Below are 230162 nucleotides of genomic sequence, written 5' to 3' on the forward strand. Positions count from 1 at the left end.
CGAGCACGACGACGCGCTGGTCGAGCAGGTTCCGCAGGTTCTGGGTCATCGCCACCTCCGCATGAGTTCACGGAGGCGCCCTTGGATGGTGGTACCGGCCGAGCGTGGCGGACCACCGGTCCGTTGCAGCGCCTCTCGACCTGGTGGTCAAGACTACCGGATGTGACCAGCCCCCGGGCAGGTGTGTTCACTCCTCGGGATTCGAGCGGTCCTCGAGCGGGCTGCCCCGCCACTTCCAGCCGGTCCGGCGGGGCCGCCCGGGCAGGGCGATCCGCCCGGCGCACCAGCGCAGCGCGTCCCAAGCGTCGGGAATCGGCTCCTGCTCGGGGAAAAGCCGCGCGACGACGCGGGCGCAGGTGCCGCGCGGCGGGTCGATCGCGACGCCGAGGCCCTGCGCGATGTCGTCGCCGTGCAGCAGCAGTTCCACGCAGCCCATCGCGGCGAAACCGGCCGGATCCGAGCGGCCGGTCGGGTGGTAGGCGCGCTCGTCCGGTCGGCTGCTCCGGACCGCGGCGGCGAGCAAACGCCCGCCGGTGAGAGCGAATTCGAGCAGTTCGGCCGGGGACGCGTCGGCGTCGGTTTTGGCGAGGAAGCGCACGTAGCGGTCGGCCGGGCGGCTCACGACCTGCGCGGCGTAGGACAGGAGCGTGTCGCCGAGGTGCTCCGCGGTGTAGCGGCAATTCCACTCGAGATCGCCTGCCGGGCGTGTCCAGCCGCCGCCGGTGACGGGCTCGAGAGCAGCGGACACGCAGGTGAGGGCATCGTCGAGGTCTTCGGCGCGGACGGTCATCCGGTCAGCGTAGAGAAGCCCAGAACCCGCAGTGGTGATCTTTCGCGAATCCGGTCAGCGGCTGCGCGCCGCCCGGCCGGTACGCGACCGCCTGCCCGGTCGGGCCGCCGCGGACGAACGCAGTCCAGTCGTCGACCATCCGGTCCGCGAGCCGTTGCTGCGCCGGGGTGAATGTCGTTGGCTGCTCGGCGAAATCGAACAGGTATGGCAGCTCCGCGGTGTGCGTGGCCCCGAGCGGGAACGGCGCGCGCAACGCGGCCGCCGCCGGCGAGGTCGGGTCGTTGAACTCGTAGGTCGACACGCTGGGCAGCGAACTGGCGAGCCGCGCGGACGGGCAGGCGAACGCCCAGTCGGTGACAGCCGCCGCGTACGCCAGCGATGCGTTGCCGCTGAACGCATCCGCCGGGTACTCGCGAGCGACCGCGTCGGCGTGCGGGAAGACGTTGGCAAGCGCTTGCGGGTAGCCGTGCCGCGTGACTTCGCGACCGGCCGCGGCCTGTTCGGCGAGGAAGTACGTGAACTCGTCGTGCGTCGTGCCCAGCATGACCGGCACCGGAGTCGCGGGCACCTTCCCGGGCAGCACCGAACCGCCGGTGACCGGTCCCGGCATCTCGATGCCCGCGATCGAGCCGTACGCCGGTGCGGTCCGGAGTTTCCCGACCGGCAGCTCCCGCAGGCACTTCGCGGCGGTCCGGCGGTCGGTGCAGCCGCGCGCGGCGGCGTACTCGATGCTCTTGCTTTCGGCTGCGGGCAGCGTCGCCTGCGCCTGGCACGGTCCACTTTGGATGATCGCGGCGCGGAACAGCCCGCGCGAGCCGGGGGCGACGAGGTGGTCGCACACCGACATCCCGCCCGCGGACTCCCCCGCGATCGTCACCTGGTTCGGGTCGCCGCCGAAGGACGCGATGTTGTCGCGCACCCACAGGAGCGCCTGCTGCTGGTCGAGGAAGCCGTAGTTCCCGGGCTCCGGGCCCAGCGACGGGTCGGCGAGGAAGCCGAGCGCGCCGAGCCGGTAGTTGAGCGTGACGACCACCGCGTCGCCGCGGTCGACCAGCCGGGCGGCGCCGTAGCGGTCGCCGCCGCCGCTGAGGAACGCGCCGCCGTGCAGCCAGACCAGGACCGGCCGTCCGGTCTCTCCGGTCGGCGGCGTCCAGACGTTCAGATAGAGGCAGTCTTCGCTGGTCACGGCTCCGTCGGTGGCCTGCGGACAGCGGGGCCCTGGTTTCGTGGCGTCGCGCTCCCCCGTCCAGGGCTCGACCGGGGCGGGCGGCTGCCAGCGCCGCTCGCCGACAGGTGCGGCCGCGTACGGGATGCCTTGGAAGAGCCGGTGATCGGGAGCGACACTGCCGCGGACAGCGCCGGCTGCGGTGTGCACGACGTCGCCTGCCCGGGTGATCGCCGCGACCGAAGACGCGCAGGCCGACGCGGCCAGAACGGGGACGACGGCCAGCGCCGCGAACCACCGTCGCCGAATCCCCCGAAAAGCCGCCGCCACCGGCCGGACGATACCGGCCGGGCGTCCGGGCCCGGCCGCCGGATCATCCGGCGGAGCGCGAGAACCGCCCCGCCGGGCAGCGTCGAGACCAGACCGAGCACGCCGTAGCCGACCGCGACCGTCACGCCCTGTTCCGCGCCCAGTCCGGCGGCGGCGAACGAAACCGCCGCGGTGCCTTCGCGCGGGCCGAATCCGCCGACGTTCAGCGGCATCCCCATCGCCAGCAACGCGAGCACGAGCAGCGGCAGCAGGACGGTCAACGGCGCGGTCGCCCCGGCCGCGCGGGCGGCGACCACGAACAGCGTCAGATGCCCGGCCGCCGCCAGCAGAGACCAGCCGGTGACGCCGGGCCACGCTTCGAGCACGCCGGTCCGGATGTCGGCCGCCCAGACGTGCCGCAGCCGTTTCCGCATCGCCACCGCGACGACGGCCAGCGCCACGATCACGATCCCCAGGCAGATCAGCACCTGCCGCGGCAGCAGCTCCGGCCGGAAGACCACGACGGCCAGTCCGGCGACCACCACCAGGGTCTGTCCGGCGGCGCGTTCGAGCACGACTGCTCGGATCCCGCGGCCGACGTCGCCCGATCGGCGTCCGTGCTCGACGGCGCGGTGGACGTCGCCGAGCACGCCGGCCGGGAGGACGCCGTTGAGGAATTGCGCGCCGTAGTAGTCGCCGACGGCTTCACGGAACGGCAGGTGCAGGCCGAGCCGAGCCGCGACCAGCCGCCAGCGCGCGGCGCTCGCGAGCGTGGTCACGACGCCGATGACCAGGGCTATCGCGATCGGTCCCGGTCCCAGAGCCCGCAGGCCGCCGGTGAACGCTCCCGTGCCGAGCCGCCACCACAACGCGGCGATGAGCGCGGCCCCAGCCAGCAGTCGCAGCCACCGCATCAATCCACCGCCAAGATTCCGCGCAACCGGGCCGCTGCCTCGGCCCATCCCTCCAGTGTGCGCGCTCGCGCGACAGCCGCAGCACGGAGTCGTTTCCGCAGGTCAGGGTCGTCGCGCCAGCTCCGGAGCGCGTCCGCCAGCGCTGTTTCGTCGCCGGGCGGGACGAGCATGCCTGGCAGCTCTCCGTCCGGTGCCCGGCCGAGCGCGTCCGGTACGCCGCCGACGTCCGAGGCGACCACGGGGATTCCGCGCGCGAGCGCCTCCGTGACGACCATGCCGTACGTCTCGGCGTGCGAAGGCAGGACGAGCAGGTCGGCGCGGTCGTAGGCGTTCTCTAGCGCTTCTCCGGCGAGCGGGCCGGTGAAGTGGGCGCGAGGGTGGCTCAAGCTGTTGGCGTAGGCGGGATTTCGGGTGCGCGAGCCGACAACGTCCACCTTCAGTCCGTCTACTTCGGACAGTGCTTTAAGGAGGATGTCCTGGCCCTTGCGCGGGGTCACCGCGGCGACACAGATCAGCTGGGACACCCCGTCGGTCCCGGTCGCCCGCGGTGCCGGATCGGTCCCCGGCGGTGCGATGTGGACGGTCGCGAGGCCGTGCCGCTGCTCGACGGCGCGGGCGGCGGCGGGGCTGGTGACGACGACCTGACCCGCCAGGTGGAGCGTCTTCCGTTCGCGGGCGTCGAGGTCGGCCGCGCGCTGTGGGTCCAGGCCGGTTTCGTCGGCCAGCGGCAGATGCACGAGGACGGCCAGGCTGATCCGGTCCGCGTGCCGGGCGAGGACGTCCGGTACTCCGCACGCGATCAAGCCGTCGAGCAGCACTTTCGCGCCGTCGGGCACCTCGGCGAGGACCTGGTCCAGCTGACGCCGGTCGCCGTCCGGCCAGGTCCCGCCGACCGGCCGCAGCGGCAGCCGCAGCTGCTCGGCCATGCGGCGGTCGTAGGTGTTGCCGCCGCTGGGCACGCCGAGGTCTTCGATGTCGCCGGGCACTACGAAACAGGACAGTCGCACGTTGCCTACACGGGCGGCCGGCCGATCCGGTTCAGCCTTCGAAGGTGTCCGGGTCGAAGCCCGTCCGGCGGCCTTCGTCGAGCCCGCTGAGGACGTCCAGGTCGCCGTCGCTCAGGGAGAAGTCGAAGATGTCGATGTTCTCCCGCATCCGCTTCGGCGACGACGACTTCGGGAACACGACGTTGCCGAGCTGGATGTGCCAGCGCAGCACGATCTGGGCGGGCGTTTTGCCGTGTTTCTCGGCCAGTTCGGCCAGCAGCGGATCTTCGAGGACCTCGCCTTGCGCCAGCGGGCTCCACGCCTCGGTCACGATGCCGTGCGCCTCGTGGTACGCGCGCAGTTCCGGTTGCTGCAGCGCGGGATGCAGCTCGATCTGGTTGACCGCGGGCACCGTCGCCGACTCCGCGGCCAGCCGTTCGAGGTGCGGGATCTGGAAATTGGACACCCCGATCGCGCGGGCCTTCCCGGCGCGCAGCAGTTCCTCGAAGCCGTGCCAGGTGGCGACGTACCTGTCCTGTTTCGGCAGCGGCCAGTGGATCAGGTAGAGGTCGACGTAGTCCAGTTCGAGCCGCTGCAGGCTGCCCTCCAGCGCGTTGATCGCGTTGTCGTGGCCCTGCGCGTCGTTCGCCAGTTTTGTGGTGACGAAGATTTCCTCGCGCGGTACGCCCGAATCGCGAATGCCCGCGCCGACGCCTTCTTCGTTGCGGTACATCTGCGCGGTGTCGAGGTGCCGGTACCCGGCTTCCAGGGCTTCGCGCACCGCCGCGGCCGTTTCCTCCGGCGGGATCTGGAAGACGCCCAGGCCGAACTGCGGAATCCGGACGCCGTTGTTGAGTTCGAGCTGCGGAACGCGGTTCGTCTCGATCGTCATGTCGGCGGCCTACCCGTGCGCGGCGGTCGTGAAACTCGCTGGATCAGGCGGCGACCGCCTCGCGGACGCCCAGAATTTCATCGGCGCCGGTCACCGAAAGACACCGCCGGACGGCGTGCGCTGGTCCGACCACGACAGTGAGCTGAGGGTTCCGCTGGTGCGCGTCGAGCAGGGCGCGAACGCCCGCGCAGCTCAGAAACGCGACACCGGACAGGTCGACGACCACCGGCCCGGCCAACGGCGCGACGGCCGCCTCGAAAACATGCGCGGTAGCCGCGTCGAGGTCCCCGACCGGAGCGAGGTGAATCGCGTCCGCCCGCCTCGTCGCGCGGACGGTCAGTTCCACCGGCGCGGTGACGCCGGGAAGGTGGAGAGTCATGGGTTTGCGCTCCTTTCGCAGAGACCTGCTTGGGGCGCTGACCGCAGTATGGTTCTGGACAACAGCCAACACAGGCGACCGTACGCGTTCTCCCAGTGCGGTCAACCCGGATCACCACGAGGTTCACTCACGCGGCGGCCGAGTCCGCCTGGTCGGGGGGCTGACGATGATGCAGTGGTGACAGGGTGCGCTGGGGAGAAGTCCTACTGGCGCGGTTGTTGGCGGGATGCCGGTTTCGCGGCGACGGTACGGGGTCGTTCATCGGCCGTTCATGCGGGGGCACCTGGTCGGGGGATGCCCGGCTCGCGGTTCGCCGTTCGCGGTTAGCCGCTCGCGCCGCGGCTGGCGGTTCTTGGGATGCGGCTCCGCCGGGCTTCAGACTCCGCCTGGCTTCAGTTGGTGCTCGCGGCTCGAGCCCGCCGGGCTTCAGCTGATCCTCGCAGTGCGAGCGCGCCCGGCCTCAGCTGATCCTCGCGGCACGAGCCCACCGGACTTCGGTTGATCCTCGCCACGCAAGCCCGCCCGGCTTCACTTGATCCTTGCGACACGAGGTCGCCGGGCCCTGGGTGATCTTCGCGGGGCGACTCGGCCCGGCTTCAGTGATGATTGCGAGGCGAGCCCGCCGGACCCGAGCTGGCCGATGGGCCTATCCACCCTCGGGCCGAATCCTCGACGCGGCAGGCATTAGCGCAGCGACAAAGCCTCGCCCGCTCCCGCAGCAGGTCATCTCTCCTGCCCGGGAGCCTTCCGGCCGCTGCGGCCGATGTCCACTATGGACAGTCAGTCGCGCAGGGCGAGCTTCGCGAGTTCCTCGTCGAAGTCGAAGCAACGGTCTTCGGAACCGACCGGGACCTCGTCGTAGGTGCGGTCGAGGAAGTCGGCGAGTTCGTTCGCCGCCGCCTCCAGCACCGCGGAGCCGTCGGGGGCGTTCAGCTCCACCAGCACGCGGCTGTCGTCGGCGGCGGGACGCACCTGGACGTCTCCGTCGCCGGCCGGGGCGAGCAGGCCGTCGGCGAGTAAGTCCCGCCCGAACAGCCAGCGCACGACTCCGCCGCCCGCGTGGTAGCCGACCGACACCGCGAACGGATCCGCCGGGTCGTATTCCAGATCGGCGCGCACCGGCAGCGGGACGGACCCGAACGTGCGCAGCCCGAAGATGATCGTCGCGCGGACGACCTGCGGTTCGGTTTCCACGACGGCGCCTCCTTCGTTACCCGGTCGCGAACCTGTCCGGACCGAAGTGAATGTTTCTCAATAAGTAACGCGCCGTAAGAGCCTAAGCTGCCCGACGGGGGAGATTTCACCCCAACGGTGGAGATCTACGTCTCAGTCGGCTACGCAAGGGCAGCATTGACAGCAGGATCGGGCAACGCACCCGCCGCCGCCCCCGCCGGACCGGGGCTGCTTCGACCTGCGGAAACGGACCGCCACGATCGTGGAACCGGACGGCCCGAGGGCGCGCGGAAAGATCGTCGCCCGCCTTCCGGAAATATCGGCGACCACCGGGACGAATCGATTCAATGGTGAGCGGCGGCTCGGTTGCCGCTCAGCGGCGGTGGCGGCGGCAGAGTCCGGTCTCGGCGCCGGACCGGAAAGCGAATCCGCAGTGGAAGCGGCCGGGCAGGGACAGGTCGGCAGCGACGCAAGCGAGCAGCAGTTCGTCGGGTGTGGAGCTTCGAGAAGGTCAGCGCGCCCGCTCGAGAAAGGCCTCGACGGCGTCCACGACCTCGCCGGGCGCTTCTTCCGGAACGTAGTGGCCGCCGGGGACGGCATGACCGGCGACCGCGGCGGGAGCGGCGTGATGGTCCTGCCAGACGCGCACCACGTCGCGCCCGCCGAGTCCGCCCTCGGCGCCCCACAGGAGCAGCAGCGGGGCCCGCACCCGCAGCCCGCCGGCGTGATCCGCCTCGTCGCGTTCGAGGTCGGCCGTGAAGCCGGTCCGGTAGTCCTCGAAGGACGCCCGCAGCCGCGCCGGGTCGCTGAACGCCTCGACGTAGTGCTGGAAGGTTTCCTCGTCGACGGTGCCGGATTCGCGCACCCTGGCGAAGAAATGACCGAGATACGCCTCGACGTTCCCATCGACCAGCTTCGCCGCCAGCTCCGTGTTCCGGTGGAAGAACCAGTGCCACATCGCGCTCGCCGAATCGCGGTCGAACGAGTTCATGACCACCCGTGTGGGGAGAATGTCCAGCAGCGCCAGCGCTTTGACCTCCGCCGGGCGATCGAGCGCCCAACGATGCGCGACCCGCGCGCCGCGGTCGTGCCCGATCACCGCCGCCGACTCGAACCCCAGGTGATGGATCAGGCCGCTCAGGTCCGCGGCGGCGGCCCGTTTGCTGTAGTCCCCGGACCGGGCGAGACCCGAAGCGCCGTAACCGCGCAGATCCGGGGCGACGACGGTGCGGCCCTGGCTGAGCGGCTCGATCACGTGCCGCCAGCACGCGTTCGTCTGCGGCCACCCGCGCACCAGGACGAGCAGCTCCGGCCCGTCGCCTTCGACGCGGTAAGCCAGTTCCACGTCGTCGAGGCGCACCGATTCGAGCGTGTCCCGCGGCATAGTTCTCCTTTGCGGTCGTTGAGTTTTCTCGCGTCCACAGTGGACGCGACGGTCAGGAGGCGCCCAGCGCCGGATGGCGGGCGAGCAGGTCGTCCAGCCGGGAGCCGACCTCCGCGCAGTTCTGCCGCACCACGGCGAGGAACGCCGCGAGAACCGGCGAGGAATCGGCGGCCCGGAAGGACATCTGCAAATCCGGCAGCCGGAAGCGGGGCTCGACGTCGCAGAACCGGATGTCGTCGCGAGCGATCAGGCGCATCCGGTTCGGGCCGAGCCCGACCCCCGCGCCGCAGGCGGCGAGCCCGGCGATCGTGTGCACGTCGCGCGCCAGCGCGGCCCCGTCGAGGGCGGCGGGATCGTGCTCGAACAACGGTCGCAGGTAAGAGCCGGCGGCGTCCGCGCTGACCACGAGCGGCTCGCGCGCCAGCTGCCCGGCCTCGACGGACCGCTGCCCGGCGAAGGGGTGCGCCGACGAGACCACGGCGACCAGATGATCCGCGCCGATGGGCACCGTCACCAGGTCCTCCGCCCCGGCTCCGCGAGGGCCGCCGCGCCCCACCGCGACATCCAGTTCGCCGGCGAGCAGGGCCGCGGACGCGGTCGGCGTGTCCAGTTCCTGGAGGACCATCCGGACGTCCGGACGGGCCCGCCGGAACCGGCCGAGCACGCCCGGCAGCGGGTCGAGCAGCGCGGACCCGATGAACCCGAGCCGCAACCGCCCGGTCTCCCCGCGCGCGGCCCGGCCCGCCTCGACGCGCGCGAGTCTCATCTCGGCGAGCGCGCTGCCCGCCCTGGCGAGGAAGGCATTGCCCGCGGCGGTGGGGAAAACGCCGCGCGGGGTGCGGTCGAACAGCCGCTCGCCGATCTCGCGTTCGAGCGCGGCGATCTGGGTCGACAGCGGCGGCTGCGCGATGCCCAGTGACGCCGCGGCGCGGCCGAAATGCTGGTGCTCGGCGAGCGCCAGAGCGTAGCGAAGGTGACGGGCTTCCACGCGGCCACGATACGCGGAAAGTATGACGAAGGATCCTGTCAGATATGAGCATGGATAACGGGGTGGAGCTGCGGTGACCTGGTGCGGTCCGTGATCAACCCTTGCGAAGGGCCCTGGAATGACCCGTCCGTCCTCGTCCGAGACCGTCCTGCTGCTCGTGCACGGTGCCTGGCACGCCGCCCTGCACTGGAGCCCGACCCAGCGCGCGCTCAGCCGCCACGGCCTGGCCAGCATCGCCGTCGACCTGCCCGGCAGCGGGCTCGGCGCGCCCGTCCCCAGCGGGTACTTCCAGCCCGGCCAGCCGGGGCTCGCGGCCGAGAAATCGGCGTTGAGCGACCTCACCTTGCAGGACAGCACCGATGTCGTGCTCGAAGCGCTGGTCAGCGCCCGCACCCGCTACCGGAATGTGCTGCTGGTCGCGCACAGCGCCGCGGGTTCCGTAGTGTCGGCCGCCGCGGAGCAGGCGCCCGAACTGGTCGACCGCCTCGTGTACCTGTCCGCGTTCGTGCCCGCGGGCCGGCCGCGGTTCTCCGACTACATCGAAGCCGAGGAGAACGCCGGCGCCGTCCAGATTCCGCCGGTCGGCGACCCGGCCGAACTGGGCGCGATCCGGATCAATCCGCTTTCTCCCGACCCGGCGGTCACTGACGTCATCCGGCGCGCGTTCCTAAACGACCTGCCCGCGGACGCCCCGGACTCGTGGCGGCAGTTCCTGCACCCGGATCACCCGCTATCGCACTACGGCACACCAGTTCCGCTCTCGGCGGAGCGCTGGGGACGGCTCCCGCGCTCCTACCTCCGGTTGACCGGCGACCTCGCGCTGCCGCCGGTGACCCAGGATCTGATGATCGCCGAGGCCGACCAGGTGACGCCGGACAATCCGTTCCAGGTGCATTCCCTGCCGGGCGGCCATTCGCCGTTCGTGATCCGGCCGGAGGAGCTGGCGACGCTGTTCGCCGCCATCGCGCTGCAGCGGTCCGCCCGATGACCACGACGCGGTCCCCCTCCCGGCGGCTTCTCCTGCCGATCATCCTGTCCGGCACGTTCGTGCAGCTGTTCAGCGTCACGGTCATGCAGGTGGGCGTGGTCGACGTCCAGCGAGATCTGGGCGCCGGGGCAGGCGAGAGCCAACTGGTTCTCGCCGCCTACACCCTCGCCTACGCCTGCTCGCTGATCGTTTCCGCGCGGCTGGGCGACAACTACGGCTACCGGAGGATGTTCGTCGCCGGGATGGCGCTGTTCACTCTCGCCTCGGTCGGGGCGGCCGCCGCGCCCGAAGCGTGGGTGCTGATCGCCGGACGGTTGCTGCAGGGTTTCGGCAGCGGGCTGATGGCGCCGCAGATTCTGTCGATCATCCAGTCCGCGGTGGCCCCGGGCCGTCGTGCCACCGCGTTGAGCGCGTTCGGCGCGACCATGGCGGCCGCTTCGCTCGCGGGCCCGGTGCTCGGCGGCGTGCTCATCCAGCTCGACCCGCTCGGACTCGGCTGGCGGGCGGCGATGCTGCTGACCGTTCCCGTCGGCATCGCCGCCCTCGCGCTCTCCCCCGCGCTGCCGCCGGACCACGGCGAACGCACGACGGCACGCGTCGACCGGACCGGGGCGGCGCTGAGCCTGTTCGGCTTGGCCCTGCTGGTCTTTCCCCTGACAATGGGGCGGGACGCCGGCTGGCCGTGGTGGACGTGGCTGAGCCTGGCGCTGGCTGCCACGCTGCTGGCCGGTTTCGCGATTTCCCAGCGCAGGGCGGCGGAACCGCTCGTCCATCCGTCCGCATGGGCCGAACCGGCGACGCGATGGGGGCTGGGCATCGTCCTGGTGTTCAACGCCGGAGTGCCGTCCTTCACGCTGTTGCTGTCGATGCATCTGCAGGGCGCGCAGGGCTGGAGTCCGCTTCAGACCGGGTTCGGCATCACCCCGTACGCCGTCGGGGCACTGGCCGGGAGCGGAATCGCGAAGAGGCTGGGCAGGCGCTTCGGCCCGTGGGCTCTGGCGTCGTCCGCCCTGGCCATGGGATCGGTGTCGCTGGTCGTCCCGGCGACCATCGGCGACCCGGCCCTGCGGTGGCTGTACTGGCTCGCGCTGTGCCTCGGCGGCATCGGGTTCGGCGTGTTCACCGCTTCGGCGTTCACCCAGATCATCGCCAGAGCCCGCCCAGAAGCCGCGACCTCGGTCTCGGGTCTGCTCCCGACGGCACAGCAACTGGGCGGAACCCTCGGCGTCACGTTCGCGGGCATCGCCTACGCGACGTCCGCCGGAAACCCCGGCCAGGCGTTGTGGCACGCGATGACCTACGAGGCCGCGGTGTTCGCGTTGGCCGCCGCCTTCGCTTTCGGACTGGCGGGCCGCGCGGCTCGAAAAGCACCGGCCCGGACCGGCTCGGCGATCTGCTGAACTCACGGCTGCGCGCGGTAAGTGGGGTCGGCTCGGTATTTCCGCGCGGTTTCCCGCAGGCAGTGCAGGAGCAGGTCGCCGTATTTCGGGTCCGTGCCGGCCCAGGCGGCCCAGGTGCGCATCCAGTGTTCGGGCCGGTGTTCGCTGAGCGGGACCCAGGTCCAGCCGGGAAACCATTTGCGCGCCGAGGCATTGCCGATGAGGACCGCGTCCACGCGGGAACTCGTGGCGATCAGTTCGCTGTGTTCGGAGAAGGCGCGAAACAGCCAGTCGACTTCGGTCCGGGTGGTCGCGGCGGCGGTGCGGAGGCTGATTTCCTCGCCCTTGGAGGAATGCGCCATGACGCGCAGGCCGGCGAGGTCCGTGACGTCGATTTCGGTTCGGCCGGCCGGGAGCGCGTCCTCGCGGAAGACGCAGCCGAGTCGTTGCCGGAACAGCAATTCCGCGTGGAGTTCGGGCGGTTCGGTGTGCATCAAGCTCAGATCGAGCAGTCCGTTGTTGAGCATCCGCCGCTGTTCCTCGCTGGTGGCCTCGACGATGGCGAACCGGACCTCCGGCGCCTCGGCGGCGACCGACGCCAGGTAGTCCTCGATCCAGCCGTGCGGAACTCCCGAGGGCACTCCGAGATGCACGAGGCGCCCGCCGGCCGAGGCGGTCTGGAGGACTTCCGGGACCCGGTCGACGAGTTCGAAGATCGACAGCAGGTGCGCGCGCAGGCCTTCCCCCGCGACGGTCAGCGTGGTGCCAGCCGGCGTGCGCCGCAGCAACTGGTGCCCGAGGTTCTTCTCCAGCTGGGCGATCTGCCTGCTCAGCGTGGGCTGAGTGAGGTGCAGTGCGGCCGCGGCGCGCGAGATCGAGCCGTATTCGGCCACCGCGCGGAAGTAGTCGAGCTGACGCAACTCAAGCATGGGGACATGCTATGCCTCCGGAGCATGAGGATGGCCAATAACAGGTATTTGCTAAATAACCGACGGCCGCTGACGATCTGAGGACCGAAGACACTCCCCGGAGGACCCCATGAGCGCAAAGATCGTCGAGCTGGCTTTCGAGCGGTTTTCCGGTGGCGCCGCGCCGTTCTCCTTCGTGCTCGTGCACGGCTGGGCCCGGTCCCGTTCGGACTGGGCTCCGATCCTCGACGGTCTCCGTGCCTTCGCTCCGGTCGTGGCCGTCGACCTGCGCGGGCACGGCGAGTCCCGGCCGGGCGAGGGCATGCGGCTTCCGGATGTCGCAGCCGACGTCCGGGCCGTGCTCGAGCGGCTCGGACTCGCTCGCGTCGTGCTGGTCGGGCACTCCGCGGGCAGCGAGGCGGCCGCCTTCCTCGCCCGGCGGGAGCCGGAACTCGTCGCCGGTCTGGTCGTCGTCGATCCGGCGTTCGGGCTCCCCGACGACGACCGCGCCCGGATCGAGGCGCTGGCCGGGCGGCTCCGGCGGGAGGATCCCGTCGCCGTCGCGGCCGAGCATTTCCTGAAGTCCGGGCCCAGCCCGTTGCCGGGCGCCGGCGGGGCGGTCTCGGCCACGCCGGAAGCGATCCGCGATCTGTTCGCCGACTTCGCCTTCGCGCCGGAGTCCCTGCATTTCCAGACCGAGACCGCCAGGTTCTTCGCCGGGTTCCCCGTTCCGGTCCTGGCGTTCTACCGGAACGAAGAACGTGCCGCTCTCGCCCGGGAAATCCTTCCTGCCGCCCGGATCCACGTGCTTCCCGGCGGCCATTGGACCCACCACGAGCACCCCGGCGAGGTCGTGGCCGCCATCGCGGACTGGATCCGCTGACCGAGTTCTTTTTCGCGCGCTGAAAGGAAAGAAGAGAATGGCCGAGCCGCAACGCGTCGCCATCGTCACCGGCGGGGCCGGAAAACTGGGGAGCGCCATCGCCGCGCGACTCCTCGAGGACGGCGTCGCCGTCGTGGTGGCGGACGTGAACAAGGAAGCGGCGGCCGCGACCGTCGCGGGGTTCCGCGAGCGGTTCGCCGCTCCCGCCGTCGACATCGCCGCCGACCTCGGGTCCGTCGAGGCGATCGAGTCGCTGGTGGACGAGACAGGCGCCCGGTTCGGCCGGATCGACATCGTCGTCAACAACGCCGCGGTGAACCGCCGTTCGACCCTGTCCGAACTCGCCCCGGACGACTGGGACCTGATGAGCGGTGTGAACCTGCGCGCGCCGGCGATCCTGGTGAGCCGCGCGCTCGGTTTCTTCAAGGCGCAAAACAGCGGGGCGATCGTCAACATCGCCTCGCGGAACTGGGTTTCCGGCGGCCCGGTGGCCTACACGACGATGAAGGCCGGCCTCGTCGGCATGACCCGCTCGTTCGCCACCGAACTGGCGAAGTACCGCATCACCGCCAACGCCGTGGCGCCCAGCTTCATCGAATCGGACTTCACCGGCTACGACCGCGACGAGGAGCAAATGCGGCGTCTGATGGAGCAGTACCAGGCGATCACCCCGCTCCCGCGCATGGCCGAACCCCGCGATGTCGCGAACGCCGTCGCGTTCCTCGCCTCGCCCGCCGCGTCCTTCATCACCGGCGAAGTCCTGCACGTCTGCGGCGGCGCCCAGCTCGCCCCGCTCCCCCGGACGCCGCTCGCCGTCGAGCGCTCTTCGCGGCGATGAGGTTCAGCGTCGCGACGATCTCGTTGCCCACCCTGGACATCGGCGAATCGATCGCCGAAATCACCGCGGCCGGGTTCGGCGGCGTCGAATGGCGCGTCGAGCCGCGTCCCGGCAGCATCCCGGATGCCCAGCCCGCGCACCCGTTCCTCGTGGACCACCGGTCCACCCTCCCGCTCGACGTCGCGGCGGCGGAGAGCGCGGCGGCGGAAACTCGCGCGGCGGGGCTCGAAGTGGTCGGCCTGGCGCCCTACGTCGAAGTCGGCGACATCGCCACGCTCCGGCTGACCTGCGACATGGCCGCTGCCGCCGGCACCGGACAGATCCGGTTGCAGGCACCGAGAATCTCCCGCACGAACAAACCGTATTCCGTCCTCTACGCGGAAACAGTCGCGTTCTTCGCCGACGTCGAGGCCACGGCAAAGGAAACCGGCGTCCGGGCGTTGCTGGAGATCCACCACAACACCATCTGCTCCAGCGCGTCTTTGGCGCATCGGGTGGTCGCGCGGTTCGACCCGGCGCACGTCGGCGTCATCTACGACGTCGGGAATTTCGTCTTCGAAGGCTACGAGGCGCACGAAATCGCGCTCGACCTGCTCGGCGATCACCTCGGGCACGTGCATCTGAAGAACGCCGCGCACTTCCGGTCGCCGGGCGGGGCATGGCGGCCGGGGTGGACGCCGCTCGAAGACGGCGAGGTCGACGTCCCGCACGTCCTCGGACTCCTTCACGAGCACGGCTACCGCGGCTGGGTGTCCGTGGAGGACATGAGCCTCGACCGCACCCCGCGCGCCGCCTTGCGCCACAACGCGGCACAGCTCCGCGAGTGGGGCTTGCTGCACTGACACCTCACCATCCAGGACAAGGAGGTCCTCGCATGGACACCGCGGAGCCGTCCGCAGGCACAGCCCTGCCCGAGCACCCGGCCGTTTCCCGCTACCGCTGGGTGATCTTGGCCAGCTGCTGGCTGGCTTTCACCCTCATCTACATCAACCGCACCGCGTGGTCGGTGGTCGCCGTCGACGCTTCGCATTCCCTCGGACTTTCCGTGGCCCAGCTCGGGATCTTCGCCACGGCGCTGTCCATCGGCTACGTCGTCACCAACATCCCCGGCGGCATCGTCGCCGACCTGATCGGCGGCCGGATGGCAGCCGGGATCTCCTTGGTGACCGCGGGAATGCTGACCTTCGCGTTCGGCAGCGTCAAGAACGTCGGCGTGGGAATCGCGATCCAGATCCTCATCGGGCTGGTCAGCGGCGCCGACGTCGCGTCCTTCACCAAGCTGATCAGCCGCTGGTTCCCGCCCCGCGAGCGCGGCACCGCGTTCGGCCTGTACATCACGTCGACCGCGCTGGGCGGGGTGATCGCGAACGCCTCCATCCCGGAATTGCTGACGGCCCTGCACTGGAACGGCGTCTACTACCTCCTCGGCGCGCTGACCGTCGCCGTCGGCGCGGTGTGCTGGGCCCTCCTGCGCAACAATCCGCCGTCCCCGGTCGAACCCGCCGGCGAACCCCCGGCCCCGGGCGGCGGACGGCTCGGTCTGCGCGCGATGTTCGCCAATCGCAACCTGGTGTCGCTCGCGGCGGCCGGCCTCGGCATGCAATGGGCCACCCTCGGGTTCCTGGCCTGGGGCAATTCGCTGATGGTCAAGGCGCTCGGCCTGTCCGCCGGGAAGGCGGCGCTGGTGATGGTCGTCGTCAGCACCACGGCCATCGGGGTCAAACCGCTGGTCGGCTTCCTGTCCGACCGCGTCCGCGGCACCCGCAAGACGCATCTGATGGTGCTCAGCGGGTACTTCGCGCTCATCCTGGCGGTGTTCGGGCTGGTCCGGAGCTACTCGATGCTGCTCGTGCTCGCTCCGTTCCTCGGGCTCGGCGTCTACGGCTATACAGTGCTCACGAACTCGACCGTGCCCCAGTACGCGGATCCGCGGTTCGTCGGCGGGTCCTTCGGTTTCGCCAACACCGCCTGGCAGCTCGGCGGCGTCTTCGCGCCGGTCGCGGTGGGCGCGGTGTTCAGCGCCACCGGTTCGCTGTTCCTCGCCCTCGCGGTTCTGGCGGCCGGCCCGTTGCTGGGGGTATTCCTGCTCCTGCCGATCCGCGAACAAGCCAAGACAGCGGTCTCCGCCGAAGGGAACTCTCTTGTCCACAACAGACACTGACCGGCTCGAAATCCGCGCGCTGGTGGAAAACTGGGCCCTGTGGCGAGACGCGGGGGACTGGGAACGGTTCGCCACGGTGTGGCATCCCCGCACGGGCTGGATGAGCGCGACCTGGTTCCAGGGCCCGGCGTCCGAGTTCATCGCCGCCAGCCGCACGGGATTCGAGAACGGGGTGAGCATCCTGCACTTCCTGGGCGGGCACACCGCCGACATCTCCGGCGATCGCGCGGTCGCCCAGACGAAGATGACCATCAACCAGCGCGCGGACGTCGACGGCGTGCCCGTGGACGTGGTGTGCACCGGCCGGTTCTACGACTTCCTCGCGGTCCACGAGCGGCAGTGGAAGATCGTGCGTCGCCAGCCGATTTACGAGAAGGACCGCCTCGATGCCGTCGACCCGGCGGCTTCGCTGTCCCTCGATCCGGCTTTGCTCGGCCGCTTTCCGATCGGCTACCGGCACCTCGGCTACGTCCAGACGAAGGCCGGGTTCACCGTGGGGGAGGGCCTCCCCGGCCTGACCGGCGCCGCCGTCGAGACGCTGTACCGGGAAGGGGGCGACTGGCTGGCGGGTTCGGGCACCCCTGGGATCCCGCTCCGCTGAAGTCATGCGGAGCACCGGCCGACGAGCCGCGCTGGGCGGTTGCTCTCCGGCTGAAGGTCCGTGAAGGGCTCCTTGAAGGAATCTGATTCCTTCAAGGAGCCCTTCACGGACCTCGCCAGCGAGTGCCAGCCCCACGAGCGCGGCGCACTCGCTGCCGGGAAACCTCAGCGAGCCGTCGAGCAGAGGGTCACCGGCTCCACTCCTCCACCCGCACCCCCATCAACCGAGCCGCCGCACGCAGTTCCCTTCGGCGGTCTCCCGGCACCGCATGCACGTGGTTCGCCCCGAAGCGCGACAAAAACGTCTCCGAAGCCACATCCAGACGCGCGAACGCGTGCGGCCACTCCGGCGTCGAGCGCGACACCAGCTCCTCCGTCGTCCGCGCGTCGTAGTTCTCGAACTCCCCCAGCACCAATTGCATCCGATACTCCCCGTCCAACCGGCTCAACCGCGCCAAGGTCATCCGGCCGGGGGCGGCGATGTGCTGCACCGAAGCCCCGCCCGCGGGGAAGAAGAACACCTCCGGATAAAGGTGCACCCGCGCCAAATTCTCCGCCGGGTCCTCGCTCCGCGCGGCGAACCATGTCGCGTGCTGGCCGGAGTTGCACAGATCCCACACGTCGCGGTCCGGGTGGTAGTGCCGGACATCAGCAAACAGCACCGGCGTCCCGGTGATCCGGTGCATCAGCTGCATGGTCAGCGCACCGTCCATGTCCGCTTCGGTGGCGGTGACGTGCACGGCTTTGGGGCCGTTCCAGTCGTACGGATCGTTGAGCAGCGCCTCGGCGACATCGGCGGTCGCGAAGTGCTCGGTCAGCTCCGGTTGTGCCTTGATCCCGGAGAAATCCAGGTGGCGTTCGGCAGCGACATCGCGCACGGCAAGGTAAAGACGCAGTTGGCGTTCCAGCAACTCCGGGGTGAGGCGATCTCCATCGTAGTGCACGGTGGCATGTTGTTCCAGCCATTTCCGGCCGTCGACAGCCGCGGAAGAAGGGCCGGATTCGGCGCGGCGGACCAGTTCGTATTGGTCGATTTCCTCGACGTCCACGCCGAATTGGCGCATCCACTGATCGGTATTGGCCACCGCGGTGTTCATACCCATCGGCCGTCCGCCGAAGCGGCCGAAGGTCGAACCGCGCAGCGAACCGACGGCAGCGGCGGCGCTCGCGTGTGCGCCGACTTCGGCGATCAGTTCCGGGTCGGACGGCGAGCCCCACAGGCGGGTGTGCGTGCGGCCGATCTGGTCGAGTGCTCCCCCTGCGGCGAGCATTCCGACCAACCCGGGTTCGGTCGGGTCGGTGCTCGCGACGAGCAGCAGCGGGCCCGGGGTCGCGTCCGCGGCCAGCATGGTGAAGTGTGGAAACGCCCACACCGCGTAGTACAGCACCGTCACGTCCACCGAACTCGCGGCGACCGAGCGCGCGGCCGCGGTCGCGGTGGTGTTCGTGGCTACCAGCCCTCCGGTGACGACGTCGTGGCCCGCCGCGGTCAAGGCGGCGGTGAACTCGTCCACTTTGGACCGGATGAAGCCGGTGTTCCGCCGGTGCACGTGGTCGCGCCCGTCGGAGACGGCGAGGACACCGATTCGCGCCATAGGTCAGCTCCGGTTCAGTTCGGCGTACACCTGGGCTGCGTTGTCGCGCGTCACCAGGCGGGTGGGCAGGGTCTGCGTCTTGGGCACGGTCTGGCAGTCGACGAGCAGTTTCTTCGCTGCCGCAACGGCTTCCTTGCCGCCGGTCGGGTAGATGAACGTGGCTGACAGGCGTCCGGCCTCCACCGCTTTGATGCCGCCTTCGGGCACCGGGAGGCCGTCGATGCCGACGATCGGCAGGTCCGCGCGGCCCGCGTTCTGCGCGGCGATGCGCGCGCCCTCGGCCATCGGGTCGTTCTCGGAGAACATCGCTTGCGCGTCCGGATGCGCTTTCAGCAACGCGTCCGCCTGCTGTTGTCCCTTGTCCCGCAACCAATCCGCGTCCGCGCTGCCCACGACGGTGATATTGCGGTCCGTAATGCCCTGGTTGAATCCGTCGCTGCGTTCCTTAGCGGGCGTCGATCCGGCGAGACCCTTCAGTTCGACGACTTTCCCGCCCTGTGGCAGCAATTTCTCGGCGAAGAACTTGCCCGCCTGACGGCCGATGTCCACATTGTCCGCACCGATGAACGACGTGTACCCGTCGCCGTCCACCTTCCGGTCCAGCACGAGCACCGGGATCCCCTGGTCGTAAGCCTTCTTCACGACTCCAGTCAGCGGCGTCGCCTCGTTCGGGCTGATGATCAGCAGGTCGATGCCCTGGGTCAGGAACGTATTGACCTGCTCGACCTGTTTCGCGTTGTCCTGCGCGGCATCCGCGTAACTGACGCTGAATTGCGGCACGCCGGCCGCGGCCTTGCGGATGTCGTCGTCCATCCGGACGCGATACGGTTCGGCGAGATTCGCTTGGCTCATCCCGATTTTGTATTTCCCGCTCGGGCCGTGGCATTGTTTCGCGGCCGGCGCAGCGCCGGACGACGCGCCCGGCGCGTTCTCGTGCGTGGTGCCGCAGGCGGCGACGAGGGCCAGCCCCGCCAGGACCGCCCCGCCGCGGATGATGCCGGACATCTGCTCCCCTTTTCCCGGACGCCTATGCCGTGGCCGGGCGCAGCCGCTGCAGGCCCGCGGCCAGCACGATCACCACGCCGACCACGATCAGCTGGACGTTCGAATCGATGTCGTTGAGCTGGAGGATGTTGTCGAGCACGCCGACCAGCAGGGCGCCCGCGACGGTGCCGGACACCGACCCGCGCCCGCCGGACAGGCTGGTCCCGCCGATCACGACGGCGGCGATCGCGTTGAGCTCGTACCCGGTGCCGTCGTTGGGCCCGCCGAAGTTGTACTGTCCCGCGTGGACGATCCCGGCCAGCGCGGCGAGCAGCCCGCACAGGCCGAAGACCAGCACTTTCACCCGGATCACCGGCACCCCGGACAGCACCGCGGCCTTCTCGTTGCCGCCGATCGCGTACACGTGCCGCGAGAACGCGCTCGCCCGCAGCACCAGCACCGCGAGCGCCGCGACGACCACGAAGAACAGCGCCGGGATCGGCACCACGCCGCCGAACGTCCGCTCGCCCAGCAGCGAGAACGGCACCGGAGCCTGGCCGGGACCGGTGCCGTAGGTGATCGAAACGCCCTCGCCGCCGGACCACATCCGGGCGATCCCGCGGGCGATCTGCATCCCGGCGAGCGTCACGATGAACGACTGGATCCGGAACCGCGCGCTCGCGATCCCTTGCAGCAGCCCGAAACCGAAGCCGAGCGCGAGGATCAGCAGCACGCCCGGCACGAGTCCCCAGCCGCCGCTGGTGAGCAGCAGCGCGACGCCGACGCTGGCCAGCCCCATCACCGAGCCCACCGACAGGTCGATGCCGCCGACCAGGATCACCAGCGTCATGCCGACCGCGATGATGCCGATCTCGGAGATCGCGCGGACGACGTTGAACAGATTGCCGCTGCCGAGAAACACCAGCTCCCCGTCTCGGTGCGGGGAGAAGACGATCGCGGCGGCGAAGACCAGCACGAGCCCGAAGACGCTCTGGAACCGGAAGACCGCGGCCAGCACCGAACGCCCGTTCACCGGACGTCTCCCATCGACGCGGCGAGCAGTTCCGCCTCGCCGGCCTGAGCGGTGTCCAGCTCGTGGACGCTGCGTCCGCCGCGCAGCACCACTACGCGGTCGCACACGCCGACCAGCTCCGCCGGTTCCGAGGACGCCAGCAGCACCCCGACGCCGCTCCGCGCGGCCTCGCCGAGCAGCCGGTAGATCTCCGCCTTCGCCCCGACGTCCACGCCGCGCGTCGGCTCGTCGAGCAACAGCAGCGCCGGTTCGGTCAGCAAAGCCCGTCCCAGCACCACTTTCTGCTGATTCCCGCCGGACAGCGAACCCACCGGATCGGCGAGCGACCCCAGTTTCACCCCGAGCCTCCCCGCTTCTTCCCCGGCCACCGCCCGCTCGCGCCTGCCGGGAACGATCCCGAACCGCGCCAGACGGTCCACAATGGACAGCACGGTGTTCGCCACGACGGAATGCTCCAGCGCCAGCCCCGCGATCCGCCGGTCCTCGGGCACGAACGCGATCCCCGACCGCAGCGACCCGCGCGGCGAACGCGGCCGGAACTCTTTGCCGCGCAAAAAAATCCGTCCGCTCAACAGCTTTCCCCCGGCAGCGCCGTACAGCGCCTCCAGCAGCTCGGTCCGTCCCGCGCCGAGCAACCCGGCGACGCCGACGATCTCTCCGGCCCGCACAGTGAGACTGATCCCGTCCGGCTCCCGCCGCCCGGCGCGCGGCCGCATCACGAGGTCCTCGACGCGCAACACCTCGTCCTGATTCGGCGAGGGCACGCTGTCCGCGCGGAACATGAGGTGCACCGGACGGCCCACCATCGCCTCCGCGGCCCGCTCGGCAGTCAGCTCCGCCGCGCTGAACTCCGCGACGACCTCGCCGTTGCGCAGCACCGTCGCCCGGTCCGCGACCCGCCCGATCTCGTCCATCCGGTGCGACACGTAAACGATCGCCGCCCCGTCCGCGCGCAGCTGGTCGATGACCGTGAACAGCCGCTCCACCTCGCGCGGCGACAGCGCCGACGTGGGTTCGTCCATCAGCAGGATCCGCGCGTCCAGCGACAGCGCTTTCGCGATGGTGACGAGCTGCTGTTCGCCGGTGCGCAGCCGTTCGACCGGCGTACGCGGATCGAGGTCGACGCCGGAGCGCTCCAGCACCTCGCGGGTGGCCGCGACCATCCGCCGCCGGTCGACCGTGCCGCCGCGGGTGTGCGGTTCGCGGCCGAGAAAGACGTTCTCCGCCACGGAAAGCGCGGGAACGAGGTCCAGTTCCTGATGGATCATCGCGACCCCGGCGCGGCGCGCGTCGGCCGGGCGGGCGAACCGGACCGCCTCCCCCGCGATCCGGATCGCCCCCTCCCCGGCGGCGATCTCCCCCGACAAGATCTTCAGCAGCGTGGACTTGCCTGCCCCGTTCTCGCCGAGCAGCGCGTGCACCTCCCCCTTCGCCGCGGTGAAGTCCACCGCGCCCAGGGCACGCACCCCGCCGTAGGTCTTGCTGACGCCGGCCAGCTCGGCCAGCGCGACGCCGTCGCCCATGCCCCGCCCTCTCGGCCCGCCCCACGTCGAGAAATCGATTACCCGCGACGGTAGGGGCACCCCGCCGGAGTGTCAAGGGTCACATTTTCCCAGTTCAGGGGAGCCTCGGCTCCGGTTCGGCCGGGCACGTTCCGCTCCGCCGCCTGAACTGCGGGTGACCCCTGTCCGACCCCCTGGAAACGCCTGGCCGTCCAGTTGCCTCCGCCCCTGGCCGGCCGGGCGTGATTTGTGGCATACCTCGCGATAAACGAGGCCCGGACGACGTGACACGAGCCGTTTTTGGCGGGTTCCTACAAACCGGCAGGCGCGGCATGCGTCATCCGCGACATTGGTGTACCCGGCGGTAAGGGAGCAATGTGTACGACGAAGACAGGCGACGTTCCGGCGGGTCCGGCGTCGCCTGCTGTGCGTGGTGCAGTCAGGTTCACTGGGAGGCTTTGTCCGTGTTCAATCGCGTCGCCATCGTCAACCGCGGAGAGGCCGCGATGCGGCTGATCCACGCCGTCCGGGACTTGTCCGCCGAGACCGGGCGACGGATCGAGACGGTCGCGCTCTACACGGACGCGGACGCCACCGCGACTTTCGTCCGCGAAGCCGACGTCGCCTATTCGCTCGGCCCCGCCTCCGCGCGGCCCTACCTCGACCTCGCCAAACTGGAGAAGGCGCTGGTCGACACCAAGGCCGACGCCGCGTGGGTCGGCTGGGGCTTCGTCGCCGAGGACCCGGCGTTCGCCGAGCTGTGCGACAAGATCGGGGTCGCCTTCGTCGGCCCCAGCGCGGACGCGATGCGCAAGCTCGGCGACAAGATCGGCGCGAAGCTGATCGCCGAGGAGGTCGGCGTCCCGGTCGCTCCGTGGAGCGGCGGCGAGGTCGCGACGCTCGAGGAAGCCCTCGCGGCGGGCGACAAGATCGGCTACCCGCTGATGCTCAAGGCCACCGCGGGCGGCGGCGGGCGCGGCATCCGCAAGGTCGAGTCGGCGGGCGACCTCACCGAGGCGTACGAGCGCACCAGCCAGGAGGCGCTGCGCGCGTTCGGCAGCGGCGTCGTGTTCCTGGAGCGCCTGGTCACCGGCGCGCGGCACGTCGAGGTCCAGGTGATCTCCGACGGCGAGACGGCGTGGGCGCTCGGCGTCCGCGACTGCTCGGTGCAGCGGCGCAACCAGAAGATCATCGAGGAGTCGGCGTCCCCGGTGCTCGGCGCGGAGCAGACCGCCGAGCTGAAGGCGTCGGCCGAGCGGCTCGCGGTCGCGGTCGGCTACCGCGGCGCGTGCACCGTCGAGTTCCTCTACCACCCCGGCGACCGGATGTTCGCCTTCCTCGAGGTCAACACCCGTCTCCAGGTGGAGCACCCGATCACCGAGATCACCACCGGCACCGACCTGGTGCGGCTGCAGCTGCACGTCGCGTCCGGCGGCAAGCTCGAAGGCGCGCAGCCGGAGGAGTCCGGGCACGCCGTCGAAGCGCGGCTCAACGCCGAGGACCCGGACCGCGACTTCGCGCCGTCCCCCGGCCGTATCGCGCGGCTGCTGCTGCCCGCCGGCCCCGGCATCCGGGTCGACACCGGCGTCAGCGAGGGCGACACGATCCCCGCCGACTTCGACTCGATGATCGCCAAGATCATCGCCTACGGCCGCGACCGCGACCAGGCGCTCGCGCGGCTGCGCCGGGCGATGGCCGAGACGTCCGTGCTCATCGAGGGCGGCGCCACCAACAAGAGCTTCGTGCTCGACCTGCTCGACCAGCCCGAGGTCATCGACGCCAGCGCGGACACCGGCTGGATCGACCGCGTCCGCGCCGAGGGCCGTCTCGTCACCACGCGGCATTCCGCGGTCGCGCTCGCCGCGGCGGCGATCGAGGCCTACGAGGACGACGAGGAGGTCGGGCGGCAGCGCCTGCTCTCCACCGCGTTCGGCGGCCGTCCGCAGGTGCGCCACGAAATCCGTCCGCTCGACCTGAAACTGCGCGGCGCGTCCTACCGCGTCACGGTCGCGCGCACCGGGCCGAAGCGGTTCCGGGTCGGCGTCAGCGGCGGCGGCGACGTGCACCCGGCCGACGTCGAGCTCGAGCGGTTCGACGAGTACAGCGGGCAGATCACCGTCAACGGCACGCGATTCCGGCTCGTCACCGGCACGCACGGGCCGACCCACCTGGTCGAGGTCGACGGCATCACCCACCGGATCAGCCGCGACGAGGGCGGCGTCGTCCGCTCCCCCGCGCCCGCGCTGGTGGTCGCCACGCCGGTCGCGGTGGACGACGAGGTCGAGTCCGGCGCGCCGGTGCTCGTGCTGGAAAGCATGAAGATGGAGACGGTGCTGCGCGCGCCGTTCCGGGCCCGGGTCAAGGAACTCCCGGTGTCGATCGGCAGCCAGGTGGAGACCGGGGCTCCGCTGCTGCGCCTCGAACCGCTGGCCGACGAGGCCGAGGACGAGGCCGCCGCGCAGGCCGAGACCGCCGAGATCGACCTGCCCGCCGAACAGGACGGCACGAGCGCGGCCGACCTGGTCGAGCGCGGCAGGCAGGACCTGCGCAGCCTGCTGCTCGGCTTCGACGTCGACCCGCACGACCAGGGCCGGGTGCTCAGCGGCTACCTGGCGGCGCGCGCGGAGCTGCCGGCGCGTCCGCTGGAGGGCGAGCTCGAACTGCTCGACGTGTTCGCCGATCTGTCCGAGCTGAGCCGGAACAAGCCGGCCGCGGACGACCTCAGCGCGTCGAGCCCGGTGCACAGCGCCCGCGAGTACTTCCACACCTACCTGCAGAGCCTCGACGTCGAGCGCGCCGGGCTGCCGGAGAAGTTCCAGGGCAGGCTGCGCCGCGTGCTCGGCCACTACGGCGTCGGCGACCTCGAGCGCACGCCGGAGCTGGAAGAGGCGGTCTTCCGGATTTTCCTTGCCCAGCAACGGGCTTCGAGCGACAGCGCGATCGTGTCCGCGCTGCTGCGGCAGTGGCTCACCGAGGCCCCGCCCTCGGCCGAGCTGCGGGAGACGGCCGGGCTCGCGCTCGAGCACCTGATCGCCGCGACCCAGCTGCGGTTCCCGGCGGTCAGCGACCTCGCCCGCGGCGTGGTGTTCCGCTGGTTCGCGCAGCCGATGTTGCGCCGGGCGCGCGCCGAGGTGTACGCCGAGATCCGCGGCCACCTGCGCTACCTCGACCGCAACCCGGACGCGGCCGACCGCGCCGAGCGGATCTCCGGCATGGTGTCGAGCAACGAGCCGCTGGTGCGGCTGCTCGGCCAGCGGATCGGGCGGCCGGGCGCGGACCCGGCCCCGATGCTCGAGGTGCTGAGCCGGCGCTACTACGGCAACAAGGCGCTCACCGACGTGCGCGTGCGCGAGGTCGCGGGTTGTTCGTTCGTCACCGCCTCGCATCCGGAGCCGGCGCGCGTGGTCACCACCGCGGTCGACTTCCCGCAGCTGCCGGACGCGATGCGCGCGGTGGCCGAGCTGTCCGACGGCGCCGGGGTGCCGGTCGCGGCGGACGTGTATCTCAAGTGGACCGACCAGCCCGACAGCGACGCGATGGCCGCGAATCTGGGCGAAATCGTTGCGGCGCAACCGCTTCCGGCCGACGTCGACCGGGTGGTCACCACCGTCGCCGGCGGCGGCGGCGCGGTGATGCACCACCACTTCACCTTCCGCCGGACCGAATCCGGCTTCGCCGAGGACCGGGTGATCCGCGGGCTGCACCCGCGCGTCGCCGAGCGGCTGCAGCTGGAGCGGCTGCAGGAATTCGACCTCACGCGGCTGCCGTCGGCGGACGAAGAGGTGTACCTGTTCACCGGCACCGCGAAGGCGAACCCGGCCGACGAGCGGCTGATCGCGATGTCGCAGGTCCGCGATCTGACGCCGCTGCGCGAGGCGGACGGCAGGCTCGTGTCGCTGCCCTCGGCCGAGGACACGCTCGCCGCGTGCCTCGACGCGGTCCGCAACGCGCAGGCGCGGCGTCCGGCGAAGAACCGGTTCGACACCAACCGGATCGTCATCTACGTGTGGCCGCCGAGCGACCTGACGATGGACGAGCTGAACCTGCTCGCCCGCCGCGTGCTGCCGACGACCGCCGGCGCGGGCCTGGAGGAGATCCAGTTCCTCGCCCGGCAGCGGAACTCCGAAACCGGCGAGCTGACCGACATCGCGGTGACGGTCCGCAACGAGGTCGGCGCGGGCGTGCGGCTGTCGGTCGAGGCCCCGAGCACCGAACCGGTGCAGCCGCTGGACGACTACCGGCAGAAGGTGCTGCGCGCGGCGCGCCGCGACACGGTGTACCCGTACGAGCTCACCGAACTGCTGGCCGGCGGCGGCACCTTCACCGAGCACGACCTCGACGACACCGGCGCGCTCGTGCCGGTCGATCGGCCACGCGGGCAGAACAAGGCCGGGCTCGTGGCAGGCGTGGTCAGCACGCCGACCGATCTGGTGCCCGAAGGCGTCAAGCGCGTGGTGCTGCTGGGCGACCCGACGAAGTCGCTCGGCGCGCTGGCCGAACCGGAGTGCACGCGGGTGATCGCGGCGCTGAACCTGGCGCAGGAGCTGCGGGTTCCGGTCGAGTGGTTCGCGCTGTCGTCCGGCGCGCGGATCTCGATGGAGTCCGGCACCGAGAACATGGACTGGGTCGCGGCCGCGCTCAAGCGGATCGTGGAGTTCACCCAGGACGGCGGCGAGATCAACATCGTGGTCGCCGGGATCACCGTGGGCGCGCAGCCGTACTGGAACGCCGAGGCCACGATGCTCATGCACACCAAGGGCATCCTGGTGATGACGCCGGATTCGGCGATGGTGCTCACCGGCAAGCAGTCGCTGGACTTCTCCGGCGGCGTGTCGGCCGAGGACAACTTCGGCATCGGCGGCTACGACCGGGTGATGGGCCCGAACGGGCAGGCGCAGTACTGGGCGCCGAACCTCGCCGGGGCGCGCGACGTGCTGATGGCGCACTACGCGCACACCTACGTCGTGCCGGGCGAAGCGGGCCCGCGCCAGGCGGTCACCAGCGACCCGGCGGGCCGCGACGTGTCGGACTACCCGCACGCCGTCGTCGGCAGCGACTTCGCCACGGTGGGCCAGATCTTCTCCGCCGAGCACAACCCGGACCGCAAGAAGCCGTTCGACATCCGCACGGTGATGCGCGCGCTCTCCGACCAGGACCACCCGGTGCTGGAACGCTGGGCGGGCATGGCGGACGCGGACACCGCGGCGGTGCAGGACGTGCACATCGGCGGCCACCCGGTGTGCCTGCTGGGAATCGAATCGCGTTCGGTGCCCCGCCGCGGCTTCCCGCCCACCGACGGCCCGGACACGTTCACCGCGGGCACGCTGTTCCCGAAGTCGTCGAAGAAGGCGGCCCGCGCGATCAACGCGGCGAGCGGCAACCGTCCGCTGGTGGTGCTGGCGAACCTGTCCGGCTTCGACGGTTCGCCGGAGTCGATGAAGAAGCTCCAGCTGGAGTACGGGGCCGAGATCGGCCGCGCGATCGTGAACTTCGAGGGACCGATCGTGTTCACGGTGATCTCGCGCTACCACGGCGGCGCGTTCGTGGTGTTCTCGAAGGCGCTGAACCCGAACATGACGGTGCTGGCGCTGGAGGGCTCGTTCGCTTCGGTGCTCGGCGGCGCTCCGGCAGCCGCGGTGGTGTTCGCCGGCGAGGTGAAGACCCGGACGGCGAACGACCCGCGGGTGGCCGGTCTGCAGAAGCGGCTCGGCGAACTGAGCGGAGCCGAGCGGGCCGCTTGCGCGGCCGAGCTGGCGGAGGTCACGTCGTCGGTGCGGGCCGAGAAGCTCGGCGAGGTGGCGTCGGAGTTCGACCGGGTGCACAGCATCCAGCGCGCCGTCGAGGTCGGGTCGGTGGACGCGATCGTCAGCACCGCACAGCTCCGGCCCCGGATCATCGAGGCGATCGAGCACGGATTGAAGCGCTGAGGATTCCCGTGGGTGCCGGTTCTCACCCGGCACCCACGGTGATTCCCCGGATCGTCTTCACCTCGCCCAGCAGCGCCGGAGTCACCTTCACCGAATAGCCGTCCAGCGCGTACCGCTGCTCCCCCACGTGCAGATGGACCGGCGTATTCCCTTGGTGCGCCAGCAAAGTCTGCTTGAGCTCCAGCACCACCGGCAGCGTCACCTTCTCCGCCCGCGTGTGCAGCACCAGCGGCGTTTCCCCGAGTTCCGTCAGGTCCAGCGGCACCAGATCCGCCCCGAAGACCGACATCTTGTCCTCCCGCCAGTTGACCCGGCCCTTCACCAGCACCGCGTTGTCCTCCACCAGATCTGCCGCGCACAACGCGTACGACTTGGCGAAGAACAACACCTCGAGAGACGCGTCCAAATCCTCGACCGTGCAAATCGCCCAAGGTTCGCCCTTTTTGTTCACCCGCCGCTCCAGCGAAGTGATCAACCCGGCGACTACGAGTTCGCCTTCCTTCGGCGGGTTGTCGATGATCGCGGCGATCGTGCGGGGCGCGTGTTTGCTGAGGACGCCTTCCGCCCCGTCCAAGGGATGCGCTGAAACGTAGAGGCCGAGCATGTCCCGCTCGTGCGCCAGCAACTGCTTGCGCGGCCACTCTTCGGCGGTGAATTTCACGTGCGCCAACGGCGAAGAAGCCGGTTCCTTGTTTTCTCCGCCGAAGAGGTCGAACTGGCCCATCGCTTCCTGGCGCTTGAGCGGGACGACGGCTTCCACCGCGTCCTCGTGCACCTGGATCATCGACAGCCGCGGGTTCCCCATCGAATCGAACGCGCCCGCCTTGATCAGCGACTCGATCACCCGCTTGTTGCAGGCCACCAGCTCCGACTTGTCCAGGAACTCGGTGAACGAGGAGTACTTGCCCTTCTCCTCGCGCGTCTTGATGATCGACTCCACCACGTTCGCGCCCACGTTGCGCACCGCGCCCAGACCGAACCGGATGTCGTTCCCGACGGCCGCGAACCGCAACGCCGACTCGTTCACGTCCGGCGGCAGCACCTTGATCCCCAGCCGACGGCACTCCGACAGATAGATCGCCGACTTGTCCTTGTTGTCACCCACCGACGTCAACAACGCGGCCATGTACTCCGCGGTGTAATTCGCCTTCAGATACGCCGTCCAGTACCCGACCAGCGCGTAGCCGGCCGCGTGCGACTTGTTGAAAGCATAGCCCGCGAAAGGCAGGATCGTGTCCCACAACGCTTGCACAGCCTCGCCGGAGAAGCCGTTGTCGATCATCCCGGCACGGAAGCCCTCGAATTCCTTTTCCAGGACTTCCTTTTTCTTCTTGCCCATCGCACGCCGCAGGACGTCGGCGCGGCCCATCGAGTATCCGGCGACCTTCTGCGCGATCTGCATGATCTGTTCCTGATACACCACCAGTCCGTGCGTTTCGGCGAGGATCTCGCGCAACGGCTCTTCCAGTTCCGGATGGATCGGTTCGATGGCTTGCCGCTTGTTCTTGCGGTCGGCGTAGTTGTTGTGCGTGTTCATCGCCATCGGACCCGGCCGGTAGAGCGCGTTGACGGCCACGATGTCCTCGAACCCGGTAGGACGCATGCGGCGCAACAGATCCCGCATCGCGCCACCGTCCAATTGGAACACTCCGAGACTGTCGCCGCGGACCAGCAGGGCAAAGGTCTCGGGATCATCGGTGGCCAGCCGGTCGAGGTCGACGTCTTCGCCGCGGTTGGCTTGGACGTTGTCGATCGCGTCGCCGATGACGGTGAGGTTGCGCAGGCCCAGGAAGTCCATCTTGAGCAGTCCGATGGCCTCGCACGACGGATAGTCCCAGCCGGTGATGATCGACCCGTCATCCCTGCGCCACAACGGAATCGCGTTCAGCAACGGTTCACTGGACATAATCACCGCACAGGCATGCACACCCGCGTTGCGGATCAGCCCCTCCAGGCCGCGGGCGGTGTCGAAGATCGTCTTGCACTCTTCGTCGGTCTCGACCAGCGTGCGGACCTCCGCCGCTTCCGCGTAGCGCTCGTGCTTGGCGTCCACGATGCCCGACAGCGGAATGTCCTTGGCAGCCACTGGCGGCGGCAACGCTTTGGAGATCCGGTCCGCGATCGAATACCCTGGTTGTCCGAAGTGGACGCGCGCGGAATCCTTGATCGCCGCCTTGGTCTTGATGGTGCCGAAGGTGATCACCTGCGCAATCCGGTCAGACCCGTATTTCTCGGTGGCGTACCGGATCATCTCGCCGCGGCGGCGGTCGTCGAAGTCCATGTCGATGTCCGGCATGGACACTCGTTCCGGGTTCAGGAACCGCTCGAACAGCAGACCGTGCCGGATCGGGTCGAGATTGGTGATGCGGAGCGCATACGCGACCAGCGACCCCGCCGCCGACCCGCGTCCCGGCCCCACGCGGATTCCCGCCGCGCGAGCGTGCGTCATGAGGTCAGCCGTGATGAGGAAGTACCCGGGAAACCCTTTCTCCACAATGACTTTGAGCTCGTACTCGGCGCGCTCCCGGTATTCTCCGGGCACTCCGTCCGGCAGCCGGTGCTCAAGCCCGGACATCACTTCATGGTGGAGCCAGGTGGTTTCGGTGTGTCCTTCGGGCACGTCGAAGACCGGCATCCGGTCCTTGTGCGTGTACACGTCCTCGTACGACTCGACCCGCTCCGCGATCAACAACGTGTTGTCCGCCGCCCCCGGAACCTCCCGGTCCCAGTACTCCCGCATCTCCTCCGCGGACTTCAGGAAATAACCGTCCCCGTCGAACTTGAACCGCGTCGGATCGTTCAGCGTCTTGCCCGCCTGCACGCACAGCAACGCCGAGTGCGTGTCCGCCTGGTCCTTCGTCACATAGTGCGAATCATTGGTCGCCAGCGGCGGGAGGTCCAGCAGCTTCCCGATCTCCAGCAAACCCTCCCGCACCGACCGCTCGATCGGCAGCCCGTGGTCCATCAACTCCAGGAAAAAATTCCCCGCCCCGAAAATGTCCTTGTAATCCGAGGCCGCCTGGATCGCCGCCTCCCGCTGCCCCAGCCGCAACCGCGTCTGCACCTCGCCCGACGGACACCCCGTCGTCGCGATGATCCCGGACGCGTTCTCCGCGATCAGCTCCCGATCCATCCGCGGCTTGCGGTAATACCCCTGAATCGACGCCAGCGACGACAGCTTGAACAGATTCCGCAACCCCGTCGCGTTCCCCGCCACCATCGTCATGTGCGTATACGCACCGCCACCCGAGACGTCGCCGCCCTCGCCGAACTCGTCCGACCCCCGCTGCGACGCCTGCCCCCAGAACACCGGCTTCTTGTGAAACCGCGACTCCGGCGCGATATACGCCTCGATCCCGATGATCGGCTTGATCCCGTGCTTCTTCGACGTCTGATAAAACTCGTCCCCGCCGTACATGTTCCCGTGATCGGTCATCCCCACCGCGGGCATGTTCAGCCGGGCCGCCTCCGCGAACAAGGGACCGATCTTCGCCGCACCGTCCAGCATCGAATACTCGGTGTGGACGTGCAGGTGGACAAACGATGGCATGGCCGCATTGGACCCGCCGCACCGCGCCGCCGTCCAACAACCGACACGCGCGCTCGGACCACCTCCGGTTGTAGCCCGAGGTGACCGCCGGTTGGCGAGTCCACAATGGACTCGCCAACCGGTGGTTTCTACTCTTCGGAGTCGTCGTCCGCGAGCAACGCATACAGCCGGCGACGGGCTTCGCGAAGCACCTTGCGCGCCTCCGCGCACTGCGCCTCGCTGCCCGTGTGCGCGACCTGCGCCGCCGCCCCGGCCAACTCGCCGATCTGCTGATACAGCGCCGCGAACCGGTCCGCACCCGGATCCTCGTCACGAGCCGAAGACGCCCAGAGCGCCGCGAACTCCTCTTCGCGCCCCGCGACGTGCTCCCGCCCCGCCTCCGTGAGATGCGCGACCCGCCGACCGCCCTCCTCCGCCGTGCGGACCAGGCCTTCGTCCTCGAGCTGCTGCAAAATCGGGTAAATGGACCCAGGGCTGGGCCGCCACTCGTCATTCGTGCGACGGCGGATCTCCTGCATCAGCTGATACCCGTGCCGGGGTTCCTCCGCGAGCAAGGCAAGCACCGCCGGACGCACCGGCCGCGCCGGGCCTCGACCGCCGCGGGGTGGGCCACCGAAGAACCCTCCCGGACCACCTGGGCCACCGGGACCTCCCGGAAACCCGGGAAAGCCAGGGAAACCAGGAAACCCGGGAAACCCCGGCCGATGCGGCGGTCCAGGCGGCCCAGGCGGACCGGGAGGCCCCGGCGGGAAACCGCCACGGGCTTCGAAGACCGTGCCGTCCCAGGCTTCCCCGTCACCGGGGTGACCTGGGTGGCCCGGGTGGCCGGGATGACCCGGGTGACCGGGGTGGCGCGGATGTCCTAGGTGGTCCGAGTAGCCCGGGTGTCCTGGATGCTCGCCCAGATGGCCGAGGTGCACATGGTGCTCACCAGCCTCGCCCGGACGGCCGGGGTGCGGGTGGCGTTCCCCCGCCTCACTCGAATGACCGGGGTGGACGTGGTGTTCGCCCGCATCGCCCGAACGACCGGGGTCGACGTGGCGTTCCCCCGCCCCACTCGAACAACCGGGGTCGACGTGGCGTTCGCCCGCCTCGCCCGAATGACCAGGGTGCGCGTGGTGCTCCCCCGACCAACCGTGATGCTCGCCCGGCTCGCCCGACCAGCCGTGGTGCTCACCCCCGTGACCAGGCCAGCCGAAGGCGACTCCCGGCCCCCCGAAGAGTCCGGTCTGCCCGAACCTGGCCCCGGGCCCGCCGAACACCGCATGCTGGCCGACCCCCAAGCCTCGCCCGCCGAGCAAGCCCGCCCAGCCGCGTCCGCCCAGCCCGAACCAGGCATCCTGGCCACCGAAGCCGCCCGGACGCCCGCGCTCCTCGTCCGGCTCGACTTCCCAAGGCCACCCGTGTCCTCCCCCCGGCCCGCCCGGATGTCGACCCCTCCCGTCGCCCGGCGCATCCGGCCTGCCGAACGGCACTCCCCGACCCCCGTCACCAGGGTGAACCGGTCCGGGGCGGCCGAAACCGAACGGCACTCCGTGCCCGCCGAAGCGTTCCGGGCCGCCGAAGCCTCGGAACAGGTGGTCTCCGCCTGCGGTCCTCGTCATGTCTTCCTCCTCTGTCGAACGATCGCCGATATGCCCACGATATATCGGCGATTGTTCGACGGCAAGGCCGCCTGAACCCAGCAGGGACAGAACAGGTCAGGAAGACCCGGCGGGTGCGGTGGTCGCGCCCTCGCCGCCGAAGCGGATGGACTTCGCTTCATTGCCCAGGGAGGTCAGCACGGCGACCGCGATCAGCACCGGGATCACTGTCCACAGCAGCGCGGCCGTGTACCCCTGCGACTGCGCGATGCTTTCCTGGATCGGCAGGTTCAGCGCGGCCAGCAGGTTGCCGAGCTGGTAGGTCACGCCGGGGAAGAACCCGCGGATCGCGTCCGGCGACATTTCCGTGAGGTGCGCGGGAATGACGCCCCACGCGCCCTGCACCATGATCTGCATCAGGAACGAGCCGAGCGCGAGCATCCCGGCTCCGTGGTCGACGGCGAAGATCGGGACGATCGGCAACCCGAGAACCGCGGCGCCGACGATCGTCATCCGCCGGCCGAAGCGTTCCGACAGCGAGCCGAAGACCAGGCCGCCGATGATCGCGCCGACGTTGTACAGCACGGCGATCCACGTGCTGGTCGCCGCGCTCAGGCCGGCGCCGCCGTGCTCGGTCGCCTTCAGGAATGTCGGGTAGACGTCCTGCGTGCCGTGCGACATCCAGTTGAACGCGGTCATCAGCAGCACGAGGTACCCGAACCGGCGCAGCACCTTCGGGTTGAACAGGACGTCCTTGACCGACGTCCGGGTGACGCGCATCTTCTCCTGCGCCGCCTCCCACACCTCGGATTCCTTGACCCGCGCCCGGATCAGCAGGCTGATCAGCGCCGGGAAGATGCTCAGCACGAAAATCCACCGCCACTCGAGGCCGAGCGCGGTGTGGAACAGCAGGTACGCCAGCGCGGCCAGCAGGTACCCGGCGGAGTAACCGGCCTGCAGCAGTCCGGAGAAGAACCCGCGCCGCTCCACCGGAATCTTCTCCATCGCGAGCGCCGCGCCCAGGCCCCATTCACCGCCCATGCCGATGCCATAGATGAACCGCAGGATCAGCAGCACGGTGAAGTTCGGCGCGACCGCGCACAGCACACCAGCCGCGGAATACAGCAGGACGTCGACCATCAGCGGAATGCGCCGTCCGGACCGGTCCGCCCACAGTCCGAACAGGAGCGCTCCGACCGGGCGCATCACGAGCGTCGCGGTGGTGATGAACGCCAGCTGGGTGGCAGTAGCCCCGAACGACTTGTCCTTCGCGATGTCCGCGAGCACGAACACGACGAGGAAATAGTCGAACGCGTCCATGCTCCAGCCGAGCCACGCGGCGAGGAACGAGTTCCGCTGATCGGCGCTGAGCTTGCGTTTTCCCTTGCCCCCGGCTGCGTTTTCGGTCACCGGCTTGGTCTACACCCGGTGCGGCGGAGAGGCAAGAGTCGCATGTGGACTCAGCACATCCCTGACATACCAAGCAAAAGCGGAGGAATCGGGTTACTCGGGCGCTTTCGCCGAACGAGTGAGCAGGTGCGCCTCGCGCATCCGGCCGTCCTCGGCGAACCGGCCGAAGAACGACACCTCGATCTCGAGCTCCTTTCCTCGCTGGCGAACGTGCAGCGTGTACCGCGCGGCGACGCGGTCGCCGTCCGCCATCGCGTCGTGGACTTCGATCCGGCTGTCCGGCCGGTTCTTCCGCACCGGACGGCAATGCGCGACCAGCCGCGCGCGGTCGATCCGCACCCCGTCGGCGATCTGCACGACGTCGGGCGTGTGATAGCGGTCGACCACCGTCGCCGCGTCCTCGTCGGTGTGCACCAGATCGTCGGTGAAAGAAGTGAAGAAGCGCGCGATGAATGCCTTCGGATCAGCGTGTTCGAGTGTGCCCATGAACCCCTCCCAGATAAACTCTGACACCCTGTAAGATATCCGTTCAAGCTAACCTTGACAAGGTGTAAGAGATGGCGAAACTCCGCGCGGACGCCCAGCGCAGCCGCGCCGCGATCCTCGACGCGGCGCTCCGTGTGCTGGAAACAGATCCGGACGCGAGCGTCGAGGGCATCGCCACGGCGGCCGGCGTGACCCGGCAGACCGTGTACGCCCATTTCCCTTCCCGCGAGCGGCTTCTGGCCGCGGTCCTCGATCGGCTCACGGAGGAAGCCGTCGACGCGATGGACGCCGCTGGTCCGGACACCGGGCCGGCGGCGGACGCGATCCTGCGGGTGCTCAACGCCGCGCGCCGGGCGTCCTCGCGTTATCCGTCGCTGCTGCGCCGGTTCTCCTCCACGGCGTCCTCCGCGGAGGGCAGACGCGAGCAGCACGAGCCAGTCGCCGAGCGGTTGCGGCGGATTGTCGAACGCGGGCAGCTCGCCGGGGAGTTCGACCGGCAGCCGCCGGCGGATTGGCTGGTCACGGTGATCATCCAGCTGGGCCACGCGGCCGCGGGCGAGGCCGACGCGGGACGGCTTTCGCCGGCCGAAGCCGAGAAAGAGCTGTCCGCGACGGTGCTGCGCGTGCTCGGCGCGTCTTGACGCTCAGATCGCCACGCGAGACTGCGCCCGGCGGCCGATGTCCCGCGCCCACGCCCGGATCCGGTCCCAGTCGCGGAAATCGCCCGCCCGGCTGCCGCGCGCCATCAGCTTTTCCAGCACGCCTTCCGCGAGCGCCGGGTCGAGCCGCCCGCCGAACGTCTCGGTGCGCCCCGCGTCGATCGCGGCGGCCAGCAACGTCACCCGAGCGGGCAGGCTCACCCGGGTGAGATTCGCGCCCGGGCCGCACGGTCCGCTGTGGAACAGCCAGACCGGACGCGCCCGCAGCGCCTCGGTGTTGCGCTCCAGCAGCCGCACCGCTTCGGGCCGCCACCGCGCGTAGTAGAGGGCGCTGCCGACCACCACCGCGGCATACCCCGTGACGCTGTCGACCTCGCCCGCGTCGCGCACGTCGACAGCGAACCCGGCGGCGCGCAACTCCTCGCCGACGACTTCGGCGATCTCGCGGGTGCCGCCGTGCTTGCCCGCGTACGCGACGAGGACGTTGATCATGTCTTCATTCTCCACCCCATCGCCGGACCGCGCCCGGCCGAAATCCGACAGCGGCCCAGACGGTCAGCCGATCGTCTTCGGGCGAGAGGCCAGCGCGCCGAACGTCGTCTGCACCAGCGCGAGCGCGATCAGCACCCCGAGCGCAGGCGTCCAGGACGAAGCCGCGTCATGAATCGCGCCGATCACGATCGGCCCGAGCGCCGCGAGCGTGTAACCCGCGGACTGAGCCATCCCCGACAACGCCCCAGCGTCGGAATAATCCTTCGTACGCAGCCCAAACAGCGACAACGCCAACGCCAACGTCGTCCCGCCGGCCAACCCGGCGAAGACCGCCCAGAGCACCGCGATCCCCGGCGCGACCAGCAGCCCGGTCAGCGCGGCGGTCAACAGCAGCGACCCGGTGATCGCGACCGGACGCTGATCAGGCAACCGGTGGATCAGCATGGAGCTGACCAAGCTGCCGACCAGGCCGCAAAGATTGAAGAGCAGCTGATGGAACCCCGCGGTCACGGAGCTGATGCCCGCGGCTTGTTCGATCGAGGACAGCCAGGTCACCAGCACATAGAAGGCGAGCGACTGGAGCCCCATGAAGAGGGTGACCTGCCAGGCCAGCCCGTTCGTCCACGGCCGTGCCGCCCCGGTCGTCCGCACGAGCGCCGGCGCGGCGGCGGACCGGCGCAGTTGCGGCAGGAAAACCCCGAGAGCGATCAGCGCGAGCCCCGCCCAGACGCCCAGCGAGAGCCGCCATCCGCCGGCCTGCTGCCCGGCGAGCGGGACCGCGACCCCGGCGGCGATCGCGGCGACGCCGGACTGGACCGCGGTGTACGTGCCGGTGATCGGCCCGATCCGGGTGGGGAAATCGCGTTTGACGAGCGCGGGGAGCAGGACGTTCAAAATCGCGATGGCGACCCCGAGCAGCGCGGTTCCGGTCCACAGCAACAACTGCGGCGGGGTCGAGCGCAGCAGGATCCCGATCGCGAGCAGCAGCACCGCCGCGCCGAGCGACCGCTCGAGCCCGAGCTTCGCGGCGACCTTGGGTGCGATCGGGGAACACCCGGCGAAGGCGACGAGCGGCACGCTGACCAGGACGGACGCGGCTACCGAGGAAAGCCCCTGATCGGCCTGGACGAGGCCCAGAATGGGACCGAGCGAGGTGATCGCGGCGCGCAGGTTCGTGGCGATCAGCAGGACGCCGATCAGGACGAGCGCAGGACGCAGCGGGGTCGCACGTTCGGGGGCAACGGGCCCGGGACGGGCGGTCATGCGGCCACCGCTCCGGGGAGCGCGGAGGCGGGCCGTGCTGGCAGCAGAACCGGGTCTTCGATCATCGGAACCTCTCCCCCGCCACCGGAGCACTCCGCCCAGCGCCGGGCGACCTCACCGATCTTGCCCGGTCGGGTGCTGAGTCGGCAACAGCCTTGCCGGTGGTCCGGCTGCCGGTTTACCGCACCGCCGCGGTCACGAACACCGGCGCGGTCATGTCCATAATGGACTCAGTCCGGTCGCGGCACCAGCCGTAAAGTCTCTCTCTCCGATCAGACACGGGGCCGCGCGGTTTCGGCTTCCCGGAAGGAAAACGGGCAGGCATCGGTCCGGTCGACATCCTCTTCGGGCAGGCCGTACTGCCACCATTCCAGCCCGGCGACACCGTAGGAACCGAGCTGGCGAGCGCGCGGGGCACCGTCGTAGCGGTCGATCCTCGCCCGGATGTTGTCGCGGACGTTCCGGCCGCTGGGGGTGTCGCCCGCGACGACGTCGAACCGTTCGCGCGGGTTGATCACGAGCACGAAATGCTCGCCGAGATTGCGGCTGCGCCGGACCTCATGCGCGGGGCTGCTCATGTTGACGAACAATGGCATTCCGTTGAAGCACAGAGACCACGAGCTTTCGCCGGGGTCGGTGCCGACGTTCTCCGGCCACGGCACCGGATCGACGTGGTGCAGCTTCTGGAGCACTTCCCAGCCGAACGCCTGGTACTCCGCGACCGATCCGGCGGACACCGCCGCGGACGAAAACACGATCAGCAACGGGTACGCGGTGTCGAGCCGGCCATTCCAATTCCGGGAAAGCTCTACATAATCGGCGAGTTCGACACCAAGCCTCGCGATAGCGTCCGGCCCGGCGTCCTCGGCGAACGAGAACAGCAGCAGTCCCTTTCGGAAGGCGTTTCTCGAGAAGACGCACGGGAATCCGCGGTCGGTGAGCCGGGACTCGACGTCGCGGAAAGCGCGAGCACGCCAGCCGGTGCCGAATGTTCCGGCCACCTGCTGGGTGGTCAGCGTGGTGCTGCGGTACTCGAGCAATCGGTGCATTCCGGCCCTCCGGGAATGATCTTCCTCGGGCTCACGGCACCCCCTCCGGTGCACTGCCGCTCAGCACTCTATGGACGCCGACCCAACCCGGGCAGCGACCATCCGAGTGAACAATTTCCTCCGCAAATTCTCGAAATAACGGAGAATTCTTCAAGGCAAGACTCGGAACCGACCAATCCGCCTGCGACATCCGGCGCAATCCGCGACCGATATCGGTACTAGATCACCCGGAACATTCGGCAGCACAACCGAATCTGCTGTGTCCACAGTAGACGATTGGCGCGCGGGACGTTCGGGAATGGAATCAACCGGTTCACCCGGACGCCACAGCGGCCGTACGCCGATCCGCCGATCCGAGGCCCGGACCCTCACCCGCACGGCGGCACGCTTCCGAAGACGTTCGACATTTCTTGGCGAACTGCCCATCGGCGCTTCCTCCACGAGGCCCCGCAGCCGGGATAACATCACTTGATCCGGCATCGGCCAAGGGGGAAAAGATCGACGACATGGACTGGGCCGCGCTCACGCGCATGCCCGCGAAGCGCATTGCCTACCGTCGCGAGACCTACTTCCGGGAAGGCGCCCGCGACACCGCCCGGTTCCTCGGCGACCGGGCCGCGGAAATCCTGCGTCAGCACGCGCTTCTCCTGGTCAAACCGGACGGCATCGCCGCGAGCAAGGTGCGCCCGGTGCTCGGTTGGCTGGCTGAGCAGGGATTCGCTGTACAAGCAGTACAGCGTCCGGAACTGGACGGCCTGCGGTGGCAGGAAATGTGGCGGTACCAGCTGACCTCGGCCACCGTGGACCGGCTCGCGCTGAACGACTTGATCTACCGCGGCTCCGCCCTGCTGCTGCTCCTGCGCGACGAGCAGCCCGGGCCGATGCCCGCGACGATGCGGTTGGCCGCGTTGAAAGGCTCAGCCGATCTGTCGAAGCAAAAACCCGGCACGCTGCGCGCCTTGCTGCACCAGCACAACCGCAACTTCAGCTACATCCACGTCGCCGACGAGCCCGCCGACTTGATCCGGGAACTCGGCCTGCTGCTCAACCCGCCGCAGCGACGGGAAGCGCTGAACGCATTGGCCGTCGACACCCCAACTGGTCTCCCGTTGCTCGAAGAAGTGTTCGCCGCCGAAGCCGCCGCCACCCCGCGGACCTTCGACGCCAACACGGCCGCCGACGCGGTGGCAGACGCGCTCAAGCGGGCAGAGCACGGCAGCCGGGCGCTCCAACTGCTGGAACGCCTGCGGTTCGGGGAATCCGTGCCCTGGATCGAGGTCGCCGAGGCGGTCGCCGAAAGCGGAGCCGAGGTCGATCGCTGGGACCTCGCCGCGGTCGGGGCCGGGCTGATCGAATGCGACGAGCCCGGCGAAGCGAAGCTGATCTCCAACCCGGATCCGGCGCACTGGGCCAAGCCCCGGGCCCGACGTCCGTTGTAGGCGGCGCGCTACCGCACCTGCGCGGTCCATGCCTCCGCCGAAACGGCAGGCAGCAGCGCATGCGGCACCGGGCGCTCGTTGTGCACCACGAACGACGCGGTCACGATCACGTCCCAGCGGTCGGCCTTCTCGAAGGGCACTAGCTCGGCCAGCTCGTCCCAGCTGATCCGGTCCCCGCCCTCGACGACGTCCCGCAACCGGGAAACCGCGGCGTCGCCCGCTATCGGAGCCAGCCGGGCGAGCGTCGCGTCGATGTCCAGGTCGTGCGCCGGGCAATCCGCTTCGAGGGCGGCGATCTCGGCTCGCGCCTGCGCCGTGCGGTCCTCGGCGAGATGCGCCCGCAGCTCCTCGAGGAACCGGAGCCGCTCCGGACGGTCGAGGAAAATCGTCAGCTCGCGCACGATGTCCGCCGGTTCGTCGCCGACGTGCACGAAGTTCAGGATCCGGTTGGGCGGGTTCAGCTTCGTGCGCAAATGGTGCGGCCGGCGCTGCGCCGGATCGCCGACGCCCTTCAGCTCGCACAGCCGGACAGTCGCGGGCAATCCCGCGACCGGGCGGACGTCGCGCGCCAGGAACAGCAGCACATCGTTGGTGAGATACCAGAAAGTGCACAACTGCAGCCGGTCGACGGTGTAGATGTGCCAGTCGTAGCGCCACACCTCGCGCATCGAATGCCGCGTGTAGCCGAACCGGGTGGCGGCGACGGGCACGAAACCGTTGTCCGCCAGGTAATCCATGATCGGGCCGAGCCTGCGGCCGACCACCGCGTCCGGTTTGACCACCAGCATCGCCAGCCCGCCGAGCACGCTCGTCGCGTCGCCGCCGAACACCGCGAGCACGTCCGCCCAGCCCTCGCGGAAGTACAGGTCGTAGCCGAAGACCTCCCGTTTCTCCGGCACGACCGACAACTGCCGCCATTCTCCGGCCGTCGGCATGCCGTCGACCCGGTCCTCCCTGCCCGGCGTCCAGATCATCCGCTCATCCTGCCACGACGGCACACTGCGCCAGCTGCTTTTCGCCGGGCACGGCACCGGGCTGCCACGGCCCGGCGCCCGCTGCGGGTATCGTCGGCTGCCCGGACGACAGGAGGGTTGACGCGTGGCCAGGCAGCGGGTTCCGGTAGTGCTCGTGGCGGGTTTTCTCGGTGCGGGGAAGACCACGATGCTCAACCATCTGCTCGCCAACCGCCAGGGCGTCCGGGTCGGGGTGGTGGTGAACGACTTCGGCCAGGTGAACATCGACGCGCTCGCGGTCGCCGGGCAGGTCGACACGATGGTTTCGCTGGGCAACGGCTGCCTGTGCTGCGCGGTCGACGCCAGCGGGCTGGACGCGATGCTGGGCAAGCTGTCGAGGCCCGAAGCCGGGATCGACGTGATCGTGGTGGAGGCGAGTGGGATCGCCGAACCGCGCGACCTGCTGCGGCTGATGATCGCCAGCGAGAACCCGGACATCCGGTACGGCGGGCTGGTCGAGGTCGTCGACGCGGTCGAGTTCGAGGCGACCCGGGCGCGGCATCCGGAGCTGACTGAGCATCTGCGGGTGGCCGACCTGGTGGTGCTCAACAAGGTCGACCGGGCCGAGGCGGACGCGCTGGCCAAGGTCCGTGCGGTGGTCGAGGAGTACGCACCCGGGGTGCCGGTGCTGGAGACCGAGCGGGGGCGGGTTGATCCGGGGTTGTTTTTCGATCCCCGGCCTCGGGAAAGTTACGGGCAGTTGTCTTTTGACGATCTGCGCGAACATGATCATTCCGAGCATTTGCACGCGCGGTATGAGAGCGTCGTGTTCAGTGCTGAGAGGCCGCTTTCGCCTCGGCGGTTTCTGGCTTTTCTGGAGAGTCGGCCTGCTGGGTTGTATCGGGTTAAGGGGCAGGTGGATCTCGGGTCTCCGGAGACTCGGTCTCGGTTCGGGCTGCATACTGTTGGGGCGTTTGTGCAGGTAGATCGGTCGAGCTGGGGGTCTGGGCCGCGGCGGACCGAGCTGGTTTTGATTGGTGCTGGGATTGATTCCTCGGCGGTTGAGCGGGAGCTTGCGGCTTGTGTGGCGGAGGATGAGGTGCCGGACGAGCGGGGGCTTTTGCGGTTTCTCCGGTATCTCGATGAACCCGAGGATGGGGCGCGCCACGCCGAAGACGGGTAAACGCGCGGATTCGCGGTGGTGCGGTCGCACTATGTCTTCGTAGCTCGGACCAGCCTCTTTGGAGGACTCGTTCCATGGCGGAGACGATTGCGGCTCGGTGGTACCTCGTGGGTGCGTTGCCGGAGGACGATCCGGTCGCGCATGTGATGACCCGGGCGGATGATCTGCGGTACCGGCGGTCTGCTTGCGGGGAGCGGGAATCGCGGACTTGGACGCCGATCGATTTGACCGCGCCTGGGACTGGGCATGTGACGCCTTGTCCTGGGTGTGCGGGGACGTTGGCTGGGGTGCCGGTGGGGGTTGGCGGGCAGGAGCAATTGGCGTTTGATCTGCCGTTGGGGTGAGGGTGGCTCGTCGCCTGGCGGCGACCTTGCCGTGGCGGTTGCGTGGGGCACCCCGAAGCTTGATTGTGCTGACGGTCTGAGGGTGCTTGTCAAGGCGGGAAAGATGCCTTGACAAGCACCCTCAGACCGCAGGAGAGCTTCGTATCGGGGTGCGGGGGTGGTGTGGATGCCTCGCTCGTTGGGTGCATCGGTGGCGGTTTCGTGCGGGGTGGGGCTAGCGCCCCAATGGGGTTGTTTCATCGTGGTTTGTGCTGGTGGGGTGGGGTTGAGGGGGTGTGGTAGTGGTCAGGGTTGGTGGGGCTGGGCGGTGTCGCGGGTGCGTTGTTCGTGGTGGGTGAGCACGAGCAGGGCGCGCAGCAGTGTGGTGGCGTGGCGGGTGTGGAGCCGGAGTTTGTCGAGGATGCGCCAGTTTTTGAGGGCGGCGAAGCCGCCCTCGACCGCGCAGCGCATCGCGGCGAACGCCGCGTTCGCCTGTTTCTGGCCTTTCGTCAGCGGCCGGTTGGTTTCGGCTTTGAACGGGGTGAGCACGATCTGCTCGCAGGGCCCGCCGCAGTGCGGGCAGTCGCGGGCGGTGCGGACGTCTTTGTGCCAGCCGTGGAAGCCCTTGTCCCCGGCCGGGGACAAGCCGCGGGCGTGGAGCCGTTCGCGGATCCGCAGCCGGCGGGCGGCGGTGATGTCGGCGGTGCGGCCCGGCAGGACCGCGGAGATCCACAGCAGCCGGCCCGCCTCGTCGGTCAGCCCGAGCACGACCAGCCCGTGCTGTTTGTGCTTGCCGCTGTAATGGGCCCGGTTGGCGCGCCCGGCCCGCCGGCGGGTCCGGATCAGCGTCCCGTCCACCAGCGCCACCGCCGCGCCGCGGGCGGCCAGCCGGTCCAGGACCCGGTCCAGCCGGGCGGCGCGGGCGGCGAGCAGGCCGACGGTTTCCAGCACCCACCGGCGCACCGTGGAGGCCGAGACGCCGTGACCGCCGGCGATGTGCGCCAGCCGCGGATCGTGGCGCAACACCGCCAGCACCACCAAAGCCTGCCCGGCCGGGCCGGCTTTGCGCCAGCGGGACCGCAACCGCCGCCGGCGCCCGCGGATCAACTCGGCGACCAGCTGCAGGGTCTGCCGCGAAAGAGGAAGAACGACCTGGTAGGAAAGAGGGTCGAAGCCCTCGGCGGATGGTTGACTCACATCTCGATCCTGCCGAGGGCTTCACCCATGCCCACGCCGCCACGCCGGGCCCCGACAGCACTTCCCCTTGCCCCACAACCCAACCAACCCGCAACCACCGCCCCCACCAGCCACAACCACGATGAAACAACCCCAATGTGGCATTGGGTGCGTCAGATGCACCCAATGTGGCGTTCGGTGCATGCGACGCAACCAATGCCGCATTGGGGCGGCATCCCGAGCGGGCGCGAGACTGGCGGGGGCGGGCCGTGAAGGGCTCCTTGAGGGAATCCAAGTCCGTGAAGGAGCCCCTCACGGACTTTCCTGCTGACTCGCCTCGACACCTTCGGCGGCTGCCTTTTTCGCCCTGCTCGGTGCGACTCTGGGCGGTTCGTTCGGCATCTTCGGGTACACGGGCGGCCACGGCGCGTCCATGAGGCCGCTGGCCAGATCCTCCCGGGACATCTCCAGCAGCGCTTCGATCGACTGCGGCCGGTCGTTCGCACCAGCCCACGGATCTCCCCGTTCCGCGACCAGCGCGGGGACCGTCGACAGGGTCAAGGCGTCCGGTTCCACTGTCGCCAGTTCGTCCCAGGAAATCGGCGTGGAAACCTGTCCGCCGACCCTCGGGCGTACGCACCAAGCGCCGAAGACTGTTTTATGCGGGGCGTTCTGGTTGAAGTCCACGAAAACTCGCGAGCCGCGTTCTTCCTTCCACCATTGTGCGGTGATCAGGTCGGGATGCCGCCGTTCCAACGCCCTTGCCAGAGCCACCGCGGCGGCTCGCACTTCGTAGCCGTCCCAGCGCGGTTCCAGTATTGAATACAGGTGCAGGCCGCGCGAACCGGAGGTCTTCACGTAGACCTCGATTCCCAATTCCGCAAGGAATTCCCGCACGAGAACCGCCGCCTCGCGCAGTTGCGGGAACCCGATTCCGGGCGACGGGTCCAGGTCGATGCGCAGTTCGTCCGCGATTTCCAGTGCTGCCGCGCGGTTTGGCCACACGTGGAAGCCCAGGCAACCCTGGTTGACCGCCCACAGGACGTGGGCCAGGTCTGCAGCCACCAGTGCGTCGCTGGTGGTTCCGTTGGGCGTGGAAACGACGGCGGTGGTCAGCCAAGACGGCGCGTTCTTGGGCGCGCGTTTTTGGAACCACGATTTTCCGCCCGCGCCGTCCGGATAGCGTTCCAGCAGCAGGGGGCGACCGCCGAGTCTAGCGAGCAAAGGGCCTGCGACAGCTTGGTAATAGCGGACGAGATCGAGCTTGGTTTCGCCTCGTTCCGGGAAATAGACCTTGTCGGGGCTGGAAATGGTCAGTTCGACGCCGTCCAGTTCCAGCGTCACCCCGCTCATCGGGCCTCCCCGAACAGATCCGCCAACTCGGCGGGCGGGGCTTCGTCCAGTTGCGCGTAGGTGCACGATTCCGGGGTCCGGTCCGGGCGGAAGCGCACCAATCGCCCGCCGTGGCGGAAGCGGCCGCCTTGGAGGTGTTCGTAGCGGACTTCGGCGACCTGTTCCGGGCGCAGCGGTTCCCACGACAGGTCCTTGTCCGGAGCCCACCGGCTGTTGGCGCCCGGCCGGCGCACCTCGTCGGCCTGCCATTCCGCCCAGGTGCGCCACGGATGCCCGTCGAGCGCGTTCTCCCGCCACGGGGCCAGCTCCTCGACCAGCTCCCGGCGCCGCGCCGCGGTGAAGCTGCTCGCGACGCCGACGTGGTGCAGCGAACCCTCCTCGTCGTACAGCCCGAGCAGCAGCGATCCGACGCCCTTGCCGTCCTTGTGCCACCGGAAACCCGCGACGACACAGTCCGCGGTGCGCTCGTGCTTCACCTTCAGCATGACGCGTTTGTCCTGCTCATACGGCAGATCGGCGGGCTTCGCCATGACCCCGTCGAAGCCCGCGCCCTCGAACCGGGTGAACCAGTCCTGCGCGGTGTCCGGATCCGTCGTGAGCGGGGTCAGGTGCACCCGCTGCAAGCCGGTCGAGGGCGCGAAAATGCTCTCCAGCTCGCGCCGCCGCTCGGCGAACGGTTTCTCGGTCAGGTCCCGGTCGCCGAGCGCGAGCAGGTCGAACGCGACGAAGCTGGCCGGGGTCTCCTCCGCGAGCTTCCGGACACGGCTGGCCGCCGGATGCAGTCGCAGCTGCAACGCCCCGAAGTCCAGCCCGCGCGGCGTGACCAGCACGATTTCGCCGTCGACGACGCATTTCTCCGGCAACGCGTCGCGCAGCAGCTCGACCAGCTCCGGGAAGTACCGGGTGAGCGGCCGGTCGTTGCGCGAACCCAGTTCGACCTCGTCGCCGTCGCGGAACACGACGCACCGGAAGCCGTCCCACTTCGGCTCGTACCAGAACCCGCCGTCGCGCGGCACCTCGTGCACGGCTTTGGCGAGCATGGGCCGCACCGGCGGCATCAGCGGTAACTCCACCTGCTCGATCCTAAGCGGAACAGACGCTGACCTGCACCTTTTTACCAGCGCGCCAGCACAAGCCCGCCCCTCGGCTTGGGCGTGAAGTACGTAGCCTTCCGCGGCATCCGACGTCCCGCGGCGTGCACCGCCTGCACCGTCTCGAACGGCACCGGAGCCAGTTGCACCACCGCGTCCGCGCTCGGCGGGACCGGGCTGCCTGGCAGCAGCGGGCGCACGTGCGGGCCGTCCGGGTCGAGGCCGAGCGCCGAGCCGAGGAGTGTCTGTTCCACGACCTCGTGGTCGATCACCAGCGGATCCGCCGCAGGCAGCCGCACTCGCAGCACGCGCGATCCGGCCAGCACCACGGCCGTGCCGGGGCAAGACGGCGGGGTCGCGTCATCCGACCAGGTCACGTCCAGCCCGGCTTCCTGCCAAGCCGCCAACAGGCTCTCGGCGGAGTGCCCGGTGCCGAGGAGCACGCGGTTGATCGCCCGGATCTCCAGCTGCGAACCCGCCGTGACCAACGCCAGCAGCTGACCGCTCCCCGCCGCGGCCGCGACGCGGTGATTCCCGTCCGCCACCAGCAGATCGCTCGCCGACGCGGCCTCCAGCAGCCGTTCCTGCATCTCCCCCGGCCGCACCACCCACAGCTCGTGCGCCAGTCCTGCCCGGTCCACAGTGGACACATCAGGATCCGCCGAGCTCGCCGCTTCCTTGACCGCCGCGGTCAGCTCCGCTCCGTCGCCGACCGGCACGAGCAGGGCGGCGCTCGTCGCGCACCCGAGGCCGTCCAGCACGGCCGCGCGCTCGGCGACCACCTCCGGATAGACCTCCTCGGTGTGCTTCACGTGCGCCTGGCCAGAGGTCAGCTCCCGGACATCGACCACGCACAGCACGCCCGCGATGGTCTCGCCGATCCGGTAGGCCGCGACGAACCCGGTCTCCGGCCGGTAATGCCTGGTCAGCAGCCGTTCAAGCGTCGCTCGCGCTTCCGGCAGCGCCGCTTCGACGTCCAGCCCGGCCGCCAGCGCCGCGGGCGTCCGCGCCGGATGCTGCGCGGCCAGCAGCGTGTCCCCTTCCGCCGCCGCGAGCGCCCTCGTCACCGCCTCCGGTTCGGCGAACTCATCGACATCCGGTCCCGGCACCGCGCCCTGAACGACCCAGCCCCGGCCGATCGGCCGCACCCATCTGTCCATCCCTCCATGATGACGGCCAGGCGAACACCCGGGCACCGATCGATCGGCTGGGGAATGCTTGCCGGGGCGAAGGAGTTTATTCCCGGCATGGGTAGCACGAGCAGTCCGCCCGCGGCGAAACGCGCCGCCGTGGGCCTTCGATCCGAGCGGGGACCCGTCCTCGCCGCCGTCATGCTGAGCACCGGCCTCGTGGCCCTCGACAGCACCATCATCGCCACCGCGGTCCCCTCCGTGGTCCGCGACCTCGGCGGGTTTTCCCAGTTCCCGTGGCTGTTCTCGATCTACCTGCTCACCCAGGCGGTCACCGTGCCGCTGTACGGCAAGTTCGCCGACGTCCTCGGCCGCCGCCCGGTGATGTTCTTCGGCATCGCCGCGTTCCTGCTCGGCTCGGTGCTGTGCGGGGTCGCGTGGAGCATGCCGGTGCTGATCGCGGCGCGCGCGGTGCAGGGCATCGGCGCGGGCGCGGTCCAGCCGATCAGCATGACGATGGTCGGCGACCTGTACACGGTCGAGGAGCGCGCCCGGGTGCAGGGCTACCTCGCCGGGGTGTGGGCGGTCGCTTCGGTGATCGGGCCGACCCTGGGCGGCGTGTTCGCCGAATACCTCAGCTGGCGGTGGATCTTCTTCGTCAACCTGCCGCTCGGCGCGCTCGCCGCGTGGATGCTCTACCGCAAGTTCACCGAGCAGGTGAACCGCACGCGGCACAAGGTCGACTACGCCGGCGCGACCCTGCTGACGCTCGGCTGCGCGCTGCTGATCCTGGCCCTGCTGGAAGGCGGGGTCGCGTGGAGCTGGACGTCGGCGCCGAGCCTGGCGATCTTCGCCGTCGCCGTCCTGATGCTGGTCACGTTCGTGCTGGTCGAACGGCGTGCGGAGGAACCCGTGCTGCCGCTGTGGGTGTTCACGCGCCGCACGCTGATCGGCGGGAACCTGGTCGCGCTCGTCACCGGCGCGGTGCTGCTCGGTTTCAGCTCGTTCCTGCCCACCTACTCCGAGGGCGTGCTCGGCACGGACGCGCTCACCGCGGGCTTCGCGCTGGCCGCGCTCACGATCGGCTGGCCGATCGCGGCGTCGCTGTCCGGGAGGATCTACCTGCGGATCGGATTCCGCGACACCGCGCTGATCGGCACCGGATTCCTGCTCGTCGGGACCGTCATCGCCACGTTCCTCGGCCTGGACTCGGTGGTCTGGACGGCCGCGGCGGCCGTGTTCGTGGTCGGCATCGGGCTCGGGCTTTCCTCCAGCCCGACGGTCGTGGCCGTGCAGTCCACCGTCGGCTGGGAGCGCCGCGGCGTCGTGACCGCCACCAACATGTTCAGCCGTTCGCTGGGCAGCGCGGTCGGCACGGCCATCTTCGGCGCGATCGCCAACGCCACTCTCGCGGGCCGGTTCGCGAACCCACCCGCGGAGGTCGCCGGACATCTTCCGCAGAGCGTCGACGCCACCAGCCGCATCCTCAGCGGCACGCACGACAACTCACCGGCGACGGCGTACGTGCGCGAATCGCTCGCCGGGGCCACGCACAACGTGTTCCTCGCGATCGTCGCCGTCTCGGTGGTGAGTGTCGTCGCGCTGCTGCTGATGCCCCGCAAGACCGAGCAGCTGACGTTCTAGTTCTGCAGCGGCACGAGTTCGCGCACGAAATCGTCGAGGAACTGCCGGTAGTCGCCGGAGTATCCCGGCCGGACCACGAATTTCGTGAGTCCGGCCTCGACGTGCTGCTCGATCATCCGGCGCGCCTCGGCCCAGCTGGTGGGCACGAGATCGGTCGCCGGACGGCCCGGATTGCGCTGCTGCGCGACCGCGCGCAGCCGTTCCGGGATTCCGTGCAGCGCAAGGACCATGCTCAGCCCGAAGTGGTCCGATTCGATCTCCCGGCCGGCTTCGGCGGCGGCTTCCTGAATCGCCAGTCGCGCCGCCCGGGACTGTTCCGGCGTGTGGAAACTGCCGAGCCATCCGTCGGACAACCGGCCCGCGCGACGTAACGCGGCAGGCGCGGCCCCGCCGACCCAGACGTCGAGCCGCTTCGCCGGACGCGGCCCGATCGTCACGCCGTCGACCTGGAAAAACTCGCCGTCGAAGGACACGTTGTCCTGTTCGAGCAGCAGGCGCAGGAGCGCGAGCGACTCGTCGAAAACCGCCGCGCGCCGGCCCTCCGGCACTGGGAACAGCGCTCGTTCCGCGGGCTGCGCGGGAAGCAGGCCGAACACCGGGAGCACCCGTTTCGGAGCCAGTCCGGCCAGCGTGACCAGCTGTTTCGCGACCAGGACCGGATTCCGTCCGGGCAGGATCGCCACGCCCGTGCCCAGTTTGAGCCGCTCGGTGCGGGCGAGCGCGTGCGTCGTGCCGATCAACGGGTCGACATCCGGCGAATAGACCACCTCCGACAGCCACAGCGAGTCGACGCCCGCCGCCTCCGTCAGCTCGGCCAAACCGGTGAATTCCGCCGGCCCGGTCCCGAGTCCCGGAGCCACCCCCACCCGGATCTTGTCCACGCTCGCTCCGCTCTGTCGGCACGTTCCCCTCGACAGAACCGGATCCCGGCGCGAGTTCTTCCTTATCCGGCGGTCGCTTCGATGACCCGGCCCAGCGCGGCGTGCAGCGCCTCCAATTCGGAGACCTCCATGCCGAGCCGCTCCACGACGCGATACGGGATTTTCTCCGCCTCGGCGCGCAGCTCCCGGCCCTTCTCGGTGAGTTCGACGGTCAACTGGCGCTCGTCGGCCCGGCTGCGGCCGCGGGTCACGTATCCGATCGCTTCCAGCCGTTTGAGCAGCGGAGACAACGTCGCGGGCTCGTGCCGCAACGCCGTGCTGAGGTCCTTCACCGACCGCGGCGACTGCTCCCACAGCGCCAGCATCACCAGGTATTGCGGATGAGTCAGCCCGTGCGGCTCCAGCAGCGGCCGGTAAATCGCGATCACGCTGCGCGAAGCGACCGACAGCGCGAAGCACACCTGCCGGTCGAGCTTCAGCGGGTCCTCGCCAAGGTCGATCTCGGCCACTCGTCCTCCTCGTGCTCGGGCCCACTCTAGCGCGGGCTGCACCACACTATTAGTTAGTGTACTAATCATTAGTGTACTGTTGCCGCAGACCCCGAGGAGGAACGATGACCGACCGGCCCGGCGTTCTCCGCTGGTTCGCCTACGCCGTGAGCGGGCGGCTTCCCGAGCGCTACCGCGACTGGCTGCTGCACGACGCGACGTCCAAGCACTGGAAGGCCCGGCACGTCCTGCGCGCGACGGTGGGCATCGCGCCGCTGTGCCTGGTCTGGCTGCTGCTGCCGGCCCCGCTCGGGCTGCGGCTGGCGATCGTGCTGATGGCCGCGCTGGTGTCGTACTTCTACTCGTGCGCGTACATGGAGGAAAGCATCGACCACCGGTTGTCCCGCAACGGTTTCCCGCCCGGAACCGGCAAGCGGGTTCGGCGCGAGAAAGCCGCCGAGGCCAACGCCGAGGCGACCGCCCGCTACATCGCGGCCTACCGGCAGAACTCCGCCGACTAGACTCGGGAGCCGATGAGACGCAAGCGCCCGGCCCCGATCCCGCCCCGGCACGGCCTAGACCCGGCACGGCTGCGGCTGCCCGAAGAGGGGCCGTGGACGACGCTGCTGGAGCACCTGGTCGAACGCCTGCCGCGGGTCACCCCCGCGCGGATCGAGGAAATGCTGCACGAGCAGCGGATCCACGGCGAGGACGGCCCGCTGGGCGTCGACGCGGCGTACGTCCCCGGTTCGTTCATCTGGTTCCACCGCGACCTGCCGGACGAGGTCCCGGTGCCGTTCGACGTCACCGTCCTGCACCGCGACGACCACCTGCTCGTGGTCGACAAACCGCACTTCCTGGCGACCATCCCGCGTGGACGGCACGTGCTGGAAACCGCGTTGGTGCGCCTCCGCCGTTCGCTGGACCTGCCCGCCCTCTCCCCCGCCCACCGACTCGACCGCGTGACGGCGGGGCTGGTGATGTTCGTGATCACGCCGTCCGCGCGGGGGGCGTACCAGACGATGTTCCGCGATCGGTTGGTGCACAAGGAATACGAGGCGATCGCGCCTTACGATCCGTCGCTCGAACTGCCCCGGACGGTGCACAGCAGGATCGTGAAGGAACGCGGCGTGCTGGCTGCACAGGAGGTGCCCGGGCCGCCGAACGCGGAGTCCACAGTGGAGCTTCTCGAACACCGGGACGGGCTGGGCCGGTATCGCCTCACGCCCGCGACCGGACGCACGCACCAGCTGCGGGTCCACATGTGTTCTTTGGGGATCCCGATCCTGGGCGACGATTTCTACCCGGAGCTGCACGAGAAACCGCTCGACGACTTCACGAAACCGTTGCAGCTGCTGGCGAAAGTGCTGGAATTCGACGATCCTCTCACCGGCGAGCACCGCCGGTTCACCAGCCGCCGGACGCTCACGGCGTGGGATTCGCTCGAAGAATGGGCTAGTTGACCGCTATCGCGAGGAAATGCGCGCTGGCGTTGATCAAGAGCGGGTCCTGTTCGACCAGCCGGGCACAGCGGAGGGCCGCGTCCACGCGCGCGTCGAATTCCTCGATCCCGGCCACGTCCAGCGCGGGCCACGCCGGGCCTTCCACTCCGTACACGGAAATCCCGTTCATGCCAGCGGTTTCCAGCTCGTCGCGGAGCTCGTCGGCGGTGTGGAAATGCGCGGGCACGAAGCCGACGTGACCGTCGTAGCTGCCCGTATCGAGCACGGCTCTTACCGCCGGGATCATCTGTTCGGTGAGCTGACCATTGGTTCCGGTCTCCATGGCCGAGAGATAGCGGCTGATCGCAGCGGCGAACAAAATGCCGCCCGGACGAAGGACGCGGCGGGCTTCGGCAAGCGCCTGCTGGCGGTCACCGGATTCGGTCAAATGGTAGAGCGGCCCCATTAAAAGCACGACGTCCGCGCTGTTGTCCGGCCATGCCAAAGCTCGCGCATCGCCGACTTCCGCCGTGACGCCTTCGATTTCGGCTGCCGCTGCGACGTGCGTGGCCACCGGATCGACTACGTGCACCGAATGTCCGTCCGCGGCAAGCCATCGCGCGTGCACCCCGGTCGCCCCGCCGACGTCGAGGACTCGCTGCCCGGTCGTCGGAATCGCTCTGCGCACGAGTTCTTGGGTGCGCCGGAATTCCATTCTGCCGTGCGGCGATCTGACGAGCCGCGTGTCCTCGGTGGTCTCGGTGTCGTAGTGCTCAACCAAAGTCATGCGCGCAACAGTGACCGAGTTCCCCTGCCGAGGCAACGGAATTCCCGCCGGACGGGTGCCAGGCGGCGGCTGGCACCCGCGCGGTCGATCACCTGGTCCAGAACTTGATTCCGCTCCACTGCACGGTAATCGGCCCCGCCCCGCTCGCCGTCCGGTACGACCCGAACTTGTCGTAATAACTACCCGATGGGCTGTCGTCGGTCTGCTTCAGCGAGCCGTTGATGTATACCTTGTGGGAGCTGCCCACTTGATTGACCGTGTTCACCCGCACCGAGGTCCCGACCGTCGCGCCGGTCGCCACCGTCTGGCCGTTCTCGACGGTGTAGAGGCGGCCGCCCTTCTCCACCGCCAGCAGGAAGTACGGCCCGGCGTTCGAACCGTCGCGGAACGTCTGCTTCAGGCTGATCCGCGAACCGCCCATGCTGGTGATCTTGAAGGAGCCCTCGAACTGGTGCGTGCCGCCGGTGTAGGTCTCGTAGCGGCGCTCGGCGCGCTGTTCGCCGCTGCCGTCGGAGCAGGTCAGCTTGAAGGTGAGCCCGCTGATCTGGCCGCAGCCCTTCTGCTGCTCCTTGTACCCCGGCGACCAGGATTTCCAGGTGCCGCCGCCGACCTGGGCGTCCGCGACCGGGGCGAGAATCGCGAGCCCGCACACCGCCGCCGCCAGTGCTCCGCCGATCCGGGTTCTCGTGCGCACGTGCCAACCTCCGTGGAACTCAGGGCGGCGGTAGCGGTACAGGTCCAGACCACTGGCTGATCACTGTAGGTCCCCGGCCGGTCGCGGACAAGAGCGCATCCCTTGACGACTTTGTTTGTCACTGCTTGGCTCAGGGGATGCAGGACGTCGAAGTGATCGAGGACCCCGCCGTCGCGGCGGCCGCGCTGGACCCGGTGCGCGCCCGCCTGCTGGCCGCGCTGACCGAACCGGCGTCCGCCGCGGCGCTGGCCGCCCGAGTGGGCCTGACCAGGCAAAAGGTCAACTACCACCTGCGCGCGCTCGAGTCGCACGGCCTGGTCGAACCGGCCGGAACCCGGCAGTGGGGCGGCCTCACCGAACGCCTTTTCGCCGCCACCGCCAGCGCCTACCTGGTCTCCCCCGCCGCCCTCGGCGCCGCCGGTTCCGCCCACGTGAAGGCGGACCGCCTATCGGTGAGCTACCTGCTCGCCGTCGCCGGCCGAACCCTGCGCGAAGTCGCCGGCTTGGCCCGCCGCGCGGCTCACGCAGGCAAACCGCTCTCGACGCTGACTCTGGACACGGAAATCGCCTTCGCCTCCGCGCGCGATCGGTCGGCCTTCACCGACGAGCTGACCACCCTGGTAACCGACCTCGTGTCCCGCTACCACAACGAATCCGCCCCAGACGCCCGCCTGCACCGCCTCGTCGTCACCGCGCATCCCAAGCCCGCCGAGTAGTTCGCCCGAACAGGTGTTCGATTGTCGTGTAGCTTGGAGGCATGAGTCAGGCATTTCAGGGCTCGCTGTTCGGTGCCAGCGGGCCGGCCACGCTGGGTTCGCTGTCCGGCGTGCAGCGCACCGAACTGGGGCAAGGCGCGTGGATCGACGTGCTGCCCGGGTGGCTCGACGGCTCGGACGAGCTGTACGAACACCTGGCGGCCGAGGTCCCGTGGTACGCGGAGCGCAGGCAGATGTACGACCGCGTGGTCGCCGTGCCGCGTTTGCTGTGCTTCTACCGGGAACACGCGCCCTTGCCGCACCCAGTCCTCACCGAGGCCCGGGAGGCCTTGACCGCGCACTACGCAGCTGAACTGGGCGAACCGTTCCGCACGGCCGGACTCTGCTACTACCGCGACGGCCAAGACAGCGTCGCCTGGCACGGCGACGACCTGGGCCGCGGCCGCACCGAAGACACCATGGTGGCCATCCTGTCCGTCGGCGCCGCCCGACACCTGGCCCTCCGCCCACGAGGCGGCGGCGACTCAGTGCGGTACCCACTGGGCCACGGAGACTTGATCGTGATGGGCGGGTCGTGCCAGCGGACGTGGGAACACGCGATCCCGAAGACATCCCGCGCGGTGGGGCCGAGGATCAGCATTCAGTTCCGGCCGAGAGGGGTGCGATGAGCGCCCGACGATGACGATGCCGCGAGAGGGCGGCGGGTGACGGGACTGGGCTCGGTTCGACCACGCCACCTCGCCGGTCACGAGTGCGCTGCCGGTTCGACCGCGCCACCTCACCCGCGACGAGTGCGCTGCCGGTTCGGCTAGGCCGCTTGGTGCGTTCACGAGCGCATCGCGGACTCGGCCGCGCCGCGCTGCCGGGTCGAGCTAGACCGCCTCGAGCATCCACCAGCAGGCCGATCCAAGCGCGCGGCCGTGCACACCGCTGGCGTGCCGTTGGGCCAGTCAGACCGCCTCGGCGTTCATCCGCGCACTGTGGATTCGACCGCGCCGCTGCGCACCGCGAGCACGCTGCCGCTGAGACCAAGCCGCGCGGGCTACCTACGAGCGCGCCGTCGATTCGACGCCAACACGCGCGCCACTGGCGCGCACCGGTTCGGCCGCCTCGCGCACGACCAGCGCACCACCGATTCAACCGCGCGGCCGCGCACACCACCCCGAACACTGCCAGCTCACTGAAGCCGCCGCGCACTCTCGCACGCGGAGCGTGCGACCCTCAGCGCCGCGCCGCCGGGCACGCCACGGTTCCGCGGGCGACGTAGCCATGCCCGTGCCGTCCACCGGGCAAGTCCGCCACCCCCGGTGGCACACAACCCCGCGACCCCAGCCGCACGAGTCCCCACGACCCGCCCGAGGCGACCAACCAGAGCCACCCCGGCCGTCCAACAATCCGATGTCAGTCCACCAGCACCGGCAGCGAATCGAGCCCGTACACGATCGACACCTTCCGGAACTCCAGCTCCTCCGGCTGCACCGCCAGCCGCAGGTTCGGGAACCGCCGGACCAGTGCCGGGTACGCCGCCCGCAGTTCCATCCTGCCCAGCTCCGCGCCGATGCACCGGTGGATTCCGTACCCGAACGCCAGGTGCGAGGACGGTTCGCGGGTCGGGTCGAAGCGGTCCATGTCGCCCTTGCCGAGCACCGGGTCGCGGTCCGCGACCGACAGCGACACCAGCACGATGTCGCCCTCGCTGATGTGCACGCCGGCGATGTCCATGTCCTGCTTCGCGAACCGCGGGAACGCCATCTGCACCACCGTCAGGTAGCGCAGCAGCTCCTCGACGAACCGGTGCACCGAATCGTCGTCGCCCCGGACCGCCTCGAACGCCGCCGGGTCGCGCAGCACCACCAGCGCGCCCAGTGCCAGCATGCTCGCCGTGGTCTCGAGGCCGCCGGTGAGAATGCCGTCCGCGAGACCGGCGAGCTCGCGGTCGTCGATCTCGTCGCCGTGCTCCTTGATCAGCATGCCGAGCAGGCCGTCGCCGGGCTGTTCGCGCTGCTTGCGCACGATCTCCAGCAGGTACCCCAGCGACTCCGAGATCGCCCCCAGCGACGCGCCCGCGCCGCTGAACAGGTCGAACCGCGCGGTGCTCAGCCGCTGGAAGTCGGCCCGGTCCTCATAGGACACGCCGAGCAGCTCGCAGATCGTGAGCGACGGGATCGGCAGCGCGAACTGCTCCCACAGGTCCACCGGCCCGTCCGCGGCGGCCATCGCGTCCAGCTGGTCCGCGACGATCTCGTCGATCCGCGGCGTCAGCCGGGAGAGCCGGCGCATCGTGAACTCGGGCGTCAGCAGCTTCCGCAGGCGCGTGTGGACCGGCGGGTCGGCGAATCCGAGGCCGCCCGGGTTCTGGTCCTCGGTGACGCCCGCGTTGCCGACGAGGTTCGTGAAATCGTTGCTGAACTCGGTGCCCTTCCCGAGGACGGCCTTGGCCTCCTCGTAGCCGGTCACGAGCCAGGCGTTCATCCCGAACGGCAGGTCCAGCTTGCTGATCGGCGCCTCGCCGCGCAGCCGGCCGAGGTCCGGAACCGGGTCGAGGCCCTGGCGGCGCAACGGCTCCAGCGCCGAATCCGGCAGCAGCGCCATCTTTTCGAGATCGAAGCCGCGCTTCTGCTGGCGGGCGATGTACCGGCGGCCGGCCCAAGCGAGGATGCGCGAACGAATACTCCCCATGGCGGCGACAGTACCGCAACCACCCCTTCCGCCGGTCCCGGGCGGAGACGCCCGTCACCCTGTGACCAGCGCGAGTCCACTGTGGACTCCCGTCACCCGGCCAGGTGACGGGTTCCCGGAATTGTCAGACCCCCCGGACAGAATGGCCCGCATCGGCAGCGACCTGCGTGACCAGCCGGTCGCAGCCGGTGAAAGCACGCGACGACGAGGCGAGTCCCGTGAGAGGCTCGGAGAGAAAGGGAGGAACCGGACATGACTGCGGCGCTGATCGGGCGGGCCCACCCCGCCGCGACCTTGCGTGCGCAGCTCTCGCGCGCCACCGCCAGCCACGGCGGCCTCACCCTGGTCACCGGCGAGGCCGGGATCGGCAAGACCACGCTGGTCAGCGCACTGGCCGACGACGCGCGCGAGGCAGGCGCGCTCGTCCTCGGCGGCACGTGCTGGGAGTCCGGGGCCGCGCCGGGCTACTGGCCATGGGTCCAGGTCATGCGTTCATTGCGCCGGGAGGCCGCGCCGCACGAATGGGCCGTCGCCAGCTCGCCGACGCTGTCCGCACTGCTCGGCGAAACCCCCGAACAACCGGCCGACGACGGGTTCCAGCTGCCCGACGCGGTCACCCGCGCGCTGGTCACGGTGGCCCAAGAGCGACCGGTGGTCGTCATCCTCGACGATTTGCACTGGGCCGACCCGGCGTCGCTGCGGCTGCTCGAATTCGCGGCCCGGCACACCTGGTTCGAACGGCTGCTGCTCATCGGCACGTACCGCGATGTCGAGGTGGACGCGCCCAGCCATCCGCTGCACGAGCTGATGCTGCCGTTGGTCGCGAAAGCAACCACGATCACGCTCACCGGCCTGGACGAAACCGGGGTCGCCGAGCTGATGAGCCGCACCGCGGGCGCGGAGCCGGGTGCCGAGCTGGCCACCGACGTGCAGCGCCGCACCGGCGGCAACCCGTTCTTCGTCGAGCAGACGGCGCGGTTGTGGCGCAGCGGGAGCACAGTGTCCGCGGTCGCGCCCGGAGTCGCAGACGCGCTCCAGCGGCGGCTGTCCCTGCTCCCCCGCCCAGTCACCGATCTGCTCACCAATGCCGCGGTGCTCGGCCGCGAGTTCTCGCTCCACCTGCTCGCCGCCACCGCCGGTGCACCCGCCGCACAGGTCGACCACCTGCTCACCCGCGCCGTAGCCGCTCGGCTCGTGATCGCACTCGGCGAAGGCCGTTTCTCTTTCGCGCACGACCTGGTACGGGAGTCGAGATACGCCGAACTGACGCCCACCGAAGCACAACGCCGCCACGCAGCGGTCGTGCGCGCCGGTGAACACACCCCGACTCTGGTCGGCGTCGCCGAACGCGCCCGGCACGCCTACCTCGCCCATACCGACCTCGACCCGAAGCAAGCAGTCCGGCTATTGCTCGCCGCAGCCAAAGACGCAGGCGCCCGGATGGCCTTCGAGGAATCCATCGCACACCTGCGCCGAGCCCGCGAACGAGCGGCGGACAAACGCAGCCAAGCCGTCGTCGCGCTGGAATTGGCCACCGCGCTGTGGCGCTTCGAGGTGAAAGACGAAGCCTGGCTGCTCTGCGAGGAAGCCGTCGCCCTCGCTCGCCAAGAAGACAACGCGAACCTCCTGGCCCGCACCGCCCTCACCCTGTCGAAATTCAGCACCGGCGGCGTCCGGCACGAGTTCACCGTTCAAGTTCTCCGCGAAGCACACGAAAAACTGTGCGGCGGCAACGCGGCCGAACCCCTCTCGCTGGACCGCATCCGGCTGGAACTCACCGCCCGCGCCACGATCCTCGCCCGCGACGATGAGGACGACGACGCGCTGGCATTCACCTTATGGGCCAGACACGACGCGATCTGGGGCCTGGGCAGCGGCGCTGAACGCGAACGGCTCACCGACGAGCTCGCCGCCATCGCGCGACGCACCGGCGACCGGGAGAACGAGTTCTTCGCGGCCTCGCTCAAGTGGGTCGCGATGCTGGAACAGGGAGATCCGCGGTACCTGGACCAGTTCCACCTGTTCCAAGGGATCGCCGACGAAGGCGTACGAGCCGCGAAACTGGCGGAAGCGATCGACCGCAGCATCATCTGCACCTTCCGCGGCCGCTTCGCCGAAGCGGACGAAGCACTCAAGGAAGCACTGGCCGCCCCGGAAATCTTCGGCACCAACGACTACGGCTACATGCCCGACCAATTGCGCTGGAGCGCGCTGCTAGTGCAAGGCCGCTTCGCCGAAGCCGCCGAACTGCCCGCCAAAATGGCCGATACCGGTTTCCCGCACCCAGCCCTGCTGCGCACCCTCACCGCGGCCCTCGCCGGCGATGCCGCCACCACCCGGCACGAACTGTCCGAAGCACTCGCAGACGGCCCGTACGCCCGCGTCTTCACCCCGCTGTGGCTGCGCTGCCAAGCCCAAGCCGCCGTCGTGCTGAAAGACCGCGAAGCAGCCGAACGCTTGCTACGCGAGCTTTCCCCACACGCCGGAGAATGGCTGGTCTCCCTGTACGGCTGCGAACTGAGCGGCCCGGTAGACCTGTGGACCGGCCTGCTGCACAAAACCCTGGGCGACCACGAAACAGCCGCCGCCCATTTCACCTCCGCCGCCCGCTCCGCAGACCGGCTGCGCGCCCGTCCGTGGGCCGTCGAAGCGCGCAACCACCTGGCAAGCACGCTGCTGGACCTAGATGACAGAGACCGCGCCACCGCCCTGGCCGAGGCCGTCTCCGCGGAAGCCGCCGAACTGGGCCTGCACCACATCACCGCCCACCCCCGCCCCACGACGCCGCCACCACCCGTTGCCCCGAACGAATTCCACCGAACCGACTCAGTCTGGACCCTTCGCTTCGCCGACCGCGAAGTACGCATGCCAGACGCGAAAGGCCTGCGAGACTTGAACTTCCTGTTGAGCAGACCGGGCACCGAAATCCCCGCCGCACAACTGCTCTCCCCCGACGGCGGCCAAGAAGCCGAAGCCACCCGCTTCTTCAGCGGCGACCCGATCCTGGACGACACCGCGAAAGCCGCCTACCGCCGCCGCCTGGAGCACCTGGACGAAGCCATCGACGCCGCCACCCTCCGCGGCGACGACGCGAAAGCCGCCACGTTGGACACCGAACGCGCCGCCCTGCTGGACGAACTCCGAACGTCGACCGGCCTGTCCGGCCGAACCCGCCGCCTCGGCGACGAAACGGAACGCGCGCGCAAAGCCGTGACCGCCCGCATCCGCGACACCCTCCGCAAACTGACCGACCTCCACCCGGAACTGGCCGACCACCTCCGCCACACCATCACGACCGGCTCATCCTGCAGCTACCAACCGGAGACGCCTATGACCTGGCGCTTGTAACCGCCGGTGCGTCCGGCCGCGACCAGGCCAAGCGTCCGGAGGAAAGGACGAGAAGGAGAAACGTAAGGGGAAAAGGAGGCAGGAGACACGAACACCGCCGCACCCGAAACCACACACTGGACCGAAACCGCGCAATCCGAGCGCGGAAGCGGCGCGGTTGGCTAGGCTGGTCGTTCGCGTCGACGTCGAGGTCGTGGAGGCTGCAGGCTGCTATGGCAGGCACACCCGCACACAACGACTCCGGTTATCTCGGTTCAGCAGGCGGGACCTCGTGCCATGTGGTGCGCACAAACCGTCCGTGGGAGTCCGGGGTCGACGCTATCGGGGTCTCCGTCGGCGGCATTCTTGGCAGCCTCGGCCGCGCCGTCCGCGAACAGTCTTTGGACGCGGGCTGGGATTCGATCAACTACGGAGCGATTGTCCCGGAACAGCCGTACGTGCTGGGCATCCGCGGGGCCGGCAGGGACTCCCTGCGGTTTGCCGTGCTCATGACTCCACACGAAGGCGGTGGCTCTGGCCCGCCGACATTGCCAGCGATCGCTACGGCCACTGAAGCCGGCATTCGCGTGGCGGCGAGGGCAAGCTCGGTCGCGTTCGGATTGCCGCTGCTGGGCACCGGCGATCTCGGATTCAACGATGAGGAAGTCGCCGCGGTAGTGATTCCAGCGGCGGTCAGCGCGCTTCAGGACGGTGGCGGCCCGCGCAGTCTTGTCTTCGTCTGCAACTCCGAACCCGCGGAAGACGCCATCCGCGCCGCCTGGCACCAGGCGGGCGTCATGCGGTTCTCCGCGGTCGAACTGGCGGGCGGTGTCTCGAACGACCTGGTCGACCCGACGCGCGCCATCCCGCTCGAACGCGACCGGCTCGGTGTCGCCCCCTACGTGTCGATGCTGGCGACGGTGATCGCCGACCGGAGCACTCTGCCGCCGCTGTCGGTCGGGGTGTTCGGTGAATGGGGGTCCGGCAAGAGCTACTTCATGGGGCTGATGCGGGCCGAGGTGGGCCGGCTCGCAGGATCGGGCAATCCGGCTTACTGCGGCGAGATCGTCCAGATCGGGTTCAACGCCTGGCACTACGCGGACCGCAATCTGTGGGCCAGTCTCGGCGACGAGATCTTCCGGCAGCTCGCGGGTCCGGGCCCTCAAGCGCAGCAGCGGCGTGACCAGTTGCGCGAGGAGCTGGCCAAACGACTCGATCAGGTCACCGAACTCGAGGACGCGAAACGCCAGGCGCAGGCGACCGCCGCGAAACTCCAAGCGGATGTCGACAAAGCCGCGCTGAATCGCAAGGACACCGCGAAGGTCCTGATCCGGGCGCTGGGCGGCAGCCGGGAAGTGTGGCAGCGTCTCGGAATTCAGGACGCGGCCGAGCAAGGGGCGCTGCTCGTCGAGCAACTGCACGGCACGTTGTCCGAGGCCGAGGCATTGCGCAGATCGCCGAGGGGGCGGTGGGGCAAAACGGCGCTGGTCGCGTCCGCGGTCATCTTGTTCGTCGGGTTCTTCGCCGCCGCGATTGTGCCGGTGACGCGGGAATGGCTGGCCGGAGTCGGCATCGGGTTCGCCGCGGTGGCGGGCACGGGGGTCGCGTTGCTGAACCGGGCCCGGTCGGGATTTCGGGCGTTGCGCGAACTCAGCGAGGATCTCCGCCGCGGCATCGGTCGGGGCGCGAGCAGGACGGTCTCCCCGGAGGTCGCCCGGATGCTCGAGGAACTGCGTCGGGCGGAGACCGATCAGCGGGTCGCCGAGGCACAGCTGGAAGAAGTGGTGGCGCGGGTCGGCGAACTCGGCCGGGAGCTGACCGAGTTGACGCCGGGCCGCAATCTTTACGCTTTCCTGGCCGATCGTGCGCACGGCGATTCCTACCGGCGCGACCTTGGGCTGATCTCGACCATCCGGAAGGATTTCGAGCAACTGGTCGAGCTCATGGACGACTGGCGCGCGCACCCCGATTCGGGCGGTACCCCGATCGACCGGATCGTGCTGTACATCGACGACCTCGATCGGTGTAGCGCGCATCAGGTGGTCGAGGTGCTGGAGGCGGTGCATCTGCTGCTCGCCCTGGAGTTGTTCGTGGTGGTGGTCGGCGTCGATCCGCGATGGCTGACCCGGTCGTTGCACAGCCGCTACGACGGAATGCTCGACGATTCCCCGGAGGCAGGCAGGCTCGCGTCGCCGGAGGACTATCTCGGGAAGATCATCAATCTGCCGTTCGTGTTGCCGACGATGTCCGAGGGAAGCCTTCGCCGGCTGCTGCGGTCGCTGACCGACGACCGCCTGCTAGGACCGCCAGGAGAAGAACGGTCGCGGACACAGCAGATTCCTTCCCCGGCCAGGACTCTCCCGGACCTGGTTCCCGAGATCGAGGAAGGGTCCGAAGTAGACAGTCAGAGCCGTCCGGAGCGGGCTGCGGATCCGCCGCGTCCGCTCACGTCCGCGGAGATCGATCTGCTGTCCGAACTGGACGTGCTGATCAGCACTCCGCGCGAGGCGAAACGGCTCTTCAACCTGTACCGGATGCTGCGCGCAACCCGGGATCTGTCCGCGGCGTCGCATTTCCTCGGCGACGACACCGAATCTGGTGACTACCAAGCAGTCGTAGCGCTGCTAGGGCTGCTCACCGCGCCGAGGCATGTGCTCGAAAAGGCGCTGGACACGCTGCCGGACCCGGTTCGGTCGATCACCGGCGGCCTCGTCCACCGTTCGCCGGCCGCCGCCTGGGCCGGGTTCGTGGCCGATTGCGCACCACGGCGGCACGGCGAGGTCTGGCGGAACCCGATCGCCGGGACGCTGTGCGACAACGAAGTGCAGGACTGGCGTCAGCTGCATCGCGGCCTCACCCACGTGTCGGCCACGCTGCGCATCGACACGCTTTCCCGGTTCCAGCACTGGATTCCGGCCGTCCGCCGATTCTCCTACGTCCTCTCCCCCGCCGCCTGAAGCCCCGACCTGTCCGGGAGACCGTCCGGTCCGCGACCGCACGGCCTCCCGCGAAGCAAGGTCACTTTCGGTTGTACAGCCGCATTGTCAGCGTCCCGAACACCGCGGTCAGTGCGACCGACGCGATCAACGTCCACGTGATGGCACCGCCGTCCCAGGTACCGGACATCATCGAGCGCACTGCTGTCACCAGGTGGCTGATCGGGTTGGCGGAGACGCCGGCTTGGAGCCAGCCGGGCATGGTCGACGGGTCGACGTAGATATTGCTGAGGAACGTCAGCGGCATGATCACCATCATGCTGACGCCCATCACCGATTTCTCGGACCTCAGCAGCAGCCCGAACATCGTCCACACCCACGACAGCCCGAACGAGAACACGAGCAGCAGCAGGACTCCCGCGGCCACGCCGCCGACGCCGCCGTCCGGGCGGAAGCCCAGGATCAGGCCTACGACCATGATCACTACGGACGCGATCAGGTACCGCAGCACGTCGCCGAGGAGGTAGCCGACCATCGGGGCCGGCCGCCAGATCGGGAGGGTGCGGAAGCGGTCGAAGACGCCCTTCGCGATGTCGGTGTTCACCGCGACGCCGGTGTACATCGTGATCATCACGACGCTCGACGCGAGGATGCCCGGCAGGAAGAACTGCAGGTACTGCGTCGGCGAACCGGCCAGTGCGCCGCCGAACAGGTAGGTGAACATCAGCGTCATCATGATCGGGAACGCGGTGACGTCGAACAGCTGCTCCGGCACGTGCTTGATCTTCAGCACCGCCCGCCAGCCGAAGGAGAACGACGCGGACAACGCGCTCGGCCGCGGCGGGCGTTCGGTGGCGAGCAGGACCGCGGTCAGCTCGTCCGGTTTCGGGGCCGCGAGGTCGAGATCGGGTTCCTTGACGGTGGTCACGCCGCCTCCTCGGTGGCTGTGCGGGCGGTGAGGGCCAGGAAAACCTCGTCGAGGCTGGGCTGGCCGAGCGAGAACGTGTCGACGGTGACGCCTGCCTTCGCGAGTTCCGCGAGAGCCCGCGACGCGCGATCGGCGGCGGCTTCGTGCGCGTCCGACGACAGCCGCGCGGTGATCGCGACCGGGTCGGGATCCAGTTGCACGGTGGCGGACAGCGCGCGTTCCAGCACTTCGGCGGCGGTCGCGCGCTGGTCGGCGTCCCGCAGTCGCAAGTGGACGGCGCCGACTCCGACCGAGGCTTTCAGCTCGCCCTTGGTGCCCTCGGCGATGACGCGGCCGTGGTCGATGACCGCGATCCGCGACGCCAGTTGGTCGGCCTCGTCGAGGTACTGCGTGGTGAGCAGGACGGTGGTGCCCTGCGCGACGATCGCGCGGACGATGTCCCACACCTGATTGCGGCTGCGCGGGTCGAGGCCGGTGGTCGGCTCGTCGAGGAACAGCAGGTCCGGGGTGTTGAGGATGCTCGCCGCGATGTCGAGCCGGCGGCGCATCCCGCCGGAGTAGTTCTTCACCTGCCGGCGCGCGGCGTCGGTGAGCCCGAACGCCGCGAGCAGCTGAGCCGCCCGATCGCGCGCGGCGGCGGTGCGATGTCCCAGCAATTTGCCGAGCAGCACCAGATTCTCTTGCCCGGTCAGGTCTTCGTCGACCGAGGCGTACTGGCCGGTGAGGCTGACCCGGCTGCGCACGGCGTCCGCCTCGTGCACCACGTCGTGGCCGAACACCCGCGCTTCGCCACCGTCCGGACGGGACAGCGTGGCGAGCATCCGGACAGTGGTGGTTTTGCCCGCGCCGTTGGGTCCGAGGACGCCGTACACGGTTCCGGCGGGCACCACGAGGTCGACCCCGTCGACCGCCCGGGTCTCGCCGAACACTTTGACGAGCCCGGAAGTCTCGATCGCCGGTTCCCCGGCAGCGTTGCTCATGTTTTTTCCTTCCCCTCAGTTCTTCATCCGCGATACGGCCGCGCGCGCCGGCCGTCGCGCAGCGCGAGGCCCCACCAGAGCAGTTCGTCCAGCAAAGCAGAGGCCGCGTGGCCTGCGGATTCGCCGTGCGGACCCGCGCCGGGGTCACCGCATTCGTGCTCGAGCAGGTCGAGACACACCGAATCCCGCACCGTCGCCGTGTGCAGTTCGGTGAAGACATCCCGAAGATGCTCCACCGCGTAGCGGCCGCCCGCGCGGTAGCCGTAGGAGACGAAGCCGACCGGTTTGGCCCGCCATTCCTCGTACGCGCAGTCGATCGCCTGCTTCAGCGACGCCGGGAAGCTGCGGTTGTACTCGGGCGTGACCACCACAAACGCCTCGGCCGCCGCGATCCGCTTCGCGAACCCGGCCATGCCGGCCGTCGGCTCGGCAGGCAACCGGGCCGGGATCGCGAACGTCGCGAGGTCGAGCACGTCGAGCACCACCCCGCCGTGCCCGGCGGCCCGCTCGACGAACCATCGGCCGATCTCGCCGCCGACCCGGCCCTCCCGGGTGCTGGCGACGAGCACGGCTACCCGCAGCTCCTCGTCCACACTTCTTGGGCGCCAGATCGGTGCGCGGCGCTGCCAGGTTGGATCTAGCGGGCGTTTTGGCTGGTCAGGGGCCCGGTGAGAGGGGCGAAGTGCGTGGCGGGAGGGCGGGGGAAGGAGCGCGAGATGCGGTCTGGCGGGGGTCGGTGGCCGGGCTGCGCGGCCTACGGGGCGCGGGGGCTCGCTGAGTGTGAACGGATGCTGGCCGAGCCTCGGATGAGAAGGAACGGGCGGCGGCGACGGAGGTGCGAGACGCGATCTGGCACGGCTAGCGGCTGGGCAGGTTCGGCGAATTGGAGCGCGTGGCAACGCTGCGGGGTGGGGGCAGGCTCCTGGCCGCGGCGGGCCGCGGTTCTCGTCAGCCACAACCACCCACGGAACTCGCCGCGGGAACGTGAGCGCGGGGCATCGCCGTTCGAGGCTGGCCAGAAGGGTGGCGGAAACGCGGGACCACTGCGCCTGGCGAACGCCGCAGGCAAGCGCGGCTGAGGAATTCGGCTAGCAAACACCTCCTAGCCCGCCGCAGCTGGCAAACACCGCAGACAGAGGCGGCTAGCCAACGCCACCCAGCCCAGCGCGACCAGCAAACAACCAGCCCGCTACAGCTGGCGAACGCAGCTGCCAAGTGCCGCAGGCAAACACAGCCAGCCTGCACGGCAAACGGATTCGAGCCCGCCGCAGCAGGTGAACCACAGCTGGCAAACCCAGCCAGCCCAGGGCGACTAACAAACAGCCGCCTGCCCGCCACAGCTGGCGAACAATGCCGCCAAACGCCGTAGGCAAACGCAGCCAGCCCAGCACGGGCGAGCGAACGGCTCCGAGCCCACTGCCTTGGCGGCCGCGGCTGGTGAGCACAGCTGGCAAATCCAGCCAGCTCAACGCGCCTAACGAACAGCCGTCAGCCCGCCACGGCTGGCGAACGCAGCTGCCGAACAGCTCAGGCAAAAGCAGCTAGCCACTCCAACCAGGCCCAACGCGTCTAACGAACAGCCGCTAGCCCGCCACAGCTGGCAGACAACGCTGCCAAACCCAGCCAGCCCAGCGCGGCTAACAAACAACCCACCACAACCGGCGAACAAGCCAACCGATTGGTACCCGTGACCGGCGAAGCGTCAGCCCAACCCCGCCGGTCACGGAAGTCTCACTCTCGCAACGCCAAAGCCACCGCGCCCAGCAGTGAAGCGTCCTGGTCGAACCGTGCAGGCACCAGTTCCGGTGGGAACGGCACCGCTGCCGTCAGGCGTTCTCGTAGCGCGGGTAGCAGCACATCAGCCGACCGGACCAACCCGCCGCCCACTGCGATCCGGGCGGGGTCGAAGGCGATTGCCAGGTTGGCGACGTGCATGGAGAGCTCGTCCAGCGCCGAAGCGACCAGTTCCTTGGCCTCCGTGTTCTCCCGCGCCAAGGCGAACAGCTCCCCCGCCGTGACCGGGCGGCCGAGCAGCGCGGTTGCCCGCGTGCCCAGCCACCGGCCTCCGACGGCTTCTTCCAGCGGCGCCGCTCCGCTGGCGAATCCGTCGGCGTCTTGAGGGGTGCGCAGGTTGTACCCGATCTCCCCGGCCGCCCCGTTCGCGCCGGTCAGCAGGTGGCCTCCGACGAGGACCGCGGCGGCGATTCCGGTGCCCAGGGAAAGGAAGACCGCGGGGTCGGCTCCCTTCAGCGTGCCCCAGGTCCATTCCGCCAGCGCCGCGGCTTTGGCGTCGGTGCCGACCGCGATCGGAACGTCGGGAAAGGCTTCAGACACCAGCTCGGCCAGGTGGAGTTCTTCCCAGCCGGGCACGTTCGGGGCCAGCAGGATCCGGTCCGGCAGCACGATTCCGGGACTGACCACGCCGATCGCGGTCAGCGGGGCGCCGGCGACCAGCTCGGCGGCGGCGGCCAACGCCCGCGTGACCACCTGTTCGGCGCCTGCTTCGGCGTCGGTGTCCAGGCGGCGCGTGGCCAGCAGGGCGCCGGTCCGGTCGGACAGACCCAGCGCCACTTTCGTGCCGCCGAAATCGATGCCCAGGATCAGGTCTTCCGATGTCACTCGCGGGTCCCCTCGATGACCGGCGGGACAGCCTCCTGGCCGTCCCGGTGCGGACCGGCGGGCACCACGACCCTGCCGGTGTTGAACCCGTCGACGCTGACGGTCGGGGCCGCGCCGCGGAGGTCGGCGGCCCGGTAGCGGACGGTCAGCGTCTGCGACTGGCCCGGCCACAACGTGATGTCGTTGTCGTCCCAGGTCGCGGCCGGCAGCTGCGACCCGTCCGTGGCACGGCGCAAGTCCGCGCGCAGGAAGAAGCTGACCGCGGAGGTCTTCGACGGGTTGGCGATCGTGACCGTGGTCGCGGTGTCCGTACCGTCCGGGCCTCGCGAAGGTCGGGTCGACGCGGTCACCTTGACCTGCGACTTCGGCAGATCGCGCAGCGCGGTGAGGTCGCTGTACTGGCTCATCGTCGCCTGCGGGTTCTGCAGCGTCTTCGCCCAGTCGACCACGTCCTTCTGCGTCGACATCCAGTAGACGTTCCGGTCCACGACCTTCCCGCCCTGGCGCACCTGCAGTTCCACGAAGTACACCTGCGCCTTCGCGGGAGCCTTCGTCTCCGCCGGGACCTTCGGCTTCAGCAACCCGGTCGCGACGCCCTGGCTGTCCAGCGAAACCGCCGGAGCGGTCTGGTCGTCAAGGACCTTGCCCGCGGTGTCGTACACCTTGGCCTGCACCGAAATCCCGTTCTGCCGCGCGGCGCCCAGGTTGGACAGCGCGACTGTGCCGGTGTCATAGGTGTACAGCGCGTGCAGCGGCTTGTTCGCCTTCTGCGCGCCGAAATACGCGCCCGGCTGATCGCCGTCGTTGTTGTACAGGGACCACAGCAGGGTCGGCCAGCCCTTGTTCAGCTGCCAGTACACCACGCCGGTCGACGGGTTCTTCTTGTCGTTGGCGTGCGCGAGGAACGCCTCGAACTGGGAACGGGTGTTCTCGTAGTTCGCGATCTGCGCGGATTCCACATAGGACTCCAGCGAATCCCATTTCCCGTACCGGTGCGCGATCGACTCGTCCAGGGTGTACAGCGTGCCGAACTTGTAGCCGCCGTGCCCGGATTCGTAATTCGCGTGGTACTGGTTGTACGCCGGATCCTGCCACAGCTTCGCCTGCTCCTCCGGAGAGAGGAACCGCCGCAGCGAATCCAGCGTCGGCACGGTGTGCCCGGCGCTCTGCTCGCTCGCGAAACCCCAGGCGCCGCCCGCGTTCGTGCGGCTCGGGTCGGTCTTGTCGAAGGTCGACGAGTCGTACCAATAGCTCGGCGGGACCCAGTCGTACGGGCCTTCCTTCTCCCCCGACGGGCCGAGCGTCTTGGTGCTCTTGTACTCCGCCGACGCGATCACCGGCACGTCCCAGTCAGCCGCCTTGAACGCGCTCAGCGTCTCGGTTTCCTGCCGCGGGATCGGCTCGTTGTCGCTCCAGCCGTAGGTGATCACGCTGGGGTGGCTGCGTTCGGCCTGCGCGATCGAATACGCGGAATCGTGCATGATCCGGTAGTCGCGATCGGTCAGTTTCTCCGGATGCTCCGGCTGCCAGGCGTCGCAGCAGAGGAATCCGCCGAGCACCAGCAGTCCGGCGCGGTCGGCCTGCTCGTAGAAGTCCGCGGGCATGTCGTGGCCCTCGAGCCGGACGCCGGACAGGCCCATGTTCTTGATCAGCGCGAGCTGGTGCGCGATGTCGGCCTTGTCGTAGCGCAGGAACAGGTCCGGCGCGAAACCGCCGCCGCGGAACACGAAGTCGCGGCCGTTGACCGCGAACTTCCGCGCGCCGTCCGGCAGCGCCGGGGACTTGCCGATCAGCTTCGACGTCACCGTCCGGATCCCGAACGTCTCCGATGACGACGTCGACACCACGCCGCCCTGCGAAACTGTCGTACCCAAGGTGTACAACGGCTGTGCACCCATCGAGTACGGCCACCACACTTGCGGCTTCACGATCTTCAACTGCGGGAATTTCGCCGGCGTGAACGTCACGGTTTGCTTGGCGTGCGCGGGAATCGTGACGTTCTGCCGCACCACGATCGACCGCCCGCGCCCCGGCGGCGTGACCGTCGCGGCGACCTCGCCGGTCTGCGGCGTGTCCGCGTTGTTGGTCACGTCGACCTTCGCGGTCAGCGATGACGTCGACAGATCCGCCGCGTTGTCCTGCACGACGTGCGCGTTGTCGCCGCTCAGCGCGTCCGACAGCTGCAGCGTCGGCGGGAACTGCAGGCCGGTGTTGTTGTCCGGCACGATCTGCGCCCAGTCGGCCTGGTCGAGCGTGTACATCGAATTCGGGTCGTTCGGGTACATCTTGACCGCGAGCGTGTTCCTGCCCGGCCGCAGCAGTTTCGTGACGTCGAAGGTGTGGCCCGCGTACGCGCCGCTCACCACGTCCTTGCCCGCGACGAGCGTGCCGTTCAGCCACACGTCGCCCTCGCCGACGACGCCGGGGATGGTCAGCTTCGCGTTCTTGCCCGGCCGGAAACCCGGGTTGAAATCGGTGCGGAACCACCACGGGTCCTTGAACTGCTTCGCGGTGACCGGTCCGCGCTTCGCCTGGTAGCCGAAGCATTTACGCATGTTGTCCGAGTAGAACACGTTGGGGCATTTGCCGTTCTGCACCAGCGCGTTGATCTCGGTGCCCGGCGCGCCCGCGTCGTCCGGCTTCACCTTCAGCCAGCCGTGCGTCGGGTAGCCGGGCTTCGACACCGCCGTGCCGTCGTCCTTGACCTGCGCGGTGGTCAGCACCTGCCAGCCGCCGAGGCCGATCGTCGACTGCCCCTGCGGACGCGATGCCAGCGATTCCGGCTGCTGCGCGGAAGCGGTAGCCGACACGGCGGTCACCACGCCGGGGACGAGGACGAGCGCGGTGATCCCGGCGATCAGCGGCTTCCTCACGACTCCACCCCCGCCGCCGGTTGGGACGCGAACGCCTCGCGGATTTCCTTGGGGCCGAACGGCCACACCTTTTCCTTCGAGGCGTAGATCAGGAAGGCGAGGACGCCGAGGACGATCCAGCCGATCGAGAGCCAGATCGAAAGCCAACTGGCCGACACGTAGACATAAACCCACCCGACGAGCGCGATGATCGTCGGCACCGGATACAGCACCTGCCGGTAAGGCCGCTTGAGGTGCGGCTGACGGCGGCGCAGCACGACGATCGCCGCGACCTGCGCCAGAGACTGGATGATCACCAGCACCGTAACCGCCGCGTTGATCACGTCAGTCAAAGTGAACAGCGACCCGATCGCGGTGATCACGCCCATCGCGAGCACGCCCGCGGTCGGGAGGTTCAGCTTCGGGTGCAGTTTGCCGAACACCGGCAGGAACACCTTGTCGCGCGCGGCTTCGAACGGCACCCGCGACCCGCCGAGCAGCCCGGCGAACACCGAACCGACCGCGGCGATCACGATGAAGACGGTGACGATCTTCGCGGTCACCGAACCCCACGCCTGCTCCAGCACCGACGACGCCACCGACGTCGCGTTCTTGATCGACTCCAGCGGCTGCGAGCCGAGAACGCCCACCTGCAGCAGGAAGTAGAGCGTCATGATGCCGAGGATGGAGAAGATGATCGACCGCGGGAGCGTGCGGCCCGGGTTGCGGACCTCGCCGCCGAGGTACGCGCTCGTGTTGTAGCCGAGGTAGTCGTAAACGGCGATGACGAGGCCCGCGCCGAGACCGGACCAGAACGCGCCGCCCGAGCCGAAGGCGCCCGGGGTGAAGTCGAACGCCTGGTGCGCGTCGAAGTGCGAGAAGGCCGCGATGATCACCGCGAAGACGGCGAACAGCATGATCAGGAACAGCGCGGTGGTGAGCTTGCTGATCTGGCCGATCCGGCGGAACAGCGCGAGCACGATCAGCACGACGAGGCCGATGCCGATGACCTTGCCCAGCGGGGTGACGCCGCCCGCGTCGGTCACGCCCGGCACCAGGTAGCCCAGGTACTGGACCAGCCCGATGATGCCGGTGGACATGATGAGCGGGATGAACAGCACCGCGCTCCAGGCGAAGAGGAACGGCATCAGCCGCCCGGTGCGGTACTGGAACGCTTCGCGCAGGTAGATGTAGGTGCCGCCGGCCCCGGGCAGCGCGGCGCCCAGTTCGGCCCACACCAGCCCGTCGGCGAGCGCGATGATCGCGCCGATGATCCAGCCGAACATCGCCTGCGGGCCGCCCATGGTCGCGACCATCGCGGGGATCGTGACGAACGGGCCGATCCCGCACATCTGCGTCATGTTGATCGCGGTCGCCTGCAGCGGCCCGATCCGGCGTTCGAGACCGTTCCCCGGAAGGGTCGCGGAGTCCCCCGGGCGGGTGGGTGAGCTCACGTCGTGCCTCCATCCAATAGTTAGTAAAGCTTCTTAACATAAGAGGAACGGGGTGCGGAAGGGCTGCGTCCGGAAAGTTGCCGAAACCGGTGCGGGAGTGGGAGAAGGGGACGGTGGGGCGCGGGTCCCGCGGACGGGCCGTCTCGCGACGCGGACGGGCGCTCCGGCGGGATGGCGCCGCTGATCGGGAGCCGTGCCGCGCGACTGGAAAACCGGCTGACGGGCGGACCGCGCGACTGCCAGACTGCTTCCGTCGTCCGCCGACCCGGGAGCGTTCGCCTGATGTCCCAACCGATCTTGCACACCGAACGCCTTCGCCTGGTCCCGTTGTCCGCCGGACATCTCGAGCACCTGGTCGAACTCTCCGCCGACCCCGAGGTGATGCGCTTCCTGGCCGGTGCGCAGACCCCGGAGCAGTCAGCGGACGAGCTCCGGCGAACCCTCGCGTACGCCGGGGGCGGGATCGGTTGCTGGACCGGCTTCGTCGACGCCGCTTTCGCCGGCTTCTGGTCGCTGCGTCCCGGCGAATCCGCGGGCGAGGCCGAATTGGGATACCGAATGCTTCGCGGGTACTGGCGCAAAGGACTCGGCAAGGAAGGGGCGCTTGAGATGCTCCGGCACGGGTTCCGCGACGTCGGGCTCGACCGCATCTACGCCAGGACGGCGGTGCTCAACAAAGCCTCCCAGGCGACGATGGCCTCGATCGGGCTCCGGCACCTCCGCGACTTCATCGGCGATCCGAAGTACTTCGCGCCGGGCGAGGACCGGCACGCGGTCGAGTACGCCGTCGGCCGCGAAGAGTGGCTGGCTAGCGAGTTCGCCTGATGTCCCAACCGGTCCTGCACACCGAACGGCTCCGCCTGGTCCCGTTGTCCGCCGGACATCTCGAGCACGAGGTCGAGATGTCCGCCGACCCGGAAGTCATGCGTTACCTGGGCGGCGTGCGGACTCGGGACCAGTCGGCCGAAGCCCTTCGGAGACTGCTCGCGGGCACCCAGCCGGGGCTCGGTTGCTGGGCCGGGTTCCTCGAAGCCGAGTTCGCCGGTTACTGGGCCTTACGACCCGCCGAAGCACCGAAAGAAGCCGAGTTGGGATACCGACTGCTCCGCAAGCACTGGCGCAAAGGACTCGCCAAGGAAGGCTCGCTCGAACTGCTCCGGTACGGCTTCCGCGAGGTCGGCCTGGACCGCATCTTCGCCGGGACCGCGGCGGGCAACAAGGCCTCCCTGGCGACCATGGCGTCGATCGGGCTCCGCCACATCCGCGACTTCGTCTCCGACGATCCCGACTACTTCGCGCCAGGCGACGACCGGCACGCCGTCGAGTACGCGCTCACCCGCGACGAGTGGCTGGCCCGCACCTAGCGGAAACACGTTCACCCCGGCGCGCCGCGGAGGCGGATGGCACGCCGCCCCGGCGACCCCATATCGTTGCGCAGCAGCCGTCCGGAGGTGGAACCCGAACCGTGCCCGACTACTACGCGGTACTCGGCGTGGGGAAAACCGCGTCCCCCACGGAGATCAAGGCCGCCTACCGCAGGCTGGCCAAGACGCTGCACCCGGACGCGGGCGGCACGGTCGGCACCTTCCAGCTGTTGCGCGAGGCCTACGACACCCTCGCCGACCCCAGCGAACGCGCCCGCTACGACGCCGGCGTCCCGGCCGCCTCGGTGCCCAAACCGCGGCCGCGGCGGCGGTTCGGCGAGCAGCCCGGCTACCGCCCGGAGGCGCCGGAGATCGATCCGGAAACGCTGGAGTGGTGGTCGTTCGCCGCGGCCGACCCGCGGATGCGGCACGGACGGCGGCGCGGGCCGGGGCACACGCCGGTCGTCGCGGCCATTGCCGGCACGGTGCTGGTGCTGTTGCCGCTGCTCGCCGGGATCGACTTCACGCCGCCGGTGCTGATCGTCTGGCTCGCGCTCACCGCGGGCACCGCGCTGCTCGTGCACCGGCTCGCCCGCGGTTTCCTGTCCGCGCGCCGCGCCCGGCACGAGTTCGCGGAGGAATTCGGCGGCAGCGCGGTGTTCGGCGCCCCCGGCGCCGAGGCCGACGAGCTGGCCGAACGGCTCACCGCCGACCTGCTGGAGCGGTATCTGACCCGGTTGCCTGGCGCGCGCATCTTCCACGGTCTCGCGTGGCCCGGTTCGGTGTTCGCCGACGTCGACCACGCGGTGCTGTGCGGGAAACGCCTGGTGCTGGTCGAATCGAAGCTCTGGCTGCCCGGGCACTACGAAACCGCCGAGGACGGACGGCTGCTGCGCAACGGGCGCCCGTTCCGCGGCGGCGGCAGCCAGCTGGAAGAAAGCCTGGAGCGCTACCGCGAACTGCTGCCCGGCGTCGCGCTGCGCGGCGCGATGATCGTGTACCCGAGCCGCGACGGCGAGGTCACCACCGCCGAACCGGACGGCGAGCCCGGTCCGCCGATGACGCCGGAGCAGTTCCTGCACGAGATCGGCGGCTGGCTGTCCGCCGAACCGTCCACTGTGGACCACAACGCGCTGCGCACGGTGCGCGCGCAGGTCACCGGATCCGGCCGGGCGGCCTGATTCACCCGGGACATATCCGGCATGTGTCACTGTGAGTGCATGACAACCGTGCGCGCCGACCGCCGCCCCGTCCTGCTCGCGCTGGCCGGGATCGCCGCGCTGGCTCTCGGCGCCGTGCTGATGCTGCTGTTGCAACTGGTGCCGCCGACCGACGAGATCAGCGCGACCTGGCGGACTATCAGCGAGTACGGGCGGTCGGACCACAAATGGGTGTTCGACCTGGCAATCGTGCTGGTCGCGGCCGGTTCGGCGATCGCGTTCGCCGTTCTGCGGCTGCAAGGACGGCTGCCGGTCCTCGCGGCCGTGCTCGGCGCGTTCTGGACGGCCGGGCTGCTGGTGATCGTCGCGTTCCCGAAGACCGACTGGACCAACGCGGCGGCGACCGGCGCGGGCGGCACGCTGCACCGGATCGCCAGTGTCGTCGCCTTCGTCTGCCTTCCGCTTGCGGTGCTCGTCTCGGCGCGCGCAGCTTTTCCGGACTCCCCGCGCCGCCGGTTCGTCGCCCGCGCGCTCGCCGTCGCGTCGCTCGCCTGGTTCGCGGTGATCCTCGGCGCGGTCGCCGTCGCCGCGCTGACCGACCAGCGCTGGTGGCTGCTCATCCCGCTCGGCCTCGTCGAACGCGGGATGGCGCTCACCGAACTTGTCGCGCTGGCCGCACTAGCCGCCCCGAGCGCCGGGTCAGCAGCCGGACGCTGAGGACCGCGCCGACAGCCGACGCGCTCAGCACGTAGGCGTTGCCCAGCACCATCTCGACCGGGTTCCAGGACAGTTCCCGGTGCCCGCCTTCGGGAACCACAGCCAGCGCGATCCCGCTGAAAACCGCTCCGGCGCAGATCAGCCCGGCCCGTTTGCCCGACAGAAAACCGACCAGCGGCACGGCCCAAATCCAGTGGTGCGTCCAGGAAAGCGGGCTCACCAGCAGCCCGCAGCCCGCCGTCACGAGCAGCGCGGCTCGCGGGTCGCCGCGCCGGTGGAACTCGCGGACCAGCAGCGCGCCCGCCAGCAGGCACACTGCGGCCGACGCCGCGTACCAACCGAGCGAGGTCGCGCCGAACCTCGCGAACATGCCGTGCAGGGACTGGTCGAGGACCCAGTCGAGGGTTCCGGCGTTGCGGTTGTCCAGCATGGCCGAGGTCCAGTACCGGATCGAATCCCCTGGCAGGAGCAGCGCCCCGGCGGCGCTCACTCCGAGGAAGGTCGCCAGCGCGCGCCACGCGTCGGCGCGGCGGCCGGTCAGGAGCAGGTACGGGACGAAGATCAGCGGGGTCAGCTTCACCGCCGCGGCGAGTCCGATCAGCATTCCGCCGGATCTGCGGTTGCGGACCGGCAGCGCGTCCAGCACGACCATGGCCATCAGGACGCCGTTGATCTGGCCCAGCGAAATCATCCGCCACACGGGTTCCAGCACGGGCAGGAGACAGAGCGCCAGCAGCGGCCGTTCACGGGCGAACCGGCGCGACACCGACCACAGCGCGAGCACCGAGCCGACCGCGATCAGCAGCCACGCGAAGTGCGCCGGGAGCGCGGCCAGCGGCAGGAACAGCAACGCCGCGCTCGGCGGGTACGTGAAAGGCAGTTCCAGCGCGGATTTCGGGTCGAGAGCCAGCAAGGGCTCGTAAAGCGGCTGTCCGCGCAGCACGGCCAGCGCACCGGCGCGGTACACCGCGCTGTCCACCCCGAGCGGTGCTCCGCCGAGCCAGCGGAAGACGGCGATCCCGGCCAACGCGGCGATCACCACGACGACAATGTTTTTCTCTTGGCGCACAAGGGAAAGCTAGGGAGACGAGTGCCCCGGAAGCGTCGGTCCGCGGAGCTGTCTTCGGCTGCTCCCCCGGTAGCGTGCCCGCGCGCGAGTGCTACCGGCGTATCACTGGCCCGGCACCACGAACTTCGCCTCGTAGGCCATGACCACGGCTTGTGCGCGGTCTCGGACTCCGAGCTTGCCCAGCACCCGGCTGACGTGCGTCTTGGCGGTCTGTTCCGCGATCACCAGCTGCGCGGCGATGTCCGCGTTGGACAGTCCGCGCGCGATCAGGCGCAGCACCTCGAGTTCGCGCGCGGTCAGCTCGGACAGCCTGCCGACGTCCTGAGTCGGCCGCCGCGTCCCGGCGAACCCCTCGATCACGCGGCGGGTCACCGCGGGCGCGAACAGCGCGTTGCCCGCCGCCACCATCCGGACCGCGACGACCAGGTCGTCCAGCGGCGAGTCCTTCAGCAGGAAACCGCTGGCACCGGCGCTGAGCGCGCCGTAGACGTATTCGTCCGCGTCGAACGTGGTCAGCACGAGCACCCGTGGCCCCGCGTCCTCGCCGTCGCCGAGGATGAGCCGGGTGGCGGCGAGCCCGTCGAGGTCCGGCATCCGGATGTCCATCAGCACCAGGTCCGGGCGCAGCGCGCGGCACGCGGCCACCGCCTCGGTCCCGGTGGCCGCTTCGCCGACCACCTCGATGTCCGGCTGCGCGGCCAGCACCGCGCGAAAGCTCTGCCGGACCATGGTCTGGTCGTCGGCGATCACCACCGTCACCGCCATGGCTGTCCCCCTAGTCCAGCGGAACGGTCACGACGACGGCGAATCCGCCGTTGTCCCTTCGCTCCGCGGAGAACGTACCGCCGAGCGCCGCCGCGCGTTCCCGCATCCCGAGCAGTCCGTGTTTCGCCCGCCCCGCGGTGTCCTCGGGAGCGCTCGCGACGGCACCGGTGTCCTGCACGACGAGCCGCAGCTCACCTGGTCCGACGTGCACGAACACCTCGACCGGCGCGCCGGGAGCGTGCCGCACCGCGTTGCTGAGCCCTTCCTGGACGATCCGGTACGCGGACAACCCGACGCCCTCGGGCAGCCCGCGGTAATCGCCGCGCAGCTCGAACCGCACGTCAGTGCCCGCCGCGCGGACCCGTTCCACCAGCTGTTCGATCTGCTCGGCTCCGGGCTGCGGCTCGGTCTCCTGACCGGCTTGCTCGGCCCGCAGCAGGCCGAGCAGCCGGCGCATTTCGGTCATCCCGTTGCGGGCGGTGTCCTGAATCGACTGGAACTCCTCGCGCAGCCCGTCGTCGAGGCCGGGGAACCGGTAGCGCGCCGAATCCGCACGCATGGCCAGCACCGACATGTGGTGCGCGACCACGTCGTGCAGCTCGCGGGCGATCCGGGCGCGTTCCTCCAGCACCGCGCGACGGGTGGACTCCGCTTCCAGGTCGCGTTCGGCGCCGCGCAGCCGCGAAACCAGCCAGCCGAACGCCAGCGGCACCGCGAGCAGCACGGAGATCACGACCAGCTCGCCGCGCACGTTCGCCAGCAGGGCGCTGACCCCGGTGGAGATCAGCCAGACCCACGCCAGCACGCCCGGCCGGTGGTTGCGGCCGACCGCGGCGAGCACCGGGATCGCCGCCAGCGCGAACCCCTCGGTCCAGGGCCAGCCGAACCGGGCATGGATCCCGTACAGCTGGTCCGCGCAGCCCACGAGGACGATCAGCACCCGCCAGGACCACAGCGGACGCACCAGCGTCAGCCCGACCGCGAACAGGGTCAGCGCGGCCGCCAGCACCCGCGCGCCCTCGGTCGCGCGGTCGGCCGGAAAAAACGCGAGCACCCCGGCGACGAGCGCCGCGAGCCCGGTCAGCACCTGGTGCGTCCGGCCGGGCGCGACAACCGGACCGCCGCCGCCGGCGACCGCTTCTCCCAGCGCGCGTCCCGCCGCGACGAGGGGCGCGCTCGTGATCTTCATCGGCGGCGACCCTACCGGGCCGGACCGACAATTCCGGCCGCACGCGGCGAACCGCCCTTCCGAGGTCTCGCGAAATTCTCGTACTAAGCGTACGCTTAGCGCCGCTGCCGAACCGCTTTCTCGACGATGAGGAGATCCCCGTGACCGCTTCCCGTGTGGCCATCGTGACCGGCGCAGGCCGTGGCATCGGCGCCGCCGTCGCCCGCCGCCTCGCCTCCGACGGGTTCGCCGTCGGCCTGCTGGACCTCGACGAGGCCGGGGTCAAGCAGGGCGCCGAGGCGATCGTCGCCGACGGCGGCCGCGCGGTCGGCGTCGCGCTGGACGTCAGCGACGCCGAGCAGGTCGAGGCCGCGGTGACCCGCGTGGCCGAGGAGCTCGGCGCGCCGACCGTGCTGATCAACAACGCCGGCATCACCCGCGACAACCTGCTGTTCAAGATGACCGAACAGGACTGGGACTCGGTGCTCAACGTGCACCTGCGCGGCTCGTTCCTGATGACCCGCGCCGTGCAGAAGTACCAGACGCAGGAGAAGTGGGGCCGGATCGTCAACCTGTCCAGCACCTCGGCGCTGGGCAACCGCGGCCAGGTCAACTACTCCGCAGCCAAGGCCGGCATGCAGGGCTTCACCAAGACGCTGGCGATCGAGCTGGGCAAGTTCGGCGTCACCGCCAACGCGATCGCGCCCGGGTTCATCGCCACCGACATGACCGCGGCGACCGCCGAGCGCGTCGGCATGAGCTTCGAGGACTTCAAGGCCGCGGCCGCCTCGCAGATCCCGGTGCAGCGCGTCGGCACGCCCGAGGACATCGCGAACGTCGCGTCGTTCCTGGTCAGCGAGGGCGCGGGATTCGTGTCCGGCCAGGTCATCTACGTCGCCGGCGGACCGAAGGACTGATCCCGATGCGCGTGTTCTCCGATGTCGCCGAACTCGCCGAAGCAGTGGGCGGGCCCTTGGGCACGAGCGAATGGCACACCGTCTCCCAGGAGCAGGTGCAGCTGTTCGCCGACGCCACCGGCGACCACCAGTGGATCCACCTCGACGCCGAGAAGGCCGCTGCCGGCCCGTTCGGCACGACGATCGCGCACGGGTTCCTCACGCTGTCGCTGATCCCGGCGTTCCTGCCGGAGATCTACCGGGTCGAGGGCCTGAAGATGGGCATCAACTACGGCCTCAACAAGGTGCGGTTCCCGCAGCCGGTGAAGGTGGGCTCGCGGGTGCGCGGGACCGCCGAGCTGGTCGAGCTGACCGACGTGCCCGGCGGCAAGCAGGCCGTGGTGCGCTGGACCGTCGAAATCGAGGGCGAGGACAAACCCGCCTGCGTCGCCGAGATGGTTTCCCGGCTCATCCTCTGAGCCCCCGCCCGCGCCCCGATGCGGCGTCCGGTGCGTCCCCGCACCCGACGCGGCATGGGCGCGCAAGCCCCGACCTCGCACGAACTGGAGTCCTTCCGATGACCGAAACCGACCCGCCCGGCCTCGATCTGGCGAGGCTGCGCGCCCATCTCGACCGCGAGCGGCCCGGGCTCGTCTCCGGAGCCCTCACCGCGGAAGTGGTGCAGGGCGGGCGGTCCAATCTCACCTATCTCGTCTCCGACGGCACGCAGCGCTGGGTCGTGCGCCGTCCGCCGCTCGGCCACGTGCTGCCGACCGCGCACGACATGCGCCGCGAGTTCCGCGTGATGAGCGGTCTCGCCGGGACTCCGGTGCCGGTGCCCGGAACCGTTCTGCTGTGCGAGGACGCGGACGTGCTCGGCGCGCAGTTCTACGTGATGCAGTTCGTCGAGGGCACGCCGTACCGCACCGCGGAGGAGCTGGAGCAGCTCGGCCCGGAGCGGACGAGGGCGATCGCCGATTCGCTGGTGGACACGCTCGTCGACCTGCACGCGGTCGATCCGGAAGCGGTCGGGCTCGGCGATTTCGGCCGTCCGGAAGGCTTTCTGGAACGCCAGCTGCGCCGGTGGAAGAAGCAGCTCGACGGTTCGCGCAGCCGCGACCTGCCGGGCGCGGACCAGCTGCACGACCGGCTCGCCGCGGCGATCCCGGCGTCCGGCCCGCCCGCGATCGTGCACGGCGACTACCGGCTGGACAACGTGCTCGTCGACGGCGACGACCGGATCACCGCGGTGCTGGACTGGGAAATGTCCACGCTCGGCGACCCGCTCACCGACCTCGGCCTGATGATCACCTACGCGCAGCGCGACCAGCTCTCGCTGCCGATGGTGTCCAACGCCAGCAGCGCGCCCGGTTATCCAGGCACCGACGAGACGATCGCTCGCTACGCCCAGCGGTCCGGCCGCGATCTGTCGGCGCTGGACTGGTACGTGAGCTTCGCGTTCTTCAAGCTCGCGGTGATCCTCGAGGGCATCTACTTCCGCTTCCAGCAAGGCAAAACCGTCGGCGAGGGCTTCGACCAGATCGGCGCCGCCGTCGCTCCCCTGATCGAGCAGGGCGCCAAGACGCTCAGCAAGGAGAACTGATGGACTTCGCGTTCGACGCCCGCACCGAGGAACTGCGCGGGCAACTGCTCGAATTCATGGACTCGCACGTCTACCCCGCCGAGGCTGTTTTCCACGAGCAGCTGGCCGCGCGCACCGACCCGTGGTCGCCGCCGCCGGTCGTCGACGAGCTCAAGGCCGAGGCGCGCAAACGCGGGCTGTGGAACTTCTTCCTGCCTGGCGACCACGGCGCGGGACTCACGAACCTGCAGTACGCGCCGCTGGCCGAGATCACCGGCCGCAGCCCGCACCTCGCGCCCGCCGCGGTCAACTGCGCCGCGCCGGACACCGGGAACATGGAAGTGCTGACCATGTTCGGCAGCGACCAGCAGAAGAAGCAGTGGCTGGAACCGTTGCTGGCCGGGGAAATCCGCTCCGCGTTCGCGATGACCGAACCCGACGTGGCGTCCTCGGACGCGCGCAACATCGCGACCAGCATCCGGCGCGAGGGCGACGAGTACGTCATCAACGGGCGCAAGTGGTACATCACCGGCGCGATGAACCCGAACTGCAAGATCTTCATCGTGATGGGCAAGACCGATCCGGACGCGCCCGCGCACCAGCAGCAGAGCATGATCCTGGTCCCGCGCGACACGCCGGGGCTGACCGTCGTGCGCGGCATGCAGGTGTTCGGCTACACCGACGGCGACCACGGCGGGCACGCCGAGGTGCTGTTCGAGGACGTGCGGGTGCCCGCGGAGAACCTGATCGCCGACGAGGGTTCCGGGTTCGCCATCGCGCAGGCCCGCCTCGGGCCGGGCCGCATCCACCACTGCATGCGCGCGATCGGCATGGCGGAGCGCGCGCTGGAGGCGATGTGCCGCCGCACGCTGTCGCGCGAGACGTTCGGGCGTCCGATCGCCGATTCCGCCGTGGTGCAGGACTGGATCGCCGAGGCGCGCGTGCGGATCGAACAGCAGCGGCTGCTGGTGCTCAAGACCGCGTGGCTGATGGACACCGTCGGCAACCAGGGCGCGCACACCGAGATCCAGGCGATCAAGATCTCCACCCCGCTGACCGTCGAATGGATCCTGGACAAGGCGATCCAGGCGCACGGCGCGGGCGGCGTCTCGCAGGACTTCCCGCTCGCGGAGATCTGGGCCGGGGTGCGCACGCTGCGGCTCGCCGACGGTCCGGACGAGGTGCACAAGCGTTCGCTGGCGCGGCGCGAGCTGAAGAAGTACCGGACGGAGGCGGGCAAGTGACCGCCGAGGAGCTGCGGGCGCAGGTCGACGCGTTCCTCGCCGCGCACGATCCGGCTTCCTTGTCCACTGTGGACTTCCTGCGGGCCCGGTTCGACGCCGGGCTCGCCTGGGTGCACTTCCCCGAGGGACTCGGCGGCCAGGGTGCTCCGCGTGCGCTGCAGGGCGAGGTCGAAGCCGCATTCGCCGCCGCCGGCGCACCGGACAACAACCCGCGCCGGATCCTCATCGGGCTCGGCATGGCCGCGCCTACCATTCTCGCGTTCGGCACCGAGGAGCAGAAGAAGCGCTACCTCCGTCCACTGTGGACCGGCGAGGAGGTGTGGTGCCAGCTGTTCAGCGAACCGGGCGCCGGCTCCGACCTCGCCGCACTGGCGACGCGAGCGGTCCGCGACGGCGACGACTGGGTCGTGACCGGGCAGAAGGTGTGGACGTCCAGCGCGCATCTCGCGCAGTGGGCCATCCTCGTCACCCGCACCGACCCGGACGTGCCGAAACACCAGGGCATGACGTACTTCCTGTGCGATATGACGGCACCGGGCGTCGAAGTCCGGCCGCTGCGGCAGATCACCGGCGAGGCGGAGTTCAACGAGGTCTTCCTCACTGAGGTGCGGATCCCGGACGCGCAGCGGATCGGCGCGGTCGGCGAGGGCTGGAAGGTCGCGCAGACCACGCTGATGAACGAACGCGTCGCGATCGGCGGCACCGCGATGCCGCGCGAGGGCGGCATGATCGGGCTGGTCGCGAAGACGTGGCGGGACCGTCCGGAGCTGCGCACGCCGGAACTGCGCGACCGGCTCGTGCAGCACTGGGTCGAGGCGGAATCGCTGCGGCTGGCCGGAATGCGGCAGCGGCAGCAGCTCGCGGTGGGCGCGCCGGGTCCGGAAGGTTCGGCGATGAAGGTGGCGTTCGCCGAGCTGAACCAGCAGCTGTCCGGTTTGGAGCTGGAACTGCTCGGCGAAGAGGGCCTGCGCTACGAGGACTGGACGATGCGCCGTCCGGAACAGGTCGACTTCTTCGGCCGCGACGCCGGGTACCGGTACTTGCGCGCCAAGGGAAACTCGATCGAGGGCGGTACCTCGGAGGTGCTGCGGAACATCATCTCCGAACGCGTGCTGGGGCTGCCGTCCGAGCCGCGGGTGGACAAGGACGTCGCCTGGAAGGACCTGCCGCGATGAGCACGCCGGACCTGCTGTACTCGGATGTGGAAGAGGACCTGCGGTCGTCGGTGCGCGCACTGCTGACCGACCGGGCCGGGCCGACGGCCCTGCTGGCTCGGGTCGAAACGGACACGCCGTACGACCTCGCGCTGTGGAAGACGCTGGCTGCCGACCTCGGCGCGGCCGGGCTGATGGTGCCGGAATCCCTTGGCGGACATGGCGCTTCGACGCGCGAGGTCGCGGTCGTGATGGAGGAACTGGGCCGGAGTGTCGCGCCGGTGCCGTACCTGGGCAGTGCAGTGCTCGCGACGGCTGCCTTGCTGGCCGCGGGTTCGGACCTGCTCCCCCAGCTCGCTTCCGGCTCGGTGATCGGCGCTTTGGCGGTGCCTTTGTCGACCGCTCCGGGTGCGGCTTTCCCTTCCGCTGTTTCGTTTCTCGACGGAACCTTGTCCGGCCGGGTGTCCACAGTGGCCGATGCTTCGGTCGCCGATCTGCTGATCGTTCCGGCTGTCGGCCCTGATGGTCCTGGCCTTTACTCCGTGGACGCTTCCGCGGCGACCGTGACCGAGGCCGTGTCGCTGGATCTGACTCGCCGGGTCGCCGATGTGACTCTCAATTCCGTTGCCGCACAGACGATTTGCACCGGTTCCGCTGCTGCCGAGGCGTTGGACAGCGCCCTGACCACTGCGGCTGGGCTGCTGGCTTCGGAGCAGACCGGGATCACCGAGTGGGCGTTGACGGAGACTGTCACGTACCTGAAGGGGCGGTACCAATTCGGCCGTCCGGTCGGGGGTTTCCAGTCGCTGAAGCACCGGCTGGCGAATCTGTACACGGAACTGGTCAACGCACGGGCCGCGGCTCGGTACGCGGCGGATGCGCTGGCGACGGGGAACGACGTGCCGATCGCGGTGTCGGTCGCGCAGGCCAGGGTGTCGCCGATCGCGGTGCACGCGGCGGAGGAAGCGATCCAGCTGCACGGCGGGATCGGGATGACGTGGGAACATCCGGCGCATCTGTATCTCAAGCGGGCCAAGAGCGACCAGATCGCTTTCGGCACCCCCGGACGGCATCGGGCCCGGCTGGCTGATCTGGTGGATCTTCCCGCCTGACGGTTTTTGTCGGTGGCCGGGGTTAACGTGATCCGCATGGACGAAACCCCGGCCTCCCTTGCGGCCCGGCATGGATGACCCGTCCCATGCTCCGGCCTGGGCCTACGAACGACCCGAAATCCATCCCCCGGATCCGACGTGGGCTTCACGCGGCTCCGCGCTGTGCGCTGAGATCGCGCGGCTGCTCGCGCCTTGGCTCGCTCCCGGGCAGGTGGAGCACGTCGGCTCTACAGCGGTGCCCGGCTTGGCGGCCAAACCGGTGCTCGACGTGATGGCCCCGATGTGGGACCTGTCCGCGTCGACGGTCTCGGCGGTAGTGCCAGTGCTTTCCGCTGAAGGCTGGTGTTTCGTGCCGCCGGAACTGGACGTCGCGGCACCGTGGCGGCGGTTCTTCGTGCTGCCCGATGCGGCGGGGCGGTGTCGGGTGGCGCATCTGCACCTGCTGCCGGAGGGACATCCACGGTGGCAGGCACAACTCCGATTCCGGGACGCGCTGCGGGCGGATCCCGGGTTGGCCGAGGAGTACGCCGAGGTGAAGCGACGGCTGGCTGGGGAGGTGACGGATCGGGAGGTGTATACGGCGGGGAAGACGGAGTTCGTCCTGCGGGTTTTGGGCGGTTGAGGGCTGTGTGCTGCGGCTAGCGCCGAGTCTCGCTGTTCGAGCCCGGTACGGTCGCGCCCCCACCGCGCGACCGTGCCGACCTCTGCGCCGAGCTCCTCTGCGCCGAGCCTTCTGCGGTCGAGGGTGCTCCGGCGATCATCCCGCCGGGCCCTGCGCGCCCTCAGCGGCTCCTGCGAATCGCAGCCGCCGCTCCACGCCACCGCGATCACCCTGCTCTAGCGCCACCTGCCCGACATCGCGACCGCCATGTCGGGCGATAACCACCGCGCTCGCCCCGCCCGCCACTGCGCCCTCCGCAGCCCTTGGGAATCGCAGCCGCCACTCCACATCACCGTGATCACCCCCGCCCCAGCGGCACCTGTGCGAAATCGCGGCCGCCACATCGCGCGCTCACCACTGCGCTCGACCCTGCGCCCTCGCAGCCCCTGGGAATCGCAGCCGCCAGACGACACGGCTCCAGCAACCCCGGCGACCACCCCAAACCCTGTGCCCTCGGCAACCCCACCAATCGCAGTCACCAGACGACACTCCAGCAACCGCGGCAATCACCCCGGCCCGCGCCAACGTCTCCGGGCTGCCGCGGCCCATCTGTCCAGACCGGCCTCTTCGCACCGTCCCGAGCCCATCCGGACCCGCTGCACCCCCAACCTCGGCGCAACCCGACCGCTGTCCCCCTGCGCCAGAACTCAGCCCAGCCAGTCCGCCCAGTCAGAAGCGGCTCCCCGGCATCGACCGGCCGCTCCGAATCCCACCGAGCACCCCACCCGGTCGCGGAGCAGGTGGCGACGAGGCCGCACCCCTCGGAACGGCGGCCTCGTCACCGGCCTGGACCAGCTCAGCCGTGGTACCCGGCCACGATCTTCGTGAACGCGTACTTCGGCTGCGAGATTCCGCTGCACTCCCCGCCGCCCGAGCAGTCCCGGTTGGTGGCCCAGAAGGTGAACCGGCCGAGGTGGTGGCTGGAGGCGTAGTCGCGGATCGCGGTGAAGTCCGACACCGAGACGACCTCGCCGGGGTTGTCCGTCTTGCCGTTCATCGACGAGAGGCCCGCATGGCGGTACGCCGTGGCGCTGTCCCAGCCGAACGTCGACTTCAGCTGCCCCACGAGACCGTCCACCGCGGACTTCGTCTTGCCCGCCATGTCGCCGCCGCTGGAGAAGTCGAACGGCATCACCGACCACACGTCCACCGGCGCGCCGATCGCCTTCGCCTGCTTGATCAGCCGCTTGCCCCAGTCGTTCGGGCCGGACGTTTCGGTGCCGATCGTGATCACGACGCGCACGCCGGGGTTCTTCTGCTTGGTGATCTTGACCGCGTTCAGGATCCGGTCCTGCACCGTCGCGTTCTCGAACTCGTCGGTGTTCTCGATGTCGAGGTCGATCGCCTTCAGGCCGTACGCGTCGATCACCTTCTGGTACGCCCCCGCCAACGCCGAGGCCGACGAGCACTTCGCGCCGAGTTTCGTGCCGGACCAGCCGCCGAAGGACGGGATGACGTCGCCGCCCGCGTCGCGGATGGACTTGATCAGGGTCTTGTCCGAACCGGTCAGCGAACGGTCGCCGTCCCACTTCGGGTTGCACGAGCCGTCCGACAGCATGAACGCGAGCGTGAACGTCTTGATCCCGGTCGCGGACATCGCCGCCGACGCGCTGGTCTGCCCCGCCCACTGGTACAGGTACGGCGAAGCGAGCACCGGGTCCGGAGCGGCCGCCACCTGCGGAGCGGACGCGGGCGCGGCCGTGGCCACCCCGGCCGCGGTCGCGAGAGCCGCCCCTGCCGCCGCCGCGAGCGCGGCCAGCCGACGCACTGATTTCATCGTGTTCCTCCCACGAGCACCACGGAACACCTCCGGTTTGAGGCGGCGGGATCAACCCGGGAGGAGTGCACCCGGAAGGGTGCCGTCACACACTGGACTAGACCAAATCGGCGTGTCAAGAGCCGCAGCCCGAACGGCGCACCGGACCGGAAACACCGCGCCCGGCCGGTTTTCCCCCGGCCGGGTGGGGCCGAAAGTCAGGGGCGGCCGGCGGCGGTCCCCTCGCCGAGCCCGTCGGAGAAGTCGTGGTCGCGGGTCTCCGGCAGGGCCAGCACGCACAGGAAGCTGAGCACCCCGAGCACGACCAGCACCAGGGCGACCGGCACCGTCGAGCCGGTCGACGCCCACAGATCGGTCGAGATCAGCGGCACGATCCCGCCGCCGATCACGCCCGCGACGCTGTACGCGATCGAAGCGCCGGAATACCGGTACCGCACCCGGAACAGCTCCGGCAGGAACGCGCCCATCGGCCCGTACAGCATCGCGAAACACGCCAGGCCGCCGACGAACCCGAGCGTCAGCAGCACCGGGTTTCCCGTCTGCAGCAAGGCAAAGAGCGGAAACGCCCACACCACAACGGAAACCGCGGCCGCCGCGCTCAGCCGCCTGCGGCCCCATTGATCGGACTTCATCGCGAACACCAGCGTCGCCACGCCCATCACGGTGGCGGCGATGAGCAGGCTGATCAGGACAGTGGTGCGCGGGATGCCGAGCGTGGTCGTCGCCATCGAAAGACAGAATGTGGTGACAGTGTAGAAAAGCGCGTGCGCGAGCACGAAAGACAACGTCGACAGCGCCAAAACCCGCGGCTGTTTCCGCAGCAGTTCGAAGAGCGGGACTTTCGCCTGTTCGGCCTTGTCCAACGCGGCCTGGAAAACCGGCGTCTCGGCGATCTTGATCCGGATGTAGAACCCGACCGCCAGCAGCACCGCGGAGAACAGGAACGGCAGCCGCCAGCCCCAGGACAGGAACTCGGCGGGCGGGAGCACCGCGTCCAGCAGCAGGAACAGCAGGTTGCCCAGCACGAATCCGATGGCCGGGCCGAGCTGCGGGAAAGCCGAGTACAGGCCGCGTTTGCCCGGCGGCGCGTACTCCGTTGACATCAGCACCGCGCCGCCCCATTCGCCGCCGAGGCCGATGCCCTGCACGAAGCGCAGCACCACCAACAGGACCGGCGACCAGATGCCGAGCGTGCCGTAGTCCGGCACCAGCCCGACGGCCACTGTGGACAGTCCCATCACCAGCAAGGACGTGACCAGCATGGACTTGCGGCCGATCCGGTCGCCCCAGTGTCCGAAAAGGATCGCGCCGACCGGGCGCGCGACGAATCCCACCGCGAAGGTGCCGAGCGAGGCGAGCACCCCGGCGGTCGAGGAAAACGTCGGGAAAAAGACCTTCCCGAACACCAGCGCCGCCGCGGTCCCGTAGATGTAGAAATCGTAGAACTCGATGGCGGTGCCGATGAAACTGGCGGTGGCGATGCGCGACATGTCGGTGCGCGCGGGTGCGGTCATTCCGGCTCCCTGTTCTCCCCTGCGGCCCGGTGCCGCCCAGGGAGAATATCGGGTCACGCGTCGCCGGGCAGCTCCTCCATTTTCCGCTGCAGCTTGTTCATCCCGCCGAGCCAGCGGTCGGTTTCGGTGGCGCGCAAGGCATAGAAGTCCGCGACCTCGGCGTGCGGCAGCACCAGGAACCGGTTCTCGGCCATCGCGGCGAACAACGCGTCGGCCACCTGCGGCGGGTCGATCGCGCTGGCGCCCATCAGCAGTTTGCCGCGTTCCCCGGTCTCCTCGAGCATCGCGGTGCGCACGCCCTGCGGGCAGATCGCCTGCACGGTGATGCCGCGGTGCCGGTAGGTGGCCGACAGCCATTCCGCGAACGCCAGCGCGCCGTGCTTGGTCACCGAATACGGAGCCGAGCCAAGGCTCGTGAGCACGCCCGCCGCGGACACCGTCGCGACAAACCGCCCCTCGCCGCGCTCCAGCCACGCCGGCAAGAGCAACCGGGCCGCGCGGACGTGCGCCATCACGTTCACGTCCCACGCCAGCGCCCACGCGTCTTCGTCCGCGTGGGCGTCACCGAACGGCGCGACCCCGGCGTTGGCACAGAAAACGTCGATCTCACCGAGCGTTTCGCGGGCGGTGTCGATCAGGTCGGCGACCCCGGACTCGCTGGCGACGTCACCGGCGAACGACGTGCCGCCCACCTCCGCCGCGACCTCGGCGGCACGGTCCCCGTCGAGGTCCGCGACCACGATGCGAGCCCCGTCCGCCGCGAACCGCCGCGCCAGTGCCGCCCCGATCCCGCCACCACCGCCGGTGATGACGACTCCGGCGCTCACAGACCGCCGCCGAGCGTCACGCCGCCGTCGAGCACGACCGTCTGCCCGGTCATCCAGCCCGCCTCGCCGGACAGCAGGAACGCCACCGCGCCCGCGATGTCCTCCGGCACCCCGAGCCGCTTCATCGGATACGCCGCGGCGACTTCTTCCTCGCGCCCCTCGTACAGCGCGGTCGCGAACTGCGTCTTGACCACCGCCGGAGCCACCGCGTTGACCCGGATCTTCGGACCGAGTTCCGCGCCGAGTTCCTGGGTGAGCCGGATCAGCGCGGCCTTGCTGACGCCGTACATGCCGATGCCCGGCGAGGTGCGGATGCCCGCGATCGAGGCGACGTTGACCACCGCCCCGCCGTGCTCGCCCATCCACGCGTCCCGCGCGACGCGGATCCACGACAGCGGCGCCACGACGTTCACCGCGAAGATCTTGCTCGCGGCGGCCGGGTCGACGTCCAGCGTGGGCCCGTAGACCGGGTTGATGCCGGTGTTGTTGACCAGCATGTCGAGACTGCCGAACTTCTCGACCGCGGCGGCGACCGCCTCCTGCTGATGCGCGGCGTCGTCGGCCTTGCCGGGCACCGCGATCGCGACCTCGGGCCCGCCGAGCTTCTCGACGGCCTCCGCGAGCGGCTCCGGCTTGCGCGCGGTGATGCACACCTTTGCCCCGCGCTCGACCAGCCCCTGCGCGATAGCCAGCCCGATCCCCCGGCTGGCCCCGGTGACCAGGGCAACGCGATCCTTGAACGACTCCACCACACCGTCTCCTTGTCCGCCGCTGGACAGCCACCGCTAAGCGGTTGCTTAGTCGCAGGATAACGGCGAGGCTCGCTTACGCAACCCTGGGCCGTCGCCTCGGCCGTCACAACGCGGTGGGTCACTGCCGTCCGGACCCTGCGTATTCACCGACCAGTGGTGCTCGACCACACGGCCGCCTGCAGTTCTGGCGACATGCGAGGAACAGCGAAACACAGATGTCGATGACTGCTGGCGCGTCGGCTGAGTGAAGCAGATCTGCCCCCGACGGACTCAGCGCTGGTCCCTCGCGCAACCTCGAACCGCATAGCGACCACAGACAGTGACCACCCTCGCGACCCTGTGCGTTCGCCTGGCCGGGAAGTCCGGGCGAAGGATTACTTGCCGAAACCCGCGGTAAGACCGGTGACGAGGTAGCGCCGGCCGAGGATGTACAGCGCGAGGACCGGCAGCGTGGAAAGGACGACCGCGGCGAGGACCGCGGGGATGTTGACCCGGAACTGGCCCTGGAAAGCCCACAGCGCCATGGGAAGCACGCGCTGGTCGGCGCTCTGGGTGAGGATGAGCGGGAAGAGGAATCCGTTCCACACGTTGAGGCCGTCGTACACCGCGACGGTGACCATCGCGGGTTTGACCATCGGCAGCACCAGGCTGATGAGCATCCGCCCGTGCCCGGCGCCGTCCACGCGCATCGATTCGAACAGCTCGTTCGGCACGTCGCGCAGGAAATTGGCCAGGACGACCACCGAGAGCGGAATCGCGAAGGCGACCGAGGGCAGCACGATCGCGAGCAGGGTGTCGTAGAGGTGCGCGCGCGTGATCAGGTAATAGATCGGGATGATCGTCGCCTGCAGCGGGATTGCCAGGCCTAGCAGGAAAATCTTGTACGTGGTCGCGGAGAACCGGGTCCGGCCGCGCACGATGAAATAGGCCGCCAGAAGCGATACCGCGACGGTGATGACCACAGTGCCTGCCGTGACGACCGCACTGTTGATCAGGTAGCGCAGGAAACCGTTGTCCAGGACCAGCCGGTAGTTCTCGAACGTGGGATCGGCGGGCAGCGACAGCGGATTGGCCCCGAAGAACCCGCTCTGGCCGCGCAGGCTCGTCACGACGATGTAGTACACGGGCACGAGAACGACGAACAGCCAGGCGAATCCGGCGAGCCCGCCGAGCACGTTGGGCCTGCTCCTGGCCATCACACACCGTCCTGCTGGCTGCCGCGGGAGAAGCGGGCGAACCGGGAGAGGCCGAGCGACAGCGCCAGCCCGGCGACGACGAGCAGCACGGCCAGAGTGCTCGCGCGGCCCATGTCGTTGTTGGAGAAACCGTTGAGGTACATGTCCAGCGGCAGGAACCGGGTGGCGTTGCCCGGGCCGCCGCCGGTGAGCACGAAGACCAGGTCGAAATAGGTCAGCGAGCCGACCAGCATCAGCGTCGAGGAGGTGACGATCGTGTAGCGCAGCTGCGGCAGGGTGATGTGGAAGAACTGCCGGACCGGGCCCGCGCCGTCGATCTGCGCGGCTTCGTAAAGCTGGGCAGGGATCTGCCGCACGCCCGCTTGGTAGAGCAGCGTGTGGAACGGCATGAACTGCCAGCCGATCACGAAGATCACCACGTACAGAGCCAGTGTCGGCTCGCCGAGCCAGTCCTGGGAGAGCCAGTCGGCTCCGAAAGCGCGGCTCAGCCCGAAGTTCGGGTCGAGCAGAGCCTTGAACGCGATCGCGATCGCGGCCGAGGACAGCAGCAGCGGAAGGAAATACAGCACGCCCAGCACCGCGCGGTACCGGCCGCGGCCCGCCGTCAGCACGCCAAGCAGAAGCGAAACCGGCGTCTGGAACAACCAGCTCGCCGCCATCACCTGCACGCTGAGCCAGAGCGCGTGATAGGTGGCCGGGTCGCCGAGCGCCGCGGCCCAGTTGCCCAGCCCGGTCCAGACGGGGTCGGCGATCCCGTCCCACTTCATCAGGCTGAGCACCGCCACCCCGCCGAGCGGGAGCAGCGCGAAGATCGAGAAGAACGCCAGCGCGGGAACGGCCGTCAGCGGATGCGGTCCGGCGCGGCCGGGCGTCGCGGCGGACCGCGGCCGCTTCCCGGACCGCTCCCGCACGAGGGCAGCGGACACGGTCACTTCCCGACCGTCGCGTTCATGTTCGCCGAGAACTGCTCGGGCGTGATCTGCTTGAGGAACAGCTGGTCCAGGTTGTTCAGCAGCGCGTCGGCCTGCCCGGGGGAAAGGGCCTGGTCCCAGGAGAGCTGGAAATTCGGCGCGTTCCGCGCCAGTCCGTACACATAGGACAGATACGCCGGGTCCGGGGCCTTGGCCAGTTTGGCCTCGATCCCGTTGACCGGCGGCACCGCGCCCCCGGCGAGCAGCGCGTCGACGTAGGCATCGTTCATGACGCCCTCGCGCAGGTATTTCACCGCCGCCTGTTTCTGCGCGTCGGAGGCGTGCGCGGACACCGACCAGAAGTTCGCCGGGTTCCCGACGATGTCCGCCGGATCGCCCTTCCCTCCCGGCACGACCGGGAAGCCGACGTAACCGAGTTTGCCCGCGGCGAAACCGGGGTCGGCTTCCTTGATCGTGGGGAACGCCCACGAACCCATCAGGTACATCGCCGCCTTGCCGGTGTAGAGCAGGGCGAGGTCCGCGTTGCTGTCGGTGCTGATCGAATTGAACCCCTTGGCGAACCCGCCCGCGTCGACGAGCTGCTGGATCTTGCGGTTCGCGTCCAGGATCGCGGGATCGGACCAGGCACCCGGCTTGTTCGCGGCGATCGCGGCGAAGACGCCCGGCCCGCCGATCCGGTCGACCAGGTACTCCTCCCACATCAGCTGCGGCCATTTGCTTTGCCCGCCGAGGGAGAACGGAGCGATCCCGGCGGCGGCGAACTTCGGCACGAGCGCCATCAGCTCGTCCCAGGTCTTCGGCGGCTGCGCGCCCACCCGGGCGAAGAGATCCTTGTTGTAGAACAGGAAAACCGGCTGCATGCTGTTGTTCGGCACGGCGTAGGTCTTTCCGTCCAGCACCCCGGTTTTCGCCACCGAGGGCAGGAACCGGCCGGTCAGCGCGGGATCCTTCCGCACCTCCGGGGTCAGATCCATGATTTTCCCTGCCGCGACCCAGGATTTCAGCATCCCGCCGTTGCCCCAGCTGAACACCAGGGTGGGCGCCTGGTCGGCGCCGACGGCCGAGCGGATCTTCTGCTTGTACGCGTCGTTGCCGAAGAACTGCCCTCGACGCCGCCGCTGGCGAACGAAGCGCGGAACACCTGCTCGTCGCCGCCGGTCAACGCCCATGCCGTCGCTTTCCCGCCGGCGGCGGCCGTGGGCCCGCTCGTGCCGCACGCCGCGGTCAGCGCCAGCAGAGCCGCGAACCCGGTCGCCGCGAGCGTCGTCCGCGTCCCGCGGACCGTCCGGCGAGTACCCAGTTTCATGATGCACCTTCCGCTCCGAAGGTTCGAAAAGTTTCGAAAACTTCTCGTAGGCTGGCCGAAATCTAGGGTAGTGATTCGGGCCAGTCAAGTGCTAAATTCCCTTTTCATAGCCAACAATCATGGTTCGAAACATTTCGAAAAGAGGGAGCCTGATGCCGTCCCGCACTGGCGCGAGGCTCGCGGCGGTCGCCGAAGCCGCCGGCGTCTCGCTGCCGACCGTCTCGAAGGTGCTCAACGGGCGGTCCGACGTGGCCGCGCGCACCCGCGCCCGAGTGGAACAAGCGTTGCGGGAGGCCGGATACGTGCCGCGCAGCGGGAGCCGGAACGCCCCCGCGACCCGGATCGTCGACGTCGTGTTCGACGATCTCGTCAGCCCGTACGCGCTCGAAGTGCTGCGCGGGGTGACCGCCGCGGGCACCGAACTCGGCACCGACGTGGTGGTGAGCCGGATGCCCGAAGCGGCGCCCGGCGGCCCGCTCAGCCCCGAGGACCAGTGGACGCACCGGCTCAAGGGCAACGGCCGGGCCGGGCTGATCGTCGTGACCTCCGAACTCTCGCTCGCCCAGGTCGAAAGCTTCGAACGCGCCGGGCTGCCGCTGGTGGTCATCGACCCGATCAACCTGCCGAGGACCGAGGTCGCCAGCGTCGGGGCGACGAACTGGTCCGGCGGGATCGCCGCCGCGGAGCACCTGCTGAGCCTCGGGCACCGGCGCGTCGCGTTCGCCGGCGGGCCGGTCGGGGCCTCCTGCAGCCAGGCCCGACTGCACGGGTACCGCGCCGCCCTCGACAACGCGGGCGTCGCCTTCGACCCGGAGCTGGTGTGCCACGGCGACTTCGGCCACCCGGCCGGACTGGAGATCGGAAACCGCTTGCTGGCCATGGAAAATCCGCCGACCGCGGTGTTCGCCGCCAGCGACGCCACCGCGCTCGGCGTGCTGGAAGCCGCCCGGCGGCGGGGATTGCGGGTGCCGCAGGACCTGAGCGTCGTCGGCTTCGACGACACCATGCTCGCCGGCCTCGCCACCCCGCCGCTGACCGTGATCCGGCAGCCGCTGCACGACATGGGCCGGGTCGCGCTGCGCACCCTGCTCAAGCTGATTTCCGGGCAGACGCTCGATTCCCACCACGTCGAACTCGCGACCCATCTCGTCGTGCGCGAGTCGACCGCCCCCGCAGCCGACCGAGGAGCACGATGAGCCGCTGGCACGACCGGACCCTCTCCCCCGCCGAACGCGCGGACGCGCTGCTGGCCGGGATGACGCTCGAGGAGAAGGTCGCCCAGCTGGGCAGCGCGTGGCCCGGCAATCAGGAGATCAGCGGGAACGTCGCCCCCATGCAGGACGTTTTCGCCCGCGGCGAGGTCCCGTTCGACCAGGTGCGCGCGGACGGGATCGGGCACCTCACCCGCCCGTTCGGCACCGCGCCGGTGAGCGCGGCCGACGGCGTCGCCCGGATCACCGCGCTGCAGCGCGAAATCGTCTCCGAGACCCGGCTCGGCATCCCGGCGATCGTGCACGAAGAGTGCCTCACCGGCTTCACGACCCTCGGAGCCACGGTCTACCCCACCGCGCTCGCTTGGGCGGCGACCTTCGATCCCGGTCTCGTCGAGCGGATGGCCACGGCCATCGCGGAAGACATGCGCGCGGTCGGCGTGCATCAAGGGCTTTCGCCCGTGCTCGACGTCGTGCGCGACTACCGCTGGGGCCGCACCGAGGAAACCCTCGGCGAAGACCCGTACCTCGTCGGCATGCTGGGCACCGCTTACGTCCGCGGCCTGGAGAAGGCCGGGGTCATCGCGACGCTGAAGCATTTCGCCGGATACTCCGCGTCCCGGGCGGCCCGCAACCACGCGCCGGTTTCGATCGGGCCGCGCGAGCTGCGCGACGTCGTCCTGCCGCCGTTCGAGATGGCGGTGCGCGACGGCGGGGCCCGCTCGGTCATGAACTCCTACAGCGACCTCGACGGCGTACCCGCCGCGGCCAGCGAAGCGCTGCTCACCACGATTCTGCGCGAGGAATGGGGTTTCGACGGAGTCGTCGTCTCCGACTACTGGGCCATCGCGTTCCTCAAGAGCATGCACCGCGTGGCCGCCAGCGCGGGTGCGGCGGGCGCGCTCGCGCTGGCCGCCGGGATCGACGTCGAACTGCCGGACACCCTGTGCTACAGCAAGGAACTGACCGAGCTGGTCCGTTCCGGGGAGGTCCCCGAGGCGCTCGTCGACCGGGCCGCGAGACGGCTCCTGCGGCAGAAGGCCGAGCTGGGCCTGCTCGACGCGGACTGGGCGCCGCGGGCCGAGCCGGTCGATCTGGATTCACCGCGGAATCGAGCCCTCGCCCGGGAAGTCGCCGAGGAGTCCGTCGTGCTGCTCGCCAACGACGGCACGCTTCCGCTGTCCGCCCGGGAATCCGCCGGGAAAATCGCCCTCGTCGGGCCGTGCGCCGACGACCCGCTGGTCTTCCTCGGCTGCTACTCCTACCCCAACCACGTCCTGCCGCGCCACCCCGAATTCGGCCTCGGCGTAAGCGTTCCGTCCCTGGCCGATGCGCTGCGGCTCGAACTGCCCGCGGCCGAGATCGCCCTGCACCAAGGCTGCCCGATCCTCGACGAGGACCGCTCCGGCATCGCCGCCGCGGCGAGCGCCGCGGAAGCCGCCGATGTGTGCGTCGCCGTCGTGGGCGACCGGGCGGGCATGTTCGGCCTCGGCACCTCCGGCGAGGGCTGCGACGCCCCCGACCTGAGCCTCCCCGGCGTCCAGGACGAACTCCTCGACGCGCTCCTGGCGACCGGCACCCCGGTCGTGGTCGTGGTGGTGTCCGGCCGTCCGTACGCCCTCGGCCGCCACGCCGGCCGCGCCGCCGCTCTGGTCCAGGCGTTCCTGCCGGGCGAGGAGGGCGGCGGCGCCGTCGCCGGGATCCTGTCCGGCCGGACCGCCCCGTCCGGGAAACTGCCGGTGCAGGTCCCCCGCGTGCCCGGCGGCTCGCCCGGCACCTACCTGGCTCCGCCGCTGGGCCGCGACAGCGCGGGCATCAGCAACCTCGACCCGACCCCGCTGTTCCCGTTCGGCCACGGCCTGTCCTACACCACGTTCGCCTACTCGGACCTGCGGCTGAGCGCGTCCGAGATCCCCACCGACGGCGAACTGTCCGTTTCGGTCACCGTCCGCAACACCGGCGAGCGCGCGGCGGACGAAATCGTGCAGCTGTACCTGAACGACGTGCACGCCCAGGTCACCCGCCCCGTCCGGCAGCTCGCCGGCTTCGCCCGGGTGCCGCTCGAGGCGGGCCGCGCCGCCAGGGTCACGTTCGCGCTGCACGCCGACCGCACCAGCTTCACCGGACTCGACCTGCGCCGGATCGTCGAGCCCGGAACGATCGAGGTCCTGGCCGGCCCGTCCGCGGGCGACCTGCCCTGCACCGGCCGGTTCGAACTCACCGGTCCGTGCCGCGAAGCGGGCCACGACCGGGTCTTGGTCACGCCGGTGTCGATCACGCCGCTTCCCGGGTGACCGGAGTGCGCCGGGCAGCGCGAAAATCCGGGCTCCGCACGGGGTCAGCTTCGGGGAAGGCTTCAGCACACAGCCCAAAGATCAGATGTAAACCCCGCCGTCGTCCACCTACCGCATTCGCCCGGCAACCTCGCCGATCAGGCACGCACCCGTGCTGTAAAGCCAGTTACCCGCCTCCGGACGCCACCCGGAGAGCTCCTTGACGACCGATACGCCCTCCTGCATAGTCTCCTAGACATCGGATGTCCTGGCGTTCAGAACGTCCGATGCCTGGTCAAGGAGGACCTGAATGGCCAACCGCCGCCTTCTGAGCATCGTCCTGTCCGCCGTCGCCGGGTTTGGCGGAACGGTCGCCCTCGGCCCGCCAGCCGCCGCGAGTGGGCCGCTGCCGATGGCCGTCTATGCCGCTCCCGGTGCCGACGCACCGCCCGGAAACCCTTGCACCCAGCCGCGTCCGTGTTCGCTTTCGCAGGCGCAGCAACGGGTCCGGCATCTTCTCGGCACCGGCGTCGGCAACCACCGCGACATCGTGGTCAAGCTCGCCGGCGGCTCCTACTACCTCTCCGCTCCGCTGGCGTTGGGCCCGCAGGACTCCGGGCGCAACGGCCACACCGTGACCTGGGAACCCGCGACCGACGCCGCCGTGACGATCAGCGGCGGCCGGCCGTTGCGTCCGGCCTGGCAGCCCGCCGCACCCGGCAGCAAGATCATGGCCGCGGCCCTCCCGGCCGGACTGGACTTCGACGGCCTGTTCGTCAACGGCCAGCGCCAGATCCTGGCCCGCTACCCGAACTACGACGCCAGCGCGGCCCGGCTGCAGGGGTCGACCTCGCTGGCCGACCTCCAACGGGAATCGGCGAAGTGGGCGGACCCGTCGACCGCGCTGGTGCGCGCGATGCATTGCGGCGACTGGGGATCCGTCTCGTTCACCGTCAGCGGACGCACCGGCGACGGGCTCGCTCTGCACTACGTCGGCGACAACAACCGGCCGCAGGACTGCGGGCTGACGAAGGGCAACGGCCCCGGCCGGGTCGGTCCGGCGATGGCCGAGAACGTCAAGGAGGAGCTCGACGCTCCCGGCGAGTGGTTCTACGACCGGACGAGCGGCCAACTGCTCTACTACCCGCCGGAGGGGACCGATCTTTCCGCCGCGACGGTCGAAACCGCCGAGCAGGATCAGCTGATCACTCTCGCCGGGACCTCGGCCGCCGACCCCGTCCACGACATCACGCTGGGCGGACTGCACTTCACCGCGACTCACCGCACTCTCTTCGACAGCCCCTTCGAGGCCGACGCCAAGGGCGACTGGGCGGTGGTCCGCAAGGGCGCGGTATCTCTGAAGAACGCCGCTGACATCTCAGTCACCGGGTCGTTCTTCGACCAGCTCGGCGGCAACGGCGTCTTCCTCGACAGCTACAACAAGCACAACACGATCAGCGACAACAAGTTCGCCTCCGACGGCGCCACGGACGTCCAGATCGTCGGCTCGCCGAGCGCGGTGCGGGACTACTCCGGCAACTACTACGACAACGTCGCGGTCACCGACACCGCGCCAGGGCCGAAGACCGACGACTATCCCCGCGACATCGTCGTGCGGAACAACCTCATGCAGAACATGGGCCGGTTCGAGAAGCAGTCCTCCGGCGTCAACATTTCCATGAGCGCGGACGTGACGGTCGACGGCAACACCGTTTCCGGCAGCCCGCGCGCGTGCCTGAACATCGAGGACGGCACGTGGGGCGGGCACGACATCAAGAACAACGATCTCTTCAACTGTGTCGAGGAAACCGGGGACAACGGGTCCGTCAACGTGTGGGGCCGCGGCCGGTTCTGGGCCAGCTCCGGCAACAACACCCTCGCGCCGGGCACGAGTTACGAAGGATCTACCGGCACCGCGCTGACCGACGCCCAGGCCCGGAGCCTGATGAAGCTGGACGTCGTCCGGCCGATCACCATCCAGCACAACCGGTTCTGGCACGCCGGGGACTGGGCCATCGACCTCGACGACGGGTCGTCCAACTTCCGCCTGCTGGACAACCTCGTCCTCAAGGGCGGAATCAAACTGCGCGACGGCTACGAGCGCACCGTGCGGAACAACCTGCTCGTGGACGGTTCGATCTACGAACAGGTCAGCCACTCCGACTGCGGCGACGTCATCGAGCACAACATCACGCTCGGACCGCAGGCGTACAACAACGTGCTGAACAATCCGTCCACCGCCAAGTACGGCGTCGACCGCAACCTCTTCTGGAACGACAGCTACCCGGTCTACGTCAACCCCGACGGCAGCGGCAACGAAGCGCTCTCCGCGGACGGCGCCACGATCAACCCCCAGTCGGCCTGGGTCCGCGCCGGCATGGACCCGCATTCGCTCGTCGCCGACCCGAAGTTCGCCGCGGCCGACCCGCTCGGCAGCTACGATTTCACGGTCGCCGCCGATTCGCCCGCGCTCGGCCTCGGGTACGCCAACTTCCCGATGACCGGCTTCGGCGCCTCGGGCGGGCCGCTTCCGCCCAAGGCGGTCTTCGCTTACGGCCCCGGTTCCGGCGGGCCTAGCAACGGGATGATCGTCCAACCCGAAATGCTGATGGGCGCGACCGCCACCAACATCCCGTCGCTCGCGGTCCAGTCGTCGCTCGGCTTGACCAAACCGTACGGCCTCTACCTGCCCTCGGTGCCGCAGGGCAGCTACGCGGCGCAGAACGGGCTGCGGACCGGCGACGACATCACCGCCGTCAACGGCACCCCGGTGACCGACGATCGCAATACTTTTTGGCTCAGCTACAACAAACTCGCGCCGGGTGCGCCGATCACGCTGACCGTGCGGCGCGGGCAGGCCGATGTCACCGTTCACCTGGCCAAGACGCGGGAATCGGAGCTGCTCAACAACACGTCCGGCGTCGTCTACACCAACACCGGCGCCCCGTCGACGGGATGGCTCTGGCGCGGCAGCTCGGCGGGAGGCGCGAACTCGTATCTCGACGATATCTGGGCGACACAGAACGTCGGCGATTCGTGGAGTTTGACGTTCTACGGCACCGGGATCGACATCATCTCCGAAACCAACACCGACGAGGGCGACGTCGACCTGGCCTTGGACGGTGCGCCTTATCGGACGGTCAGTTTCGTCACGCCGACCCGGCAGTACCAGTCGACAGTCGCGAGTGTCTCCGGCCTGCCGCCGGGAGTGCACACCGTTACCGGCACGATGAAGAACGGCAGTTACCTGATCGTGGACGCTTTCCGGACTCATCCGTAGCTGACCTGCCGTGCGCGCGGTGCCTCGCTGGCACCGCGCGCACGGCACTTCCGACCGAGAGTCCACAACGGACCAGGACTCAGCGCACCCGCAACCGCCGCCGGGCGAAAACCAGTGCTCCGAGGCTCAGCACCGCCAGCGCCATCACGTAATAACTCGGCGCCAGATTGCTCCCCGTCACCTCGATCAGCCAAATCACCACCAGCGGCGTGAACCCGCCGAACAACGAAGCCGTGATGTTGTAACTGACCGACAGTCCGGTCGCGCGGGTCCGGGTCGGGAAGACGTCGGCCATCATCGTGCCCAGCGGGCCGACATACCAGACCTTGACCAGGCCGATCGCGGCCATCACCGCCGTCATCATCGCGAACGTCGGCTGGCTGTTCAGTGCGAGGAACAGCGGGAAGATCGCGAGCAGCATCACCGAGCAGGCGGCCGCCATCAGCGGGATCCGGCCGGTCCGGTCCGAGAGCCGCCCGGCGACCGGGGCGAGGACAGTCAGCACGATCTGGGTGACGATGGTCGTGGTGAAGGCCAGCGATTTGGGCAGTCCGAGGTTCCGGATGGCGAAGGTCGGCATGTAGATGATGAGGTAGCTGATCGCGGTGGACACCGCCATCGCGCCCATCGCGACCAGGATCCGCGTCTTCTGCGAGCGCAGGACTTCCCGCAGCGGCGCCTCGGCGGCGTCCTCCTCGAACGCCGGGGATTCCTCGACGTGCCGCCGGATGTAGTAGCCGATCGGGGCGATCAGCAGGCCGAAGGCGAACGGGATCCGCCAGCCCCACGATCCGAGCTGCTGTTCGGTGAGCACCGCGCTCAGCACCGCGGCGAACACGATGCCCAGCAAGGTGCTCAAGCCCTGGCTCGCCGCGCCCCAGCTGCCCATGAATCCGCGGCGTTTCCGGTTGCTCTCCACCAGGTACGCGGTCGCGCTGCCGAATTCGCCGCCCGCGGAGAAGCCCTGCAGCAGGTTGGCGAACACCAGGCCGATCGGGGCCGCGATGCCGATCGTCGCGTAGTTCGGCATGATCGCGATCAGCAGGGAGGCCACGGCCATGATCCGGATCGACCACACCAGCGCGGCTTTGCGGCCCGCGCGGTCGGCGTAGGAGCCGAGGATCATCCCGCCGAACGGGCGGATCAAATACGCGACCGCGACACTGGCGAAAGCCAGCATCAGCGAGACCGCCGGGTCCGTCGCGGGAAAGAATTGTTTTGCCAGGACGTCGGCGAACAGGGTGTAGGCCCCGAGGCTGAACCATTCCAGGGTATTGCCGATCGTGGCCGCGAGCACGATCCGGGACGAGCGCGGCGAGGGGGCGTTTTCGGTTCTGACGGCAGGGGAATCGGGAGCAGGGATCGACATGGTCGCCTCCGGGGCGGTGCGTTCGGCGTCATTGGTGAAGCGCGGTTCCGGGCACACCGGCCCGGACCAACCATGTGCGCGGGAATTCAGCGAAGCTTGCCCAATTCGAGCAGGACATTCGCGGCTGCGGTGATTCCGGCGTGGAACCGGGCGAGTTCGAAATTCTCGTTGGGGCCGTGGTTGTGCTCGTCGACGTTGGCGAGCGGGATTCCGTAACAGGGCAGGCCGAGGCCGTCGGACAGCGCGGCGATCGGCAGGCTGCCGCCCATCGCGGGCACGAGCACCGCCGGACGGCCCGCAGCCGCGCTGACCGCGTCGGCGATCACCGCGGTGTAAGGCGATTCCGGCAGCGTCCGAGACGCTTCCATCCGCCCGCCCGGCACGTGCAGTTCGGCGTGCGGAAGGTGTTCGGCAAGGTGCGCGCGTAAGGCTTCGATGACCGTCGAGGCGCGCTGGCCGCCGACCGTCCGGATGTCGCAGCGGGCGACCGCGACGGCCGGAATGACCGTGCGGTGGTCCCCTTCGTCCAAACAGGACAGTGAGTTGATGCTGAAGGTGGGCAAAGCCAGGCGGTCGTTGAAACCGACGCCGTCCGGCACGTCCATCCGGTCCAGCCCGACCTCGGCGAGCGCGGCGGGAACGTCGACCGGGAGCGCGTCCAGCGCGTCCCGTTCCGACGGGCTCAGCGGCACCATGCCGTCGGAGATTCCCTTGACCAGCACCTCGCCTTCGGGCGAGCGCATCGTCGACAGCAGCCACACCAGTTCCCACGCCGGATTCGGCGCGACCCCGCCCCAGTTCCCCGAATGCAGCGCGGCCGGGGCGCCGTGCACCCGGATCTCGAACCGGACGGCACCACGTACGCCGAGACTGACCGTCGGCTCGCCGCTGTCGTGCACCGGACCGTCGCTCCACAGCACCAGATCCGCGTCCCACTCGTCGCGCAGACCGGCGAGCGCGGATTCCAGGTTCGGGCTGCCGATTTCTTCCTCGCCGTCGAGCAGGACGGTCACGCTGCACGGCAGTTCGCCGGTCTCGGCGAGCGCGCGCAAGGCAAGCAGTTGCGCGAGGTGCTGCCCCTTGTTGTCCCCCGTGCCGCGCCCGTACATCCGGCCGTCCCGGACGCTCGCCTCGAACGGCGGGCTTTCCCAGGCCGCGAGCGGTCCGGCGGGCTGGACGTCGTAATGGCCGTAGATCACCACGTGCAGCGATCCGGGCGGCCCGTCGGCGCGGCCCACCACCAACGGCCAGCCGCCGGTCTCGACCCGCCGCGCTTCGAGCCCGCTGCGCCGCAGCAACTCGCACGCGAACTCCGCCGCCTCCGCCATGCCCTCGCCGGTGGCGCTCACGCTCGGGACGGCGATCCACTCGGCCAGCTCCGCCTCGTGCCGCTCCCGGTACTGCTCGACGTACGACTCGATGCGGCGCACCCGACCTCCAGTGATTTCACTTTCTGATATCGATGCCATCGAAGCAAATCGGCTAAGCTGCTGTCAATGGACGACCGTCTCCCGCGCCAAGCGACCGCCGACGACCTCCGCGCGCTCGCACACCCGCTGAGCTGGCGGATTCTGCGGCTGTGCCTGGATTCCGCGTGGACGAACCAGCAACTGGCGAAGCGGCTGCAGGAGTCGCCGGCGACCGTCCTGCGCCGGGTCCACGCACTCGCCGAAGCCGGTTTCCTGGTCGCCGAACCGGCCCGCCGGAGCGACCTCGGTGCCTGGGAACGCCCCTACCGGACGACGCGGCGGACCTGGCACCTCGACCTCGACCAAGCAGGCGATCCGGCACTGACCGCACGCGTCGAACTGGCGACCCTGGACGCCCACCGAGCCGAAATGCTCGAAGCCGACCCCACGTCGATCCAGCAAACCCGCCGCGGCGTGGTCCGGCTGAGCGACGAGGCCGCGGCCGAACTGCAGTCGCGATTGGACGCACTGCTGGACGAGTTCGTCGCGCGCGAGGAACCGGCCGGGCGAAGGCATTCGTTCCTGTGGAGCGTGGTCGAACGCCCCGGAGAGCCGGACATCGCCGAAGACTGAGGCACACGTCACATCCTTTTTGTCTGATTACCGGGCTCCCCCGCGCAGCCATGCTTCAGCTCCGAAACGCATTCGACTGTGAGGAGCTGGCATGACCGGCAGCGAAACCTTTCCGATGGCGCGGGCGGCTGGATGCCCCTTCGGCCCCGCGCCTGGATTGACGGCGCGGCCACCGGTGTCACGGGTACGACTGTGGGACGGCAGCGAGCCCTGGCTGATCACCCGGTATGCTGATGTCCGTGCGGTGCTTGCGGATCCGCGCGTCAGCGTCGATGTCGCGCAGCCTGGTTTTCCGCACACCAACGCGGTCAGCAAGGCGCGAGACGCGCGGATGAAGACGCTGATGCAGATGGATCCGCCGGAGCACACCGTTCAGCGGCGGATGCTCGCCTCGGAATTCACCGTCCGGAAAATGGCGGCGTTGCGGCCGCGTATTCAAGAGTTGGTGGACGACCTTCTTGACGGAATGCTCGCGGGCCCGAATCCGGCCGATTTGGTCGAGGCGTTCGCGATGCCGCTGCCTTCGCTGGTGATCTGCGAACTGCTCGGCGTCCCATACGCGGATCGTGACTTCTTTCAAGGAGTGGCTCGCACGCTCGTCATGGACGATCCGGATCCGACACGCGCTGTGGCGGCCAGCGAAGAGCTGAATGCGTATCTGGAAGACCTCGTCGCCGCGAAATCCGCCGGGCCGGGCTTGCTGGGCAAACTGGCTCTCGCGATGACCCCGCGCGAGATCGCGGTGCTGGGGCAGCTTCTGTTGGTGGCGGGTCACGACACCACCGCGGCCATGATCGCGTTAGGCACAGCCGTGTTGTTGACGCATCCGGAGCAGTTCCACGATTCGGCGGATCCGGTAGAGGAACTGTTGCGCTACTTGTCGATCACGCACACCGAGGCGCGTCGCGTCGCGTGGGCGGATCTTGAAATCGGCGGGCAGGTGATCCGCGCGGGCGAGGGCATCATCGCGGTGAAGAGCACCGCGAATCGGGATCCGCTGGCCTTTCCGGACCCCGATCGCTTCGACCTCCGCCGGTCCGCCCGGCATCACGTCGCGTTCGGTTACGGGCGGCACCTCTGCCTGGGTGCGCCGCTGGCGCGGGTGGAGTTGCAGGTCGCGTACTCGACGTTGCGGCGACGGGTGCCGACGCTGGCGCTGGCCGTGCCGCTGGATCGCTTGGAGTTCAAGGAGAACGCGATCTTCTACTCGGTGCGCGAACTGCCCGTCACGTGGGCGAGCACGTTGACCACGTTGCCGCCCGGATCCTCGACGAAAAACCGGCGCACGCCCCACGATTCGTCGGTCAACGGATAAACCACCCGCAGCCCGCGCCGGACCGACTCGGCGTGGGCTGCGTCGACTGCCTCGGGGGTGCCGAGATCAATGCCCCAGCGAGGGACGGGGTCGGTGCTTCCGGGCGGGAGGACGAGCACCTGCGCGGCCGGGTTGTCGCTGCTGCGGAGGCCGAGCGCGGGATGGTCCATGGCGACGTCGAGTCCGAGGACGTGGACGTAGAAGTCGCGGGTCGCGGCGTCGTCGGCGCCTTCGGAGTAGGCGATGATGCGGTTGATCACCCGGTGAGCGTCGCAGATCGCCGGGCGCGGGTCTTGGAGAAAGGGGAGCTAGCTGCCGGCGGAGTAGGCGATGCGGCGGTGCCGTCCGGGGCGTTGGACTCGCCAGTGCCGTCCGCGCGACGAGGACCGGCCGGAGTCGCGAGCCTCCAGCGCGACGTGACGCTCCGCGAACTGTTCGGCGGTGATGCTCATCAGAACGGGGTACTTGACCTCCCCGCGGAGCAACTCGGCGTCGCGGAGCCGGCCCTCTTCCCGGAAGCCCAACTCGCCGTGCAGCGCCAGCGAGGCGAAGTTGCTGCCGTTGACGCTCACCTCGCACGCCCGGTACCGGCACCGCTCGAACATGAACGCCAGCAGCAGCGCGACCGCGTCGGCGGCGTAACCGCAGCGGCGGTGCTGCGGGCCGATGCCGACGCCGTAGCTGAACCGGCCGGAGAACGGGTCCGTTTCGACCCACACGGAGCCGACCAGCGTCCGGTTGTGCAGGGTCTCGATCGCGAAGTGGAAGCCGTCCGGGGAGGAGTGCCCGCGGTGCGTCGCCCAGTGCCGGTAGCCGCCGACCTGCGGATCGCGCGCCCGGACCGAGTCCCGGTCGAATCCGGCGAGGGTGCGCTGGTCGCCGGGGCGGACCTCGCGCAGCCGCACCTTCCGTCCGACCTCGTCGACCCGCCACGGGGCGACGGCGCCGGACCCGGGCCGCCGAGACGCATTCGTGATCATCGGGAGTGATGGTACCGGGCCGCGCCCTGGTGCGTTCCAGAGAATCCCCCGTTCGGTTCCCGGCCTGGTTACTCGCCGCAGTTTCCCTTGGTGGGCAACGGTTTGTCCGGGTCGAACTGGCCCGGCGCCCGGCTCATCGAGGGACCGCCGTAGTCCGGGTCGCTGAACGCGGGCGCGAGGTCCTCGGGGTTGCCCGTGCGGCACGCGATGCTGGTGTAGAACCCGCCGCCGTCGCCGGTCCACAGCCCGCGGCTGCCCGGCGCCCACCGCGGGCCGCTGCGCAGGATGTAGTCGCGGTCGACCCGGACGAACGGTTCCAGATCGGCGGGGCCGTAGACGACGCGGCTGCCCGGGTCGAAGGCATAGGCCACCACGTAGGAGACGTGCACCGTCAGCTCGCCGGATGCGCCGGGGCGGACGGTCATCTTCCCCGTCATCCGCGGCGGCACGGGAAGCAGGTGGTAGCCCTCGGCGAAGTAGGTCACGTAGCCCTGGACGTGGGCTTCCAGGTCCTTGCGCGCGTCCGGGGCGAAGAGGCCGACGTACCCGGACGGATGCCGACCGACCTGGGTGTCCGGGTCGAACTGCGCGATCTCGACCGCGTGCTTGACCTGTTCCTGCGCCTCGCCCACCTGCTTCGCGGAGTACGAGCCGACCTTCGCCGGGGCCGGGATCTTCAGCCCGGCGATGCCCTCGGGCCAGTTCTGCGCCGGGGTGTCGAGGAACGGCCGGGTCAGGTCGACGTGCCCGGAGTCCGGGAGATCGGTCGGCGCGGGCGCGGTGGTGGTGGTCAGCGCGGGTGCGGCGGGAGTGCTCCCGGCGACCTCCTCCGCGCGCGTCCCCTGCTTCCACAGGTAGAACCCCGCCGCCGCGACGACGATCACCACCGCGCCCCAGATGGCGGCCAGCCTGCGCCGACGCGCGCGGCGGCGGCCGCGGCGCAGGCCGGTCCAGGCTTCCTTCTCGGCGTGCCGCTGCCAATCCGGGTCCATCAGGTCCGGATGGCTCTCGATGTCGTGCTCGTCCACGTGCCCCGCCTGTCTCGTCGATCTCGCATCGAAAGATCGACAACCGCGAGCAGGCGTTACGAGCGGCCGGGCTTCGCAATCATTTCGGAATCCAAGCGGGGTTAAATCAATTTGCACGGAATGTCGGCATTCTCGTCGAGATGATACGAAGCGCACACGCGGTGGTAACCGTCCGCGATCACCAGGTCGTCGGCCGTCTCGAACCCGGGGTGGCCGTGCCCGCGGACGAGCAGGACCGGCGAGAGCGCTTTGCCGTCCTTGACCTTCTCGAGGTCCTTCGCGACGTGCGCGTTGTCCTCCGGGAGAAGCTTCAGCCTGCTGGCCCGGAGGATGTCCTTCGCTTTGCGGTGCGTTAGTTTCGCGTCTTTCAGCTGATCGACCAGACGAGTCGCGATGTCCTCGGGTGCGACCAGGGTGAGATAGTCGAATGCCGCCGGATAATCGTGCTCGTCCGGTTCGTCTTTCCAGTGTTCCTTCACGACGCCTCCCTCGATTCGACGGGAGCCATTGTCGTCCGGTCGCGGGCGGGCGGACCAGGTCCGAAGCGGTACGCGTCAGCGGCGGATCAGCCCTTGCGCCTTCCCCGCCGCCACCGCAGCGGTCCGGGAATCCACGCCGAGCTTCGTGTAAATGTGCACCAGATGCGATTTCACCGTCGCCTGGCTCAGAAACAGCCGCTTGCTGATCTCCAGGTTCGACAATCCGTCCGCGACCAGACCCAGCACCTCGATTTCCCGCGGCGACAACGCGGCCGCCGGGGTGCGCATGCGGTTCATCAGCCGGTGCGCGACCGCGGGAGCCAACACGGTCTGTCCGGTGGCGGCGTTGCGCACCGCGGCGGCGAGGTCTTCCGGCGGGGCGTCCTTCAACAAGTATCCGGTCGCGCCTGCTTCGATCGCGGCGAGGATGTCGCCGTCGGTGTCGTACGTCGTCAGGACCAGCACTTTCGGCGCGTCGGCCGCCGCAGTAATCGCCGCGGTTGCTTCGGAGCCGTGCATTCCGGAGCCGAATTGGAGGTCCATCAGCACGACGTCCACGCCTGCCGCCAGCCGCACGGCCTCTTCGGCGGAGGACGCTTCGGCGACGACTTCCAGGTCCGGTTCGGTTTCCAGGACGGCGCGCAATCCGGCCCGGACGACGGGGTGGTCGTCGGCCAGCAGGAGGCGGATCATCGCGGGTCCACGGGGAAGCTCACGGCCAGCGCGGTGCCGTTGCCGGGCGACGATTCCACCGTCCACGAGCCGCCGAGGGAGCGGGCGCGGGCCCGCATCGCGGGCAGGCCGAAGCCGCTGCCGCCGCGCACTTCCTGCGGGTCGAAGCCGATGCCGTCGTCCACGGCGTCCAGGGTGATGCTCGTGTCCATGTAACTCAAGGTCAGCTCGGCGCGGCCGGCCGCCGCGTGCCGGACGGTGTTGGCCAGCGCCGACTGGGCGATCCGCAGCAAGGCGACCTCGTACGCGGTCGGCACGTCGAACGGGGTGCCGCTGAGGTGAAAGTGGACAGTCAGGCCGGAACGCTGTTGCGTGGTCGCGCACAGGCGTTCCAGGGCTGCGGGCAAGGACGCACCTTCCAGTTCCACCGGGGCCAGTGCGTAGACGAGGCGGCGGGCTTCGGTGAGGTTGTCCTGGGCGGCTTGCCGGGCTTGCGTGACGTGCGGGACCGCGGCGTCGGGACGGTCCGGGAGCGCGCGTTCGGCGGCACGGAGCAGCAGGTGGATGCTCGAAAGGCCCTGCGCGAGGGTGTCGTGGATTTCCCGCGCGAGGCGTTCCCGTTCGGCCAGCACGCCCGCGGAGTGTTCCATCGCGGCGAGGTCGTTGCGGGTCTCGCGGAGCTCCTCGATGAGCTGCCGCCGTTGCTCGCTTTCGCGGTAGAGCACCTGATAGCCGAGCACGGTGGCGATCGCGACCGCCGCCCCGAGCGCCGGGCCGATGATCACACCGACGCTGAATCCGCCTTGGTGGCGCGTGAAACCGGCGATCGCCAGCACCGTGGTCAGCGCGACGACGGCCGGGCCCCAGCGCGTCGGCAGCAGGTGCATTTGCAGGAAGTACAGCGGGAAAGCCAGCCACACCCCGTCGGGCGTGAGCCACAGCAGCACGAGCCACGCGACGCCCAATACGGCCAGCCACCCCGCCGTCGCGCCCGGCAACCGGCCGACGCGAGGCAGCAGCGGGCCCGCGGTGTAGACGCCGCCCATCACCAACGCGCCCGCCAGCACCGCGGGCGCGTGCGGCACCCCGTCGGCGAACGCGCGCGCGACAGCGAGCACCAGCAGCCCGGCGAGCAGGAGGTGCAGGCAGACGCGCAGCACGCGCAACGGCCGGTCGAGGGTGTGCGGGTTCACGAAAGCGGCTACCTCCCCCGCCGATTGTCCGGGTCCCGGCCGGAATCCGCATCAATCGAAAGGTTGAGCGGCGAGTGCACCCATCGATTCCCGGGAGACCGTCCGCGGCGCGATGTCCTCGCTCCCCGGCCGGACGAGGGTGGGAAGCACACCGAGAAGGAAGGGACGCACATGTTCGTCGCGTGGCGGGATCTGCGCTTCGCCAAGGGGCGGTTCGCGTTGATGGGAACCGTCGTCGTGCTGATGACGTTGCTGGTCGGGCTGTTGTCCGGGCTGACCGCGGGGCTGGCCGCGCAGAGCACGTCCGCGATCACCGGGTTGAAGGCCGACCACCTGGTCTTCGCCGAGCCCGGCAGCGGATCGCTCTCATTCGGACAGTCCACAGTGACCCGTGCGCAAGCCGAGCAGTACGCCCGGGTCCCGGGAGTGACCAGCGCGGAGCCGATCGCGATCAGCACGGCCAGCGCGGCGGTCGGCGAGCGCACCGCGACCTTGGCGGCGTTCGGAGTCCAAACCCAGAGCCCGGGCACCGCGGTGCTGTCCACCGATGCGGCTGACGCGTTGAAGGCCCGCGAAGGCGACCAGCTCACCTTGCAAGGCCAGAAAGTCACCGTGTCCGCCGTCTCCGGGGACGCGTCCTACAGCCATCTCCCGGTGGTGTGGACGCACCTAGCCGGTCCAAACGCGACAGTGCTCGCGCTGACGACCGGCCCGTCCACCGATCTCGCCGCCGCGGACGCCCGCCTCGGCACCCGGACCGTCACGAAGGACGACGCGTTGTCCGCGATCGGTTCCTACTCGGCGGAAAACGGCTCGCTCCAGCTCATGCGCGGCTTCCTGTTCGTGATCTCCGCGCTGGTGATCGGCGCGTTCTTCACCGTGTGGACGATCCAGCGCAGCCGCGACATCGCGGTGCTGAAAGCGCTCGGCGCGACCACGAAGTACCTGCTGCGGGACGCGCTCGGCCAGGTCGTCGTGCTGCTGGTCGGCGGGACCGCGCTCGGCACCGCGCTCGCCGCCGCGCTCGGAGCGATCGCGTCCGGGACGGTGCCGTTCGTGCTCAGCGCGGGCACCTTGCTCGGCCCGGCCGCGGTGCTGGTGGTCCTCGGGGTGCTCGGCGCCGCGCTCGCCGTCCGCCGCATCACCTCCGTCGACCCGCTGACCGCCCTCACCTCCGGAGCGCACTGATGAGCCTGCACCTGTCCGGCATCACCCTCACCTACCCCGACGGCGATTCCCGCCTCACCGCACTCGACCAGGTCGACCTCCAGGTGCCCGCCGGGAGCGTCGCCGCGGTGGTCGGGCCGTCCGGGTCCGGCAAATCGAGCCTGCTGGCCGTCGCCGCGACGCTCATCCGGCCCGACCGCGGCCGGGTGGCCGTCGGCGGCGTCGACACCACTGATCTGGACCGCGCCGCGCTGGCGGAACTGCGGCGCACCAAGATCGGGATCGTGTTCCAGCAACCGAATCTGCTCGCGTCGCTCACCGCGGCGGAACAGCTGGAAGTCATGGCGCACCTGAGCGGAACGCCGCGCCGCGAGGCGGCGAAACGGGCGGCGGAGTTGCTCGACGCCGTCGGGCTGGCCGATCGCGCGACGCACCGGCCGGGCCGTCTTTCCGGCGGACAGCAGCAACGGGTCAACATCGCGCGCGCCTTGATGAACGAACCCGCCGTGCTGCTGGTCGACGAACCGACGAGCGCGCTGGACCAGGACCGCGGCGCGGCGGTGATCGATCTGCTCACTACGATCACGCATCAACAGGCGACGGCAACCGTGCTGGTCACCCACGACCGCTCCCACCTCGAAGGGGTCGACTCGGTGCACGAGGTCGTCGACGGACGGATCCACCAGCCGGCCCGGGCCGGCGCCGAGGAGAACCGATGACGAAGAAGATCTACTGGGCCGCCGCGATCTACACGATCCTCGGCCTGCTCGGCGGGCTGTACTACCGCGAGCTGACCAAGGCGGAGCACTTCACCGGCGAAACCCAGCTGTCCATTGTGCACACTCACCTGCTCGCGCTCGGGACGCTCGTGTTCCTGATCGTCCTGGTGCTGGACAAGGTGTTCACGCTGTCGGCGACGAGGTCGTTCGCGCCGTTCTTCTGGATTTACCACGCCGGGATGCTCGTCACGGTCAGCGGAATGGTCGTGCACGGCACGCTCACCGTGCTGGGCAAGGAATCCGGCGCGGCGATCGCCGGGATCGCCGGGCTGGGGCACATTCTGCTGACGGTCGCGTTCGTCCTGTTGTTCGTCGGTCTCCACGGCCGCATTTGGAAGCCCGCCGAGTCGAAGGCGTGACGTGAGGGGAACCCTCAGGGAATCAGAGTCCCTGAGGGTTCCCCTCACGTACTTACTGGCGGCGGAAAGTGAGAGCCGCGAGGATGGCGCCAACCAGCGCGATCCCCGCTGAGCCGACGAACGCGACCGAGTAGCCGTTCGTCAACGCCGCCGGGTCGCCGAGCGCGCCCGCGCCGGAGGCAGCCGCCAGTGCGGTCATCACGGCCAGCCCCAGCGCCGACCCCACCTGGTAGCCGGTGTTCACGATCCCCGACGCGAGGCCGCCTTCCTCAGGTCGAGCCGCGGAAATCGCCGTGCCGAGCGACGGGATGAACGCCAGCGACATCCCCAGCGCCGCGACGAGCGACGCGGGCAGGACGTCCACCCAGAAGCTGCCGTCCGCGCGCACCAGCGCGAGCGAGCCCAGCCCGGCCGCCAGCAGCAGCAACCCGGCGACGATGGGCGGCTTCGGGCCGAACTTGCCGATCACCCGCGGGGCGAGGGCGATCATCCCCAGCATGATCAGCGCGGTCATCGGCAGCAGCGCCGCACCGGCCGGGAAGGCGCGGAAGCCGAGCACCTGCTGCAGGTAGAGGTTCAGGAAGAACCACATCGGAATCCACGCCGCGCCAAGGAAAACCTGCGCCAGGTTCGCCGCGCCGAGCCGCGGGGCGCGGAAGACCGACAGCCGCATCAGCGGAGTGCGGGCTTTCGCCTGCCGGACCACGAAAACCGCGAGCAGCGCGAGACCGGCACCGAGCGCGATCCACGTTGCTGCCCAGCCCGCTTCCGGAGCGCGGACGATTCCGTACACCAGGGTCCCCAGGCCGAGCGTGACGGTCAGTGCGCCAAAAACGTCCACGGTGCCACGGGTTCCGGCCGCCCCGCCGGGGAGTACGGCGCGGGTGGCGAACAGCGCGAGCACCGCGATGGGCACGTTGAGGTAGAACACCCACGGCCACGACAGGTACTCGGTGATCACTCCGCCGAGGAACACCCCAGCGGTACCGCCGGCCGGAGCCGCCGCGCCGTACAGCGCAAGGGCTTTCGTGAGTTCCTTTGGATTGCTGCCGAAGAGCATCATCAGCAACGTCAGCGCGGACGGGGCGATGAGCGCGGCTCCCGCGCCCTGCACGATCCGGCCGGCGAGTTCGATCGGCACGTTCCCGGCGGCCCCGGCGAGCACCGAACCGGCCAAGAGAATCGCCCATCCGGCGGCGAAAAGCCTTCTGGCGCCGAACAAATCCGACAGCCGCCCGCCGAGCAGCAGCAGGCCGCCGAAGGCGATCACGTAAGCGTTGAAGACCCAGGACAACGTGCTGGGCGTGAAGCCGAGGGCGTCGCGCATGCGCGGCAGGGCGACGCCGATGATCGAGGTGTCCATGATCACCATGAACTGGGCAAGGGCGATCAGTCCGAGCGCCCACCAGCGGAGGGTGTTCGGCCGGGTTTCCGGGGCAGCAGTCATCGTCTTTCGCTTTCTCTTCAAGGGGAACGGCAGCACGGCATGCGGCTGCTCAGGCGGCGTCGAGGACGAAGGCGGCGGTGCGCACGACGCCCTCGGCCTGGAAGTCGAGGTACAGCAGGTAGCGACCGGTCGTCGGAGCCTCGGCGTGGAACCGGATGTCCGGACCGGGTTTCCCGTCGTCGAGCGCGTGGATGTGCAGGTAGGCGAGGTCGCCCTGACGCAGCGCGACCAGGTGCCCGAACGACCCCAGGTACGGCTCCAGATCGGTGACCGGCTGTCCGTCGCGGGTCACGCGCGCGGTCAGCATCGTTCCGGTGCCAGCCGCTAGCGCGCCTTCGAGAGTCACCTCGTAGCCGTCGACCTCGCTCACCGCGATCGGTTCCGCCGCCAGCGGCTGGTAGTCACCGGCGACCTCGACCGTCCGCGACAGCGTCACGCTCTCGCCGCCCGCCGGGGTCAGGTCGGTGAAGACGCGGTAGGTGCCTGCCGCGTCCCACGTCCACGGGATCGTCCAGACTCCGGTTTCCGAGTCGAGCACCGGATGACGGTGCCGGAAATGCGCGCCGTCGCTGCGGACCACGATCAGGTGCAACTGCTTGCCGTGCGCCTCCTCGTACTTGGTTACCGGTTTTCCGCCGGCAGTGGCGACGGTGAACGAAAGCTCGCCGTCCTCCCCCGCTCGAACCGGGGCGCGCACTGCGCCGAGCTGGACCTCGCCTGTCGAAAGTGCGGTGCCGTTGACGTTCATCGGGCTCTCCTTCGCTCGTTCTCGACGGCACGAACTTTATACCCCCTGGGGGTATTTGGAAGTGTGTCCTGGGTCTCCTTCCGGGCGACCCCGGCCCTTGTCTCGGGCTGAGACCGGCGTTACGCTTCGTCGACGGCGGTGCGCCCGCACCGTCCGTTCCGTTCGCTCTCGAGGAGGTGCGCGTGCTTCTGACTTCCGGACAGCTCGCCGACCTCCGTCAGCGCACGCGCCAGTCCGCTTGGAACAAGGGGCGCGTCGCGCACGGCTGGCCAACGCGGCGCTGAGCGGTCTCCGCTCGGTCACGCTCCGCGCACGGGATCGCTTTCCCGTTGCCGCTCCTCCCACGGTCCCCTGACCTGCGCCGACCCGGCGCGTCGGCGGCCGTGGCCCCAGCCGAGAAAAGACGAGAGGAACTCCGATGGTCGACCCCGAGGTGACCGTCAACGGGAAACGCACCGCGATCGGCGCCGTTCCCGTGCACACCACGGCACTGGACTGGCTCCGCGGACAGGGCCTGACCAGTTGCAAGGAGGGCTGCGCCGAAGGCGAATGCGGCGCGTGCGCGATCCTGGTCGCGCGGCCGGGCGTCGAATCCCCGACGGACCTGGTCGCGATCAACGCGTGCCTCGCCCCGGTCGGATCGCTGGACGGGCAGGAAGTGTGGACGGCCGAGGGTCTCGGGTCCACTGAGGACTTGCACCCGGTGCAGCACGAAATGGCCGTGCGCGGCGGATCCCAGTGCGGGTACTGCACTCCCGGGTTCGTCTGCAGCATGGCGGCCGAGTACTACCGCGGCGACCGCGCCGCGACCGGCGACGAGCACGCGCCGAACGGCTTCGACATCCACGCGCTGAGCGGAAACCTCTGCCGCTGCACCGGATACCGGCCGATCCGCGACGCCGCGCACGCGCTCGGCGCTCCCCCGGCCGAGGATCCGCTGGCGCAGCGCCGCACCTGCCGCGCGCCGGAACCCGTTGCGACGCGACTGCACGACGACGGACGGGATTACCTCCGCCCGGCCAGCTGGGCCGAAGCACTGCAACTGCGCCACGACCGTCCTAACGCGACCTTCGTGGCCGGGTCGACGGACTGGGGCGTCGAGGTGAACATCCGCGGCGTCCGGGCGGACTGCGTCGTCGCCATCGACCGCGTGCCGGAACTGCAGGTGCTGGACGTCGGCGCGGACACGATCGAAATCGGGGCCGGGCTGAGCCTCACCGAAATGGACCGCCGCCTCGACGGCCGGGTGCCGCTGCTGAGCCAGCTGATCCCGCAGTTCGCGTCGCGACTAATCCGCAACACCGCGACACTCGGCGGAAACCTCGGCACCGGTTCGCCCATCGGCGACTCCGCACCGGTGTTGCTCGCCCTGGGCGCAAGCGTCGTGTTGTCCTCTGTGGACGGAGAGCGCGAAGTGCCGCTCGACGAGTACTTCACCGGATACCGGCAGAGTGTGCGACGGCAAGACGAACTGATCCGGTCCGTGCGGATTCCCTTGCCAATGGCCGGAACCACCGCGTTCCACAAGGTCGCCAAGCGGCGGTTCGACGACATCTCCAGCGTCGCCGTCGCGTTCGCGCTCGACATCGAGGACGGTCTCGTGCGCACCGCGCAGATCGGCCTCGGCGGGGTCGCCGCGACCCCGATTCGCGCCAAAGACACCGAAGCGGCACTCGTCGGACAGTCCTGGAACGAGGAAACCGTCCGCGCCGCGGCGGAAATCCTGCGCGGCGAGGGCACGCCGATGGACGACCATCGCGCGAGTGCCGCCTACCGCGCCGCGACGCTGGGCCGCAGCCTGCTGAAACTTCACGCCGACTCTCTTGAGGGAGCACGAGCATGAGCGCACTTTCTGAACGCCCGGAAAGCCCGTCCATCGGGATCGCCCGTCCGCACGAAGCCGCCGCCGCGCACGTCCGGGGCACCGCGCTGTACACCGACGACCTTGTCGCCCGCACGAAAGACGTCCTGCACGCATACCCCGTGCAGGTAGCGGAGGCGCACGCGAAGGTGCTCGCGATCCGCACCGAGGCAGCGGAAGCCGTACCCGGCGTGGTCCGCGTCCTCACCGCGGCGGATGTCCCTGGCGTCAACGATTCCGGCGTGCACCACGACGAACCGCTGTTCCCTTCCGAGGTCATGTTCTACGGCCATGCGGTGGCCTGGGTGCTCGGCGAGACGCTGGAAGCGGCGCGGCTGGGCGCGGCGGCCGTCGAGGTGGACACCGAAGCGCTGCCGTCGCTGGTGACCGTCGCCGACGCGATCGCCGCGGGCAGTTTCCAGGGCGAGCCGCGAGTGGTGGCGCGCGGCGACGTCGACCCGGCGATGGCCAGTTCAGCGCACGTTTTCCGCGGCGAATTCGACTTCGCCGGACAGGAGCACTTCTACCTGGAAACCCAGTGCGCGCTGGCGCACGTCGACGAGTCCGACCAGGTTTTCGTGCAGAGCAGCACCCAGCATCCGTCGGAAACGCAGGACATCGTGGCGCACGTGCTGGGCAAGCACAGCCACGAGGTCACCGTGCAGAGCCTGCGGATGGGCGGCGGGTTCGGCGGCAAGGAATGGCAGCCGCACGGGTACGCCGCCGTCGCCGCGCTCGGCGCGACGCTCACCGGACGTCCGGTGCGGCTGCGGCTCAGCCGCACCCAGGACATGACGATGACCGGCAAACGGCACGGTTTCCGCGCCGAATGGAGCGTCGGCTTCGATTCCGACGGCAAGCTGCAGGCGTTGGACGTCGTGCTGACCGCGGACGGCGGCTGGAGCCTCGACCTGTCCGAACCGGTGCTCGCCCGCGCGCTGTGCCACGTCGACAACGCGTACTGGATCCCGCACGTCCGCGCGCTGGGGCGGATCGCGAAGACGAACAAGACGTCGCAGACCGCGTTCCGCGGCTTCGGCGGGCCGCAGGGCATGCTGGTGATCGAGGACATCCTCGGCCGCTGCGCGCCGTTGCTCGGCATCGACCCGGCTGAACTGCGGCGGCGCAACTTCTACTCCGAAGGCCAGGAGACTCCGTACGGCATGCCGGTGCGGCACCCGGAACGCATCCACCGGATCTGGCAGCAGCTGCTGGACTCGGGCGACGCCGAAAAGCGGCAGGCCGAGATCGCGGCGTACAACGCGAAGCACGCGCATTCCAAGCGCGGCCTCGCGATCACGCCGGTGAAGTTCGGGATTTCGTTCAACCTCACCGCGTTCAACCAGGCCGGCGCGCTGGTGCACGTCTACAAGGACGGCTCGGTGCTGATCAACCACGGCGGCACCGAAATGGGCCAGGGCCTGCACACGAAGATGCTGCAGGTGGCCGCGACCGCGCTGGGCGTGCCGCCGGAAAAGGTGCGGCTGGCCCCGACCCGGACGGACAAGGTGCCGAACACCTCGGCCACCGCGGCGAGTTCGGGCGCGGACCTCAACGGCGGCGCGGTCAAGAACGCCTGCGAGCAGATCCGCGACCGGCTGCTCGCCGTCGCGGCGGGCAAGCTCGGCGTGCCCGAAAGCGACGTCCGGATCGTCCGCGGCGCCGCGCGCACCCCGTCCGGTGAGGAGATCGGCTGGGACGAACTCGTGCACGCGGCCTACTTCGACCGAGTGCACCTGTCGGCGGCCGGCTACTACCGGACCGAGGGTCTGAGCTGGGATTCCGCGACGATGAGCGGCACCCCGTTCAAGTACTTCGCCTACGGCGCGGCGCTGGCCGAGGTCGAGGTGGACGACTTCACCGGCGCGTACCGGACGCGGCGGGTCGACATCGTGCACGACGTCGGCGACAGCCTGTCCCCGCTGATCGACATCGGCCAGATCGAGGGCGGGTTCGTGCAGGGCATGGGCTGGCTGACCCTGGAGGACCTGCGCTGGGACGAGTCCGACCGGCCCTCTCGCGGACGGCTCGCGACCCAGGCGGCGAGCACGTACAAGCTGCCGAGTTTGTCGGAGATGCCGGAGGTCTTCAACGTCACGCTGCTGACCAACGCCGCCGAAGAAGGCGCGGTCTACGGGTCCAAGGCAGTCGGTGAGCCGCCGTTGATGCTGGCCTTCGCGGTGCGGGAAGCGTTGCGGCAGGCGGTCTCCGCGTTCGGCGAGCCCGGGCACAGCGTCGACCTCGCTTCCCCGGCGACGCCGGAGGCCGTGTTCTGGGCGATCGACCGTGCCGTCACCGCCGCTCCGGTGGTCGAGGAGCAGGTACCGGATCTGGTGGGCCAGCCGTGAACTGGCTCAGCGCGGTCCAGCACCTGCGGGACGCGGGGCTGCCGGGCGTGCTCGTCACCGTGACGTCCTCGCGCGGGCACACCCCGCGCGAGGGCGGCGCGAAAATGGTGGTCGGCTCGTCGGAAACGCACGGCACGATCGGCGGCGGCAACGCCGAGGCGGTCGCGATCGAGCGGGCCCGGGAGCTGCTGCGGGACAACGCGACCGCGCCGGTGCTGCAAACGCTTTCGTTGTCCGACAAGGCTCCTTACCAGCACGGCGTGCAATGCTGCGGAGGGACGATGACGCTGTTGTTCGAACCGCTTCCGGTGCGTCCGGCGGTGGCGGTCTTCGGGGTCGGGCACGTCGGTCTCGAGCTGGCGCGGGTGCTCGCCCGGCACGAGGTTTCGCTGCACCTGATCGACAGCCGACCCGCGCAGCTCACTGCGGAACGGCTGGCGGTGCTCGACGACGCCGTGGCCAGCGTGCACGTCCACCAGGTCCCGCTGCTGCCGGAAACGGTGCTGTCGGAACTGCCCGCGGGCACGCACGTGCTGATCATGACGCACGACCACGCCGAGGACATCGCGCTGTGCGACGCGGCTCTGCGCAGCGGCACCTGCGGGTCGATCGGGCTGATCGGGTCCGCCGGGAAGTGGTCGCGATTCCGGAAGCGGCTGACCGACCTCGGGCACGACGAGGCGGCGCTGTCCCGGATCACGACGCCGATCGGGCTTCCGGACCTGACTGGGAAGGAACCGGCGGTGATCGCGGTGAGCGTCGCGGCTTCGTTGCTGCAGAAATTCCAGGCGCGCGTCCAGCCGGGAGCACTGAAGGCGTAAATCGCTTGCCTGCCCCCGGGAGCACGACTGGGATACGGGGAGACACCGTCAGCTCCTGGGGGCCTCCTGCAATGGAAATCCGGCGCAACAACGACTACGAGCTCTTCTTCAGCACCGTGCAGGCCGCGTTCGGCCGGTACTGGCCCGCCTCGGCGGGCAGCGGGATCCTGGGCGCTTTCGAGAGCGAACGGAGCTTGATCGCCCACGCGCCGGACGGGAAACCGGTCGGCACCACCGGCGCGTACTCCTTCGACCTCACGCTTCCGGGCGACGTCCTCGCCTCCGCCGCCGGCGTGACCGCCGTCGGTGTGCTGCCGACGCACCGGCGGCAGGGCGTGCTCCGCGCGATGATGCAGGAACACCTCGCCGACGTCCGTGCTCGCGGGGAGTTCCTGTCGGTCCTGCTCTGCTCCGAAGCGGTGATCTACCGGCGATTCGGCTACGGACCGGCCACCTACACGGAACAGATGACCGTCGAACGGCACCGCTCCGGTTTCGGCGCCCCACGTGGCGGTACGCCGGTCGCGACCGGCTCCGTCGAGCTACTGCGGCGCGTCGACTGCGGTGAGCTGCTGGAAGAGATCTACGACCGCTACCGCCGCACCCAGCCCGGCGCGTTGTCGCGACCGCACCGCTGGTGGGCGCTGGGCGCGGGACATCCGCCAACCGGCCCGGAGCCGCGATACCTCGCCGTGCACCGCGACGCGGACGGCACTGCTGACGGGTACGCGAGCTACCTGGTCAACGACGCCGTTCTGACCGTCGACGAGGTCATCGCCGTCGACGACGCGGCCTTCACCTCGCTCACCCAGTACCTGCTGGGGCACGATCTGGTGAAGAAGATCGACTTCAAGCACCTCCCGCCGGGGAACCCGCTGCGCTGGCAGCTGGCGGACCTGCGCGCGGGCGAGCCCACCACGACGGACTGGCTCTGGGTGCGTTTGCTGGACATCCCGCGCGCCCTGACCAGCCGTGGTTGGTTCACGGACGGGTCGCTGGTGCTCGACGTGACTGATCCGTTCCTGGCGGAGGACGGCCGGTACCGGCTCACGGTGCGCGACGGGAAGGCGGAGTGCGTGCGGACGGATCTCGCGCCGGACTTGTCGCTGGATGTGAGCGATCTCGGGTCGATTTATCTCGGCGGGACCTTGCCGAGTGTGCTGGTGCGGGCTGGGCATGTTCAGGCGCACCACGGAGACGCGGCCGGGGCGGCGGACGCGCTGTTCCGATCCGACCGCGCACCCCACTGCGTGCACTGGTTCTAAACCAGCACCTCCGCCGCCAACCGGCGCGCGTACGCCGCGTCGAGGCCGTCCGGACGACCCCCGCGCCGGACCTGTCGCTGGGCGAGAGCGATCTGCCCCGGCGGGACCTTGCCTAGTGTGCTGGTGCGGGCTGGGCATGTTCAGGCGCACCACGGAGACGCGGCCGGGGCGGCGGACGCGCTGTTCCGATCCGACCGCGCACCCCACTGCGTGCACTGGTTCTAAGCCAGCACCTCAGCCGCCAACCGGCGCGCGTACGCCGCGTCGAGGCCGTCCGGGCGGAACAGGATTCGGTACATGATCGGGGCCACCACCCGGTCCATCACCGTCTCCGCCGCCGGTGCGGCCTCGCCCCGGGCCACCGCCCTGGCCAGCACGACTTCCACCTGGTCGACGGCGTACGCCGAGCACTGTCCGGCGTTGCTGCCGTCCGGATCGCCGAGCAGCGCGTCGCGGATGTAGGCGCGGCCCGCCGGCGAGGACATTTCGTCCAGGAACAGTTCGGTCCACGCCGTCAGGTCCTCCGCCAGCGAACCGTGGTCCTCCGGCGGGGCTTCCGGGCGCAGCCGCTCGACCGCGACGTCCGACAGGAGTTCCTGCAGGTCGCCCCAGCGCCGGTAGATCGTCGACGGCGTGACGCCCGCGCGGGCGGCGACCTGCGGCACGGTCAGCGCGTCCCGGCCCGATTCGGCGATCAGGTCGCGGACGGCGGCGTGCACCGATTCCTGGACTCGCGCACTGCGCCCGCCCGGGCGCACCATCCGCTTCTGGCTCACCGTGCCACTGTAAGCCGCGCCCGTTCCAGTGCGTGTCCGGTCCGCAGCAGCACGGACTCGCCATGCGGCCGGGCAAGGAGTTGCAGCCCGATCGGCATCCCGTCGGGATCGTCGCCGATCGGGAGCGTCAAGGCAGGCACGCCGGTGATGTTCGCCGGGGCCGAGAGCCGGATGTACGCGTCCGAGACTGTTTCGACGCTCCCGTCCGACCAGGTGACGGTCTCCTGTCCGGCGGGAACAGCGGTCGTCGGGACGGTCGGTGCGGCCAGGACGTCGATCTTGTCGAACATCCGCGTCCATTCCTGGCGCATGAGGGTGCGGGCGCGCTGGGCACGCAGGTAGTCCCCCGCGCTCATCAGCTCGCCGGCTTCGAGCAGCACGCGGACGTCGGCGGTGTACTGGTCGGGCACGCTGCGGATGCTTCGTTCGTGATACGCCGTGGCCTCGGGAACCATCAAGCCCCAGTGCGTCGCCTGGAGGTAGCGGGTCATCGGGATTTCGACGTCGACCAGCTCCGCGCCCAGTTCGACGAGGTGGTCGATCGCTTCGCGGACGGCGGTTTCCACGGCCGGGTCGAGGTGGTCGAAGTAGTAGTTGCCCGGTACTCCGACGCGGAGGCCGGTCAGGTCTTCGCCAAGGGAGAACGACTGTCCAATAAGGACGGACAGGACCAGCGCGGCGTCCTCGACGGTACGGGTGATCGGGCCGACATGGTCCAGCGACCAGGACACCGACGTCACGCCGTTCCGCGGAATGAGCCCGTAAGTCGGCTTGAGGCCAACCACGCCGTTCAGCGCGGCGGGGACCCGGATCGAGCCGCCGGTGTCGGTGCCGAGGGCGAAAGTCGCGGCACCCGCGGCGACGGCCACTGCCGAACCGCCGCTGGATCCTCCGGCGACGCGGGACGGGTTGCGCGCATTGTGCGTCTGCGGAGTCGTGAGGCCGTAAGCGAATTCGTGCGTGTGGGTTTTGCCGAGGAGGACCGTTCCAGCGGCCTTGAGCTGGGCCGCGACAGTGCTGTCCCGCTCGGCGCGATGTCCGGCGCGGACTTGGGAACTGGCGGTGGTCGCGGTTCCGGCGACGTCGATCAGGTCCTTCAACCCCATGGGGATGCCGTGCAGCGGGCCGCGGAGGTCGCCGAGTTCCGCGGCTTCCGCACGAGCCCGATCGGCGTCCACCGAGACGTACGCGTGCAGCCGGGGTTCTACCTCGTCGATGCGCGCCAGGACATCTTCGACCAGCTCCGTCGGCGACACCCGGCGGTCCCGGATCGCGGCGGAGGCTTCGGTGAGGGTGAGGTCAGCGAGCGACATGGCTCTCCTCCGCGAGGTAGAGGGAAGCCGGTGGGGTGTCGCCGAAATCCAGGTCGCGCAGGACAGTCACCACGGAGTGGATGTGGTTGGCGACGGCGGCGACGTCGGAATGCCGGGCGGCAGCCAGCGGCAATCCGGCTCGGGCGGCCAGGCTCGCCGCCTCCTCGGGGGTCAGGTCGGACACAAGGACTCCTAAAAGCTAAACATTTGCGTTAAGCGACAGTAGCGACTACCGTGGCTTAACGCAAACATGTTGCGTTAAGGAGGCGTTGCCCATGTCCTGGACCGTCGGCGAGATCGCTGTCCACCGGATCGACGAGATCGAATTCCCCGCCGCGACCGGGCCCTGGCTGCTTCCCGGCGCGACCGCGGAGGTCGTCTCGGGCGAGGACTGGCTGCGGCCGGACTTCGCCGACGGCGGCGCGATCCGCTTGCACAGCCACAGTTTCGCGTTCGAGAAGGACGGGATGAAAATCCTCGTGGACACCGGGATCGGCAACGGGAAGACCCGCGCCAACCCGGCGTGGCACGGTCTCGGCACCGGATACCTGGACGCGCTGGCCGCCGCCGGGTTCGCGCCGGACGAGGTGGACCTGGTGCTGCTCACCCACCTGCACGCCGACCACGTCGGCTGGAACACCCGCGAGCAGGACGGCGAGTGGGTGCCGACGTTCCCCTGCGCGCGGCATGTCACCGCGCGCGTCGAGCGGGAGTTCTGGGCGGGCTACGCGATGGACGAACCGCGGCGGCAGATGTTCGAGGATTCCGTGCTGCCGGTGGAACGCGCGGGTCTGCTGGACCTGGTCGACGTCCCGGCGGACGGAGTGGAAATCGTGTCCGGCGTGCGGTTGCTGCCGACGCCCGGCCACACGCCGGGGCACGTCTCGATCGAACTGCGCAGTGCCGGCGAGACCGCGCTCATCACCGGGGACGCGGTGCACCATCCGGTGCAGTTCGCGCACCCGGAGATCGGCGCGTCGGTGGACATCGACCCGGCGGAATCCGAGAAAACCCGCCGCCGCCTGCTCGCCGAACTGGCCGATTCGCGCGCGCTCGTACTGGGCACACACTTCACCCCGCCCACCGGCGGCCACCTGGTGCGGAACGGGGCCAGCTACCGGCTCGTGGAAAAGCCGTGAAGGACTCCTTGGGGGAATCTGATTCCCTCAAGGAGTCCTTCACGGACCTCAGGACAGGTAGGTCGGCAGGCCGGCGACGGCTTCGCTGATCGCCCCGTCGAAGGCGTCGGCCAGCGAGTCCGGGGAGATTTCCGTGCTGTACACGACGATCGACCGGCCTGGCTCGATCTCCAGGACGTCCACCGTGCCGAGGTGATCGGTGACGGGGAGATCGCCGCCGGTCACCCGGTACTGCAGCCGTCGCCGGGCCGGGTCATGAGTGACGACGGCCTCTTCCAGGACCGAACCGTCCCCCAGCACCACGGTGCGGTGCCGGGTGTCGCCGGTGGAGGACTTCATCGAGGGGAACCAGTCGGCGACCGCCGCGGGATCGCCGATCACCTGCCAGACCGCGTCGGCGGGGGCGTCGATCAGGACATGGGAGCGCAGGGCGGCCATCAGCTGTCCGAGAAAAGCTTGCCCGCGCGCGCCCAGTTCGCGGTGTCGACGTCGGTGAACACGATGCCGACCGATTCCGGGGCGCAGTCGCCGATCCGGCAGATCTCGCGGGTCAGCACCTCGGCCAGCTCGCGCTTCTGCTCGGTGGTGCGACCGGGGAACCAGTCGATCTGGACGTGCGGCATGGGAACTCCTTGTCAGATCAGGGATTCGGCGGCCCGCTGGGTGCGGGCCCGGTATTCGCGGCGGATGGCGAGCGCTTCGTCCAGCTCGACCGCGACGAAACGGGTGCGGGTGTTCGGCGCGGACTGCGCCACCAGGTCCAGGTCTCCGCTGAGGACAGTGCCGACCATCATGTACCCGCCGCCGGACACCGCGTCGCGGTGCAGGATGATCGGTTCGACTCCACCGGGAACCTGGATCGAGCCGATCGGGTAAGGCGCGTCCACGATGTTCGACGGGTCCTGCCCGGCGCCGAACGGCGGAGTGCGCGGCTTGGTTTCCAATTGTGCGCCCTGGTACCGGAAACCGACCCGGTCGGCGACCGGGGTGAGCGTCCAGTCGGTGTCCAGGAACGTCGCGCGGCCCGCGTCGGTGAGCACGTGGTCGTAAAGCCCCATCACCACGCGGACTTCGATCTCCTTCGACAACGCCGGGCGCAAGGATTCCGGCAGTGCACGCCCGGCGACGCCCGTGCCGGCGCCGACCGGGATAACGTCTCCGGCGACGAGCGGCGCACCGCTGATCCCGCCCAGTTTTCCCAGTCCGTAGGTGGATCGGCTGCCCAGCACCACGGGGACGTCGACGCCGCCGCTCACCGCGATATACGCGCGAGCGCCGCGTTTGCAGAACCCGAAGGTGAGGACATCCCCCGCCTTCACCGCGAATGCTTCCCACAACGGTCGTTCCTCGCCGTTGAGTTTCGGCGGAAGTTCGGCACCGGTGATCGCGATGACAGTGTCCTCGGTGAAGTGCAGCTCGGGTCCCATATAGACACACTCGAGCACGGCCGCACCGGGATCGTTGCCCACCAAGCGGTTCGCGACCGAGTACGAGTACTGGTCGAGCGCCCCCGAGGGCGGGATGCCGACATCGTAATAGCCGTTGCGGCCGGCGTCCTGGATCGTCGTGGCCAGTCCGGGCTGGCGGACCTCAATCGGCACGGAGCACCTCCATCAGTCCCGCGGTGAAGCCGTCCGGGTCGTCGAGGTACTCGCGCAGCCCGAAGTCGACCGGGCGCGAACGGATCCGGAACGCCCCGGCCTCGACCTCCTTGACGTGGTCGTCGTAGGCGTCCCGGCCGATCGGCTTGAACCGCACGATGTCGCCGGGCCGGAAGAACACCATGAACTCGCCGAAGTCCGGCAGTTCCTGCGCCGGATCGTAAATCGGGGCGGGCGTGATGCCGAACATCTGGTACCCGCCCGCGCCGCGCACCGAGTAAATGCAGCTGAAGCAGCCGCCGTAGCCGACTGTCTGCTTAGGAGTGTCCGTGCGCGGCCGCAGGTACTTCGGCACGACGATCTGCCGTTCCCGGGGCACCATCTGGTACATGAACGGCAGCCCCGCGACGAACCCGACCATCGAGACGAACCACGGCGCACCGCTGTGTGCGGCGATGAATTCCTCCGCCCCGGCGTATCCGTTGATCCGCGCGGCGTACTCGATGTCGGTCGCGTCCGGGTCCTGATGCCGGTCGCGGAAGCGCATCAGCGTTTCCGTCGTCCACGGATCCTGGTACAGCACCGGAATCTCGACCACCCGCGTCGACAGGCTGAAGTCCGCGGCGTCGCCGACCTTCTCCTCGATGTCGCGCAAATGCGCCATCAGGGTGCGCGGTTCGATGACGTCCGGGTCGTACCGGACCTGATAGGACGCGTTCGCCGGGCAGATTTCGATGACGCCGTCCGGCCGGTTCTCGCGCAGCGACGTGGTGATCGCCATCGCGCGGAAGTTGGCCTGCAGGCTCATTTCCTCGGCCAGCTCGACGAAAATGTGCTCGTCGCCGCCCCAGCTGTACCGGGCGGGAGTCGCGCCGCTCATGCGCCCGCCTCCGCCCGCTGCGTGAGCCACTCTTCGAGCGTGCCGGTGGTGAACGCGCCGTCGGCGAACCATTGCTGCCCGAGAAGTTCGACGAGCAGCGTCGTGGTGGTGGGAACGCCTTCGACGACCAATTCGGACAGTGCCCGCTTCGCCCGGCGCAACGCGGTCGGCCGGTCGTCGCCCCACACGATCACCTTGGCCACCAAGGAGTCGTAGAACGGCGGGACCTGGCTGCCCGGCGCGAGCCACGTGTCGGTGCGGACCCACGGGCCGCCCGGCAACCGGACGTCGCCGATCTTCCCGGGCCCGGGAAGGAAATTGCGCTCCGGGTCTTCCGCGCAGACCCGGAATTCGACCGCGTGCCCGCGCTTGGTCACGTCCGCTTGCCGGAACCGCAACGGTTCCCCGGCCGCGATCCGCAGCTGCTCGGCGACCAGGTCGATCCCGGTGATCAGCTCGGTGACCGGGTGCTCCACCTGGATCCGGGTGTTCATCTCGATGAAGAAGAACTCGCCGGTGTCGTCGTCCACGAGGAACTCGCAGGTGCCCGCGCTGCGGTAGCCGACCTCCTTGCACAGCCGCACGGCCGCGGCGGTCATCTCGGTCCGGATCCGCTCGTCGATGCCCGGCGACGGCGCCTCCTCGACCACCTTCTGCCGCCGCCGTTGCAGCGAACACTCGCGCTCGAAGACGTGCACCGTCTCGGAACCGTCGCCGAGCACCTGCACCTCGACGTGCCGCGCGGCTCGCACGAAGCGCTCCAGGTACATCCGCCCGTCGCCGAACGCACTCGCGGCCTCGCCAGAAGCCTGCGGGAACGCGACCTTCAACTCGGCCTCGTTCGCGACGACCCGGATTCCGCGACCGCCGCCGCCCGCCGCCGCCTTCAGCATGATCGGATACCCGATCTCGCCCGCCGCGGCGACCGCTTCGGCCACATCGGACACTCCACCGGGCGTCCCGGGCACCGTCGGCACGCCGGCCGCCTGCGCGACCTGCCGCGCCCGGACCTTGTCCCCCATCTGCTCGATGACCGAGGCGTCCGGACCGACGAATGTCAGCCCCGCGTCCGCCACCGCCGCGGCGAACGACGCGCGCTCGGACAGGAATCCGTAGCCCGGGTGCACCGCGTCCGCGCCGGTTTCCTTCGCCGCGGCGAGGATCGCGTCCGCCACCAGGTAGCTCTTCGTCGCCGGGGCCGGGCCGATCGGGACGACCTGGTCGGCGAGCAGCGCGTGCGCGGCGCTGCGGTCCGCCTCGCTGACGACCGCGACCGTCTCGATCCCCAGGTCGCCTGCCGCGCGGATGATCCGGACCGCGATCTCGCCGCGGTTCGCGATTAGCAGCCGTTTCATGCGTCCACCTCGAGCACTACCAGCGGCTGGCCCGCGTCGACGACCGCCTCGGCGTCGGCGGCGAACTCCACGACGGTCCCGGCCGCGCCCGCGGGCACCGGGTAGAAGGACTTCATCACCTCGACCAGCCCGACCGTGTCGTCCGCGCCGACCTTCTGGCCGGGCTTCACGAAATCCGGGCTGTCCGGGTCGGGCTTGCGGTAAAAGACCCCGGGAATGGGCGAAACCACTTCGAGACGGGACATCAGCGTCACCTCGCACTCGGTAGGGACAAGTTCGGAATTCAGGTCAGGTAGGGCGTCAGCGCATCATGCACGCTTTTCGCCAGATCCACCGCGCCAGGAGTGTCCGAGTGCACGCAGACGCAGTCCGCGCGCATCGGGATGTCCTGACCGTCCACAGAGGTCGCGAGTCCCTCGGTGACCGCGCGCACGGACCGCTCGGCGGCGATCGCCGGGTCGTAGGCGACGTGCTCGCGGGTGATGATGAGCGAACCGTCGGCGCGGTAGTCCAGGTCGGTGTAGTACTCGGCGATGAAGCCCTGGCCGCGCTTGCCCCACACCTTCTCGTGCACGGTGTTGGCCATGCCCATGAGCGGCACGTCGAAGACGTCGGCCGCCTCGGCGATCGCCCGCGCGACCGTCTCGTCCCGAGAGGCCAGGCCGTACAGCGCGCCGTGCGGTTTGATGTGGTTGAGCGGCATGCCGTGCTCGGCGAGGAATCCGGTCAGCGCGCCGACCTGGTACACCACCGCGGCGGTGAGTTCCGCGGGCTCCATCTTCAGCTCCCGCCTGCCGAACCCGTCGCGGTCCGGGAACGACGGGTGGGCGCCCACCTTCACCGAATGCTCGTGCGCCAGCGCGACCGTGCGCCGCATGACGACCGGGTCGGCGGCGTGGAAGCCGCAGGCGACGTTCGCGACCGTGATGTAGGGCATGATGCCCTCGTCGTCGCCGCAGCGGTAGATGCTGTAGGCCTCGCCCATGTCGCAGTTGATGGCAACCATGAGTGCTGTTCCTTGTCTCTTTCCGGAATTCCGTCAGGAATGCGCGATCTTCGGGGTGTCCCCGTCGGGGTCGATGTAGACGTCGTCGCCCTCGAGCCGGACCGGGTACCGGGCGAGCTGCGCGTGGCCCGGGTTGATGCCCTGGCAGGTGGTGAGGTCGAACGTCCACAGGTGGCTTTTGCACATGAGGGTTTTCTTGTCCAGTTCGCCCTCGACCAGTTCGACCTGCTGGTGCGGGCAGATCGCCTGGGTCGCGACGACCTCCCCGCCGTCGAGGTGGGCGACGAGCACTTCCTTGTCCCCCACCTCGAACGACTCCATGTCGCCTTCCCAGACGTCGTCGAGGCTGCACACCCGCACGAAACCCATGCGGAAGCTCCTTTCTCAGCTGAACCGGTCGAAATGGAGCCGGTCGGCGGCGAGCCCGCCGTCCAGCACCAGCGCGCGGGCGAGCGCGTCGGTCATCGCGGGCGGCCCGGCGGCGTAGTAAGTGAAGTCAGTCAGCGTTTCGCCCAGTTTCGCGACCACGGCCTCGTGCACGAATCCTTGGTGCGATTCGGAATCCGCCGCGCCGGGTTCGGAAACCGCGGTGTGCACGTGGAGTGCGCGCAGCCGGCGGCCCGCCATCGCCATCGCTTCCGGAATGTGCAGATCGCGCGGAGCACGGCCGCCGCAGAACAAATGGACCGTGCGCTCGGCGGCGTTCGCCTGCGCGGCCGCGCCGAGCACGACGCTCGCCATCGCGCCGAGCCCGGAACCGCCTGCGACGCACACGATGTCGCGGTCGTCGCCGGCGCGGTAGTACGCCTGCCCGTACGGGCCGTCCAGTTCGATCGTCTCGCCGAGGTCGAGCCCGTCGAAGAGGATCGACGTCGCTTTCCCGCCCGGCGACCGCTTGACGACGAATTTCCATTCCCGCTGGCAGTTCCCGAGATTGCTCATCGAGTACGCGCGTTCGATGCCGCTGGGGAACCCGAGCATCGCGTACTGCCCGGCGCTGAACGCGGCGTGCTTTTCCGCGACGAACACGAATTCGGCCATGTCGTGCGTGAGCCGGTGCACCTCGCGCAGCTGAGCGCGCTGCTGGATCGGCCGGTGCGGCGCGGGTTCCGGCACCGAGCTCAGGTCGACGACGCAGTCGCTCGCCGGTTCGCTCTGGCAGGCCAGCCTGCGGCCCTTGCGCCGGTCGCGGGCACTGAGCCCGGGCGCGTCCGTCCAGCGCGTGCGGACGTCACCCTCCAGCAGCTCGTACCGGCAGCTTCCGCAGGCTCCGCTGTTGCACTCGTAGCTGAGACCGACCCCCGCGCGGAGGGCGGCACGCAGCAGCGTGTCGCCCTCCGCGCAGGGAAAGCGAACGCCGGTCCCCCGCAGGAGGACGTGGTGTTCGGTCGTCATGGCCGGTTCAGCCTCCGATGCCGAGCTGCCGCTGGAACGCCCGGACCGCGCCGATCGCGTTCTCCGCCGCTTCGGCGTTTTCCGCCACCTCGGCGCCGTACGCCTCGATCGCGGCGACCGCGAGCGGCTGCCATTTCGCGACCCACTCGCGCAGCCGCGGCACATTCGAGTCCACTTCGGACATCTGCTTGACCAGTGCCTCGGTCCAGCGCCGCGACCGCTCGCTGTCCCGCAACGCCGATTCGGCCAGCAGCGCGTGCAGCACGTCGCCGTGCCGCCGGGCGCTGACGCCGAGCTGGCGCAGCACGATCTCGTCGAGCGCAGGCTTGGCCACGACGTTCAGCGCGACGAACGCCTCCGCCCAGTCGAACGTGGTCAGCTGGCGTTCCATCAGCTCGCGGAATCCTTGCCAGGCGGGCAGTTCCTCCCACAGCTCGCGTTCGCGCTCGCCGAACCCGGCGGTCGGATGCGCCTGGCGCAGCTCCGCGGTGCGGTAGGCCACATTGGACAGCCAGCGCAGCGAATCGGCGGCCTGGAACGCCGCGCAGTTGGCGATGGTGCTGGCCGGGGCCATGTGCACGAGGTACGCGCTGGCCATCTGCACGGTGTGCAGCAGGTACCGGCTCGGCGTGTACAGCTGGGCCAGCACGGCGACCCACTCCGGCGAGAGGCCGCGGTCGTGGCCCTCGGCGTCGTGCTGGTCGAGCAGGCCGTCCACATAGGACTCCTGGCCGTCCTGGAGGATGTTGTACGTGCGGTACACCAGCTCGTCCGGATCGCGGAAAGCGTTCCAGTCCGGGTGCGTGACCGGGCTCTGGTTGCGGTAGCGGCGGTAGAAATCCGCCATGAACCCGGTGTGCCCGACGTCCCACGGCTGCTCGGGGTCGCGGGTGTGCCACAGCAGGTTGGTGGAGACGATCTCGTACTCGCTCGGCTTGCGCCGGCGGGCGGCGAGGTGCCCCCAGGTCTTGAGCGGCTTGAGCGGGGTGCTCACGACAGGGCCTCCTTGCGGGCGGACGTGCCCAGGTAGAAGCGGAAGACGTCGCCGCCGGTCTCGATCCGGCCCACGAACGAGGGCATGATCAGCTCCAGCTCGGACATCTTGAACGGGCGGCCGAGCTCCTCGGCGATGGTCTCGCGGCGCAGGACGCATTCGCCGCCCTCGACCTCGACCCGCACGTAGGAACCGCGGTCGCGGATGTCGACCCGGCAGCCGGGGTTGTCGGTCACCGCGGCGTCGGCGACGGCACGCGCCACCTCGCCGACCTGGAGGACCGGGCCGACCGGGTCGGCGATGGGTTCGGTGCTGCTCATCCGGTCCTCCTCACTCGAAATAGACTTCGACGCATTCGGTCGGCTCGAGACCGGCCGCCGCGACGGTGCTGGTGCGCTCGAACGGCCGCGGTTCGCCCTGGCGGCGCACCCGCAGCGTCCGGCCGGGCTGGTCGGGCACGTGGACGCCGACCGAGTTCTCGGCCGCCGCGGCGGCGAGTTCGTCCATCGTGTGCTCGCTGTCCGCGGGGAGCAGCTTGAGCACGAAGTCGCCGTCGAAGTGCACGGCGAGCGGAATGGTGGCCATCAGCGTTCCTTTCAGCCGGCCTTGACGAGCTGCTTGCGGTAGGTGTCGACCCAGGAGAAGCCGTGCGCGTCGTCGCCGCCGGGGCCGACCGAGCCGAGGCCCATGTACTCCAGGACGCCGCCGAGGTCGGCGGGCTGGATCTCGCCGCCGAGGAACCGGTCGACCAGGTTCTTGTGGTGCCGGTAGCGCTCCGGGTCGTCCTCGAAGATCCACTTGTCCACTTCGGACGCGAAGTGGTAGCGCCGTCCTTCGTGGACCAGCGAAATGTCGCGCAGCGTCTGCGAAGGCGTGCCGACGATCGGCAGCTGCGAGACGTTGCAGATGATCGGCAGCGTGCCCGGCACCGTCTTTTCCGGACGGTCGTTGGCGAAGTTGTCGATCAGGACGTCCCACACCTTGCCGAAGGTGTCGTTCCAGCCCGGGTACTTCTCCTCCAGCCAGTCGCGCTCCTCCGGGCTGACGCCGGCCGCCGGGTCCCACCACAGCGTCGGCCGCCACGAGTAGGTGCCGAGGTGCTGGCCGTGGTGGTGCTCGGAGATGTCGCGCAGGAAGATGTCCCAGTACCACGGCTTGGAGAGGCCGAGGTCCTCCAGCGAGCGCATGAACTGGGTGACGATCCATTCCTCCATGAATTCCTTGAAGGACGCCTCGCGCACGTCCAGCGGGACGTAGTAGTCCATCGGAATTCCGGAGAGAATGGTGAACAGCCGGTACGAGCGCCAGAACGCGATGTCGATCTTCTTCTGCGCCTCGTCCTTCTGGCCGTTCTCGATCAGCATCTGCAGCAGCGGCGTGCCGAGCTGCGCGTGCCGGGCCTCGTCGGACTGGATGCTCTGGATCAGCTTGGAGAACGTGAAGTCCCCGGCTTTCGCCGCGTCGCCGGAGAGCCCGATGAACTGCAGGTTGGTGAACCCGGTCTCGAACGAGAAGTTCGCGAAAATCGAGGTCGACACGGCGTCGCGGGTCATCATCACGTCGTCGAAGAAATGCCGTGCGCCGAGGGTGACCCAGTTGTCGGTGAACATCGCCGCGTGCGACCACTCGAACTGGCGGTCCTTGTTCACATACTCGTGCGGGAAGTACAGCTGGATCTGCCCGTGCCGGATCTCGTCCAGCATCCCGAAGGTCGCCATGTTGCGCATGCCCGGCGCCTTCGACCAGCGCACGAACCGCGACTCCTGGAACGACGCGCCGTACTCGACCAGCGCGACGGCCGCGTAGTGCTCCTTGAGAATGGAAATCCAGCCCGGGTCGGCTTTGTTGTACAAATCCGCGCGCTCGAGCGCGGCCTTCACCGAATACGCCCCGGCGTCCTTCTGCCGCTGAATGTCGACGTATTCGCGATAGCTCACCTTGTACGGCTCGTCATAGGTCGCCCACACCTCGTCGGGCAATCCCTCGCCGCCGGACAGTTCCGGCGGGAACAACTCCGCTTCGGTGACGTAGCGCGGAGTCCATTGGGTGTCGCGGGCGATGTCGTACCACTGTGCTCGGTCCAGCAGAGCCATGCGGGTCGCTCCTTGTGGTTTCTTTAGCTGCCGTGCTCGGAACCCAGCGGCCCCTCGCCGCCGGGGTAGACGAAGGACATGGACGGGGAGTAGAACCCGAACGTCACCTGCAAGGGGTGCGCAGGCCGCAACCGGTAGACGGGATGCTCTTTGTCGAGGAATTCGAAGGATTCCACCGCGAATTCCTCGGCGATGTCAGCGACGTAGGCATAACGCCCGCTGACAAACTCGCCGCCGCGACTCGTGATGTACCGCAACTGCCCGGTAACCCGCTGCGGCGTGCCTATCGCGAGACGCGCGGTAGTGCGAATAACGGGCCGCCCCTCGACCGACGTCGTGGCGACCAGCCGATCCCCGTCGAGATCGAGCGTCGTCTCCCCCGGAGCCCCCGCCGGAACGCCGTGCTCGCGGGCGTAACGGATCATCGGCTCGGAACTGTTGTGGTAATCGGTCCACCACCGCCCCGGAACGCCCGCCTCGGTGTCGAGACCGGACAGATTCACGCCGAGATACGTCAGGGAATACGCACCGAACGCGTCGTCCCCTTCGCTGGCCGACGTCTGAGCGTCCCCCTCGACCACATACTGGTTGATGTAGCACGACCGATCAGCAGCCGGCGTGAGTCCCGCCGGAACGAGCTCCGCGACGCCGTCGGGATCCTCAGGTACCCAGACGAGGTAGAGAGTCCGCGACCCGGTCACCAGCTGCGGCGGATGCAGCGACGTGCCCATAGGGGTTGCCTCCAGGTTCACCGTTGAACTTGCCCCGCTCCCTCAGCTCGAAGCGGTGCCCCAAAGACTGCGCGACCCACCCGTGACCGGATAGTGCGCAAGTTGGACAACGACCGAGCCAGGAATGCCAAACCGGAGCACCCACCCGCGTCAACGCAGGTCAGCCACCCGCGACGCGATCACCCGAGACGCTTCTGAATCCGTCAAGCCCCCCAACGCCGTGAGGGGAACCCTGACGGAACCAGATTCCCTCAGGGTTCCCCTCACGGCCCTAAAACCGCACCGCCGCACCCAACGAGCGAGGCACCCACACCTCCCCCGCACCCCGATACGAAGCTCCCCTGCGGTTCGGGGGTGCTTGTCAAGGCATCTTTCCCGCCTTGACAAGCACCCCCGAACCGTCAGCACAATCAAGCTTCGGGGTGCCCCACGCAACCCTCAAAAGCAATGTCGCCGCCAGGCGACGAGCCGACACTCACAACTGATCATCCAGTTGCAACGCGATCCACAACTCCGCCCGAACAGCCGGATCGTCCACCTCCCTCCCCAGCGCCTCCGCCACCTTCCCCATCCGGTACCGCAACGTATGCCGATGAATCCCCAACGCATTAGCCGAAGCATCCGACTGCCCGTTATGCGCCAAAAACGTCCGCAACGTATGCCGCAAATCGATCTTCGCCGACCCGGTCTTGTCCGTAACCGGCTCCAGCAACGCCCGAGCCCACCCCCGAACCTCGTCATTGTCGAGAAACCGCATCAACCCGCTGGTAGCCACGTCCCCGGCACAAGTCAGCACCCCAGCGCCGCCACGAGAACTGGTGAACACCGACCGAACCTGCTCCCAAGCAGCAGACAGCTCCCCAGGCGGCGTCGGATCGCTCACCGCCCCCCGAGCCAACGGAATCCGCCGCAACAACGCTTCCAACGTCCGCGTATCCCCCTCGGCAGGCGGCATCAACACCACCACGCGCCCCCGTTCCCACTCGGCGACCAACGCACGCAAACTCCGCAACCCGTGATCCCCCTCGGCATGTTCGAGCAACTCCCGCTCATGCCCGGAAGGAACCCCCAGAATCGCGACCCGAAGATCCCCCTCCGGAAAGTCCGTGTCCAGCGCCTCCCCGATCGCCGTGGCCAGCCCGACATCACCCGCCACCGCAGCCTTGAACACCGCCAGCCGATGCTGCCGCTCGCTGTCCAACACTCCCCGCGCACTGTGCAACTCAGCGCACAGCAACGACACCGCAGTCGTCACGATCGCCTGCTCCGCGGTAGTAAGCGGCGTAGACCGCCCCACCACGAGAAACCCCTGCACCCGTCCCCGCACGGCAAGCGGGAGCACCACCACGGACTCCCCCGCGATCGTCATGCTCAGACTCGCCGAATTGGCCCGGTCCCGCAGCCGAGGCAACTCGATCCGCACCCGCGCCACATGCATCCGCGCCGCGGGCACGCCCGCCCGAAACCCACCGGCAGCGTCGAGCAGCAACGTCCATCCCCGCACCGCTTTGGCAAGCCGCTCCGCAATCGCCCGCGCCGAATACGGCGACAACGAAGCCCGCGTCAAATCCCGCTGCGCCGATACCGCGTAGTTCAACTCCCGCTGCCGCTCATCGGACAGATGCCCGGCGACCAGCCGGCTCAACGCAGCGAACCGCGTCGTCGCGGGCACCGCCAACACCGGCAGCCCAGCCTCGCCCGCCGCCTCGACCAGCGGCCGCGGCACGTTCTGATAGAACGAACTGGCCCCGAATCCCAGCGCCACCGCGCCACCGGCCACCAGCCGGTCGACGTACTCCCGGCTGGCCGCTTCGCCCAGCGCGAGCCGCGACCCGGTGGTCAGCACGAGCTCGCCGCCCTCGAGGTACGGCGACGGGTCGGGCAGCTCGCTGATCAACGCCCACGTGACCGCCCGGTCCACCGCCCCGGGCGAGCCTTCGGCGGCGAGTTCGAGACCGTGTTCGCCGCGTTCGAGCAGCATCTGGACGGTAAGCGGCATGGTGTCTCCCGGGGACGGATCGGGCGGCCGGAAGTGTAACCGGCGGCCCGCCCGGCCGCCGGTCGATCGCCACCCGGACGAACCAACGTTCTGGACAAAACCCGGCGCCGGTAGGTAGAAACCGTCCCGATCGGACTTCCCCGCCCGGCGGATGTCCGGCGGCACAACGGAAAGAGATCCCGATGCCCGCAGCTGCCCCGTCCCGGCCGGACGTCACGTACCGGACCGCGGGCGATCGCGCGCTGCTCGTCGAGTACGGGCCGCCGCTGCCGGTCGACCTCGGGCTCAACTTCTTTGCGCACGCCTCGGCCCGGCGGCTGGAGGAAAACCCGGTGCGCGGCGTGCTGGAAGTCGCGCCGGGACTGCGTTCGCTGCTCGTGCACTACGACCCGGAAACGATCCAGCATGATCAGGTGATCGCCGCGCTGGACCGGCTGCACCGCGAAATCCCCGAGCCCGGCTCGCTCGTGCTGCCGAGCCGCCGGGTGAAACTGCCGATCGCGTTCGACGATTCGACATCGCGGGAAGCCGTGGAGCGCTACCAGATCACCACGCGTCCGGACGCGCCGAACGTCGTCGACGGCAACAACGTCGACTACCTCGTGCGCTCGAACGGCCTGCCGAACCGCGAGGCGCTGTACGCGCGGATCCTGGAATCCGAGTGGTGGAACGCGTTCACCGGTTTCTACCCGGGCCTGCCGTCTCTGCTCCCTCTCGACCCGCGCTCCGAACTGGTCGCCCCGAAATACAATCCGGCGCGCTCCTGGACGCCCGAGGGCGCCGTCGCGTTCGGCGGCCCGTGCCTGGTGATCCACCCGATCGAATCGCCGGGTTCGTACCAGCTTTTCGGCCGGACGCTGCCGATCTGCGACCTCGTCCGCCGCCCGCGCGCACACCGCGCGGACCCGATCCTGGTCCACCCCGGCGACCGGATCTCGTTCTACCGCGTCGAAGAGGCGGAGCTGATCGAATTGCGCAGGCAGGTTTTCGAGGGCCGCTACGACTACGACATCGAACCCGGCCGGTACGCGGTCGCCGACCACCTCGCCGTCCAAGCCGACCCGGCGGTCGCGGCCGAGGCGGCCAAACGGCGCGCGGACCGGGTCGCCGCGCAGGAACTGGTGAAAATCCCGTGACGCAGACCGCTGCATTGGAAGTCTTGGAACCCGGCCTGCAGACGACCGTGCAGGACTATCCGGGCCGGCGCGGCAGGCAGTCATTGGGCTTCTTCCCTTCCGGCCCCGTCGATTCGCTCGCCTTCCGCCTCGCGAACCTCCTGGTCGGCAACCGCCCCGGCGCGGCCGCGCTGGAAATCCCGCTGGGCCGGTTCCAAGCAGGCGTCCTCGCCCCCGGCCGGATCGCCGTCACCGGCCCGGAAACCACCGTGACCTTGAACGGATCCCCTATCCCGCAATGGGAATCGGTGCCCGTCGAAACCGGTGACGTGCTGGCGTGCGAGGTCCTGCGGGGCCCCGGACATCGGCTGTACCTGGCGTTGTCCGGCGGCATCGCGGTACCGGAGGTTTTCGGTTCCCGCTCGACGTTCCTGCTCGCCGGCATCGGCGGCCTCGACGGCCGGGCCCTGGAACGCGCGGACATCCTGGACACCTTCCCCGCCTCTCCTTCCCGGCCGCGTCGTCTCCCGATGTCCTTGCGCCCGACCTACCCGACCGCCTGGGAAATCGAAATCCTCCGCGGCCCGCACGCCGACCCGGACTTCCTGACCGCGGAGGATTTCGCCGACTTCCTCGCCGCGTCCTGGCGCTGCGACCTGAGCTCGGACCGCGTCGGCATCCGGTTCAACCCGCACCGTTTCCGCTGGGCCCGCCCGTCCGGCGACGTGGCGGGCGGGCACCCGTCGAACCTCCTGGACTCCAGCTACCCGCCCGGCGGCATCCTGGCGTACGGCGACGTGCTCACCGTGCTCGGCCCGGACAGCAACACCTCCGGCGGTTTCGCGGTGATCGCCACGGTCGCGTCGGCCTCGCTGTGGAAAGTCGGCCAGCTCCGGCCCGGCCGGGACACCGTGACGTTCCGGGAAATCGACCTGGACCAGGCAGCGGCGCTCAGTGCGCATGTCAATCAACTGCTGGACGTCAAGGCGCTGTCTTGAGTGTTGCTTGGCGGTGGAGGGTGTCGCCTTCGCTCAGGGCCGCGATGATCGCTTGGTGGTCCATGACCCGGCCGAACCCGCGCCGAATGGTGCGGAGGGTGGCGCGGTGTGCTTCGGCGTTGTCGGTCGCATTGACGTCCGAACTCCCTGGCACCGCAACGCGTAGTCCAGATCCGTGCCTGCGGAGGAGTCATACGTGTGCTTCGCCGAAATGACGCGCTCACCGGCGCGCGGTTTCAGCCCGCGGTACAGTTTGGCTCCGGGCGCACCCTCTGCGATCGCGCCGTTCGCGATCGGCGGCCAGAACGCGTAGAAATCGTGTGCGACGTCCGGCGCGATCGTGTGCGCGGTGTACAGCACCGGCACCCGGGCTGCCCGGCACGCCTCGATCAGCGCCTGCACCCTCGGCAGTTGCCGATACGCCTCCGGCACCCGCATCGGCCCGTTCGGCCGGACGAAATCCTCCTGCAGGTCCACCACGACCAGCGCGCATTCCTCGGGCTTGATCTCGAAGGCCGGCCAGATACTCAGTCAACGGATGCACGGACTTCCTCCTCTGTCTTCCCGGCCACCGAACCAAGATCGACCGACTTCGTCTCCTTCGCCAGCAACGAGGCCACCAGCGAAATCAAGCCCATCACCGCCAGATAGACCCCGATCGCATATCCGGTACCGAACTTCGCGTACAACCCGATCGCGATGATCGGCGCGAGCGAACCAGCCAGCACCGACGCCAGGTTGTACGCCAGCGAAACCCCGGAATACCGCACCTCCGTCGGGAACAATTCCGCGAAGAACGCGCCGATCACCGAGCTGTACGCGGCGAAGATCAGCAACCCGCCTGCCACCGCGACCGTGATCAACCCGGGACTGCGCGTGTCGACCAGTGCGAAGAACACGAACGCCCACACGATCGTCGCCACCGAGGCGACTACGTAAATCGGCCGTCGTCCGATCCGGTCGGCCAGCAGGGCGAACAGCGGAATCGTCACGACCGCACACGCCTGCCCGACCAGCACCGCCGTCAATCCGACCGAACTGTCCATTTTGAGCACAGTCGTGACATAAGTGATCACGAACAACGAGAACAGATAGAACCCGGCGTTCTCCCCGAAACGCGTTGCCGCGGCGAGCAAAACACTGCGCCAATGCTTGCGGACCACCACACCGGCGGGCAGCCCCTTCGGCTTCGGCGCTTCCTTGAACAACGGAGTTTCCGCGACATAAAGCCGCAGCCACAACCCGATCAACACCAGCACCGCGGACAAGCCGAACGCGATCCGCCAGCCCCAAGAAAGGAACTGCGCCGAAGGCATCACCGCGCCGAGTACCGCCAGCACCCCGGCGGCAAGCAGGTTCCCCAGCGGCGGCCCGACATTCGGCCACGAAGACCAGAATGCGCGACGCGCACTGCCGCCGTGTTCGGACACCAGCAGCACGGCCCCGCCCCATTCGCCGCCGAGCGCGAATCCTTGCACCAGGCGACAGACCACGAGCAGCAACGGTGCCAGCACACCGACCGCTTCGTAAGTGGGCAGCAGAGCGATTAAGAACGTCGAAGCACCCATCAACAGCAAACTGGCGATGAGCGTCGAACGCCGTCCCTTGCGGTCGCCGAGGTGACCGAGCACGACCGCGCCCAGCGGCCGGGCCAGGAATCCGACGGCGTAGGTGGCGAAAGCGAGCACCGTGCCGACCAAAGGGTCGTGCGAAGGGAAATACAGTTTGTTGAAGACCAAAGTGGACGCGGTGCCGTACAGAAAGAAGTCGTACCATTCGACGGCGGTGCCGGCGAGGCTCGACGCCGCCACCACCCCCAGCCGCGTGTGCGGGCGTTTTCTGTTACGTTCGCGAGAGGTATCGGCCATTTCGGCTCCTGTGGTCGGAGGGTCCGTGACGCGGATGAAGTGCTGATGCCGGAAGCCTCGGTGGCTGTTGGCGCAGCCACCGAGGCGTGCTCCCCCCTGGGAACTGCCTCAGAAGAACCAGTGCACGGGCTCGTTGGCCCGGTCGGCGACGTCGGCGAACCGGCCCCCGTGGAACGCCAGCGGGTCGCCGTCGCGCTCGCACACGCTGCGCACGTGCCCGAACACGACCACGTGGTCGCCCGCGACCAGATGCCGTTCGACGTCGCATTCGAGGTGCGCGAAGGCGTCCGGGATCACCGGCACGCGGTGGCGGCCCTCGGTCACCTCCAGCCCGGCGAAGTGGTCCTCGCCGCGGCGGGCGAAGCGGAGCGCGAGCTGTTCCTGCCGCGCGGACAGGATGTTGACCGCGAACCGGCCCGCCTCGACGACCGCGTCGGTGCTGCGCGCGCCGGTCGTCAGGCACACCAGCAGCAGCGGCGGGTCGAGCGAAACCGACGTCAGCGAGTTGACGGTCATCCCGTGCGGCACCCCCGCCGCCCGGGTGGTGACCACCGCGACGCCGGTCGCGAAACGCCCCATCGTGCGGCGCATCGTCATCGGGTCGACCTCGGCCGAGGAAGTGATCATGACGTTCTCCTTGCGAAGGGAGCGGCGGTCCCGTGACCGCCGCCCCCGAACGGGCTCAGGCGGGGTAGCGGACCTCGAACGTGACGACCCCCTCGTCGGTCCGCCACGGGCCGTGCGGCATGCCCGGCGGACGGCAGGCGTACATCCCCGCGGTGAACGTCCGGCCGAGCGTGAGGTCGGTGAACGAGCCCTCAAGAATGTAGACCTCCTCCCAGAAATCGTGTTTCTGCACGCCCATCGGCGTCGAGTCGGCACCCGGTTCGTACCGCAGGATCCGCGTCGCCACACCGGTTTCCGGATCCTTCGCGAGAATCCGCTCGGTGATCTTCGGGTCGTCACCCGGGCACACCGTGAAGGCGACGTCGGTCACCGGGAAGAATTCGTGTTCCGGTTTGCTCATCGGGTGATCGCTCCGTCGAGGTCGTAGCTGGACAGGAAGGCGTCGATGTCGCCGAGCGCGCCGTCGAAGCCGTAATTGCGGAAGGCGTAGCCCTTCACCACGAACGGCGCGCCCGCGTAGAACATCTCGTACTGGTGGTGCCGTCCGGCGAATTCGCTGCCGACGACGTCCCAGGCGAGTTTGAACAGCTTCACCCGCTCCTCGGCGGGCGCGGACGGGCTGTAAATGTATTTGTCGATATCGGCGCGGGTCTCCGGGTTCGTCAGGTCCGCGACGCTGGAGGGCACCTGCAGCACGCCGCCGCCGACCAGGTCGCGCAGGATCGCCAGCAGCCGCGGGTACAACTCGGCCTGTAGCCCCATCGCGCCGTACACCGCGCGAGAGCCGGGCCGCCACATGCCGTTCTCGTCCGGCTCCGCGGTGTACTCAGCCGCCAGCACTGCAGATTCCACAATGGACGCGAGACTCGCCAACTCACCGAGCTTCTCGACCACGCCGGGGAATTTGTCGACCCCGTTGACCGCCGCGACCTTGCGCGCGAGCCCGGCGATGAACTGCGTCTTCACCATGAACCGGATCTGCGCCTGCCAGTTCCCGAAGACGTGCGCACCGGTGTCGAAGAACTGCCGCCGCAATCCCGCGACATCGCGGTAAACGAACACTCGGTCCCACGGAATGAAGACGTCATCGAAGACGACCAGCGCGTCGGTTTCGTCGTAGCGCGAGGTGAGCGGATAGTCGTATTCACTCGTGGCGGCCGGCGCGTACGGACGGCGGCAGTAGAGCTTAAGTCCTTCTGCGTCAACGGGAACCGCGAATCCGAGCGCGAAGTCAGCGTCCTCCGGTCCGAGCGGTTTGATGCAAGACACGAAGATCTCGTCGGCCACCGCGCCGCCGGTCGCGAGCATCTGCGCACCGCGGATCACGATGCCGTCCTCGCGCTCCTCCGCGACTCCCGCCTGGATCAGGTCGCCTTCCCAGGCGTGCGCGGTCGTCGCCCGCGAAACCTGCGGCGGAATGATCGCATACGAAACGTACAGATTCTCTTCCAGCACGCGCTTGTGGTACGCGGCGATGTTGGCCGAAAAGTCGCGCTCCCCTTGCGAAAACGCCTCTGGATGCGCGGAGAACGCCGCGACGAACGCGCCCACGTGGTCCGGGCTGCGGCCGACCCAGCCGTGCGTGTGCCGTGCCCAGGTGGTCGCCGCTTCGCGGTACGCCTTGAGGTCTTCCCGGCTGCGCGGCGGCGTGAACAGACGGTTCACTGTGGACCCGGACGCCGGGTCGGTGACCGAGATGCCGGATTCCGGGTCGGCCGCGAGGTCGAAGAGTTCCGCGATGGTCTTCGCGATCGGCGCGAACGCCGGGTGGTGGGCGACGTCCTCGACCGGCGCGCCGTCGAGGTAGATCCGCCGGGGGCCTTTCAGTGCGGCCAGATAGTCGGCTCCGCTGCGCATCACTCGCTCCTCTGTTTCGTTTCGTACGCGTGGGTCAGGGTCGGGCCGCCGGGCAGTTCCAAGTGGACGCGCCAGTACGCGCCGTAGGTGAATTCGCCGCCGAGCAACGGCAAAGTGCCGCAGTACAGCGCGAAATCGCCCTCGACCGGACCGAGCCGGTCCAGCAGATCCGCCGGATGCCGCAGCGCGGCCAATTCCCCCTTCTGGTACGGACATCCGTCCACACTGGAGTCCGCGACGACGTGGTCCCAGTCCGGAATGGACACTTCGGTCCCGAGCTCGGCGACCACTTCCCCGAGCGGCTTCGGACAGGCCGCTTTGGACAGTGCTACTCCGTCCCGCTCGAGGTCGCGGTCGGTGTGATCGGACCCGACCCCGAGGAAGTACCGCCCCTGGTGCCGGATCAGCACCGGTTCGACCTCGCCGGACGTCCCCGGCGCGCTCACCCCGACCACCGGCTCCGTCGTCAGCAATCCGGTGTCCAGGTGGTAGAACGCAGGCACCGTTTCCGGCCGCGGCACCCCGATCGCCGCCAATTCCGCGATGTGCTCCTCGACCGCGGCCTCGTCGCTCCCGGTGTACCCAGCCACCACCAGCCGCGCCGGGGTGAACGCCAGTTCCTCCCCGGTTCCCGCGACGTGCAGGGCAATCGTGCTCATACTCCCGCTCCCGTAAAGTCTGCTGTGGACACCGGCCACCGCCGATCGGCCAGCACCGGGAACTCCGCCCGCACCGTGTCCACAATGGATTGGTCTATTTCGCAGCGCAGCACTTCCTCGCCGGTGCCCGCTTCGGCCAGCACGGTCCCCCACGGATCGACGATCCGGCTAGTACCCGCCAGCTCGACGCCGCCGTGCTGGGTGCCGGCCGCGTTGACCGCGATCACCAGGACCTGCTCCTCCACCGCCCGGCACGAGGTGAACATCCGCCAGTGCTCGCGCCGAGCCGCCGGCCACGCAGCCGGGACCACGACCGTCTTCGCGCCGCGATCCACGAGCCCGCGCCACAATTCGGGAAACCTCAGGTCGTAACAGGTCGTCGCCCCAATTGGCCCGAGTCCCGTTTCCGCGACGCTGAGCGTTTCGCCCGGCGTAAGCAATTCCGCCTCACGCGAGGCATATCCGAAGACGTGCACCTTGCGATAGGTATGCGCGATCGTGCCGTCCGGCGCGAGCAACACCGCGGTATTGAACAACCGCCCAGCCGCATCCCGCTCAACCAAACTGCCCACATGCACATACGCACCAAGGCTTCGCGCCCACTCGCGCCCCGCCGCGACCGTCGGCCCGTCGAGCGATTCCGCCTCGTCCGGATACGCGTCGAACGAGAAATACCCGGCCGCCCACAACTCCGGCAGCACCACCAGATCAGCCCCGCGCGCGGACTCCACCAGCTGCCCAGCCCGCACCCGACGGTCCGCCGCCGTCTCGTCCGGCGGACTGGCGAGCTGCACCAACGCGACCTTCACAGCCGCTCCCCGACTCGCAGTGCCGTCATCGTGCTGGAGAGATGCTTCGCCAGCGCCTCCCCCGCCACCTCCGGCTCACCACCGCGCAACGCTTCGACGATCGCCGCGTGCTCAGCCAGCACCGTGCCCGCCCGGGTCTCGCTGCCCGCGACCGCGCGCAACCCCATCCGGACCTGCCGCTCCCGCAACGATTCATAGAACTCGGCGAGCACCGGATTCCCGGCCCGCCGCACGATCGCCCGGTGAAAAGCACGGTCGAACTCGATGAACCGCACCGGCTCGTCCACCACCTCGCGCTGCTTCGCGAGAATGTCGTCCAGCTCGCCGAGAAAGGTCTCGTCGACGCGCTCGGCGAGCTTGCGGACGCACCAGTCCTCGACCAGCTCGCGCGCCTCCATCACCGCCCGCACCTCCGCGTCGGAGATCGGCGGCACGAACGCACCCTTCTTCGGCACGATCTCGAGGAACCCCTCGGCCTCGAGCCGCAGCAGAGCCTCCCGCACCGGCGTCCGAGACGTCCCCGCCGCCTCGGCAACCTCCGATTCGGTGAGGAACGTCCCGCCGTCGCGAGGCAGCTCGGCGATGCGCTGCTTGAGGAACCGATAGGTGACGTCCTGCGCGGACCCGGCCCGCCCAGCCTGTCGTACACTGCTCATGGACAAGATGTATACATCACGCATGGCAAGCGGGCAAGGGGTGTTTGCCGAGGTTGAGCGGGTGTGCCGGGCGGGGATGGCTGGGCTCGCTTGCGGAGGAGGGTCGCGTTGCCCCCGGGGGGGGATGGCTCGGGCTCGCTCGCGGAGGAGGGTGGGTGTTGTCGGGGCGGCGACTTGGGGGCGGTGGTCCCGATGGGCCCGCGCGGGACGTCGTGTTGGCGCCGTGATGGGTCGTGCTGGACGTCGGGGCGACGCCCTGACTTGCCGCTTGGAGCGTCGTGTCGCCGCGGTAGCCCTCGTGCCTCCGCCGCAACGTCGTGTAACGGCAGTTGCCCTGGCACCTCCCCGACGCGGTTGCCTTGATGTGTCACCCCTGGCCGGGCGAATCCGCGACAACGGCACCCGGTTCGAGCCGCTGCCTAAGCACCGATGACGGCGTGTCGACCGAGGGGATCCCGCCTCGCCCTGCGCGACTGCACGGGATCCGCTGACCACGAGGCCTGGCCTCTGCAGCCGCAAGGTAAGCCGGTCACCTCGCCCTCACCACCTACCCGAAAAGTGCCTTCTTGGCACCATGATCACCCGCCGCTTACGGTTCCTGAGCCACCTTCGCACCATCCGCTTGGAGCCTCCGTGAACCACTTCGTCATCACTGGCGCACATGTCTTCGACGGCGAGAACTCGCTCGGAACCGTCGATGTCGAGGTCGCTGACGGAAGAATCGCGAGCGTCGGCGGGGCCCGCCCCGAGGGTGTCGACCTCATTGACGGAGCAGGCGCCACGCTGCTGCCCGGCTTGATCGACGCGCATACGCACACCGACGAACAGTCGCTGCGCCAAGCGTTGACCTTCGGAGTCACCACCGAATTCGACATGCTCTCGATGCCGCAACAGATAATTCCGTTGCGCCGCAAGGTCGCCGCCTCGAATGACCTAGCTGACGTGCTGTCTCCGTCCATCGGTCTCACCCCGGCGGGCGGGCATCCGCAGCAACTGAGAAAGGGCGACCCGCCATGGCCGACTGCGACGCGTCCGCACGAGGTGGCGGCGTTTGTCGAGGCCCGGATCGCGGAGGGTGCCGACTATCTCAAGGTCCTGGTGGAGGACGGCCAGCTTTTCGGGAGCGGCAACCTGCCCAGGCTCGCTCCCGAACTGGTCGAAGCGACGGTTCGCGAAAGCCACAGTCGCGGGAAAATGGTGCTGGCGCACGCGATGACCGTCGAGACCGCAGGACAGGTCGTCGACGCCGGAGTGGACGGACTCAGCCATCTGTTCTTCGACCGTCCGCATACCGCGGAGTTGATCGAAAAGATCGCCGTCGCCGGTGTGTTCGTCATTCCGACCTTGACGGTAATCGCGTCGATCACCGGCGAGCCCGCTGGCCGCCGACTCGCTGAGGATGCGCGGGTCTTCCCCAAGCTGACTCCGGAATGGCTCGAGAACCTGTCCGGTGCGATGGCCACGAGCCCGCGCGAACACTTCGGCTACGCAGTGGAAACGTTGGCAGCACTGAAGAAGGCCGGAGTCGACATCCTGGCGGGCACGGACGCAGCCCACCTCGGCGCGCCAGGGATGGCCCACGGGGCGAGCCTGCACGACGAACTGCGCCTCCTGACAACGGCGGGCTTCACTCCGCCCGAGGCCTTGCGGGCAGCGACCTCGGTCCCCGCTCGACGCTTCGGTCTGCCCGACCGCGGCCACATCAAGCCTGGACTGCGCGCAGACCTCGTACTGGTCGACGGCGACCCTACGGTCACTATTGGCGACACCCTTTCGATTCGTCGCGTGTGGCGGAACGGATCCTGAGCCGCCGCGGTTCCAGGTGGGGCGGCGACTCAGGATCGGGGCGACGTCACGCCTTGTGGTGTCCTGGCAAGCGTGCAGAATCCGAGTTGCGACACAACCTTCGTCCACAGCAAAGATTCCCGCGACCACTGCGGCATCACAACCACCGCACAGCGTCCCAAGAATCGCGCAGCAACCCTGACCACCATGCAACATTCCGAACAACCGCTGGGCGTCCCGGCGACCATGCAACATCCAGATACCGCACAACATCTCCACGACCACGCGACGTCCCGGCAACCAAGCCACTTCCAGTCGTCACGCAGCATCCGACGGTCGCGGCACCAGCCGTCCCGACGGATTCCCGCCACCGCGCGGCATCTCGGCCAGCGCGGTCCTACTGCGCGGCAGCGGCGATCAACGCTTCCAGTCCCGAAGCCTGTGTCCGCCAGTCCACCGCGTTCGGGGTGCCGCCGGTCCACCGTTGGCCGATCCGGTTCAGGGAGTCCCGGTCTCGCAGCCAGATCGAATCCGCTTGCTGCTGCACGAAATCTCGGTACTTCTGTTCGCCGGTAGCCGTCGCGAGGTCGCCGAAGTAGCGCAGGAAGATGCCCTTGAATTGCTTCTGATTGTCATCGCACGAGCCGCTCTCACACGATTCTACCAGCACCCCACCCGAAGTCAGACCGGTTATCGCCGAATCAGCCAATCGGTGGGCGGCGTCCAAATAGGACTGGTCGCCGGTTGCTCGCCAGAGTTCGGTGAAGCCGCCGATGGCTAAGCCCTGGTTGTAGGTCCAGACGGTTTGGCCGTTGTTCGTGCAGCTTGCGGTCAGGCCGTCGTTGACCAGGCCGGCTGAGTTGATCAGGCCGCTCCGCAGGTACCAATCGCCGGCGGTGCGGGCGCGGGCCAGCCATTCGGTGTCGTCGGGCAGGCGGCGGTGCAGGGCGGCGGCTAGGCGGAGGTAGAGGCCACTGGTGACGGCGTTCTTGTACGTCCGTTCGCGATCCCACCACACTCCCCCGCCGCATGTGCCGGGGTCCCAGAAACCGTGCACGTAATCGGCGATTTTCGTGGCTTCGGCGAGATATCGGGAGTCGTGTGTACGGTCGTATGCCGCGAGCCAGGCCAGGGCCCACCAGGCGGAGTCGTCGATGGCGCGGCTGATGAAGTCGCCGTCGATCGGGTCGGAGCTGCGGGCTCCGGCGGGGAAGGCGGCGCGGTTCACGTCGAAAACCCTTGCCAGTACTGGATCTAGGTTGGACACTCCGGAATCCGCCAGTGCGGTCACCGCTACCGCAGAATTCCACCAGCTCGACGGCCACCAGGCGCGGTAAATGTCGTGGGACCACAGCAAAGCGTCGACGGCGGCCGAGACCCGGGATTGCGCGGGGCGTGCCCAGGCGGTGCAGGCGCCTTCGTTGTGAGAAGCTTCCCGGCCGCATGCTCGAACGGCGCCGCCATTCAGCCGTCCGCGTGGATCTTGGGTGGCGAACGTTGCGGTCTGTGTCGCGGTCGCGGCGGCGGGGACACTCGTGCGGCCGAGTGACGAGCCGTCGGGCCAGGTCGTGCCTTCGTCCCACGAACGGTCCAGCCAGGTTTCGTCGCCGGGGCCGCCGGAATCGATGCTGGACCAGGCCATACCGCGGTCGTCGAAGTGGAGCCGGACGGTGCGGCCGAAGATCGTCGCGGGCGGTACCGGCTGGGTGTCGCCGGTGCCAGGAGCGGAACCGTCGCAGGCGGCGGCGCAGACGGTCGGATAGATCCAGCCTGTGCAGGCGACCGCTTGTGCGTCCCCGCAGGCCCGGAGCAGGCCGCGGCGGTGGCCGACGGGGTCGGTGAGGTTGTACATGAGCGTGCGGGTGCCGGTCCACGTGTCCGGGATGCTCGCTTTGCCGAGCAGGCCGTCCCAGGTGCTGCCGCCGTCCCAGGAACGGTCGAGCCACACCGCGTCGCCGGTGCGGCCGTTGTCGATGCTGGCCCAGGCCATCCCGTCCTGGTCGGAGACGTGCAGGCGCAGCACCCGGCCGTTGATGTTCTTGTCCGGCAAGGGAAAACTCTCCTGCGCGGCCCTCGACGGGTCAAGGGTGTCGCACGAGAGCGCGCAGACGGCGGCGGCCGTGCGCGGGACGGTCAACGAGGCGAACACGAGCAGCACTACGAGCACGGTCCGCATGGACTCGTCCCCTCGCCTGGGTGAATTTCCACCCAGAATAGAAACCCGCGCGGGTGACGGTGAAGACCCGCGCGAGGTTCTGTCCCGTTCCGGACAGGCGGGTTAACCCGATCAGCCGCCGCTGCCCTGGCGCCGTCCGACCGAACGGCCGATGAAGTACCCGAGGATGAGCCCGACGATCAGGCCGATGGCGATGAAGAAAATGACGGTGGCGGCGGCGATTTTGCCGACCGTGCCGAGGAATCCCTTGGCCTCGAGGTCGGTCGCGATCGCCACGGACTGGGTCAGCGCGTAGTGGGTCATGCCTCCCAGGATGGCATCGGCGGCGTGCGGGCGCTCGGGGACGCACCGAGTGCGCTCGGGGGACGGGTGTGATGTTGAGTTCTTGACTGGCTGGGGTGCGACGCTGCGCGACCGGTGCGGGACGGGGGCGGGTGCTCGGGGACACGCCGCGCAGGCGGGTGCCGCGTGCGGTGTTCGGGCCTCGACCGGATTGGGGCGAGCCCGTCGTCAACCGAGGCCGGTTCAGGACGCGGACGGATTCTCGGAGACACCCCGGGCAGGTGAATGCCGTGCGCGGTATCCGTTCTTGACCGGCTTAGACACGATCTCGTCGTCAGCTGAGGCGCGAGGCTGCTGGTTCAGGATGGCGGGCACGCCCCCGGGCATGCGAGTGTTCTTGACCCGCTTCGCGAGCACCACCGAGCATTGCGGAGAACAGCAGGCACCGCCTTCGGAGGTCGCTGTCATGAGGAGAACACCCTCGGGCGGGCAGCCTGGAATCCTTCGCCATCTCGGTTTTCGACCAGCGCCGCGAGGCCGGAGCCGGGTCAGGACCGTCGGCAGGTGCCCGGAGAGGTGGGTGCCCTGCGCGCCGCTCAGTCCTTGACCGGCTTGAGCACGAACCCTCCGTCGTCCGATTCCTCGGCCGGGGCCCGGCGTCGCGCAGGCGGTGCCGGTGGCGGTGGCGGTGGCGGTGCCGGGTCAGGTTCGCGGGTGGTGGCCGGATCGGGCGTTGGTTCCGGAACCTCGTCCAGTGCCAGCGTGTCTCCGACTGCCGCTGCGACTGCGGGGACGCATCCTGCGCGGATGGCACGCAAGCCCTGGTGCAGCGCCTTCGTGCCTGCCTCGGTGCTGAGTCGCGAGATTTCCGCGGCCAGGGCGTCCGGGCCCAGTTCGAGGGCGGGTTCTCCGATGTCCAGGTGGACGAGCATGCCGTGCATGTTCACCGTGACGCTCAGTCCCTCGCGGCTGGCCGTCGCGCGCAGGGCGGCTAGGCCTTCGGACAGGCCCAGCTGGTCCGGGATTTCTTCGGCGATCTCGATGAGTTCGTCGATCCCTCGTTCGTCCCCGTCAGGATCGGGATCGGGCGACTCCTCCCAAGGCTCGCCGGGCCCGAATTGCTCAGCCGGATTCGTGTTCGCGCGCGAATCCTCGTTCTCCTGGTACGTCTCTGTCATCACACCCTCCACGTGTCCGGTGTGGTGTCTTCGGCGCGGTCCGCCAGGTCCTGCTCCGAACCGAGGCCGAGGCTGCGCAGGTCGGTACCGCCGAGGTCGCCCAGTTCGGCTTCCAGCGCGCGGCGGGCGCGTTCGTTCGCCTCAGCGGCCGCCTCGCGGACTGCGTGCAGGATCGTGTCCGCCAGGCGGGGGCCGCCGGCTCGGAGGGCGTCTGCGGTCAACTCCAGGGTGCGCAAAGCGCCGCCGGGGGCGACTTCGACGGTCACCCCGGCGTGCCGCGCCGTGCCGGTGATGCTCACTTCGGGTGCACTCCGCCGTAGAACTTGTGCAGGTCGCGCGGCAGCGTGTACGTGAGGCGCTCGACCTGGTCGTTCGCGTTGCCCTCGATCGTGGTGATCTTGTTGCCCTCGACCTTTTCGATGATCCCGATGTGGTGACTCTGCCCCCAGGACGGACCGTCGCCGAAGAGGATCGTGTCGCCGGGACGCGCGTTGTGCGCGAGCGCGCCGCGGTCGTAGGCGAGGTGGTGGCGCTGGCCCCACTTGTAGACGTCGCCGGTGAAGCCGTACTTCGGGATGTCCACCCCGGCCGAACGCCACATCGACGTCGCGAAGTACGCGCACCACGGCTGTCCGGTCGGGCCCCACTTGTTCCGGTTGTTCGGGCCCTCGTGGTAGCCGAGGTTGTGCCGCGCGTGGTCGAGGATCTTGTCGACCTTCTTGCTGTGGCTCGCGTGCGTCTTGCCGTGGTGCTGCTCGTGCTTTTTGTGCGCTTCGTGCTTTTTGTGCTGCTCGTGCTTGCGGTGGTCGCCTGGCTTGGCGCGGTGCGTTCCGCCCGGGTCGGCGACGCCGTCGTGGTTCAGGTCCTTCTGCAGCGCACGCAGTTTGCGCGCCGCTTCCTCCATCTCCGCGCGGGCGTTCTTCAGGTGCCCGCCGGACTCCTTGAGGTACTTGCCCGCCAGATCGGCCACGTCGCCGATCGCCATCAGCAGGGCGGCCGGGCTTCCGTTGCGCGCCAGGACGTATCCGGCGTCGATGATCTTGCGCGCCTTCGCGACGAACTCGTCGATCAGCTTGCCGGTGGCCTGGTGCCGCCCGGCTAGCGCGTCGGTGACCTCGCTGACCACCTTGGCCCCGTGCGTGCTCGCCTGCGCGGTGACCTTGAGATCGCGGCCGAACTTGCCGGTGTCGTGCTCGAACGCCGGATTCGCCTTGCTGTGCCAGGTGTTCAGCAGCGCGTGCGCGGCTTTGCGCTGCGCTTCGTACTGTTCGGTGATCTCGCGCGCGGCCTGCTGCAGCGCGTGCTGCGCGGCCTGCGAGTCCGCGGCCTTGCCGCGAAGCTTGCCGTGGTGCGTTTTCATCTCGTCCGCGAACAGCGTCGCGACCCCTGCGGTGTCCAGCACGGATTCCCCCTCAGCCCAGGATGCCCTTGATGTCGTGTGCGCTGATCGCCGCGCTCGCGTCGGAATCCGCGCCGGCGTATGCCTGCCGGGCCCGGAAAACGGAGGCGCTCAGCGTGCGCGCGTGCGCTCCGGTGGCCCGCACCTGCGATTCCAGCGAACGGCTGAAATCCCCCAGCGCGTCGGAGAATCCGGTTTCCTCGCCGACCTTCCCGAAGCTGTCCTTGGCGATCCCGGTGACCCGGTGCACCGTCTTCCGGCCGACCGAAACCAGTTCGTTCGCGACGTGCTCGGTGGTGCGCTCATAGGCGAGGAACTGTTCGAGATCGGCCTTGAACCCGCCGTCCTTGCCGCCCTTGCCGTGGTGCGGTTTGTGCGGGTGGTGCTCGGTTTTGTGCGGATGGTGCGCGCCCTTGCCGTGGTGGCGCGTGACGTCCTCGGCGGCCTTGCGCGCGGCGGCGAGATGGCTCTTGTACGCGCCGTTGGTGTAGGTGGACCACGGCTGGAAGCTCTTGCCGTGCCCCGAAATCGCCCAGGCCGCCTTGGCGTTCTCGTCCGCGTTGAACAGTTCGTCGTTGGAGTGCAGATGGAACTCGTGGCGGCGGGCGGGCCCGAGCGAGCCGAGCATGTTGACCTGCCACAGCCCGTACGAATTGTCCGGCGGGGTCCCGTTGTGCGCACGGGTGTTCCCGCCCGATTCCGCCAGCGCCACCGCGACCGCGGTGGTGAGCGCGTGCCCGCGGAACCCGGCCCGGTACGCGTGCTGGGCGATCTCCTCGGCCGACAACTTGCTCATTTCCTGCCCCCTTCAGCAGGGCGCTTCGCCGCTGCCCTAAGTGAGACGGAAGCCTTCGTCCTCAGGTTCCCTAGTCCCCCGAACGGACGAAACCCCGCGTCCCAGTTCCTGCATCCGGTCGGCGAGCCAGGCGTGGTCCGCGGGCGCGAGAGTGACCCACTTCGTTCCCGCGGACTCGTGCACGACCGCGCCGTACCGCCCGGCTTCCGTGTCGTACCAGGCGACCACCGGCGAACGTCCTCCTGGGCCGTTCACCGCGAACTGTCCGTACGCGACGCGCGGCGTGGTGACGAGCGTCGAAATCGCCCGGAGGTCCCGGCCGGCCAGACCCGCCCGGCCGAGCACCCGCTCGAACGCGGCGTGCCCGCTGTCCGCAAACGCTTGCATCGCCTCGGAAAACACCGAGCGCGGCAGCCGCACCACGTTGCCCGGACCGGGTTCGGCGGGGCCGACGACGCTCGCGGCGAGCTGCGGGACGTCGTCGGGCAGGCACGGCCGCAGCGCGAGTTCGCCCGCGTCGAGCACGGCCAGCACGCCCAGTTTGCGCCCGGCCGCGGCCAGCGCGCGCAGCGGCGGGTCGCGGAACACCAGCAGGTCGACCGAAAACACCGGCTCGGCCAGCACCGCGAACACCTGGCCCAGCCGCGGGTGCGGTTCGTCGTCCTCGTCGAGCAGCCCGGCCGCCGCGAGGCTTTCCGCGACCTGGACGCCGAGCTGGTCGCGTTCGTCCATCGTGGAACCGTGCGAGGGCACGTCGAACGGATACGGCATGGGGCCGAGGTCGAAATCCGACCACAGCAGGTCGAATTCCAGGTGCGAGAGCGCTACCCCGTCGACCTCCGGGAGATGTCTGGCCATCCCCGCCTCACTCGCCCAGCACGGGCGGGTACGCGTCCGGCAGGTCCTCGAGGAAGTCGAAGGAGCTGCCCTTGGTGTAGCGGTTCTGATGGTCGTCGGAGCCGTCGCCGCGCTGGCCCGCCATCGGCGGGAAGAACCCGCCGGACATCGGGCTGCCGCCGCGCGCGCCCGCCGCGGCGCCGGCCGCACCGGCTGCCCCGGCCGCCGCGCCGCCTGCTCCGACCGAGCCGCCCAGCAGTCCGCCCGGCAACGCGCCCCCGCTTCCGGCACCCGCGCCCGCGCCGAGCGCACCGCCCGGCCCGGCGCCCAGCGAACCCGGCATACCGGCTGTTCCGCCCGGACCGCTCATCCCCGGCAGCAGCCCGGCGCCTCCCGCCGGAGCGGACGAAGCCGTGGTGACGGCCGCGTCCGAGTAACCGGACGAATCCCGGGAGCCGCGCGAATCGCTGCGCGACCGGCCGTCCGGATCGACGTTCGTGACCGCGGGCGCCTCGGTGAAATGCGGCAGCTTGTCGTGCACGCCCTTGCTGGACGTCTCGTAGCCCTCCATCACGCGGACCGCCTCGGCCTTGGCGTGCGACGCCGCGCGTTTGGCGGGCAGGTGGTCGTCGAGGAGCTGATCGACCATCACCGCGCCGCTGGGACCGCTGGCCGCGTTGAGGTCGTAGCCGTCGCGGAACTGGTTCTCCGCCGTGTAGAACACCGGCTCCGGCATCTTGTGCTTCGCCGTTTCGACCGCGCTCGTGTAGTGGTCGAGCTTGTCGCCGACCGTGCGCATCGTCTCGCTCGCGCCCGCACCCCAGGACGTCAGCTTCGACGCCGACTGCGCCGCGTTCCCGGCCGCGCCGCCGCGCCAGGACAGCAGCAGCTTCTGCACCGTCTTGTGCACCGCGGAGGTCGCCGAATCGACGTCGTACGCCAGCTTCCCCCATTGGTGCGCGGACGCGCCCATGGCGACCGGGTCCGCGGTCATGATCATGTCGTAGAGCGTGGTGTGCGCCCAGGCGTTCCAGTTGATCTTGCCGAAGGACGTGTCCTTCATGTTGGCCCGCTGGGCGAGCTTCGTGCGCCGCAGGACGCGGCGCTGCGCGGCGGTGGGCGGGTGGTCCTCGCTCCACAGCCGGTGCTTGCGGTGCTTCTCGTACGGCAGCCGTTCGTAGCCCGGTGTCCGGCTCATGCCGGCGTCCCTCCCCCGTCGTCCGCCCGGCGGCCCAGCGCGTCGAGCGAGTCCTTCGCGTCGCTTTCCTGCTGGACGTGCCCCGCGCTCGCCCGGCGGATGGCCTCGCGCAAGGACGACAGCTCCTCGAGGTACTGCTGCAGGATCGCCTGCGCGCCGCCGTCGGCGGACCCGCGCAGGCCGAACGCCTTCCGCAGGTGCGCGGCCACCGGGCTGGTGCCGTCCTTGAGCGGATGCACGAGCGCCTTGGCCTGTTCGAGGCACGCGGTCAGCTCCTGCTGGCGCTTCTCCAGCTCCGCGTCGGCCGCGGCGATCTCGGCCGGGTCGAGCTCGATGATCCCGGTGTCGGCGACGATCTCGGCGTTGCCCGCCCCCGACGGGTCCCGCACGGAATCCGACGTCTCCGGCCGCCCGGACCGGTGCGTCTCCTTGGCCTGTTTCTTGTGCAGGGCACGGACGTCTGCCCAGTCGGAAACCCGGTGCGAACTCACCCCAGTCCACCTCCCAGCGGGCGTCCTCCTCGGACGCGCGCACCAGTATGTCAGCCAGCCGGACCGCAGGCATCCGGTCCGGGAAAGTCGGCGATGAGACGAGCCCGCCGCGGCCGCGGTTCCGCGGGTCACCCGGACGGCGGGTGCGCACCCCGGACGAGCAGTCCGGCGACCGAGCGCGCGGCCGCCGCAGCGTCGTCGCCGAGGTCCGCGGGCAGCGCCCGCTGCAGCCACAGCGTCGCGAACCCGTGCACGAGCGACCAGGCCGCCGCGCCCGCGACCACCGGGTCGACGCTGTCGTCCCGGAACCCGGCGACGGCCCAGTCCAGCGCCTGGCTGCTCCGCTCCTGCGCGGCTCGGAGGTCCGGGTCGTCGCCGCGGAGCAGGTCCGCGCGGAACATCACCTCGAAATGCGCCCGGTGCCCGACCGCGAACGAGACGTAGGCGACCCCGGCCTCGAGCAGGTCCGGCTCGGGCGGCATCTCCTCGAGCGTGTCGGCGAGCAGGTCGAACCCCTGCGCGGCGACGGCGGTGAGCAGGCCGGTGCGGTCGCCGAAGTGGTGCGCCGGGGCGGCGTGCGAGACCCCGACCCGGCGGGCGAGGTCGCGCAGGTTGACCGCGGCCGGGCCGGATTCGCCGAGCACCTCGACGGCCGCGGTCAGCACCGCCTGCCGCAGATCGCCGTGGTGGTAACGACGGGCCATGGCGTCGAGTATGCACCGGCTTGTCAGTGCCTAGATGGGGCTGGCGGGCTTGCTCGGCTGCTGTCGAGGTGCCCCTGCGGATCCGCTCAGCGGACGAACTCGAAGATCTGCTTCTGGATCCCGTTCGAGTAACTCTCGCTATCGATCAACTTCAGCGGCTGCTTGTCCTTGTCGGTCTCGCTGAACAGCCGCTTCCCCGCGCCCAGCAGGACCGGGAAGACCAGCAGGTTCAGCCGGTCGACGAGGCCCGCGTCGGTGAGGGCGCGGACCAGCGTCGCGCTGCCGTTGACGATGATCGGGCCGCCCTCGGTTTCCTTCAGCGCGGCGACGTCGTCGAGGGAGCGGAGAATGGTCGTTTCGCCCCAGTTCGTCACCAGGTCCTCGTCGCGCAGGGTGGTGGACACGACGTATTTCGGCATCGCGTTGTAGTGCGGGAACTCCTCGGTCATGTCCGGCCACACCGGCGAGAACGCCTCGTAGCTGACGCGGCCGAGCAGCAGCGCGGTCGCTTCCTCCTGCTCGGCGCCCTTGAGCGCGTAGGCGGCGGGGTCGAATTCGATGTCCTTGAAGGTCCAGCCGGAGTTCCGGTAGCCGGCTTCGCCGCCGGGGGCTTCGACGACGCCGTCGAGGGAAACGAACGCGGTGGCGATGATGGTGCGCATGGGATCAGCTCCTGGTTCGGGACGGTGCCTGCTCACCTACGCGTCGAACGGCACCGTCCCGGCCAGACACGCCACCCGCGACCCGAACTATGACCTGGGTCACACCGAAGTATGCCAAGCGTCGTACCCGTAGATCGCGTCCGCCGCGGCCGAGCTGTTTCCGCTCGCCTTGAGCCAGCTGTTGCCCCGCGAGGCCAGTTGCACTTCGCGGGTCCGGTCCAGCCGGGCCGCTTGGTAGGCCTTCAGCGCTACCTCGGTGTTCGGGTACGCCGCCAGCGCCCGTGACAGCACCACACTGTCCTCGATGGCCATTCCCGCGCCCTGGGCCATGAACGGCATCATCGGGTGGCACGCGTCGCCCAGCAGCGTCACCGGGCCGGATGACCAGTTCGGCAGCGGATCGCGGACGTACAGCGCCGATTGCAGCACCGAATCGCACGCCGCCAGCAACGCGCGGGCCTCGGGGTGGAAGCCGCGGTACGCCTCGCGCAGTTCGTCGACATCCCCTGGCGTGGTCCAGGATTCGTGCCGCCACTGGCTTTGCCGCGTGGTGGCGAAGACGAACACGTCCTCGCCGCGGTTGAGCGGGAACGTCACCAGCTGCGTGTCCGGATCCGGACCCCACCATTTGGTGAAGCAGTCCAGGTTCGGCACGTCCACCGAACCCGCGGGCAGCACCGCGCGATAGGCGACCACGCCGGTGAACTCCGGGTGTTCCGCGCCGAACAACGCGGTGCGGACGGCCGAGTGGATGCCGTCGGCGCCGATCACGACGTCCGCGGAAGCAGTCGAAGATCCGAAGTCCAGCGACACCGAGTCCGTTGTGGACAGTCCGGTCAGCTTGTGTCCCAAGTGGACTACGCCGTCGGGCAGCGCGCGTTCCAAGGCGGCCAGCAGGTCCGCGCGGTGCATCGTGAGCTGCGGCGAGCCGTAGCGGCGTTCGGCCTCGTCGCCCATCGGCAGTCGCGACGTTTCCTCGCCGGTGTCCCAGGTGCGGCTGATCCGGTACTTCGGCCGCGCGGCGGTTTCGCGCAGTTCGTCGCCGATGCCGAGGCCGTCGAGGGCGCGGACGGCGTTGGGGGTCAGGTTGATGTCCGCGCCGACGCGGCCGAATCCGGCCGCCTGTTCGTGCACGACCGGCGAGAATCCGGCCTTCCGCAGGGCGACGGCGGCGGCGAGGCCGCCGATCCCGCCGCCGACGATCGCGATTTCCGGCACAGCGAAAGCTCCTTTTAGACAGTGAGGTCGAGCAGGTCGTGGCCCACGACGACCGGGCCGGAGTAGTGCGGGCGGACCCGGCCGAGCCAGCCTTCGTCGTCGAGGCGGGCGGGATCGGACGGGCCGAGGTGCGACAGCGCGACCCGCCGGGCCCCGGCCGCCGCGGCGACCCGGCCGACGTCCGCGGGCGAGGTGTGCGAAGCGGCGAGGAAGTCCAGCAGCTTCGGCGAATAGCCGATGCTGCGGTAGAAATCGGGCTCCATCGCTTCGTGCACCAGCAAGTCGGCGCCCGCGGCCAGCTCGCCGACCGCGTCGCTTCGGGCGGTGTCGCCGGAGAAGGCGACGACGCCGTGTTCCGTCTCGAACCGGTAGCCCAGCGCCAGGTGCAGCGGCGGATGCGGGACGGCCCGAGCCGTCACGCGCACCCGGTCGTCTTCGTGCACCACGATTTCCGCACCCGCCGCCGAAAGATCAGTGGCGTGGATGAGCCCGGCCAGCCGCGGCCGGTCGCTGGTCCGCTGGCGCACCGCGACGTCCTGTCCGAACGCCGCGAGATTGCCCGCCACCAGCCCCTCCGTGCCCGCGGCGGGCGGGCCGGGGTCGGTCGGGTCCGGGCCGGGGCCGTAGATCCGCACCGGCTCGACGACGCCCTGGTTCGCCGGACCCCAGCCGAGCAGGAAGAGCGTGAACAGCTCGGCGACGTGGTCGGAATGCAGGTGCGTCACGAACACCCCGCCCAGATCGCGCAGGGACAGCCCGGCGGAGACGTACTTGCCGAGCGTCCCGTAGCCCGCGTCGACCAGGTAGACGCGCCCGCCGACCACCACCGCGTTCGCGCAGCCCTGCCTGCCCGGCGCCGGGTACGGCCCGGCCGCCGTGCCGAGCAGGACCACGCGCAGCGCGTCCGTCACGGCGAAACCTCTTCCAGCGTGCGGCCCTTGGTCTCCTCGGCGAAGAACCCGGCGACCAGCGCGCCGACGAAGCAGATCCCGCCGAGCACCAGGAACACCGACGCGAGCCCGCTGCCGCCCGCGTACAGCGCGCCGACCAGGATCGGGCCGAGGATCAGGCCGAACCGGTTCATCACGCCGCCGAGGCTGACGCCCAGCGCGCGGCTGCGGGTCGGGTACAGCTCCGGCGTGTACAGGTACAGGCAGACGTTCACCGCGAAGTTGAACATCGCCGCGAGCGACGACCACACCAGCAGCTGCAACGGAGTCCCGGCGCCGAGCGCGCCCAGCACGACCAGCATCGCGGTCGTCCCGCCCAGGCCCGCGGCCAGCACGACCCGGCGGCCGAGCTTGTCCACGACCAGCGCGGCGATCAGGCAGCCGACGAGACCGGCGACCGAGGTGGCGGTGCTGTACCAGAGCGCCTGGCCGATGGAGAGGTGGAACGAACCCTTGTACAGCGTCGGCAGCCACGAGGTGATGCCGTAGTTGGCGAGGTAGCCGACGAACCAGATCGTCCACACCATCAGCGTGCGCCGCCGGTAGCGACCGGCGAACAGGTCGCGGAACGAACTGCGCTTCGAAGGAACCGCTGCCGGTGCCGCGACGGCTTCGGCGGGCGGAGGAAGCGGGCGGCCAAGGGACTCCTCGACCCGGCGCTCGATCAGCGCCATCGTCGCCTCGGCCTTCTCGATGTGCCCGTGCGAGGCGAGCCAGCGCGGCGATTCCGGGATCCGCAACTGCAGCAGCACCGCGGCGAGGCCCGGAACGGCGGCCAGCGCGAACAGCGGACGCCAGCCCCAGTGCGGGATGACCCAGGCCGCGACCAGCGCGCCGACCGCGAGCCCGGCCGGGAAGACGATCTCGTACATCAGCACGAAGCGGCCGCGGCGGCGGGCCCGGCTGATCTCCGCGATGTACGCGGCCGCGGTCGGCACTTCACCGCCGATCGCGAGGCCTTGGACGAATCGCAGGATCAGGAACGGCAGCAACGCGGTGCACAGCGTCATCGCCAAGCTGCACAACGCCGTGACGGCGACGCACAGGGTGATCACCTTGACGCGGCCGATCCGGTCGGCGGCCCAGCCGGACGCGAGCGCGCCGAGCAGCATGCCGATCGAGCCGATGGTCAGCGTCGCGGTGCTGGACGCGGTCGTCATGTGCCATTCGCGGCCGATGACCGGCAGCGTGTAGGCGATCAGCAGCTGGTCGAACGCCTCGAAGAACGTGACGATGCCGATGATCAGGCGAATCGACACCTGCCAGCGCGACATCGGGAGCCGTTCCAGCCGGGCGGCGATGTCCCGCTGGGTCACCTCGGGGGTGGCGGCGATACTCATGGGCCCTCCTCGGAGCCGGAGCGTGCAATCGATCGTAGGGGGTTTCAGCGGGCCGGAGGAGAGTCCGGCAGCTCGGCGTCCAGGAACCGGACCAGGTCGTCCGCGGCGGACGGTCCGGCGGGCAGCACGAGCCGGTCGGGTGCGTGCGGGTCGAATCCGGGCGTACCGGGCCACGGTGGCGGCGCGGGTCCGAGTGCGGCGGCGAGGTCCACGCCCGCCAGTTCGGCGAGGTGGGCGGCGGAGCCGAAACCGGCGGCGGCCACGCGGTGGCGCGGCATGCCCAGCCGGGTCCCGAGGTAATCGAGCGCGCCGGCGAGGTCGGCTTCGAGGTCGGAAAGCGCGAGCGCGGCGAAGGCGGCGTCCGCTTTGTCCGGACCGAAAGTGTGGCCGCCGGTCTCGTAGTAGAACAGCGGCGCGACAGTGACGTATCCGCAGCTCGCGAGCGTGCGGCAGCAGTTCTCGACGGGTTCGTCGAGGCCGGCGGCGCCGTGCAGCACCAGCACCGCGCCGCGCACGCGGCCGGGCGGATGCCGCACCAGCAGCGGCGCGGACGTCCGCACCACCCGGCGGCGGCGGTTCGCGGGTCCGTGCCCGTGATGGTGGACTTCGGCAGCTTCGATGGTGCCTCCCACGTCTGGTCTCCCTCAGCTCTCCGGAACCGGCACCGGCGGCACGAACGGCCGCGGCGTCGCGGGCAAAGCGGTCACGTCGACCTCGATCACCGACGGGCCGTGCTGGGCCACCGCTTTCGCCAGCACGTCGGCGAACTGGCCCGGCTTCGACACCAGCGTGTGCGGCAGGTCCAGCGACTGCGCCAGGCGCGCGAAATCGGGGGTGAACAGGTCGACCCCGGCACGCTGTCCGCGGTGGTGGTCCTGCATGTTGCGCAGCACGCCGTATCCGCCGTCGTTGAACACGACCAGCGCGAGCCACGGCCGTTCCTGGGCCAGCGTGCAGAGTTCGCCGAGGTGCACTGCGAGGCCGCCGTCGCCGACCATCACCACGGTCGGCGCGTCCGGCGTCGCGAGCGCGGCCCCGATGCCGGTGGCGAGGCCCTGTCCGATGCCGCCGCCGACCGGGAACACGTTGGTGCGCGGGTCGTGGATGTCCAGCAGCCGGTTGCCCCACTGGCTCGACGGGATGGTGACGTCGCGGGCGATCACGGACTCGGCGGGGAGGCCGTCGCGCAGGGCGGCGCAGATCTCCGCGTACGGGCCGATCGCCTCGTTCAGCTTGTCCCGCACCGCTTTGCGGGTCTTGACGACGCGGTCGCGCCAGCCCGGTTCGGTGTTGGCTTCCACAGTGGACAGACCGGCGAGCACGGTCGCGGCATCGCCTTGCACTCCGACAGTGGCCGGGTAGACGCGGCCCAGCGCGTCGGCGTCGACGTCGATCTGCAGGTGCCGTTCGGGCAATGCGAGGTGGTAGTGCTTGGTTTCGTTCGAGCGGAAGTGCGTGCCGATCGAGACGAGCAGGTCGGCGTCGGCGAGGAGTTGCGCCGCCGACTCGTGCGCGGCGAAGTTCCCGACGACCAGTTCGTGGTTCTCCGGCACCGTGCCGCGGCCGGAGTTGCTGGTGAACACGGCCGCGCCGAGCCGTTCCGCGAGCGCGCGCACCTCGTCGCGAGCGCCGGTCGCTCCCCCGCCGAGCCAGAACACCGGACGGCGGGCGGCGGCGAGCAGTTCGGCGGCTTCCGCGAGCGCAGCGGCGTCGGGCGGCGGGATCGGGGTCGGTTCGAGCGAGCCAGTACGGAACTCGTGCCGCGAGTACTGCAGGTCGATCGGCCATTCGACGCTCGCCGGACCGCTCGGCACGGACAGCGCGTGCCGGATCGCCGCACGCAGCGTCTCCTCGGCGGTCTCGACCGACGTGACCGTGGCCGCGTGCTTGGAAATCGCGGTCAGCATGCCGATCTGGTCGCGCGTCTCGTGGATGACGCCGCGTCCGCTGCCGAGGAATTCGGAGTCGATCTGACCGGTCACGTGCAGCACGCGACTGCCCGCCGTGAGGGCCTCGACCAGCGCGCCCGCCGCGTTGCCCGCGCCGGTGCCGGTGCTGGTGATCGCGACGCCGAGGCCGCCGCTGGCCCGGGAGTACCCGTCGGCGGCGTTCACCGCGGCGGCTTCGTGCCGCACGGGCACGAACCGCAGCTGCTGCGCGACCGCTTCCACCAGCGGCAGGTTGTGCACACTCACCACGCCGAAGGCGGTGTCCACTCCGGCTTCGGACAGCAGGCGAACGAGAAGCTCGCCTCCGTGACCGTGATTCATGGGTCCGTCCCTTCTAGACGTAACGGGCAATGCCGCCGCCGACGTCGATCGTCGCGCCGGTCACGTAGGAGGCACGCGGCGAAAGCAGCGTGACGATGGGGAAAGCGACCTCTTCCGCGGTGCCGAGGCGGCCGAGCGGGATGCCGCGGTCGGCAGCCAGCTCAGCCGACCAGTCCACAAAGGACAGCTTGCTGCCGGAGGCCTCGTACCGGCGCCGCCACTGTCCGGTGTCGACCAGGCCGAGGCAGACCGAGTTGACTCGCACGCCGTCCTCGGCCAATTCGGTCGCCAACGTCGTGGAGAGATTGAGCAACGCCGCCCTCGCCGCCGAAGTGGCTGCCAACCGAGGTTCGGGCTGGCGCGCGAGGATCGCGTTCACGTTCACCACAGCCGGATTCGCCGCGGCCCGCAGCCACGGCAACGCGGCCCGGACGACGTGCAGGACCGAGAAGATCTTGAGGTGCAGCTCGTCCCGCCACTGGTCGTCGGTGGTCTCGGCGAGCCGCGCCATCAGCGACCGGCCCGCGTTGTTCACGACCCCGGCCAGGCCGCCCAGCTCGCGGGCGGCATCGGCGACGAACGTTTCCACCTGCGCCTGGTCGAGCACGTCGCAGGACGCGGTGTACAGCCGGGCTCCGTCGGCACGGGGCAGGTCGGCGAGGGCCTTCTCCAGCCGGACGCCGTCGCGGGCGCAGGCGGCGACGTGCGCGCCCTCGGCCAGCAGCGCGGCCGCGGTCGCGAGCCCGACGCCGGAGCTGGCCCCGGTCACGAGCACCGCCGCGCCGTTCAATCCCAAATCCACGGGTTTTCCCTTCAGCTGCAGACGAATCCGCCGTCGACCACGAGGGTCTGGCCGGTGATGTAGGAGGCCGCGTCGGACAGCAGGAACGCCACCGAACCGACGACGTCCTCCGGCTGTTGCGGCCGGGTCAGCGCGCGGTTCATCGCGTACAGGTCGTGCCGCTCCTGCGGAATGCCCGCGGTGGCTTCGACCTCGGTCAGCCCGGGCGCGACCGCGTTGACGGTCACGCCGTCCGGGCCGCCGTCCCGCGCCATCGCACGGGTCATCGCGATCACCGCGCCCTTCGAGGCCACGTACTGGACCAGCCGCGGCGAGCCGTACAGCGCGGCGTCGGACGCGAGGTTCACGATGCGTCCACCGGTCTGCGCGAGCTGCGGATACAGCGCGCGAGAAACGAGCCACGGGCCGCGCGCATTGACGGTCATCAACGTGTCCCACGCTTCGACGTCCAGCTCCGCGAAGTGCTTACCGCCCACGCCATCGGCCATCGCCGCGTTGTTCACCAAGCCATGCAACGGGCCGAGCTTCGCGACCGCGTCCGCCAACGCCGCAACCGACTCCGGATCCGCGACATCCGTGTCGATCCGGTGCGCCTCAACGCCTTCCGCCCGCAACCGGGCGACCCCGTCGGCGGCCCGATCCGGAGAACGTTCGGCGATCACGACGCGACCGCCTTGACGGCCGATCTCGCGGGCGATCGCCCAGCCGAGCCCGCGGCCCGCGCCGGTGACCACATACAGCCGATCCTTCATCGCGCCACCACCGAGTCCACTTGGGACAGAAAGTCCAGCACCTCGGCGAAAAACCGGCGCGGCGATTCCTGATTCGCCGCGTGCCCGCCGGGCAGCACTTCCAGCCGAGCACCCGGGATCGACGCGGCGAGCCGTCGCGACTCGGACACCCCGGTCACCTGGTCGTGCTCGCCGACGAGCACCAGCGTCGGCACCGAGATCCGCGCCAGCCGCGGACCGTGATCCGTCTCCGCCATCGACTCGGCGGCGGACGTGTACCCGGGCAGCCGGATGCCCGCCATGATGTCCTCGACCCGTTGCGCCACCGCGGGATCCGCGCCGGGCGCGAGCAGCCGAGGCGCGCGCCGACGGGCGAATTCCGCCGCACCTACCCGGTTCAGTTCGCTCGGCCGGGCCCGCATCACCGCAGCGCGCTCGGAGTCGACGCCGGAGCCCCGGGTCGAATCGGCCAGCACCAGCGACCGCACGACCTCCGGGTAGTCCAGCGCGACGCGGGTCGCGATCACGCCGCCCCACGAGACACCCACGAGATGTGCGGGCGCCGCGTCCAGCGAGGTCAGCAGACGGCCGACGAGCGCCGCGTATCCGGCCATGCCCAGCGGCTTCTCCGGATCGGCCGAACCGCCGTAGCCCGGCGCGTCCCAAGCCAGCACCCGGTGTTTCGGCGCCAGACCAGCCAGCTGCGCGTCGAACGACGCGCTCGATCCGCCGATGCCGTGCAGCAACAGCACCGGACTGCCGTCCCCGGCGATCCGCACCCGCACACCGTCCACTGTGGAAGTCACCGGAACACCGCCCTCGGCGTCGCCAACGCTTCCAGCGCGGACAGCACCGCGTACGGCACGACCTGGCTCGACGTCGGCGTCTGCGGCGACGGCCGGTTGCGGATCTCGAACCGGTACTCCCCCGCCGGACCGGCCGCGGTGATCACGTGCGAGGTCAACGGCGCGGCCGGATCGGCGATCACCGCCGCCTCCACGACGTCCCAATCCCGCACCGCCAGCGCCACCGACGCAGCCACGTTCGCCGACTTCGGGAAGGCCGCGGTGATCTCCCGCGCGGGCCCGCGCCGCAACTCGACCGGTGCGGTCGCCTGCCGCAACGCCTCCGCCTCCGCCTCGGACATCCACGGCTGGACCAGCGAAGACGCCTTCTTCGTCGTCTCGATGACCACCCGCTCGAACTGCGCGAGCAGCGCCGCCGAACGCAGCAGGTCGAGCCCGCCGATCGCGCCGGTCGACAAATGGACCGCGCCCGGGCCGGCCGCGAGCAGCTTCTCCAGCAGCCCGTCCGCCGCCAGCGCGCCGACCGAAACCACCAGCAGGTCGCACCCCGCCGACAGCACCTGCGGCCCCGCGTCCGCCAGCGCCCGCTGTCCCGCCGCCTCGACCACCAAGTCCGAAGTGGACAACAGCTCCGGCAGCGCGCACATCGGCAGTCCCGCCGGGGACAGCGCCGGATCGACGACCCCGGACAGCTCCGCGCCCGGCACCAGCCCGTCGCGCAACGCTTCCGCGACGACCGAGCCGATCGATCCCGCGCCCAGCACTCCTACCTTCACGACTGCCACCACGCCGAGTAGCCGGGGTCCGGCACGCCGCGCATGTGCGCGCGGACGTCCTTCGACGGCGGACCCGCGGTGCCCCACAGGTCGGACAGCTCCGGCGTGCGCCGCCACACCCGGCACAGCCACGCGTCTTCCTCCACCTGCGCGACCTCGGAGGTGTACTCGCAAACGAGCCCGGCCGGGTCGGCGAAGTAGCCGAAGGTGTTGCTGCCCGGACCGTGCCTGCCGGGGCCCCACAGCGGCGTAACGCCGTTGTGCTTGAGCCGCCCGATGCCGCGCATGAAGTGGTCGATCGAGTTCATCTCGTACGCGATGTGGTTCACCGACGCGAATTCCGCCTGGTTGAACGCGATCACGTGGTGGTCGGCGTTGCAGCGCAGGAAGGCCATCTGGTGCTCGGACCAGTCCGAGATCCGCATGCCCAGCACCCGCGTGTAGAACTCGCAGGCCGCGTCGATGTCGACCGTGTTGAGCACGACGTGCGCCAGTTTCCGCGGCACCGCGGCGCGACCGTAAGGGTCGCCCGGGACGACCGCGTCGACCTCGGCGGACAGCTCCACCAGCCGGCCTTCCGGGTCGGCGAAACGCAGGCCGTACCCGCCGCCGACCTGGTCGAGCTTGCCGGGTTCGGTGACCAGCGGGACGCCGTGCGCGGCCAGCCGGGCGGCGGCCGCGTCGACCTCGCGCGGAGTGGCGACCGCGAACGCGATCTTGCCGAGCGCGTTCTGGTCGGCCTGTTCGAGCTGCAGCACGTGGTGCTCGTCGCCGGAACCGCGCAGCCACACGGCGCCGCGGTCGGCTTCGACCTGCTGCAGCCCCCAGACTTCGCGGTAGAACTCGCCGGAATCGGCGCACTGCGTCGAACGCAGCGTCACCGCGCGCAGGGCGCGGAGCCGCGCGATGGGTTCGGCGGACATGGGGCCTCCTGAAACGTCAGCGGGTCGGGGCGGGCACGGGCGCGGCGGGGGCCGGTGCGGCGGCGGGAGCGGCGAGCGCGGCGGCCTGGCGGCGGGCTTCCGACCGCAGCAACCGGCGCATCCGCACGAGCGCGATGTCGTGCTGGTACAGGTTTTCCCGGTCCCACGCGTCGAGCGGCATCGCCTCGGCCATCTCGCGGTCCTGCTCCAGCACCGCCCAGTGCCGGGCTTCGAGCCGGTTGCGGTAGAGGACGCGCCAGCTGTCGCGTTCCCAGCCGGAAACCTTGCGGCAGCGCCAGAAGAAGGCCGCGTGCTGGGTCTCGTTGATCGCGCACAGCGCGGCGACGATGGTGAACGCGCCGCCCGGGCCGGCGGTGTCCGGATACGGGATGTCGAGCGTGACCCACTGCGCGCCGGCGTCGGTGAGCTGCACCCAGTCGAAGTTCACGCCGCGCTGGTCGGTTTTCTCGAAGACGAACCCGTCGTCGATCGCGCGGATCTGGAAGACAGCCTCGCGCTTGCCGCCGAACATGGTGTGGCTGTTGCGGTGCAGGAACGCCCCGTGCATCGGGTCGAGCAGATTGTCCAGGGAGTAGCCGTACGGCGCGTCCCATTCGACGTAGCAGAGGAAGTTGTCCCACTCGCCGCCCGCGATCGGGTCCGGCAGCTGCAACGGCGTCGGCTCGGCTGATTCGTCCAGGCCGAACCAGGCGAAAACGGCACCGGCGTGTTCCTCCGCGGGGAACGTCCGCAGCGCGCGACGGCCCTCCAGCGCACACCCCGGGCTGCCGGGGACCGACACGACGACACCGTCTCCGTCCACCTGCACGCCGTGGTAGTTGCAGGCGACCCGGTCGCCCATGTGCACGCCGAGCGAAAGCCGCGCGCCGCGGTGCGGACAGCGGTCTTCCTGTACGTGCACGACCCCGGCGGAGTCGCGCCAGAGCAGCAGTTGCTCCCCGGCCCGTTCGATGCGGGTCAGCTCGCCGCGTTTGACGGTGCCGGACGGGCACAGCGGGTACCAGCGGTCGCGCAGGCCCAGTGCCAGCAGCTCTTCGGCGGTTTTGGTCGCCATCACGCCTCCCCTGCCAGCCGCGCGAGTTCGGCGGTGAACGTCTCTTCGGTCCAGTCGGAGCCGTCCGCCGGGCGCAGGCCGCCCGCGTTGAGCGCGGAAACCACGCCGGGCAGGTCGTGCACGCCCCGGCCGTAGACGGCTTCCAGCTCGTCGGCCAGCGCGTTCTCGTAGCTCGTTGGCGGGGCGGTGCGGCTCTGCACCGGCCGCAGCTGCAGCGGCATCGGGCGTTCCCTTCGGTTCGTGGTGGGTCGGGCTTCGTGCGTGGCGATGCCGGTTCTCACCGGCGGTGCGCACGAGCCGTCAGGCGGCGGACGGGGCGAGCACGGCCTGCCCGGCGGCGGTGAGCACCGCGGGCACCCGGAGCCCCGGTCCGCGCGGCGCGGCCGGTTCGGGGGCGAGCAGGCCGGCCAGCTGGTGCCCGAGGGTCGGGTCGCAGCAGGCGAGGCCGTCGACGTAGAGGTGCGGTTCGCGGCTGCACGTCATCTCCACGTGCCCCGCGGCGGCGGCGCGCAGCACGGCGAGCTGCCGGTGGGTGTGTCCGGCCATGGCCGGCTCCTCAGGATCGGTTCTTCTACAGATCGAGCACGAGTTCGGCGGACCGGCACCGCGACACGCACAGCATCATGGTCCCGGAGGTCGCCTTCTCGTCGTCGTCGAGCACGAAATCGCGGTGGTCCGGTTCGCCGGAGAGCACCTTCGTTTCACAAGTCCCGCACACGCCCTCGCGGCACGAGGTCGGCACGGAAATCCCGGTGCGGCCGAGGGCGTCCACAATGGACTCGTCGGCGGCGACCGCGACCCGGGTCCCGGAACCGGCGCACACGACGTCGAATCCCGTTCCCGGCGCGGCGGCCGGCGCCTCGGGGGCCCGGAAGCGTTCGACCCGCAAGGTCGCCGTTTCCGGCAAAGCCGCCTCGACCGCTTGGAGCAGCGGTTCCGGGCCGCAGCAGTGCACGACCGTTCCCGGGGCGAGCCCGGCCAGCCTCGCGGCCAGATCGGGCGGACCGCCGTGCTCGTCGTCGGCGTGCACTTCCAGCCGGTCCCCGGCGAGCCCGGAAAGCTCGTCCAGGAAAGCCATTCCGCCGCGCGACCGTCCACAGTAGAGCATGGACCACGGCGCGGAGCCCGCCGCGAGCTGCCGGGCCATCGCGAGGATCGGGGTGACGCCGATGCCGCCGGCGATGAGCAGGTGCTCCGGGGCGTCGTGCAGTTCGAAGGTGTTGCGCGGGCCCTCGACGGGGACGACGCTCCCCGCGGTGAGCCGCTCGTGCACCCACGCGCTGCCGCCGCGCGAGGATTCCTCCCGCAGCACCGCGACCGTCCAGCTGTGCCGATCGGCCGGGTCGCCGCAGAGGGAGTACTCGCGCACCAGCCCGTTCGGCAGGTGCAGGGAAAGGTGCGCTCCCGGCTCCCAGACGGGCAGCGGCTTTCCTTCCGGATCGCGCAGTTCCACCTGCGTGACCCGGTCGGCCAGCCACGTCGTCCGGTGCACCCGCAGCATCGTCGGCATCGCGGTCTCTTCTCAGCGAGTGACGCCGTGCATCGGCGAGGTGGGCGGGTAGGTCGGCAGCTGCGGCTTCTGCGCGCCGATGATGACGCAGAACAGCGCGTCGGTGTCGCCGGCGTTGCGCAGGCTGCGCGGCACCCCGGCGGGCACGCGGATCAGGTCGCGGTAGCCGAGCACGCGGGTCGCGGTCTTGGTGCCGTCCTCGACGTCGTGCACGGTCACCTCCAGCGTGCCCTCGAGGACGAAGAACGCCTCTTCCACGTCGTGGTGGGTGTGCTCCGGGCCGATCGCGCCGACCGGCAGCCGCATGTTGGAGAAGGTGAAGTGCTCCGAGGGCAGCTGGCGCGCGTCGCCCTCGTGGTTGCCGGTCGCGCCGGAGCCGATGTAGCGGATCTGCGCGCGGCGGAACTCGTCGCCCTTCGCGGCGGCCTGGAAGCCGAGGGTGTCCCAGTCCTCGTACCGCGTCTCGCGAGCGGCGATGCACGAGTCGATGAGCTCCTCGAGTTCCTGGTGCTTGTTTTCGGTGGTGGTCATCGCGGGGCAACTCCTCCGGTGGTCCTCGGCGGGCTCGCCGCCGAATGCCTTAGGTCTAAGAGACTTACTGATAAGGGTTGTACCCGAGGGCTGTGATCCGCACAACCCCTTAGGCCTAAAATTCTTTCCGGCGGTCTCCCGGCGGCTCGCGTGCAGCGCCAGGCCTTGACGAAATCTTAGGTCTAAGGTTTCCTCGGTCGCACCCCTCGTCATCCGCGCCGAAAGGACGTCGCCATGCAGCCCTTCCCCGTCCCGCCCGACGAAATCCCGGTCGGCGGCGACTGGCAGCGCGGCGGCGGTCCCGCGTCCGCGTGCGTGGACCCCGCCGACGGGTCGGCGGTCGCCTCGATCCACGCCGCCGACTCCGCCCAGGTCGACGCCGCTGCCCGGGCCGGGTCCGCGGCCGCCGCGGACCCGGCGTGGCGAGACCTGCTGCCGCACCAGCGCGCCCGGCTGCTGACCCGCGTCGCCGACGCGATCGAGGACCACGCCGAGCAGCTCGCCCTGCTGCAAACCCGCAATACCGGCAAAGCACTCGGCGAAACCCGCGCACTTGTCGCGAGCGCCGCCGGCACCTTCCGCTACTACGCGGCCGCGCTCGAAACCCTCGAAGGCGAACTCCCGCCCAGCCGCGGCGCACACCTGACGATGAGCGTGCACGAACCGATCGGCGTCGTCGGCGCGATCACGCCCTGGAACTCGCCGATCGCCAGCGACGCCCAGAAAATCGCCCCCGCGCTCGCCGCCGGGAACGCCGTCCTGCTCAAACCCGCGGAAGCCACTCCCCTGGTTTCGCTGGCGCTGGCCCGCCTCGTCCACGACGCCGGCGTGCCGCCCGCACTGCTGTCCGTCCTGCCCGGCCCCGGCTCGGTCGTCGGCGACGCGATCTCCCGCCACCCGCTGGTCGGCAAGCTCGCCTTCACCGGCGGCACCACCACCGGACGCGTGCTGGGCAGGATCGCCGCGGACCGGATCATCCCGGTCACCATGGAACTCGGCGGCAAGTCCCCGACGATCGTCTGCGAGGACGCCGACGTCGAGGAGACTGTCGCCGGAATCCTGTATGGAATCTTCTCGTCGACCGGGCAGAGCTGCATCGCCGGATCGCGGATCTTCCTGCCACGCAAGCAGTACGGCGAATGGGCTTCCCGCCTGATCGAGGCGGCCACCGCCCTGCGACTGGGCCCCGGCACCGACCCGGCCACCCAGGTCGGTCCGCTGGCGACGTTCGCCCACCGCGACAAGGTGGCCGCGATGGTAGACCGCGCCCGCGAAGAAGGCGCGGTGGTCCGCTGCGGCGGGCAAATCCCTTCCGACGAACGCCTGTCGCGCGGTGCGTACTACCTGCCGACGCTGCTGGACGGCCTCGCGCCCGACGCGAAGACGTGCCAGGAGGAAATCTTCGGCCCGGTCGGCGTCCTGCTGCCCTACGACGACGAGGAAGACCTGGTCGCCCAGGCCAATTCGACCGTCTACGGCCTGGCATGCGGCATCTGGACCGCCGACTACCGCCGCGCGCTCCGCCTGGCCCGCCGCGTCGAGGCCGGGACGGTGTGGATCAACACGTACAAGCAGTTCAGCATCTCGACCCCGTTCAGCGGTACGAAGGAAAGCGGCCTCGGGACGGACAAGGGCCGCACCGCGATCCGGAGTTATCAGCGGCAGAAGAGCTTGTATTTGAGCCTGGCGGACGAACCGATCCCGTGGGCTCGGGGCTGAATCAGCACGTTCGGGCTTTGCCGTCCAGTGCCGCGCCGTCGACTCCCCGCCGACCTCGGCCGGGGATCGACGGCACGGCGGCGATCAACGCGGCGTCGCGTTCAGACCCAGCCGGACGGATTCAGTCCCCGAACTCGGCCTGGTCCAGCGACTGCTCCAGCTTCCCCAGCAATTTCGCCAGCTGCGCCCGTTCCGTCGCGGTCAACCCGGCCAGCATGCGGTTTTCGTTGGGGAAATGCTCGTGCACCACTTTGTCCGTGGCCGCGAGCCCCTCCTCGGTGAGGCCGATGAACACGACCCGGCGGTCGTCCTCGTCGCGTTCGCGACGGACGAGTCCGGCCTGCACCAGCTTGTCGACCCGCTGGGTGATGCCGCCGGTGGTGAGCAGGTTCGTGTCGGCGAGGTCCCCGGCTGTGCGGCGGTAAGGCGCGCCGCCCCGCCGGAGTGCGGCGAGGATCCCGAAGTCCGCCACCGTGATCCCGTGCCGGGCGAACACGCGCGTCAGCTGCCGCTGGTACCGGTCGAACGAACGGTGCAACCGCCCGAACACCGCGAGCGGCGACGTGTCTACCTCCGGCACCTCGTCCCGCCACTGCGCGAGCATCTCGTCGACCTCGTCCGGCTCGGTCCGCTTCGGCATCCGGCACCCCCTGAATAGCTTTGGGCTAAGAATAGCACCACTAAGGCTTTTCGGAGCAGGCTACGGTGACCGCATGACGGTCAAGCGGATGGACAACGTCCTCATCGTCGTCGAGGACCTCGACGCGGTCATCGCGTTCTTCGTCGAACTGGGGCTGGAACTGGAAAACAAGGGCCCGCTGGACTGGCGCGGCGCGGAACGGGTGGTCGGCCTGAAGGACATCCGGCAGGACGTCGCCATGCTGCGCGTCCCCGACGGACCCGGGCGGGTCGAACTGGCGAAATTCCACCAGCCGAAGGCGATCGCTCCGGAGCCGTGGCAGGCCCCGGCGAACACGCTCGGCATCCGCCGGATGATGTTCGCGGTCGACGACCTCGAGGACACCCTCGCCCGCCTGCGCGCCCACGGAGCCGAACTGGTCAACGAGGTGGTGCAGTACGAGGACATCTATCTGCTGTGTTACGTCCGGGGGCCGGAGAACATCGTCGTCGGGCTCGCTCAGGAACTCGGCTGAGCGCGCGGCGGATTTACCGAACCCGAACACGCTCCGAACCGAACTCGCGGATCGCGGTTCTAGCGTGCGGGGCATGCCGCAACGCGCTCGTTCGCTCCTGATCTCGCTGCTGGCCTTGACAGTGGCTTCGACGGCCGTCGCCTGCGTGCCGGGCCAGCCCGCCGCGGCCGGCGGCAAACCGAACATCGTCCTCGTGCTCACCGACGACCTGTCGATGAACCTGCTGCCGTATCTGCCGCACGTCCAGGAAATGGCCCGCAACGGCACCTCGTTCGCCAACTACACCGTCACCGACTCCCTCTGCTGCCCGTCGCGCTCGTCGCTGTTCACCGGGATGGTCCCGCACGACACCGGCGTGTTCACCAACGGCGGCGAGGACGGCGGCTACCGCGTCTTCCACGGCCGCGGCGACGACAAGTCGACCTACGCGACGTCGTTGCAGCAGGCCGGGTACCGGACCGCGATGATGGGCAAGTATCTCAACGGCTACCAGCCGAAATCCGACGGGATCCCGCCCGGCTGGAACGAATGGGACGTCGCGGGGAACGGCTACCGCGAGTTCGACTACGACCTCAACGAGAACGGCACCGTCAAGCATTACGGCAAGAAGCCCGAGGACTACCTCGTCGACGTCATGGCGGACAAGGCCGCGCGATTCGTGGCCAGTTCGGCGGCCGACCACACCCCGTTCGCGATGGAACTCGCCACGTTCGCCCCGCACGGCCCCTACACTCCCGCGCCTCGCGACGCCGGCGCGTTCCCCGGGCTCACCGCACCGCGCGGCCCCGCGTACGACACGCTCCCGTCTTCGCCGCCGTCGTGGCTCGCCTCCCGCACCCCGTTGACCGACCGGGAAAAACAGAACATCGACAAGGACTTCCGCAAACGAGCGCAGGCCGTGCAGTCGGTCGACAAGATGATCGGCACCGTGCAAGCGGCACTGGACAAAGGCGGAGTACGCGGCAACACCGACCTCGTCTTCACCTCGGACAACGGCTACCACATGGGCGAGTACCGGCTCACCCCCGGAAAGCAGACGGCGTTCGACACGGACGTGCACGTGCCGCTGATAGTCACCGGCCCCGGCGTCAAGGCAGGCGCGACGGTGGACCAGCCCGCCGAGAACATCGACCTGCGGCCGACTTTCGAAGCGCTGGCCGGGGCGCCGACCCCCGCACCGGTGGACGGCGAAAGCCTGGTGCCGCTGCTGAACGGCACCGCACCGACGGCGTGGCGCACCGTCGGGCTGGTGGAGCACCACGGCCCCGATTTCGACAAGAACGACCCCGACAAGCCCGCGAAGAACAGTGGCAATCCGACCACCTACGAGGCGATTCGGAGCACCGCCTACACCTACGTCGAATACGCCGACGGTGCCAAGGAGTACTACGACCGGACCACAGATCCGCAGGAACTGCACAACACCGCCGCTCAGTTGCCGCCGGACAAGGCACGGCAACTGCACGACACGCTGCGGGCGATGGCCTCCTGCCACGGGGCGGCCGCCTGCCGGCACTGACCCCGTTCACCGGAGCACGCGGAGGCGATCAATCCCGCTCACTCCAGCAGCGCGAAGCCCGACTCGTACCGCGTCTTGCCGAGCGCCGCCACCACGATCTGGAGGAACCCCATCGCCTCGAGTTCCCTTGCGCGGGTCAGCGGGCCGACGTCGACCGCGCGCATTCCCGCCGCCTCGATGAACTCCGCGACGGCCATCTTCGCCTCGGCGTAGTCACCGGCGAACAGGACGGTCGTGCGCGTCGTGCCGTTCGTGCCGCTGACGAGCGTGTCTCCGAGATTGACGTTGAACGCCTTGACGACGGCCGTGCCCGCGGGCAGCAACTTCACGAGTTCGGCCGCGGTGGACGAATCAGCGGGTGACTTCAGCCGGTCGTAGGTGGAGAAATCGATGGGGTTGCTGATGTCGATGACGACCTTTTCGCGGAACTGGTCCCGATAGTGCTCGACGATGCCCGGATACGCTCCGTAGGGAACGGCGAGCACGACCAGGTCTCCGGTGAGCTTGTCGCCCATGACGCCGTAGCCCGGACCTGGACGCGCCGCGGACCTGCTTTCCGCACTGCGCTTGATGATCTGGACGCCTGCGCCTGCCCGGGCCGCGACCTCCGCGATCGCCCCGCTCATCTTGCCGCTGCCGATGATGCTGATCGAGGTCATGCGACCGGTACCCCCTGAAATCGGTTGAGCGCCTGTTCGGCCACCTTCTGTGCGTCGTAGTCGAATACCGCGCTCCGCCGGAAATCGCGCCCGACCCGGAGATCGGCGTCGCGCTTCTCGAGGTCCGCGAATTCGTACTGCGCGTCGAACATGGCACCGGCCCGGCGAGAGCCGTTCTGCAGGATCGCCGTGCGTTGCATGCGGACCGAGGTGTAGCGCCTGAACGCCTCGGGAATGTCGGCGACGCTGTCGGCCGCCGCGAGGAACGTCGCGAGCGCCATGCTGTCCTCGATCGCCTGGTTCACCCCCTGTCCCTGGTGCGGCAGCATCGTGTGCGCCGCGTCGCCGAGCAAGGTGATCGGCCCTCGGGACCAGTTGGCGAGAGGTTCGTGATCGAAGAGGCCCCACCAGAAGGTGTGCTCGATGCGCCCGATGAATTCCTGGAGTCTCGGGTCCCAGTCCGCGCCCGCGAACTCGGCGGCGAGTTCGCCGACCTCCGCCGGGCCGGACCAGGCCCCGTCGAGCGGCCGTTCGCTCGGGATGCCTGCGACGAAGTTGAACAGCTTCCGCTGCTGCAGCGGATAGCACATGAAGTGCCGCCGGTTGCCCATCCACACCTGGCTGATCATGGGCCAGTCGCCGGGCAGGCGGGACGCGTCGACCACTCCGCGATAGACGATGTACCCGGAGTAGACCGGCTCCGGGAACTGGCCGACGGCTCCCCGCACCACCGAATGGATGCCGTCCGCTCCGATCACGGCGTCGAACACGTCGTCCGCGCCGTTCTCGAACTCGACGCGAACGCCGGAGCCCAGTGGCTCCGCGGAAACCAGCCGGTGGCCGAGACGGATGGTCGCCGGATCGACCTCCTGCGCCAAGGCGTCGATCAGGTCCGGGCGGTACATGCCGATGTTCTGGTGCTGCTTGGCCGAGTCCTCCCACGCCGCGTCGGTCACCAGACCGCCCATGGCGTTCAAGTAGACGCCGTGCCCGTCCGGGACCGCTCCGACCCGCCTGATCCGATCGAGCACGCCGAGCCTCTCGAGGACGCGCGCGGCGTTCGGCGCGACCGTGACCCCCGCGCCCACTTCGCCCAGCTTGCTCGCCTGCTCGAACACGGTGGCCCGGACTCCGGCGATCTTCCGCAGCGCGATCGCGGCCGTCAGCCCGCCCATCCCTCCGCCGATGATCGCGATGCGAGTGTCCTGACTTGCCACTGCTTCTCCCCCAAAGTCCTTGCCAGCCCTCCGTTCGGAGGGATCGGGAAGCTGTTCCTCCCATCATGGGAGGCCTTCCTCTGCGTGTAAATCGTGGTAATGTGAGGATGTAATTCGGTTGAACTGAAGAAGGGGAAGGGCAGCCATCTCCGAGGTGAGCCTGCGGCAACTCGAACTGTTCGCGGCACTGCCGAACTTCCCCACGCTCAGCGCGGCCGCGGCGCACCTGCACATCTCGGAATCCGCGCTGTCGCAGGCCGTGTCGAGCCTCGAGAGCGCCGTGGGCGAGCAGCTGTGCGTGCGGCGCAAGGCCAGAGGGCTCACGCTCACTCCGACCGGTCAGGATTTCGCCAGACGGGCGCGTCAGATCGTGGCCGACACGCACGAACTCGTCCTGAACGCCGGGCGCGAACAGGAGCTGCGGGGTCCGGTGCGGCTCGGCTGCTACTCGAGCTTCGCCGCGAACGTGGTGCCGGAGCTTCTCGAGGGCTTCCCCAAGCGCCATCCCGGCGTGAGCATCGGGATCACGGTGGGCACCAACGAAGAACTGCTCTCCGATCTCGAGGCAGGGCGACTCGATGTGGCCCTCGTGTACGACGTGTCGCTGCCGACCGGATGCCGCCGCCGCAGGATCTACGCGACCGAACTCGAGGCGCACCTGCCTCCCGGGCATCGGCTCGCGGCGGCCGAAACGGTGGACCTGGCGGATCTCGCCGACGAGCCCTACATCCAGTACGACGCGACACCGGGAGTCCGCAACGTGGCGGACGCGTTCACCGCGCGCGGCCTGGAGCCCAAGATCGAAGCCAGGGTCTCCCAGATCGGCCTCGTCGAGGCACTGGTGGGCCGCGGACTCGGCTACGGGCTGCTCATGTCCCGGCCCCACGCGCTCCCCGTGAGCATCGAGGGACGACCGGTTGTCATCCGGCCCCTCGACCCCCCGGTCACGGTGACCCACGTAGTGGGGATCTGGCCCGCGGACATGAAGCTCACTCCGCGCGCCTCCGCCCTTCTCGACTTCGCCGCCGAACGGCTCGGCGAGCACGAGCTCGCCGACGCGATTCCGGCTCGGACGGCATCCGAGGACTCGGCCGCGTCTGCAACGGAGCGTTAGGAATTCCTCGGCGTCCCGGACACGCGGAAACGGTGCCGCTCTCCGCGAGCGGCACCGCTGCCGGCGATCAGGAGCCTAAGGCTTTCCAGGCGACGTCAGCGATCAACGCCTGCCCTTTCGCGCTCGGGTGGAAGTAATCCACAGTGGACACATCGCTCGGATCGAAGCGAGCCGCGAAACCCGCGCCGCCGTCGAACTGGCACTGGGCGAACTCGGCGCAGACCGCGGCGAGCTGGGCGTTGTAGTCGACGATCCGCTGCCGGAACGCGTCGCGCCGCTGCTGGTCGGCCGGTGCGGTCGAGGTCGGGTTTGCCAGCAGTGCGTCGCATTCGTGGAAGCTGCCCCACTTCGCGACCGCGGATTTATTGGTGTGCAAGACATCCCAGAGCTGGTAAATGTCCGGAATGGACGCCACCTTGACTTGAGCGCCGGGCACTCCTTCCTGCAGAGTTGTCATCGCCTCCTTGAACTGGTTCGCGAACGTCGCCACGTCGGTGCCGCCGCTGCAGGCGTCGTTGTTGCCCATCAGGACGGTGACCAGGTCGACGCGGCTGGCGACGGCGACCTTCGCCTGTCTCGGCAGGTCCTTCATCCGGGCGCCGGTCAGCGCGAAGTTGTGGTTCGCGATGTCCGGCTTCCGCAACCGCTGGTAGTAGCTGTCGACGTCAGTGCCGGTGGCCCACGAATTGCGGACGCAGTCCGTCCACGCCAGCAGACAGGTGTTGAACGCCCGCGTCATCGAGTCGCCGAGCGCGGCCATCGAGGTCGGCGACTCTGCGGCACCAGCCGGTTGGCACCCGAGAACGGCGGCCGTGAACGCGAGAACCGCGACGACCGCCCTACGCACTGACGGCCCGGCTGTTGCGCGCGAAATCCGACCACGCCGCGGTGTCCTGCTGCAGCCCGGGGTTCGGGCCGTAGAACACGCTCTTCGCTGCCTCGTCGCCAGTCAGGTGATACTGCAGCCAGGCGGTGATCGCGCCGACGAGCCGGTACCGCGTGTCGCCCTGCAAGAAGTGCGTGGCGCTGCGCAGCTGCCCGTAGACCGCAGGCACCTGATCGCACGCGTCGAAACGCGCGCGGACATAGAGCGCCGGGACGATGATGTCCGCCTGCCCCGACACGAAGAACGCCGGACCGTGCAACGCGCCCACGGTGCCCTGTGGCCCCGGCATGATCGGGATCGTGGTCTTGACCAACGGGTCGGCACCGGCCGCGATCGCACCGCCGCCGCCCTGGGAGTGCCCGGCAGCGGCGATGTGGCCGGTGTCGATGCGGTCCTGGAAAATGCTGCCCTGCCGGGAGTTCTCGGCGATCAGGTACTTCGCCCCGTCGAGCATCTCGATGCCGGAGCCGGACTGTCCGGTGTTCGCGGCCGCGACTACGTAACCCCAAGTGGCGAGGTGGGTGAACAGGAGCTCGTACTGGTCGACGGTGGCGCCGGTTCCGTTGCCCCAGATCAGCACCGGATGTTTGGCGGTGCTCGAAGCGAGGTCAGCGGGGTAATAGAGGGTGTGCGCGCTGTCGCCAGCTGCTTTCACGGGCTGGTGCGGCCCGTCCTTCTCGTAGTCGCGGGCGGTGGCCGCGACGCTCGGCAAAGCCGCCGCGGCCACCCCCGGCACCAGCGCGACCGCGACCGCCGCCGTGGTCGTCGCCAGGAGGGATCTCCGGCTGAACGAACGCATGTCGGACTCCGGGATCAGTTGTAGAAGTGGATGTAGCGGAACGACGAAGCGTTCACGTCGTGCACGAGGTAGTGGCCGTCGCCGGTCCAGTTGTAGTCCTCGACGGTGACCGTCCCGTTGTGGACGCTGTCGACGATGGCAACGTGGCCGTAGGTGCCGTTGTCGGTCTGGGCGATCGAACCCGCCGTCGGGGTGTTGTCGACGCGGTAGCCGTGGTTGCGGGCGTTGTCGTCCCAGTATTTCGCGTCGCCGTAGTTGTTCGCGCTTTCGCCGTGGCGCGCGATGTTGAAGGCCGCCCACGAGACGCACTCGCGGTTGTACATGTTCCAGTCGTCGACGACCGAGTCCTGCGGGACGTCGCGCCACTTCGAGGGGTAGATGTCGCCGATGGTGCCCGCCGTCGACGAGGCCGGGACGGTTCCGAAGTGAGCGGCCATCGACGTCGACGCAGCAGCGGACGCGGTCGCCGTGGAGGCGGAGGCGGAGGCGGTACCGGTTCCGCTGACCGCGAAGGCGGCCGCGGCGGCGAGGGCGAGTACGGCACGGGAGGATCGGCGCATGGGGAGGGCCTTTCTTGCTTCGGGGAGTAAGTGCGCCGTGACGGTAAGTCGCTGATCACCTTCGAACCAGACCTTTGTGGACGACTGGTCCGCCGCTGATCGTCTTCCCTGGTCGGGGCTTCCCGTTCACAGAATTGCTCACCACTGCCATCCGGTGCCGTAGATGCCGGGCCGGACGTCGCGCAGCGCCAGCGTCGTCGTGTGCGTCGCACCGGCGGACAGCGCGCTGCCGGGATGTTCGGGACCGCCGAGCCCGCGCTGCTCGAACGACCGGACCCGACGCGGAACGCGCGGTCCGAAGCTCACCTGGCAGACGTACTCCGCGACGGGCCGGGTAAACCGGCGGTGGTAGTGGTCGATCGGCGGACCCGGAGGGAACCGGACCTCGTACTCCACGATCGTCACCTCGCCCAGCGCCAGGGCCCGCTCCAGCCGCAGTTCGCCCGCGATCATGCCGGTTTCCCGGTCGACGCAGACCCGGCCGACCCGTGCCGACCGCGCGCTGCGGTAAACCGGGTCGGCGGTCAGGAACGAGTCGGCCTGGTAGTAGGCCATCAGGCGGTCCACGCCGTCGACGGCGGCCTCGGCGACCATCCGGACCTGCAGCGCGCGCTCGCCGCCGTGCTCGTCGAGCAGCATCCGGTCGTGGATCGACCAGAACGACAGCTGCCCGTCCGGCGGCGGTTTCAGCTCGGCGGAGAATGCCCGCAGCTGCGGCCACAGCCGGCGGCGCTCGATCCGGCAGGCGGGTTCGCCGAGCCAGCGCCCGCGCGGTGCCTTCGGGCCGAGCCTGGACGTGAGCGTCCCGGGTTCGAGGCTCAGCACGGATTCCAGCTGCGCGACGGCGGCGATCGACGTCTCGCGTTCCGGTTGCGACCGGCCGCGGCGCCAGTAGGACAGCGCCGAGCGCGAAAGCCGCACCCCGCGCGCGGCGAGGTGGTGCTGGAGCCGGTCGAGCGACAGTCCGGATTCCTCGATCGCGGTGTCCAGCGTGACCGCGAACGAGCCCGCGGAAGGCCGAGTCACGTTTCCAGGATGATCTCACTGGCGGGCGTTCCGGAACCTCCGAAAGTCCGCAGTTACCCCCCGGTATCCGACGAACGACGCTGGTCCGGCGGATACCGGCGCACCACAGTGGACGTCGTGCCCTCGTTCGCCGACGCCTTGGACGCCGCCATCAGCGGCGCCGGGCTCACCCTGGACCGGCTGCGCGAGCACCTGGCGGCCCGCGGGGTGACGGTGTCGCGCAGCGCACTGGCGTACTGGCGGACCGGCCGGTCGCTGCCGGGCCGCGAGACGTCGCTGCACGCGGTCGTCGAACTCGAGCAGGTGCTCGGCCTCGGCGCGGGCCGCCTCACGTCGCTGCTCGGGCCGCAGGACCGCCAGGGTTCCCGCCCGCAGCGGACGCCCCTGCTCGAACGGCGCCGGCTGTGGCCGTCGGTGCGGCCCTCGTCGCTCGAATTCGACCTGCCGCCGGAGGACCAGGTGCGGCTGCGGTCGGTGCACGACGAACTTCTCGTGGACGACGACCGGCAGGAACGCCTGCTCAGGGTGCGCGTGGTGGCCGAGGCCGCCGTGGACGGCGTCGTCCGGATGGCCGCCTACTACCAGACCGAAGACCGCGCGCGGCAGCCTCCGCGCTTCGCCGCCGGGCACTGCTGCCGCGCGGGCCGGACCCGGGTCGACGCGGTCAGCGGGCTCCTGATCGCGGAGCTGTTCTTCGACCGGGAACTGCGGGCCGGGGAGGTCGCGGCGGTGGAGTACGAATTCGTGTTCCCGTACGGCCGCCCGGTGCAGGGATACCACCGCAGGCTCACCCGGCCCGCTCCCCTGTACACCTGCCGGGTGCAATTCGGCTCGGACATTCCGGAAAGCGTTCGCCGTTTCGAACAACGCGACCTCGCCGCACCCCGCCGAAAAGTGGAAGAACTGCGCGCGGCAGGCAGCGGCGCGGTGACGCTGGCGGCGCGGGACGTCGGCGCCGGGATCATCGGCGTCGAGTGGACCTGGTAGCAATTCTGTGAACACAGCCCGCTGAGCTGGGGATACCCCGGCTGCGCGGCGCGGTTTCCACTTTTCGTGGCAGAGGCCGGAACGCGGTTCTTACCGTGCGCAGTGCTGTATTCCTCCTCACAACTCCGGAGCAGCACATGCGAAGTCCAGCTCTCCTCGTAGCCGCTTTCCTGACGACAGCGGCACTTTCCCCGCCGACAGCCACCGCGGCCCAGCCGTTGGTCCCGCTGAACAACGCCCCCGCTGTCCCCGCGGGCGCTACGGCGGACAGTTCCGCTCTGCCCGGCCAAGTCACCGTGTCCGTCGCGCTCAAGCCTCGCGACGCGGCGGGAGCCGAGCGGTACGTCGCCGACACGGCCGACCCGAAATCCCCGCTGTACCACCACTATTTGAGCGCCGCCGAATACACCGACCGGTTCGGTCCCACCGCCAGCGCGGTCAGCCAGGTGCGGAAGTACTTGACCGGCAAGGGGTTGCGCATCGACGACGTCACCGGCAACCGCCAGGTCGTCACCGCGTCCGGCACGCCCGCGGAAGTGGAAAACGCGTTCAGCACCTCGCTTTCCGGCTTCCGGTCCGCCAAGGGCGAGCGGTTTTTCAACGCTACCAAGGCAACCGCGGTCCCCTCGGACATCGCAGCCGTCGTCCGCGGGGTCACCGGCCTGACGAACCGGCCCGCCGCGCACCGGGCAAGCGCACCGGCGGGCCCGTCCGGTCCCGGCGGCGGCTACACCCCGGCGCAGCTGCGCACCGCCTACAGCATGACCGGCGTCTCCGGCAGCTACGACGGTTCCGGCGAAACGGTCGGGCTGATCGAGTTCGACACGTTCAAGCAGCCCGACATCGACGCCTGGACGCAGTACTTCAAGCAACCCGCGGTCACGCCGGAAGTCGTCAAGGTGGACGGCGGGGTCCCGAATCCGGGCGGCGACCAGATGGAAGTCACCCTCGACGTCCAGGCCGTCGCGGCGACCGCGCCGAAGGCCAAGCAGGTCGTCTACTCCGCGCCGAACTCCGACCAGGCGTGGGTGCACGAAATGGCGCAGATCGCGTCGGACAACAAGATCACCGTCCTTTCCGGATCGTGGCTCAACGGCGAACTCTGCGAATCCAGCCCGATCGCGGCCTCGCACGATTCCTACACCCAACTCGCCGCGCAGGGCGTCACGATGTTCTCCGCGTCCGGCGACTGGGGCGGCACCGGCTGCGGCTACCAGGGCGACAACAAGACGATCCAGGCCGACTACCCGGCGAGCGACCCGCTGTTCACCGGCGTCGGCGGCACCCAGCTGCGGACGTCCGACAGCGCGGGCACGTGGCAGTCGGAATCGTGCTGGAACCAGGGCGGCAGCGGCAATACCCGGTCAGGGGGCGGGTATTCGAAGATCTACTCGCGCCCGGACTGGCAGCCCGGCACCAACCAGTACCGCTCGGTTCCGGACGTTTCGATGGTCGCCGACTACGGCGCCGGCGCGTTGTCGGTGTACATGAACGGCGGCTGGCTCGACGTCGGCGGCACCAGCCTGTCGTCCCCGCTCTGGGCGGGCTACGCGGCGATGCTGAACCAGAAATCCCTCAGCGGCGGCAAATCCCGGCTCGGCCAGCTCAACCCGAGCCTCTACCGGATCGCCGGTTCGGCGGACTACGCCTCGACGTTCCACGACGTCACCTCGGGCGGCAACGGCACCTACAACGCGGGCACCGGCTACGACCTGTGCACCGGCTGGGGTTCCCCGAAGGCCGACGCGCTGGCCTCGAAGCTGACCGGCGGCGACACCCCGCCTCCGGCGCAGGACTTCACGCTGTCCGCCTCGCCGTCTTCCGGCAGCGTCGCCGCGGGCAGTTCGGCGAGCACGACCGTCACCGCTAACGCGCCCTCCGCTGCTTCGCCAAGCGTCGTAGGCGGTACTCCGACCACCACGGCGGATCATCCCTTCATCATCTCGATGCGCCGCGAAGGTTCGGCCTTCCCCGGACAGCAGTCCTGCACCGGCACGCTGTTCGGACCGCACACCGTGCTGCTGGCCGCGCATTGCCTGCTGGAGAAACCCGGTCACAAGTGGTTCGTCTACGGCGACGACGACCTCACGCAGAACACCGGCACCACCGCCGAAATCGCGTCGCAGTGGGTGCATCCGGACTACACGGACTGGAGCATCGGCGCGGACGTCGCGGTCGTGACCCTCGACAAGGACATGCCGGTCCCCGCCGGGATCACGTACCCGAAGCTCAACACCGACCCGAGCCTCGACGCGCCCGGCACCAAGGGCGTTTCGATCGGCTGGGGCGAAACCGGCGCGAACACCTACAGCAACGTGCTGCGGCAGGCCGACGTGCCGGTCGCCGAGGACAGCGCCTGCAAGGGCCGGTTCACCGATCCCCACGGGCAGGAGGAGTACAAGACCCCGGCGATGCTCTGCACCGGATACGCCGACCACCACGCCGGCGCGTGCGTCGGCGACAGCGGCGGACCGTACCTGGTCGGCAACACGGTCGTCGGGGTGTTCTCGTGGATGTCCACCTCGTGCGACTGGTACGCCGTCTACGCCCGGGTCTCCACCTACGCCGCGGACCTCGCCCCGCACCTGCCGGGCGGCGACAACCCGCCGCCGACCGGGTCGATCGGCCTGACCGCCGCCGGACTGCCCTCGGGCGCGACGGCGACGTTCAGCCCGGCGAGCGTCGACCTCGGCGGCCGCTCCACGCTCACGATCGCCACGAGCGCGAGCACTCCGGCCGGAACGTACGACGTCACGATCTCCGGCAAGAGCCCGAAATCGACGCAGACGACGCACTACCAGCTGACCGTCACCGGCGGGCAGCCCTCGGCCCTGATGCTGGCGGCCCCGGGCAACCAGGACAGCTGGACCGGCAAAGCGGTGAACCTGCAGCTGAAGGCCTCCGGCGGCGCCAGCCCGTACCGGTGGTCGTCGACCGCTCTCGCCCCGGGCCTGACGCTCGACCCGGCGACCGGAATCGTGTCCGGAACGCCGACGCGCGCCGACAGCAGGCAGGTGACCGTCACGGTCACTGACGCGTCCGGGAAGTCTGCCGCGACGACGTTCTTCTGGTTCGTTTTCGGCTGAGTTCCTTGCCCCGCACCGAGATGCCGTCCCCTTCCAGGGGGCGGCATCTCGAGTTTTCCATCCCGGCGCGATCGAGCGAATGCCCGTTATGCCCCGTTACGCACTGGACGGGGCAATTCACCGCGGCCGCCGCGGGCTGTGCGCACTCGGACACCAGATGCTGATCACGACGCTACCCGGACGCAGAGTCCGCGGGGTCGAATGCCGGGGTACCCGCCCCCGGCCCGGAAGGCCCGCGCCATGCCGATTCCCGTATCCGAAGCTCTCGACCTGCAGGCGGACGTCGCCGACGGAAAGATCGAGGACCTGCGCCGTCCCGGCCGCTACCTGGTGAGCTCAATGCTCGCCGGGGCGTTCATCGGCGTGGCGGTCGTGCTGCTGCTGTCCGCGACCGGACCTCTCAACGCGGCGAGTTCGCCGTGGACGAAAACGGTGCAGGGCCTCGTGTTCGGGATCGCGCTGACCGCCGTGGTGTTCGCCGGCGCCGAATTGTCCACCGGGAACATGATGACGATGGTGCAGGGCGCGTTCGTCCGGCGGCGCGGCGCCGGTGCGGCCGCGGCGGTGATCGTGGTGTCGTTCGTCGGCAACCTGCTCGGTTCGCTCGTCTTCGCCTGGCTCGTGCACGAGGGCGGAGTGCTGTCCGTAGGCGGCTCCGCCGGGCACCCCGGTCCGGGCGCGGCTCTGCTCGCGAGCCTGGTCAAAGCGAAAACCGCGGAATCGGCGAGTGCGCTGTTCTTCCGCGGCGTGCTGTGCAACTTCCTGGTCTGCCTCGCCGTGTGGATGGCCGCGCGCACGAAGTCGGACGGCGCGAAGCTGGCGCTGATCTTCTGGTGCCTGCTCGCGTTCGTCAGCTCCGGATTCGAGCACGTGGTCGCCAACATGACGACCTACACCCTCGGCCTCCTGGACGGCGTGCCCGGCGCGACGATCGGCGCGTTCGGCCGCAACCTGCTGTTCGTCGGGCTGGGAAACCTGGTCGGCGGCGGGCTTCTCGTCGGAGCCGCGTACGTCTTGCTGGGCACCCGGTCCCGCGCGACCGCTCCCCCGGCCCCGGCTGCGGAAGAACTCGCGACCACCGGCAGCTGACCCGGGCGCGGTCGGCGCCGGGCTGCGGCATCGGCCTCTTCGGAGACCGATGCCGCAGCCCGGACGGGTCACCCGGTGACGAGCGACAAGCCGTAGGTCTGCAGGATCTCGTTCACCGGCTGGAACCAGGTCTCGCCGCCGGTGCTGCAGTTGCCGAAGCCGCCCGAGGTGACGCCCTGGGCTTGGTCGCCGGTGATGAACGAGCCGCCGGAGTCGCCGGGTTCCGCGCACGCGTTGGTGTGCGTCGCCTGGTAGACCGCGCCCTGGGCGTAGTTGATGGTCTCGTTCAATCCCAGCACGGTGCCGCAGTGCCAATGCGAGGTCGAGCCGGAGCGGCAGATCGACGAACCGGCAGGCGCGACGGCCGACCCGCGGACGATCACGTCGCTGACCGTGCCCCAGCCGAGCACGACGGGGGCGGTCCACCAGCCGTTGCCGATGGTGATGTAGGAGTAGTCGTTGCCGGGGAAGGAAGATCCGGCGAACGTGCCCATCGCCGAGTTGTCCCAGCCGACGACGGAGCTGCCCTTGCTGCCGCAGTGCCCGGCGCTGACAAACCCGCCGTGCACCGAGAAACCGATGGAGCAGCGGGTGTTTCCGTTTATGTAGTAGGGATCCCCGCCGACGGTGCCTGCCGAGAAGGTCTGCGGCCGGGCGCCGGACGCCACGGTCACCGGACCTGCTTCACGGGCTCGCGCGAGGAAGGCGTCGACATCCGGACCGTGCGCGCCCGGCTGGAGGGTGACGACCACACTGCCGCTGCGGGGATCCGCGTGCCAGCCGCTGACCGAGGCCGGGGCTCGTTTCGCTTTCGCGGCGGTGTCGATGGCCGTCTTCGCCGCGTCCAGCGCCGCGGCGGTGACCTTTGCCGGAACGGTTTCCGCACCGGTCCGGTGAACGGCGTCGGCCACGGCCGGGTCCGTCACGCCGACGACCAGCTTGCCGCGCGCCGGGTCGAACCAGGCTCCGCCGAAGGCCGTTCCAGCCGCTTGCTGGGCCGCGGGCATCTGCTTCGACGCGGTCAGCTCCTGCCGGAGCCGGGTTTGCGCTTGTGCGGCACTGAGGCCGAGATCCCGTTGCATGGCCGAGATCAGTCCGGGCGACGCCTGGGCGGCGGGCGCGACCACGGCGGTGAGACTGGCCGCGAGAACGGCCGCACCGGTGAGGCTGAGGGTGATTCTTCGACGCATCGGAACTCCTCGAAGGCCGGGGGAAAGAAACCCACTGTCGGCCGAGTGTGCGGAGGGTGCGCGAAGCCGGTCCAGCGGCGGCCCACGTTTTGTCCGAAACCTGTCGCCGCGACTGCTCCGTTCGTCCACTCCGGCACGGACTTCCGGGCAACTGGCGCGCCGGTGCCGCTCAGATGGGCGGGGCGGGTGAACCGGACCGGAATCGACAGGGCTCGGGCAACAATGTCCCCATGTCTTCGATTGCGGCTTTCTCGGCCCTGTCCGTCCTCCTGGTCCTCATTCCCGGTCCCGCGGTCATGCTGATCCTCAAGAGCGCGATCGCTCGCGGCCGGGGTCCGGCCCTGCTGACCGCGCTGGGAGTGCTGACAGCCGACCTGGTCTGGGCAGGCGCGTCCGTCGCCGGACTGACCGCACTGCTGGTGTCCTCGCAGGTTGCGTTCGACGTGGTCCGGTACCTGGGCGCGGCCTACCTGATCTTCCTGGGCGGCAAACTCCTGCTGACCCGCGCCGGACCGGATTTGGCGGCGCTGACCACCGGCAGGCCGCGCAGCGGGTGGCGCGCGTTCCGGGAAGGACTGCTCAGCGACTTGTCCAACCCCAAGACCGTCATCGTCTTCACCAGCGTCATCCCCCAATTCCTCCACCACGGCGCACGACCTGTCGACACGCTGGTCCTCGGAGCAGCGTTCGCGGTGATCGGCTTCCTCTCCCTCACCAGCTACGCCCTGGTTTTCAGCGCCGCTGCCAAAATGCTGCGCAACACACGAGTGGTCCGCGCAATTCTCCGGACGGGCGGCGCGATCCTCGCGGCGTTCGGCGTCGGCCTAGCCGTCCAACGCCCCGCTGCGTAGGTGGCCTGCTGACCGCTTCCGGCGCTCCACTCAAGCGAGCGGAGTGTCGTCCAGAGCCTTCGCGAGATCCCCCGGCGTGTCGCAGAGGGCGACGGCACCGGCCTCCCGGAGTTCGTCGTCTCCGAAACCGCCGGAGCGCACGACGATCGCGGGCATCCCGGCCCTTTTCGCCGCTTCGACATCCCACACCGAGTCGCCGACCATGACCGCGGACGCGTCGGACGGGGCACCCAGCTTCTTCAACGCCGCCTGCAGCAGATCCGGGGCCGGTTTGGACGCCTCGACGTCGGCGCTGGTGGTCCAGTCGTCGACGAGGTCGCGCGCGTCGAGCTTGTCGAGGAAGACATCCGCGTGACGCTGCTGAGCCGAACTGGCGAGCACCACCCGGTGGCCGCGCTCCTTGAGGGCCACGAGCAGATCGCGCGCGCCCGGCAACGGCGCCATCTCCTCGAGCAGCGCGTCGACCTCCTTGCCCTGCTGCTCCCGAGCCCGATCGCCCGCCCGGCGCTCCAGCTCCTCCCCGCCGACCGCGGCGACGAGCTGGTCCCCGCCCATCCCGATCAGCCGGTGCAGCCGCCACACCGGATACACCTCGCCCACCGACCGCAACGCCCGGTACCAGGCGAGAGCGTGGTGGTAGTTCGAATCGATGAGCGTCCCGTCGATGTCGAGAACGGCAATGGGGGAAGCAGTCACGATCACTGATTACCCACCGCCGCGCGAGTCAATCACCGGCGGCATCTCTCCGGACGACTCAAGCGCCGCCTTGGCCTGCCGCATCTCGTCCTCGACGTCCGGCCGCAGTGTCCGGCGCAAAACCGGCTCCGCGAACCACTTCAACGGCCCCTTGAACCCGCATCGCACAGTCCGGGTAACCGCAGTGCGCTCGCCCGAGGCCGCGCACACCCAGCTGGCGCTGAACTCGGAAACGAGATTGGCCAGCCGATTCGCCGGGATCGGCGGCAATCGCACGTCCACCCGCTCGCCCGGGGTGCGGGTCATCCGCGAAACCACCTTGGCAGCAGGGCCGGGAATGCCCGGAAGCCTGCTGCCGAAACGAAATTCGGTGACGTCCCCGGCGCGCCGCACCCATTCGATCGCACCGATCTTGCGGTCGACCGCCGCATAGGCACGGGGATCCATCACGAACTCGAGCACGCGCTCCGCCGGGCAGTTGATCGTCTCAGTCACCTGAACCTCGATCATTGGAAAGAGAGTACTCTCTCACTATGGCGCGTTCAACTCCCGGCGTGACGAGGCAGCACCTGGTCGAAGCGGCCACCCGGCTGTTCGCGGAAAGGGGTTTCGACAAAACCTCGACCGCCGACGTCCAGCGAGCTTGCGGCCTCAACCCCGGCTCCGGGGCGCTGTACAAACACTTCCCCTCCAAGCGGGCGCTGCTGGAGGAGATCGTGCAGCAACACCTCGCGGGGATCAGCGACCGAAGCAGGCAAGCAATAGCGCTGCCCGAAGCACCGGAGAAGGCACTTCCAGTGATCGCGCGGCTGGTTTGGGACAGCATGCGCCAGGACCGCGCAGCTCTGCGCATCATGTTCCGCGAACTGGAACCGTTCCCCGACCTGCGGGAACAAATGTGGCACGGCGTGCTCGGCTCGGTCTACACAGCCGCGACGGAATGGATCGCCTCCGGCGTGCGACGCGGCGACTTCCAGGTCGAGGACCCCGAAGCCACCGCATCGGTCTTGCTGGCTGCGCTGACCTACTACCCGATCCTCGACGCCCTCGTCGGGCACACGCCGGGCGACGTGGGCGAGGAAGCCTTCCTGGCCGCGTGGACGGCGCAGGCCCGGCTTTCGCTCGGACTCAAGGACGGGTGAATCCGTGCCCCGCAAAGGGCAGTTCTTTCGTCGCCTTGGCCCGCTTCATCGGCGGCTTCGCGTTCCTCGGCTCTGTGGCGCATGAGCACAAAACCGCCTGGCTGGACCAGGACGCGGTGTACCCAGTCGGCGGCTTGTGGCGACTCGGCGTGGTCTCCCTCCTCCGGTCCGCGCTGACCGGACGCCATCACGGCCCGGCCGAACCGCCGGAGTCCTGACCGGGCCAGTTCACTGAGCGAGCGCTTACAATGAATCCGACGGGCGGACTCACCGGCCGGCGCGGGACTAGAGGAGGATCGCCGGATGACCACGCTCTCGGCCGACCTGTGGCCCGACGTGCAGCCTGAGACCGCGCGACGGCTGATGCTCGCCGGGGTGGAGTCGTTCGCCGAGCGCGGCTACCACGCCACCACCACGCGGGACATCGCCGGTGCGGCGGGGATGAGCCCGGCCGCGCTGTACGTGCACTTCCCGTCCAAAGCCGCGCTGCTTTTCGCGATCAGCCGCAACGGGCACGAGCAGACGCTGGCCCTCGTCGAGGACGTGATCGGGCGCGTCACCGGTCCGGTGGAGCGGATGCGGCTCCTCGTCGAGGATTTCGTCGCCTGGCACGCGCGGCGGCACACGGTCGCGCGGGTCGTGCAGTACGAGCTGAATGCGTTGCCGGAGAAGGAATACCAGGTCGTCGCGCAGCTTCGGCGGAAGATCGAGCAGCGCGTGCGCGAGGTGATCGCCGACGGGGTCGAGTCCGGTGCGTTCACCGTCGGCGACGTCGGGATCGCGGCGCGCGCGGTGCTGTCGCTGGGCGTCGACGTCGCGCGCTGGTACAGCGAACGGACCCGGCAGACCCCCACTGAACTCGGCAAGGAGTACGGCGGACTCGTCCTCCGCATGCTCGGCGCGGGCTAGAGCGCCAGCACCAGCTTGCCCCGCGCCTGCCGCGACTGGCTCAGTTCGAGCGCGGCCCGCCAGTCGTCCAGCGGGAAAATCCGGGAAACCGGGATCGAAAACCGGCCCTCCGCCGCGAGCGCCGCGAACTCGCCGAGGACGTCGTACCGCGGCTGGGCACCCGAGCTGACAATGGTCTGGACCCCGGGCTGGTCCGAGCTGAGATCGAGCGTCAGCACGTGTCCGGGTTCCTTGACCGTGCGCACGAGTTCGGCCGCCTTGCCGCTGAACGGCGCCGCGTCCAGCACGCGATCGACCGGTCCCCCGGCCAGCGCCGTCACGCGTTCGGCGATTCCGTCCTGGTAGCCGGTGACTTCCGCACCAGCTGAACGGAGCGCGGCGGCGTGCGTTTCGCCCGCGGTGACGATCACGCGTGCCCCGCGCAGGAGCGCGATCTGCGCTGCGGCGAACCCGGTGGTGGTGCCCGCGCCGTGTACGAGCAAGGTGCCGGAGCCGAGTGCGTCGAGCGCCGCGTAAGCCGTTCCGACCGCCATCGGCAGAGCCGCCGCGTGGACCGCGTCGAGCCCATCCGGCCGCGGGAACCACGTGTCGAGCAGCGCCTGTTCAGACGCGCCCGCGGTGGGGCCGGTGAACGGCGCGATGCCGAAAACCGGGTCGCCGACCTCGACGCCGGTCACGCCTTCGCCGAGCGCATCGACCGTGCCGGACACCTCCAGGCCGATCCCGCGCGGCAGGTCACCGGCGAAGAGGCCCTCGCACAACGCCCAGTCCGCCGGGTTCAGGCCGCACGCCTGGACCGCGACGCGGATCCGCCCCGGCCCGGGTTCGGGGGCCGCGGCGTCCTCGACCCGCAGGACCTGGGCCGCAGGACCGTGTTCAGAGAAACGAAGGGTGCGCATCCGGCTGTCTCCTCGTGAGTGATGACAGAAGCTGTCGTCACTGACGCTACCAGAGTGATGACAGCATCTGCTGTCGCTACACTGGCCCCATGGCGCGATGGGAGGGCAACACCCGGAACCGGCTCGAGCAAGCCGCGCTGGAGTTGTTCGAGGAACAGGGCTACGACCGCACGACGGTCGCGCAGATCGCCCAGCGCGCGAACCTCACCGAGCGGTCGTTCTACCGCTGGTTCGCGGACAAACGGGAAGTGCTGTTCGGCGGCAGCCAGGAACTGGAAACCGAATTCGTCACTGCGATCGACGCCGTCCCGCCCGGAACGCCCGCGCTGCCGACCCTGCTGGCCGCCTTCGCCACGGCGCCGCGGGTATTCCGTCCGCGCGAATTCCTGCTGCGCCGAGCTACGGTGATCGCCGCCAACCCCCCGTTGCGTGAACGGGAACTGATCAAACTCGTCACCATCTCCGAAACCCTCACCAGCGCACTGAAAGACCGCGGCATCGATCCCCAAACCGCCCGACTGGCCACCGACCTGGGACTCTCCGTCCTACGACTCGCCACCGAACGCTGGATGACCGAGAAACACCGCGACAGCAACAGTTTCCCCGAAGCCCTGTCAACCGCCGCCGCGGACTTGCTCGCCGTCGCCACCGGCGGAAGTCCGGCCTGACGTCGCCCGCGCGAATCGTTCCGCGATGTTCGCCATCCGGTCCAGCAATTCCGGCGGCCCGTCCTCCACCACGAAGTCGAATTCCCACTGCGCCAGGTAAAACGGAATAGATTCGAAGGTTTTCGCGCCGGTCCGGATCCGGCAGGTTTCGTCGTCGATCGGCTCGATCACCGCCGTCGTCGGGGAAATCCACGCCGTCAGCACTTCCGCCGGAGCCGACACGCGCAGCGTCACGATGTGCGGATACGGCGCGGTCGCGATCCGGCTCGACACGTAAGCGGCGAGGTCCTCGGCCGGTGGTTCCCTTGGCGTGAAACGGAAACTGGGCACCGGGAGGCCGTCGATGCGGTCCAGCCGGAAGGTGCGCCAGTCGTCTCGGCCAAGATCCCACGCGACGAGGTACCAGCGCCATCCAGCGTGCACGAGCCGCAACGGTTCCACGTCGCGTTCGGTCACCTCGCCCGCGTGGGTGCCGTAGGTGAACCGCAGGCGCTCGTTGTCCCGGCACGCCGCCGCGACCACGGTCAGCAGCTCCGCGTCGATCTTCGGTCCGCCGCCGGGGATCCGGACCATCGCCGAATCCATCGCCCGCACCCGGTGTCGCAGCCGCGCGGGCAGCACCTGTTCGAGCTTCGCCAGCGCCCGCACGGACGTCTCCTCGATGCCCGCCACCGTGCCGTTCGCCGCCGTGCGCAGGCCGACCGCCACCGCGACCGCCTCGTCGTCGTCCAGCAGCAGCGGCGGCAGCGCCGCACCGGAACCCAGCCGGTACCCGCCCGCGACCCCCGGCGTCGCGTGCACCGGATAACCGAGCTGCCGCAGCCGTTCGACGTCGCGGCGGATCGTCCGCACGTCGACCCCCAGCCGGCCCGCGAGGTCCGGACCAGGCCATTCGCGACGCGCCTGCAACAGCGAGAGCAGGCGCAACAGGCGTTCGGAGGTTCCGTACATGCCGAGCACTCTGCCACGCTTCGCGGACAGCTTCGGTCCTCGATCGCCAGGGCGTCGCGGCGGCGTGCGAAAGTGACGCATGCTCGACGACCTGCTCGCTGTCGCCCGCGAAGAGGCGGAAGCCGGAAAAGCCGAGGGCGGCGTGCCGATCGGCGCGGCCCTGTTCGACCGCGACGGGAAGCTGCTCGGCCGCGGCCACAACCGCCGCGTCCAGGACGGCGACCCGTCCCTGCACGCCGAAACCGCCGCCTTCCGCGCCGCCGGCCGCCGCCCGCACTACCGCGACACGATCATGGTCACCACGCTGTCGCCGTGCTGGTATTGCAGCGGCCTGGTCCGGCAGTTCGGCATCCCGCACGTGGTGATCGGCGAATCCCGCACCTTCACCGGCGGCCACGGCTGGCTCGCCGACCACGGCGTCCGCGTCGACCTCCTCGACGACCCCGCCTGCGTCGCCCTGATGACGGAATTCATCGAACGGGAACCGGCGCTCTGGTTCGAGGACATCGGCGAACCGACGTGACTCACGCCAGCGGCGAAAACTCCAGCGGCACCGCGATGACCGAGTCCGCGCCGAGAATCTCCTCCGGCGCGCCCGGCGGCGGCCACATCCCCTTCGCGTAGAGGTCGCGACGGATCGCGAGCCGTTCGTCCAAGCTCGCGAACGGCCAGATCTGGATGATCCGGTCCGGGCCGTCGAGCGCGTACATCACGACGGTCAGCGGATCGACCAGATGCCGCGCGGGCAACGCTTCGCGCCAGCCGTCGATCGTCGCGGTCAGACCGCCCGGCCGGAGGTGGTAGTCGCGGATCTCGTACACCGAGCCGTACGTTCCCGGCCGCACCGGCGGCACGAACGGGAACGGCGCGAAACTCTGCAGCGACAGGTCAGTCAGGCAGCCGCCGCCGAACGGTGCGCGGCTGTGCCGGGCGCGCAAGCGTTCCCCGTCCAGGGCTTGCTGATTCTCGAACCCACGCAGCACGACCAGCCTGCCGAGCGGGCCGTTTTCCGTCTGCCAGCAGCCGAGCAGTTCGCCGTGCCCCTCGACCCACGGCAGCACGCCTTCGACGGCTTTCGGCCCGTCGAGCAGCTGGAACGACAGAATCGCCAGCTCGTACCGGACAGCCTGCTGCTCCGGGGCGACGTCGGCACCGCTGATCCGGACCGGTTCGGTCATGACGCTCCCACTTCGTTCGCTCGCCCTTCCAGCCTGACACAGCCCCGCGGCCGCGCTCGCTGAGCGGACTCGGCTGCCCTCCCGGCCACGCACCGCTTCCCGATCGTCCCGCTGACCGGCGCCCCGGAACCTCCCGGCGACCTCGGCGCCCTCGGTGAGGTTTTTTCCCACTCCCGCCCATGTCTTGACACTTCTCAATGGTCTAGTCCATTGTGACTGCGCACACACTCCCCCGAGTGCCTGCGGGGCGCCGCCGCCACGTCCGGCTTCGCCAGGTGCTCCGATGACGCGTGCCGCGAGGTGCGCGTTCCCCCGTTGGAGGACCCATGAAATCCTTGCGCCGCACCAGTTCCCGCCGGAAACTCGCCGGACGTCTCGGCGTGCTGGCGCTCGCCGCGGGCGCCGCTTTGTCCACCGCGACCGGCACCGCCTCAGCCGCGGGAGACCCGGTCCTCGCGGCCCCGTACCTGTACCAGTGGGGCGGCCAGAGCGATCCGTCCGCCGCCATGGACGCGACCGGCGTCAGCGCGTTCACCCTCGCGTTCATGCTTTCCGGCGGCGGCTGCACGCCCGCCTGGGACGGCAACCGGCCCCTCGACGGGACCGACGCCGCGATGATCCAGAAGATCCGCTCCGCGGGCGGCGACGTGATCCCGTCGTTCGGCGGCTGGCAGGGCAACAAACTGGGCCCGAACTGCGGATCGCCGGAGGAACTGGCCGGCGCGTACCAGAAGGTGATCGACGCCTACGACCTCAAGGCGATCGACCTCGACATCGAGAACACCGACGAGTTCGAGAACGCGGCGGTGCAGGACCGGATCCTCGGCGCGGTCAAGATCGTCAAGGAGAAGAACCCGAACGTGCGCGTCGTGATCACCATGGGCACCACGCCGCAGGGCCCGAACGACTGGGGCAAGCGCCTGGTCTCGCAGGCGAAGGCACTGGGCGCGGACGTCGACGTGTGGTCGCTCATGCCGTTCGACTTCTCCGACGGCGGCGACATGGTCGCGATGACGAAATCCGCGGTGGACGGCCTGGTCGGCGAACTGAAGTCGACGTTCGGCTGGGACGACGCCACCGCCTTCCACCGCGCGGGACTCTCGTCGATGAACGGCAAGACCGACCGCGCGGGCGAGGTTGTGTCGGTCGCGGACTTCACCGCGATCCGCGACTGGGCCGCCGAACACCACCTGGGCCGCGTCACGTTCTGGGCGACAAACCGCGACTGCGGCGGCTGCAGCGGGATCGACCAGGAGAACTACGCGTTCACGAAGGTCGTGGCCGGGTACAACGGCTGACCGGGGGCCGGGCTGGGTCGAGCCGGGCGGCGGTTGGGGCGAGGCGGGTCAGGTCGAGCAGCGATCCTGCCGACCTGGGCCGAACTGGCAGCGGTCCGGCCCCAGCCCGGCTCGGTGCCGATCCGGCCGACGCGCGCTAAGCCGAGCAGCGATCCTGCCGACCTCGGCGGACTGACGGCGGCTCGACTGGCCCTGGCCCGGCTGGGCAGCGATTGGGCTGGCCCGGATCAAGCCGGGCAGCAACTCCGCCGACTCGGGCCAGGTTGGCGGGTTCGACCGGCCCGGATCAAACCGGCGGCGGTTCGGCTGAGCGAACCGGGCACCCTTCGAGCGAAGGCTCGCGGGTCACCCCGGTGGACTGAACCACCTGGCGCACGCCTGGATCGCGGCCGCCGGGTCTGGCGACGGGGGCCTTCCCGCCCGGGAGGTCCCCGTTCTGCCGTCCGTCACACACCGTGTGCGGATACGTCCGAACGAGTGAAGATCAGGCAGCGGCGGTGACCGACAGCGCGACCGCGCCGGCCTCGGTCAGTTCGGCGGGGACCCGGCCCGCGGCGGTGACTCCCGTGCCCGGACGGACGTAGCCGCCCTTGGCGAGTGCGTGTGCGGTCATCTGGTCGCAGCAAGCGAAACCGTCGACGAACAGGTCGGGCTCGCAGCTGGTGGACATCTCCGCGCGCTGCTGCGCGACCGCTTTGAGCATGGCCATCGCGCGATGGGTCAGCTCGACGGTCACCCCTTCTGCACCGGACACCGGGATCGCCTTCTTCCTCGTGGGCTACTTACTCAACGTTATCGCCGATTGGGCCGAATGTGTTAACAGCCACACTGTAGCGGTTCGGGAATGTGACGATGCCTAGACCTGTTCGGTTCCCGCCAGGCGAGACTCGAGCGTCCGCGCCCACTCGCGCACGATCTGCTCGCGGCGGCGGGTGTCGTCGGTGAGGAGGTTGGCGAGGCCGAGCCCGCGCCCGAGGTCGAGAGTGGCCTGGACCAGTTCGCGAACGCCCGGCTGAGCCTCGTCGACCCCGAGCAGTTCGACCGCGACCCGGTGCGCCTCCCGCCCGACGCGCGCCTCCAGCGGCACCAGCACGTCGCGCAGCTGGTCGTCCGTCGACGCGACGGCCCACAGCTGCAGCGCGGCGCGGAACATCGGCCCGGTGTAGAGGGTCAGCAGCATCTCGACGACCCACTCGATCCGCGACGAGCCGCCCGGCGACCCGGCCGCGCGCGTGCGCAGTTCGTCCAGCTGGGCCTCGCCGAGCAACTCGACCGCCGCGGCGACCAGCGATTCCCGCGTCGGGAAGTGGTGCTGCGCGGCGCCCCGGGAGACCCCGGCCCGCTCCGCGATGACCGCGACGGTCACCCCGTGCCACCCGCGCTCCCCGATGCAGTCCATCGCGGCTTCGATCAACCGCCGCCGGGTAGTGCGACTGCGTTCTTGTTGTGGTTCGCGGAGCATCAGCGCTCACCTGCCCGAGCCAGTCCGCACCCGGACCTCAGACCAGACACGCGCCGAGTGGTGCGACTGCATTCCTGTTGCAGCTCGCGGAGCATCGGCCCCAGCCCGCTCCGGCAGAAGTCCGTGACGGGAGCCCTGCGGGACTCTGCTCCCCTCCCGGACCTCAGACCAGGCCCGCACCGGGGACCCGGCCGCACTCCACGGCCGGGCACCCGATCGCCGACGCACCTCATGACTTCACCCTTGCTCAGTACGACTTCGGCAGCCCGAGGCTGTGCTGCCCCACGAAATTCAGCACCATCTCGCGGCTCACCGGCGCGATCCGGCCCAGGCGCACGGCCGTCACCAGGGTTCCCAGGCCGTATTCGGTCGCCAGCCCGTTTCCGCCGTGGGTTTGCACTGCCTGGTCGACCGCGCGGATCGCGACCTCCGCCGCCGCGTATTTCGCCATGTTCGCGGACTCCCCGGAGGCGAAATCGTCGCCCGCGTCGTACAGCGAGGCGGCCTTCTGCGTCATCAGTTTCGCCAGCTCAAGCTCGATTTTCACCTGCGCGAGCGGATGCGCGAGCCCCTGGTGCGACCCGATCGGCGCGCCCCACACCTGCCGTTCGTTGGCGTAGCCGACCGCCTTGTCCAGGGCGTACCTCGCGGTGCCCAGCGAGAACGACGCGCCCATGATGCGTTCCGGGTTCAGGCCCGCGAACAGCTGCGCGATCGCCGCGTCCTCCTCGCCCACCAGGGCTTCCGCGGGCAACCGCACGTCGTCGAGGAACAGCGAGAACTGGTTTTCCGGCGCGACGATGTCCATGTCGATTTTCGTGAACTCGAACCCGGGCGCGTCCGTCGGCACCACGAACAGCGCGGGCTTCAGGCGACCGGTCTTCGCGTCCTCGGTGCGGCCCACGACGAGCACCGCGTCCGCCTCGTCGACGCCCGAGATGAACACCTTGCGCCCGGACAGCACCCAGTCGCCGCCGTCGCGACGGGCGGTCGTCGTGATCTTGTGCGAGTTGGAACCGGCGTCCGGTTCGGTGATCGCGAAGACGATTTTCTTGCTGCCGTCCGACATTCCGGGCAGCCACTGCTTCTTCTGGTCCGGCGTGCCGAAGCGCGACAGCACCGTCCCGACGATCGCCGGCGACACCACCATCAGCAGCAGCGGCGAGCCCGCGGCCGCGAATTCCTCCAGCACCGCGGCGAGATCCGCGATCCCGGCTCCCCCGCCGCCGTATTCCTCCGGCAGGTTCACGCCCAGGTAGCCGAGCCGTCCGGCCTCGTTCCACAGTTCGTCGGTCTTCTCGCCCGCGCGGGCCTTTTTCGCGTAATAGTCGTGCCCGTACTTGCCCGCCAGATCGGCCGCGGCCTTCCGCAGCGCCACCCGCTCTTCGGGCTCGACGAAGTTCATCGCGTTCATTCGGTCTCTCCCACCACAGCCAGCACCGCGCCTACCTCGACCTGTTGCCCGACCTCGACCGGCAGTTCGGCGACCACGCCGTCCGCCGGGGCCGAGATCCGGTGTTCCATCTTCATCGCTTCCAGCCACAGCAACGGATCGCCCGCCCGCACACTGTCCCCTGCGGACACTGCGAGCCGCACGACTGTGCCCGGCATCGGCGCGAGCAGTGAACCCGCGGCCAGTGCCGAATCGGGGTCGGCGAACCGCGGCTCGGCGGTCAATGTCACCGAACCCAATGGTGAATCCACATAGGACACCGCGCCGTGCCTGGCGACGGCGAAGGTCCGGCGCACTCCGGCGATGTCGAGGACCACCTGGTCCGGCGTCGCGGCGACCAAGGCGACGTCGTCGTAACCCTCGGCACGCAGGCCGTCGCGGGTCAGCGAGTAGACGACCTCGTAACGGTTGTCTCCCTTGGCGAATACCTTGCGCTGGCCACCGGAACGGACGTTGCGCCAACCGCTGGGCAGCCGTCCCAGAGTGGTCGCGGAGGCCCGGTTCCCCGCAGCATCGGCCAGGGCGGCGGCCAGCGCGGACCAGCGTTCGGTGTCCACAGTGGCCAGTGGCGCGGCCAAAGTGTCCAGTCCGTGCCGGTCGAAGAACGCGGTATCCGTTTCTCCGGCAAGGAAAGCTTCGTGGCGCAGGATCCGGACCAGCAGGTCGCGATTGGTCACCACACCGTGGATCTTCGCGCCTGCCAAGGCACCGGCGAGCCGACGCGCTGCTTCCGCCCGCGTAGGAGCCCACGTGATGATCTTCGCCAGCATCGGGTCGTAGTGCACACCGATCACCGAGCCGGACTCCACGCCGGAATCGAGGCGCAGCCCGGTGCCGTGGACGAATTCGCGGTCCACTCCGGACACTTCGAACGTGCGCAGCGTCCCGCTCTGCGGCTGCCATCCGGCCGACGGGTCTTCGGCATACAGCCGGACTTCGATCGAATGCCCATTAGCAGCAGGCGGTTCGGCAGACAACCGACCGCCTTCGGCCACCGAAAGCTGCAACGCCACCAGATCCAGTCCGGTGACGTTCTCCGTCACCGGATGCTCGACCTGCAGCCGCGTGTTCATCTCCAGGAAGTAAAACCGACCGTCCGGGCCAGCGAGGAATTCGACCGTTCCCGCGCCGACGTAGTCGATCGCCTGCGCGGCCTTGCGTGCCGCGTCGAACAACTCCGCCCGCATGGCATCGTCCACAAAGGGCGATGGCGCTTCTTCGACCACCTTCTGGTGCCGCCGCTGGATGGAGCACTCCCGCTCCCCCACCGCCCAGACGGTGCCGTGCGAGTCGGCGAGCACCTGGACCTCGATGTGCCGTCCGGTTTCGAGGTACCGCTCGCAGAACACCGTCGGGTCGCCGAACGCCGATCCCGCTTCAGCGCGAGCACTCTCGACGGCCTCAGCCAGCTCGTCCAGCGAGCGGACCACGCGCATGCCGCGACCGCCGCCGCCAGCGGAAGCCTTGACCAGCAACGGAAGATCGGCATCGGTCACCGAGGACGGGTCCAATTCGGACAGCACCGGAACCCCGGCGGCAGCCATCAGCCGCTTGGACTCCACTTTGGAGCCCATCGTCTCGATCGCTGCGGGCGGCGGGCCGACCCAGGTCAGCCCGGCGTCAAGCACTGCCCGGGCAAACCCGGCGTTCTCGGACAGGAAGCCGTATCCGGGGTGGATCGCGTCAGCACCGGCGTCCGCCGCGGCTTTGACGATCAGTTCGCCGCGCAGATAGGTCTCGCCCGGTGCGTTGCCCGGCAGCCGGACGGCGACGTCGGCTTCCCGCGCGTGCGGCGCGTCGGCGTCCGCGTCGGAAAACACCGCGACGGTGCCGATTCCGGCGTCCCGGCAGCTGCGGAACACGCGGCGGGCGATTTCGCCCCGGTTGGCGACCAGCAGATTCTGGATCATGGCCCTCACATCCGGAAGACGCCGAAGCCGCCTTCGACGCCCTTCACTGGTCCGTTGTGGATCGCCGACAGGCTCAGCCCGAGCACCGTGCGGGTGTCGCGCGGGTCGATGATGCCGTCGTCGTAAAGCATGCCGGAGAGGAACATCGGCATCGATTCCGCCTCGATCTGGTTTTCCACCATGGCGCGCATCGCGGCGTCGTTTTCCTCGCTGTACTCCTGTCCCCGGCTCGCCGCCGCGGCGCGGGCCACAATGGACAGCACACCGGCCAGCTGCGCCGGCCCCATCACCGCGGATTTCGCGCTCGGCCAGGCGAACAGGAACCGCGGATCGTAGGCGCGGCCGCACATCCCGTAGTGCCCGGCGCCGTAGGACGCTCCCATGAGGACGGACAGGTGCGGCACCTTCGAGTTCGACACCGCGTTGATCATCAGCGCGCCGTGCTTGATGATGCCGCTCTGCTCGTATTCCTTGCCGACCATGTAGCCGGTCGTGTTGTGCAGGAACACCAGCGGCGTGTCGATCTGGTTGGCCAGCTGGATGAACTGCGCGGCCTTCTGCGATTCCTCGCCGAACAGCACGCCTTGGGCGTTGGCCAGGATTCCCACCGGATACCCGTGGATGCTCGCCCATCCGGTGACCAGGCTCGGCCCGTACAGCGGCTTGAACTCGTCGAAGTCCGAACCGTCCACGACGCGCGCGATCACCTCGCGCGGGTCGAACGGGATCTTCAGGTCGGTCGGCACGATGCCGAGCAGGTCTTCGGCGTCGAACAGCGGTTCGGCGTAGTCCGGTTTGGGCGTCGGGCCCTGTTTGGTCCAGTTGAGCCGCTTGATGATGCTGCGGCCGAGCCGGATCGCGTCCTCCTCGTCGACCGCGAGGTAATCGGCGAGCCCGGACGTCCGCGCGTGCATTTCCGCGCCGCCGAGGGATTCGTCGTCGGACTCCTCGCCGGTCGCCATTTTGACCAGCGGCGGTCCGCCGAGGAACACCTTCGCGCGTTCCTTCACCATCACGACGTAGTCGGACATGCCGGGCAGATACGCGCCGCCCGCGGTGGAGTTGCCGAACACCAGCGCGACGGTCGGCACCTTCGCCGCCGAGGACCGCGTCAGGTCACGGAAGACGCGACCGCCCGGGATGAAGATTTCCTTCTGCGTCGGAAGATCCGCGCCGCCGGACTCGACCAGGTTGATCACCGGAAGCCGGTTCTGCGCCGCGATGTCCGCCGCCCGGAACGACTTCTTCGTCGTCCACGGGTTGCTCGCGCCGCCCTTGACCGTCGGGTCGCTCGCCGAGATCAGGCATTCGACGCCTTCCACCACGCCGATCCCGGTGATCACGCTCGCGCCGACCTTGTAGTCCGAACCCCACGCGGCCAGCGGCGACAGCTCCAGGAACGGCGAGTCCTCGTCCAGCAGCAATTCGATCCGCTCGCGCGCCAGCAGTTTTCCGCGCTTGCGGTGCCGTTCGACGTACTTTTCCCCGCCGCCGGCGACCGCTTTCGCCTGTTCGGCGTCGATCTCCGCGAGCTTCTCCAGCATCGCCTCGCGGTTCGCGGCGAACTCGTCGGCGCGGGTGTCCACTGTGGACCTGATAGTGGTCATGCGGTGTATCCCAATCGCTTCGCGGCCAGTCCGGTGAGGATTTCGGTGGTGCCGCCGCCGATGCCGAGAATGCGGACGTCGCGGTAGTGCCGTTCCACTTCGGACTCGCGCATGTAGCCGAGCCCGCCGTGCAGTTGCACCGCCTCGTTCACGACCCATTCGGCGGTCTGCACCGCGGTGTTCTTCGCGAAGCACGCCTCGGCGATCACTTCTTCGCCGGACACGTGCCGGAGCGCGACCTGCCGGGCGTACGTCCGCGCGACGTCGACCTTGCAGGCCATCTCGGTGAGCTTGTGCTGCACCAGCTGCCGCGAGATCAGCGGACGCCCGAACGTCTCGCGCATCCGGCACCAGTCCAGCGTCAAATCCAGTGCCCGCTGCGCGTGCGCATATGCCTGCACCGCCAGCGAAAGCCGTTCGGTGACGAACTGCGTGGCCACCTGAGCGAAGCCGCTGTTCTCCGCGCCGACCAAGTTCTCCGCCGGAACCCGGACGTCCACATAAGACAGTTCCGCGGTGTCCGAAGCCGCCCAGCCCATCTTCTCCAGCTTGCGCGACACCGTGAACCCTGGCGTCCCGCGCTCGACCACGATCAGCGAAAGCCCGTGCGCGCCCGCTTCACCGGTTCGGACCACAGTCGTCACAAAGTCCGCGCGACAGCCGGAAGTGATGAACGTTTTCGCCCCGTTGATCACGTACTCGTCGCCCTCGCGCACCGCAGTGGTGCGGATCCCGGCGACATCGGAACCGCCGTCCGGTTCGGTGACCGCCAGCGAACCGATCTTCTCGCCTTCGAGCGTCGGCCGCACCCACCGTTCGATCTGCACCGGGTCGCCGGCCTCGACGATGTGCGGCACCGCGATCCCGCAGGTGAACAGCGACGCGAACAGCCCGCCGGACCCGCCCGCGTAGTGCATTTCCTCGGCGACCACGAGCGCGTCGAGGTAATTGCCGTCGCCCCCGCCCGCGGATTCGGGGAACGCGACCCCGAGCAGGCCCAACTCTCCCGCCTTGCGATGCAGGTCGCGCGGCAGTTCCCCGGCCCGCTCCCAGTCGTCCAGGTGCGGCAGCACGTCCTTCTCCACGAACCGGCGCACCGTCGCGCGCAGTTCGGTGCGTTCCGGCGTGCGGAACGGATCCACGGTCACAGCAGCGCCTCCGGGACGTCGAGTTCGCGCGCCCGCAGCCATTCGCCGAGCGCCTTCGCCTGGGGATCGAACCTGGCCTGCGAAGCGACGCCGTCGCCGAGAATGCCCTCGACCACGAAGTTCATCGCCCACAGGTTCGGCAGCAGATGCCGGGTGACCGGCAGTCCTTCGGTTTCCGGCAGCAGACGGCGGAATTCCCCGACCGTCAGCCGGTGCACGAGCCAGCGCCACGCCTCCTCGGACCGCACCCACACGCCGAGGTTCGCGTTGCCGCCCTTGTCGCCGCTGCGCGCGCCCGCGACGAGCCCGAGCGGAACGCGCCGCACCTTGTTCGCCTGAAACGGTTCCGGGAGTGCCGGTTCGTCCACTTCGGACAAGGAAACCGTCTCGGCAGCGGGCGCGATGTCCACCTTGGACCCGTCCGGCAGCACCGCGACATGGGGAACCGCAGCAGCGTCCACAAAGGCCGCCGAATACACCCCGAACGGCGAAGCGTCCGAGGGCGGTGCGGTCACGTGGAATCCCGGGTAGCTCGCGAGCGCCAGCTCGATCGCCGCTCCGCTGAACGCACGTCCGGCGATCTTCGGATCATTGTCCTTCACCGCGACATGCAGCAGCGCGCTGGCACGTTCCTCGGTGTCGGCGTCCGCGTGATCGGTGCGCGCGAGCGTCCACCGGACGTCGGCTGGCGGACGCTTCGCCAGCGCGCCTTCCAGCTGTTCCCGTACCAGCGCGGCTTTTTCTTCGATGTCCAGTCCAGTAAGGACGAACGTCGTCTCGTTCCGGAATCCGCCGAGCCGGTTGAGGCACACTTTCAACGTCGGCGGCGGCGCTTCCCCGCGAACCCCGCTGATCCGCACGCGGTCCGGTCCGTCGTCCGACAACGACAACGTGTCGAACCGCGCCGTCACATCAGGATTCGCGTACCGCGCACCGGTGATTTCGTACAACAGCTGCGCCGTCACAGTCCCTTTATTGACCACGCCGCCCGTGCCCGGATGCTTCGTGATCACGCTGGAGCCGTCCGCGTGGATCTCCGCGAGAGGGAACCCTGGCAGGCCGATCGGCTGTTCCCGGAAGAACGAGTAGTTCCCGCCGGTCGCCTGCGCGCCGCACTCGATGACGTGCCCCGCCGCCACCGCTCCGGCGAGCGCGTCGTAGTCGTCGCGGGCCCAGCCGAAGTGCGCCGCCGCCGGTCCGACGATCACCGACGCGTCCGTAACGCGCCCGGTCACCACGATGTCGGCACCAGCCTTAAGACACTCCGCGATGCCCCACGCGCCGAGATAAGCGTTGGCAGTCAACGGTTTCTCGAAGCCGAACTCGTCCGCTCGCGCGATCAGGTCGTCGCCTTCGACGTGCGCGACGCGGACCTCGAGACCGAGCTTCTCGGCCAGTTCGCGCAACGCGTCGGCCAGCCCCGCCGGGTTGAGCCCGCCCGCGTTCGCGACGATCCGGACACCCTTCTCCTTCGCCAGACCGAGGTTTTCCTCCATCTGCCGGAGGAACGTCTTGGCGTAGCCGCGCGCCGGGTCCTTCATCCGGTCGCGGCCGAGGATGAGCATGGTCAGCTCGGCGAGGTAATCGCCGGTCAGGACGTCGAGCGGGCCGCCGGTCAGCATTTCCCGCACGGCGGAGAACCGGTCGCCGTAAAACCCGGACGCGTTCCCGACGCGCAACGGCGCGCTCACGCGAACTGCCCCGGCTTGCGCCCCGCCCCGGGCGGCCCGGCGAACGCCTGCGCGATGCCCAGCCATTCCTCGACGTCCGCGCCGGTCGCGACCAGATCAGTGTCCGCCGGATGCCGCCGCTGCGTCGCGACCAGGCAGAAGTCGAGCGCGCTGCCGGTCAGCCGCTGCTCCGCGTCCTCCGGCCCGAACGCCCACGTGCTGCCGTCCGGCGCGGTCAGCTCGACCCGGAATTCCTCCGCCGGCGGCGCGAGCGAGTGGAGTTTGTACGCGAAATCGCGTGTGCGCGTGCCGAACCGGGCGATGTGCCACAGCCGTTCGGTGGGTTCGCGGGTGACGCCGAGCGCGTCGGCGATGTCCTGGCCGTGCGCCCAGGTCTCCATCATCCGCGCGGTCGCCATGGAAGCCGCGCTCATCGGCGGGCCGTACCACGGCAGCTTCTGCCCGTCCAGCACCGCGGCGAGCGCCTCGGCGAGGGCGGCCCGTCCCGCGCGCCACTGCGCCAGCAGCTCGTCCGGCGGCAGCTGAGCCCCGTCCTCGGCACCCTGGTCGACGTAGTTCTCGCCGATGCTCAACAGGTTTTCGACCTCGGACTGCCAGTCCTCCGGCCTGCTCGCGGAGATCAGCGATTTGCCGTCGGTCCACGCCAGATGCGCCACCTGATGCGCGATGCTCCAGCCGGGCGCGGGCGTCGGCCGCGCCCATTCCCCGGCGGGCAACCCGGCGACCAGGTCGTCGACCGCCTGCGATTCGGCCGCGAGATCCCGGAGGATCCCCGCGAGATCAGCCATTCCTGCGCCTCCCTGCGTCCGCCGCACCACCTCGTGCGGACCCAGCGTGGACCCTGGCCCCGGAAAAATCAAGCGCGCATGATTGTTTTGCTCCGGCACCGGGTCCGTGAGGGCCACCCTCATTGACTCTGATTCCGTCAGGGTTCCCCTCACGACCCGCCACCCGGTCGTGACGGACCCCTTTCCGGACCCAGATTCCCTCAAGGAGCCCTTCACGGACCGCGACGCACCCAATTGCCACATTCGGTGCATCCCACGCACCCAATGCCGCATTGGGGCGCAAGCCCCCACCCCACCCCAACCGCACCGGTGGACCCAACGATCGAGGCACCCAGCCCCTCCCCCGCACCCCGACACGAAGCTCCCCTGCGGTTTGGGGGTGCTTGTCAAGGCATCTTTCCCGCCTTGACAAGCACCCCCAAACCGTCAGCACACTTGGCTTCGGGGTGCCCCACGCAACCAACGAGGCCGATGTCGCCGCCAGGCGACGAGGCGGACCCCACCGCTATTGACACCGCGAAAACAAGCCCCCTACCGTCCTCCCATGGACTCCTACGCGGAGATCGCCTACGAGGTCGCCGCCAAGGTCGCGACCGTCCTGCTCGACCGGCCCGAAGCCCGCAACGGCTACACGATCCGGATGGCCGACGAACTCGCCCACGCCCTCGACCGCGCCGACCGGGACGAGGACGTCCGCGCGGTCGTCCTCGGCACCACCGGCAAGGACTTCTCCGTCGGGGCCGACCTCTCCTCCGGCGGCTTCGACTTCGGCGACCGCCCGCCGGACGACTGGCAGGAACCGGCCGGCCGCGTGTCGAAGCGGATCTTCACCATGAACAAGCCGGTGCTCGCCGCGTTGCGCGGGGCGTCCGTGGGCGCGGGCATCACCATCACGCTGTCCTGCGACTACCGGTTCGCCTCCACCGACTCCAAGTTCGGCTTCGTCTTCACCCGCCGCGGCATCTACCCCGAAGGCGCGTCCGCGTGGTTCCTCCCCCGCCTCGTCGGGATGGGCGCGGCCGTCGACTGGATGGTCAGCGGACGGCTCTTCGGGCCGGACGAGGCGCTCCGGACCGGACTCGTCCACCACATCCACGACCCCGGGGACGTCCTCGCCCAAGCCCAAGCCAAGGCGAGGGAGATCGCCGAAACGACCGCGCCGGTCGCGGTAGCGGTCACCCGGCAGCTGCTCTACCGGATGGCCTCGGCCCCGTCTCCGTTCGACGTCCACCAGGTGGACTCGAAGCTCATCTCCCAGCTGGGCTCGAACCCGGACGCTGTCGAGGGCATCGCCTCGTTCTTCCAGAAACGCCCGCCGGAGTTCCCCTTGCGCGTGGACCGCGATCTGCCGCCTTACCTGCCATGGATCACCGAATGACCGAGTACCCGCCCGAACCGTGGCACCTCGCCGCCGACGCGTGCGTGTCGATGTGGCGAGTCCCCGTCGACGAGCTGCCCGCCTTGCCCGCCGGCACCGAACCGCTGCTCCTGGGCAAGCAGGCCGCCGTCTTCACCGCCTGGATCGACTACCTGCCGTCCGGTCAGCTGAGCTACCACGAACTCCTCTCCTGCGTCGCCGTGCGCGGCCGCGGGCTCGCCGCGTCGATCACCGACATCTGGGTCGACAGCGAGGTCTCGCGCGCGGGCGGGCGCGAGTTGTGGGGCATCCCGAAGGACCTCGCGTCCTTCGCCTTCACCGGCGGACGCACCTTCACCGCGGCGACCTCCGACGACTGGATCGCCACCGCCGCCTTCACCCCGCGGGTCGGGCTCCCGATCACGCTCCCGGTACGCTTCGAGATCGCTCAGGACCGCGACGGCAGCCCGTTGCGTACCCCGGTCGAGTGGCGTTCGAAGCCCCGCGCGGCGGCCGCCGACTGGTCGGTCAACCCGGCCGGTCCGCTGGCGTATCTCGCCGGGAAACGGCCCGTGGCCAGTGCCGCACTGGGTGCCACGAGGCTCCGTTTCGGATCTTGCCCTCGGTGATCGGATAACCCGCCAGGGTGAGACCGACACGCCATACCTTGGGGCCCGTGCGAGCCCCCACCCCAACATGTAGTCTCTGGGAACCGGCAGCCCCCAGCGACGGGGAGACCGCTTGAAGAGGGCGGCCGGGCTGTTTCGCCGAAACCGCAGCGCATGGCCTTGACCGGCCGTGTGCCGCTCGAACGCGCCCATTTCGAGGAACTGTTGGAGACACGCATGTCAGTGGAAACCGGTCAGCGGCCGCCGTCGGCGGCGGAGGGGGCCCCGAGCGCGGTCCGCGTCATCCGGCGGGACGGAAGCGTCTCGCCCTTCGACGCGGGCAAGATCTCGGTGGCGCTGACCAAGGCCTTCCTCGCGGTCGAGGGCGGCGACGCCGCCGCGTCCTCCCGCGTGCACCACGTGGTCGCGGAGCTGACCGGGCAGGTCGAGGCGGCGCTGCTGCGCCACACCGGCCCGGAGACCGCGCTGCACATCGAGCAGATCCAGGACCAGGTCGAACTCGCCCTCATGCGCGGCGAGCACCACAAGGTCGCCCGCGCCTACGTGCTCTACCGCGACGAGCGCACGAAGGCCCGCGAGGCCGCCGCGCCGGCGTCCGCCGAGGTCGCGCTGAGCGTCAAGGGCGCCGACGGGACGCTGCGCCCGCTCGACTGGGCGCGTGTTTCGCACGTCGTCGGCGAGGCCGTCGCCGGGCTCGAGGACGTCTCCGCCGAGCCGGTGCTGGCCGAGGCCAAGCGCAACCTCTACGACGGCATCACCGCCGACGAACTGGCGCTCGCGCAGATCATGGCCGCGCGCGTGCTCGTCGAGCAGGAGCCGAACTACTCGTTCGTGTCCGCCCGCCTGCTGCTGGACAAGCTGCGCGGCGAGGCGCTGAGCTACCTCGCGCAGCAGCCGCGCCAGGCCAGCCAGGACGAGATGGCGGCCGAATACCCGGCGTACTTCCGCGCCTACCTGCGCCGCGCGGTCGAGCTGGAACTGGTCGACGGCGAACTGCTGCGCTTCGACCTGGACAAGATCACCGCCGCCATCCACGCCGAGCGCGACCTCGACTTCGGCTTCCTCGGCCTGCAGACCCTGTACGACCGGTACTTCCAGCACCACAACGGCGTGCGGTTCGAGCTGCCGCAGGCGTTCTTCATGCGCGTCGCGATGGGCCTGGCGATCCGCGAGGACGACCGCGAAGCCCGCGCGATCGAGTTCTACGAGCTGCTGTCGACGTTCCACTTCATGGCGTCGACCCCGACGCTGTTCAACAGCGGCACCAACCGCGCCCAGCTGTCGTCCTGCTTCCTGACCACGGTGGACGACGACCTGGACTCGATTTTCCAGGCGTACAAGAACAACGCGCTGCTGGCGAAGTACTCGGGCGGCCTCGGCAACGACTGGACCCCGGTCCGCGGCCTCGGCGCGCACATCAAGGGCACCAACGGCCAGTCCCAGGGCGTCGTGCCGTTCCTGAAGATCGCCAACGACACCGCGGTCGCGGTCAACCAGGGCGGCAAGCGCAAGGGCGCGGCGTGCGCGTACCTGGAGACCTGGCACGTCGACATCGAGGAATTCCTCGACCTGCGCAAGAACACCGGCGACGACCGGCGGCGCACGCACGACATGAACACCGCCAACTGGGTCCCGGACGAGTTCCTGCGCCGCGTCGAGGCGAACGCCGAGTGGACGCTGTTCTCCCCGAACGAGACGCCGGACCTGCACGACCTCTACGGCAACGCGTTCGCGCAGCGCTACCGCGAGTACGAGGCGGCCGCCGCGCGCGGCGAGATCAAGGTGTTCCGCAAGGTCCGCGCGGTCGAGCTGTGGCGGCGGATGCTGACCATGCTGTTCGAGACCGGCCACCCGTGGATCACCTTCAAGGACCCGTGCAACCTGCGTTCGCCGCAGCAGCACGTCGGCGTCGTGCACTCGTCCAACCTGTGCACCGAGATCACGCTGAACACGAACACCGAAGAGGTCGCGGTCTGCAACCTCGGCTCGGTGAACCTGCTCAAGCACGTCACTCCGTCCGGTTTGGACACTGAGCGGCTCGAGAAGACCGTGCGCACCGCGGTCCGCATGCTCGACAACGTGATCGACATCAACTTCTACACGATCCCGGAGGCGCGCCGTTCCAACCTGCGCCACCGTCCGGTCGGCCTGGGCATCATGGGCTTCCAGGACGCGCTGTTCGAGCTGGGCGTGCCGTTCGCGTCCGCCGACGCGGTGAAGTTCGCCGACGTCTCGATGGAGCACCTCTCCTACTACGCGATCTCGGCCTCGACCGACCTCGCCGAGGAGCGCGGCCAGTACCAGACGTTCGAGGGTTCCTTGTGGAGCAAGGGAATCCTGCCGATCGACTCGATGCAGCTGCTCATCGACGCCCGCCAGGGCGACGGCCTCGACGTCGACACCTCCACGACGCTGGACTGGGCCCCGCTGCGCGAGCGCGTCAAGACCGTCGGCATGCGCAACTCGAACGTGATGGCGATCGCGCCGACCGCGACGATCTCCAACATCTCCGGCGTCGGCCAGTCGATCGAGCCGCTGTTCCAGAACCTGTACGTCAAGTCGAACATGTCCGGCGACTTCACCGTCGTCAACCCGCACCTGGTCAAGAGCCTCAAGGCGCGCGGCCTGTGGGACGAGGTCATGGTCAGCGACCTCAAGTACTTCGACGGCAGCCTCGGCCAGATCGACCGCGTTCCGGACGACCTCAAGGCGCTCTACGCGACCGCCTTCGAGATCGAGTCGAAGTGGATCGTGGACGCCGGTTCGGTGCGGCAGAAGTGGATCGACCAGGCGCAGTCGCTGAACCTGTACATCGCGGCGCCGAGCGGCCGCAAGCTCGACGAGCTGTACCGCTACGCCTGGCACAAGGGCCTCAAGACCACGTACTACCTGCGGGCGCAGTCCGCGACGCACGTGGAGAAGAGCACCCTGCGCGGCACGGACGGCAAGCTGAACGCCGTCTCCGCCACCCCCGCCCCGGCCGCTCCGGCTGCCGCCGCTCCGGCCGCCGCGCCTTCCCCGGCACCGTCGCCGTCGCCGTCCGCCGCGGTTCCGGCCGCTTCTCCCGCGCCGTCGCCGTCGCCCGCCGCGGCCGTCCCGGCGGAGCCGAAGGAGATGCCGAAGACCGACGTCGACTTCGTCGCCACCGAGGGCGCTGCCTGCCGGATCGACGACCCCGACTGCGAAGCCTGCCAGTAAGGAATTCCTGAACCATGACGAACGTGGAAACGACGGACGCGACCGGCCTCGGCGAGATCGAGGTCGGCGCGGCCCGGATCAACGTCGACGACAAGCGCATGATCAACGCGCGCGCCGACGTCAACCAGCTGCTGCCGATGAAGTACCGGTGGGCGTGGGACAAGTACCTGGCGGCGTGCAACAACCACTGGATGCCGACCGAGGTCGCGATGCAGGCCGACATCGCGCTGTGGAAGTCGCCGGACGGCCTCACCGAGGACGAGCGGCAGATGCTCAAGCGCAACCTCGGCTTCTTCGCCACGGCGGAGTCGTTGGTGGCCAACAACATCGTGCTCGCGGTGTACCGCCAGATCACGAACCCGGAGTGCCGCCAGTACCTGCTGCGCCAGGCGTTCGAGGAGGCCGTGCACACGCACACCTTCCAGTACATCTGCGAAAGCCTCGGCCTGGTCGAGGGCGAGCTGTTCAACATGTACCGCGAGGTCCCGTCCATTTCGGACAAGGACGCGTGGGCGCTGAAGTACACGCAGAACCTGGAGAACCCGGACTTCGAGACCGGCACGCCGGAAGCCGACCAGGCGTTCCTGCGCGATCTCGTGGCGTTCTACGTGATCTTCGAGGGCATGTGGTTCTACACCGGTTTCGCGCAGATCCTGTCGCTGGGCCGGCGGAACAAGATGGTCGGCATCGCCGAGCAGTACCAGTACATCCTGCGCGACGAGTCGATCCACCTGAACTTCGGCATCGACTGCATCAACCAGATCAAGATCGAGAACCCGCACCTGTGGACCGAGGAGTTCCAGGCCGAGGTGCGCGGAATGCTGCAGGACGCGTGCGAGCTCGAAGTGAAGTACGCCCGAGACACCATGCCGCGCGGCATGCTCGGCCTGTCGGCTGACCTGTGCGAGCAGTACATGCACTTCATCACCGACCGGCGCGCCCAGCAGATCGGCCTCACCCCGATCTATGGCGAGAACGAAAACCCGTTCCCGTGGATGTCGGAGGCGATGGACCTGAAGAAGGAGAAGAACTTCTTCGAAACCCGCGTCATCGAATACCAGTCCGGCGGCGCACTCGACTGGGACTGATCCCGGTTCCGGCACAACGCTGAACACTCGGCCCCGTCCTGGTTCGCCAGGGCGGGGCCGAGTCGCGTTTCGGCGAGCCGGTCTGTTTCGCCACCACTGCGTGGTCCGAGGCCGCACTGAATCCCGCCATCCGGGAGCCGCGTCCGGCTTGTGCCGGATCCGCGCGGAAACCGCTAAGCTCAGCCCCGCCACTGGTTCGCCAGGACGCAGCCGCGTCCCGGCGAGGCAACAGGGAACCCGGTGCGATTCCGGGACTGCCCCGCAGCGGTATGTGGGAACGAAAGCTGTCACCGCGAAACGCGGTAAAGCACTGGGCGCCCAGCCCGGGAAGCGACAGCCGGTAGGCACGAGCGATACGCCCACGAGTCCGAATACCTGCCAATGGCACGCACGCCGACGGCGTGCGTGAGTCCGGGCCTCGCGGGAAGGGCACCGACCGAAGCACGACTTCCGCGTGCCCGGACTCTTCCGGCGAGCACGTGAGGATGCATTGCTGTGACCACGATCGGCACCACGATTCTCGGCTATCCGCGGATCGGCCCAGCCCGAGAACTCAAACGAGCACTCGAGTCCTACTGGTCAGGAAAAACCACCGAAGAAGACCTCCTGACCGCCGGACGGCAGCTGCGCGAGCAAACCTGGACAGCCCTGCGAGACCAGGGCCTCGACTCAATCCCGTCCAGCACTTTCTCGCTCTACGACCAGGTGTTGGACACCGCCGCCCTCTTCGGCGCTCTGCCGGACCGCTTCACCCTGCTGGGCCTGTCGCCACTGGACACCTACTTCGCCGCCGCGCGGGGAGTCCCGGACGCACCCGCCCTCGAAATGACGAAGTGGTTCGACACCAACTACCACTACCTGGTCCCCGAACTAGGCCCGGACTCCCGCTTCGCACTCACCGGCACCGCCCCGATCGACGAAGTCCGCGAAGCACAAGCGCTAGGCATCACGCCACGCCCGGTACTCGTCGGACCGGTCACTTTCCTACTGCTGGCCAAGCCCACCGAACCCGGCTTCACCCCGCTGGAACTGCTGGACGAACTACTGCCCGCCTACGCCGAACTTCTGGGCAAGCTGGCCGACGAGGGCGTCGAATGGGTCCAGTTGGACGAACCAGCCTTCGCGACAGACCGAACCACGCCGGAGTTCAACGCACTCACCCGCGCTTACCACTGGCTGGCCAAGGAAACCCACCGCCCGAAACTCCTGGCAGCCGGATACTTCGGCGGCCTCGGCCGAGCACTGGGCGTCCTGGCCCGCTCCCCCATCGAAGCAATAGCCGTGGACCTGGTAACCGATGAGTCCTTTGTGGACAAAATTGCAGCAGAAGGAGCACTGCGAGACAAGGAAGTCCTAGCCGGAGTAGTAGACGGCCGAAATGTCTGGCGCACCGACCCAGACGTCGCACTAGCCCACGCAGCACAACTGCGAGACACCGCCGCACACGTGAGCATCTCAACGTCGTGCTCGCTACTTCACGTCCCCTACGACGTGAACGCGGAAACAGACCTCGCCCCGCGCCTCAAGAACTGGCTGGCGTTCGCGAAGCAAAAGGTGGACGAGGTCGTCCTGCTAGGCCGAGCCCTCAGCGGAGAGACCGCAGACCTCACTCCAGCCCGAGCCGCGGCCGCCGACCGAGCCGGAGCCGCCGAACTCAACGACGCCAACGTCCGTGCACGAGTCAACGCACTCCGCCCAGTAGACACCGTCCGCGCGCCGTATGCAGAACGCGCTGCGGCACAACAACAATCACTGAACCTGCCCCCACTCCCGACCACCACAATCGGCTCCTTCCCGCAAACCAGCGAGGTCCGCCGAGCCCGAGCCGCACACCGCGCGGGCAAACTCGACGACACCGCCTACCGCACCGCGATGCGCACCGAAATCGACCGCGTCGTACGGCTGCAGGAAGACCTCGGCCTAGACGTCCTGGTCCACGGCGAACCCGAGCGCAACGACATGGTCCAGTACTTCGCCGAACAACTGACCGGCTTCGCGGCGACCGCCCTCGGCTGGGTCCAGTCGTACGGATCCCGTTGCGTCCGCCCGCCAATCCTCTTCGGCGACGTCTCCCGGCCACGCCCGATGGCTGTCGAATGGGCGCAGTACGCGCAAAGCCGCACCGACCGCCCGGTGAAGGGCATGCTGACCGGCCCGGTCACGATCCTGGCGTGGTCGTTCGTCCGTGACGACCAGCCCCTGGCCGACACCGCACGCCAGGTCGCGCTGGCCGTCCGGGACGAGGTCGCGGATCTGGAGGCCGCCGGAATCCGCATCATTCAGGTCGACGAACCGGCATTGCGCGAGTTGCTGCCGCTGCACGCGGCGGACCGCGAGGCGTATTTCGACTGGGCAGTGCCCGCGTTCCGGCTGGCTACCTCAGGCGTCGCGGAAACGACGCAGATCCACACGCACATGTGCTACTCGGAATTCGGCGACGTGCTGCCCGCGATCGACGCCCTCGACGCCGACGTCACCAGCATCGAGGCCGCCCGCTCGAAGATGGAAGTACTCGCCGACCTCAACGAAGCGGGCTTCGGCCGCGGCGTCGGACCCGGCGTGTACGACATCCACTCGCCGCGCGTGCCGGACCAGACCGAGATGACGGACTTGGTGCGCACGGCGCTCGGCGCGGTTCCGGCGGAACGGCTGTGGATCAATCCGGACTGCGGTCTCAAGACCCGCGGTTACGCCGAGGTCGAGCCGGCGCTGCGGCATCTGGTCGGCGCGGCCCGGGAACTGCGCGCCGAACCTCGCTGACGCGTCCCGGTGCCGGGCATCGCGTCCCGCTGCCCGGCACCGGCCCGAGGATCACCCGAACGGCAGGCCCGCGAGGTATTGTCAATGCGTCAATAACGCGGGACCGTGGAGGCGGCCGATACCCTGACCGGGAGGTGGTCGCCATGGCGGACGTGACCGGAAAGACGAGGCTCCCGGCGGCAGGCGGCGCGCTCGGCAAGGTCGCCCACGCGGGGAGCGACGGCGTCACGCGGCTGTCGGAGAACCTGCGCGGCCGGATGCCGCCGCTGACCGCGATCCCGTTGCCGCGCAAGTTCGACGAACGCTGGCTCGGCGCGCGCTGGCCGGTCCGCGAACTCGCGGCGCCCCCGGCGGGCAGCGGCCTGAAGCCGGTGCTCGGCGACGACGGGCCGCCGCTGATCGGCCACACGCTCGACGGGATGCGGTTCGGCCTCGACTTCAGCCTGCACCGCTTCGAGCAGTTCGGCCCGGTGTCGTGGATGGGCGTGTTCGGCCAGCGGATCGTGACGCTGTCCGGAGCCGAAGCCACCCAGGCCGCGCTCGTCAACAAGGACAAGGCGTTTTCCCAGGAGGGCTGGAAGTTCTTCATCGAGCGCTTCTTCGAGCGCGGGCTCATGCTGCTCGATTTCGGCGAGCACCACCTGCACCGGCGGATCATGCAGGAGGCGTTCACGCGCGACCGGCTTCGCGGCTACGTCGCGCAGATGGGTCCGGCGCTGCGCGAGGGCGTCGCCGCGCTGCCTTCCGGCCGCCCCCAGCTGTACTGGGCGTTCAAGCAGCTGACGCTGGACGTCGCGACGCAGGTTTTCATGGGCATGCGCTCCGCCTCCGACGCCGAGCGCATCAACCGCGCATTCGTGGCCGCTGTGCGCGCCGGTACCGCCGTCGTGCGCTATCCGGTGCCTGGCGGTCGCTGGGCCGCGGGTTTGCGCGGCAGGCGGACGCTGGAGCGCTATTTCGGCGAGAACCTGGCGGCCAAGCGCGACGCGGACGGCGACGACCTGTTCTCCGCGCTCTGCCACGCCGTTTCCGAGGACGGCGACCGGTTCAGCGACGCCGACATCGTCAACCACATGATCTTCCTGATGATGGCCGCGCACGACACGACCACCATCACCGCCAGCGCGATGGCCTACTACCTCGCGAAACACCCGGAATGGCAGGACCGCGCCCGCGAGGAGTCGCTGCGCCTCGGCGACGACCTGCCGGACCTCGACGCGCTGGAAAGCCTCGAAACGCTGGATCTGGTCATGAAGGAAGCGCTGCGGCTGCGCGCGCCCGTGCCGTCGCTGGCACGAAAGACCACAAAGGACACTTCCGTCCTCGGCCATTACCTGCCGGAAGGCACGATGGTCGCGGTTTCGCCGACGCTGAACCACTACTCCCCCGAACACTGGACCGATCCGCTGCGCTTCGACCCCGAGCGGTTCGGCCCGGACCGCCGCGAGGACAAGGCGCACCGGTTCGCGTGGATGCCGTTCGGCGGCGGCGCGCACAAGTGCATCGGGCTGCAGTTCGGCGGCCTGGAGGTGAAAGCGCTCATGCACGAGCTGCTGCGGGCGCACCGCTGGTCGGTGCCCGAGGACTACGTCGCGAAGTGGGACTACGTCTCGCTTCCGGTGCCCGCCGACGGACTGCCCGCCCGGTTGGCCTATCGTTGACGGCCGCCGAGCGGGACAGAAAGGTCGACAGCTGGAGACAAAACTGCAGTACAAGCCACCTTCGTGTACTCAAGGTGACTTGATGTCACCAGTTGTGTAGTGCCCATCACTCGTTCAGCCGGTAGACACCCTGTTTGGTCCGTGATGCCGTGGCATCACTTGCGGCCAACTCGTACCCAGTGTGGGTCTTCGGATCCTCCGCACCGGGTCTGAGCTGGTCTTTGTCCGCGTATGAAGAGGTGGAGTGTGCCGGAGCCTGGTGCCATGCCAGGGTTGGTCGACGTCGCGCGCAAGTACGCGGCGGCGCTGACCGACACCAACGGAGTAACGCTCCCTCCCGCCGAGGTGGAGCGGATCCTGCTCGACTTCGCCGGCGAGGTCGCCGCGCGTCCCGAGGACGCGGGCGCCACGCGGCGGTTCACCGCGCTCTTCTCCTCCGCGCCGCTCGGCATCGCGCTCACCGACCCGGCCGGGAACGTCGTCGAGGCGAACGGCGCGCTGGCCCGGTTGCTCGGCACGTCCGCGGCCGCGTTGCGGGACAAGCACATCGCGGATCTCGCCGCCGGCCCGCAGGACGCCACCCGGCTGCGCACCGCGCTCGAAGGCCTGCCGCTCACCGCCGACGCGCGCCGGACCGTCCAGAGCGTGCAGCTCGGCCACAGCCGCGACGGCGAACTGACCACGAACGTCACGCTCGCGTCGCTGCCCGGCGACCGGCCGGGCACGTACTTCCCGGTGTTCATGGCCGCCGATGACGACGACCTGCACCTGCTCGGGGAACGGCTGCGCCACCAGAACCTGCACGACCCGCTGACCGGGCTGCCCAACAGCGCCGCGTTCAACGCCCAGCTCGAACTCGCGCTCGGTTCGGGCGGCTCTTCCGAGATCGCCTTGCTGTACCTGGACATCGACGGGTTCAAGGTGATCAACGACGGGCTCGGCGCCGGCATGGGCGACCAGGTGCTGAAGGAGATCTCGCGGAAACTGAAGGCGGTGTTCGCCGGCAAGCACGAGGGCTACGTCGCGCGGCTGTCCGGCGACGGTTTCGCGGTGCTGCTGCGCGGCCCGGCGCTGACCGGGCAGGAGACGGTCCTGCTGGCCGACCAGGTGCTGGAGGAACTCAGCGAGCCGGTCTAGGTCGACGGACACGGCATCGGCGTCAGCGCGAGCATCGGGATCGTCGTGCGCCCGGCGAACGAAGGCAGCCACGGCGACCTGCTGCGCGCGGCCGAACTGGCGCTGCACCGCGCCAAGGAAGCGGGCAAGGCGCAGTGGATGCTGTTCGACCCGCAGCTCGACGCACGGGACCGCAACCGCTACCAGCTCGGCGCGGTGATCGCCGGTGCGCTGGAGAACGGCGAGTTCTCGCTGATCTACCAGCCGACGGTCAAACTCGCGAAGCCGGACGAAATCGCCGCGGTGAACGCCGGACTGCTCTGGAGCCACCCCGAACGCGGCGAACTCGGGCCCGAGGAGTTCTACCCGCTCGCGCAGACCACCGGAATGACCGTGCCGCTCGGCAAATGGCTGCTGCAGGAATCGCTCGGCGCGACCGCGCGCTGGCGCGAACAGTACGGCCCCGCCGCGCCGGACGTGTGCATCCGCCTGCCGAAGCGCCTCGCCACCGACGAGGACCTGGTGCTGATGGTCAAGAACCAGCTCGACCGGCACCGCCTGCCCGCACGAGCGCTGCGGCTGTGCACCGACCGCGAGTCGATGTTCGACAGCGAGGGCGAACTGCTGGACTCGTTCAGCGTGCTCGCCGACCTCGGCGCGCAGCTCGTGCTCACGATCACCGGATCGTCCGACCTGGAACTCATCCCGCGCTACCAGCTCCCGGTGAAACACGTGATCCTGAGCGGTCCGGTCGTCGACGCCCTGGCCGACCCGAACCCGGCGGAGACTGACGTGCGGCACCTGTCGCAACTGGTCACGCGGGCCAAGGAACTGGGGCTGCGCATCGGCGCGGAGGGCGTGCGCGACCACGGTCATGCCGCACGCCTGCGGGAACAGGGCGTGCTGGCAGCGCGGGGTTCGTTCGTAGCGGAGTCCGCGACGGGCGACGAGGTCGACGAAATGATCGCCCGGCACGCCAGCTGACCCATCCGCCGCCCGCCCGGCGCCGAACCCCCGGGCACGACGACCTCTTTTCCGGAAGGACCCCTCCCCGATGCAGCCTGGCGACCTCGCCCCCGACTTCACCCTCCCCGATGACCAGGGCGTCGAACGCACCCTGTCCGCCCTGCTGGCCGACGGCCCGGTCGTGCTGTTCTTCTACCCGGCCGCGATGACGAGCGGCTGCACCGCCGAAAGCTGCCACTTCCGGGACCTCGCCGCGGAATTCGCCGAGGCGGGCGCGCAACGGGTCGGCATCAGCCCGGACGCGGTCGGCAAACAGCGCGAATTCTCGGCGAAGCACGGTTTCGACTATCCGCTGCTGTCCGATGTGGACGGCACGGTGGCGAAGCAGTTCGGCGTGTGGCGCAAAATCCTGCCCCTGCACACGAAACGCCAGACGTTCGTGATCGGCGAGGACCGGCGGGTGCTGGACGTGATCAAGAGCGAACTGAACTTCACGGCGCATGCGGATCGGGCGCTGAAAGTCCTTCGGGAGCGCGCGGACGCCTGACTACCCGGCGAACGTACGTGAGGGGAACCCTCCGGGAATCTGATTCCTTCAGGGTTCCCCTCACGGCTTTCGACAGAAGCCAACCGCAGACTCAAGCGGCCCGCTCAAGCCGCCACACCACATTTACCCCGCTGCAAGCCGACGGAAGCCGCCCCTCGGCCTTCTCCTCCCCCACTCGCGAAAACCCCAGCCGAGCCGGAACCGCGCCGCTGCGCGCATTCTCCGAATCGTGCTTGATCAGCACATACGCAGCGTCCAGCCGCCAGGCCAACGACACCAGCAAAGCGCTCGCCCGCGTCACATAACCCTTGCCAGTCTGGGACTTCGCGAGCCAGTACCCGATCTCCCACCCGTCCCCGCGCCGCATCAACCCGCAGCTGCCCGCCAGTTCGTCGTCCGGCGTGAAGATCGCGTAGTTGTACTCCTCGCCGCTCTCCCACTGCGCCGCCGCGCGGGCGAGGAACTCGTCCCCCTTGGCGGAGTCGTAACCGTCGATCGCCCAGGGCATCCAGGCGGCCAGGTGGTCCAGGGATCCCACGACGGTCTCCACCTGCGCGTCGCGATGGTCCGGGCGCCAGCGAACGAGGGTGATCACACCGTCGGCGAGAGTTTCCATGCGAGCCATCCTGACAGCAGAAACGGCGGCAGGCTCGCGAATTTCGCGAAGGCCGCCGCCGTTTCCCAAGAAAACGTCAGTTCACCACGATGTCCTGCGGCACCTCGGTGTCGTTCTTCAGCGCGTCGAACAGCTGCGCCGACTTCTTCTTGTCCCAGTGCTGCGCCGAAGCGTCGGTGATCGGCATCGTCGTGGTCGTGACGCCGTCGGAGGAAATCCCGCGCATCGCGATCGCCAGGCCGACCAGGTTGTGCACGTGGTCGCCGGTGTCCATGGTCAGCGCGTCCGGCGCGGAGCCCAGCAGCGGGAAGAAGTCGAACGGGTTCAGCAGCGTCCCCGGGCTCGCCACCTGGCTCACCAGCGCGCCGATGAACTTCCGCTGGTTCGCGACCCGGTCGAGGTCCGAGCGCGGCGTCGCGGAGGCGTGCCGCATCCGGACGAAGCCGAGCGCCGACCGGCCGTCGAGCTTCTGGCAGCCCGCCTTGATGTCGATGCCGGTCATCGGGTCGCTCATGTCCTTGTCGATGCACATGTCGACGCCGCCGATCGCGTCGACGATGTTCGCGAATCCGCCGAAGCCGATCTCCGCGTAGTGGTCCATGCGCAGCCCGGTGGCCTGTTCGACCGTCTGAACCAGCAGTTTCGGCCCGCCGAGCGCGAACGCGGCGTTGATCTTGCTCGTGCCGTGGCCGGGGATCTTCACCTGCGAGTCGCGCGGCAGGCTCAGCAGCGTCGGCTTCGTCGAGTTGTCCGGCAGGTGCGCGATCATGATCGTGTCGGTGCGCTGCCCGCCCGCCTCGCCGGTGTCGCCGGTGGCCAGCCGCTCCTCGTCCTCCGCGGTCAGGCCCTGGCGGCTGTCCGAGCCGACGATCAGCCAGTTCGTGCCCGACGCGGCGGCCGGGCGCCCGGAGTAGTCGCCGATCGCGTCCACCCGGTTGATGGAGAACTCGAGATACGCCCAGATCGCGCCGACGAACAGCACGAACACGATCAGCAGCGTCATCAGGATCTTGCCGATGCTCCACCGGCGGCGACGGCGCGGCCGCGGCTGGCGGCCGCCGTGCTCCGGCGGGTCCTGCCTCGGCGGTCCGGGCGGCGGAGCGGGGGCCTCGCCGCGCGCGCCCATCGGCCGGGTGCGGGCGTCGTAGGGGCTCTGCCCTCTCCCCGGCAGCGGCAGCATCTGCGCCCGCTGCTGCTGCTGACGCGGGCGTGCGGGGGGCTGCGGTGGCCTGGGCGGCATCCGCCGCCTGCCGTCGTCGCCTCCGTACGTCATGGGCCTGTCTCCCCGATCCGGTGGGTGTGGCCGCGCAGGATCCTGCACGGTCCTCCTGCGGTGGACGTGCGGGACCCTACGCGGGTTGTTCCGGAAGGGGGAGGAGAGGTCAGCGCGGGTCGGCGAACCCGAACTGGTGGACCTTCAGGTGCCCCGACCGGAACCCGGCCTCGGAGTAGGCGAGGTAGAACTCCCACATCCGCCGGAACACGTCGTCGAACCCGAAGCCGCGGATGTCGTCCCAGCGCTGCTGGAAGCGGTCCCGCCACAGCTTGAGCGTGCGGGCGTAGTCCTGGCCGAACTCGCGCATCCCGGCCAGCTTCAGCCGGGTGTTCTCGCGCATCCCGTCCTCGATCGCCTGCACCGACGGGATGATGCCGCCGGGGAAGACGTACTTGTGGATCCACGTGTAGGACTTGGCCGAGGCCTCCATCCGGTCGTGGTCCATGGTGATCGCCTGCAGGCCGAACTGCCCGCCGGGGCGCAGGCGCTTGCCGATCGTGGAGAAGAACGTGGGCCAGTAGGACGCGCCGACCGCCTCGATCATCTCCACGCTGACCACCGAGTCGTACTCGCCGGTGGCCTCGCGGTAGTCGCACAGCCGCACGTCGACGCGGTCGGACAGGCCCGCCTCGGCGATCCGCGCGTCGGCGAGCACCTTCTGCTCCTGCGAGATGGTCAGCGACGTCACCTTCGCGCCGCGCGAGGCCGCGCGGATGGACAACTCGCCCCATCCGGTGCCGATTTCCAGCACCTCGCTGCCTTTGCGCACGCCGGCGTAGTCGAGCACGCTGTCGAGCTTGCGGTGCTGCGCCTGGGTGAGCGTGTCCCCGGGCCCGAACAGCGCCGAGGAGTACATCATCGACTCGTCCAGGAACGCGCTGAACAGGTCGTTCGACAGGTCGTAGTGCCGGTGGATGTTCGACCGGGCGCCCTCGATCGTGTTCTCTTCCGCGGACGGCTGCATGCGCTCGGCGAACCGGCGGAACCGCTGCAGGAAGGGCGGCACGAGCGTGGCGAGCCGCTCGGCGAACGGCGTCAGCACGCCGGCCAGGTCTTCCGCGGTCCAGTCGCCGACCAGGTACGCCTCGCCGAAGCCGATCTTCGCGTCGGCTCCGAGCCGGTGGAAGAACGCCGCGGGCCGGTGGATGCGCATCTCGGGCGCGTCCGGGCCGCCCGCGCCGAGCACCGTGCCGTCCGGGAACGTCACCCGCACGTCCAGCGTTTTCACCGCGTGCCGGAAGAGCGCCTCGGCCGCGCGCGCCCGCAGCGGCGAATGCGGCGGCGTGGCGAGACCGGGCCATCGGGATTCGTCGGGCACCGGCTGCGAGACCGCTGAGACCACTGTCGGATCGACTCGTGACGTGGACAAGACACTCCCTCCGAACGGGCTTTTCGAGCCCTTCCCCATGATATTCCCGCTTCGTCCCCGTCGCCCTCGCGACCGGGCCGCGCCCTCCGGTTACCCCGGAATGCGCAGCCGGTCGCCGGAGGGGCGGGACCAGGCCTGACGAAGAGTCTCGTCCGTCTCGCCCACTCCGATCCGGTCCAGTGTGAAAGCACACATGAGCCGGGTCCAGACCGCGGGACGGCGGATCATCGAATGGCCCTCGCCGGCGATCTCGAACCGCGCGACCAGGTCGGTGACCTCGCGGGCGCGCGCGGCGAAGGCGTAGGACTCGGCGGGCGAGGTCATCCGGTCGCGGGTGCCGTGCGCGATCAGCACCGCGCGGCCCGCGACGGCGTCCACCGGCTCGCCCTGCGGCGTCCACGGGGCCATCGCGCACACCCCGGTCACCGCGGGATCGTCGGCGACGCGCAGCGCGACGCGACCGCCCATGGAATGCCCGACGAGGACCACCGGGAGCCCCGGATGGTCGGCGCGGATCTGTTCCAGGGCCCAGCGCGCGTCCGGCACCGGGCTTTCCGTCCGCCCGTTCCAGCCGTACAGCCGGTTCCGCATCAGCCGGACTTCCAGGCCGTGCCGCTTTCCGGCGCGGTGCAGCGAGCGGGCCAGCGGCACCATCCGCTGGTACGCCAGCCGCCACGGCTGGACGGCCGCGGTGCTGCGTTCGGCCCCGCCGTGCAGCACGAGCGCCACCGCGCGGGTCTGCCCGGGGGCCCGCCACACCCGCACAGCCGGATCCGTCCGGCCGTTCCGCCGTTTCCCGTTCACCGGCACCCCCGTTTCGATCAACTCCACGGTAATCCACCACGAAGCGTGTCCACCCGATAGATTCGGTGCCCGGACCCGCGAGGAAGGGCAGGTGTGGTGAGCGCCACGGATCTCGTGAAGAACACTTCGGACCAGCTGGCGGCGGCCGCGGAGGCCAACGCCGCGCACGTGTCCGCCGCCGCCGACCTGCTGCTGGGGGTGATCCGGGCCGACGCGCTGGTCTTCACCGCGGGCGCCGGGCACTCGCTCGCGGCGGTCGCCGAGACGTTCTACCGCGCGGGCGGGCTCGCCTGCGTGTATCCCGTGTACCACCCGGAACTGCTGCCGCTGCACGGCGCGCAGCAGAGCACGCGCACCGAGCGCCGTTCCGGCCTCGCCGAAGAGGTCTTGGCCGAACGCGCACCGGGACCGGACGACGTGCTGGTCGTGTTCTCCACGTCCGGCGTGAATCCGTACCCGGTCGAACTGGCCGCAGGCGCACGCCGCCGCGGCGCCTCGGTGATCGCCGTGACGTCGCGAGCCTGCGTGGCTGCGGCACCGCGCCGGTCCGCCACGACGCTGGTCGAGGAAGGCACCGTGGTGCTGGATTCGCTGGTGATTCCCGGCGATGCCAGCTATCCCGCCTCCGCGCCGCGCACCGGTCCACTGTCCACTGTGGTCAATGCGTTTCTGTGGAACCTGATCCTGGCCGAGGTTTACGACCGCGGCACCGCCGAAGGGCTCGACGTTCCGTTGTGGCGCAGCTCCAATGTGGAGGGTGGGGACGCGGCGAACGCGGCTCTGCTGGCCAAGTACGAACCTCGGGTTCCCGCGCTGCGCTGACCCACCCTCTCCGCTGAAGTCCGTGAAGGGCTCCTTGAAGGAATCTGATTCCCTCAAGGAGCCCTTCACGGACCTTGTCAACGGCCGGGCATTCGGGTCACGCCGCAGCGGGTTCCTCCGCGAACTGCGTGTGGTACAGCTCCGCGTACCGCCCCTCCGCAGCCAGCAGTTCGTCGTGCGTGCCGCGTTCCACGATGTTCCCGTTTTCCACGACCAGGATCAGATCCGCCGCCCGCACGGTCGACAGCCGGTGCGCGATCACCAGCGACGTCCGGCCTTCCAGCGCGCCGGTGAGCGCTTCGCCCACCGCGGCCTCGGATTCCGAGTCCAGGTGCGCGGTCGCCTCGTCCAGCACCACGACCTTCGGCTGCGCCAGCAGCAAGCGGGCGATGGTCAGCCGCTGCCGTTCGCCGCCGGAGAGGCGGTAGCCGCGTTCGCCGACGGTCGTGTCCAGTCCGTCCGGCAGCGAATGCACCAGATCGCCCAGCCGCGCCTTCTCGAGCGCGGCCCAGATCTCGTCGTCGGCGACGCCCGGGCGCGCGTAGCTCAGGTTCGCCCGGATCGTGTCGTGGAACAGGTGCCCGTCCTGGGTCACCACGCCGACGGTTTCGCGCAGCGAAGCGAAACTCAGGTCCTTGACGTCCACATCGGACAGCCGGACCGAACCGGCGTCCACGTCGTACAGCCGCGGCAGCAGCGAAGCGATCGTCGACTTGCCCGCACCGGACGAACCGACCAGCGCGACCATCTGCCCGGCTTCGGCGCGGAAGCTGATGCCGTGCAGCACCTCTTCGCCGCCCCGGCTGTCCAAAGTGGCCACGTCCTCCAGCGAGGCGAGCGAGAACTTGTCCGCCGCCGGGTATCCGAACTTCACGTCGGAGAACTCGACCGAAACCCCACCCTCGGGCAGCTTCTTCGGCTCCGCCGGCTCCTTGATCATCGGTTCCAGGTCCAGCACCTCGAAGACCCGCTCGAACGACACCAGCGCGGTCATCACGTCCACGCGCACGTTCGCGAGCGCGGTCAGCGGCGTGTACAGCCGGGTCAGCAGCAGCGCCAGCGCGACCACGGTGCCCGGTTCGAGCTTGCCGGTGAGCGCCAGGTAGCCGCCGAGTCCGTAGACGAGCGCCTGCGCGAGCGCGGACACGAGCGTCAGGCTGGTCATGAACCAGCGCGTCAGCATCGCGGTGCGGACGCCGATGTCGCGGACCCGTCCGGCGCGGAGACCGAAGTCGGCGACCTCCTGGCGCGGCCGTCCGAAGAGCTTCACCAGCGTGGCGCCCGGCGCGGAGAACCGTTCGGTCATCTGCGTGGTCATCCCGGCGTTGAGCTGCGCGGCCTCGCGCTGCAGCCCGGCCATGCGGCGGCCAAGCCTGCGGGCGGGCAGCACGAAAATCGGCAACAGGACCAGTGCGACGAGCGTGACCTGCCACGAAAGCGACACCATCACCACCAGCGACAGCACCAGCTGGATCACATTGGTGACCAAACCGGACAAAGTCGCTGTGAACGTGCGCTGCGCGCCGATCACGTCGTTGTTGAGCCTGCTGACCAGCGCACCGGTGCGGGTGCGGGTGAAGAACGCGATCGGCAGCTTCTGCACGTGCTCGAACACCGCCACGCGCAGGTCGTAGATGATGCCCTCGCCGATCCGCGACGACTGCCAGCGTTCCGCGAGACCGAACCCGGCGTCGAGGATCGCGAGCGCCGCGATCACCACCGACAGCCAGATGACCACGTTCAGCTCGTGCCCGCCCACGATCGCGTCGACGACCTTGCCCGCGAGCACCGGCGTCGTCACGGCGAGCACCGCCGAGATCACGGTGAGCACCAGGAAGGCCAGCAGCCGCTTCCAGTGCGGCCGGGCGAACCGCGCGACCCGGCGGACCGTGCCTCGGGTCAGCGCTTTCGGCGCGTCGCCCGCCCGCATCGCGGAGCTCAGCAGCGCCCAGGTGTTGTCCATCGGAGTGTCCCCCAGCTCGTGAAAACCTCTAGATTAGTTGAACTTTTTTCCGGAGATGCCCTGCACAACACCGGGACGCCCGGCATTCTTCCCGATGTCCGTGGAGGACTCTCCGGGGACTCGGATTCCGATCACGGACCTCGGGCCGGTGCGGGCCACGGGCGGTGGGATCCGGCGCGGCCCGGCTCGGTAGCCTGGCGTTTCGGGGTCGGCGAGCCGGGGAGGAAACGCGGGTGCAACTGCTGATGGCCCCTGCGCGTGCCGGGGAAGCCCATCCCGTGCGCGTCGCCGCCTGGGATCTCGTCTTCTATCTCGGCTGCTTCGCCTTCGCGCTCGGCACCGCGCTCGCTTCGGAGTTCTACGGCTATCGGATCTGGGGCAATTTCGCCGTCGCCGGATACGGATTGGCCGCCGCGCACAGCGCCTGGCTGACGATTTCCGCGCGCCGCGTAATGCAAACTAACGGCAAATTCGGGTCGCGCTGGATCGGTATCGGCGCGGTTGTCGTGCTCGCGATGTGCGCGCCGCTGGTGACGCTCGTGATCCGGCGGCTGACCGGAACGGACTGGCTGATCACCCCGTTCTCCTGGGCCGCGCAGCCGGAGGTGTGGGTGATCGAACGCAGCGCGGACCTGTTGCTGCGGAACGGAACCCCGTACATCGACATCACCGCGCTCCACCGCGCACCGGAAGTGAACGACTACACGCCGTACGGCCCGGTGATGACCGTGTTCGGGCTGCCGCGCGCGTTGTTCGGCGGCAGCCCGGTCCTCAATGCACTGACCGACGCGCGGTGGATGTTCGCGCTGGCCGCGGTGCTCTGCGCGTACGCGTCCTGGCGGCTGCTGAACCGGCCCCGGATCCCGGTTTTCGCCGCACAGCTCGCGATCGCCTGTCCGCTGACCGCGCTGACCTGGGCGGTCGCCGGACCGGACCTCGCGATCGTGGGCCTGCTCGTGCTGACGTTCGCGCTGGCCGCTTCGGGGCGTCCAGGATGGACCGGGTTCGTGCTGGCGCTGGTGATCAGCGCGAAACTCATCGTCGCGCCCGCCGCCGCGGTGCTCGCGGTCTTCGTTTGGCAGCGGGCTCGCGGCGGAAATCCTTGGGCGGCAACAGGTCGCTTCGCGGGCGCGCTGGCCGCGGCGACGATCGCGCTGCATCTGCCGGTGTATCTGGCGAACCCGGCGGCGTTCACCGAGCACGTGATCCGCTTCCCGCTCGGCATGGGCGCGGTCCGCTCCCCCGCGGCGAGCCCGCTGCCCGGGCATCTGATCGCGCAGGCCGGACCGGCCGGCACCGTGATTTCCCTGGTGCTGGTGGGGGTCGCGGCGGTGGCGATGCTGATCTGGCTGGCGCGCCGGCCCCCCGCGACGGGATCCGCTGCACTGACGCGAACCGCCGTCGGACTCGGCGCGTTGATCCTGCTTACTCCGGCCACCCGGTACGGCTACCTCGTGTACCCGCTGGTACTCCTCGGCGCCGCGCTGACCTTCCGGACGACCTCTCCGACCGTGCGCCCCCCGCGCAGCGGCCGCGCTGACGCTACTTCTTCTTGACTCGCGTGGCCCCGCCGCGCCCCCGCAACTGGACCCCGGACTCCGACAGCACCCGGTGGACGAACCCGTAGGACCGTCCGGTGGATTCGGCCAGAGCCCGGATGCTCGAGCCCTTCTCGTATTTCTTCTTCAGGTCAGCGGCCAGCTTGTCGCGCGTGTTGCCGGTGATCCGCGCGCCTTTCTTGAGATCAGCCACGTCGATCGCCTTCCCGCCGAGTGGTTGTTCCGGGCCATTCACGGCCCCTGCCGGGGCAATGATCGAACACTACGCGCCGGATTGCCAGACGACAGCCGTAAAACGATCGAAACCGCGATCACATTGGGCCATTCCAGTGCTTTGCCCGACACGGTCAGCACCCGAACGGACGCACTCGGTCAGGCAAGCTGGACAAGTTCCAGATAATCCGCCGACCAGTGGTCCTCGGTTCCGTCCGGAAGCAGGATCACGCGCTCGGGTTCGAGCGCCTCGACCGCGCCCGGGTCGTGCGTCACCAGCACGACCGCGCCGGCGAAGCTGCGCAGCGCGTCGAGAACCTGTGCGCGGCTGGCCGGGTCCAGGTTGTTCGTCGGTTCGTCGAGCAGCAGCACATTGGCTTGGCTGGACACGAGTCCAGCGAGCGCGAGCCGGGTCTTCTCGCCGCCGGACAGGGTTCCGGCGGGCTGGTCGAGCTGTTCGCCGGTGAACAGGAACGAGCCGAGCAGGTTCCGCAGCTCCTGCGCGCCGGTGTCCGGTGCGAGATGGCGGATGTTTTCCCACACCGACGCGTCGTGGTCGAGCGTTTCGTGTTCCTGTGCGTAATAGCCCAAACGCAATCCGTGACCCGGTTCGACGGATCCGGTGTCCGGGGTTTCCATTCCGCCGAGCAGCCGGAGCAATGTCGTCTTTCCGGCGCCGTTCAATCCGAGCACGACGACCTTCGAGCCGCGGTCGATCGCCAGATCGACGCCGGTGAAGATCTCGAGCGAACCGTACGACTTGGACAGCCCGTCGGCGGTGAGCGGCGTGCGCCCGCACGAGGCCGGGTCCGGGAACTTGATCCGGGCGACCTTGTCCGCCTGGCGCGTCTCGTCGAGCGAGGACAGCATCTGCTCCGCACGCCGGGCCATGTTCTTGGCCGCGACGGCCTTGGTCGCCTTCGCTCCGAGCTTCGCGGCCTGCGCCTGCAGCGCGGACGCCTTCTTCTCGGCGTTCGCGCGCTCGCGGCGGCGGCGCTTCTCGTCGGTGGCGCGCGCGTCGAGGTAGCGCTGCCAGCTCATGTTGTAGATGTCGATCTCGCCGCGCGTCGCGTCGAGGAACCAGACCTTGTTCACGACGTCGCCGAGCAGTTCGACGTCGTGGCTGATCACCACGAGCCCGCCGTCGTGCTGCTTGAGGAAGCCGCGCAGCCAGTTGATCGAGTCGGCGTCGAGGTGGTTGGTCGGCTCGTCCAGCAGCAGGATCGTCTCGGACTTGCCGCCCGCGCCCGCCTCGGCGGCGGCGAACAGGATCCGCGCCAGCTCGACGCGACGGCGCTGACCGCCCGACAGCGTGCTGAGCGTCTGCGACAGGATGCGGTCGGCGAGGCCGAGGTTCGAGCAGATCCGCGCCGCTTCGCTCTCCGCGGCGTACCCGCCGAGCGAGGAGAACCGCTCTTCGAGCCGCGCGTAGCGGTTGATCGCCTTGTCCCGCTGCTTGTCGTCGACCAGCTCGGACATCGAGGTCTGCGCCTTTTCCATGTCGCGCAGCAGGGTGTCGAGCCCGCGCGCGGACAGCACGCGGTCCTTCGCGGTGACCGACAGGTCGCCCTCGCGCGGGTCCTGCGGCAGATAGCCGAGTTCGCCGCTGCGCCGGACGTCGCCGGCGTGCGGTTCGCCCTCGCCCGCGAGGACCTTCAGCGAGGTGGTCTTGCCCGCGCCGTTGCGGCCGACGAGGCCGATGCGGTCGCCGGACTGGATGCGGAGGGTGGCGCCGTTGAGCAGGATGCGCGAACCGGCGCGCAGCTCAAGGCCAGTGGCCGTGATCAAGAGAACTCCCGGATACGGGGGGGTCAGGTGGACGTGCTGGAGCGCCCCGGCACCGCGTGCGATGCGGGGCGGGCGGCTACTCTCTCTGGATCCGCACCAATGCCCTGTTGACCACGAACCCAGTGTACGGGTCGGCGTCGAACGGTTTTCGCGGCCGTGTCCGGATTCACTCGGGTCCCGGTGTCCGATCCCTCACCACCAGGTGGACGGCACGCGCTCGCTGTGCCGCTTCGGCCAGCACCTCATAGCCGGGCTCGGGAATCTCCAGCACCCGCGGCTCCGCCCGGTCGAACAACTCGGCGAGCCGTCGGTCCGAGCGCAGTCCGTCGAGCGCGCGACGGTCTCCGCCGAGCACCACAGCGTCCACTTCGGACAGTCGCGGCAACAGAACTTCGTACGCGTCCTGGGCGGCTGAGCGGAGCGCGGCGCGCGTCTGGTCTTCGCGGCGGCGGGCGAAGCGTTGCTGCGACCAGCCGCCCGCAGCGGTTCGGCCTTGCACGTGGTGGCGATCGGTTCGGGAGAGGACTACGCGGCCGTCGTAGGCGAGTCCGAGCGAGTGTCCGCCTTTTCGTACCAGCAGCAGCGCGATCAGCCGCGGTGTCTGCACGTGGCGGAGCAGGGGTTCGACGGCCAGCCCGGGGTACTCGCCTTGCTCGCGCAACGGTCCAAACGGGACAGTCGCGGTAGCTGTGGTGCCGTTCTCGGCGGTGACTTGCACGTGCGTCGCGGCGAGAACGGTCGTACGCACGCCGTGGTTGCGTTCGGCGAAGCGCGCGAACCAGCCGTCGAGCCGTTCGGGCGGGACTTCCACCGCCCGTCCGCCGCCTGCGACCTGCCGTGCCATGCCGGAAACGGTACGGGGCCGCCGCGCGGTGCGACGGCCCCGCATCGCTCAGGCCAGCTGAGGCCGCACCGGCCCGGTGGTCACCGTCTTGTGCACGTCCGCCGGATGCCCGGCCGAGACGTACCCGTTGACGTGCAGCGAAACGCTGCGGATCGAACCGGTGTCGCCGCCGGTGGTGTCGACGACCTTGAGCGTCCACGTGCCGTCCGCCGAAGCGCCGAGCTGGCTCTGCGCCGCGACCGGCCGGTAGGTGCCGGTGTACGGCGCGTCCCCGGACCCTGTCGAGCTGAACAGCTTGGTCGCGGAATCGTCGAAGACCACCTGGCAGAGGTTGTTCCCGCTGCCGCCGCCCTTCTGGAACAGCGTCGCCGTCGCGCCGGAAGGCGAGGTCAGCGTGCCGACCAGGTCGTTGACGTAGGTGTGGTCGATGCCGACCGTGGTCGCTTTCTCCGCCGTGGTGCAGGTGGCGCCGTCGATCGAGAGCGACACCTTCGACGCGGGACCGACGCCGCTCACCACGAGCGGGACCGACGCGCCGAGCGGCGAGTTGTCCGGGATCGCGACCGCCGGACCGGCGTAGGCGAACGCCTGCGAAACCGGCGACGGCGTGCCGACCGGCAGCGAGAACGTGCTGGTGCGCGGCGAGTACGAGCCCGCGAAAGTCACCTTCGCGGTGAGCACCACCGGCGAGCCGAGCTGCTGGCTTGCCGGAACCGTGACGGTGAAGTCGTTGATTCCGGTCTGTCCCGGGCTGATCGTGCCGTACGACTTCGCCCTCGGCTCGATCGTGACGCCCTGGGTCGGCGAAGTGAGCACAACGCTCGTGGAGACTGCGGTGCCGTCGCCGGTGTTCTTCACCGGAAGCGTGACAGTCGCGGTGTCACCGGGGTTGAGCGTGCTGCCGCCGCTGGGTCCGCGGACCGTCGGCTGTCCCGCTTCCGCGTACGGCTGCGGGCTGGCTCCGGTGTACGCGAGCACCTTGTCCGCCAGCAGCACTCCGGCCCCGGTGAGGTTGTCCGTGCCGGGTGCTTCGATGTCCACCGCGGTCTTGAGGAACGCCTCGCGAATGTCCGAAGAGGACAGTCCGGGATTGCCGGACAGCACCAGGCTCGCGATCGCGGCCGCGTGCGGTGCGGCCGCCGAGGTGCCGAAGAACGGGTCGAACCCGCTCACCGAGGTGTGCACGCCGTCCGCCGCGGTAATTTCCGGCTTCTGCCGGACCTCTCCCCCGGTCGACGACACGTCGCCCGGCGTGATCGGCGTTCCGTTGGCTTCGTAGAACATGCGCCGCGGACCGTCCGAACTGAACCGTTCCGCCTTGCTGGCCGCGGAATACGCCGCCGGATACGGTCCGGTCGGGTTCGCCGGGTCGCCCGGTTCGAGCGGCCGCCCGAACGCCGCCTCGGCCGGTGCCGCAGCGACCGCGAACGCCTTGCGCGCCGCGGCGTGGCCCACGACCGCACCCGGCGTGGAGTACGCCTTGAGCCCGTCCGCGGAATCGCGGAACCGGCTGCCGAACGCGGTCAGCGAGAGATACCGGCTCGCCCCGGAGAACTTCACCACGGCGAGCCGCAGCCCGGTGCCGCCGAACAGCGGGGTCGCCAGCTGCTCGTACGGGTCCTGGGTGCCGTTCTGGACGTCCTGGCTGAAGCTCACGACGTTGCCGCGCGCGTCGAGGAGGTAGAGGTCGTAGTCGTCCGAGGCCGCGCCGATCGGGTCGGACCAGTGCAGCGTCACCGGGATGCTCGCCGACGACGCGTCCGAGATCGGTTCGTACACCTGCTTTCCGGCTGCGCCCGCGAAGTTGTGCGCGGTGCCGGCGAACTTGCCGATCGAGACTCCCGAATCGACGAAGTCGCCTTCCCAGTGCGCTGCGGTGCCGTCGGCGACGTTGCCTTCATTGCCCGCGGAGGAGAAATAAAGCGCGCCGTCGGCCGTCACGTCGTTCACCGCTTGCGCGATGATCCAGTCCTGGAACGGGGATTCCTTGAAGTAAATGACGTCGTCGACGATGACGTCGCAATGTGCTTCAAAACGGAGCTTGCGGATATTGTCGGCGAAACTCGCGTCAGAGGTGAATGCTGTCGCGAAACCAAGCTTCGCGTTCGGCGCGAGGTCGTGGATGATCTCCAGCATCGCGGTGCCCTCGTCGCCGCTGCCGGCCTGTCCAGTCAGGACATCGACCGCCGGAAGCTCGCCCTTGGTGCGGGAAACCTCCAGGGAATCGACGCCGTCGGACAGCGCGCACGCCTTCACGCCAGTTCCGGTCACGCCGAACTGCTGACGCGCCGTGTCCGCGTTGTGCGCCCGGTCGCCCGCGCTGACCACCTGCGTTTTGGTCCCGATCGCTTCCTTGAGCTGCCGGTCGATCCGATCGGCCTTCTGCTGCTTGGTTTCCGTGCCGTTCTTGTTTTCCCGCTGCCGCGCCGTCATCGCCTGAT

Annotated in this window: 209 protein-coding genes, 3 pseudogenes and 2 riboswitches (2 of these 214 running past the window's edge); of the genes and pseudogenes, 71 read left to right on the forward strand and 141 right to left on the reverse strand. The window is 69.5% G+C overall.

What is annotated here, in order from left to right; all coding sequences use genetic code 11:
• The 10 genes and pseudogenes from metH to FKO37_RS34605 form a co-directional block, all read right to left on the reverse strand.
• A protein-coding gene (gene metH / locus FKO37_RS34560; RefSeq protein WP_238607245.1) for a methionine synthase crosses the window boundary here: on the reverse strand, nt 1–49 show its beginning. Its footprint begins 3557 nt before the window's first position; the window shows 49 of its 3606 coding nt (coding positions 1–49); the start codon lies at nt 47–49; its stop codon lies beyond the left edge, outside the window.
• A gap of 17 nt (nt 50–66) precedes the next feature.
• A riboswitch (S-adenosyl-L-homocysteine riboswitch) is annotated at nt 67–143 on the reverse strand.
• Nucleotides 144–187: 44 nt separating this feature from the next.
• Nucleotides 188–790 carry a maleylpyruvate isomerase N-terminal domain-containing protein gene (locus tag FKO37_RS34565; protein ID WP_238607246.1) on the reverse strand — a complete coding sequence of 201 codons (603 nt, stop codon included), beginning with the start codon at nt 788–790 and terminating at the stop codon, nt 188–190.
• Nucleotides 791–794: 4 nt separating this feature from the next.
• Nucleotides 795–2285 carry a carboxylesterase family protein gene (locus FKO37_RS34570; RefSeq protein ID WP_308196563.1) on the reverse strand — a complete coding sequence of 497 codons (1491 nt, stop codon included), beginning with the start codon at nt 2283–2285 and terminating at the stop codon, nt 795–797.
• An 83-nt stretch (nt 2286–2368) separates the two neighbouring features.
• Nucleotides 2369–3226 (reverse strand): annotated as a pseudogene (locus tag FKO37_RS34575) (lysylphosphatidylglycerol synthase domain-containing protein); the annotation flags it as partial.
• A complete protein-coding gene (locus FKO37_RS34580; RefSeq protein ID WP_374204423.1) occupies nt 3178–4185 on the reverse strand; it encodes a glycosyltransferase family 4 protein in 1008 nt (335 codons plus the stop codon). The pseudogene FKO37_RS34575 and the gene FKO37_RS34580, both read right to left, overlap by 49 nt.
• Nucleotides 4186–4216: 31 nt before the next feature.
• Nucleotides 4217–5056: an aldo/keto reductase gene (locus tag FKO37_RS34585; RefSeq protein ID WP_238607249.1), complete on the reverse strand. Its 840-nt coding sequence runs from the start codon at nt 5054–5056 to the stop codon at nt 4217–4219.
• Between the two features lie 43 nt (nt 5057–5099).
• Complete coding sequence (locus tag FKO37_RS34590) at nt 5100–5435, reverse strand: STAS domain-containing protein (protein ID WP_134663489.1); 336 nt, start codon at nt 5433–5435, stop codon at nt 5100–5102.
• A gap of 780 nt (nt 5436–6215) precedes the next feature.
• Nucleotides 6216–6629: an SsgA family sporulation/cell division regulator gene (locus tag FKO37_RS34595; RefSeq protein ID WP_037818751.1), complete on the reverse strand. Its 414-nt coding sequence runs from the start codon at nt 6627–6629 to the stop codon at nt 6216–6218.
• A 490-nt stretch (nt 6630–7119) separates the two neighbouring features.
• Complete coding sequence (locus tag FKO37_RS34600; RefSeq protein WP_238607250.1) at nt 7120–7992, reverse strand: alpha/beta fold hydrolase; 873 nt, start codon at nt 7990–7992, stop codon at nt 7120–7122.
• A gap of 52 nt (nt 7993–8044) precedes the next feature.
• A complete protein-coding gene (locus FKO37_RS34605; RefSeq protein WP_238607251.1) occupies nt 8045–8980 on the reverse strand; it encodes a LysR family transcriptional regulator in 936 nt (311 codons plus the stop codon).
• Nucleotides 8981–9098: 118 nt separating this feature from the next.
• Here FKO37_RS34605 and FKO37_RS34610 point away from each other — a divergent pair, with 118 nt between their 5' ends.
• Nucleotides 9099–9968, forward strand: coding sequence for an alpha/beta fold hydrolase (locus tag FKO37_RS34610; protein ID WP_238607252.1), 870 nt, complete (start codon nt 9099–9101; stop codon nt 9966–9968).
• A complete protein-coding gene (locus FKO37_RS34615; RefSeq protein WP_238607253.1) occupies nt 9965–11368 on the forward strand; it encodes an MFS transporter in 1404 nt (467 codons plus the stop codon). The genes FKO37_RS34610 and FKO37_RS34615 overlap by 4 nt, the downstream gene beginning before the upstream one ends.
• A gap of 2 nt (nt 11369–11370) precedes the next feature.
• On the opposite strand, the gene FKO37_RS34620 is transcribed toward FKO37_RS34615, so the two are convergent.
• The gene (locus FKO37_RS34620) at nt 11371–12276 is read right to left on the reverse strand and encodes a LysR family transcriptional regulator (RefSeq protein ID WP_051729636.1); all 906 of its coding nucleotides are present in this window, start codon (nt 12274–12276) and stop codon (nt 11371–11373) included.
• A gap of 109 nt (nt 12277–12385) precedes the next feature.
• Between FKO37_RS34620 and FKO37_RS34625 the strand changes: the two genes are divergently transcribed.
• Genes FKO37_RS34625 through FKO37_RS34645 form a run of 5 tightly spaced genes read left to right on the forward strand, consistent with a single transcriptional unit; the run spans nt 12386 to nt 16738 of the window.
• Nucleotides 12386–13138, forward strand: a complete 753-nt coding sequence (locus FKO37_RS34625) for an alpha/beta fold hydrolase (protein ID WP_238607254.1) — start codon at nt 12386–12388, stop codon at nt 13136–13138.
• A 37-nt stretch (nt 13139–13175) separates the two neighbouring features.
• Nucleotides 13176–13976 carry an SDR family NAD(P)-dependent oxidoreductase gene (locus tag FKO37_RS34630; RefSeq protein WP_238607255.1) on the forward strand — a complete coding sequence of 267 codons (801 nt, stop codon included), beginning with the start codon at nt 13176–13178 and terminating at the stop codon, nt 13974–13976.
• Complete coding sequence (locus tag FKO37_RS34635) at nt 13973–14818, forward strand: sugar phosphate isomerase/epimerase (RefSeq protein ID WP_238607256.1); 846 nt, start codon at nt 13973–13975, stop codon at nt 14816–14818. The genes FKO37_RS34630 and FKO37_RS34635 overlap by 4 nt, the downstream gene beginning before the upstream one ends.
• A gap of 32 nt (nt 14819–14850) precedes the next feature.
• The gene (locus FKO37_RS34640) at nt 14851–16137 is read left to right on the forward strand and encodes a nitrate/nitrite transporter (protein ID WP_238607257.1); all 1287 of its coding nucleotides are present in this window, start codon (nt 14851–14853) and stop codon (nt 16135–16137) included.
• Nucleotides 16118–16738, forward strand: coding sequence for a nuclear transport factor 2 family protein (locus FKO37_RS34645; RefSeq protein ID WP_238607258.1), 621 nt, complete (start codon nt 16118–16120; stop codon nt 16736–16738). Before FKO37_RS34640 ends, FKO37_RS34645 begins: the two co-directional genes overlap by 20 nt.
• A 187-nt stretch (nt 16739–16925) precedes the next feature.
• On the opposite strand, the gene FKO37_RS34650 is transcribed toward FKO37_RS34645, so the two are convergent.
• Genes FKO37_RS34650 through FKO37_RS34665 form a run of 4 tightly spaced genes read right to left on the reverse strand, consistent with a single transcriptional unit; the run spans nt 16926 to nt 21872 of the window.
• Nucleotides 16926–18332, reverse strand: coding sequence for an L-fucose/L-arabinose isomerase family protein (locus FKO37_RS34650; RefSeq protein ID WP_134732894.1), 1407 nt, complete (start codon nt 18330–18332; stop codon nt 16926–16928).
• 3 nt (nt 18333–18335) lie between these two features.
• Nucleotides 18336–19337 carry a substrate-binding domain-containing protein gene (locus FKO37_RS34655; RefSeq protein ID WP_238607259.1) on the reverse strand — a complete coding sequence of 334 codons (1002 nt, stop codon included), beginning with the start codon at nt 19335–19337 and terminating at the stop codon, nt 18336–18338.
• A gap of 22 nt (nt 19338–19359) precedes the next feature.
• Complete coding sequence (locus FKO37_RS34660; protein WP_037818734.1) at nt 19360–20349, reverse strand: ABC transporter permease; 990 nt, start codon at nt 20347–20349, stop codon at nt 19360–19362.
• Complete coding sequence (locus tag FKO37_RS34665; RefSeq protein WP_238607260.1) at nt 20346–21872, reverse strand: sugar ABC transporter ATP-binding protein; 1527 nt, start codon at nt 21870–21872, stop codon at nt 20346–20348. Before FKO37_RS34665 ends, FKO37_RS34660 begins: the two co-directional genes overlap by 4 nt.
• Before the next feature lie 443 nt (nt 21873–22315).
• Between FKO37_RS34665 and FKO37_RS34670 the strand changes: the two genes are divergently transcribed.
• A complete protein-coding gene (locus FKO37_RS34670; protein WP_238607261.1) occupies nt 22316–27778 on the forward strand; it encodes a biotin carboxylase N-terminal domain-containing protein in 5463 nt (1820 codons plus the stop codon).
• Nucleotides 27779–27800: 22 nt separating this feature from the next.
• Here the strand turns inward: FKO37_RS34670 and dnaE are convergent, their stop codons facing one another.
• A complete protein-coding gene (dnaE, locus tag FKO37_RS34675; RefSeq protein WP_238607262.1) occupies nt 27801–31328 on the reverse strand; it encodes a DNA polymerase III subunit alpha in 3528 nt (1175 codons plus the stop codon).
• Nucleotides 31329–31456: 128 nt separating this feature from the next.
• Nucleotides 31457–31891: a PadR family transcriptional regulator gene (locus tag FKO37_RS34680; protein ID WP_238607263.1), complete on the reverse strand. Its 435-nt coding sequence runs from the start codon at nt 31889–31891 to the stop codon at nt 31457–31459.
• Nucleotides 31892–32194: 303 nt separating this feature from the next.
• Here FKO37_RS34680 and FKO37_RS34685 point away from each other — a divergent pair, with 303 nt between their 5' ends.
• Nucleotides 32195–33007, forward strand: a complete 813-nt coding sequence (locus FKO37_RS34685) for a hypothetical protein (protein ID WP_238607264.1) — start codon at nt 32195–32197, stop codon at nt 33005–33007.
• 21 nt (nt 33008–33028) lie between these two features.
• Here FKO37_RS34685 and FKO37_RS34690 read toward each other — a convergent pair whose 3' ends face one another.
• A complete protein-coding gene (locus tag FKO37_RS34690) occupies nt 33029–34231 on the reverse strand; it encodes an MFS transporter (RefSeq protein WP_240015719.1) in 1203 nt (400 codons plus the stop codon).
• Between the two features lie 183 nt (nt 34232–34414).
• On the reverse strand, nt 34415–34807 hold the full coding sequence (locus FKO37_RS34695) for a nuclear transport factor 2 family protein (RefSeq protein ID WP_037814988.1): 393 nt from the start codon (nt 34805–34807) through the stop codon (nt 34415–34417).
• 71 nt (nt 34808–34878) lie between these two features.
• On the opposite strand from FKO37_RS34695, the gene FKO37_RS34700 reads away from it, so the two are divergent.
• Nucleotides 34879–35448: a TetR/AcrR family transcriptional regulator gene (locus tag FKO37_RS34700; RefSeq protein ID WP_037814987.1), complete on the forward strand. Its 570-nt coding sequence runs from the start codon at nt 34879–34881 to the stop codon at nt 35446–35448.
• Between the two features lie 3 nt (nt 35449–35451).
• Here the strand turns inward: FKO37_RS34700 and FKO37_RS34705 are convergent, their stop codons facing one another.
• The 3 genes from FKO37_RS34705 to FKO37_RS34715 form a co-directional block, all read right to left on the reverse strand.
• On the reverse strand, nt 35452–35958 hold the full coding sequence (locus tag FKO37_RS34705; protein ID WP_037814984.1) for a flavodoxin domain-containing protein: 507 nt from the start codon (nt 35956–35958) through the stop codon (nt 35452–35454).
• A 63-nt stretch (nt 35959–36021) separates the two neighbouring features.
• The gene (locus tag FKO37_RS34710) at nt 36022–37221 is read right to left on the reverse strand and encodes an MFS transporter (protein ID WP_238607266.1); all 1200 of its coding nucleotides are present in this window, start codon (nt 37219–37221) and stop codon (nt 36022–36024) included.
• Nucleotides 37222–37493: 272 nt separating this feature from the next.
• Nucleotides 37494–38270, reverse strand: a complete 777-nt coding sequence (locus FKO37_RS34715; protein ID WP_037814979.1) for a YqcI/YcgG family protein — start codon at nt 38268–38270, stop codon at nt 37494–37496.
• Nucleotides 38271–38776: 506 nt separating this feature from the next.
• On the opposite strand from FKO37_RS34715, the gene FKO37_RS34720 reads away from it, so the two are divergent.
• Nucleotides 38777–39709, forward strand: a complete 933-nt coding sequence (locus FKO37_RS34720; protein WP_238607267.1) for a nucleoside-diphosphate kinase — start codon at nt 38777–38779, stop codon at nt 39707–39709.
• A gap of 8 nt (nt 39710–39717) precedes the next feature.
• On the opposite strand, the gene FKO37_RS34725 is transcribed toward FKO37_RS34720, so the two are convergent.
• The gene (locus FKO37_RS34725; protein ID WP_134732867.1) at nt 39718–40683 is read right to left on the reverse strand and encodes a nucleoside-diphosphate kinase; all 966 of its coding nucleotides are present in this window, start codon (nt 40681–40683) and stop codon (nt 39718–39720) included.
• A gap of 124 nt (nt 40684–40807) precedes the next feature.
• On the opposite strand from FKO37_RS34725, the gene FKO37_RS34730 reads away from it, so the two are divergent.
• On the forward strand, nt 40808–41845 hold the full coding sequence (locus FKO37_RS34730) for a GTP-binding protein (protein ID WP_238607268.1): 1038 nt from the start codon (nt 40808–40810) through the stop codon (nt 41843–41845).
• A gap of 74 nt (nt 41846–41919) precedes the next feature.
• On the forward strand, nt 41920–42189 hold the full coding sequence (locus FKO37_RS34735; RefSeq protein ID WP_067578823.1) for a hypothetical protein: 270 nt from the start codon (nt 41920–41922) through the stop codon (nt 42187–42189).
• A gap of 285 nt (nt 42190–42474) precedes the next feature.
• Here the strand turns inward: FKO37_RS34735 and FKO37_RS34740 are convergent, their stop codons facing one another.
• From FKO37_RS34740 to FKO37_RS34755, 4 genes are all read right to left on the reverse strand, one after another.
• Complete coding sequence (locus FKO37_RS34740; protein WP_238607269.1) at nt 42475–43365, reverse strand: transposase family protein; 891 nt, start codon at nt 43363–43365, stop codon at nt 42475–42477.
• A gap of 291 nt (nt 43366–43656) precedes the next feature.
• Nucleotides 43657–44697, reverse strand: a complete 1041-nt coding sequence (gene ligD / locus FKO37_RS34745; protein ID WP_238607270.1) for a non-homologous end-joining DNA ligase — start codon at nt 44695–44697, stop codon at nt 43657–43659.
• Entirely contained in the window at nt 44694–45770 is a 1077-nt protein-coding gene (locus FKO37_RS34750) for an ATP-dependent DNA ligase (RefSeq protein WP_238607271.1), read from the reverse strand. The genes ligD and FKO37_RS34750 overlap by 4 nt, the downstream gene beginning before the upstream one ends.
• A 41-nt stretch (nt 45771–45811) precedes the next feature.
• Nucleotides 45812–46948, reverse strand: coding sequence for a DUF1015 family protein (locus tag FKO37_RS34755; protein WP_238607272.1), 1137 nt, complete (start codon nt 46946–46948; stop codon nt 45812–45814).
• Between the two features lie 87 nt (nt 46949–47035).
• On the opposite strand from FKO37_RS34755, the gene FKO37_RS34760 reads away from it, so the two are divergent.
• Nucleotides 47036–48562 carry an MDR family MFS transporter gene (locus tag FKO37_RS34760; protein WP_238607273.1) on the forward strand — a complete coding sequence of 509 codons (1527 nt, stop codon included), beginning with the start codon at nt 47036–47038 and terminating at the stop codon, nt 48560–48562.
• Here the strand turns inward: FKO37_RS34760 and FKO37_RS34765 are convergent.
• Both FKO37_RS34765 and FKO37_RS34770 read right to left on the reverse strand, forming a co-directional pair.
• Nucleotides 48559–49443, reverse strand: coding sequence for a TIGR03854 family LLM class F420-dependent oxidoreductase (locus tag FKO37_RS34765; protein WP_238607274.1), 885 nt, complete (start codon nt 49441–49443; stop codon nt 48559–48561). The two genes, FKO37_RS34760 and FKO37_RS34765, sit on opposite strands and share 4 nt — an antisense overlap.
• Before the next feature lie 62 nt (nt 49444–49505).
• Entirely contained in the window at nt 49506–49952 is a 447-nt protein-coding gene (locus tag FKO37_RS34770; protein WP_134732855.1) for a MarR family winged helix-turn-helix transcriptional regulator, read from the reverse strand.
• Nucleotides 49953–50056: 104 nt separating this feature from the next.
• Here FKO37_RS34770 and FKO37_RS34775 point away from each other — a divergent pair, with 104 nt between their 5' ends.
• A complete protein-coding gene (locus tag FKO37_RS34775) occupies nt 50057–50452 on the forward strand; it encodes a DUF5313 domain-containing protein (protein ID WP_037814960.1) in 396 nt (131 codons plus the stop codon).
• A gap of 12 nt (nt 50453–50464) precedes the next feature.
• Nucleotides 50465–51394, forward strand: a complete 930-nt coding sequence (locus FKO37_RS34780; protein ID WP_238607275.1) for an RluA family pseudouridine synthase — start codon at nt 50465–50467, stop codon at nt 51392–51394.
• Here the strand turns inward: FKO37_RS34780 and FKO37_RS34785 are convergent.
• Together FKO37_RS34785 and FKO37_RS34790 are read right to left on the reverse strand one after the other, a co-directional pair.
• Complete coding sequence (locus FKO37_RS34785; protein ID WP_238607276.1) at nt 51387–52160, reverse strand: bifunctional 2-polyprenyl-6-hydroxyphenol methylase/3-demethylubiquinol 3-O-methyltransferase UbiG; 774 nt, start codon at nt 52158–52160, stop codon at nt 51387–51389. The genes FKO37_RS34780 and FKO37_RS34785 overlap by 8 nt on opposite strands.
• An 88-nt stretch (nt 52161–52248) precedes the next feature.
• Nucleotides 52249–52854 carry a hypothetical protein gene (locus FKO37_RS34790; protein ID WP_238607277.1) on the reverse strand — a complete coding sequence of 202 codons (606 nt, stop codon included), beginning with the start codon at nt 52852–52854 and terminating at the stop codon, nt 52249–52251.
• A 137-nt stretch (nt 52855–52991) separates the two neighbouring features.
• Here FKO37_RS34790 and FKO37_RS34795 point away from each other — a divergent pair, with 137 nt between their 5' ends.
• Together FKO37_RS34795 and FKO37_RS34800 are read left to right on the forward strand one after the other, a co-directional pair.
• Entirely contained in the window at nt 52992–53570 is a 579-nt protein-coding gene (locus FKO37_RS34795) for a helix-turn-helix domain-containing protein (protein ID WP_037814954.1), read from the forward strand.
• A 41-nt stretch (nt 53571–53611) separates the two neighbouring features.
• Entirely contained in the window at nt 53612–54238 is a 627-nt protein-coding gene (locus tag FKO37_RS34800; RefSeq protein ID WP_037814952.1) for an alpha-ketoglutarate-dependent dioxygenase AlkB, read from the forward strand.
• 733 nt (nt 54239–54971) lie between these two features.
• Here FKO37_RS34800 and FKO37_RS34805 read toward each other — a convergent pair.
• Entirely contained in the window at nt 54972–56249 is a 1278-nt protein-coding gene (locus FKO37_RS34805; protein WP_037814948.1) for a cytochrome P450, read from the reverse strand.
• Between the two features lie 252 nt (nt 56250–56501).
• Here FKO37_RS34805 and FKO37_RS34810 point away from each other — a divergent pair, with 252 nt between their 5' ends.
• Together FKO37_RS34810 and FKO37_RS34815 are read left to right on the forward strand one after the other, a co-directional pair.
• The gene (locus FKO37_RS34810; protein WP_238607278.1) at nt 56502–59597 is read left to right on the forward strand and encodes an AAA family ATPase; all 3096 of its coding nucleotides are present in this window, start codon (nt 56502–56504) and stop codon (nt 59595–59597) included.
• Between the two features lie 212 nt (nt 59598–59809).
• Entirely contained in the window at nt 59810–62533 is a 2724-nt protein-coding gene (locus FKO37_RS34815; protein ID WP_238607279.1) for a P-loop NTPase fold protein, read from the forward strand.
• A 61-nt stretch (nt 62534–62594) separates the two neighbouring features.
• Here FKO37_RS34815 and FKO37_RS34820 read toward each other — a convergent pair whose 3' ends face one another.
• The 6 genes from FKO37_RS34820 to FKO37_RS34845 form a co-directional block, all read right to left on the reverse strand.
• Nucleotides 62595–63440: an ABC transporter permease gene (locus FKO37_RS34820; RefSeq protein ID WP_134663516.1), complete on the reverse strand. Its 846-nt coding sequence runs from the start codon at nt 63438–63440 to the stop codon at nt 62595–62597.
• Nucleotides 63437–64420, reverse strand: coding sequence for an ATP-binding cassette domain-containing protein (locus FKO37_RS34825; RefSeq protein WP_238607280.1), 984 nt, complete (start codon nt 64418–64420; stop codon nt 63437–63439). Before FKO37_RS34825 ends, FKO37_RS34820 begins: the two co-directional genes overlap by 4 nt.
• A gap of 23 nt (nt 64421–64443) precedes the next feature.
• Entirely contained in the window at nt 64444–65013 is a 570-nt protein-coding gene (locus FKO37_RS34830) for an NADPH-dependent FMN reductase (RefSeq protein WP_037814941.1), read from the reverse strand.
• 1138 nt (nt 65014–66151) lie between these two features.
• The gene (locus FKO37_RS34835) at nt 66152–67039 is read right to left on the reverse strand and encodes an ROK family protein (RefSeq protein ID WP_238607281.1); all 888 of its coding nucleotides are present in this window, start codon (nt 67037–67039) and stop codon (nt 66152–66154) included.
• The gene (locus tag FKO37_RS34840) at nt 67036–69912 is read right to left on the reverse strand and encodes a beta-mannosidase (RefSeq protein ID WP_238607282.1); all 2877 of its coding nucleotides are present in this window, start codon (nt 69910–69912) and stop codon (nt 67036–67038) included. The genes FKO37_RS34835 and FKO37_RS34840 overlap by 4 nt, the downstream gene beginning before the upstream one ends.
• Entirely contained in the window at nt 69909–71345 is a 1437-nt protein-coding gene (locus tag FKO37_RS34845) for an APC family permease (RefSeq protein WP_308196564.1), read from the reverse strand. The genes FKO37_RS34840 and FKO37_RS34845 overlap by 4 nt, the downstream gene beginning before the upstream one ends.
• Before the next feature lie 282 nt (nt 71346–71627).
• Here FKO37_RS34845 and FKO37_RS34850 point away from each other — a divergent pair, with 282 nt between their 5' ends.
• The 4 genes from FKO37_RS34850 (at nt 71628) to FKO37_RS34865 (ending at nt 74586) form a co-directional block, all read left to right on the forward strand.
• Entirely contained in the window at nt 71628–72170 is a 543-nt protein-coding gene (locus FKO37_RS34850; RefSeq protein WP_238607283.1) for a GNAT family N-acetyltransferase, read from the forward strand.
• Nucleotides 72170–72709 carry a GNAT family N-acetyltransferase gene (locus FKO37_RS34855; RefSeq protein ID WP_238607284.1) on the forward strand — a complete coding sequence of 180 codons (540 nt, stop codon included), beginning with the start codon at nt 72170–72172 and terminating at the stop codon, nt 72707–72709. Before FKO37_RS34850 ends, FKO37_RS34855 begins: the two co-directional genes overlap by 1 nt.
• A 101-nt stretch (nt 72710–72810) precedes the next feature.
• Entirely contained in the window at nt 72811–73890 is a 1080-nt protein-coding gene (locus FKO37_RS34860; protein ID WP_037814931.1) for a DnaJ domain-containing protein, read from the forward strand.
• A 39-nt stretch (nt 73891–73929) separates the two neighbouring features.
• Nucleotides 73930–74586 (forward strand): DUF998 domain-containing protein, encoded by a 657-nt coding sequence (locus FKO37_RS34865; protein ID WP_238607285.1) that lies wholly within the window; start codon nt 73930–73932, stop codon nt 74584–74586.
• Here the strand turns inward: FKO37_RS34865 and FKO37_RS34870 are convergent.
• The 3 genes from FKO37_RS34870 to FKO37_RS34880 form a co-directional block, all read right to left on the reverse strand.
• Nucleotides 74522–75655 (reverse strand): glycosyltransferase 87 family protein, encoded by a 1134-nt coding sequence (locus tag FKO37_RS34870; protein WP_238607286.1) that lies wholly within the window; start codon nt 75653–75655, stop codon nt 74522–74524. The two genes, FKO37_RS34865 and FKO37_RS34870, sit on opposite strands and share 65 nt — an antisense overlap.
• A gap of 102 nt (nt 75656–75757) precedes the next feature.
• Nucleotides 75758–76420 carry a response regulator transcription factor gene (locus tag FKO37_RS34875; RefSeq protein ID WP_043835809.1) on the reverse strand — a complete coding sequence of 221 codons (663 nt, stop codon included), beginning with the start codon at nt 76418–76420 and terminating at the stop codon, nt 75758–75760.
• Between the two features lie 10 nt (nt 76421–76430).
• Nucleotides 76431–77609, reverse strand: a complete 1179-nt coding sequence (locus FKO37_RS34880) for a sensor histidine kinase (protein WP_238607287.1) — start codon at nt 77607–77609, stop codon at nt 76431–76433.
• A 140-nt stretch (nt 77610–77749) separates the two neighbouring features.
• Between FKO37_RS34880 and fabG the strand changes: the two genes are divergently transcribed.
• From fabG to FKO37_RS34915, 7 genes are all read left to right on the forward strand, one after another.
• Nucleotides 77750–78505 carry a 3-oxoacyl-ACP reductase FabG gene (gene fabG, locus FKO37_RS34885; RefSeq protein ID WP_037814923.1) on the forward strand — a complete coding sequence of 252 codons (756 nt, stop codon included), beginning with the start codon at nt 77750–77752 and terminating at the stop codon, nt 78503–78505.
• Between the two features lie 5 nt (nt 78506–78510).
• Nucleotides 78511–78963 (forward strand): MaoC family dehydratase, encoded by a 453-nt coding sequence (locus FKO37_RS34890; RefSeq protein ID WP_037814918.1) that lies wholly within the window; start codon nt 78511–78513, stop codon nt 78961–78963.
• A gap of 98 nt (nt 78964–79061) precedes the next feature.
• Nucleotides 79062–80087: a phosphotransferase family protein gene (locus tag FKO37_RS34895; protein WP_238607288.1), complete on the forward strand. Its 1026-nt coding sequence runs from the start codon at nt 79062–79064 to the stop codon at nt 80085–80087.
• Nucleotides 80087–81310, forward strand: a complete 1224-nt coding sequence (locus FKO37_RS34900) for an acyl-CoA dehydrogenase family protein (RefSeq protein WP_238607289.1) — start codon at nt 80087–80089, stop codon at nt 81308–81310. Before FKO37_RS34895 ends, FKO37_RS34900 begins: the two co-directional genes overlap by 1 nt.
• Nucleotides 81307–82485, forward strand: coding sequence for an acyl-CoA dehydrogenase family protein (locus FKO37_RS34905; protein WP_037814913.1), 1179 nt, complete (start codon nt 81307–81309; stop codon nt 82483–82485). Before FKO37_RS34900 ends, FKO37_RS34905 begins: the two co-directional genes overlap by 4 nt.
• Nucleotides 82482–83576: an acyl-CoA dehydrogenase family protein gene (locus tag FKO37_RS34910; protein WP_037814911.1), complete on the forward strand. Its 1095-nt coding sequence runs from the start codon at nt 82482–82484 to the stop codon at nt 83574–83576. Before FKO37_RS34905 ends, FKO37_RS34910 begins: the two co-directional genes overlap by 4 nt.
• Before the next feature lie 70 nt (nt 83577–83646).
• On the forward strand, nt 83647–84198 hold the full coding sequence (locus FKO37_RS34915) for a GrpB family protein (RefSeq protein WP_037814910.1): 552 nt from the start codon (nt 83647–83649) through the stop codon (nt 84196–84198).
• An 835-nt stretch (nt 84199–85033) separates the two neighbouring features.
• On the opposite strand, the gene FKO37_RS34920 is transcribed toward FKO37_RS34915, so the two are convergent.
• The 7 genes from FKO37_RS34920 to FKO37_RS34950 form a co-directional block, all read right to left on the reverse strand.
• Nucleotides 85034–86014, reverse strand: a complete 981-nt coding sequence (locus tag FKO37_RS34920) for a chitinase (RefSeq protein ID WP_205669957.1) — start codon at nt 86012–86014, stop codon at nt 85034–85036.
• Nucleotides 86015–86211: 197 nt separating this feature from the next.
• A complete protein-coding gene (locus FKO37_RS34925; RefSeq protein WP_238607290.1) occupies nt 86212–87528 on the reverse strand; it encodes an MFS transporter in 1317 nt (438 codons plus the stop codon).
• 53 nt (nt 87529–87581) lie between these two features.
• Nucleotides 87582–88355, reverse strand: coding sequence for an SDR family oxidoreductase (locus tag FKO37_RS34930; RefSeq protein ID WP_238607291.1), 774 nt, complete (start codon nt 88353–88355; stop codon nt 87582–87584).
• Nucleotides 88352–89104, reverse strand: a complete 753-nt coding sequence (locus tag FKO37_RS34935) for an SDR family oxidoreductase (protein ID WP_106961427.1) — start codon at nt 89102–89104, stop codon at nt 88352–88354. The genes FKO37_RS34930 and FKO37_RS34935 overlap by 4 nt, the downstream gene beginning before the upstream one ends.
• A gap of 377 nt (nt 89105–89481) precedes the next feature.
• Nucleotides 89482–90303, reverse strand: coding sequence for a carbohydrate ABC transporter permease (locus FKO37_RS34940; protein WP_238607292.1), 822 nt, complete (start codon nt 90301–90303; stop codon nt 89482–89484).
• A complete protein-coding gene (locus tag FKO37_RS34945; RefSeq protein ID WP_374204424.1) occupies nt 90303–91235 on the reverse strand; it encodes a carbohydrate ABC transporter permease in 933 nt (310 codons plus the stop codon). The genes FKO37_RS34940 and FKO37_RS34945 overlap by 1 nt, the downstream gene beginning before the upstream one ends.
• Nucleotides 91232–92548 (reverse strand): extracellular solute-binding protein, encoded by a 1317-nt coding sequence (locus FKO37_RS34950; RefSeq protein WP_374204425.1) that lies wholly within the window; start codon nt 92546–92548, stop codon nt 91232–91234. Before FKO37_RS34950 ends, FKO37_RS34945 begins: the two co-directional genes overlap by 4 nt.
• A gap of 145 nt (nt 92549–92693) precedes the next feature.
• Here FKO37_RS34950 and FKO37_RS34955 point away from each other — a divergent pair, with 145 nt between their 5' ends.
• The 3 genes from FKO37_RS34955 (at nt 92694) to FKO37_RS34965 (ending at nt 99305) form a co-directional block, all read left to right on the forward strand.
• Nucleotides 92694–93737, forward strand: a complete 1044-nt coding sequence (locus FKO37_RS34955) for a LacI family DNA-binding transcriptional regulator (protein WP_238607293.1) — start codon at nt 92694–92696, stop codon at nt 93735–93737.
• Nucleotides 93734–96046, forward strand: a complete 2313-nt coding sequence (locus FKO37_RS34960; RefSeq protein WP_238607294.1) for a beta-glucosidase — start codon at nt 93734–93736, stop codon at nt 96044–96046. The genes FKO37_RS34955 and FKO37_RS34960 overlap by 4 nt, the downstream gene beginning before the upstream one ends.
• Before the next feature lie 289 nt (nt 96047–96335).
• Entirely contained in the window at nt 96336–99305 is a 2970-nt protein-coding gene (locus FKO37_RS34965; protein WP_238607295.1) for a PDZ domain-containing protein, read from the forward strand.
• 79 nt (nt 99306–99384) lie between these two features.
• Here the strand turns inward: FKO37_RS34965 and FKO37_RS34970 are convergent, their stop codons facing one another.
• Together FKO37_RS34970 and FKO37_RS34975 are read right to left on the reverse strand one after the other, a co-directional pair.
• Nucleotides 99385–100674 (reverse strand): MFS transporter, encoded by a 1290-nt coding sequence (locus FKO37_RS34970; RefSeq protein WP_238607296.1) that lies wholly within the window; start codon nt 100672–100674, stop codon nt 99385–99387.
• An 86-nt stretch (nt 100675–100760) separates the two neighbouring features.
• Complete coding sequence (locus FKO37_RS34975) at nt 100761–102104, reverse strand: M20/M25/M40 family metallo-hydrolase (RefSeq protein WP_238607297.1); 1344 nt, start codon at nt 102102–102104, stop codon at nt 100761–100763.
• A 66-nt stretch (nt 102105–102170) separates the two neighbouring features.
• On the opposite strand from FKO37_RS34975, the gene FKO37_RS34980 reads away from it, so the two are divergent.
• Together FKO37_RS34980 and FKO37_RS34985 are read left to right on the forward strand one after the other, a co-directional pair.
• The gene (locus FKO37_RS34980) at nt 102171–102716 is read left to right on the forward strand and encodes a winged helix-turn-helix domain-containing protein (protein WP_205669959.1); all 546 of its coding nucleotides are present in this window, start codon (nt 102171–102173) and stop codon (nt 102714–102716) included.
• Nucleotides 102717–102807: 91 nt separating this feature from the next.
• Entirely contained in the window at nt 102808–104031 is a 1224-nt protein-coding gene (locus FKO37_RS34985; RefSeq protein WP_238607298.1) for a cytochrome P450, read from the forward strand.
• Here the strand turns inward: FKO37_RS34985 and FKO37_RS34990 are convergent.
• The 6 genes from FKO37_RS34990 to FKO37_RS35015 form a co-directional block, all read right to left on the reverse strand.
• Nucleotides 103920–104291, reverse strand: coding sequence for a VOC family protein (locus FKO37_RS34990; protein WP_238607299.1), 372 nt, complete (start codon nt 104289–104291; stop codon nt 103920–103922). The two genes, FKO37_RS34985 and FKO37_RS34990, sit on opposite strands and share 112 nt — an antisense overlap.
• A gap of 48 nt (nt 104292–104339) precedes the next feature.
• Nucleotides 104340–104936 (reverse strand): GNAT family N-acetyltransferase, encoded by a 597-nt coding sequence (locus tag FKO37_RS34995; protein WP_037815060.1) that lies wholly within the window; start codon nt 104934–104936, stop codon nt 104340–104342.
• A gap of 143 nt (nt 104937–105079) precedes the next feature.
• Nucleotides 105080–106039 carry a hypothetical protein gene (locus FKO37_RS35000; RefSeq protein WP_037814897.1) on the reverse strand — a complete coding sequence of 320 codons (960 nt, stop codon included), beginning with the start codon at nt 106037–106039 and terminating at the stop codon, nt 105080–105082.
• Between the two features lie 101 nt (nt 106040–106140).
• Nucleotides 106141–106518 carry a hypothetical protein gene (locus FKO37_RS35005; protein ID WP_238607300.1) on the reverse strand — a complete coding sequence of 126 codons (378 nt, stop codon included), beginning with the start codon at nt 106516–106518 and terminating at the stop codon, nt 106141–106143.
• 75 nt (nt 106519–106593) lie between these two features.
• Nucleotides 106594–107211: a response regulator transcription factor gene (locus tag FKO37_RS35010; RefSeq protein WP_134663545.1), complete on the reverse strand. Its 618-nt coding sequence runs from the start codon at nt 107209–107211 to the stop codon at nt 106594–106596.
• Nucleotides 107208–108383, reverse strand: a complete 1176-nt coding sequence (locus FKO37_RS35015) for a sensor histidine kinase (RefSeq protein ID WP_238607301.1) — start codon at nt 108381–108383, stop codon at nt 107208–107210. Before FKO37_RS35015 ends, FKO37_RS35010 begins: the two co-directional genes overlap by 4 nt.
• Nucleotides 108384–108554: 171 nt before the next feature.
• On the opposite strand from FKO37_RS35015, the gene FKO37_RS35020 reads away from it, so the two are divergent.
• Genes FKO37_RS35020 through FKO37_RS35030 form a run of 3 tightly spaced genes read left to right on the forward strand, consistent with a single transcriptional unit; the run spans nt 108555 to nt 110688 of the window.
• Nucleotides 108555–109571, forward strand: a complete 1017-nt coding sequence (locus FKO37_RS35020; protein WP_238607302.1) for an ABC transporter permease — start codon at nt 108555–108557, stop codon at nt 109569–109571.
• The gene (locus tag FKO37_RS35025) at nt 109571–110269 is read left to right on the forward strand and encodes an ABC transporter ATP-binding protein (protein WP_238607303.1); all 699 of its coding nucleotides are present in this window, start codon (nt 109571–109573) and stop codon (nt 110267–110269) included. The genes FKO37_RS35020 and FKO37_RS35025 overlap by 1 nt, the downstream gene beginning before the upstream one ends.
• Nucleotides 110266–110688, forward strand: a complete 423-nt coding sequence (locus FKO37_RS35030) for a DUF2871 domain-containing protein (RefSeq protein WP_238607304.1) — start codon at nt 110266–110268, stop codon at nt 110686–110688. Before FKO37_RS35025 ends, FKO37_RS35030 begins: the two co-directional genes overlap by 4 nt.
• A gap of 52 nt (nt 110689–110740) precedes the next feature.
• On the opposite strand, the gene FKO37_RS35035 is transcribed toward FKO37_RS35030, so the two are convergent.
• Both FKO37_RS35035 and FKO37_RS35040 read right to left on the reverse strand, forming a co-directional pair.
• Entirely contained in the window at nt 110741–112135 is a 1395-nt protein-coding gene (locus FKO37_RS35035; protein WP_238607305.1) for an MFS transporter, read from the reverse strand.
• Nucleotides 112136–112184: 49 nt separating this feature from the next.
• Nucleotides 112185–112883, reverse strand: a complete 699-nt coding sequence (locus FKO37_RS35040; RefSeq protein ID WP_037815059.1) for a hypothetical protein — start codon at nt 112881–112883, stop codon at nt 112185–112187.
• Between the two features lie 418 nt (nt 112884–113301).
• On the opposite strand from FKO37_RS35040, the gene FKO37_RS35045 reads away from it, so the two are divergent.
• The 4 genes from FKO37_RS35045 (at nt 113302) to FKO37_RS35060 (ending at nt 119178) form a co-directional block, all read left to right on the forward strand.
• Nucleotides 113302–114726 carry a xanthine dehydrogenase small subunit gene (locus tag FKO37_RS35045; protein ID WP_037814866.1) on the forward strand — a complete coding sequence of 475 codons (1425 nt, stop codon included), beginning with the start codon at nt 113302–113304 and terminating at the stop codon, nt 114724–114726.
• Nucleotides 114723–117092 (forward strand): xanthine dehydrogenase molybdopterin binding subunit, encoded by a 2370-nt coding sequence (gene xdhB, locus FKO37_RS35050; protein ID WP_238607306.1) that lies wholly within the window; start codon nt 114723–114725, stop codon nt 117090–117092. Before FKO37_RS35045 ends, xdhB begins: the two co-directional genes overlap by 4 nt.
• Nucleotides 117089–117913 carry a xanthine dehydrogenase accessory protein XdhC gene (gene xdhC / locus FKO37_RS35055; RefSeq protein ID WP_037814861.1) on the forward strand — a complete coding sequence of 275 codons (825 nt, stop codon included), beginning with the start codon at nt 117089–117091 and terminating at the stop codon, nt 117911–117913. The genes xdhB and xdhC overlap by 4 nt, the downstream gene beginning before the upstream one ends.
• Nucleotides 117914–117984: 71 nt before the next feature.
• Nucleotides 117985–119178, forward strand: a complete 1194-nt coding sequence (locus tag FKO37_RS35060; RefSeq protein ID WP_238607307.1) for a GNAT family N-acetyltransferase — start codon at nt 117985–117987, stop codon at nt 119176–119178.
• Between the two features lie 221 nt (nt 119179–119399).
• Here FKO37_RS35060 and FKO37_RS35065 read toward each other — a convergent pair whose 3' ends face one another.
• The 3 genes from FKO37_RS35065 to FKO37_RS35075 are packed head-to-tail and all read right to left on the reverse strand — an operon-like array spanning nt 119400 to nt 121451.
• On the reverse strand, nt 119400–119954 hold the full coding sequence (locus tag FKO37_RS35065; protein WP_037814857.1) for a TetR/AcrR family transcriptional regulator: 555 nt from the start codon (nt 119952–119954) through the stop codon (nt 119400–119402).
• Nucleotides 119951–121267: an amidase gene (locus FKO37_RS35070; RefSeq protein WP_238607308.1), complete on the reverse strand. Its 1317-nt coding sequence runs from the start codon at nt 121265–121267 to the stop codon at nt 119951–119953. Before FKO37_RS35070 ends, FKO37_RS35065 begins: the two co-directional genes overlap by 4 nt.
• Nucleotides 121254–121451 (reverse strand): hypothetical protein, encoded by a 198-nt coding sequence (locus FKO37_RS35075; protein ID WP_238607309.1) that lies wholly within the window; start codon nt 121449–121451, stop codon nt 121254–121256. Before FKO37_RS35075 ends, FKO37_RS35070 begins: the two co-directional genes overlap by 14 nt.
• 91 nt (nt 121452–121542) lie before the next feature.
• Between FKO37_RS35075 and FKO37_RS35080 the strand changes: the two genes are divergently transcribed.
• Nucleotides 121543–122406, forward strand: coding sequence for an MBL fold metallo-hydrolase (locus FKO37_RS35080; protein WP_238607310.1), 864 nt, complete (start codon nt 121543–121545; stop codon nt 122404–122406).
• A gap of 48 nt (nt 122407–122454) precedes the next feature.
• On the opposite strand, the gene FKO37_RS35085 is transcribed toward FKO37_RS35080, so the two are convergent.
• The 15 genes from FKO37_RS35085 to FKO37_RS35155 all read right to left on the reverse strand — a co-directional run bounded on the left by FKO37_RS35085 (nt 122455) and on the right by FKO37_RS35155 (nt 134460).
• Complete coding sequence (locus FKO37_RS35085; RefSeq protein ID WP_238607311.1) at nt 122455–122844, reverse strand: SRPBCC family protein; 390 nt, start codon at nt 122842–122844, stop codon at nt 122455–122457.
• On the reverse strand, nt 122844–123029 hold the full coding sequence (locus FKO37_RS35090) for a tautomerase family protein (RefSeq protein WP_043840203.1): 186 nt from the start codon (nt 123027–123029) through the stop codon (nt 122844–122846). The genes FKO37_RS35085 and FKO37_RS35090 overlap by 1 nt, the downstream gene beginning before the upstream one ends.
• Nucleotides 123030–123041: 12 nt before the next feature.
• On the reverse strand, nt 123042–124007 hold the full coding sequence (locus tag FKO37_RS35095; RefSeq protein WP_238607312.1) for a biotin-dependent carboxyltransferase family protein: 966 nt from the start codon (nt 124005–124007) through the stop codon (nt 123042–123044).
• Entirely contained in the window at nt 123997–124887 is an 891-nt protein-coding gene (locus tag FKO37_RS35100) for an allophanate hydrolase subunit 1 (RefSeq protein ID WP_238607313.1), read from the reverse strand. The genes FKO37_RS35095 and FKO37_RS35100 overlap by 11 nt, the downstream gene beginning before the upstream one ends.
• The gene (locus tag FKO37_RS35105) at nt 124884–126242 is read right to left on the reverse strand and encodes an acetyl-CoA carboxylase biotin carboxylase subunit (RefSeq protein ID WP_238607314.1); all 1359 of its coding nucleotides are present in this window, start codon (nt 126240–126242) and stop codon (nt 124884–124886) included. Before FKO37_RS35105 ends, FKO37_RS35100 begins: the two co-directional genes overlap by 4 nt.
• Entirely contained in the window at nt 126239–126487 is a 249-nt protein-coding gene (locus tag FKO37_RS35110) for an acetyl-CoA carboxylase (protein WP_037717008.1), read from the reverse strand. Before FKO37_RS35110 ends, FKO37_RS35105 begins: the two co-directional genes overlap by 4 nt.
• Before the next feature lie 38 nt (nt 126488–126525).
• Nucleotides 126526–127248, reverse strand: a complete 723-nt coding sequence (pxpA, locus tag FKO37_RS35115; protein ID WP_238607315.1) for a 5-oxoprolinase subunit PxpA — start codon at nt 127246–127248, stop codon at nt 126526–126528.
• A 33-nt stretch (nt 127249–127281) separates the two neighbouring features.
• Complete coding sequence (locus FKO37_RS35120) at nt 127282–127617, reverse strand: Rieske 2Fe-2S domain-containing protein (RefSeq protein WP_043840212.1); 336 nt, start codon at nt 127615–127617, stop codon at nt 127282–127284.
• A 15-nt stretch (nt 127618–127632) separates the two neighbouring features.
• Complete coding sequence (locus tag FKO37_RS35125) at nt 127633–128643, reverse strand: 2Fe-2S iron-sulfur cluster binding domain-containing protein (RefSeq protein ID WP_238607316.1); 1011 nt, start codon at nt 128641–128643, stop codon at nt 127633–127635.
• Between the two features lie 7 nt (nt 128644–128650).
• A complete protein-coding gene (locus tag FKO37_RS35130) occupies nt 128651–129637 on the reverse strand; it encodes a toluene monooxygenase (protein ID WP_238607317.1) in 987 nt (328 codons plus the stop codon).
• Nucleotides 129634–129957 carry an MmoB/DmpM family protein gene (locus FKO37_RS35135; protein WP_238607318.1) on the reverse strand — a complete coding sequence of 108 codons (324 nt, stop codon included), beginning with the start codon at nt 129955–129957 and terminating at the stop codon, nt 129634–129636. Before FKO37_RS35135 ends, FKO37_RS35130 begins: the two co-directional genes overlap by 4 nt.
• Nucleotides 129958–129967: 10 nt before the next feature.
• The gene (locus FKO37_RS35140) at nt 129968–130222 is read right to left on the reverse strand and encodes a toluene-4-monooxygenase system B family protein (RefSeq protein ID WP_238607319.1); all 255 of its coding nucleotides are present in this window, start codon (nt 130220–130222) and stop codon (nt 129968–129970) included.
• 11 nt (nt 130223–130233) lie between these two features.
• Nucleotides 130234–131730 carry a YHS domain-containing protein gene (locus tag FKO37_RS35145; protein ID WP_134663557.1) on the reverse strand — a complete coding sequence of 499 codons (1497 nt, stop codon included), beginning with the start codon at nt 131728–131730 and terminating at the stop codon, nt 130234–130236.
• Nucleotides 131731–131753: 23 nt separating this feature from the next.
• Nucleotides 131754–132461 carry an acetoacetate decarboxylase family protein gene (locus FKO37_RS35150; protein WP_238607320.1) on the reverse strand — a complete coding sequence of 236 codons (708 nt, stop codon included), beginning with the start codon at nt 132459–132461 and terminating at the stop codon, nt 131754–131756.
• A gap of 475 nt (nt 132462–132936) precedes the next feature.
• Entirely contained in the window at nt 132937–134460 is a 1524-nt protein-coding gene (locus tag FKO37_RS35155; protein WP_238607321.1) for a PucR family transcriptional regulator, read from the reverse strand.
• A 182-nt stretch (nt 134461–134642) separates the two neighbouring features.
• Here FKO37_RS35155 and FKO37_RS35160 point away from each other — a divergent pair, with 182 nt between their 5' ends.
• Both FKO37_RS35160 and FKO37_RS35165 read left to right on the forward strand, forming a co-directional pair.
• Nucleotides 134643–135596 carry an allophanate hydrolase subunit 1 gene (locus tag FKO37_RS35160; protein WP_238607322.1) on the forward strand — a complete coding sequence of 318 codons (954 nt, stop codon included), beginning with the start codon at nt 134643–134645 and terminating at the stop codon, nt 135594–135596.
• On the forward strand, nt 135593–136573 hold the full coding sequence (locus FKO37_RS35165; protein WP_238607323.1) for a biotin-dependent carboxyltransferase family protein: 981 nt from the start codon (nt 135593–135595) through the stop codon (nt 136571–136573). The genes FKO37_RS35160 and FKO37_RS35165 overlap by 4 nt, the downstream gene beginning before the upstream one ends.
• Before the next feature lie 33 nt (nt 136574–136606).
• On the opposite strand, the gene FKO37_RS35170 is transcribed toward FKO37_RS35165, so the two are convergent.
• The 8 genes from FKO37_RS35170 to FKO37_RS35205 all read right to left on the reverse strand — a co-directional run bounded on the left by FKO37_RS35170 (nt 136607) and on the right by FKO37_RS35205 (nt 143049).
• Nucleotides 136607–137053 carry an isochorismatase family cysteine hydrolase gene (locus tag FKO37_RS35170; RefSeq protein ID WP_238607324.1) on the reverse strand — a complete coding sequence of 149 codons (447 nt, stop codon included), beginning with the start codon at nt 137051–137053 and terminating at the stop codon, nt 136607–136609.
• Nucleotides 137054–137100: 47 nt separating this feature from the next.
• On the reverse strand, nt 137101–138441 hold the full coding sequence (locus FKO37_RS35175; protein WP_238607325.1) for an MFS transporter: 1341 nt from the start codon (nt 138439–138441) through the stop codon (nt 137101–137103).
• 108 nt (nt 138442–138549) lie between these two features.
• Nucleotides 138550–139068 (reverse strand): flavin reductase family protein, encoded by a 519-nt coding sequence (locus tag FKO37_RS35180; protein ID WP_037814847.1) that lies wholly within the window; start codon nt 139066–139068, stop codon nt 138550–138552.
• Nucleotides 139069–139123: 55 nt separating this feature from the next.
• Entirely contained in the window at nt 139124–139468 is a 345-nt protein-coding gene (locus FKO37_RS35185) for a cupin domain-containing protein (RefSeq protein ID WP_043840232.1), read from the reverse strand.
• A complete protein-coding gene (locus tag FKO37_RS35190; RefSeq protein WP_037814842.1) occupies nt 139465–140925 on the reverse strand; it encodes a 4-hydroxyphenylacetate 3-hydroxylase family protein in 1461 nt (486 codons plus the stop codon). The genes FKO37_RS35185 and FKO37_RS35190 overlap by 4 nt, the downstream gene beginning before the upstream one ends.
• Nucleotides 140925–141584: a DUF2848 family protein gene (locus tag FKO37_RS35195; protein ID WP_238607326.1), complete on the reverse strand. Its 660-nt coding sequence runs from the start codon at nt 141582–141584 to the stop codon at nt 140925–140927. The genes FKO37_RS35190 and FKO37_RS35195 overlap by 1 nt, the downstream gene beginning before the upstream one ends.
• On the reverse strand, nt 141581–142393 hold the full coding sequence (locus FKO37_RS35200) for a carbon-nitrogen family hydrolase (RefSeq protein ID WP_238607327.1): 813 nt from the start codon (nt 142391–142393) through the stop codon (nt 141581–141583). The genes FKO37_RS35195 and FKO37_RS35200 overlap by 4 nt, the downstream gene beginning before the upstream one ends.
• Entirely contained in the window at nt 142390–143049 is a 660-nt protein-coding gene (locus FKO37_RS35205; RefSeq protein WP_037814835.1) for a GntR family transcriptional regulator, read from the reverse strand. Before FKO37_RS35205 ends, FKO37_RS35200 begins: the two co-directional genes overlap by 4 nt.
• A gap of 633 nt (nt 143050–143682) precedes the next feature.
• Between FKO37_RS35205 and FKO37_RS47025 the strand changes: the two genes are divergently transcribed.
• Nucleotides 143683–144855, forward strand: a complete 1173-nt coding sequence (locus FKO37_RS47025; protein WP_238607328.1) for an amidohydrolase family protein — start codon at nt 143683–143685, stop codon at nt 144853–144855.
• Between the two features lie 376 nt (nt 144856–145231).
• Here the strand turns inward: FKO37_RS47025 and FKO37_RS35215 are convergent, their stop codons facing one another.
• The 26 genes from FKO37_RS35215 to FKO37_RS35340 all read right to left on the reverse strand — a co-directional run bounded on the left by FKO37_RS35215 (nt 145232) and on the right by FKO37_RS35340 (nt 167489).
• On the reverse strand, nt 145232–147010 hold the full coding sequence (locus tag FKO37_RS35215; RefSeq protein WP_238607329.1) for a glycoside hydrolase family 76 protein: 1779 nt from the start codon (nt 147008–147010) through the stop codon (nt 145232–145234).
• 111 nt (nt 147011–147121) lie between these two features.
• The gene (locus FKO37_RS35220; protein ID WP_037814825.1) at nt 147122–147313 is read right to left on the reverse strand and encodes a hypothetical protein; all 192 of its coding nucleotides are present in this window, start codon (nt 147311–147313) and stop codon (nt 147122–147124) included.
• 575 nt (nt 147314–147888) lie between these two features.
• Complete coding sequence (locus FKO37_RS35225; protein ID WP_238607330.1) at nt 147889–148470, reverse strand: hypothetical protein; 582 nt, start codon at nt 148468–148470, stop codon at nt 147889–147891.
• Nucleotides 148470–148769 (reverse strand): YbaB/EbfC family nucleoid-associated protein, encoded by a 300-nt coding sequence (locus tag FKO37_RS35230; RefSeq protein ID WP_037814821.1) that lies wholly within the window; start codon nt 148767–148769, stop codon nt 148470–148472. Before FKO37_RS35230 ends, FKO37_RS35225 begins: the two co-directional genes overlap by 1 nt.
• The gene (locus tag FKO37_RS35235) at nt 148766–149872 is read right to left on the reverse strand and encodes a CHAP domain-containing protein (RefSeq protein ID WP_238607331.1); all 1107 of its coding nucleotides are present in this window, start codon (nt 149870–149872) and stop codon (nt 148766–148768) included. Before FKO37_RS35235 ends, FKO37_RS35230 begins: the two co-directional genes overlap by 4 nt.
• A gap of 10 nt (nt 149873–149882) precedes the next feature.
• A complete protein-coding gene (locus tag FKO37_RS35240; RefSeq protein ID WP_134663566.1) occupies nt 149883–150665 on the reverse strand; it encodes a transglycosylase SLT domain-containing protein in 783 nt (260 codons plus the stop codon).
• 36 nt (nt 150666–150701) lie between these two features.
• Complete coding sequence (locus FKO37_RS35245) at nt 150702–151523, reverse strand: ESX secretion-associated protein EspG (RefSeq protein ID WP_043840249.1); 822 nt, start codon at nt 151521–151523, stop codon at nt 150702–150704.
• Between the two features lie 7 nt (nt 151524–151530).
• The gene (locus FKO37_RS35250; RefSeq protein WP_037814815.1) at nt 151531–152700 is read right to left on the reverse strand and encodes a WXG100 family type VII secretion target; all 1170 of its coding nucleotides are present in this window, start codon (nt 152698–152700) and stop codon (nt 151531–151533) included.
• A complete protein-coding gene (locus FKO37_RS35255) occupies nt 152697–153191 on the reverse strand; it encodes a hypothetical protein (RefSeq protein ID WP_238607332.1) in 495 nt (164 codons plus the stop codon). Before FKO37_RS35255 ends, FKO37_RS35250 begins: the two co-directional genes overlap by 4 nt.
• Before the next feature lie 128 nt (nt 153192–153319).
• On the reverse strand, nt 153320–153895 hold the full coding sequence (locus tag FKO37_RS35260; protein WP_238607333.1) for a TetR/AcrR family transcriptional regulator: 576 nt from the start codon (nt 153893–153895) through the stop codon (nt 153320–153322).
• 86 nt (nt 153896–153981) lie between these two features.
• The gene (locus FKO37_RS35265) at nt 153982–154557 is read right to left on the reverse strand and encodes a dihydrofolate reductase family protein (protein WP_037814809.1); all 576 of its coding nucleotides are present in this window, start codon (nt 154555–154557) and stop codon (nt 153982–153984) included.
• 99 nt (nt 154558–154656) lie between these two features.
• On the reverse strand, nt 154657–155775 hold the full coding sequence (locus FKO37_RS35270; protein WP_037814806.1) for an FAD-dependent monooxygenase: 1119 nt from the start codon (nt 155773–155775) through the stop codon (nt 154657–154659).
• A gap of 14 nt (nt 155776–155789) precedes the next feature.
• The gene (locus FKO37_RS35275) at nt 155790–156686 is read right to left on the reverse strand and encodes an MBL fold metallo-hydrolase (RefSeq protein WP_238607334.1); all 897 of its coding nucleotides are present in this window, start codon (nt 156684–156686) and stop codon (nt 155790–155792) included.
• A complete protein-coding gene (locus tag FKO37_RS35280) occupies nt 156683–158065 on the reverse strand; it encodes an MFS transporter (protein WP_134734237.1) in 1383 nt (460 codons plus the stop codon). Before FKO37_RS35280 ends, FKO37_RS35275 begins: the two co-directional genes overlap by 4 nt.
• Before the next feature lie 44 nt (nt 158066–158109).
• Nucleotides 158110–158697 (reverse strand): dienelactone hydrolase family protein, encoded by a 588-nt coding sequence (locus tag FKO37_RS35285; RefSeq protein WP_238607335.1) that lies wholly within the window; start codon nt 158695–158697, stop codon nt 158110–158112.
• A gap of 12 nt (nt 158698–158709) precedes the next feature.
• Nucleotides 158710–160335: a thiamine pyrophosphate-binding protein gene (locus tag FKO37_RS35290; protein ID WP_238607336.1), complete on the reverse strand. Its 1626-nt coding sequence runs from the start codon at nt 160333–160335 to the stop codon at nt 158710–158712.
• A gap of 13 nt (nt 160336–160348) precedes the next feature.
• Nucleotides 160349–161137, reverse strand: coding sequence for an SDR family oxidoreductase (locus FKO37_RS35295; protein ID WP_238607337.1), 789 nt, complete (start codon nt 161135–161137; stop codon nt 160349–160351).
• 11 nt (nt 161138–161148) lie between these two features.
• Nucleotides 161149–161889 (reverse strand): 3-oxoacyl-ACP reductase family protein, encoded by a 741-nt coding sequence (locus FKO37_RS35300; protein WP_134663575.1) that lies wholly within the window; start codon nt 161887–161889, stop codon nt 161149–161151.
• Nucleotides 161886–162674 carry an alpha/beta fold hydrolase gene (locus FKO37_RS35305; RefSeq protein WP_238607338.1) on the reverse strand — a complete coding sequence of 263 codons (789 nt, stop codon included), beginning with the start codon at nt 162672–162674 and terminating at the stop codon, nt 161886–161888. The genes FKO37_RS35300 and FKO37_RS35305 overlap by 4 nt, the downstream gene beginning before the upstream one ends.
• Nucleotides 162671–163450, reverse strand: a complete 780-nt coding sequence (locus FKO37_RS35310) for an aspartate dehydrogenase domain-containing protein (RefSeq protein WP_238607339.1) — start codon at nt 163448–163450, stop codon at nt 162671–162673. The genes FKO37_RS35305 and FKO37_RS35310 overlap by 4 nt, the downstream gene beginning before the upstream one ends.
• Nucleotides 163447–164373, reverse strand: a complete 927-nt coding sequence (locus FKO37_RS35315) for a VOC family protein (protein WP_037814795.1) — start codon at nt 164371–164373, stop codon at nt 163447–163449. Before FKO37_RS35315 ends, FKO37_RS35310 begins: the two co-directional genes overlap by 4 nt.
• A 16-nt stretch (nt 164374–164389) precedes the next feature.
• On the reverse strand, nt 164390–165448 hold the full coding sequence (locus FKO37_RS35320) for a Rieske 2Fe-2S domain-containing protein (protein ID WP_043840273.1): 1059 nt from the start codon (nt 165446–165448) through the stop codon (nt 164390–164392).
• Nucleotides 165448–165669 (reverse strand): recombinase-like helix-turn-helix domain-containing protein, encoded by a 222-nt coding sequence (locus FKO37_RS35325; RefSeq protein WP_037814792.1) that lies wholly within the window; start codon nt 165667–165669, stop codon nt 165448–165450. The genes FKO37_RS35320 and FKO37_RS35325 overlap by 1 nt, the downstream gene beginning before the upstream one ends.
• 79 nt (nt 165670–165748) lie before the next feature.
• A complete protein-coding gene (locus FKO37_RS35330) occupies nt 165749–165994 on the reverse strand; it encodes a hypothetical protein (protein WP_037814791.1) in 246 nt (81 codons plus the stop codon).
• Nucleotides 165995–166019: 25 nt separating this feature from the next.
• Nucleotides 166020–166958, reverse strand: coding sequence for a PDR/VanB family oxidoreductase (locus FKO37_RS35335; protein WP_238607340.1), 939 nt, complete (start codon nt 166956–166958; stop codon nt 166020–166022).
• Between the two features lie 12 nt (nt 166959–166970).
• Nucleotides 166971–167489: a cupin domain-containing protein gene (locus tag FKO37_RS35340; protein ID WP_037814787.1), complete on the reverse strand. Its 519-nt coding sequence runs from the start codon at nt 167487–167489 to the stop codon at nt 166971–166973.
• Between the two features lie 234 nt (nt 167490–167723).
• On the opposite strand from FKO37_RS35340, the gene FKO37_RS35345 reads away from it, so the two are divergent.
• Nucleotides 167724–169208: an aldehyde dehydrogenase family protein gene (locus FKO37_RS35345; protein WP_037814785.1), complete on the forward strand. Its 1485-nt coding sequence runs from the start codon at nt 167724–167726 to the stop codon at nt 169206–169208.
• A gap of 121 nt (nt 169209–169329) precedes the next feature.
• On the opposite strand, the gene FKO37_RS35350 is transcribed toward FKO37_RS35345, so the two are convergent.
• Nucleotides 169330–169848 carry a MarR family winged helix-turn-helix transcriptional regulator gene (locus tag FKO37_RS35350; protein ID WP_037814782.1) on the reverse strand — a complete coding sequence of 173 codons (519 nt, stop codon included), beginning with the start codon at nt 169846–169848 and terminating at the stop codon, nt 169330–169332.
• Between the two features lie 73 nt (nt 169849–169921).
• Here FKO37_RS35350 and FKO37_RS35355 point away from each other — a divergent pair, with 73 nt between their 5' ends.
• Nucleotides 169922–170362, forward strand: coding sequence for a VOC family protein (locus FKO37_RS35355; RefSeq protein WP_238607341.1), 441 nt, complete (start codon nt 169922–169924; stop codon nt 170360–170362).
• Nucleotides 170363–170435: 73 nt separating this feature from the next.
• Complete coding sequence (locus FKO37_RS35360) at nt 170436–171881, forward strand: sulfatase (protein WP_238607342.1); 1446 nt, start codon at nt 170436–170438, stop codon at nt 171879–171881.
• Between the two features lie 38 nt (nt 171882–171919).
• On the opposite strand, the gene FKO37_RS35365 is transcribed toward FKO37_RS35360, so the two are convergent.
• Complete coding sequence (locus FKO37_RS35365) at nt 171920–172540, reverse strand: NADPH-dependent F420 reductase (RefSeq protein ID WP_134663583.1); 621 nt, start codon at nt 172538–172540, stop codon at nt 171920–171922.
• The gene (locus FKO37_RS35370) at nt 172537–173757 is read right to left on the reverse strand and encodes an FAD-dependent monooxygenase (protein WP_037814777.1); all 1221 of its coding nucleotides are present in this window, start codon (nt 173755–173757) and stop codon (nt 172537–172539) included. Before FKO37_RS35370 ends, FKO37_RS35365 begins: the two co-directional genes overlap by 4 nt.
• Nucleotides 173758–173911: 154 nt before the next feature.
• On the opposite strand from FKO37_RS35370, the gene FKO37_RS35375 reads away from it, so the two are divergent.
• On the forward strand, nt 173912–174871 hold the full coding sequence (locus tag FKO37_RS35375; RefSeq protein ID WP_199817747.1) for a LysR family transcriptional regulator: 960 nt from the start codon (nt 173912–173914) through the stop codon (nt 174869–174871).
• Between the two features lie 67 nt (nt 174872–174938).
• Here FKO37_RS35375 and FKO37_RS35380 read toward each other — a convergent pair whose 3' ends face one another.
• The 4 genes from FKO37_RS35380 to FKO37_RS35395 form a co-directional block, all read right to left on the reverse strand.
• Nucleotides 174939–175631 (reverse strand): SGNH/GDSL hydrolase family protein, encoded by a 693-nt coding sequence (locus FKO37_RS35380; RefSeq protein ID WP_238607343.1) that lies wholly within the window; start codon nt 175629–175631, stop codon nt 174939–174941.
• Nucleotides 175632–175710: 79 nt separating this feature from the next.
• On the reverse strand, nt 175711–176556 hold the full coding sequence (locus tag FKO37_RS35385; protein WP_037814774.1) for an alpha/beta hydrolase: 846 nt from the start codon (nt 176554–176556) through the stop codon (nt 175711–175713).
• 14 nt (nt 176557–176570) lie between these two features.
• Nucleotides 176571–177116: a CHAP domain-containing protein gene (locus tag FKO37_RS35390; protein WP_037814773.1), complete on the reverse strand. Its 546-nt coding sequence runs from the start codon at nt 177114–177116 to the stop codon at nt 176571–176573.
• Between the two features lie 138 nt (nt 177117–177254).
• On the reverse strand, nt 177255–178142 hold the full coding sequence (locus tag FKO37_RS35395; protein WP_134734249.1) for an XRE family transcriptional regulator: 888 nt from the start codon (nt 178140–178142) through the stop codon (nt 177255–177257).
• 9 nt (nt 178143–178151) lie between these two features.
• Between FKO37_RS35395 and FKO37_RS35400 the strand changes: the two genes are divergently transcribed.
• The 3 genes from FKO37_RS35400 to FKO37_RS35410 all read left to right on the forward strand — a co-directional run bounded on the left by FKO37_RS35400 (nt 178152) and on the right by FKO37_RS35410 (nt 183304).
• The gene (locus tag FKO37_RS35400) at nt 178152–179129 is read left to right on the forward strand and encodes an XRE family transcriptional regulator (protein WP_238607344.1); all 978 of its coding nucleotides are present in this window, start codon (nt 178152–178154) and stop codon (nt 179127–179129) included.
• A gap of 137 nt (nt 179130–179266) precedes the next feature.
• Complete coding sequence (locus FKO37_RS35405) at nt 179267–182215, forward strand: trypsin-like serine protease (protein ID WP_238607345.1); 2949 nt, start codon at nt 179267–179269, stop codon at nt 182213–182215.
• Between the two features lie 240 nt (nt 182216–182455).
• The gene (locus FKO37_RS35410; protein ID WP_238607346.1) at nt 182456–183304 is read left to right on the forward strand and encodes a formate/nitrite transporter family protein; all 849 of its coding nucleotides are present in this window, start codon (nt 182456–182458) and stop codon (nt 183302–183304) included.
• A gap of 68 nt (nt 183305–183372) precedes the next feature.
• Here the strand turns inward: FKO37_RS35410 and FKO37_RS35415 are convergent, their stop codons facing one another.
• Nucleotides 183373–184494 carry a S1 family peptidase gene (locus FKO37_RS35415; protein ID WP_037814769.1) on the reverse strand — a complete coding sequence of 374 codons (1122 nt, stop codon included), beginning with the start codon at nt 184492–184494 and terminating at the stop codon, nt 183373–183375.
• Between the two features lie 230 nt (nt 184495–184724).
• On the opposite strand from FKO37_RS35415, the gene FKO37_RS35420 reads away from it, so the two are divergent.
• Nucleotides 184725–185345, forward strand: coding sequence for a LysE family translocator (locus FKO37_RS35420; RefSeq protein ID WP_238607347.1), 621 nt, complete (start codon nt 184725–184727; stop codon nt 185343–185345).
• 30 nt (nt 185346–185375) lie between these two features.
• Here the strand turns inward: FKO37_RS35420 and FKO37_RS35425 are convergent, their stop codons facing one another.
• Together FKO37_RS35425 and FKO37_RS35430 are read right to left on the reverse strand one after the other, a co-directional pair.
• On the reverse strand, nt 185376–186041 hold the full coding sequence (locus FKO37_RS35425; RefSeq protein WP_238607348.1) for an HAD family hydrolase: 666 nt from the start codon (nt 186039–186041) through the stop codon (nt 185376–185378).
• 9 nt (nt 186042–186050) lie between these two features.
• Nucleotides 186051–186551 (reverse strand): SRPBCC family protein, encoded by a 501-nt coding sequence (locus FKO37_RS35430; RefSeq protein ID WP_051729073.1) that lies wholly within the window; start codon nt 186549–186551, stop codon nt 186051–186053.
• Nucleotides 186552–186574: 23 nt separating this feature from the next.
• On the opposite strand from FKO37_RS35430, the gene FKO37_RS35435 reads away from it, so the two are divergent.
• From FKO37_RS35435 to FKO37_RS35445, 3 genes are all read left to right on the forward strand, one after another.
• Complete coding sequence (locus FKO37_RS35435) at nt 186575–187183, forward strand: TetR/AcrR family transcriptional regulator (RefSeq protein ID WP_167754434.1); 609 nt, start codon at nt 186575–186577, stop codon at nt 187181–187183.
• Nucleotides 187184–187218: 35 nt separating this feature from the next.
• A complete protein-coding gene (locus tag FKO37_RS35440; protein ID WP_238607349.1) occupies nt 187219–187401 on the forward strand; it encodes a hypothetical protein in 183 nt (60 codons plus the stop codon).
• 85 nt (nt 187402–187486) lie between these two features.
• Nucleotides 187487–188092: a TetR/AcrR family transcriptional regulator gene (locus FKO37_RS35445; protein WP_238607350.1), complete on the forward strand. Its 606-nt coding sequence runs from the start codon at nt 187487–187489 to the stop codon at nt 188090–188092.
• Here FKO37_RS35445 and FKO37_RS35450 read toward each other — a convergent pair.
• On the reverse strand, nt 188089–188991 hold the full coding sequence (locus FKO37_RS35450; protein ID WP_238607351.1) for an NADP-dependent oxidoreductase: 903 nt from the start codon (nt 188989–188991) through the stop codon (nt 188089–188091). The two genes, FKO37_RS35445 and FKO37_RS35450, sit on opposite strands and share 4 nt — an antisense overlap.
• An 89-nt stretch (nt 188992–189080) precedes the next feature.
• On the opposite strand from FKO37_RS35450, the gene FKO37_RS35455 reads away from it, so the two are divergent.
• Complete coding sequence (locus FKO37_RS35455) at nt 189081–189659, forward strand: TetR/AcrR family transcriptional regulator (RefSeq protein ID WP_238607352.1); 579 nt, start codon at nt 189081–189083, stop codon at nt 189657–189659.
• On the opposite strand, the gene FKO37_RS35460 is transcribed toward FKO37_RS35455, so the two are convergent.
• Nucleotides 189606–190610: a YafY family protein gene (locus FKO37_RS35460; protein ID WP_134663594.1), complete on the reverse strand. Its 1005-nt coding sequence runs from the start codon at nt 190608–190610 to the stop codon at nt 189606–189608. The two genes, FKO37_RS35455 and FKO37_RS35460, sit on opposite strands and share 54 nt — an antisense overlap.
• Before the next feature lie 79 nt (nt 190611–190689).
• Here FKO37_RS35460 and FKO37_RS35465 point away from each other — a divergent pair, with 79 nt between their 5' ends.
• Nucleotides 190690–191133, forward strand: coding sequence for a nucleoside deaminase (locus FKO37_RS35465; RefSeq protein WP_134663595.1), 444 nt, complete (start codon nt 190690–190692; stop codon nt 191131–191133).
• 1 nt (nt 191134) lies between these two features.
• Here the strand turns inward: FKO37_RS35465 and FKO37_RS35470 are convergent, their stop codons facing one another.
• Nucleotides 191135–191788: an NIPSNAP family protein gene (locus FKO37_RS35470; RefSeq protein WP_238607353.1), complete on the reverse strand. Its 654-nt coding sequence runs from the start codon at nt 191786–191788 to the stop codon at nt 191135–191137.
• A 326-nt stretch (nt 191789–192114) separates the two neighbouring features.
• Here FKO37_RS35470 and FKO37_RS35475 point away from each other — a divergent pair, with 326 nt between their 5' ends.
• On the forward strand, nt 192115–193086 hold the full coding sequence (locus tag FKO37_RS35475) for a chitinase (RefSeq protein WP_238607354.1): 972 nt from the start codon (nt 192115–192117) through the stop codon (nt 193084–193086).
• A gap of 484 nt (nt 193087–193570) precedes the next feature.
• On the opposite strand, the gene FKO37_RS35480 is transcribed toward FKO37_RS35475, so the two are convergent.
• The 8 genes from FKO37_RS35480 to FKO37_RS35515 all read right to left on the reverse strand — a co-directional run bounded on the left by FKO37_RS35480 (nt 193571) and on the right by FKO37_RS35515 (nt 203145).
• A complete protein-coding gene (locus FKO37_RS35480) occupies nt 193571–193840 on the reverse strand; it encodes a hypothetical protein (protein WP_238607355.1) in 270 nt (89 codons plus the stop codon).
• A 102-nt stretch (nt 193841–193942) separates the two neighbouring features.
• Nucleotides 193943–194548 (reverse strand): TetR/AcrR family transcriptional regulator, encoded by a 606-nt coding sequence (locus tag FKO37_RS35485; protein ID WP_037814758.1) that lies wholly within the window; start codon nt 194546–194548, stop codon nt 193943–193945.
• A gap of 247 nt (nt 194549–194795) precedes the next feature.
• Nucleotides 194796–195962, reverse strand: coding sequence for an acyl-CoA dehydrogenase family protein (locus FKO37_RS35490; RefSeq protein ID WP_078870531.1), 1167 nt, complete (start codon nt 195960–195962; stop codon nt 194796–194798).
• Entirely contained in the window at nt 195959–197911 is a 1953-nt protein-coding gene (locus FKO37_RS35495; protein ID WP_238607356.1) for a biotin carboxylase N-terminal domain-containing protein, read from the reverse strand. Before FKO37_RS35495 ends, FKO37_RS35490 begins: the two co-directional genes overlap by 4 nt.
• A gap of 5 nt (nt 197912–197916) precedes the next feature.
• Complete coding sequence (locus FKO37_RS35500; RefSeq protein WP_051729070.1) at nt 197917–199518, reverse strand: acyl-CoA carboxylase subunit beta; 1602 nt, start codon at nt 199516–199518, stop codon at nt 197917–197919.
• On the reverse strand, nt 199515–200708 hold the full coding sequence (locus FKO37_RS35505) for an acyl-CoA dehydrogenase family protein (RefSeq protein WP_051729069.1): 1194 nt from the start codon (nt 200706–200708) through the stop codon (nt 199515–199517). Before FKO37_RS35505 ends, FKO37_RS35500 begins: the two co-directional genes overlap by 4 nt.
• Complete coding sequence (locus FKO37_RS35510) at nt 200663–202357, reverse strand: acyclic terpene utilization AtuA family protein (RefSeq protein ID WP_238607357.1); 1695 nt, start codon at nt 202355–202357, stop codon at nt 200663–200665. The genes FKO37_RS35505 and FKO37_RS35510 overlap by 46 nt, the downstream gene beginning before the upstream one ends.
• A complete protein-coding gene (locus FKO37_RS35515) occupies nt 202354–203145 on the reverse strand; it encodes a TIGR03084 family metal-binding protein (RefSeq protein ID WP_238607358.1) in 792 nt (263 codons plus the stop codon). Before FKO37_RS35515 ends, FKO37_RS35510 begins: the two co-directional genes overlap by 4 nt.
• 544 nt (nt 203146–203689) lie before the next feature.
• Between FKO37_RS35515 and FKO37_RS35520 the strand changes: the two genes are divergently transcribed.
• The 8 genes and pseudogenes from FKO37_RS35520 (at nt 203690) to FKO37_RS35555 (ending at nt 216467) form a co-directional block, all read left to right on the forward strand.
• Nucleotides 203690–204523 (forward strand): enoyl-CoA hydratase-related protein, encoded by an 834-nt coding sequence (locus FKO37_RS35520; protein WP_238607359.1) that lies wholly within the window; start codon nt 203690–203692, stop codon nt 204521–204523.
• Entirely contained in the window at nt 204520–205131 is a 612-nt protein-coding gene (locus FKO37_RS35525) for an acetoacetate decarboxylase family protein (protein ID WP_238607360.1), read from the forward strand. The genes FKO37_RS35520 and FKO37_RS35525 overlap by 4 nt, the downstream gene beginning before the upstream one ends.
• Nucleotides 205132–205347: 216 nt before the next feature.
• Nucleotides 205348–208329: a ribonucleoside-diphosphate reductase subunit alpha gene (locus FKO37_RS35530; protein ID WP_238607361.1), complete on the forward strand. Its 2982-nt coding sequence runs from the start codon at nt 205348–205350 to the stop codon at nt 208327–208329.
• Nucleotides 208330–208343: 14 nt separating this feature from the next.
• Nucleotides 208344–209417: a ribonucleotide-diphosphate reductase subunit beta gene (locus FKO37_RS35535; RefSeq protein WP_134663605.1), complete on the forward strand. Its 1074-nt coding sequence runs from the start codon at nt 208344–208346 to the stop codon at nt 209415–209417.
• Nucleotides 209418–209592: 175 nt separating this feature from the next.
• Nucleotides 209593–209815: riboswitch (cobalamin riboswitch) on the forward strand.
• A gap of 97 nt (nt 209816–209912) precedes the next feature.
• Complete coding sequence (gene metE / locus FKO37_RS35540) at nt 209913–212177, forward strand: 5-methyltetrahydropteroyltriglutamate--homocysteine S-methyltransferase (protein ID WP_238607362.1); 2265 nt, start codon at nt 209913–209915, stop codon at nt 212175–212177.
• A gap of 257 nt (nt 212178–212434) precedes the next feature.
• Complete coding sequence (locus FKO37_RS35545) at nt 212435–213838, forward strand: cytochrome P450 (RefSeq protein WP_238608383.1); 1404 nt, start codon at nt 212435–212437, stop codon at nt 213836–213838.
• Nucleotides 213839–214102: 264 nt separating this feature from the next.
• Nucleotides 214103–215938: pseudogene (locus tag FKO37_RS35550) on the forward strand (diguanylate cyclase domain-containing protein).
• 70 nt (nt 215939–216008) lie between these two features.
• Nucleotides 216009–216467, forward strand: coding sequence for a peroxiredoxin (locus tag FKO37_RS35555; RefSeq protein ID WP_037814731.1), 459 nt, complete (start codon nt 216009–216011; stop codon nt 216465–216467).
• Nucleotides 216468–216558: 91 nt separating this feature from the next.
• Here the strand turns inward: FKO37_RS35555 and FKO37_RS35560 are convergent, their stop codons facing one another.
• The 4 genes from FKO37_RS35560 to FKO37_RS35575 all read right to left on the reverse strand — a co-directional run bounded on the left by FKO37_RS35560 (nt 216559) and on the right by FKO37_RS35575 (nt 220559).
• The gene (locus FKO37_RS35560; RefSeq protein ID WP_238607363.1) at nt 216559–217083 is read right to left on the reverse strand and encodes a GNAT family N-acetyltransferase; all 525 of its coding nucleotides are present in this window, start codon (nt 217081–217083) and stop codon (nt 216559–216561) included.
• 76 nt (nt 217084–217159) lie between these two features.
• Complete coding sequence (locus tag FKO37_RS35565) at nt 217160–218356, reverse strand: LCP family protein (RefSeq protein ID WP_043833270.1); 1197 nt, start codon at nt 218354–218356, stop codon at nt 217160–217162.
• Nucleotides 218357–218465: 109 nt separating this feature from the next.
• The gene (locus tag FKO37_RS35570) at nt 218466–219728 is read right to left on the reverse strand and encodes a cyclopropane-fatty-acyl-phospholipid synthase family protein (protein ID WP_051729088.1); all 1263 of its coding nucleotides are present in this window, start codon (nt 219726–219728) and stop codon (nt 218466–218468) included.
• Between the two features lie 90 nt (nt 219729–219818).
• Entirely contained in the window at nt 219819–220559 is a 741-nt protein-coding gene (locus FKO37_RS35575; RefSeq protein ID WP_235146761.1) for an alpha/beta hydrolase, read from the reverse strand.
• A gap of 66 nt (nt 220560–220625) precedes the next feature.
• Here FKO37_RS35575 and FKO37_RS35580 point away from each other — a divergent pair, with 66 nt between their 5' ends.
• Complete coding sequence (locus tag FKO37_RS35580) at nt 220626–221354, forward strand: SIS domain-containing protein (RefSeq protein ID WP_037814721.1); 729 nt, start codon at nt 220626–220628, stop codon at nt 221352–221354.
• Between the two features lie 97 nt (nt 221355–221451).
• Here FKO37_RS35580 and FKO37_RS35585 read toward each other — a convergent pair whose 3' ends face one another.
• Entirely contained in the window at nt 221452–223317 is a 1866-nt protein-coding gene (locus FKO37_RS35585; protein WP_238607364.1) for an ABC transporter ATP-binding protein, read from the reverse strand.
• A gap of 245 nt (nt 223318–223562) precedes the next feature.
• Here FKO37_RS35585 and FKO37_RS35590 point away from each other — a divergent pair, with 245 nt between their 5' ends.
• Entirely contained in the window at nt 223563–224873 is a 1311-nt protein-coding gene (locus tag FKO37_RS35590) for a glycosyltransferase 87 family protein (protein WP_238607365.1), read from the forward strand.
• On the opposite strand, the gene FKO37_RS35595 is transcribed toward FKO37_RS35590, so the two are convergent.
• The 5 genes and pseudogenes from FKO37_RS35595 to FKO37_RS35610 form a co-directional block, all read right to left on the reverse strand.
• Complete coding sequence (locus tag FKO37_RS35595) at nt 224860–225069, reverse strand: helix-turn-helix domain-containing protein (protein ID WP_003071237.1); 210 nt, start codon at nt 225067–225069, stop codon at nt 224860–224862. The genes FKO37_RS35590 and FKO37_RS35595 overlap by 14 nt on opposite strands.
• A gap of 179 nt (nt 225070–225248) precedes the next feature.
• Nucleotides 225249–226223: an ABC-F family ATP-binding cassette domain-containing protein gene (locus FKO37_RS47805; RefSeq protein ID WP_370334306.1), complete on the reverse strand. Its 975-nt coding sequence runs from the start codon at nt 226221–226223 to the stop codon at nt 225249–225251.
• Nucleotides 226224–226298: 75 nt separating this feature from the next.
• Nucleotides 226299–226886 (reverse strand): annotated as a pseudogene (locus tag FKO37_RS47810) (ATP-binding cassette domain-containing protein); the annotation flags it as partial.
• Between the two features lie 157 nt (nt 226887–227043).
• Nucleotides 227044–227721 carry an acVLRF1 family peptidyl-tRNA hydrolase gene (locus FKO37_RS35605; protein WP_238607366.1) on the reverse strand — a complete coding sequence of 226 codons (678 nt, stop codon included), beginning with the start codon at nt 227719–227721 and terminating at the stop codon, nt 227044–227046.
• Nucleotides 227722–227769: 48 nt separating this feature from the next.
• A protein-coding gene (locus tag FKO37_RS35610; protein ID WP_374204426.1) for a S8 family serine peptidase crosses the window boundary here: on the reverse strand, nt 227770–230162 show its 3' portion. 412 nt of this gene lie beyond the right edge of the window; the window shows 2393 of its 2805 coding nt (coding positions 413–2805); the start codon falls outside the window, past its right edge; it ends in the stop codon at nt 227770–227772.

The organism is Amycolatopsis sp. Poz14 (assembly GCF_006704225.1).
GTDB lineage: Bacteria > Actinomycetota > Actinomycetes > Mycobacteriales > Pseudonocardiaceae > Amycolatopsis > Amycolatopsis nivea.

Bases quoted from the DNA above. Each gene is read 5' to 3' on its own strand.
- FKO37_RS34565 (WP_238607246.1), bottom strand. From the start codon at position 790: ATGACCGTCCGCGCCGAAGACCTCGACGATGCCCTCACCTGCGTGTCC.
- FKO37_RS35365 (WP_134663583.1), bottom strand. From the start codon at position 172,540: ATGACCTCGATCAGCATCATCGGCAGCGGCAAGATGAGCGGGGCGATC.
- FKO37_RS35215 (WP_238607329.1), bottom strand. From the start codon at position 147,010: ATGCGGACCGTGCTCGTAGTGCTGCTCGTGTTCGCCTCGTTGACCGTC.
- FKO37_RS35450 (WP_238607351.1), bottom strand. From the start codon at position 188,991: ATGCGCACCCTTCGTTTCTCTGAACACGGTCCTGCGGCCCAGGTCCTG.
- FKO37_RS35205 (WP_037814835.1), bottom strand. From the start codon at position 143,049: ATGAGCAGTGTACGACAGGCTGGGCGGGCCGGGTCCGCGCAGGACGTC.
- FKO37_RS35220 (WP_037814825.1), bottom strand. From the start codon at position 147,313: ATGACCCACTACGCGCTGACCCAGTCCGTGGCGATCGCGACCGACCTC.
- FKO37_RS35530 (WP_238607361.1), top strand. From the start codon at position 205,348: ATGTCAGTGGAAACCGGTCAGCGGCCGCCGTCGGCGGCGGAGGGGGCC.
- FKO37_RS35045 (WP_037814866.1), top strand. From the start codon at position 113,302: ATGGTCGACCCCGAGGTGACCGTCAACGGGAAACGCACCGCGATCGGC.
- FKO37_RS34795 (WP_037814954.1), top strand. From the start codon at position 52,992: ATGCAGGACGTCGAAGTGATCGAGGACCCCGCCGTCGCGGCGGCCGCG.
- FKO37_RS34735 (WP_067578823.1), top strand. From the start codon at position 41,920: ATGGCGGAGACGATTGCGGCTCGGTGGTACCTCGTGGGTGCGTTGCCG.
- FKO37_RS35605 (WP_238607366.1), bottom strand. From the start codon at position 227,721: ATGGCACGGCAGGTCGCAGGCGGCGGACGGGCGGTGGAAGTCCCGCCC.
- FKO37_RS34805 (WP_037814948.1), bottom strand. From the start codon at position 56,249: ATGGGGAGTATTCGTTCGCGCATCCTCGCTTGGGCCGGCCGCCGGTAC.
- FKO37_RS35185 (WP_043840232.1), bottom strand. From the start codon at position 139,468: ATGAGCAAACCGGAACACGAATTCTTCCCGGTGACCGACGTCGCCTTC.
- dnaE (WP_238607262.1), bottom strand. From the start codon at position 31,328: ATGCCATCGTTTGTCCACCTGCACGTCCACACCGAGTATTCGATGCTG.
- FKO37_RS35160 (WP_238607322.1), top strand. From the start codon at position 134,643: ATGCCCGCAGCTGCCCCGTCCCGGCCGGACGTCACGTACCGGACCGCG.
- FKO37_RS35145 (WP_134663557.1), bottom strand. From the start codon at position 131,730: ATGGCTCTGCTGGACCGAGCACAGTGGTACGACATCGCCCGCGACACC.
- FKO37_RS35360 (WP_238607342.1), top strand. From the start codon at position 170,436: ATGCCGCAACGCGCTCGTTCGCTCCTGATCTCGCTGCTGGCCTTGACA.
- FKO37_RS34970 (WP_238607296.1), bottom strand. From the start codon at position 100,674: ATGTCGATCCCTGCTCCCGATTCCCCTGCCGTCAGAACCGAAAACGCC.
- FKO37_RS35175 (WP_238607325.1), bottom strand. From the start codon at position 138,441: ATGGCCGATACCTCTCGCGAACGTAACAGAAAACGCCCGCACACGCGG.
- FKO37_RS35120 (WP_043840212.1), bottom strand. From the start codon at position 127,617: ATGGGTTTCGTGCGGGTGTGCAGCCTCGACGACGTCTGGGAAGGCGAC.
- FKO37_RS34655 (WP_238607259.1), bottom strand. From the start codon at position 19,337: ATGTCCGGCATCATCCGCGGCGGGGCGGTCCTGGCGGGGCTGGCCCTC.
- FKO37_RS35535 (WP_134663605.1), top strand. From the start codon at position 208,344: ATGACGAACGTGGAAACGACGGACGCGACCGGCCTCGGCGAGATCGAG.
- FKO37_RS34590 (WP_134663489.1), bottom strand. From the start codon at position 5,435: ATGACTCTCCACCTTCCCGGCGTCACCGCGCCGGTGGAACTGACCGTC.
- FKO37_RS35110 (WP_037717008.1), bottom strand. From the start codon at position 126,487: ATGTCCCGTCTCGAAGTGGTTTCGCCCATTCCCGGGGTCTTTTACCGC.
- FKO37_RS35070 (WP_238607308.1), bottom strand. From the start codon at position 121,267: ATGTCGCTCGCTGACCTCACCCTCACCGAAGCCTCCGCCGCGATCCGG.
- FKO37_RS35265 (WP_037814809.1), bottom strand. From the start codon at position 154,557: ATGCGCACCATCATCGCCACCGCGTTCGTTTCCCTCGACGGCGTCGTC.
- FKO37_RS34785 (WP_238607276.1), bottom strand. From the start codon at position 52,160: ATGACTTTGGTTGAGCACTACGACACCGAGACCACCGAGGACACGCGG.
- FKO37_RS34890 (WP_037814918.1), top strand. From the start codon at position 78,511: ATGCGCGTGTTCTCCGATGTCGCCGAACTCGCCGAAGCAGTGGGCGGG.
- FKO37_RS35040 (WP_037815059.1), bottom strand. From the start codon at position 112,883: ATGAACGTCAACGGCACCGCACTTTCGACAGGCGAGGTCCAGCTCGGC.
- FKO37_RS34615 (WP_238607253.1), top strand. From the start codon at position 9,965: ATGACCACGACGCGGTCCCCCTCCCGGCGGCTTCTCCTGCCGATCATC.
- FKO37_RS35335 (WP_238607340.1), bottom strand. From the start codon at position 166,958: ATGCCGACGATGCTGCGGGTGCACCGGACGACGTGGCTGGCCGACCGG.
- FKO37_RS34635 (WP_238607256.1), top strand. From the start codon at position 13,973: ATGAGGTTCAGCGTCGCGACGATCTCGTTGCCCACCCTGGACATCGGC.
- FKO37_RS34855 (WP_238607284.1), top strand. From the start codon at position 72,170: ATGTCCCAACCGGTCCTGCACACCGAACGGCTCCGCCTGGTCCCGTTG.
- FKO37_RS35495 (WP_238607356.1), bottom strand. From the start codon at position 197,911: ATGATCCAGAATCTGCTGGTCGCCAACCGGGGCGAAATCGCCCGCCGC.
- FKO37_RS35135 (WP_238607318.1), bottom strand. From the start codon at position 129,957: ATGAGCAGCACCGAACCCATCGCCGACCCGGTCGGCCCGGTCCTCCAG.
- FKO37_RS35415 (WP_037814769.1), bottom strand. From the start codon at position 184,494: ATGCGTCGAAGAATCACCCTCAGCCTCACCGGTGCGGCCGTTCTCGCG.
- FKO37_RS34620 (WP_051729636.1), bottom strand. From the start codon at position 12,276: ATGCTTGAGTTGCGTCAGCTCGACTACTTCCGCGCGGTGGCCGAATAC.
- FKO37_RS34665 (WP_238607260.1), bottom strand. From the start codon at position 21,872: ATGGGCGACGGCGTCGCGCTGGCCGAGCTGGCCGGCGTCAGCAAGACC.
- FKO37_RS35525 (WP_238607360.1), top strand. From the start codon at position 204,520: ATGACCGAGTACCCGCCCGAACCGTGGCACCTCGCCGCCGACGCGTGC.
- FKO37_RS34725 (WP_134732867.1), bottom strand. From the start codon at position 40,683: ATGATCTGGACGCCGGGCAGGGAGGACCGGGTCGACGGCATGCCGACG.
- FKO37_RS35225 (WP_238607330.1), bottom strand. From the start codon at position 148,470: ATGACAGAGACGTACCAGGAGAACGAGGATTCGCGCGCGAACACGAAT.
- FKO37_RS34960 (WP_238607294.1), top strand. From the start codon at position 93,734: ATGAGCCGCTGGCACGACCGGACCCTCTCCCCCGCCGAACGCGCGGAC.
- FKO37_RS35545 (WP_238608383.1), top strand. From the start codon at position 212,435: ATGCCGCCGCTGACCGCGATCCCGTTGCCGCGCAAGTTCGACGAACGC.
- FKO37_RS35500 (WP_051729070.1), bottom strand. From the start codon at position 199,518: ATGACCACTATCAGGTCCACAGTGGACACCCGCGCCGACGAGTTCGCC.
- FKO37_RS35465 (WP_134663595.1), top strand. From the start codon at position 190,690: ATGCTCGACGACCTGCTCGCTGTCGCCCGCGAAGAGGCGGAAGCCGGA.
- FKO37_RS35080 (WP_238607310.1), top strand. From the start codon at position 121,543: ATGTCCTGGACCGTCGGCGAGATCGCTGTCCACCGGATCGACGAGATC.
- FKO37_RS35460 (WP_134663594.1), bottom strand. From the start codon at position 190,610: ATGTACGGAACCTCCGAACGCCTGTTGCGCCTGCTCTCGCTGTTGCAG.
- FKO37_RS34875 (WP_043835809.1), bottom strand. From the start codon at position 76,420: ATGGCGGTGACGGTGGTGATCGCCGACGACCAGACCATGGTCCGGCAG.
- FKO37_RS34650 (WP_134732894.1), bottom strand. From the start codon at position 18,332: ATGGCGCGAATCGGTGTCCTCGCCGTCTCCGACGGGCGCGACCACGTG.
- FKO37_RS35030 (WP_238607304.1), top strand. From the start codon at position 110,266: ATGACGAAGAAGATCTACTGGGCCGCCGCGATCTACACGATCCTCGGC.
- FKO37_RS34705 (WP_037814984.1), bottom strand. From the start codon at position 35,958: ATGATCAACGTCCTCGTCGCGTACGCGGGCAAGCACGGCGGCACCCGC.
- FKO37_RS34895 (WP_238607288.1), top strand. From the start codon at position 79,062: ATGACCGAAACCGACCCGCCCGGCCTCGATCTGGCGAGGCTGCGCGCC.
- FKO37_RS35250 (WP_037814815.1), bottom strand. From the start codon at position 152,700: ATGAGCCGGACACCGGGCTACGAACGGCTGCCGTACGAGAAGCACCGC.
- FKO37_RS34640 (WP_238607257.1), top strand. From the start codon at position 14,851: ATGGACACCGCGGAGCCGTCCGCAGGCACAGCCCTGCCCGAGCACCCG.
- FKO37_RS35445 (WP_238607350.1), top strand. From the start codon at position 187,487: ATGACCACGCTCTCGGCCGACCTGTGGCCCGACGTGCAGCCTGAGACC.
- FKO37_RS35315 (WP_037814795.1), bottom strand. From the start codon at position 164,373: ATGTCCGCCGAACCCATCGCGCGGCTCCGCGCCCTGCGCGCGGTGACG.
- FKO37_RS34700 (WP_037814987.1), top strand. From the start codon at position 34,879: ATGGCGAAACTCCGCGCGGACGCCCAGCGCAGCCGCGCCGCGATCCTC.
- FKO37_RS35485 (WP_037814758.1), bottom strand. From the start codon at position 194,548: ATGCTCCGCGAACCACAACAAGAACGCAGTCGCACTACCCGGCGGCGG.
- FKO37_RS35470 (WP_238607353.1), bottom strand. From the start codon at position 191,788: ATGACCGAACCGGTCCGGATCAGCGGTGCCGACGTCGCCCCGGAGCAG.
- FKO37_RS34900 (WP_238607289.1), top strand. From the start codon at position 80,087: ATGGACTTCGCGTTCGACGCCCGCACCGAGGAACTGCGCGGGCAACTG.
- FKO37_RS35590 (WP_238607365.1), top strand. From the start codon at position 223,563: ATGGCCCCTGCGCGTGCCGGGGAAGCCCATCCCGTGCGCGTCGCCGCC.
- FKO37_RS34625 (WP_238607254.1), top strand. From the start codon at position 12,386: ATGAGCGCAAAGATCGTCGAGCTGGCTTTCGAGCGGTTTTCCGGTGGC.
- FKO37_RS34810 (WP_238607278.1), top strand. From the start codon at position 56,502: ATGACTGCGGCGCTGATCGGGCGGGCCCACCCCGCCGCGACCTTGCGT.
- FKO37_RS34915 (WP_037814910.1), top strand. From the start codon at position 83,647: ATGGATGACCCGTCCCATGCTCCGGCCTGGGCCTACGAACGACCCGAA.
- FKO37_RS34775 (WP_037814960.1), top strand. From the start codon at position 50,057: ATGACCGACCGGCCCGGCGTTCTCCGCTGGTTCGCCTACGCCGTGAGC.
- FKO37_RS34760 (WP_238607273.1), top strand. From the start codon at position 47,036: ATGGGTAGCACGAGCAGTCCGCCCGCGGCGAAACGCGCCGCCGTGGGC.
- FKO37_RS35585 (WP_238607364.1), bottom strand. From the start codon at position 223,317: ATGGACAACACCTGGGCGCTGCTGAGCTCCGCGATGCGGGCGGGCGAC.
- FKO37_RS35085 (WP_238607311.1), bottom strand. From the start codon at position 122,844: ATGGCCGCCCTGCGCTCCCATGTCCTGATCGACGCCCCCGCCGACGCG.
- FKO37_RS35505 (WP_051729069.1), bottom strand. From the start codon at position 200,708: ATGGCTGCGGGCGCGCGAACTCGACGTCCCGGAGGCGCTGCTGTGACC.
- FKO37_RS34940 (WP_238607292.1), bottom strand. From the start codon at position 90,303: ATGGCCAGGAGCAGGCCCAACGTGCTCGGCGGGCTCGCCGGATTCGCC.
- FKO37_RS35390 (WP_037814773.1), bottom strand. From the start codon at position 177,116: ATGCGCCGATCCTCCCGTGCCGTACTCGCCCTCGCCGCCGCGGCCGCC.
- FKO37_RS34715 (WP_037814979.1), bottom strand. From the start codon at position 38,270: ATGCACCGATTGCTCGAGTACCGCAGCACCACGCTGACCACCCAGCAG.
- FKO37_RS35320 (WP_043840273.1), bottom strand. From the start codon at position 165,448: ATGGCGACCAAAACCGCCGAAGAGCTGCTGGCACTGGGCCTGCGCGAC.
- FKO37_RS35420 (WP_238607347.1), top strand. From the start codon at position 184,725: ATGTCTTCGATTGCGGCTTTCTCGGCCCTGTCCGTCCTCCTGGTCCTC.
- FKO37_RS35565 (WP_043833270.1), bottom strand. From the start codon at position 218,356: ATGACGTACGGAGGCGACGACGGCAGGCGGCGGATGCCGCCCAGGCCA.
- FKO37_RS34825 (WP_238607280.1), bottom strand. From the start codon at position 64,420: ATGAGCAACGCTGCCGGGGAACCGGCGATCGAGACTTCCGGGCTCGTC.
- FKO37_RS35475 (WP_238607354.1), top strand. From the start codon at position 192,115: ATGAAATCCTTGCGCCGCACCAGTTCCCGCCGGAAACTCGCCGGACGT.
- FKO37_RS34965 (WP_238607295.1), top strand. From the start codon at position 96,336: ATGGCCAACCGCCGCCTTCTGAGCATCGTCCTGTCCGCCGTCGCCGGG.
- FKO37_RS35020 (WP_238607302.1), top strand. From the start codon at position 108,555: ATGTTCGTCGCGTGGCGGGATCTGCGCTTCGCCAAGGGGCGGTTCGCG.
- ligD (WP_238607270.1), bottom strand. From the start codon at position 44,697: ATGAGCGGGGTGACGCTGGAACTGGACGGCGTCGAACTGACCATTTCC.
- FKO37_RS35290 (WP_238607336.1), bottom strand. From the start codon at position 160,335: ATGAATCACGGTCACGGAGGCGAGCTTCTCGTTCGCCTGCTGTCCGAA.
- FKO37_RS35515 (WP_238607358.1), bottom strand. From the start codon at position 203,145: ATGGCTGATCTCGCGGGGATCCTCCGGGATCTCGCGGCCGAATCGCAG.
- FKO37_RS35025 (WP_238607303.1), top strand. From the start codon at position 109,571: ATGAGCCTGCACCTGTCCGGCATCACCCTCACCTACCCCGACGGCGAT.
- FKO37_RS35260 (WP_238607333.1), bottom strand. From the start codon at position 153,895: ATGGCCCGTCGTTACCACCACGGCGATCTGCGGCAGGCGGTGCTGACC.
- FKO37_RS34755 (WP_238607272.1), bottom strand. From the start codon at position 46,948: ATGGACAGATGGGTGCGGCCGATCGGCCGGGGCTGGGTCGTTCAGGGC.
- FKO37_RS35435 (WP_167754434.1), top strand. From the start codon at position 186,575: ATGGCGCGTTCAACTCCCGGCGTGACGAGGCAGCACCTGGTCGAAGCG.
- FKO37_RS35410 (WP_238607346.1), top strand. From the start codon at position 182,456: ATGCCGATTCCCGTATCCGAAGCTCTCGACCTGCAGGCGGACGTCGCC.
- FKO37_RS35035 (WP_238607305.1), bottom strand. From the start codon at position 112,135: ATGACTGCTGCCCCGGAAACCCGGCCGAACACCCTCCGCTGGTGGGCG.
- FKO37_RS34910 (WP_037814911.1), top strand. From the start codon at position 82,482: ATGAGCACGCCGGACCTGCTGTACTCGGATGTGGAAGAGGACCTGCGG.
- FKO37_RS34720 (WP_238607267.1), top strand. From the start codon at position 38,777: ATGGACTGGGCCGCGCTCACGCGCATGCCCGCGAAGCGCATTGCCTAC.
- FKO37_RS34880 (WP_238607287.1), bottom strand. From the start codon at position 77,609: ATGAAGATCACGAGCGCGCCCCTCGTCGCGGCGGGACGCGCGCTGGGA.
- FKO37_RS35350 (WP_037814782.1), bottom strand. From the start codon at position 169,848: ATGCCGAAGCGGACCGAGCCGGACGAGGTCGACGAGATGCTCGCGCAG.
- FKO37_RS35355 (WP_238607341.1), top strand. From the start codon at position 169,922: ATGACGGTCAAGCGGATGGACAACGTCCTCATCGTCGTCGAGGACCTC.
- FKO37_RS35330 (WP_037814791.1), bottom strand. From the start codon at position 165,994: ATGGCCGGACACACCCACCGGCAGCTCGCCGTGCTGCGCGCCGCCGCC.
- FKO37_RS34710 (WP_238607266.1), bottom strand. From the start codon at position 37,221: ATGACCGCCCGTCCCGGGCCCGTTGCCCCCGAACGTGCGACCCCGCTG.
- FKO37_RS35125 (WP_238607316.1), bottom strand. From the start codon at position 128,643: ATGACGACCGAACACCACGTCCTCCTGCGGGGGACCGGCGTTCGCTTT.
- FKO37_RS35010 (WP_134663545.1), bottom strand. From the start codon at position 107,211: ATGATCCGCCTCCTGCTGGCCGACGACCACCCCGTCGTCCGGGCCGGA.
- pxpA (WP_238607315.1), bottom strand. From the start codon at position 127,248: ATGGTTGCCATCAACTGCGACATGGGCGAGGCCTACAGCATCTACCGC.
- FKO37_RS35300 (WP_134663575.1), bottom strand. From the start codon at position 161,889: ATGAAGGATCGGCTGTATGTGGTCACCGGCGCGGGCCGCGGGCTCGGC.
- FKO37_RS34800 (WP_037814952.1), top strand. From the start codon at position 53,612: ATGAGTCAGGCATTTCAGGGCTCGCTGTTCGGTGCCAGCGGGCCGGCC.
- FKO37_RS35245 (WP_043840249.1), bottom strand. From the start codon at position 151,523: ATGGCCAGACATCTCCCGGAGGTCGACGGGGTAGCGCTCTCGCACCTG.
- FKO37_RS34850 (WP_238607283.1), top strand. From the start codon at position 71,628: ATGTCCCAACCGATCTTGCACACCGAACGCCTTCGCCTGGTCCCGTTG.
- FKO37_RS35060 (WP_238607307.1), top strand. From the start codon at position 117,985: ATGGAAATCCGGCGCAACAACGACTACGAGCTCTTCTTCAGCACCGTG.
- FKO37_RS35345 (WP_037814785.1), top strand. From the start codon at position 167,724: ATGCAGCCCTTCCCCGTCCCGCCCGACGAAATCCCGGTCGGCGGCGAC.
- FKO37_RS35155 (WP_238607321.1), bottom strand. From the start codon at position 134,460: ATGCCGCTTACCGTCCAGATGCTGCTCGAACGCGGCGAACACGGTCTC.
- xdhB (WP_238607306.1), top strand. From the start codon at position 114,723: ATGAGCGCACTTTCTGAACGCCCGGAAAGCCCGTCCATCGGGATCGCC.
- FKO37_RS35520 (WP_238607359.1), top strand. From the start codon at position 203,690: ATGGACTCCTACGCGGAGATCGCCTACGAGGTCGCCGCCAAGGTCGCG.
- FKO37_RS35190 (WP_037814842.1), bottom strand. From the start codon at position 140,925: ATGCGCAGCGGAGCCGACTATCTGGCCGCACTGAAAGGCCCCCGGCGG.
- FKO37_RS35385 (WP_037814774.1), bottom strand. From the start codon at position 176,556: ATGCGTTCGTTCAGCCGGAGATCCCTCCTGGCGACGACCACGGCGGCG.
- FKO37_RS34925 (WP_238607290.1), bottom strand. From the start codon at position 87,528: ATGACCGCACCCGCGCGCACCGACATGTCGCGCATCGCCACCGCCAGT.
- FKO37_RS34695 (WP_037814988.1), bottom strand. From the start codon at position 34,807: ATGGGCACACTCGAACACGCTGATCCGAAGGCATTCATCGCGCGCTTC.
- FKO37_RS35380 (WP_238607343.1), bottom strand. From the start codon at position 175,631: ATGGCCGCGCTCGGCGACTCGATGACGCGGGCGTTCAACACCTGTCTG.
- FKO37_RS35340 (WP_037814787.1), bottom strand. From the start codon at position 167,489: ATGACCACCACCGAAAACAAGCACCAGGAACTCGAGGAGCTCATCGAC.
- FKO37_RS34865 (WP_238607285.1), top strand. From the start codon at position 73,930: ATGACAACCGTGCGCGCCGACCGCCGCCCCGTCCTGCTCGCGCTGGCC.
- FKO37_RS34780 (WP_238607275.1), top strand. From the start codon at position 50,465: ATGAGACGCAAGCGCCCGGCCCCGATCCCGCCCCGGCACGGCCTAGAC.
- FKO37_RS35490 (WP_078870531.1), bottom strand. From the start codon at position 195,962: ATGAACGCGATGAACTTCGTCGAGCCCGAAGAGCGGGTGGCGCTGCGG.
- FKO37_RS35400 (WP_238607344.1), top strand. From the start codon at position 178,152: ATGATCTCACTGGCGGGCGTTCCGGAACCTCCGAAAGTCCGCAGTTAC.
- FKO37_RS35195 (WP_238607326.1), bottom strand. From the start codon at position 141,584: ATGAGCACGATTGCCCTGCACGTCGCGGGAACCGGGGAGGAACTGGCG.
- FKO37_RS34955 (WP_238607293.1), top strand. From the start codon at position 92,694: ATGCCGTCCCGCACTGGCGCGAGGCTCGCGGCGGTCGCCGAAGCCGCC.
- FKO37_RS35240 (WP_134663566.1), bottom strand. From the start codon at position 150,665: ATGAGCAAGTTGTCGGCCGAGGAGATCGCCCAGCACGCGTACCGGGCC.
- FKO37_RS34815 (WP_238607279.1), top strand. From the start codon at position 59,810: ATGGCAGGCACACCCGCACACAACGACTCCGGTTATCTCGGTTCAGCA.
- FKO37_RS34630 (WP_238607255.1), top strand. From the start codon at position 13,176: ATGGCCGAGCCGCAACGCGTCGCCATCGTCACCGGCGGGGCCGGAAAA.
- FKO37_RS35280 (WP_134734237.1), bottom strand. From the start codon at position 158,065: ATGAGTATCGCCGCCACCCCCGAGGTGACCCAGCGGGACATCGCCGCC.
- FKO37_RS35180 (WP_037814847.1), bottom strand. From the start codon at position 139,068: ATGATCACTTCCTCGGCCGAGGTCGACCCGATGACGATGCGCCGCACG.
- FKO37_RS35150 (WP_238607320.1), bottom strand. From the start codon at position 132,461: ATGGGCACGTCGCTGCATCCGCCGCAGCTGGTGACCGGGTCGCGGACT.
- FKO37_RS34985 (WP_238607298.1), top strand. From the start codon at position 102,808: ATGACCGGCAGCGAAACCTTTCCGATGGCGCGGGCGGCTGGATGCCCC.
- FKO37_RS35090 (WP_043840203.1), bottom strand. From the start codon at position 123,029: ATGCCGCACGTCCAGATCGACTGGTTCCCCGGTCGCACCACCGAGCAG.
- FKO37_RS34600 (WP_238607250.1), bottom strand. From the start codon at position 7,992: ATGCCGCGGGACACGCTCGAATCGGTGCGCCTCGACGACGTGGAACTG.
- FKO37_RS35430 (WP_051729073.1), bottom strand. From the start codon at position 186,551: ATGATCGAGGTTCAGGTGACTGAGACGATCAACTGCCCGGCGGAGCGC.
- FKO37_RS34610 (WP_238607252.1), top strand. From the start codon at position 9,099: ATGACCCGTCCGTCCTCGTCCGAGACCGTCCTGCTGCTCGTGCACGGT.
- FKO37_RS35455 (WP_238607352.1), top strand. From the start codon at position 189,081: ATGGCGCGATGGGAGGGCAACACCCGGAACCGGCTCGAGCAAGCCGCG.
- FKO37_RS35560 (WP_238607363.1), bottom strand. From the start codon at position 217,083: ATGGAAACTCTCGCCGACGGTGTGATCACCCTCGTTCGCTGGCGCCCG.
- FKO37_RS35105 (WP_238607314.1), bottom strand. From the start codon at position 126,242: ATGAAACGGCTGCTAATCGCGAACCGCGGCGAGATCGCGGTCCGGATC.
- FKO37_RS35405 (WP_238607345.1), top strand. From the start codon at position 179,267: ATGCGAAGTCCAGCTCTCCTCGTAGCCGCTTTCCTGACGACAGCGGCA.
- FKO37_RS34690 (WP_240015719.1), bottom strand. From the start codon at position 34,231: ATGGACGCGTTCGACTATTTCCTCGTCGTGTTCGTGCTCGCGGACATC.
- FKO37_RS35325 (WP_037814792.1), bottom strand. From the start codon at position 165,669: ATGCCGCTGCAGCTGCGGCCGGTGCAGAGCCGCACCGCCCCGCCAACG.
- FKO37_RS35555 (WP_037814731.1), top strand. From the start codon at position 216,009: ATGCAGCCTGGCGACCTCGCCCCCGACTTCACCCTCCCCGATGACCAG.
- FKO37_RS34980 (WP_205669959.1), top strand. From the start codon at position 102,171: ATGGACGACCGTCTCCCGCGCCAAGCGACCGCCGACGACCTCCGCGCG.
- FKO37_RS35140 (WP_238607319.1), bottom strand. From the start codon at position 130,222: ATGGCCACCATTCCGCTCGCCGTGCACTTCGACGGCGACTTCGTGCTC.
- FKO37_RS35100 (WP_238607313.1), bottom strand. From the start codon at position 124,887: ATGAGCGGCGCGACTCCCGCCCGGTACAGCTGGGGCGGCGACGAGCAC.
- FKO37_RS34585 (WP_238607249.1), bottom strand. From the start codon at position 5,056: ATGACGATCGAGACGAACCGCGTTCCGCAGCTCGAACTCAACAACGGC.
- FKO37_RS34920 (WP_205669957.1), bottom strand. From the start codon at position 86,014: ATGAAATCAGTGCGTCGGCTGGCCGCGCTCGCGGCGGCGGCAGGGGCG.